Below are 178,742 nucleotides of genomic sequence, written 5' to 3' on the forward strand. Positions count from 1 at the left end.
CGCTTCCGCGATCGGCGCCACCTTCGGCTTGAGCATCAAGCTGCCGTCGCCGCCCACCAGCTGGAAATAGACGTGATCGTGACGCGCATCGATCGCCGACAGGATCGGATTCTCGCCATTCTCGGCAACCACAGGCGCAGCGTAAGCGGCGAGTGTCGACAGCCCGACGATCGGCTTGGACGCGGCCAGCGCAATGCCGCGCGCTGCCGAGAGGCCGACGCGCAGGCCGGTGAAACTGCCGGGGCCGCTGGTGACGGCGATGCGGTCGAGCCCGGCAAATCCGATGCCGCTCTCTTTCATCACCCGCGCGATCAGCGGCATCAGCGCCTCGGCATGGCCGCGCTGCATCAGTTGCGATTCGATCGCGATGGTATTGCCGGAGGTGGTGTCGAGCACCGCCGCAGAGCAGGCGTCGAGCGCGGTATCGATGGCGAGAATCATCATGGGGCAAACGTCAGGGCGAACGGAAGGTCCGAACCATTTCCGATTCGCCGGCTCACTGTTCGTCCCCCCTCTCGGGCGGGCACAGCGCGCAGCACCGTGCCCACCATCAACTGTGTCGTATCGAGGTGGGCTGCGCCTGGCGACCCACCCGGCGCAAATTACATCGGCCGGACTTCCTGCACGTCGGGCACGAAGTGCCGGAGCAGGTTCTGGATGCCGTGTTGCAAGGTTGCGGTCGATGACGGGCAGCCGGCGCAGGAGCCCTTCATGTTGAGATAGACGATGCCATCCTTGAAGCCGCGGAAGGTGATGTCGCCGCCGTCATTGGCGACCGCCGGGCGCACGCGGGTCTCGATCAGGTCCTTGATCTGCTCGACCGTCTCGGCGTCGGCCTCGTCGAAGAACTCGTCCGCCTCGTCGCTGATGTCGTCGCTACCAGCGGTGCCGTCGGCGAGCAGCGGCGCGCCGGACATATAATGCTCCATGATGGCGCCGAGGATCGCGGGCTTGAGGTGCTGCCAGTCGCCGTCCGCCTTGGTCACGGTGATGAAGTCGGCGCCGTAGAACACGCCGGTGACGCCTGATACGGCGAACAGCCGTTCGGCGAGCGGCGAGCGTGCGGCGGATTCGGCCGACGAGAATTCCATGGTCCCGCTGTCGAGCACCAGGCGGCCCGGGATGAATTTCAGGGTGGCGGGATTCGGTGTGGCTTCGGTCTGAATGAACATTTGCTGTCTCCGGCGTCGCCGGTTCAAGGCCGACGCGTTGGGTTCCCCTATGAAATGGCAATTAAAAAGCCCGCGATCAAGCCGCAAAACCGCGGTTCCAGGCCTGTACCCATGCCCCTGGAGCGGTTTCGGGGCCGATAGCGCCTACGACAGTGCGTCGATTTCGGCGTCGGTCAGGCCGCCGGGCACGATGGTCACCGGGATCGGGAACGCCCCCATGGTCTTGGCCATGGTGGTGATGATCGGTCCGGGCCCCTCGGGGCCCGGATTGGCCGCCAGCACCAGCATCGCGATATCAACGTCCTTCTCGATCACGTCGAGGATCTGCTCGGTCGGGTCGCCCTCGCGAATCGCCCGCTCCGGGGTGATCGCGGCGATCCCGTTGGCGCGGCCGGCGGCGCGGTCGAGCGCCTCATTGGCGGCCTCCTCGGCCTCGGCGCGCATGATGTCGGCGACCCCGAGCCATTGCTGGTTCTGGTCCTCGGTCTCGATCACCCGCAGCATCACGACGCCGCCGCCGACCCGGATGGCCCAGCGGCTGGCGTAATACACCGCGCGGTCCCATTCCGCCGTGTCGTCAACGATGACGAGGCATTTCGGCTTGTGACCTGTCTCGTAGCTGCGTCGTTGGGTGGTCATGCATGTCCCGGTGCTGAACCAACAGCATGATCCGGAAAAGTGCGCGGCGGTTTTCCGAAAAGATCATGCTCAAACGAGGCCCATGCTGCCATACTCCCTCGCCGTTTGGGAGAGGGAGTGCACCGTTGCCGGCTTGCCCGTCAACGCGGGCGGATGAAGCCGACGATGTCCTTGGTGATGCGCATGGTCTCGTCGGCGATGCCGCGGGCGCGGTTGGCGCCGTCGGCGAGGATCGAATCGACGTGGCCGGGATCGGCGACCAGCTTCTTCATCTCGGAGGCGATCGGCGCCAGTTTTGCGACGCAAACCTCGACCAGCGCGTTCTTGAAGCTGGAGAACTGCCCGCCGCCGAACTGCGTCAGCACCTCCTGCTTGGAGACACCGGCCAGCGCCGCGTAGATGCCGACCAGGTTGTCGGCCTCGGGGCGGGTCTCGAGGCCCTTTTCCTCCGACGGCAGCGGCTCCGGATCGGTCTTCGCCTTGCGGATCTTCTGCGCGATGGTGTCGGCGTCGTCGGTGAGGTTGATGCGCGAATTGTCCGACGCGTCCGACTTCGACATCTTCTTGGTGCCGTCGCGCAGGCTCATCACCCGCGTCGCGGGCCCCGTGATCAGCGGCTCGGGCTGCGGGAACAACAGGCCGTCGGCAAAGCCGTGGCCACGGATCGAATCGCCGAAGTCATTGTTGAACTTCTGCGCGATGTCGCGGGACAGCTCCAGATGCTGCTTCTGGTCCTCGCCGACCGGCACATGGGTGGCGCGGTAGAGCAGGATGTCGGCGGCCATCAGCACCGGATAGTCGTAGAGGCCGACGGAGGCGTTCTCGCGGTCCTTGCCGGCCTTCTCCTTGAACTGGGTCATGCGGTTCAGCCAGCCGATGCGGGCGACGCAGTTGAAGATCCAGGTCAGCTCGGCGTGGCCGGCGATCTGGCTCTGGTTGAACACGATGTGCTTCTTGGCATCGATGCCGGCGGCGATGAAGGCCGCGGTCACCTCGCGGGTGTTGCGCGCGAGCTCGGCCGGGCCGCCCCAGACCTCGACGCCCTGCGTAATCGCGTGCATGTCGACGACGCAATAGATGCAGTTATGGGTCTGCTGCATCTTCACGAAGTTGACGATGGCGCCGAGGTAGTTGCCGAGGTGCAGATTGCCCGTCGGCTGGACGCCTGAGAAGACCCGTTCAACGAACGCCATGGTGTTATTTCCCGGAAATGGCCGCTTTTGCGGCGTCGTTTGCCACTTAAGCCCCGCGCGCGCAAGTCAGGCGGGACGTCTTTGCCTGATGGCGTTAACCGCATCGCGCCAGCCGGTGACGCCGAAAGCTTGCAAAAACAGTCCGTAAGCGGCGCTGCCGGCCGCGATCAGCACGAGCAGGGAGGCCGCCTGCACGAAACCGTGGCGGCCGGAGGCCGGCAGCGCGCCCTCTGCGAGCCATAGCAGGACGCCCATCGCGAGTGCTGCGCCCAGGATGCGCGGCAGCCGGCGGCGCGCCTCGGCATCGATCGAGAAACCGAAGGTCGCAGCGCCCTTGCGGATCAGCGCCAGCGCATTGCTCCAGGCGCCGAGCGCAATGCCTGCGGCAATCCCGCTGGCGCCGAAGACATGGCCGAGCAGGAAGGCCGCCGCGATCGCGACCACGACGGCCTTCAGCGTCGCAAACAGCGGCGTCAGCGTGTCCTCGCGGGCAAAGAATGCCGGCGACAGTGCCTTCACCAAGACATGCGCCGGCAGCGCCAGCGTCAGCCAGATCAGGGCCTGTGCGGTTGCCGCGCTATCCTCCGCGGTGAATGCGCCATGCTCGAACAGCATCCGCACGATCGGTCCGCTCAGCACCATCAGGCCGAGCGTCGCCGGCAGCGCCAGCCCGGCCGCGAGCTCGAGGGCGCGTGATTCCGCATGTGCGATGGCCGCATGCTCGCCGCTGCGCACCGCGCGCGTCATCTCCGGGATCAGCACCGTGCCCATCGCGACGCCGACGATGCCGAGCGGCAATTCGAGCAATCGGTTGGCGAAATAGAGCCACGACACCGCCGACGGCGAGGTCGACGCGATCACCGCGCCGGCCACCATGAGCCATTGCGGCGCGCTGCTCGCGACCATGCCGGGGACCGCGCGGCCGAGAAAGCCGCGCATTTCCGGATCGAAGGAGGCGCGGAGCGGCGAAGCGAGCTTTGCCCCGCGCAGCGCCAGCATCGACAGTTGCAGGAAGCCGGCGACGCCGATCGTCGCCGCCATCACCAGCGCGGCCTGCACCGGCTCCTGCTGCCGCACCAGCAGCACGGCCATCACTGATATCAGTGCGATGTTGAACAGCAGCGGCGAGAACGCGGTCAGCGCGAAGCGTCCCTGCGCGTTGAGCAGCGCCATCATCACGGTGACGGGACCGGCGAAGGCGAGATAGGGCAGCATCAGCCTTGCGTTGTCGACCGCGAATTGAAGGGTGTCGCGGCCGACGAAACCGGGCGCGATCGCGGCGATCACCAGCGGCATCAGCGCGCCGATCACGAGCGCGGCTGCGATGACCGCGGCGCTGACGGTGCCGAGCACGCGGCCGGCAAACGCGGTCGCTGCCGCCGCGCCATCAGCATCGCGCATCTTCAGCCATGCCGGCACCAAAGCGGCATTCAGCCCGCCCTCAGCCAGCAGCCGTCGCACGACATTCACAAGCTGGAATGCCGCCAGGAACGCATCCGCCACCGGCCCCGCGCCAAGCAGTGCCGCGATCACGGAATCGCGCGCGAAACCGAGCAGTCGCGAGGCCAGCGTTCCCGAGGAGACCGTGAGGAAGGAGCGGAACATGGTGTCTCTATAGCAGCAGTGCGCCGCGCTGCCAGTGGCACCCCACCAAACCCGTCACCCTGAGGAGCGCGCCCTTGCGCGCGTCTCGAAGGGTCGACGGCCACCAGCCGGGCCGTGCATCCTTCGAGACGCGGCTGACGCCGCTCCTCAGGATGACGGAACATAGGGCGCGGCTTGCTGCCCCAAGGCGTAACGTGATAGGTCGCGGCTCTTGTTGGGTGGCGTTAACACAGGGCAGGTCTATGGCTGACGCAAAATATGACGTTCTCGGGATTGGCAACGCGATCTTCGACGTGCTGGTGCAAACCGATGAGGGATTCCTCGCCCGTCACGGCATGACCAAGGGCTCGATGCAGCTGATCGACGAGGCGCGCGCCGCCGCGATCTACAGCGACATGGGCGTGGCGACCGAGATGTCGGGCGGTTCGGCTGCGAACACCATCGTCGGCGTCGGCAATCTCGGCGCCCGCGCCGCCTATGTCGGCAAGGTCAAGGACGACCAGATCGGCAAGCTCTACGTCCACGACATCCGCGCCGCCGGCGTCACCTTCGATACCGCGCCGGCCAAGGCCGGCCCGGCCACCGGCTGCTCCTACATCCTGGTGACGCCGGACGGCGAGCGCACCATGAACACCTATCTCGGCGCCGCGCAGGACCTGACGCCCGACGATATCGATCCGGCCCAGATCGCAGCCGCCAGCATCATCTATCTCGAGGGCTATCTCTGGGATCCGAAGAACGCCAAGGACGCCTTCGTGAAGGCGGCTGATATCGCCCATGGCGCCGGCCGCCAGGTCGCGCTGACGCTGTCGGATTCGTTCTGCGTCGATCGCTATCGCGACGAATTCCTCGATCTGATGCGCAAGGGGATCGTCGACCTCGTGTTCTCCAACGAGTCCGAGCTGCACTCGCTGTACCAGACCTCCGACTTCGACACCGCGCTGAAGCAGTTCGGCAAGGACACCAGGCTCGGCGTCGTCACCCGCAGCGAAAAGGGCTGCGTCGTGATCTCCGGGAATGACGTTACTTCGGCGCCGGCCTCTCCGATCGACAAGCTCGTCGACACCACAGGCGCCGGCGATCTGTTCGCCGCCGGCTTCCTGGTCGGCCTCGTGCGCAATGTCGGCCATGAGAACGCCGGCCGCCTCGGCGCGCTCGCCGCCGCCGAGGTGATCCAGCACATCGGTGCCCGGCCGCTGGTGTCGCTGAAGGATCTGGCCAAGCAGAAGGGGCTGCTGGTTTAGGGCAGTATCGTCCAACTCGTCATGGCCGGGCTTGACCCGGCCATGACCACAAGATGGTCCCAACCCAAAACCAGTTCAAAGCTCTAAGGCGTCTCTAAACTTGATGCCCTTTAGACTAGCCGCTTTGCAGGCATCTTTGAGAACATCGTCGCAGATGATCGTTGGCACCCTGTAGGCCATGCGGAACACGCGAGCGGCACCAATTGCGTCTTCTTTGAAAACAAGGCGGGCCCCGCCTGCAATCTCGTAGAATTTATCGCCGATGTACCGGTAGTCGGCTTCGCCGCGTCTGCAGATTTTCAGACGGGATTCCGCTTCATCGAGGGCATCGAGTATCCGCACAACGTCACAGAGCCAATAGGCCGGGCCTTGATACTCGCCCTCCGGTAACGACACGTCGCATGGGAAGAAGTCGAAGCCGCTGTGATCGACGGCTTGAAAAACAGCCTTCGTTTGATCTGAAACCAGCCAATAGTCGTTAAACATTTCAAGATCGCGAGGAAGGCGTCCGGCTTTGCGATCAAGTAGAAAGTGCGGACGTACCGGATAGGTCGGAAAACCGCGTCGGCCAGCCGGAGCCAACAGCACCTTTTGACCTGGTACCAGCGTCTCGCGGTTTTGCAGCAAATAGCCCGGCAGCCCACCTCTTTGGTAATCGAAGGACATTTCGTAAAACCGACGCTTAAGTTGTCGGCCTCGGCGACCAGCCTGCCTCGGTTCGTTGCCGTTCATTATCTTGGCTTCCATTGAGGATCGTCGTTTTCCCGAGATGCCGCGGATGAAGTGCTCGCGTCGGGCAAATGCCGTGCACCTCCGCCTGCATATGAATCGATAGGGCGTGGATGCCCAGGTCAAGCCCGGGCATGACGACGTTGAGAAAGCGGGCGCCGCTCACGCCGTCTTCGCCGCCTTCAATCCGAGCCGCTTCTCCACGGCGTCGCGCATCACGAATTTCTGGATCTTGCCGGTCACCGTCATCGGGAATTCCTCGACGAACTCGACATAGCGCGGGATCTTGTTATGGGCGATCTGGCCCTGGCAGAAGGCGCGGACCTCGTCTGATGTCAGCGACTCGCCCTGTCTGACCCTGACCCAGGCGCACAGCTCCTCGCCGTAGCGGCTGTCTGCGACGCCGAAGATCTGGACGTCCTGGATCTTCGGATGGCGGTAGAGGAATTCCTCGATCTCGCGCGGATAGAGGTTCTCGCCGCCGCGGATCACCATGTCCTTGATGCGGCCGACGATGTTGCAATAGCCTTCGTCGTCGATCACGGCGAGATCGCCGGTGTGCATCCAGCCATTGGCGTCGAGCACGTCTGCGGTCTTTTCCTTCTCGTCCCAATAGCCCAGCATGATGCTGTAGCCGCGGGTGCAGAGCTCGCCGCGTTCGCCGCGCGGCACCACCTTGCCGTCGAGATCGACCACCTTGACCTCGACATGCGGATGGATGCGGCCGACGGTGGAGACGCGGCGCTCCAGCGGATCGTCGGTCGCGCTCTGGAAGCTCACCGGGCTGGTTTCGGTCATGCCGTAGGCGATGGTCACCTCGCGCATGTTCATCTCGGTGTTGACGCGCTTCATCACCTCGATCGGGCAGGGCGCGCCGGCCATGATGCCGGTGCGCAGCGAGGAGAGATCGAAGCGCGAAAATTCCGGATGATCGAGCTCGGCGATGAACATGGTCGGCACGCCGTAGAGCGTGGTGCATTTCTCCTGCGCGATCGTCGTCAGCGTCGCCAAGGGATCGAAGCCTTCGCCGGGATAGACCATGGTGGTGCCGAGCGTGACGGAAGCGAGGTTGCCCATCACCATGCCGAAGCAATGATAGAGCGGCACTGGAATGCAGATGCGATCCTGCTCGGTCAGGCGCATGGCGCGGCCGGTGAAGTAGCCGTTGTTGAGGATGTTGTGGTGGGTCAGCGTCACGCCCTTCGGCGATCCGGTGGTGCCGCTGGTGAACTGGATGTTGACGGGGTCGTCGAATTGCAGGCTCGCGCCGAGCGCGGCAAGTTGCTCACGATGGCGTTCGCCGCCCATCTGCGCGACCTGCTCGAACGGAATCGTGCCCCGCGCTGCCGGTCCGCCGATCTGGATCACCGCGCGCAGCTGCGGCAGCCGCGCCGATCGCAGTTGACCGGGCTCCGAGCTCACAAGCTCGGGCAGCAGCGTGTTGATCATCTCCATGTAGGCCGAGGTCTTGAACGCAGTCGCGGTCACGATCGCGGCGCAGCCGACTTTGCCGAGCGCGAATTCGAGCTCGCTGAGACGATAGGCCGGATTGATGGTGACGAGGATTAATCCTGCTTTCGCGGCGGCGAATTGTGTCAGCGTCCATTCCGGCCGGTTCAGTGACCAGATGCCGATCCGCTCGCCGCGCTGCAGTCCGAGTGCAAGGAACCCCGCTGCCAAGGCCTCGACCCGCTCGGCGAATTCGTTCCAGGTCCAGCGCACATTGTGGCTGGGCGAGACCAGCGCCTCGCGGTCGCCCCAGCGCGCGCGTGCGCGATCAAGGCTGCGGCCGATGGTTTCGCCGAGCAGCGGCGTGTCGGAAATGCCGCAGACATAGCTGTCTGCCTTGGGTGTGGGTGCCAAGCTCGTCCTCCTCGTGGTCGTGTTCGTGTCGCACTTTTTTTGCGCGATCTTAGTCGTTTGGCACCGGCAGGACAGGCCCGACCTATGGCGGGTATGAAAAATCCCTCCCCGATAGGGGAGGGACTAAAGGCCGAAATGGAACAGCGATCTCCGCTTCACCTCGCCCCGCGTGCGGGGAGAGGTCGGATCGCATCGAAGATGCGATCCGGGTGAGGGGGAGTCTCCGCGAGTCCGATTGCAACCGTTTGCGCGGAAGCAGCCCCTCACCCCAACCCTCTCCCCGTAAGAACGGGGCGAGGGAGCGCAGTCCCTTCGTGGCCGCTTACGCCGCCCTCTGCCCGCTGCCGGCATCGAGCCCGGCATAGATGCCCTTCTCGAAGCCTGCGAAGGCCTCGAGGCTGTGTTTGTCGGCGAACGGCAGCAGCTGGGTCAGGATCACGCCGCAGACGTCGCGCGACGGATCGATCCAGTAATAGGTGTTGGCAAGGCCCGCCCAGGCGAGGCTGCCGGGGCTGCGGCCTTCCGGCGTCTTGGCGGTGTTGATGAGGAAGCTCAGCCCCCACTTCTTGATCATATCGGGATAGAGATCGACATCGTTGGTGTACGGCGGCGCCGCGGTCGTCATCTTGCCGACGGTGAGATCGCCCATCTGGTTCTGGCCCATGGCGGCGACGGTCTCGGCCTTCAGCAGCTGGTTGCCGTTGCCCTTGCCCTTGTTGAGGATCATCTGGCAGAACTTGATGTAGTCGGCCGCGGTCGAGTAAAGGCCGCCGCCACCCATGTGGAATTCAGGGTTCTGCTCGAGTTCGAACGGCATCGCGGCGAGCGTGCCGTCCTCGCCGCGGGCATGCATGCCGACCAGCCGCTTGCGCATGTCGTCCGAGATCTTGAAGCCGGTGTCGCTCATGCCGAGCGGCGCGAACACGTTGTCCCGCAGATACGCATCGAGCTTCTTGCCCGATGCTGCTTCCACGGCCTTGCCGACGAAGTCGATATTGATGCCGTATTCCCAGCGTGTGCCCGGCTCGTTCGCGAGCGGGGTCTTCAGCGCTGCATTCAGGCAGGAGATGATCCCGGGCGTGCCGGTCTTCTCCATATATTTCCCCATGTCGGCGTTCCACAGGTCGTAGCAGAAGCCGGCGGTGTGGGTCATGAGCTTGCGCAGCGTGATCGGGGTCTTGGCCGGGCGCAACCTCGGCTCGCCCTTTGCGTCGAACCCTTCGAGCACCTGCGGCGCGGCGAGGTCGGGCAACAGCTTGCCGATCGGCTCATCGAGCGAAAGCTTGCCCTGCTCGACGAGCTGCATTGCGCCCGCTGATGTCACCGCCTTGGTCATCGAGGCGATCCAGAACACGCTGTCCGCGGTCATGGGTTCGCTCTTGGACAGGTCGCGCTTGCCGAACGCGCCTTGGTAGATCACGTCCTTGCCGGTGGCCGCGACGGCGACCACGCCGGGAATCTCCTTTGCCTCGCTCTTCTGACGCAAAACCTGATCGATCTGAGCCTTGCTCTGCATTGGGCCTTCCTCCGGTGGGTTTATTGTTTTGAAGTGGGTGGATCATCCTCCGGCTTGTCGGGTCCCGCAAGGCGGGCGCGCGATGCGATGGTGTCGCGATGTCGTGAAGGCAGGCGGCTCAGGAACGAGCTGGCTCAGAGGGTGTTCACCACGCGCGCAGATTTTGCGGTGGACTCCGCACCGGTCCCGGTGACCCCGCAAGGCGGCCACGGTAACGTGATCGGCAGATTGATTTTCGTACCTGTTTTTTTGCATTAACGCATTCAGATCACTGCACAAACGGTGCGGCGGATTGGGCCCGATTTGACGAAAAAGATCGTCATTTTGCGCCTTGCGGGGACGCAGCAATGATTTCGACGTGGAGTGAATGGAAGCGCTATCCGCGGCCGGGCCGCGGCGAGAATATCGAAGCGCCGGTCAGCCCAGGTCTGTACGAAGTCCGCTACGCGGGTACCGGCGCACTGCACTCGTTCGAGGCCGTCGACAATGTCGCGCAGGCGCTGGCACTGCTGCAGACCGGCACCAGGTCCTGGTTCGGCCGCCGCGATGCGCGGGCGCAGGCCGACCTCGAATACCGGACTTGCGCGACCTCGACCAAGGCGGATGCCAAGGCCGCGGCCGAGCGCATGATCGGCCGCCGCGAAACCTACATGTCGGGCGGCGCGGTCTAAGCGCCGGCGCATGAGGAAGTTCGCGTGCCAGCCCTCAATATTGCTTGAAGCAGGGTCGCGCCTGGCGCCGGTGCATCGCAGCGGCTTTCCTCTTATATAGGCGGCGAATACCCCCAAGAAATTCCAGGAGTAACGCCATGACCCCGCCCGTTGCCGCACGCGCCACGCAATCCGCAGCATCCTCCCTGCACAGCCGCCTGAAGGATCCGTCGCTGCTGCGCGACCGCTGCTACATCGACGGCGCCTGGGTCGGGACCCCCGAATTTGCCGTCAACAATCCGGCGACCGGCAACGAGCTGATCAAGATCCCGCAGCTCAGCGCCGACGATGCCACCAAGGCGGTCGAGGCCGCCCAGCGTGCGTTTCCGGCCTGGGCCAAGCTCACCGCGAAACAGCGTTCCAACATCCTGCGCAAATGGTTCGACCTGATCATCGCCAATCGCGAGGACCTCGCGCTGATCCTGACCTCCGAGCAGGGCAAGCCGCTGGCGGAAGCGCTCGGCGAGGTCGATATCGGCGCTGCCTATGTCGAATTCTTCGCGGAGGAGGCCCGCCGCGTCTATGGCGAGACCATTCCGACCCAGCGTCCGGATGCGCGCCTGCTCGCGATCCGGCAGCCGATCGGCGTCTGCGGCGCCATCACGCCGTGGAACTTCCCGAACTCGATGATCACGCGCAAGGTGTCGCCGGCGCTGGCGGCCGGCTGCACGGTGGTGCTGAAGCCCGCCAACGAGACGCCGCTGTCGGCGCTCGCGCTCGCAGCGCTCGCCGAGAAGGCCGGCGTGCCGAAGGGCGTGTTCAACATCATCACCGGTGATGCGCCGCCGATCGGCAAGGTGCTGTGCGAGCATCCGGCGGTGCGCTTCGTCGGCTTCACCGGCTCGACCGAGGTCGGCAAGATCCTGTACCGGCAGGCTGCGGTCGGCGTGAAGAAGCTCGGCCTCGAGCTCGGCGGCAACGCGCCGTTCGTGGTGTTCGACGATGCCGACATCGATGCTGCGGTCGAAGGCGCCATGGTCTCGAAGTATCGCAACATGGGGCAGACCTGCGTCTGCGCCAACCGTCTCTACGCCCAGGACAAGATCTACGACCAGTTCGTGCAGAAGCTGTCGAAGAAGGTCGCCGAGATGAAGATCGGCGACGGCACGGACGCCGGCGTGACGCAGGGACCGCTGATCAACATGGAAGCGATCGAGAAGGTCGAGCGGCACATTGCCGATGCCGTGAAGGGCGGCGCCAAGATCGTGACCGGCGGCAAGCGCTCCGCGCTCGGCCGCAGCTTCTTCGAGCCGACCGTGCTGTCGGATGTGCGGCCGGACGCGCTGGTCGCGCACGAAGAGACCTTCGGCCCGCTCGCGCCTGTCATCCGCTTCAAGGACGAGGCGGATGTCATCGCGATGTGCAACGCCTCGCCGTTCGGCCTCGCTTCCTACTTCTATTCGCGCGACATCGGCCGCGTCTGGCGCGTCGCCGAGGCGCTGGAGTCGGGCATGGTCGGCGTCAACTCCGGCCTGATCACGACCGAAGTCGCCCCGTTCGGCGGCGTCAAGGAAAGTGGCCTCGGCCGCGAAGGCTCGCGCCATGGCATGGATGAATATGTCGAGATCAAATACGTGATGATGGCCGGCGTCTGATCGCCGTCATCGTCTGTTCGCTCAAGCCCGGCTCTGATCAAATCAGCGCCGGGCTTTTGCTTGATCACGTGCTCTTGTCGATCGTTTGCCGACATTCAGAGAGCTGCGACAATTCAGCGCGTCCGACCGCGGTCGGATCGAGAATCTCTCTAATCTCGAAAGGGCTGTCAGAAATCCGCATCAGCGCGCAGTCTTCAATGAAACAACAATCAGAACGCTGAATCTTCCGCATCGACGTCGTCTCGCGCAGCAGGTTTCATCCCCATCGCTTAGATGCGTTCTAGTTGGCGTCACCGCGCGTGATGCTTATGCCCCGATCGTCGCGCTCGAACTCTGACGATGTTCGAGACGAAACCAAGAAAAAGACTCCGGGGACTTCATGCTCGTCACTTCAACCGTTCCATGCGCATTCCGGCTCGCGTGCGCGTCGCTGCTTCTGACTGCGGTGCCTTCGTTTGCGCAGTCGCCGGAGCAACCACCTGCAAGCGGTGCGGCGCCGCTCCCGCCGGTCGTCGTGGCCGCGCCACAGCATCGAGCCGCACCGGTTCGCCGGCCGTCATCGTCGCGCGCGGCGCGCTCGTCGGCAGCGCATCAGGCGAGCAGGCGTGAGCACGCGCCGACACCAGCGGCCACACCGACCGCCGGCGCACTGCAGGCGGCGTTGCCGGTGCCCTATATCGGCGGCCAGGTCGCGCGCGGCGGGCAACTCGGCCTGCTCGGCAACAAGGACTATATGGACACGCCGTACAGCCAGACGAGCTACACCGAGAAGACGATCCGCGACCAGCAGGCAACCAGCGTCGCGGAAGTGCTGACGAATTCCGATCCGTCGGTGCGTGCTGCGATCGGCAGCAGCAACCGCTACGACGCGCTGACCATCCGCGGCTTCCGGATCGAGAACAGCGAGATCGCGTTGAACGGGCTCTACGGTCTCGTTCCGGCCTATCGCGTCAACCCGGCTCCGATCGAGCGCATCGAGCTGCTCAAGGGACCGGCTGCGTTTCTCAACGGAATGGCCCCGCAAGGCAGCATCGGCGGCACGGTCAACGTCGTGTCGAAGCGGGCCGCGGAAGACCTCACACGCCTGACCGCGGGCTACATCTCGGAAGGACGTTTCGGCACGGAGCTCGATCTCGCGCGCCGCTATGGCGAACAGAAAGAGTGGGGCGTTCGCTTCAACGGCGGGATCGATGGCGGCAACACCACGATCGACCGGCAGTCCGTGCGCAATGGCGTCGGCTCGCTCGGCGTGGATTATCATGGCGAGCGCTTCCGCTGGTCCGCCGACATCATCTCCCAGGATGACTGGATGAAGGCGGCCCAGCGCGGCTACACGCCGGTGCCCGGCATTGCGCTTCCGAACGCGCCGGATCCACGCATCAATCTGGCGCAGCCGTTCGACTATGCGCGGTCGCGCAGTCTGACCGGCCTGACCCGCGCGGAATACGATCTGAGCAACAACGTCACAATGTTCGGCGCGATCGGCGGCAATGAATTCCGCTACGACAAGCGGGAAGATCCGGGCGCGACGATCCTCAACACGGCGGGCGATGCGTTGGGCACGTCTCGCTTCCAGACCGGCAAATCGGAGGCCTTCTCGGGCGAGGCGGGCGTGCGTGCGCGCTTCGACACCGGCCCGATCGGCCATGAGGTCGTGGTCAGCGGCAGCGCGCAGAACCGAACGGACTGGCTCGGCCAGACCAATTACGGGACCTATCTCACCAACATCTACAGCCCGACCTTGCTGGCGACGCCCGGTACGCCGATCTCGACCTTCCCGGAAGGCAAGTCCAGCTTCCTCGGGCTGCGCAGTGTCGGCGTCGCCGACACGCTCACGACGATGGGCGGGATGCTGCAGCTGATCGTCGGCGCGCGCCAGCAGCAGGTGATAGCGAACAGCTACGCTCCGGTCAGCGGCCTCGAGACGACGCACTACGACCAGAGCGCGACATCACCGTCGATCGCCCTCGTGGTCAGGCCGATCAAGCAGCTGTCGTTCTATGCGAACTACATCGAAGGCCTGTCGCCCGGGCCGACGCCGCCCTCCGGCGCGGTGAATACCAATGCGGTGTTCGCGCCGTTCAAGACGCGGCAGGTCGAGGTCGGCACCAAGCTCGATCTCGGCGGCTTCGGTGCGAGCCTTGCCGCATTCCAGATCAGCCAGCCGAGCGGCGTGATCGACCCCATCACCAAGATCTACAGCCTCGACGGCCAACAGAGAAATCGCGGCATCGAGCTCAATACCTTTGGCGAGGTGGCGCCCGGCATCCGCGTCCTTGGCGGCGTGACCTGGCTCGATGCCCGGCTCACCCAGACGCAGGGCCATCTCTACGACGGCAATCACGCGATCGGCGCGCCCGGCCTGCAGGGCAATCTCGGCATGGAATGGGATACGCCCTTCGTGCCCGGCCTCACCGCGACGGCGCGTGCCATCTATACGAGCCGGGCCTATGTCAGCGCGGATAACACCCAAAGCGTTCCTGACTGGGCGACCTTCGACATCGGCGCGCGCTATGCGACGACGCTTGCGGGGCGTCCGACCACGTTCAGGGCGCAGCTGACCAATCTGTTCGACAAGCACTACTGGATCGGCAATCCAACCGGCTATGTGATCAGCGGCATGCCGCGGACGTTGTGGCTGTCGATGACCGTCGACTTCTAGGGGAAATGCCTATGGCCATCGCACGTGACGGTGCGGTGGCCGGTTACACGCCCTTGTCGTTCGGATTGGCGACGGCGTCCTTCAGCGGCGCCGTCATCGGGAAATTCAGGTTCACATTCTTCGGCGGAATCGGCCGCGTGAACCATTTGGCGTAGAGCTCCCCGAATTCGCCGCTCTTCATCATGGCGACCAGCGTCTTGTCGACCAACGCCTTGAACTCCGGATCGCCCTTGCGGATGATCAGCCCGTAAGGCTCGGTGCGCAGGCTGTCGTCGATGATGCGCCAGTCGGACGGATTGGGGCTGCCCGCGATCAGGCTGGCGAGCAAAATGTCGTCCATCACGAAGGCGTCGCTGCGCCCGGTGGTCAGCGCCAGGAACGATGCGGCATGATCCGGCGTCAGGATGTTCTTGGTCTGAAAATTCTTGGCCTGGGCGCGTGCGCTTAACAGTCCGATCGAGGTCGAGCCCGAGGTCAGCGAGACCGGTCTTCCGCCGAGATCCTCGAAGGTCTTGATCGGTGCGTCCTTCTGCACGACCGCGCGAATGCTCGACACGAAGATCGTGGTGCTGAAGGCGACGACTTTCTGCCGCTCCAGCGTGTTGGTCGCGGGACCGCAAACGATGTCGATGGTGCCGTTCTCGATCAGCGGTATCTGGGTAGAGAGTTGGATCGGCTGCAGCTTGGTCTGCAGCGAGGGCTGCTTGAGCTCGGCCTTCACCGCATCGACGATCCGCGCGCAGAGGTCCATCGCAAAGCCGACCGGCTTCTGGCCGTCGTCGAGATAGGAGAACGGGACCGAGACGTCGCGGTGCCCGAGCCGGATCTCGCCGGCGTCGCGGATCTTGGCCAGCGTACCATTTGGCGATTGAGCAAGCGCCTGGGCGGATGTCGCCGTTGCAAGAAAGACTAGGGAAATCAGTCGCTTGGTTGCTCGGTTCATCTGGTGCTCGCGGCCGTCAGCAGCTTTGGATACGATAGAATATGATTTTATACACAGGATTGCATAATCGGTAAATATATTTTATACAATCGTGCCGCAGTCGGATATCCTGGGCACCCAGCGAAAGAGATCCCGGATGGAACCTGCAACCGCCACAAGCCATCGAGGCGCCGGACCTCACGGTTCCGCGCCGGACGCCGTGCGAGAGGCGCTGCGGGCCGCGATCAGCTCGGGCGAGCTCGCGCCCGGTGTCCAACTGCGTCAGGACGAGCTCGCCGCGCGGTTCGGCACCAGCCGCATCCCGGTGCGCGAGGCGCTGCGTCAGCTCGAGGCCGAGGGTTTTGTCACCTTCATGCCCAACCGCGGCGCCGTGGTCTCCGATTTGTCGATCGACGAGGTGATCGAGCTGCTCGAGATCCGCATCGCGCTCGAATGCCATGCGTTGCGATTGGCGATCCCCGCGATGGGCGAGATCGATCTCGAGCAGGCGACCAAGATCCTGCGCGCCTACGACGCCGAGCCTGATCCTGAGCAATGGGGCGCCTTCAACTGGAAATTCCACGCCACGCTCTACGCGCCATGCAATCGCCCGCGCCTGCTCTCGATGATCGAGGCGAATTACGGCCACGTCGGCCGTTTCACCCGGGCGCTGGTATCGCAGGCGACCGGCAAGGAGCGTCCGCAGCGCGAGCACTACCGGTTGCTCGAATTCTGCCGCGATGGCGAGGTCAAGAAAGCCGTCCGCCTGCTGCGCGACCACATCGAGGAGACGCAGAAGACGCTGCGTTCGGCGCAGCGGCAAGCGTTGCGCGATGCGGGTGACGTGCGCCCGGTCTGATCGCCTCCAGGACAGTTTGAATTATCGCAGGTCCGTTGCTGGCCTATCGGAGACTATTCGTGAAGACCAATGACGTCGAAATCCTGGTGGTCGGTGCGGGCATCGTCGGCATCGCCACGGCCTATTACCTCGCCGTCCAGCACAAGCGCTCGCGTTTGCTGATCGTCGATGAAGGCCAGCCGATGGCGCTGACCTCGGCGCAGTCGGGCGAGAACTACCGCAACTGGTGGCCGCATCCGACGATGGCCGATTTCACCAACCATTCCACCGACCTGATGGAGGAGATCGCGCGCCGCAGCGGCAACCGCATCCACATGACGCGGCGCGGCTATCTCTTGGTCACGCGCGAGGAGCGGCCCGAGGAACTGCTGCAGCAGCTCTACGCCGGCTATGGCGCGCAAGCCGCCAAGCTGATCCGTCAGCATGAAGGCGCGGGCCGCGGGTATCTGCCGCCCCATTCGGCGGACTGGCAGAGCGCGCCCGATGGGGTCGACGTTCTGCTCGGTCGTGATCTTATTCAGACGCACTACCCGTCATTCGACAAGGAGGTCGCAACCGCGCTGCACATCCGCCGCGCCGGCGACGTCAGCGGCCAGCAGCTTGGTCAGTACATGCTGGAGACCATGCGGCCGCTGGGCGCGCAATTCCAGCAGGCGAGGGTGGTCGGCATCGCGAAGACCGATCGCTTCACCGTCGATGTGCTGGCCGATGGCGCGCGGCAGACCATCAAGGCCGATATCATCGTCAATGCTGCGGGCCCGTTCGCCGCGCAAGTCGCGGCGATGCATGGCGAGCAGCTGCCGATCGTCAATGTGCTGCAGCAGAAGATCGCGTTCGCCGATCGCAACCGCGCGGTCGATCGCAAGATGCCGTTTGCGATCGATCTCGACGGCCAGACCCTGGCCTGGTCCGACGACGAGCGCGAGGCGCTCGCGGCGGCGCCGGAATTCGCGCGCCTGCTGGCGCCGATGCCGGGCAGCATCCACTGCCGGCCCGACGGCGGCGATCATGGCGAGTGGATCAAGCTCGGCTGGGCCTTCAACGAAGAGCACATCACGGCGCCGGTCCGCGAGCCGGAGCTGAACCCTTACTTCCCCGAAGTCGTGCTGCGTGCGGCGAGCCGGCTGCAGCCAAAGCTCGCGCAGTATCTCGGGGCGCTGCCGCGCGACCGCGTGCATTATGGCGGCTACTATCCGATGACGAAGGAAAACTGGCCGCTGATCGGGGCTGCGAAGACGCCGGGCGTGTTCCTCGCCACCGCGCTGTCCGGCTACGGCACGATGGGCGCCTGCGCCACCGGCGATCTCTGCGCCCGCGCCGTGGTCGGCGCGCCGGTGCCGGCTTTCGCGCGCAGCCTCTCGCTCGCGCGCTATGACGACAAGGCGCTGATGGACGAACTGGAAGCAAGCGCAAGCCGCGGCCTGCTGTAGTTCAACTTCGCCTTCCGTAGCCCGGATGAAGCGAAGCGAAATCCGGGACACATGTTGCCGCGCGGCGATAACCCCGGATTTCGCTGCGCTGCATCCGGGCTACGCATCGTCTAGCGCCGCAGCACTGCAATCGTGCGGTTGGCGAAGGTCAGCCGCTCCGCCATCACCGAAACGAAGTACGTCAGCAGCTTGTGGCTGAGCTCGGGGTCCTCGTCGCGGATCGCCGCGAATTGGTGGGTGTTCAGCACATAAAGCACGCTCGCCATCTCGGCCTGGATGGTCGCGCTGCGCGGGGTGTTTGCGACGAGACCCATCTCGCCGATCGTGGTGTAGCGGCCGAGGCTGCGCACCCGCGTGGTGCGGCCGTCATCGGCGGGCACCATGATGCCGACGCGGCCGTCGAGGATGAAGTGCATGGAATCGGCGGCGTCGCCGGCGTGCACGATGACCTCGCCGGCGTCGACTTCGAGCCGCTGGCAGCGCCGGATCAGCGTGTCGGCGTCGCCCTCGCTGTCGAGCAGCCCGGTGAACCAGCCGCGCAGATCGGCCTCCTCCAGCGCCAGTTCCTGGTGCTGCGCGATGATCTGGTTCTCGCACCATTCCAGCGCATGATCGAGCTCGTTGATTACGGAGACACCCTCGGTGATGAAGTCGCTGGCGCGCAGCACCTGCTCGGCCTTGGCCGAGAGATGCACCAGCACGAGCTCGACGCCGACCTCGTGCGCGCTGCGCTTGATCTGCGCAAAGCTGTAGGCCGCCGATGAATCGACGCCGGTCACGAGCTTGAAGTCGAACAGCAGATAGCGGCACTCCGCCTGCTCGCGCAGCAGCGCCTTGACGTGCTGGTACAGCCGGTTGGCGGAGCCGAAGAACAGGTAGCTTTGCAGCGTCAGCCCCTGGATCTTGCCACCATGCGCCAGCAGCACGTCGCGGTCGTCGCGCGATCGGTCCAGCGAGCTACGGTACTCCGAACCGTCGAAACCATACTTGATCGCCTCGACCCGCGCGGCGCTGAGCGCAAAGGTGGCGCAGCCGATGATGACGCCGATCAGGATGCCGGGCACGAAGCCCCAGGTCACGATGATCGCGATGATCGCGAGCAGCGACACATATTCGGTCTGCGACAGCCGCTTGCGCGATTCGATCATCCATTTGTGCAGCTGGTCGGCGCCGAGATAGAGCAGCAATCCGCCGAGCACGAATTTCGGCATGTAGCCGAGCAGCTGCGGCGCCACGGCCAACATCAGCAGCGAGATCGCAGCGACCGTCAGCCCGGACAGCGGGCCGCGCCCGCCGCTGGAAAAATTGAGGATCGAGCGGCTGACCGAGATGCAGCCGGCATAGCCGGCCAGCGCGCCGGTCAGGATATTGGCGAAGCCGGTGATGTTGAGCTCGCGCTCGAGATTGGCCTCGCGGTGCACCGCGACCTCGATGCCGGTGGTGTTGAACAGCGTGCTCGCCGCCGTGACGAAGACGACGGCGATCATGTTGCCGAGCAGGTCCGGCACCGCCGACCAAGGATACTGCGCGAGCTCGGCGGCGTGCCACGGCAGCATAAAGGTCGACGCCGGCGGCGGCTCGAAGGTCCAGCCGGTCAGGTGCGCTTCCTCGGGCGTGAGGCCGATGATCCAGAACACAAGATGCGCCACGATCACGCCGCCGACCAGGATGACCGGCAGGCCGAACGGGCTGCGCGAGCGATGCCAGGTCAGGTACAGCACCAGCGCCATCGCGCAGGCGGCGCTGAGCTCGGAAATCGTGATCATGTTGGTGAAGTGGAAGAGGGTACCGAGCTGCACGGGGTAACCGGTGATCACCCTGATCGCACCGAGCACGATCAATAGGCCAGTCGCTCCAAGGAACCCGCCGACCACGGGGTAAGGCACGTAGCGGATGGCGCGGCCGAGCCGCGTCAGCCCGAGACAGCACAGCACGATGCCGGTGACGATGGTCGAGAGCCCCAATGTGATCAGCACCGGTGTGAGCAGCGGCGCCGTCGGGTCGGCCGCACCGATGCGCTCGACCAGCGAGGCCATCAGGATTCCCGTCACCGCCGCGGTGGAGCTGTCGGGGCCGGCGACCGCGAACGGCAGCGAGCTGCCGAGCGCGATCAAGGTCGCCAGCACCGCCGAGGAGATGAATGTCGCCGCGACGCCGTATGACAGATAGGGCGACAAGGGTCCGGCGAAGATCAGCAGCGCGTAGGACAGGCCGAAGGTGATGCCGAGCACGCTGGCCGCACCGCCGCCGAGAATGTCGTGCATGGCCCGCCGCGCCCGCGAGCCGAAATAAAGCGATCGACTAATCACGTTAAAAAATGTCCTGAACTTTCGCCGCCAGTCGTAGACGAGCACGGCGCAGGACCACAACAGGATTTTTGTGACAACCGGTTCTCAACGCGTGCATTTTTAGTCCCCCGTGCGGGGACGGCTGGGGTGCCGGCTGCCGGAGCTGATCTGCCGATGCGTTCCGATCGTCTAACCGAGGCTGTCCATGAACGCGCGCAACCGCGGCGCCCATTTATGCGCGTCGCGGCCCGACGCCGAGTGGCCGTATTCGCTGTCGAGCAGGAAATAATCGGCGTCGACGCCGGCGGCCTTCAGCGCCGGCATCACCTGCGGCGCGAGCTCCGGCGGGAACAGTTTGTCGGTCCGCGACAGCACATAGAGCAGCTTCGCCTTGATCTGTCCGAACTGCGCCGTCACGTCGAAGCCGCGCAGCGCCTTGGCGAGCGTCAGCAGCGAATTGGCATCGAACCCCCTGGCCCACTCCATGGCCTCGGCGCGGATCGCGGCCTCGATGTCAGCCGGATCGGCCAGCGTGTCGCGCAGCCGCGTTTCGATGCCGTAGCTCTTCAGCGTCGCGGTGCGGATCTGGATCATGCTCTCCAGCACGCCACCGTGATCGTAATAATCGCCGCCGTTCCAGTTCCGATCCTGCGACAGCGTTGCCATCAAGCGCGCGACGTTGCCCTCGGCGCGCTCGCGCGGCACCAGCGGCGCGGTGACGACCGCGGCGATACCGTGCATGGCATCGGGATAGTTCACCGCCCATTGCAGCGCCTGGAAGCCGCCATAGGACGGGCCGACGATCGCAACCAGCTTCTCGATGCCGAGACCATCGAGCAGTGTTCGCTGGGTCGCGACGATGTCGCCGACGGTGATATCAGGGAAACGCGGCCCGTAGTGCCGGCCCGTCCGCGGGTCGATGCTCGCCGGGTTGGTCGAGCCGTAGGACGAGCCCAGCATGTTCGGGCAGATCGCGAAATAGCGGTTGGTGTCGACGGCTTTGCCGGGGCCGACGATCTCGCACCAGCTGCCTTCGCCTGTCGATCCGCCGGGATCGATCATCTGCGGCCCGCTGGTGTTGCCGTGGGTGATCAGCACGACATTGTCACGATTGGGCGCCAGCGTACCGACGGTGCGGTACGCGAGCGTGACTTCCGGCAGCACGCTGCCGTTCTGCAAGCGGACATCTGACGTGGTGAAGGTCTTCAGCTCGGTTGCGATCGATTGCTCGGTCATCTCTTTGCTTCCGGAATGGTTGCGACAGCTCAGCATGGCCTCGGCGGAAACGCAAAGGCTGGCGCTGCGGGATTACCCGTTCCCGACCTCATTGCCGAACGCACCGTGACGGCCGACGCCCGAGGCAAAGCGCGTCGCACCCGACAGGGTTTCGCCCGAGGCGATCACGTCGAGCCCGCCGCGCATCTCATTCCTGATCGCCTCTTCCTCCTCGAGATCCCATTGCCGCAGCGCCGACAGCCGGTCGGCCCGCATGCAGGTCTGCGGGAATTTCGCGATGTCCTTGGCGAGCGCGATGGCGTGCGCGCGCGTCTCGCCCTTCGGTACCAGGCGGTTTGCGAGCCCCATGCGATGCGCCTCGGGGCCTGTGACCGGGCGTCCGGTCAGGATCAGATCGATCGCCTGCGAATGGCCGATCAATCGCGGCAGGCGGATGGTGCCGAGATCGATCAGCGGCACGCCGAAGCGACGGCAGAACACGCCGAAGGTGGCGTCCTCCGCGACGACGCGCATGTCGGCCCACAGCGCGAGCTCCATGCCGCCGGCGACCGCATAGCCTTCGATCGCGGCGATGACAGGCTTCGAGAGCCGCAGCCGGCTCGGCCCCATCGGCGCGATCGTGTTGTGGCCGCCGACCTCGCGCTTCTTGTTGGGATCGCCCGCCGCCACCGCTTTCAAATCGGCGCCCGCGCAGAAATAACCGCCGGTGCCGGTGAACACCGCGACCGATGCGCTGGCATCGGCGTCGAACGCCAGGAACGCGTCGTAAAGCTTGCGTGCGGTCGCGCCGTCGACGGCGTTGCGGTTGTGCGGGCGGTTGATGGAGATGATGGTGACTGGGCCATCGCGCTCGATGAGCACGGTATCGGCATCGGACATGGGTCGCTCCCTGAGTTTGTTCGTTGGAACCAGCCTAGAGCATGATCCGGAAAAGTGCGAAGCGGTTTTCCGAAAAGATCATACTCAAACAAAGAGCTGGAGCGCGATGACGATTCATCGCGCTTTAGCGGTCCTCGTCAGGCAATGCCATCGCGAACGAAGGCGACGCGGATGGTCGGATCCCCGATCGCCTCATGCGCATCCTCGAAACGGACCCGGCGCGTGATCACATGCTCCGGGTGGTAATGCCCTGCCGCAACGTGAGCTACGCAATCGGGCAACTCGGCCCGGACATTGACACGCGAGACCTTCAACGTGATGCCGACGCCGTACATGTGCCGGAGCGGCACCGGCGTGGTCTCGGCGAAGTCGCCATACATGCGCTGGCAGATGCCGTTCGGTTCCGTCGCGCGGAATGCCAGCAGGATGCTGGCGTCGGTCGCGGCCGCGTCGATCACGATCGGGAACAGGCCGGGCGGCTCGATCAGGAGGCCGGCCGGCGCTTCGACGATGTCTGCGCCGAGCGACTTCGCCTTGGCGAGGCGTGGCGCGTGATCGTCGAGATAGACGACGCGGCCGGCGCCGCGGGCCACCGCCGCCTGCACTGCGAACATCGCGAGCGACTGCGCGAAACCGCCGATCACCAGCACGTCGGCGCCGGGCCGCTGCGCCAGCCAGCGCGCCATCGCGCTGAAGCCGTCGGTCGCGCCATCCGCAAGCCCCGCCGTTTGCGACAGGGGATGACCTTCGGGTTGATGGACCAGCATGTGATCGGCGAACGGCACGCGGATCAGGTCGGAGAGGCCGCCGCCATATTCCACGCCGCAGACCGGCTTCAGCCCATAGGAGGAGCGGAACGGCACAGCGGTGCAGGCATTGGTGTGGCCGCGCCGGCAGCGGTCGCAGACGCCGCAGCTGATCTGGAACGGAACGATGACGAGATCGCCGGGCGCGAAATTCCTCACCGCGCTGCCGATGTCGACGATGCGGCCCGCGGTCTCATGTCCGAGCGCAAACGGTCCTGCGAGGCCCGATTTGCCGTGGACGATCGCAAGATCGAGATCGCAGCGCGTCACCGCGAGCGGCTGCACCAGCGCGTCGCGGTCATCCTGTAGCCTCGGCGGGGGAACGTCCCACCATTCGACCTTGTTGCCGCCGATATAAGTCAACTGTCGCATCGCGTGCTCTCCGCTTTGGGCGGAGAGTGCAGCGCGGCCGATGCGCCGACAAAAGGTTTGTCTTCAACAGGGGTGAATGGAATTCACCCCTGTCTCAGCCTGCTCCGCCGTCATTGCGAGGAGCGTTAGCGACGAAGCAATCCACATCTCCGCAAAGCAAGGAGAGGGATTGTTTCGCTTCGCTCGCTATGACCGGTGGATCAAGTCCGCTGATTGGAACGCGCCTCTCACCCCGTCATCCGTCATCCTGAGGTGCGAGCGCAGCGAGCCTCGAAGGATGAATCGGCCACCGGCCGGGCCGTCGACCCTTCGAGACGGCCGCGTTGCGGCCTCCTCAGGGTGACGGTGATGGGTTGGGAGGACCTCGGCTAAATCTTCAGCTCGCTGCCCGTCACCCGCCGATACGCTTCCAGATACCGCTTGCTCGTCGCATCCACCACGCTCGCCGGCAGCGGCGGGGCGGGGGCGTCGCCGTTCCAGCGGCCGGCGTGGCGTTCGACGTCGAGATAGTCGCGCAGCGGCTGCTTGTCGAAGCTCGGCTGCGGCTGGCCGGGCTTGTAGGCATCGACCGCCCAGAAGCGTGACGAATCCGGCGTCATCACCTCGTCGATCAGGATGATGCGGCCGTCCTTGTCGGTGCCGAACTCGAACTTCGTGTCCGCGATGATGATGCCGCGGGCGCGGCTGGTCTGTTCGCCATAGCCGTAGACGTCGCGCGCCATCTTCTCCAGCGTCGCGGCGACCTCGGCGCCCAGGATCTCGCGCACGCGCGCGACCGTGATGTTCTCGTCATGGCCGGCCTCGGCCTTGGTCGCCGGGCTGAAGATCGCGGGCTCCAGCTTCTGGCTCTCGACCAGGCCGGCCGGCAGCTTCTCGCCGGCAAGTGTGCCCTCGGCCGCGTATTCCTTCCAGGCGGAGCCTGAGATGTAGCCGCGGATCACGCATTCGATCGGGAACACGGTGGTGCGCTTGCACAGCATCGCGCGCCCGAGGATGTCGGCGCGATGGTTCTTCAGTTCGGGCACCGCGCGGATGATCTCGTCGGCATCGGCGCTGATCATGTGATGCGGCACGGTGCCTTCGAGCTGCCGGAACCACCAGGCGCTGATCTGGGTCAGCACCGCGCCCTTCATCGGAATGGTTTCCGCCATCACCACGTCGAACGCCGAGATGCGGTCGGTGGTCAGCAGCAGCACGCGATCGTCGCCGACGGCGTAGATATCGCGCACCTTGCCGCGGCCGATCCGGGGCAGGGGCAAATCGCTGGATAGCATCGCGGTCATGGCGTGGGTCTTTCCGGGCTGGCTTCTCAAAGACGAACGCCCGCACACGGGGCGTGCGGGCGCGACAGATTATCACAGGAATTAGCTCACTCCGGCAGCGGAATGAACTCGTGTTCGTGCGGAACTTGCGCGAAACGTCCGGTTTTCCAGTCCTGTTTGGCCTGCTCGATCCGCTCCTTGGAGGAGGAGACGAAATTCCACCAGATGTGGCGCGGCCCTTCCAGGGCATCGCCGCCGAGGAACATCATCCGGGTCGGCCGTAGCGTCTTCACGGTGATGCGGTCGCCAGGCCGGAAGATCAGCAGCCGCGGCCCCTCATGGCGGTCACCCGCGATCTCGACCTCGCCGTCGACGAGGTAGATCGCGCGTTCCTCGTGATCGGGGTCGAGCGGCACCGAGGTGCCGGCGTTAGCGGTGACCTCGGTGTAGAACCAGGGCGAGACCATGCTGACCGGCGAGCTGATGCCGAACGCCGAGCCGGCGATGATGCGCGCGGTGAAGTCGCGCTCAGAGATCATCGGCAAATCGCCAGCGCCATAGTGCTGGAACGACGGCGCGATCTCCTCCTTGCCTTCAGGCAGGGCGATCCAGCTTTGCAGGCCCAGCATCTTCTGGCCGTCGCGGCGCTGCACGTCGGGAGTGCGCTCAGAATGCGCGATGCCGCGGCCGGCGGTCATCAGGTTCATCGCGCCGGGCTGGATCTCCTGGATGTTGCCCTCGCTGTCGCGATGCATGATGCTGCCGTCGAACAGATAGGTGACGGTAGCGAGCCCGATATGCGGATGCGGCCGCACGTCCATGCCCTTGCCGGCGAGATATTGCACTGGGCCGAAATGGTCGAAGAAGATGAAGGGCCCGACCATCTGCCGCTTGCCATGCGGCAGCGCGCGGCGCACGGCAAAGCCGTCACCGAGATCGCGGGTGCGCGGCACGATGATCAGATCCAGCGCGTCGCAGGTCTTGGGATCGCCGAGTTCGGGATCGGTCGAGGGCTGCCAGCTCATGTCGGACTCCTTACAGTTCTTGCCGCATCATACTCTTTTGCGGCGATCATACTCTCTATCCGTCGTCCCGGCCAAGCGAAGCGCGAGCCGGGACCCATAACCACGGGCGCGGTGATGGAGCAGGCTGTGGCCACGGCTTCGTCTAACAACAAAGCCCTGTGGTTATGGGTCCCTGCTTTCGCAGGGACGACAGCGGAGTGTGCGGTTCTGGCGTGCGCTCGATGACAGCGGCATATTTTCGGAAACTGGAGGTCGTCATGGTTTCTCTGATCAAGCCCGGCGCAAGACTGTTGCGGATCGACGGTCCCGTGATCGAGACCGCGCGCCTTATCCTGCGGCCATGGCGCGCGTCCGATATCGCTGAGAATACGCGGATGCTGTCCGACCCCGAGACGGCGCGCTTCATCACGCCGGATCATCAGCCGGTCACATCGGAGCTGAAGGGGTGGCGCAATGCCGCCGTCATCTCCGGCCACTGGGCGCTGCATGGTTTCGGGATGTTCGCGGTCGAGGAGAAATCCTCCGGCCGCTACATCGGCCGCGTCGGCCCATATTATCCGCCGGAATGGCCGGGCTTCGAGGTCGGCTGGGGCATCGCCAGGGAGCATCGCGGCCAGGGCTATGCGGTCGAGGCGGCGCGCGCCGCGATCGACTTTGTGTTCGCCAACTTCACCGTCGACCGCATCATCCATTGCATCGATCCGGTCAATGTCGCCTCGCAGGCGGTGGCGCGGCGGCTCGGCGCCGTGAACGAGGGGCCGGGCAAGCTCGAGGGCGAGATCGTCGATATCTGGGTGACGACGCGCCAGCGCTGGCGCCGCGATCCGGCTTGAAAAACCCCGCCTGAGCGACGATTGTTCGGCTGATCCGGAGATTCTTTCGACCGATGACATTGGCCGCAACCGAACTCTGCCTGCGCGCCGCCGCCGTGACGCTGCTGCTGGTGCTTGCGGCCTCGATGTTCGCGGATTTCCGCAACGTGCTGGCGGGGCGGCTCGTGATCGCCTTCGCGCTCGGCACGGTCGCGCATGCGGTGACCGCGTCGATTGGCGCCGGGCCGCCGATCTCGGTCTCGCACGCACCGCTGATCGCGCTTTCGACCGGCGACATCGTGGTGTTCTGGCTGTTGACCCGCGCGCTGTTCGATGACGCCTTCGTCCTGCGTTGGTGGCACGGTCTGATCTGGGCCGCGGTGGTGACGTTCAGTTTCGTCAATTGCATGTGGATCGCGCCGAGCGGGCACGCGCAGGCGGCGATTACCACGGTCAATCTGCTGACACTCGTCTTCATCGTGCTTGCCGTGGCGCAGACCATCGGATCGTGGTCGGCGGATCTGGTCGAGCGCCGCCGCCGTGTCCGTGTCTTCATCGTCGTAGCCTCTGCGCTGTATGGCGGCATGAACGCCCTGCTGCAGATCGCATACGCCGGCAGCCGCGTGACCGTGGAGTGGGCCAATCTGCTCAACGCGGGCGTGCTCGCCGCCATCGTCGCTGGTATCACCTGGGCGATGATGCGCGTCGATGGCGCCGATCTGTTCGCTGCGCCGGTCGAGCCCGTCATTGCCAATGCGCAGCCGGCCGCGATGGAGGAGGCCGCCGACCAGAAGCTGGTCAATGCCCTGATGCGCCTGATGGCGGACGAGCGGATCTACCGCCAGGACAACGTCACCATCGGTACCCTGGCGACCCGGCTGAGGATTCCCGAATACCGGCTGCGGCGCCTGATCAACCAGCGGCTCGGCTATCGCAACTTCAATGTCTTCCTCAACAACCACCGGATCGAGGAGGCCAAGGCCGCACTCGCCGACCCCGCCCAGGCCGAAGTCCCCGTCATCACCATCGCCATGGACGCCGGCTTTCAATCCCTCGGCCCCTTCAACCGCGCCTTCAAGGCGACGACCGGCGTGACCCCGACGGAGTACCGGAGACTGAAGGCGAGCGCGGCGTAAGGGGTCGCTGATGTAAGGGACGCACCGGCGGCAGGGTTCCCTCCCCCCTTGCGGGGGAGGGTTAGGGAGAGGGGTACCCCACAGGTGGTTTCTCAATTTGAGTTCCGATGTTGTGCTGCGAGTTGTGACAGCAGTGCTCCCATCGACCGTCTCGCCCCTCTCCCTAACCCTCCCCCGCAAGGGGGGAGGGAACCCAACCTTCCTGCCCGCCTCACGAAGGGGCGTAGCGATTCCAGAATGCCGCTGTAATCACGGGACAATTCCATAATCGACCAGCCGTCCCCAGTCCTCGGCTAGCCCGATTTCCAAATCCGGCGAGCCCTTCCGCGTCCGTTCCTGCTTCCTCCCGCCACGCACTCTCGCATGCCGGAGGAACCCCGTGACCCGTCGAAAGCTCATTCTCATTCTCGCTGCCACCACCGCCCTCGGCGCGCTGGGCTGGTCCGCCGCTCGCGCCCGCGACGTGCCGAAGGTCGCGACCGGCTTTGTCGCCAACATCATCTGCTCCGAAACCTTCGTCAGCAGGCTCGACCCGAAGCGGAACTTCACCGAGACCACGGATGCGATGCCCGGCACCGGCCTGATCACCTGGGCGATGGACACCGAGGTTGACCTCGACCGCAGGGACGTCACCGTGACGCTGTTCGGGCTCGGCCGCAGCCATGCGGTCTATCGTGAAGGTGTCGGCTGCACCCTCGAACATGGCGAGACGCTGGCCGACATCGCGCTGCCGCCTGCACGGCCGCAGGCCGCCCTGTTGCCCGAGATCGCCGGCCCCGCGCTTGTCGCGCCGCAGAGCCCGCAGCTCGCGGCCGCGCTCGATCGTGCCTTTGCCGAACCGGCCGAGCCCCCGTTCCGCCGCACCCGCGCGGTTGTGGTGATGAAGGATGGCCGCATCGTCGCGGAGCGCTACGCCGACGGCATCGGCATCGACACGCCGCTGCTCGGCTTCTCCGCGACCAAATCGGTGACCTCGGCGCTGATTGGAGTCCTGGTGCGTGACGGCAAGCTTGCGGTCGATCGACCGGTGCCGATCGCTGCCTGGCAGGACCCGAAGGATCCCAGGCACGCGATCACGGTCGATCAGCTGTTGCGTCACACTGCGGGCCTTGCGCTCGGCAGCTCGCTGCAGGCCTCGCTTGCCTCCGCGCTCGAACCGGTCAATCGGATGAAGTATATGGAATCGGATATGGCCAGCTATGCCGAGAGCATTCCGCTCGAAACGGCACCGGGTCAGGTCTGGAACTATCACGACGGTAATTTCGTCATCTTGTCGCATCTGATCCGCGACGCGGCCGGCGGCCATGCCGCCGACGTGCTGCGTTTCGCGCGAGCTGAGTTGTTCGATCCGCTCGGCATGCGCAACGTCGTCATGCAGTTCGATGCGGTGGGCACGCCGGAAGGATCAGGCGCGATGATGGCGAGCGCACGCGATTGGGCGCGGTTTGGCCAGCTCTATCTCGATGACGGCGTGGCTGGTGGCCGGCGCATCCTGCCCGCGGGCTGGGTGAAATACTCGGCGTCTCCGACGCCGAACGCCTGGGTCGGCATCGGCGCGGGCTTCTGGACCAATCTCGGTGACAGTTTCGGCGCCAAGTATCGCGTCGAGCACGGCTGGCCGCGCGATGCCTTCTTCGCCAAGGGTACGATCGGGCAGTATGTGATTATCGTGCCGTCACAGCGCCTGGTCATCGTGCGGCTCGGCCGTTCGCCGAACGCGCCGCCCAAGGCGGACGGTGTGTTTGATCTCGTTAGCGATGTCGTCGCGGCGACCGCAGCAGGCGCGCGGCTCGCGGGCGGCAATTGACCGGCACGTCACACACCACCCGCGCGATCGTGAATTGAATCTCGGCGTGAGGAATTTTCTGATCCCGTGGCGCATCTCGCAGGAGGTGCGCCACTGTTCTTTTAGAATCGCCTCAGCCGGAGACCATCATGCCGAAAGCCTACTGGATCGTGCACGTCACGGTGCACGACGAAGCGCGTTATCCCGAATACCTCGCCGCCGCGATGCCGGTATTCGAGAGATACGGCGCCAATTTCATCGTGCGCAATGGCCCCTACGAGGTGATGGAAGGCGCAACGCGCCAGCGCAACTTCGTCATCGAGTTCAAGGATCGCGCCACCGCGATGGAATGCTACACCTGTGCGGACTATCAGGCTGCCAAGGCGATCCGGCAGAAATATTCGGACGGCGATTTCGTGATCATTGATGGGCCGGAATGACAGGGGGAATGCGGAAGCTTGATTCACAGACAGCGCAACCCGCTCAGTGTCGTCCCTGCGAAAGCAGGGACCCATAACCACGAATGGTCATTGCTTCGCGATGTCGCAACGACGAGTCCCGTTCACTACACCCGGCGCGGCGTATGGGTCCCTGCTTTCGCAGGGACGACAGCGGAATATGCCGCTTCGACCGCGCCCCGATAACGCAGCCGCCCCTACTGCCTTCCCAGCTGCGTCGCCTGCTCCACGCGGTCGAACCGCTCCAGCGTCAGGATCGCATCGGCGAGTTGGTCGGCGCGCTTGTCGAGCACCGGGCGGGCCAAGGTCAAGAACTTCTGCTGCATCGCCTTTGCGTCGGGGAACGAGGTCGGCTCGCCGGAGGGATCGGCGTAGAGGCGCTCATGGGTGCCGTCGTCGGTCGTGATCGAGACGCGGGCGCCGAACGGGTGGGTGCGGCCGACTTCGAGGCGGTCGTCCTGCACCACATCGAACTTGTCGGCGAGCGCATCGATCGCCTTGTCGCCCAGCCGGTCGTAATCGTCCCAGCCGAAATGGCCCTGGTCGAGTGCGATCGCGCCGGTGAAGAACATAGAGAACTGGCCGCCGACCACCGAGGTCGGGTGGCGCTTGGTGGCGGCATCGCCGGTCAGCGTGATGCCGTTGCGGTGCAGGCCGATCTCGACCTTCCTGATCTGGTCCGGCGTCAGATTGTGCTCGCGCCGCATCGCGATCAGTGCGTCGATCGCGGCATGGGTGTAGCGGCAGCTCGGATAGGGCTTTACGCCAATCTTCAGCGTCTCGTAGGTGCTGCCGAGGCCGGCCACCGCCTTGTCCGGATGCGCGTCATCGGTATAGCCGACCAAAAGGCCATGCTTGCCCTCGACCGAGTCGCTCGAACCGATGAAGTCGTTGCGCGCCAGGGTCGCGGCGATCACGCCGTTCATCGCGGCGGCGCCGACCTGGTAGCGCTTGTTCCAGGCGCCGTTGACCAGGAATTGCAGCGAGCCCGCGGCCTGGCTGCCCGAGACGCCGAAGGCGGAGACGATCTGCTCCTTCGACAGGCCGAACAGCTTGGCCGCCGCGGCGGCGGCGCCATAGGTGCCGGCGGTCGCGGTGGGGTGGAAGCCGCGGGCGTAATGCGAGGTCGGGTCGAGCGCATTGCCGAGCCGGCAGCACACTTCATAGCCGGCGACGATCGCGGTCAGCACGTCGCGGCCGGAGGCGCCGACCATCTCACCGACCGCGAACGCCGCGGGCACCACCGGGGCGCTCGGGTGCAGCGAGGAATCGGCGTGGGTGTCGTCGAAGTCGAGCGAATGGCCGAGTGCGCCGTTGAGCAGCGCCGCCACCGCCGGCGTCCAGGTCTTGCTGTCGCCGAACACCGTGGCCTCGCCCTTGCCGTCCAGCGCCAGCGCCTCCAGCATCTTCATCAGCGAGGGCGTCGATTCCGCATCGCGGCGGGCGCGGATGGTGCTGCCCAGGAAATCCAGCGTCAAAACCTTGGCACGCTCCAGCACCTGCGGCGGGATGTCGGAAAATTTCAGGTCGGCGACGTAGGCGGCGAGCGTTGCGGTTTCGTGGGCCATCGTGTTTCCTCAATTTTGCGGCGCAGGGTAGGCGGGCGGGTTTGGCCTTTCAAGCCACCTTGCCGCCGCGGGCAGCAGCCATGCTCGACGTCCTTTAACATAGGCCTTTCCATTGATTGCGGATCAGGGTGCATGAGGACCTTCGCAAAACGCATGTTCGACAAGCTTTGGAGCCGCAAGACGCAGCTGGCGCTGGCGGTCCGGATCGCATCCGCGGGCGTCGCGGCCTATACCATCGCGCTGGCGCTCAACCTCATGCTGCCGCTCTGGGCGGTGCTGACCTCGCTGATCGTCACGCAGATGAGCGTCGGCCGCTCGTTGAAAGCGACCCGCGACTACATGCTCGGCACCATCGGCGGCGCCATCTATGGCGGCGCGATCGCGGTGCTGATCCCGCATTCCGGCGAGGGCAGCCTGCTGGCGCTGCTGGTGCTGGCGATCGTGCCGCTGGCCTTCATCGCCGCGCTCAATCCCAGCCTGAACTCGGCGACAGTGACGGCGGTGATCGTGCTGCTGCTGCCGACGATGCATCATTCCAACCCGCTGGATTCCGCGATCGACCGCGTCCTCGAGGTCACGGTCGGCGCGCTCACCGGCCTCGTGATCTCGTTCCTGGTGCTGCCGTCGCGCGCGGTCAGCCAGATCAGGGTCAATGCATCGAAGCTGCTGGAACTGCTTTCGGCGGCATTCGCCGAATTGCTCGCCGGCTTGACGCGCGGCCTCGACAACGACGCGCTGCACCGGATCCAGGACGGCATCGGCACCGCGGTGACCAATCTGCACGCGACCGGCCTCGAGGCCGAGCGCGAGCGCTCGATGCATCTGTCATCGGGGCCGGACACCGGCCCTCTGCTGCGGACCATCCAGCGGCTGCGGCATGACGTCGTGATGATCGGACGAGCCTGCGTCGTGCCGCTGCCGGCCGATATCCAGGCCCGGCTGGCGCGGCCACTGGCCGAGGTCAGCAAGGCGATCGTCACCTACATGGTGTCGGTCGCGACCGCTTTGCGCGCCGGCAGCGGCCCGGCCGACATGGCGCCGGTCGATGCGGCGCTGCATGCTTACAGCGAGGAGGTCGCCGCGGTTCGAAGGGATGGCCTGATCCGCGGCCTGCCGGTCGACGCCGCCGAACGTTTCTACGCGCTTGGCTTCTCGCTCGACCAGATGCGGCAGAACCTCAACGACCTCAAGCGCTGCCATGGCAATTGGTGCACCGACGAGGATGCTGCGGAGAAGGTCGTCGCCGATGCACCGGAGAAGACCGCGGCCTGATCTTTGGCTAGGCCCTGCGGCGCGTCAGGCCCTTGCTTTCCATGCGCCAGATCAGGAGGTCGATACGATCCTGACCGAAGAACGGTTCGCCGGCGAATACGAAGGTCGGCACACCCCAATGGCCGGACGCGGCGTGCGCCTCCTCATTGCCCTTGATGACCTGCTCATAGCGGTCGGGATCGGTGGCGATGGCCTCATCCATCGCGGCGAGATCGAAGCCGGCGGCATCGGCCGCTCGTGCAAGATGATCTCCCTCGTTCCAGCCCTGCACCGAGCCGTCCCACAGCACGCGGCTGATCGCGGAGGTGAAGGCAAGCGACCGCCCCTCGAGCTGGGCTGCGGCGCCAAGCCGGGTCAGGCGGTGGATGTAGGGTTGGTGTTCGGCGACGTCGAGCGTCGTCATGTCCTGCACGATCGGGTCCGGCCGCGGAAAGCGGAACGGGATGTTCTCGTGCTTGGCGACGCGGCTGGAGTCGAGCACGACATAGCGGGCGAACTGCGGGTTGGTCTTCTTGAAGAAGCCGGGCACGCGCACCGCGAGCGGATAGACCGGCCGCAGATTCACCGCGACATCGTAGTCGTCGACCATCTTCAACGTCTTCGGCAGCGCGAGATAGCTGTAGGGACTGCGGAACGAGATGAACAGGTCGACCGGCAGGGTCATGCGCTAGCCCCCGGCCTTGCGCAGCATCGCCGGCACGATCAGCCGGTGGAACGGCATGATCACCGCGAGATAGGTGCGGCCGAGCCAGTTGTGGGTCAGCACCAGCGTGGTGGCGGTGATGTTGCGCGCGGCGCCGGTGCTGGTGACGTCGACCACCAGGCGGAAGTCGAGATGCTTGTCGTTGAAGCCCGCGACCAGCCGCTCGGGCGTCTCGCTGACCACGGGGAATAGCCCGATCATGTCGCGCCCCACGCCGTCGGCCGCGCCCGAGGTCTTCAGGCCGAGCGGCGTGACCAAAACGTTTCGCAAGGCAATCAGCCATTTGGCCCAGCGCGGCTGCTGGCCCAACATCGTCTCGGTGGCGTGCCGCGCATCGAGATCCGGTTGCGTGGTCGCGATCCGGAACGCGTCGATGAATTGCGCGCCGGTTAGCAGCGCGTCGGAATCCACGTTCGGCGTGACCTCGTCGACCCTCATCCAGCCAGTCTGCGTGCCAGCAGACGGAAACGCAAGATCAGAAGGGTCGCATAAACGGCAGTGCCGAGCGACAATCCGATCCAGACGCCGGGGGCATTGAACCCGGCCCAGAAGGCCAGCGCGGAGGCCGACGCAAAGCCGATCAGCCAATAGCTGATGACGGCGAACAGCAGCGGCACCTGGGTGTCGTTCATGCCGCGCAACGCGCCGGCGCTGGTGGTCTGCACGCCGTCGGCGATGAAGAACGTCGCGCCGATCAGCAGCAGCATCGCGGTGAGCTGCGCGGTGGCGTCGGAGGCTTCGCCGAGGAACAGCGCCGCGATCTCGAAGCGCGCCAGGATCACCGCGAGCGTCATCACACTCATAAAGACGCCGGAGAGCGCGACCGCGACAAAGCCGGCGCGCTGCACCGCGTCGATGTCCCGGCGGCCGACCGCCTGGCCGACCCGCACGGTGGCAGCCATGCTGACACCGAACGGCACCATGAACAGGATTGCCGCGATCTGCAGCGCGATCTGGTGCGCCGCGAGCGCCGTGGTGCTGATCAGCCCCATCAAGAGGCCGGCCGCGCCGAACAGGCCGTATTCCAGCAGGAAGGCGATCGAGATCGGCGCGCCGACGGCGACGAGCTTGCCCATCAAAGGCCAGTCGATGCGCCAGACGCGGCTGAACACGTGGTACTTGCGGAACGGGCGCCGCCGCGCCGCGAACCACACGCCGGCGAGGAAGGTGCCGAGGTTGACGAGCGTGGTCGCAAGTCCGGCGCCGAACATGCCGAGCTCGGGCATGCCCCATTTGCCGTAGAGCAACAGGTAGACCATCAGTCCATTGGCCGGGATCGCCGCCAGCGTGATCCACAGCACCGGTTCCGGCCGGTTCACCGCGCTCATGAAGCCGCGGATCGCGATGAACCACAGCGCCGGCAGGATGCCCCAGGCGAGCCCGAACAGATATTGCTGCGCCAGATGCGCGGTCGCCTGGGTCTGTCCGAGCGCGAGCAGGATGCGCTCACCCTGGAACGGCAGCGCCATCAGCGGCAGCACCATGAAGAACCCGGCCCACAGGCCGACGCGGAGCGCGCGCCGCATCACGTGCGGATTGCGGGCGCCGAACGCCCGCGCGGCCAGCGGTGAGACCGCGGACATCATGCCCATGCCGATGGTGAAGCTGACGAAATACACGGTATGCGCCAGCGCCGCCGCGGCGATGCTTTCGCTGCCGAGCCGGCCGATGAAGGCGAGATCGGTCGTCATCATCGCGATCTGCCCGAGCTGCGTCAGCGCCAGCGGCACCGCGAGCTTCAGCGTTTCCGCGAGCTCGGCCGTGAGCAGCTTGCGAGAGGGGACGACGGCCGCGCGCGACGCGGCCGGGTCGATCTTGTCGATGCAGGTCATGACGCCACGTCTAGCACGGCAAACCGGCCGGAAGCATGGCCAAGCTGCCGCAGGGGATCAGGATCGTGCGGGAATCCGCTTGATCTTGGCGCCGAGCGCATTGAGGCGTTCGTCGATCCGCTCATAACCGCGCTCGATCTGGTCGGCGTTGTTGATGGTGGAGGTGCCGTTGGCGCACACCGCTGCCAGCAGCATCGCCATACCGGCGCGGATGTCGGGCGAATTCATCGGCGCGCCGCGCAGCCGGCTCGGCCCGGCGACGATTGCGCGGTGCGGGTCGCACAGCACGATGCGGCCGCCCATCGCGATCAGATTGTCGACGAAGAACATCCGCGACTCGAACATCTTCTCGTGCATCAGGATGACGCCGTCGCACTGCGTCGCGGTGACGATCGCGATCGACATCAGGTCCGCCGGGAAGGCCGGCCAGGGCTGGTCCTCGAGCTTCGGCACGTGACCGCCGAAATCGTCGTGGATCTTCATGGTCTGGTTCGACGGCACGACGAGGTCGTCGCCCTCGATGCCGCAGACGATGCCGAGCCGCTCGAAGCCCATCCGGATCGAGCGCAGATGCTCGACGCCGGCACGCGCGATGCGCAGCGGGGAGCGCGTCACCGCGGCCAAGCCGATCAGCGATCCGACCTCGATATGGTCGGGCTGGATCGCGAAACTCGTGCTGCCGAGCGTCGCCGGCCCGTGCACGATGATGGTGTTGGTGCCGACACCCTCGATCTTGGCGCCGAGCGCGATCAGGAAATTCGCAAGGTCCTGCACATGCGGCTCGGAGGCCGCGTTGCGCAGATAGGTGGTGCCGCGGGCGGCGACGGCAGCGACCAGCGCGTTTTCCGTCGCGGTAACGCTGGGTTCGTCGAGGAACACGTCGGCGCCCTTCAGCTTCGAGGCGCGGAATTCCAGCCGGTGCGTCGCGGTCACCGTGGCGCCGAGCTGCTCGAAGGCGAGGAAGTGCGTGTCGAGCCGGCGGCGGCCGATCACGTCGCCGCCGGGCGGCGGCAGTGCGACCTCGCCGCACCGGGCCAGCAGCGGACCTGCCAGCAGGATCGAGGCGCGGATGCGCGCGCACAGCGCCGGATCGAGATCGGCGGCGCGGATTTCCTTGGCGTGGATCTGCAGCGTGTTGCGCTCGGTCCATTCGGCGCTGGCGCCGACCGAACGGCACAGCTCGACCAGCGTTTCGGTGTCGCGAATGCGCGGCACGTTGGTCAGCGTGACCGGATGCTCGGTGAGCAGGGCAGCTGCGATGATCGGCAGCGCGGAGTTCTTGTTGCCCGATGGCTCGATGGTGCCCGAAAGGCGGCGGCCGCCCTCGACGATGTATTGGATCGGCGGCACGCGGAATGTCCCCTAACGCATCATCCAGACTTGGATTCAAACTTGGCCACGCCAAATTCCGCAACGGAATCAATGGCCGTCCGGCACCGTAACACAACTCCCGGCGCAGCATCCACCCGAAAGGTAGCCCCGCGACCGTGCCGATCGTGATGTCACGGATACGTCATCGTGATGGGGCGGTCGCAGGCCTCCAGGGTGACGGAGGTGGCGCGCACCGGATGATCCACGTCATTGCGAGCGAAGCAAAGCAATCCATGGCTCCGCAAGCTGACAAATGGATTGCTTCGTCGCTTCGCTCCTCGCAATGACGGCGGTGCAACGCGCCGCAGCGTCCTAGGTGTCGATGGTGGCGCTGAGCGAGTTTTCCTGGATGAAGTCGCGGCGCGGTTCGACCACGTCGCCCATCAGCTTGGTGAAGATATCGTCGGCCTCGTCGACCTCCTTGACCTTCACCTGGAGCAGCGAGCGCGCCTCGGTGTCCAGCGTGGTCTCCCACAGCTGTTCCGGGTTCATCTCGCCGAGACCTTTGTAGCGCTGCAGCGAGATGCCCTTGCGGGCGGCGTCGGTCACGGCCTCGAACAGGTCGACCGGACCATGGATCATCTGCTCGGCATCCTTGCGCCGCAGCTTGCCCGCCCGCACGTAGATCTCTTGCAGCCTGGTCGCGTATTCATCGAGCTTGCGTGCGTCGGCCGAGCCGAGGAACGCGTCGTCGATGACAGCCACTTCCTTGACGCCGCGCACGGTGCGCTCGAACTGGAAGCCGTGGCCTTCCGTGAAGGTGCCGACCCAGCCGCGCTCGACCTCCTCGGCTACGGCGTCCAGCCGCTTGGCGATGTATTCCGCCGCCGAGTTGGCGGTCGCGATCTCGCCGGTGATCCTGGGGCTCAGCACACCCGCGATCGCGGCCTGCTCGATAACCGCGCGATTGTAACGGCTGTGCAGATTGCGCAGCACGGAGCGGATGATCCGGGCGTCCTCGACCAGCGACAGCAAATCGCGGCCCGAGCGGTCGTCGCCGGAGGCCGGCTTGAAGACGCATTCGTCGAGCCCGGTCGAGATCAGGTAATCCTCCAGCGCGCGCTCGTCCTTCAGATACTGCTCGGACTTGCCGCGCGAGACCTTATAGAGCGGCGGCTGGGCGATATAGAGGAAGCCGCCATCGATGATCGAGCGCATCTGACGATAGAAGAAGGTCAAGAGCAGCGTGCGGATATGGGCGCCGTCGACGTCGGCGTCGGTCATCACGATGATCTTGTGGTAGCGCAGCTTGTCGACCGAGAAATCGTCGCTGATGCCGGTGCCAAGCGCGGTGATCAGCGTGCCGATCTGTTCGGACGACAGCATCTTGTCGGGACGCACGCGCTCGACATTGAGGATCTTGCCGCGCAGCGGCAGCACCGCCTGGAATTCGCGGTTGCGGCCCTGCTTGGCGCTGCCGCCTGCCGAGTCGCCCTCGACGATGAACAGTTCGGACTTGGCCGGATCCTTCTCCTGGCAGTCGGCGAGCTTGCCGGGCAGCGAGGAGACGCTGAGCGGATTCTTGCGCGTCAGCTCGCGGGCCTTGCGCGCAGCCTCTCGGGCCGCGGCGGCCTGGATCACCTTGCCGACGATTTCCTTGGCTTCCTTCGGATTCTCCTCGAACCAGGCGGCGAGCGCCTCGTTCAGGACGTTCTCGACCACGGGTCGAACCTCCGAGGACACCAGCTTGTCCTTGGTCTGCGACGAGAATTTCGGATCGGGCACCTTCACCGACAGCACCGCGGTGAGGCCTTCGCGGCAATCGTCGCCGGTCAGCGCGATCTTTTCCTTCTTCGCATTGGCCTCGGCATAGCCGTTGACCTGGCGCGTCAGCGCGCCGCGGAAGCCGGCCAGATGGGTGCCGCCGTCGCGCTGCGGGATGTTGTTGGTGAAGCACAGCACGTTCTCGTGGTAGCTGTCGTTCCACCACAGCGCGGCCTCGACGCCGATGCCGTTGGCTTCCGAACGCACCATGATCGGCGCCGGCACGATCGCCTTCTTGTTGCGGTCGAGATATTTGACGAATTCCTCGACGCCGCCCGAATAGTGCATCTCCTCGCGCTTCTCGACCGCGTGGCGCATGTCTGACAGCACGATGTGGACGCCGGAATTGAGGAAGGCGAGCTCGCGCAGCCGGTGCTCCAGCGTCGCGAAATCATATTCGACGTTCTTGAAGGTCTCGGTCGAGGCGTGGAAGGTGACCTCGGTGCCGCGTTTGCCCGGGGCATCGCCGACCACCTTGAGCGGCGCCACGGCATCGCCGTGCGCGAATTCGATGTAGTGCTCCTTGTCGTCGCGCCAGATCCGCAAGCCGAGCTTGCTGGACAGCGCGTTGACGACGGAGACGCCGACGCCGTGCAGGCCGCCAGAGACCTTGTAGGAGTTCTGGTCGAACTTTCCGCCGGCATGCAGCTGGGTCATGATGACCTCGGCCGCCGAGACGCCTTCGCCCTTGTGGATGTCGACCGGAATGCCGCGGCCGTCGTCGAACACGGTGACCGAATTGTCGGCGTTGAGGGTGACCAGCACGCGGCTGGCATGGCCCGCCAGCGCCTCGTCGATCGCGTTGTCGACGACCTCGTAGACCATGTGATGCAGGCCGGACCCGTCATCGGTATCGCCGATATACATGCCGGGCCGCTTGCGGACGGCGTCGAGGCCCTTCAGCACCCGGATCGATTCCGCGCCATATTCGGCCGGAATGGGATGCTCAGATTCGGCAGGGGTCTGCCGCGCAGGTTCAGTCATGTGAGGCCTTCGAGGATGTCCCGAATCAGCTGCGCAATATGAGGCGCTGATTCCGCTATTTGTGCCACGAAAGACGGGTTGCGCCTAGCGCAAAGTCTCTCTCTACAAACTGTTGAATAGATAGGATTTTTTAGGCCTTTTTCAAGGTCTCGGGAGGCCGATTCCGAAGGCTCTGAAAAGCCCGATTCGAAGGCAGATTCGATGCCCTTTCGGAGCCTGCTCCGCGCCCTCAGCCGCGCCGTGTGGCGCGGCCGGATTCGACGTCGAAAATCTCCCCCGTCGGGCCGATATCGACGAACGCGGCAGGGTCCGCGCCGGTCATCCAGACCTGCGCGCCGAGCCTGCCGAGTTCGTCGAACAGCGCCTTGCGCCGGTTGGGATCGAGATGGGCGACGACCTCGTCGAGCAGCAGCAGCGGCACGATGCCGGTCATTTCCGCGACCATCGTGGCATGCGCCAGCACCAGCCCGATCAACAGCGCCTTCTGCTCGCCGGTCGAGGCGTCGCGCGCCGGCATGTTCTTCGGCGCGTACACCACCTGCAGATCGGTCAGATGCGGCCCATCGAGTGTGCGCCCGGCGGCGGCGTCGCGCGGGCGGCTGGCGCGCAGGATCTGGCGGTAGCGGTCTTCGACGGCCGTTGCGGGCTCCTGCAACAGCGCGTTCTCCATCCAGCCGTCGAGCATGATCTCGGCGGACGGGAAGGCGGAGGCCGCGCCGCGCTCGCGCAGCATCACGGCGAGCTTGGCGGCGGTCTGGCCGCGCGATGCGGCGACCGCGACCGCAAGCTCCGCGGTCTCGCGCTCGATCGCGTCACACCAATGGTCGTCATAGTTGCGCACCTCGAGCAGCCGGTTGCGCGAGCGCAGCGAGCGCTCCAGCGCCGAGACGCGGCTGGAATGCTCGGAATCGATCGCCAGCACCAGGCGGTCGAAGAAGCGCCGCCGTTCCGACGCGGCGCCCATGAACAGGCCGTCCATCGCCGGCGTCAGCCACACGATGCGCAGGTGATCGCCGAAGGCGGTCGCGGAACCCACCGGTTCGCGGTCGATGCGGCAGCGCCTCGTGTTGCTGGCCTCGCCGGTCGGGGGATCAATGCCGGTGCCGAGTGTCGCAAGGCCCAGCGCCCCCTCGACCTCCGCCGACACGGCCCAGGAGCCGTCGCCCTGGTTGTCGGCGATGTCTTCCAAGGTCGCGCGGCGCAGCCCGCGGCCCGGCGACAGGAACGAGACCGCCTCCATGCAATTGGTCTTGCCGGCGCCGTTCGGCCCGACCAGCACCACCATGTCGCCCGCGACCTGCAGCGTCGCCGCGCGGTAATTGCGGAAATGCGTCAGCGACAGGCGATGAATGCGGGACGGGGTCATCTCTCTTCCTTCCCCTCTCCCCCTGTGGGAGAGGGTGGCGCCTCACGAAGTGAGGCGACGGGTGAGGGGTATCTCACAGCTCGGCAAGCTTGGCGACAATGTCTTCGAGCACAGCCCCGGGCGTCCGCAATACGTCATTGTTCCAGTATCGCAAGACCTGAAAGCCTTCCGCCGCGAGCGCATCGGTCCTAGATGCGTCTTGTAGCGACGAAGCGTGCTGGCCTCCGTCGATCTCAATGACAAGGCACTTCTCAAAGCATGCGAAGTCGAGAATGTAATTCCGAAATGGAACCTGCCTTCGGAATTTCAAGTGCGACAGGCGTCGATCGCGCAGCAGGCGCCACATCTTCGCTTCCGCGTCAGTCGGCGCGTGGCGCATCTTCTTTGCGAAGTTGCGGAGGCGTTCGTCGGTTGGTCGATGGTTTGGCGAGCGCGGCACCAACCCCTCACCCGGCGCCTTCGGCGCCACCCTCTCCCACAAGGGGAGAGGGTGCAGTTGCGTGCGCGGAGAAAATCGTCACACCCGCATCGGCATCAGCACGTAGAGCGCGCCCTTGCTGTCCTTGTCCTGCACCAGGGTCGGCGAGCCGGGATCGGCGAGCTTCAGCACCGCGACCTCGCCCTCGATCTGGGCGGCGATGTCGAGCAGATAGCGCGAGTTGAAGCCGATATCGAGCGCGTCGGAAGCGTACTCGACCTCGATCTCCTCGGTGGCGCTGCCGGAATCCGGATTGGTGACCGAGAGCACCAGCTTGCCCGCGGACAGAGCCAGCTTCACCGCGCGGCCACGCTCGCTGGAAATGGTCGAGACGCGGTCGACGGCGGCTTCGAAATCCTTCTTGTCGACGACCAGTTCCTTGTCGTTGTTCTGCGGGATGACGCGGCCGTAGTCCGGGAAGGTGCCGTCGATCAGCTTCGAGGTCAGCACCACATTGCCGAGCGTGAAGCGGATCTTGCCGTCCGACAGCTCGATCGAGATCTCGGCGTCGTCGCCCTCGATCAGCCGCTGCACCTCGCCGACGGTCTTGCGCGGCACGATCACGCCGGGCATCCCGGTCGCGCCCTTGGGCAGCGCGAGGTCGATCTGGGCCAGGCGGTGGCCGTCGGTCGCAACCCCGCGCAGGGTCGCGGCCTTGGCGCTGCCGGCGGCGTGCAGATAGATGCCGTTGAGGTAATAGCGGGTCTCTTCGGTCGAGATCGCAAACTGGGTGCGGTCGATCAGGCGCTTGATGTCGGACGCCGGCAGCGAGAACGAATGCGTCATGTCGCCGGCGGCAAGGCCCGGGAAGTCGCTCTCGGGCAGGGTCTGCAACGTGAAGCGCGAGCGGCCGGCGCGCACCGCGAGCACCGAGCGGTCGCCGTCGGCCTCGAGCACGATCTGCGAGCCGTCGGGCAGCTTGCGGACGATGTCGTAGAACATGTGCGCGGGCACCGTGGTCGAGCCGGCGGTTCCGGTCTCGGCCGCCAGGGTCTCCGTCACCTCGAGATCGAGGTCGGTCGCCTTCAGCGACAATTTGGCGCCCTCGGCGCGGATCAACACGTTGCCGAGGATCGGGATGGTGTTGCGGCGCTCGACCACGCGGTGAACGTGACCCAGCGATTTCAGGAGTTGCGCGCGCTCGACGGTGACCTTCATTGCAATACCCGCCAGATCCCTCAGATGGAAAAGCCGGGCGGCCGTTTAGGCAGCATCGCGGCGTCGGAAACCCGAAAAGTCGGATCAATACCGGATTTGATCAAACCCACGGGGGGACCGCAAGGTGGCGCGGATGGCGGGCTGGCGCAAGGGAGACGGCATCTGTTCCCCACGTTTTGGGCCCGAAATGAGTCGCCCTCCCCCTTGCAACAAAGGGGAGGGCGACCGAACGGGCGAGGCCTGCGACGGAAGTCTATTACGGAAGCCTATTCCTGGAGCTGACGCTTCAGCGATTCGACTTCCTCCGACAGCGCCGTGTCCTTGGCGACCAGTGCCTCAATCTTGCGCACGGCGTGCAGCACCGTGGTGTGGTCGCGGCCGCCGAACCTGCGGCCGATCTCCGGCAGCGAGCGCAGGGTCAGCGTCTTCGCCAGATACATCGCAACCTGACGCGGGCGCACCACATTGGCGGTACGTCGCGACGACAGCAGGTCGGAGCGGCTGACATTGTACTGCCGGGCGACCACGCGCTGGATGTCCTCGATCTTGATCCGCTTCGGCTCCTGCGGGCGGATCAGGTCGCGCACCTCGCGCTCGGCCATCTCCAGCGTCACCGGCTGGTTGTTGAGCTTGGAGTGCGCCAAGAGGCGATTGATCGCGCCTTCGAGGTCGCGGCCATTATGGGTGATGGTGCGCGCCAGATAGTCGAGCACTTCCTCCGGCACGTCGAACGTCGCATGGTGGGCGCGGGCCGCGGCGACGCGCGACTTGAGGATGCCAAGCCGCAGTTCCTCGCCGAGCGAGCCCATTTCGACCACGAGGCCGCCGGCGAGCCGCGAGCGCACGCGGTCGTCGAGGCTTTCGAGGTCCGACGGCGGACGGTCGGCCGCGATCACGACCTGGCGGCCGGCATCGATCAGCGCGTTCAGCGTGTGGCAGAACTCGGCCTGCGTCGACTTGCCCTGCAGGAACTGCAGGTCGTCGATGACCAGCACGTCGATGCCGCGCAGCGCTTCCTTGAACGCCAGTGCCGTCTGCGTCTTCAGCGCCGCGACGAAGCCGTACATGAATTTCTCGGCGGTCAGATACAGCACTTTGCGCTCGCCGCCGGAATTGCCGGCCCAGGTCACCGCCTGCAGCAGATGCGTCTTGCCGAGGCCGACGCCGGCATGGATGTAGAGCGGGTTGAACATCACGGGATCGCCGCGGCGTCCCTCCGCGACCTGGCGCGCAGCCGCATGGGCCAGCGTGTTGGAACGGCCGACGACGAAGCTTGCAAAGGTCAGGCGCGGATCGAGCGGCGAACCGCCCAGCGCGTCATGGCTGGCCGACACCGGCGCGGTCGCAACCGAGCGCAGTTCGGGCGCGGGGCGGCCATCGGTGCGTTCGACGCGGCGCATCTCGACCGGCGCAACCGCTTCCTTCACCGGCGCCATCGCACGGATCGCGGAGCGCACGGTGAGGTCGATGCGATGCACTTCGGGCATCTCGGCCTGCCAGCAGGTCAGAACGCGGTCGGCGTAATGTGCCTGGATCCAGCTCTTGAGGAACCGAGTCGGAACCGACAGGTGCACGCTCTCATCGTGCACGCTCTCCAGATCCATCCGTGCGAACCAGCTCGTGTAAACGTCCTCGCCAACACTCGTCCGCAAACGTCCCTTCACCCGCGACCAGCGATCCTGTTCCGTGTTCGTCATTGCCTTCGTACTTTTCCAAAACTGAGAGATGATGATTGCGAAAGCGCCGCGCAGGTTTGCTGCCACGACGCGACCTCTAGCGGGCGCGGTCTGCTCCGGACATGGCTCTCCCGTGTGGCGGCCACGCGCCACGCGACAGATCAGCTGTTTGGAGAAGATGCGTCCCGCGAGGTCAGCGCGTACTCGACGGGCTCAGCGGGTAAGAGCCAGCGTCCGAGGGGTTGATTACGGCACCACTGGAAATCTGCACTTCGGCTGTCGTTGGTTCGACTGCAGTGATGATACCGTAAGACATAAGTCCTCCCCCTCCCACCGCGACGTATCGCGGCAAGTTGTCAGCTTGCTGGTGTCTTAAATTCGAACTGCCGCTACCGAACACCGAAATGCCCGGCGCTTCGCCGCCGCCGTGTCGTCGTCAACCCGTTCACTTGCTCCGCGTTCCCGCTGCCAGATTCCGACTGACGTCCTGGTCTCTCTTGTTCGATCCCCCAAATTGCCGGGGACATCGCCGGAGATATTTTGACACAGGTCGTCCGTCCTCATATCGCTATGAGTTGTCAATCTAGCTTCGCTTGGAGAGCGTCGCTAACGCACACACCGCCGCCGATTTGTGCGTCCGCCCTTGGGTCTCAAACCGCGCTGATCTGGAGAGCCGTGGGCGTCGCGAACAAGAAATAAATACACCAAGCGCATTTTCTGACAATCCGTGGAATCGACGGGGATCGAGACTCTTCGCGACTGTTGCGGCGTTGCCTATGCTGAGTTGCGAAAGCAAGTTTTTGAATCAGCGCACAGATTCACGCGTGTCACAAACGACGGTGCAATACCAAAAATTTTTCATAGAAAATTTACATTTGGTCTCGCGCCGGTCATTTTTCCAATCGCTGTTCGGCGCTATGTGCATAAGTAATTCGCGAGACGTCATTTTTCTCGATTACTTTTGCAGGGTAACCCCGCGGCGCAATTTTCAACGCGAAATGCTCGCGCGCTATTCCATCTATCCAGCTTAGAGCAGAACAATCTCTGCGCGAGTGCGGTGCGTTAAGCATATTTGCCGGTAGAACTACGGATGCGACGAAACATGACACACAGTTCGTTGCGCGACAATGCGAACTGTTCTCGCGCTATGAAACTTCCACGACAAAAGTCGAGACAAAAACAAAAAGCCCGGCGTGAGCCGGGCTTCGTGACAAATGCGTTTTCAGTCAGCTCGATTGGCCGACGTGCCAGCCGGCTTGTTACTTCGCGAGCTTGGCGATGCTCTGCGTGAGGCGCGACACCTTCCGGCTCGCGAGGTTCTTGTGAATGATGTTGCGCTGCGCTGCCTTCATCAGTTCGGGCTCGGCCTTGCGCATCGCCTTGAGTGCCGCCTCGCGGTCGCCGCTCTTGATCGCTTCCTCGACGGTGCGCACCGCGCCGCGCATCTGGGTACGACGCGACTTGTTGACGATGGTGCGGCGGGCAATCTTGCGGGTCGCCTTCTTGGCGGAGGTGGTGTTGGCCATGGTTCTCTAACTGTCCTTCGGCGGTGATCGCTCAGTGGTCGGGCTTGCGCGCACCGGCCGGTTCAAATCTCAACTCTGATGTATTTGTCCAAGGTATTGACTTGGGTGTCCTTGAGGCGGCCATGCAAAGAGCGCAAAACTGCTGCCCCCGCATGCGGCACTGTCCAAAGAACAGCGGCGGCAGGATTGCGCCCGCCGCCATCGGCCGGTCTTATAGATGGCGCAGGCGATAGCGTCAACGCTTTCGGGACCGAAAAAGGGCCTGAAATCGGGCCTCCGAGGGCCGGATAAGCCGCTGAAGAGGTTGAATTTCCGGGGGGCGCCCGGTAAGGCCTGACGACGCGTGGGGCGCGACAGGGAGTTTGGGTGACGCATGATCCGCGGCTTTTTCCGTCTGATCGGCCTTTTGCTGCTCGCTGGCAGCTTCATCTTCATGGTCTATGACGGCGCCCGCTACGTCGCCGACCAGAGCCTGCGGTTCACCCAATTCGGGCAGTTCTGGAACGATATCCACCAGTCGAGCCAGCAGGCGTTCCATGCCTGGGTGGACCGCTTCGCGCCCTGGCTCTGGAACGATGTGATCCGCCTGCTCCTGGAGCAGCCGGTGTTCGCGGTGCTCGGCATTGCCGGCATCCTGCTGTTGATCCTGTTCCGGCCGCGCAAGCCGCTGATCGGTTACGCACGCGACTGAGCTGGCTGCAGCCCTCCTGGCCGCAGCCATCAGTAACGGGGCTGCCATCATCTGCGTAAGGACATATATAGGTGACAGCCGGCCCGCAGGCCGCAGCCCGCGTCGGCCGATGTCCCGCCTGGAGGTGTCCATGTTGTTCATGCGCAAGACCACCGCGTTGCCAAGCGCCACCGAGGCGCTGCCGGGCCGCGCGACGCCGATCCCGACCGCGACCACGCATTTCGTCAATGGCAGCAAGCTGACGCCGCCCTATCCGCAAGGCCTCGAGCAGGCGGTGTTCGGGCTCGGCTGCTTCTGGGGCGCGGAACGCAAGTTCTGGGAACTTGGCGACGGGATCTACACCACGGCAGTCGGCTACGCCGGCGGCCACACGCCGAACCCGACCTATGAAGAGGTGTGCTCGGGGCGCACCGGCCATACCGAAGTCGTGCTGGTCGTGTTCGACCCGAAGAAGATCTCCTACGAGAAGCTGCTGAAGACGTTCTGGGAGAACCACAACCCGACGCAGGGCATGCGCCAGGGCAACGACATCGGCACGCAGTATCGTTCCGCGATCTATACGTTCAGCGACGCGCAGCGCAAAGCAGCCGATGCGTCGCAGGCGATGTATCAGAAGGCGCTAGCCGCCAAGGGACTCGGCGCGATCACGACGGAGATCGCACCTTCAGGCGAGTTCTACTTCGCCGAGGACTACCATCAGCAATACCTCGCCAAGAATCCGGCGGGCTATTGCGGGCTTGGCGGCACCGGTGTGTCGTGCCCGATCGGCGTCGGCGTCACGGCCGCCTGATCGCATCGGCCTTGCGTTAAATCGATGGGGAGACGGGCCTTCCGGCTCCCCACGCCGGCCGCGCAAACCCTTTATTAACCATAAGTGGTGCAAGACTGGGCCTGTCTCGCCGTTGAGGGATAGGTCCGGTGCCGGTTGCACGCGCGTTACGATTGCCGATCACTGCCGTTGTGGCTGCGCTCGCGCTGTCTGGCTGCATGAGCACGTCCGGTCCCGTCGCGGTCGGCCCGCAAGGCGTCGATGCCGTCACCTATGGTCCGGTCTACGCACCCGCTCCGGTTGCCGACGGAGGCGGCGGTGCCATCAGCGCATTGCGTTCCGCCTTCGCCAGCGCTTCCCCTGGATATGGCTATGCCGCGCCGGTCGCCGCCCCGGTCGTCTATGCCGCCGCCCCGGGTGGGCCCGCTGGCTATGACAACTCCTATCATCTCGGACCGGGCGACAAGCTTCGCGTCGTGGTCTACGGCCAGGAAGGCCTGACCAACTCCTATGCGATCGATGCCGCGGGCGCGATCACCATGCCGTTGATCGGCTCGGTGCCGGCGCGTGGCCGCACGCCGGCCGGGCTCGCCGGTGACATCTCGGCGCGGCTGCGCAACGGATTCATTCGCGAGCCGTCGGTGGCGGTCGAGATCGAATCCTACCGGCCGTTCTTCATCCTCGGCGAAGTCCAGGCCCCCGGCCAATATCCTTACGTGCCGAACATGACTGTCGAGAGCGCGGTCGCGATCGCCGGCGGTTTCTCGCCGCGGGCCAAGCGCGACAGCGTGACGCTGACCCACACCGATGCGTCCGGTGCCGGCCGCTTCGTGGTGCCGCTGGGCACGCCCATGAGCCCGGGCGATACGGTGTTCGTCGGCGAGCGCTGGTTTTAGGGCAATCTCCCTCCGTCATTCCGGGGCGCGCGAAGCGCGAGCCCGGAATCCATTCGTCCACGCGTTCTGCGGTGGAATAGATTCCGGGCCTGCGCCTTGCGGCGCATCCGGGAATGAAGGAATGGAAGGAGCAGCGCCCTATCAGCGCAAATGCTTCCCGAAAAATTCCATGCTGCGCGGCCAGGCGATGTCGGCGCTCCCCTTGTCGTAGCTGGCACGCTCGTCGCAATGGAAGCCGTGCTGCGCGCCGGGATAGATGAAGACCTCGACCTCGGGCCGCTTCGACTTGATGGTCTCGACGTCGCTCAGGGGAATGCCGGCATCCTTCTCGCCGAAATGCAGCTGCGTCGGCACGGCCGGCTTGTCGTCGGCGAAGCGGATGATGGCGCCGCCATAATAGCCGATCGCCGCCGAGAGCCCGGTCAGCTTGGTTGCGGCCGCATAGGCGACGCTGCCGCCGAGGCAGAAGCCGATGATGCCGACCGGCCCGACCGGCTTCACCGCGTCGATCGCCGCCTGGCTGTCGCGCAGCATCGCGGCAAAGTCAGGGTTGGCGACGAACTTGCGCGCCTCGGCGACTTCATCGGGTGAGTAGCCGCTCTGGAAGTTCGGCGTGATGCGATCGAAGATCGAGGGCGCAATCGCGACATAGCCCTCCTTCGCCAGCCGGTCGCAGACCGCGCGGATGTGGTGGTTGACGCCAAATATCTCCTGGATCACGACGACAGCGCCCTTCGGCGCACTGGTGGGATCCGCGCGATATGCCCCGAGTTCAAATCCGTCCGAAGCCTTCAGTCTGATGTCTTGTCCCATGGTCCATCCTTGTCGTGGGGGTTGCATGAAGCTGTTGGTGGCTGGGTCGAGAGGCTAGCGCCACATCCAGTTCTCGCCCCAATCGGCCTTCCAGCCGGTCAGCCGGTGTTTGCGGAACTGTAGAAAGAGACGGTCATGGTGCGGGAACAGCCCGCTGCCGCCGAGGTCGCGGAAGGTCAGGAAGATCTCGTTGCCGGGCCGCCCGCTGACATAGGTGAAGGGTGCGCCGAGCGCGCGTTGCGCATCCGCGATGCCCATGCCGAACACCAGCGGCGTGTGGTTGGACAGCGTCGCGGTAAAGGTCGGCGTGGCCGGGTCGGCGAACAGCCGTGCCTTCTGGGCGTTCGCGTCGCTGGCGGCCGCCGTCAGCAACAGAGCGACGACGATCGTCTTCATGAGGCGGCCTTTCCGGGCGCGTTCGCGGCGAGACCGTCGAGGAACGGCAAGACGGCTTCGATGAAGGCTTGCGGCTGGTCGATGTTGACGGCATGGCCGGCGTTCGGGATCACCGCCTTCTGCGCGCCCGGGATCTTTGCCGCCATGTAGTCGGACGCCGCCAGGAACGGCGTGTCGTCGGCGCCGACCACAACCAGCGACGGCACCTTGATATCGGGCAGTGACTCGATGACCCGGGCATCGCGCTGCGCCAGCATGCCGCGCGCGGCGAGCGCTAGGCCTTTGGCGTTGCGATGCGTGACCGACGCGCGCTCGGCGCTCAAGGATTTCAGCATCTCGAGCCCTTCGCGATCGAAGCGGTCGCCGGTGTCGCGGGCGCGCTTGTTCCAGACCTCGCGGGCGTCGTCCTTCTTGAATCCGGGGCCGGTGTCGATGATCAGCAGCGCACGCACCCGCGCAGGATGGGCGCGATGGAAGGCGAGCGACATGTAGCCGCCAAGCGACAGGCCGCCGACAACGGCCGTGTCGGCCCCGGCTGCGTCGAGCAGGGCGGCGATGTCGCCGACCGTCTGTGCTTCGCTATAGGCATCCGGATTGTCGGGATAGTCGGACTGGCCGTGCCCGCGCATGTCCCACAGGATCAGCTTGTGCCGCTTCGACAGCGCCTCGATCTGGCCCTGCCACATCGCCGACGTCGACGAATAGCCGTGGGTGAGGATCAAGGGCGGGCCGCTGCCGTGAATCTCATAATAGATATCGACGCCGCTGCGGTTCAGCTTGGCCATTGACGGGCTCCTTCTGTTGTCGATGTCAGGTCCGGCAGCGCTACCGACCTTGGTAGGAGTGATCGATACGGCATCAATACTGGCATTTCAAAAGCTTCATGCCGTTGCCGCATCGCACAACCGGCAGTTTCCGAAATTTATTCTTTTCGATCAATTCCAAATTGGATTGCCTCCAGCCGGGAACCGGATCATTGTTTCGGCAACTGTCGCTTACCCGGTGGGCGCCGGCCAAGACCCAACAGTGAGTTGCCGCCGTAAGCGGCTTCCGACACCGGAAGGGGAGAGAGATGCCAAATCTCAACATCAACGGACGGAATATGTCCGTCGAGGCGGCCAGTGACACGCCGCTGCTTTGGGTCATCCGCGAGCAATTGCAGATGACGGGCACCAAATTCGGGTGCGGCGCCGGTCTGTGCGGCGCCTGCACGGTTCACCTCAACGGCGAAGCAGTGCGGTCCTGCCAGACCTCGCTCGCCGACGCCGTCGGCAAGAAGATCACTACCATCGAAGGCCTCTCCGCCAAGGGCGAACATCCCTTGCAGAAGGCCTGGGTCGCCGAGCAGGTGCCGCAATGCGGCTACTGCCAGTCTGGCCAGATCATGCAGGCGGCGGCGCTGCTGTCGAAGAACACCAACCCGACCAAGGAAGAAGTGGTCGCGCATATGGACGGCAATCTCTGCCGTTGCATGACCTATTCACGTATCCAGAAGGCGATCATGCGCGCTGCGTCCGACATGCGCACCGCATCGGCCACCGGATCCGAGCGGAGGGCCACATGAACAAGCACGTGAAAAACCTCGCGCCCGAGACGACCGACCTCAGCCGCCGTTCCTTCTTGGTCGGCACCGCTGCAACCGGTCTCGTGCTCGGCTATGCCGGGTCCGGCATCGACCAGGCGCTCGCGGCGCCCGCACCCGCCAATTTCGAACCGAGCGTCTGGTACGCGATCGCGCCCGACGGTCTCGTCACCGTAACCTGCGGCAAGGCCGACATGGGCCAGCACGTTGCCTCGACGATGGCGCAGATCGTGGCCGAAGAGCTCGGCGCGAACTGGAAGGACATGCGGGTCCAACTCGCATCCAATGATCCGAAGTTCAACGATCCCGTGCTCGGCGCGCAAATCACCGGCGGCAGCTGGTCGACGATGATGAACTTCGACGCCATGAGCCGCGCCGGCGCTGCCGGCCGCATCGCATTGACCGAGGCGGCGGCGGCCTCGATGGGCGTGCCCGCCGGCGAACTGGTGGTGCGCGATTCCAAGATCAGCCATCCGAAGTCGAAGAAGTCGATGTCGTTCGCCGAGGTGGTGAAGAGCGGCAAGGCGACCAAGACCTTCACGGCGGACGATCTGAAGGCGATCAAGCTGAAGTCGCCGGATCAGTACACCATGATCGGCGTCTCGGTGCCGCAGCTCGACATTCCCCTGAAGGTCAACGGCACGGCCAAATACGGCATCGACGTGATGCTGCCAGGCATGGTCTATGGCGCGCTGGTCACCCCGCCGGTCCGCTACGGCGCCACCGTGAAGTCGGTGGACGATAGCGCGGCCAAGAAGGTGCCGGGCTTCATCAAGGCCGTCACCTTGGACGACAAGACCACGACCACCACCGGCTGGGTCGTCGCGGTCGCCAACACCTATGCCAACGCCAAGAAGGCGGCGGCGGCGCTGAAGATCGACTACGATGGCGGTCCGAATGCGAAGCTGTCGAGCGAATCGCTGCTCACCGAAGCCAAGCGGCTGCAGGGCCTGAGCGATTCCGGCCAGTTCTTCGTCAAGGACGGCGATCCGAATGCGGCCTTCGGCACGGCGGCCAAGGTGCTGGAGGCGGAATACACCACCAACATCAACATCCACGCGCCGATGGAGCCGATGAACGCCACCGCGGAGTTCAAGGGCGACATCCTGCACATCTATTCCGGCAACCAGTTCGCGACGCGCTCCGGTGCGATCGCGGCCGGCGCCGCCGGGATCGATCCGAAGTTTGTGGTGATGCACCAGATGTGGCTGGGCGGCGGCTTCGGCCGGCGTCTCGACGCCGACATGATGGTGCCGGCGGTGCAGGCGGCGAAGGCTGTCGGCAAGCCGGTCAAAGTCATCTACACGCGCGAGAACGACATGACGATGGATTTCTCGCGTCCGCTGACCTACCAGAAGGTGAAGGCTGGCGTGGACGGCGACGGCAAGCTCGTCGCGTTGAGCCACGATGTCGTCTCTGCCTGGCCGACCCAGCGTTGGGGCATCCCCGACTTCCTGTCGCCTTCGGTCGACAAGAAGGGGCCGCTCGACGCGTTCACGGTCAACGGCTCGGACTTCTTCTACACCGTACCCAACCACTATGTGCGGGCGATCAAGAACGAGATGGCGCACAACGCCACCCCGTCCGGTCAGCTCCGCTCGGTGGCGCCGGGCTGGACGTTCTGGGCGGTCGAAAGCATGGTCGACGAGATCGCCCATGCGACCGGCAAGGACCCGGCCCTGCTTCGCGTCGAGCTGCTCGACGGCAAGGGCAAGAACGACGGCGGCGCGCAGCGTCTCCGCAACACCTTGCTCGCGGCGATGGGGCTGGCCGGCTACGGCACCAAGAAGCTGCCCAAGGGCGAAGGCATGGGCGTTGCCTGCGTGTCGTCGCAGGAGCGCGCCACGGCGAGCTGGACCGCCTGCGTCGCCCATGTCGCGGTCGCCCCATCGGGCGAGGTGACGGTGAAGAAGCTGACGGTTGCAACCGACGTTGGTACGCAAGTGAATCCCGACGGCATCCGGGCCCAGGTCGAGGGCGCGGCGCTGTGGGGCATGTCACTCGCGCTGTTCGAGAAGGCGACGTTGAAGGACGGCGGCATCGAGCAGACCAACTTCGACAGCTACACGCCGCTTCGGATGAGCCAGCTGCCGGAAGTTGCGGTCAACGTCATCGCCAATGGCGAGAAGGCGACCGGCGTCGGCGAGCCCGCGGTGACGGTGGTGGCGCCGGCGATCGGCAACGCCGTCTTCAACGCGGTCGGCGCCCGTGTCCGCGGCCTGCCGATCACCGCGGAGGCCGTCAAGGCAGCGATGAAGGCGTAACCGCTTGAACCAATGAAGACGCCGGGGAGCGGATCGCTCTCCGGCGTTTTTTTGTGCCTGGGCGTCGACAATCGGCATCTTTGACCCTGCAAAAATTCATCATCCGCCAGCGATGCCCGCGTCCGAATTGATTTCCGGGCCGCCTGATCTTGCAGGCGGAATCCACGATCCATCAAATTGTATCCATTGCGCTTAACCGCCGTTCAGCATCCCCATTAAGTCGGAGGGAACGCATCGTCAGGTAGCGTCGGCATCGGTCGTTACCGCGACGGGGATTCCATGACTGCCTTGGCCAATAACCAGACTTCGAAGCGCCGTCTCCTGCTGGCGTCAGATCGAAGCGATCAAAGCCACGAACTCGCCAGCATCCTGCGTTCGGTCGGCGAGGTCGATACCGTTCTGACGTCGGATATTCCCGAGCAGCCGGCCCACGATCTCTCCGGTATCGTCGTCGACATCAATCTGCGCTCGCCCGAAGCCGTGCAAATGGTCCGCGCCAAGCTGCAGGCCGACGCCTATCGCGAGATGCCGCGGCTGTTCGTGCTGGCAGATGCGCTGCACCACGCCTCGATGCAGGCCTGGGCGCTCGGGGCCACCGACACGATCTCGCGGCCGTTCGATGCGCGCGGCCTCCTGCAGCGCATCCGCGCCGCATTTCCCGACGACAGCGGCTATGACGAGACCGACCGCGGCAAGGCGCTCAACCGCGGCGTTGAGGCCGCGCATGCCGTGATGGTCAAGATGTTCGAGCGGATGCGCGCCGGCGAGCCGCTCAAGTTCGAGGACATCGTTGCCGCCGAGAACAAGATCCTCAAGGCGATCAAGCACAACTCGCTGCGCGAGTGGCTGACCACGGTGGGCTGCCATCACCAGGAGACCTATCGCCACTGCCTGTTCGTGACCGGCTTTGCCGTTGCGTTCGCGCAGCATCTCGGCATGCGCGAGGACGACCAGCGCCGGCTCGCGCGCGCCGCGCTGCTGCACGATGTCGGCAAGGCCTTCATCCCGGTCGCGCTGCTCGACAAGCCAGGCGCATTGACGGTCGAGGAGATGGCCGAGATGCGTGAGCATCCGCGCCGCGGCTACGAGGCGCTGTCGGCGCAGGGCGGCTTCCCGCCGGAGATGCTCGACGTGATCCTGCATCATCACGAATTCCTCGACGGCACCGGCTATCCGAACGGCCTCAGCGGCAACCAGATCAGCGACATCGTCCGCGTCACCACGATCGTCGACGTCTACGCCGCCCTGGTCGAGAAACGCGCCTACCGGCTGCAGTTCACCCACGCCAAGGCGTTCTCCATGATGGAGGAGATGGGCGGCAAGCTCGATCAGCAATTGCTGCAGGCGTTCCGCCCGGTGGCGTTCGGGCATTATTGAGCCCATCGCGGCTTCTGCCGTCCGCCTGAGGCAACGCCTTTAGCCAATCAACGCAAGTCGTCCTCCTTAACCCCGCCTAGATTCCGGTGATCATCGGCACGATTGATGCCGGGACAGGTGAGGAACATCATGGACACGGCAACGACCGGGGATCTGGAGATCCCCGCCGACATCGCGGCAACCCTCGTCGATCCCGTCGCCTATGCCGACGATCGCATCCACGACAGCTATCGCTGGCTGCGCGCCAACAATCCGCTCGGCATCGCGCGCCCCGAGAAGTTCGATCCGTTCTGGGTGGTGACCAAGCACGCGCATATCCAGGCGATCAGCCGGCAGAACGACCTGTTCCACAATGCCGACCGGCCGACCACGCTGACCAACCAGGCGCTCGAGGAGCGCGTTCGCAAGATCACCGGCGGACCCAATCTGGTGCGCTCGCTGGTGCAGATGGATGCGCCCGACCATCCGAAGTACCGCGCGCTGACGCAGGGCTGGTTCATGCCGGCCAACCTCGGCAAGTTCGAAGGCCGCGTCCGCGAGATCGCGCGCTCAACCGTGCGGCGCATGCTCGACCGCGGCGGCGCCTGCGATTTCGTCGAGGACGTCGCGCTCGGCTATCCCCTTCACGTCATCATGGAGATCCTCGGCGTGCCCGAGGCGGACGAGCCGCGCATGCTCAAGCTGACGCAGGAGCTGTTCGGGCCGCAGGATCCCGACACGGCACGCGTCCGCGACGCGCTCAGCGCGGAGCAGGTCTCGGTGATGCTGCAGGCGATCATCGCCGACTTCTCCGCCTACTTCCGCAAGATCACCGAGGATCGCCGGCAGAACCCGCGCGACGATCTCGCCACCGTCATTGCGAACGCGAAGATCGGCGGCGACTACATGCCGGAGCACGATCAGACCAGCTATTACATGATCGTCGCGACCGCCGGCCATGACACCACCTCGTCCTCGACCGCGGGCGCGATCTGGGCGCTGGCCAGGGATCCCGCGGAATTCGCCAAGGTGAAGGCCAACCCGGAGTTGATCCCGGGACTGGTCGACGAGTCGATCCGCTGGATGACGCCGGTCAAGCATTTCATGCGCTCGGCCACCGCTGATACCGAGCTCGGTGGCCGCAAGATCGCCAAGGGCGATTGGCTGATGCTGTGCTACGCCTCGGGCAATCGCGACGAGGAGGTGTTCGAGGAGCCCGATCGCTTCCGCAGCGATCGCAAGCCCAACCGCCACGTCGCGTTCGGCTATGGCGCGCATCTGTGCCTCGGCCAGTATCTCGCCAAGCTCGAGATGCGTATCCTGTTCGAGGAGCTGCTGCCGCATCTGAAATCGCTGTCGCTCGACGGCGAGGTGAAGATGACGCAGGCCTATTTTGTCAACGGCCCGAAGAAGCTGCCGATCCGGTTCGAGGTAAACTAGGGCCTATCCGTCATTGCGAGGAGCGCAGCGACGAAGCAATCCATGTCTCAACAAGTGGTGAAATGGATTGCTTCGCTTCGCTCGCAATGACGAGCAGATCCTATTCCAGCATCTTCCTCAGCTCCGCCTTCGCGACCTTTTCCAGCGTCGAGCGCGGCATCTCGTCGACGAAGCGGATCTCGCGCGGCACCTTGAAGTCGGCGAGCGCTGAGCGGCAGGCGGTGATGACCTTGTCGTGCAAATCGGCAGGCAGCGCGGCGACGCCAGACTGCGGAATGATGAAGACCACCGGCACCTCGTCCAGCATCGGATGCTTCTTCGCCACCACAGCGGCCTCGCGCACGCCCGGCACCACCGCGATCACCTGTTCGATCTCGGAGGCCGCGACGTTCTCGCCGCCGACCTTCAGCATGTCCTTGGAGCGGTCGCCGAACTTGATATAGCCGCGCTCCAGCATCGTGACGCGGTCGCCGGTGATGAAATAGCCATGCTCGTCGAAGCTCTCGCGCGTGGCCTTCTCGTTGTGCAGATATTCGGCGAACAGCGACAGGCCGGGGATGCCCCTGATCAGCAGATTGCCGGTCTCGCCGACGCCGGTCGCGGTGCCGTCATCATTGGTGATGCGGATTTCGTACTCCGGCGCGGCGCGGCCGATCGACATCGGCGTGTTCGGCTGGTCGACCTCGCCGATGATGCCGTGAGTGATGGTTTCGGTCATGCCCCACCAGCCGATGATCTTGATGCCGAACACGGCGAATGGCGGCGGCTCGTTCACGGCAGTGCCCCAGAGCCGGAACTTGTGATGCTTCGGCACTTCGTGCTCCAGCAGCGCCTTCATGCAGAACGGGATCGTCGAGGTCCAGGTCGAGCCGTGCTCGAGCGCCACCGGCCAGAACCGGCTCGCCGAGAAGCGCGGCTGGATCACGCAGGTCGCCCCGACCCACAGGCTCGCCAGCATCGAATAGGCCAGCGCATTGGTGTGGAACAGCGGCAGATAGGTCTGGTGCACGTCGCTCGCGTGCAGGTCCTGATGCGCGGCGTTGATCTTGGCGCCCCACAGCGCGTTGGCATGGGTCCACAGCACCGCCTTCGGCCGCGACGTGGTGCCGGAGGTGTACTGCACGCTGCACGGTGCGAGCGGATCGATCGGGCGCTTCGGCCGGTCGGCGCTGTCGGCGAACAGCGCGTCAAAGCTGTCGCCGCGTGCGGGCGCTTGCGCCGGCGCCTGCCCGGCGTCATGGGAGGTCACCGCGATCCAGCGCAGCCCCTTGCAGTTGGCCGCGATCAGTTCGGCATAGGCCGGCTGGGTGATCGCGGCGACCGCGCCGCAATGGCCGGCGAAATATTCGATCTCGGCCGCAGCCGAGCGGGTGTTGGTGGTGACGGCAATCGCGCCGAGCTCGACGCAGGCGAACCACGACATGATCGCCTCGACGCAGTTGTCGAGATGGATCAGGACATAGTCGCCTTGCTTGATGCCGCGTTTGGCGAGGCCCGCCGCGAGTGCGCCGACGCGCTCATGGAATTCGCCGTAGCTCCAATGCCGCGCCGGCGCGTCGAACGGCGCCCAGATCAGGAACGGATGATCGCCGCGCACCTCGGCGCGCATTCTTAGCAGCCATGGCACGTCGAGCCCGGCAAACGGTCCCACGATTCCCGGCACAGCCTTTGAATTGGTCATATGTCCTCCCGCAGCCTTGGCGGCCGCCCTTGATCTTGGTTGAGAGCAGTTCTGCCATCGGCGTGCGTCGAGAGCAAATCGGGATTTGCAGAGCAATGTTGCGCCAAAGCGATCCGTTCCGCCGCGCGGAAAGGGTGGATCTATACTCGGCAGCTATGATCGGGGGCGCTTCACAGCCTCGCAACGACGCTAGTTTGCGTCACGTTCATACGACGAAATCTCGATCAGGCTGCCGTCGGGATCGCGGCAATAGACCGAGCGCAGCGTGCCGCGTGCGCCCTGCTTGGCGACCGGGCCCTCCTCGATCTTCACGCCGTTGGCCTTCAGATGCGCGACCACTTGTTCGGGCGTGCTCGAGGTGAGGAAGCAGAGGTCGTCGCTGCCGGCCGCCTCGTGATCGGCGGTGAACCATTCCAGCTTGTCGGCATCGCGCGGCCGCACGTTGATCTTCTGATTGCCGAACACCAGCGAGGTGCGCGGTGTCTTGCCCTTGCCGGGATCGAACACCTTCACCTCCATGCCGAGGATCCTGCTGTACCAGGCAACCGAGCGCACGACATCGGTGACGTTGATCACGAGATGGTCGAGCCCATTCACCTTGACGGACATGATCGATCCTCTTCGGTCCATAGCGTTTTCGAGCGAAGTGGACACCGGTTCGCGTGAAGAAAACGCGTCATAACAAGATTGCAGCTTAGTCTTTCGTCGCGGTCGGTGTCGCACGTGTCGCACTGGTCGCATCTGACATTGTTTGTTAAAACCGCGCCGCACGCAACGCAACAGAAACGGGCAGGGCACCAAACCCTGCTGGATTGGGAGAGACTTCATGATTTCACGCCGCACTGCGCTGGGCCTGATCGGGTCGGGGATTTCGACATTCGCGATCGGCCGCGCATCCGCAGCCGACTATCCGGCGCGGCCGGTGCGCTGGATCGTGGGCTATCCGCCGGGCGGCGCCACCGACATCATCGCGCGCCTGATCGGGCAGCGGCTGTCGGAGAAGCTCGGGCAGCAATTCGTGATCGAGAACAAGCCGGGCGCCGGCAACAATATCGGCACCGAGGCTGCGATCAACGCCGAGCCGGACGGCTACACCGTGCTGCTGGTCAATCCGGCGAACTACATCAACGCCTCGCTCTACGCCAATCTGAAGTTCAACTTCGTGCGCGACGTGGCGCCGGTTGCGTCCTTCAACCGCGTCCCGAACGTGATGACCGTCAACAAGGACGTGCCGGCGAAGAACGTCGCCGAGTTCATCGAATATGTGAAGGCCAATCCCGGCAAGGTGAACATGGCCTCGTCCGGCAACGGCACCTCGGTGCATCTCTCCGGCGAGATGTTCATGTCGATGACCGGCTGCAAGATGCAGCACGTGCCGTATCGCGGCGCTGCGCCTGCCATCACCGACATGCTGGGCGGCCAGGTGCAGGTGATCTTCGACAACATGCCCTCGATCATCCAGCACATCCGCTCCGGTTCGCTGCGCGCGCTCGGCGTGACGACGACGGATCGCTCCTCGCAATTGCCCGACGTGCCGGCGATCGCCGAGACCGTGAAGGGCTATGAGGCGAGCGCGCTGTTCGGCATGGGCGCGCCGAAGAACACGCCGAAGGAGCTGATCGCCAAGCTCAACACCGAGATCAACGCCGTTCTCGCCGAACCCGATATGCGCAAGCGTCTGGTCGAGCTCGGCGGCGACTCGTTGATCCAGACCCCGGAAGCCTTCGGCAACGACATCAAGGCCGAGACCGACAAGTGGAAGAAGGTGGTCGAGTTCGCGGGCCTCAAGGTCGAGTAGGCCCCGGACGTTCAGCGTTGCTGAACCGCGCGGGCAGCTCTGATCCGCGCGGTGATGCCCGTCTCGTGAAGTGAATTGCGGGGCCTTGACGCGGAATAAAATGACCTTCAGGAACCTTACCCGGGATGCCGCGCTTTAACTGCGGCATCTGAGGAGGCGGATCATGCGCACATCGCAAATCACAATGCTTGTCTTGGGAGCGATGACGCTTGTCGGAGCGGCGAGTATCACGCCGGCTTCCGCCGATCCTTATGATTATCCGTGGTGCGCGCAGGGGCCGAGCCTGGGCTACCCCGGCGAATGCGCCTACCGAACCTACGAGCAGTGCCTCGCAAGCGTATCGGGGCGCTTTCTCGCTTGCGGAGAGAATCCGCGCTTTCTGTTCAGCGAGCCCTCGCCGCCGCCGCGCCGCCATCAGCGTCGGCACCGGCCGGTCTACCCCGACTAGCAAACTTACCGACCGGCGCCGCGCAAGACGGCTTTGAAGCGTTTCGGCCTTCGTCGGGACGGCGCCCGTCGTCGCGCGATCGTGAAGACGCGCGCTTGACGCAGCGCCGTTTGCGCCTATACTAAACCATATGGTTAAGTATCAGGACGAAACGCTGGACCGCACCTTCGCGGCGCTTTCCGATCCCACCCGCCGCGCGCTGCTGGCGCGGCTCGGCGAGCAGGAAAGCCTGTCGGTGAGCGAGCTGGCGCAGCCGTTCGCGATGTCATTGCCGGCGATCATGAAGCATCTCGACGTGCTCACGGATGCCGGTCTGGTCGCGCGCGAGAAAACCGGCCGCACGGTGGCGTGCCGGCTCACCGCGCGGCCGATGGAGCAGGCGATGAACTGGCTCAATCGCTATGCGCAATTCTGGTCCGACAATCTCGACCGCCTTGCCGCTTTTGTGGAGGAAAACCCATGGCAGCCAACAAATCCGCAGTCGCAGCCGACGCCGGCCTTGCCGCGCGTCCCAGCCTCACCCTCACGCGGCGCCTCCGCGCCCGGCCGGAAAAGGTCTACGCCGCGTGGACCGAGCCGGAAAACCTAGTGCAGTGGTTCGGTCCGGGTCAGGTCAAGCCCGGCACGACGCAAGCCGAGCTCGATGTCCGTGTTGGCGGCCGCTACCGGATCAAGTTCACCGGCACCAACGGTGAATATCACGAGGTCGGCGGCGTCTATCGCGAGGTGGTGCCGAACGAGAGGCTGGTGTTCAGCTGGGCCTGGCATTCGACGCCGGAGCGCGTCTCCGAGGTGACGGTGTCGATCAGGCCGGACGGCGGCGGCACGTTGCTCACCTTCCATCACGCGCAGTTCGTCGATGAGACCGCGCGCGACAACCACCAGCGCGGCTGGACCGAATTCCTCGGCAATCTCCAACACTATGTCGACGCCTGAACCGCAGGGAGCATCGCATGTCTCAGCACAAGATCGTTTCGCGCGAAGAATGGACCGCGGCGCGCAAGGCGCTGATGGTCGGCGAGAAGCAACTCACCCAGGCCCGCGAAGCGCTGAGCCGGCAGCGCCGCGAGCTGCCTTGGGTGAAGGTCGACAAGGACTATGTGTTCGACGGGCCCGGCGGCAAGGTGACGCTCGGCGATCTGTTCAAGGGCCGGCCGCAGCTCGTGGTACAGCACGTGATGTTCGCGCCGGAGTGGGACGCGGCGTGCAAGAGCTGCTCGTTCTGGGTCGACGGCTTCGAGCGCATGGTTCCGCATCTGGCCGCGCGCGACACCACGATGGTCGCGATCTCGCGCGCACCGCTGGCCAAGCTCGAGGCCTTCAAGCAGCGAATGGGCTGGAGCTTCGATTGGGTCTCGTCGGGAGAGAATGACTTCAACTACGACTATGCGGTCTCGTTCACCCCCGAGCAGATCGACGCCGGGAACGCGCAATACAATTATGGAACGACCCCGCTCTACGGCCCCGAATTGCCCGGCATCAGCGTGTTCTATCGCGATGACGCCGGCACCGTGTTCCACACCTATTCCACATTCGCCCGCGGCCTCGACATGATGAATGCCGCCTATCACTACCTCGACCTGACGCCGCTCGGCCGCCACGAGGAGGGCTTGCCCTATCCGATGGATTGGGTGCGGCTACGTGACCAATACCAACCGGCACCGGTTCAGGCATCCTGCTGTCGCTCCTGATCGTCATTGCGAGCCAACAGGTCGCGCGTAGCGCGCCCGATGACGGCCTCCGCGAAGCAACCCATCGCGCCACAAGTGCAGGAATGGATTGCTTCGTCGCTTTGCTCCTCGCAATGACGGCGAAATAACAACAAGGAAACGCCCATGCCTTACGTCGATGGTTTCGTCGTCGCCGTGCCGAAGAAGAAACTCAAAGCCTATGCGAAGCTCTCGAAGATGGCCGGCAAGGTCTGGCGCGAGCATGGTGCGCTGGATTATCGCGAGTGGGTCGCCGATGACGTCAAGCCGGGCAAGCTGACGTCGTTTCCGCAGAGCGTGAAACTGAAGGCCGGCGAAACCGTCGTGTTCGCCTGGATCACCTACAAGTCGCGCGCCCAGCGCGACAGGATCAACGCCAAGGTGATGGCGGATCCGCGCTTCGCGTCGATGGATCCGAAAACCGCGCCGTTTGATCTCAAGCGCATGATCTATGGCGGCTTCACGAGCCTGGTGAAGGTCTGAGGCGGCACGGTTTCGCCGCAATCCGCGCAGTAACCGGCCGTTAAACATCACGCCCGGCGGGCTGAGCGATGCCGCTTGCGTTTACTTGGTGATCCCGTATACTTTGCGATACAAAGTGCGGGCAGATCATGCGCGACCTCGACAAGGCCTTGGCCGATATTCTCGCGATCCGCAGCCAGATTGCGGCGGGAACCGCATTCCGCGGCTACGGCCCGGCGACCGTCGCCGCCACCAGCGGCATCGCGCTCGTCACCGCGCTCGCCCAATATCTCTGGCTCGACGATCCCACCGGTCACCCGATCGCCTTCCTTGCCGGCTGGGCGGCGGCAGCGCTGCTGTCGGCGGTGCTGATCTGGATCGAGATGCAGGCGCGCTCGCGGCGGCATCATTCGGGCCTTGCCGACGCGATGGTCCAGCAGGCGATCGAGCAGTTCGTTCCCGCCGTTATCGCCGGCGTGTTGCTCGCGGTCCTGCAATGGAAATTCGCGCCCGAGACGCTGTGGATGCTGCCGGGCCTGTGGCAGGTGCTGGTGAGCCTCGCCGTGTTTGCCTCGGTCCGCCTGCTGCCGCGCACGATCGCGCTCGGCGGTGCCTGGTATTTCCTGTCGGGCTTCACGGTGCTGTTGATTGCAAGCCAGAGCCACGCGCTGTCGCCCTGGACCATGGGACTGCCATTCGCGATCGGCCAGTTGCTGCTCGCAGCGCTGTTGTATTTCGCTTCCGGAGGCCATGATGCCGAAGACTGACGTGACCACCGCGCCATTCGCCTATGATGGCCTCGACCGCGTCATCCACGAGAAGGCGCGGCTCGGTCTGCTGACCTCGCTGATGGCGCATCCGAAGGGGCTCGCCTTCGCCGACCTCAAGCAGCTCTGCGGCCTGACCGACGGCAATCTCAGCCGGCATCTGCAGGTGTTGCAGGAGGCCGGCCTCGTCGATGTCATCAAGGGTTATGAAGGCAATCGCCCGCACACCACCTGCCGCCTGACCAGGAGTGGCCGCCGCCGTTTCCTCGACTATCTCGCCGTGCTCGAGCAGCTGGTGCGCGACGCGGCCAAGGCTGCAGGCACGGCCGACAAGGCTGAAAAGACCGCCGGCAAGGATGAAGGCGCATCTGGCCGCCTTGGTATCCAGCCGGTTTGATCATCCCCTTTTTTTGCCCGGAGACTTTGTGATGCAAAGCAACGTTGCGCTCAAGCCGGAAACCATCGCCCGGCTCCATGTCGGCATCATCATGGACGGCAACGGCCGCTGGGCGACGCGGCGCGGCCTGTCGCGGCTGCGCGGACATGAGGCGGGCGTCGAGGCGATCCGCCGCATCGTCGAGGCCGCGCCGGACCAGGGCGTCGGCACGCTGACGCTCTACGCATTCTCGAGCGACAATTGGCGTCGGCCGAAAGCCGAAGTCACGGCGCTGATGGCGCTGTTGCGGTTCTATCTCGCCAACGAGATCGCGGCCCTGGTGCGCAATGGCGTCCGCCTCACCGTGATCGGCCGCCGCGACCGGCTGCCCGATGGTATCGCGGCCGCGATCACCCGCGCCGAGGCCGAGACTTGCGACGGCACCACGCTGCATCTGCGCATCGCGATCGACTATTCGGCACGCGACGCGATCCTGAACGCCGCGGCGCGCGCCGCCGGTACAGGCCAGCTGAGCCGCGAGAGCTTCGCCGATCTCATCACCGGGGAAGCCGGCTTGCGTGACGTCGACCTCATCATCCGCACCTCGGGCGAGAAGCGGCTGTCGGACTTCCTGCTCTGGGAGGGCGCCTATGCCGAGCTGCACTTCACCGAGCGGATGTGGCCCGAATTCGATGCCGATGATCTCGCCGACGCGCTCGCCTCGTTCCACCGCCGCGAGCGCCGCTTCGGCGGGCTGACCGCGATCGCACCGGCGGAGGTCGCGAACCTCTAGAGCATGATCCGGAAAATTGCGAAGCGGTTTTCCGGAAAGATCATGCTCAAACGGTAAGCTTGCGCGAGTTGCGCCAAAAGCCCGGCCGGGGGGTTGGGCTCTCTTCTCACAAGATGCGGGGACGAACGATCACGCCAACCAAAGCGGGAGCGATCATCCATGCGCATTCTTCTCATCAACGTGCCGCACCCGGCGATCGGCAGCCGGATCCCGGACGACCATCTGCCGCCGCTCGGCCTACTGTCGATCGGCGGTCCGCTGATCGACGACGGGCACCACGTTCGGCTGCTCGATGCCGAGTTCGGGCCGATGCCGCTCGAAGCTATCGTGGCGGAGGCATCGCGGTTTTCGCCGGATGCTGTCTTGTTCGGCCATTCCGGCTCGACCTCGGGCCATCCGGTCATCGCGGAAGTGGCGCAGGCCATTGTCAACGCCGTGCCCAAGGTGCGGATCGTCTATGGCGGAGTGTTTCCGACCTATCATTGGCGCGAGATCCTGCGCGAGGAGCGCTACGTCACCGCGATCGTGCGCGGTGAGGGCGAAGAGACCGCGCGGCGCCTGATGCGGGCGCTGGAGACCGGCGACGATCTTCGCATCATCAACGGCATCGCCTTCCGCGACGACTACGGGCCGCGCGTCACGCCGCCTGCGCCGGTTATCCGAGACCTCGATGCCTATCGCGTCGGCTGGGAGCTGATCGATCACGCGCGCTACAGTTACTGGGGAGGGCTGCGCGCCGTTGTCGTGCAGTTCTCGCGCGGCTGCCCGCATCTCTGCAATTATTGCGGCCAGCGCGGCTTCTGGACGCGATGGCGGCACCGCGATCCCGTGCGTTTTGCCAAGGAGCTGGCGCGGCTGCATCGCGAGCACGGCGTCAAGGTGATCAATTTCGCCGACGAGAATCCGACCGTCTCGAAGAAGGCCTGGCGCACTTTCCTCGAGGCTCTGATCGCGGAGAATGTCGATCTGATTCTGGTGGGCTCGACCCGCGCCGACGACATCGTGCGCGATGCCGACATCCTGCACCTCTACAAGAAGGCGGGCTGGCAGCGCTTTCTGCTCGGCATGGAGAACACCGACGAGAAGACGCTGGAGCTGATTCGCAAGGGCGCGACCACCACGATCGATCGTGAGGCTATCCGTTTGATGCGCCGGCACGGCATCTTGTCGATGGCGACCTGGGTGGTCGGCTTCGAGGAGGAGACCGACCGCGATCATTGGCGCGGCCTACGGCAGTTGTTGTCTTACGATCCGGATCAGATCCAGATGCTCTACGTCACGCCGCATCGCTGGACGCCGTATTTCCGTCTCGCGGCAGAGCGGCGGGTCATCCAGACCGATCGCAGGCTCTGGGACTACAAGCATCAGGTGCTCGCGACACGGCACATGCCGCCATGGCGCGTGCTGCTCTGGTTCAAGTTCACCGAGATGGTGCTGCAATGCCGCCCGAAGGCCTTGCTCCGCGTGCTGTTTCATCGCGACGCCGAGCTTCGTCATGCGATGCGCTGGTACACGCAGATGGGACGCCGGGTCTGGCCGCACGAAATCCTCGGCTTCCTGCGCGACCCCAGGCTGAAGAACGGGCCGACCGTGCGGGAATTTTGGGGCGAGCCGCAGGATAGTGAAGAAGAAGCGATGTCATCGCAGCGGCCCGAGCGCAGCGTCGGCACATCGCGCGCAGCGTAAATCGATACCGTCATGCCGGGGTCTGGATAACTGGCGCTAATGACTGGGCGCCTGAGTCATCAGCGCGATAATTTCCAGATCGACTGCGCAGAACAAAAAGAACCGTGGCGGTCGAGGCGGCGAATTGAGCATACAGGTTGCGATTCTAAAAATACTGGCCAGTCACGTCAGCGGCAGAGCCACACTCGATTCCCTCAAGCACGACCTCGCTATCCTCTCGTCGAGCGGCGACGATTGGCATGCGCGGATCAAGCGTCTGGCGTCGCGGGTTCCCGAACTCGACATCTTCAGCAATGGTTATGTGCTGCGTGACGTCGAAGGCTGGGAGGTCACACCGGCTGGACGGGAGCTCCTGCGCGCGCTGGAAGCCGTCACGCAAGACAATCTGCCGGCTGCGCCAGTGGCCGAGGCCGCGGTCCGCGCCGAAGGCAGGTTGATCGTGGTCGGTCATCGCTTCCGGAACAGCGTGCGGCCGCAACAGAATGCGGAGCCGAGCGCGTCAGTGCGCCGCCGGCCGTCCCGCGAGCCGCGTTGAACCTCGCAGCATTGCCGGCGACCTACCTTCGGGACGTGGTTCTGGAGGTCGCAAATGACTGCATTGGCTCAATCGATCGCTCGGGTATTTCCGGCCAATTCGATTCGGAGCAGCATCGCCCGGCATGTCCTGCTGTTCGGCTTTGCCGTCCTGTTCGTCGCGGTGCTCAGGGCAAGCTATGGCCTCGATCTGAGTGCGGGCTTCTTCTGATTTTTCCGGCCGCAAGTCATACTGGGTTAACCGGACCGGGATAGCTAAGCGCACGCTATCCTTGCATCTCGAACCCGGGCCGATCTTCCATGGATAAGCCGATGCGCTGCCAGTGCGGCAGGACGCGGACCATTGTGCTCGACAAGCATTTCCGGACCGCGCTGCTATGCCCCAAATGCGATGAAGCCCAGCTGGCCGCGCCGGCCAGGCCGGAGCAACGGGTGTTGACCGCGCGATAGCCGGTCGTCTTCGGCGCCGAAACTGGCCAGCGCGATGGGATTGACTTGAATCGCGATGGCGCTTTGGATCGCTGTTTGAGCATGGTCTTTTCGGAAAACCGCTTCGCACTTTTCCGGATCATGCTTTAGGTTCCGTCTGACGAAACGGTCCAAAGCGAAACCCGATGCCGCATCCTTCCGATACCACCGCCGCAACGCCTGCTGACGTGACGCTTGCCGACGTGCGCCGTGCCGCCGAAACCATCAGTGACTCGGTCATGGTTACGGCGTGCAACGAGAGCCGCACGCTCGGCGAGATCTGCGGCTGCCGCCTGTTCCTCAAATTCGAGAACCTGCAATTCACCTCGACCTTCAAGGAGCGCGGCGCGCTGAACCGGCTGCGGGCGCTGTCCGCCGAAGAGCGCAAGCGCGGGGTGATCGCGATGTCGGCCGGCAATCATGCCCAGGGCGTGGCCTATCACGCGAAACGGCTCGGCATCCCCGCCACCATCGTGATGCCGATCGGCACGCCGATGGTGAAGATCGAAAACACCAGACGGCACGGCGCCGAAGTCATCATCACCGGGCAGACGCTGGAAGAATGCTTCGCCTTCGTCGGCACGCACGCCGCAGAGCGCGGCCTGATCCTGATCCACCCCTATGACGATCCGCTGATCATCGCCGGCCAGGGCACGATCGGGCTCGAAATGCTCGAGGCGGTGCCGGAGCTCGATATCCTGGTGGTGCCGATCGGCGGCGGCGGGCTGATCTCGGGCATCGCCACGGCCGCCAAGGCGATCAAGCCGTCGGTGCAGGTCGTCGGCGTGCAGGCCCAGCTCTATCCGTCGATGTACAATGCCGTCAAAGGCGAGCAGCTGCCGATGCGCGGCGATACGCTCGCCGAAGGCATCGCGGTCAAGGCGCCCGGGCAGATCACCACCAGGATCGTGCGCGACCTCGTCGACGACATCGTGCTGGTCAGCGAGGACCAGATCGAGCGCGCGGTCGCGACCCTGATCTTGATCGAGAAGACGGTGGTCGAGGGCGCCGGCGCCGCCGGCCTTGCAGCGGTGCTCGCGGCACCGGAGCGCTTTGCCGGCCGCAAGGTCGGCCTCGTGCTGACCGGCGGCAACATCGACACCAGGCTGATCGCTTCGGTCCTGACCCGTGAGCTCGCGCGCGAAGGACGGCTGACGCAGCTGGCGCTCGACATCGTCGATCGGCCCGGACAGCTCGCGGCGGTGTCGATCCTGCTTGCCGATGCCGGCGCCAACATCATCGAGGTCTCGCATCAGCGCACCTTCTCCGATCTGCCGGCGAAGGCGACGCTGCTCGAGCTCGTGATCGAGACCCGCGACCGCGACCATCTGGAGGACGTGCTGGCGAGGCTCAACGCCGAAGGATTCGCGGTGCGGGAGAGCTAGGGATCTTGCACTCTTCGTCGTGAGCTGAAGTACTCAACCCGTCATCGTGAGGAGGCCGCCAGGCGGCCGTCTCGAAGGATGAATCGGCCACCAGCCGGGCCGTGCATCCTTCGAGACGCGCTGCGCGCTCCTCAGGATGACGGGTCATTAGGTTGGCGAATTAGGCCTTCTCATCGCCTGCTGCCAACTCGGCGAGTTTCGCGATCGTGTTGAGATTGCGCGCGGTGCCGTTCGCGGCGGCGGGGATCTTCAGCTTCGAACGGCCCATGCCGCTGCCATAGGCGACGTAGATCTCGCGCTTGCCGAGCCGCATCTCTTCGTCCTGCTGGCCCTTGACGTCCTTCAGGGCGTCCTTGGGCGGCGGCTCGTCGAGGAAGATCGCGACCGTAAGATTCGGCGGCGCTTTCGGAAACGGATTGGCCTTCAGCACCGCGGCGATCTCGTCCGCGCTCCTGACGGCAACGCCGACCGGCTTGCCGGCATAGGCCTGCAGCCGCTGCTCCAGCGCGGCCTTGACCTTGGGCGCACCGAGTTTGGAGGAGAACACGACATTGCCGCTGGCGATGTAGGTCTCGACGTCGGCAAATCCGGCGTCGACGCACATCGCCTTCAATTCGGCCATCGGCAGCTTGCCGGTGCCGCCGACATTGACCGCGCGCAACAGGGCGACATAACGCGGCATCACGGTCTCACGTCAGCAGCAACGTCATGCCGGGATCGCCCTTCTGCATTGCGCGCTGGTAGGCCGGACGCGCGGCGATGCGACCGAGGTAGTTCCTGATGTGGGGGCAGCGGCCGAGGTCATAGGGCAGGAAATAGCGCATCGTCGTCAGCGAGAAACCGATCATGATATCGGCCGTCGTGAACGTATCGCCCGCGAGATATGTGGCGTCACGGACGCGCGCCTCGATCAGATCGAACGAACGGTCGACCCTCGCTTTGGTCGCCACCAGCATCGGATTGTCGGCCGCAAGGTTGAGCCGATGCAGGATCATGCTGCGGCCCATCTGCGCCTGCAGCGTGCCGTTGGCGAAGTGAAACCAGTACAGGAACTGGGCGAAGTCAGGATGATCCGGTTTCAGCGCCAGCCGTCCATTGCCGTATTTGGCGACGATGTATTCGACGACAGCGCCGGATTCGGCCAGCACCAGCTCGCCGTCGGTGATGACGGGCGCAGCGCCGATCGGATGCAGCGCCTTGTAATCGGCCGGCGCCAGCATCGTGACGGGGTCGCGCGTGGTGCACTTCAGTTCGTACGGGATCTCCAGCTCCTCGCACAGCCAGACGATCCGCTCCGATTGCGACTTGCCGAGATGGTGAACGGTGAGCATGCGCGCTCCTGAAGCATGATCCGAAAAAGTGGACACCGGTTTTCCGAAACGATCATGCGAAAATAATGATCATGATGCGCTTCCATGGAAGCGCATCAGGCGTCCGCTTTCTTCTTCGCCGGCTTCTTCTCAGACTTCTTCTTGGATTCCGTGGCCGGCGGCGGCTCTTCCATCGCCTTCTTCATGGCGCGGGCATAGGCGTCGGCGGCGTTCTCGGCCGAATTCTGCAACCGCTTGGCGGTCGCGGTCGCGTTCAGGATCGTGCTCTTGGCGAGGTGGCGGAAGCGCGCCTTGGTCTCTTTGTCCTTGGCCTTGGCCGCGCGCGCGACCCAGACGGCCTGGCGCTTCTTGGCAGCCGCCATCACGGCCTTGGTCTGCGCTCTTGCGGTTTGCCGGATGACGGCGTCGAGGTCGGCTTCGGCCATTCAGATACACTCATTGACTGGACATGCGCCGATGGGGCGCACGGAAGGAGGGGAGCTATCACTAGCTTAACCGGCGCCGTTTGAACATGCCGATCCTCTTGCGATCCCCTGGAGCGGCCACAGCCAGCGGCTGCCGTGCCGGTCAAACCAATGAACGCTCTACCGGGCGTACGGTTCGGCATGATATAGCGGCGCGGCCCGGCCGGAGCCGCGCAGTCCAATCGAGGTTTCGATGCCAGCAATCAGCCGACGGAGCCTGCTTGGCGGCCTTGCCGTGCTGGCCGCATCGCCTACGCTTGCGGCGACGGCCGAGCCGCTGACCGTCGATGGCGGCGACGGCCGCGTCACGCTCAACCGTTTCGCTTCCGGGCGCACCGGCAAGCGGCCGGCCGTGCTTGTCCTGCACGGCTCGCGCGGCTTCGATCTCAGGCCGCAGGCCTACGAGCGCTATGCCAACGCGCTGACGGCTGATGGCATCGACGCCTATTTCGTGCGCTACTACACACAGGCCGACGAGCAGGCATTCGAGACGATGCACACGCGCGAGCGTCGCGAGGCGTACGAGACCGGGCGGTTCGACGCCTGGGCCGCGCGCGTTTCGTCGGCGCTGTCAGCGGTGCTGGCAGGCGCGGACAGTTCCGGCCGGATCGGACTGCTCGGCTTTTCGCTTGGCGGTTACGTTGCCGCGGCAGCGGCGGCGCGTGACGAGCGGGTGTCCGCGCTGGCTGTGCTGTATGGCGGCATGCCCGACAAGATCGCGCCTCAGGTGAAACATCTGCCGCCGATGATCGAATTGCACGGCGAGGCCGATCGCAACGTGCCGCTTGCCAGCGGTGAGGCGCTTGTCAGGCTGGGCAAGTCGGTCGGCGCCGCGGCGGAGATCATCCGGTATCCGGGCAAGGCGCACGGATTTGATTTTGCAGACAATGACCCAATGACCGCTGACGCGGTCAGCCGTGTTGCCGGATTCTTCCAGGCTCGCCTGAGCGCGGCGTAGGTCTATTCCGCGGACGGAGCCGGCGGCACCTTGGCACCGGCGAGCAGTCCGGCCAGCTCCACTTGCCGGCCGAGCCCGGTCTTCGCCAGCACTGCCTTGAGCTGGTTGCGCACCGTTTCGCGGGAGATCCCGAATGCGACGGCGATCGCCTCGACGGTGCGTCCTTCGCCGATGCCGCGCGCGACGCGTGCCTCGGCCGGCGTCAGGTCGAACAGGCCCTGCAACACTTCCGCGGTCGGCACCTCTGATGGCACCACCGGCGTCACGATCACGATCGCCACCGCGCGGTCGAACAGGTCGCGCGCCGCGCCCTGGATCGGGACCAGATGTACGATCAGCGGCGGACGATCGGCCTGTGCCGCGATCGGGATCGAGCGGACCTCCACGCTGATGAGGCCGTGATCGAGCGCTCCGACGGCCTGCGCGAACAGCGCATCGGCGGCAGGCGCGGCCAGCGTCAGGCGATCGGTACGATCCTGCATCACGTCGGGCACCAGGCGGTCGAACAACGTGTTGGCCGCCATCAGGCGGCCGCCGCGCCGCAGCACCGCCGCGGGCAGGCCGAGCATCGCCAGCGACTCGGTTGCCGCCCTGGCGCGCTCCATCCCGAGCCGCGCCGACAGCAGCGCGGCCCGCGCCAGGTGCGGGCGCAGCGCGTCGAGCTGTTCGATCGCTTCCGGCTCGATCGGCCCGTGCTGGTACTCGCGCTCGACGCTGAAGATCAGCACGTCGCCGCTCGGCACCGGGATCGCGGTACCGGCGCCCCATCCGAGCCCGCGCGGCCGGAAGAATTCGCGGATCTGGAAATCCTGTTGCACTTCCTCGGGCGTATCGAACACGTCGATATCGCGCAGGAAGCCGGCATGATTGGCCGCGAGCAGGCGCGGCAACCGCCCGTTGCGCTCGTGCCAGCCGCCTTCGACATAGGCAACGGTGTCGTCGTGCATGTCGGGGGAGGCGACCCAACGGACGTCGTGCGGGTCTGCCGTCAGCAGCACGATACCGCGCGCTTTTGCGATCTCGCCGACCTGATGCAGAACGTTCGGCCATAACTCCGGGAGGACCGCGGCCTCATAGGCCAGTTCAATCAGATGCTCGTGCAGGTCGTTCGCCATCGGCCATTCCAGAAATGCTGTTGCCCAACAGATAAACCCATCGATCGCGGAATTATTGCCTAGAGCAATTCAGTCCGGTCCACGAGTCCGGGCTATTCCGGTGCGACCACTCGTATCACGAGGAATTCCGGTGTTTGGCGGGCCTTGCGGGTGAGCCTCGCGCCGGCGTGTCGGGCCTCGCTCGCTTGGCGGCAGCCCGGCGCGTGGCTGCCAGCGCCGCCTGCGCCCAGACGAGGAGCTCGCCGGGCTCGAGCAACGCACCGAAGGCCGCTCAAGGTCACCGAGATCAAGCCGAAGACCTGATAACTCGATGGTCGGGACTTGATGATCAAGCTCGATGACCGGGACCTGACGATCGCCGGCGGTTGTGGCGAAACTGAACCCGCGCGACAGTCAGACATCTTTCCGAAGTGTCGCGAAACGCAGTCGCCATGAATTGCCGCGGCGTCCGGCCCGGCAGCGTCACACGTTTGCAACGCTGCGCGTGATCGTTCGACCATGAACATCCTTTAATTTGTATCTGCGCGACTTGTCGCGCCTGCTAGGCGGCCATCTTGTGACATTCAGTCGAGCCATCGCCGGCTCGGGGAGGGCCGATGATCAGCCGCAGGGCGCTTTCCGGACTGCTCATGACGCTGGTCGGACCCTCATCGATCCCCGGCAACACGCTGGGGCTAGGTCATTGCCGGGGATCGTGCGCGAATGTCGACCTGCCGGCGCTCGGCTACGATACGTTCTGCCGGTCGTTCTTCGAAATCGCGGCGAAGGGAAAACTGCGCGCGATCGCAACCGGCCCGGACATCCGACGGGAGATGCGCTCGCTGTTCCGGGCGCGGCGGCTCTATCGGCCTTCCCGCGATGACATAAGGATTCTCTGGCGCGACACGGCGGATGGATTCTCGGTCGCGAAAGTCGAGTTCGATCTGGAATGCGGCGTGCCGGTGCGCGGATGTCTCGGGATCCCCGACGGCGCGTTCAGGGGATTGATCCTGCTCGGTCATGGCATGGCGAGCACGCCGGAGCGATGCTTCGATGGTGCCGACAAGGACTACATGAACGCGCTCGGCAAGCAGCTTTGCCAGGACGGCTATGTCGTCTGGTGTCCCTACATCGTCCAGATCGGAAATCAGGAAAGCCAGAACAACATCGCCGCGATGCTGGCATCCCATGGCGTCTCCGCGCATAACGTGTCGTGCGCATCGATCGACGCCGGCGAAACCGTCTGCCGGAAGCTGACCGGTACGTCCGGTCTGAATATCGGCGTCTACGGGGTGTCCTCGGGCGCGTTTCTTGCGCTGCATCTGGAAGCCGCGACTGGTCGCATGCGGCCGACCGTCGTCTCCGGATACATGCGTGACGAGAAGAAGTTTCTGATGTCGTCCACGATCAGCAAGAACCTCGGCATCGAACTTGCGGCCTACATTCATTTCGCCAACAGCCGCGCCAAATACACCGGCGCGGAGCTGGCATACCTGCTCTGTCCGTGCCCGCTGTTCGTCGAGATCGGCAGCAACGATGCTGCAAACGCGATCGAGCTCGGGCGGGACGAGAAGTTTGCGGAAATGCAGTCGGTCTACGCGGCCGCAGCCCATCCGCAACTGATCGAGACGGACGTCTTCGACGGCGTGCACGAGGCCAGCGGCAAGCGTGCAAGGCCCTGGCTGTACGGCCATCTGGCGTCGCCTGTCTATCAAGAGACATCTCGCTTGAAGAACGCCATCGCGTTGTGAGTGGCGGTCGCTATTCCCGCTGCAATACGTCGCCGAGCCTGCACTTGCGCGCATCACATTCATGGGAACGGTCGGTGTCCGTGGCATGCAACGGGCCGATGACGTTACAGGATTGTCGGATTGGGCGCGTTATGATCTCCTGTAACGCACCTTGCCTATCCTTGGCCTTCACGGTCTGAGGGAACTCGACGTCATATCCGTCTCGTCAAGCTTGTTGATAGCCGAAGGGTTGGACCGCATGAGTGGTACGGAACGAATGCTCGGTGGATTGGCAGGGCTTCTCGTATCGGCAGCACTGGCGGCTATCGGGATTTCGGCGGCCCACGCCCAGGCAGGTCCGCCCGGGCCTCCTGCCGTCGGCGTGTTCGAGGCGGTGAAGCGGCCGGTCACCGAGACCAGTGAATTTCTGGGGCGCATCGAGGCTCCCAACCGTGTCAATGTGGTGGCGCGCGTCACCGCGTTCCTGGACAAGCGGAACTTCGTCGAGGGCGCCGAGGTCAAGGCCGGTGACCTGTTGTATCAACTCGAGCGCGGCCCGTTCGAGGCCGACCTCGCATCGAAGAAGGCGCAGGTCGCCCAGTTGCAGGCGACGCTGGTCAACGCCAAGCTGACCACCGACCGCGCCAAGTCGCTGCTCGGCGGACCGGCCGGCCAGCAATCGAGCGTTGACGCCGCGGTCGCCAACCAGCAGAGCCTCGAGGCACAGGTGCAGGCCGCGCAGGCGCAGGTCGACCTGTCCCAGATCAATCTCGACTACACCATGATCCACTCGCCGATCGACGGCAGGATCGGACGCACCGCGGTCACCGAAGGTAACGTCGTGACGCCGAGTTCGGGAACCCTGACGACCATCGTCAGCCAGGACCCGATGTATGTCACGTTCCCGGTGCCGCTGCGCGAGGCGCTCGATCTGCGCGAGCGTTATGCGACGCGCGGGGGCTTCAAGGCGGTCGTCATCCGCGTGCGCCTGCCGGACGGCCGGCTGTACGACAAGGTCGGCGAGTTGAACTTCGTCAACAACACGATTGCGCAAAACACCGACACCATCTCTTTGCGCGGCACCATTCCGAACCCGTCGACATACACGTCCGTCGCAGCCGGCGGTTCGGTCCGCGAGCTCACCGACAACGAGTTCGTCACCGTTCTGCTGGAAGGCGTGCAGCCGGTCGAGGTGCTGGCGATCCCGCGCTCGGCGGTGCTGTCGGACCAGCAGGGCGAATATGTCTACATCGTCGGCGCGGACAACAAGGCCGAGCAGAAGCGGATCCAGCTCGGACAATCGACGTCGACGATTGCGGCAGTGACGGGCGGCATCGCGCTTGGCGACAAGGTCATCGTCGAAGGATTGCAGAAGGTCAAGCCGGGCGAGGTGGTCGCGCCGGGGCCTGCCAGCGCGTTGATCCAGTCGAGCATGAAGGTCTCGGCGGATGGTGGCGCCGGCAGCGCGCCGAAATCGACGGGCAATAACCCATGATTTCCGCTGTTTTTGTCGATCGTCCGCGGCTTGCCATCGTCATCGCGTTCGTGATCACGATCGCGGGCGGGCTGGCGCTGATGCAAATCCCGGTCGCTCAGTTCCCGGACATCGTGCCGCCGCAGGTCACGGTCTCGGCCGTGTTCCCCGGCGCTTCGGCCGAAGTCGTCGAATCGAGCGTCGCCCAGCCGCTGGAAGCGCAGGTCGTTGGCGTCGACAAGATGCTCTACATGAAGTCGACCAGCGGCAATGACGGCAGCTACACGCTGACGGTCTCGTTCGCACTCGGCACCGATCCCGACATCAACACCGTCAACGTCAACAACCGTGTGCAGAGCGCGCTCGCGCAACTGCCGACCGAGGTGCAGGCGCAAGGCCTGACCGTGCAGAAGAAATCCTCGGCCGTGCTGCAGTTCATCGTGCTGTACAGCAAGAGCAGCGAGCAGGACCCGCTGTTCATCACCAACTACGCCATCATCAACGTGCTGGACGCGATCTCGCGCACGCCCGGCGTCGGGCAGGCGTCGCTGTTCGCCAAGCTGAACTATTCGATGCGAATCTGGTTCGACACCCAGCGCCTGACCAGCCTCAATCTGGCGCCGTCGGACGTGATCGCCGCGATCCGTGCCCAGAGCGTGCAGGCGCCGGTCGGCCGCATCGGCGCGCGTCCGATCAGCAACGATCAGCAGTTCCAGTTCAACGTGCAGACCCAGGGCCGCCTGACGACATCCAAGCAGTTCGGCGACATCGTGCTGCGGGCCAATCCGGACGGATCGGTGCTGCGGATCAGGGATGTCGCCCGCGTCGAGATCGGCGCGCAGAACATGGATTCGGAGTCGCGGATCGACGGCAATCCCGGGGTGCCGATGGGCATCTATCTCGCGCCCGGCGCCAATGCGGTGACCACGGCCAAGGCCGTGCAGGCGACGCTTGCGAAGCTGTCGGAGCGGTTTCCGCCGGGCCTGACCTACCTCGTGCAATACGACTCGACGACCTTCGTCTCCGACACGATCAAGGAAGTGATCAAGACGCTCGGCGAGGCCTTCGTGCTCGTCGTGATCGTGGTGTTCCTGTTCCTCGGCAATCTGCGCGCCACGTTGATTCCGGCGGTCGCGGTGCCGGTCAGCCTGATCGGCGCCTTCGCGGTGCTGCTGGCGCTCGGCTATTCCGCCAACACGGTCTCGCTGCTGGCAATGGTGCTTGCGATCGGCATCGTGGTCGACGACGCCATCGTCGTGGTCGAGAATGTCGAACGCGTCATGGAGGAGGAGCCGGAGCTGTCGCCGGCCGACGCCACCAAGAAGGCGATGGCGCAGATCACGGCGCCGATCATCGCGATCTCGCTGGTGCTGCTCTCGGTGTTCGTGCCGATCGCATTCATCCCGGGCATCTCCGGCACCCTGTTCCGCCAGTTCGCGGTGACGATCAGCGCGGCGATGGTGATCTCGGCGCTGAACGCACTGACATTGTCGCCGGCGCTGTGCGCCGTGTTCCTGCGCCACGGCGGACCGCGCCGCGGCATCATGGGACGGGTGCTCGACAGCATCGACTGGGTGCGCGACCGCTATGCCGGCGTGGTGCAGCGGCTGGTTCGTCTTGCGGTGCTGTCGCTGGTCGCGGTGCTGGTGTTCGCCGGCGCGGTGTTCGGCGTGTCGAAGATCACGCCGACCGGCTTCCTGCCCGAGGAGGACCAGGGCGCCTTCTTCATCGCCGTGCAATTGCCTGACGGCGCCTCCGTGGCGCGCACCAGCGAGGTCACCAAGCAGGTCGAGGCGCTGTTGAAGAAGAACCCGGCGGTCGATCACGTGCTGTCGATCATCGGCTTCTCGTTGCTCGATGGTGCGAGCGAGCCGAATTCCGCCTTCATGGTGGCGCGCATGAAGGCATTCGCGGACCGCAAGGCCGTCACCGAGTCCGTTCAGGCCGCGATCGGGCAGACCTTCGTCGGGGGATCGCAGATCCGCCAGGCCTCGGTGCTGCCGTTCAACCTGCCGCCGATCATCGGGCTGTCGACATCAGGCGGCTTCGAATATCAGCTCGAGGCGCTGGAAGGCCAGGACCCGGCTTCGCTCAGCAGCGTGATGGGCGGGCTGATCGGCGCCGCCAACCGCAATCCGAACCTGACCCGCGTGTTCTCGACCTTCACCGCGACCAACCCATCGGTCTATCTCGACATCGATCGCGCCAAGGCACAGGCGCTCGGCCTCAACATGGCCGACGTCTTCACCGCGCTGCAGGCCACGCTCGGCGGCATCTATGTCAACAACTTCAACCTGTTTGGCCGCACCTGGCAGGTCAACGTGCAGGGCGATGCCGCCAATCGCCGCGACATTCCCGACATCTGGCAGATCTATGTGCGCAACACCGGCGGCGAGATGGTGCCGATCCGCTCGATCGCAAGCTTGCGGATCGTCACCGGCCCACAGGTGATCACGCGCTACAACAATTATCGCTCGGTCACGGTGAACGGCAGCCCGGCGGCGGGCGTGTCGTCGGGCACCGCGATCGCGACGATGGCCGACCTCTCGAAAACGACGTTGCCTTCTGGCTATTCCTATGAGTGGACCGGCACCGCCTATCAGGAGCAGGCGGCCTCCGGCCAAACCGGCATCATCCTCGCGCTCGCGGTGCTGTTTGCCTATCTGTTCCTGGTGGCGCTGTATGAGAGCTGGACGATCCCGATTCCCGTGCTGCTGTCGGTCACGGTCGGCGTGTTCGGCTCCTATCTCGCGATCAAGCTCGCAGGGCTCAACCTCGATCTCTACGGCCAGATCGGCCTCGTTGTGCTGATCGCGCTCGCCGCCAAGAACGGCATCCTGATCGTCGAGTTCGCCAAGGAGCAGCGCGAGGCCGGCCGGCCGATCGCGGAAGCTGCGACGACGGGCGCGCAGATGCGTTTCCGCGCCGTGATGATGACCTCGATCGCGTTCATCCTCGGCCTGGTGCCGCTGGTGGTCGCAACCGGCGCCGCGGAAATCAGCCGCCGCGCGGTCGGCACCGCGGTGTTCGGCGGCATGCTCGCGGCGAGCTCGATCGGCATCTTCCTGGTGCCGATGCTCTTTGTCACCTTCCAGGGCTGGCGCGAGGGCGTGAAGAACCGCTTCGGCAGGCGGAGCAAGACGGAACAGCCGGCGTCGCATTAGATCCGGCCTAATCCCATCGCGCATTAGCGGAGCGCGTGAGGCGGGGCTATACTGCCTGCCTCATCGATGGAGTTCCGGATTGAGCGTTGCCTTCACCAAGGAAGAAAGTGCCGAGACTGCGTCCGAAACGCTGTTGCCGGACCGCCCCATCTCGCCGCATCCCAATCTGGTAACCGAAGCGGGACGCAAGGCGCTGGAGCGCCAGCTTCTGGAGGCGCGCGCCGCCTACGAGGCCGCGCAGCAGCTGGACGACGTCAACGAACGGCGGCGGCAGTCGGCGGTTCCGCTGCGCGACGCACGTTATCTCACGGAACGACTCCGCACCGCGCAGATCGTGCCCGATCCTGCTTCGACGGAAGCCGTTGCCTTCGGCAGCACCGTGACCTTCAGCCGCGCCGACGGCCGCGTGCAGACCTACCGCATCGTCGGCGAGGACGAAGCTGATCCGAAAGCCGGCTCGATCTCCTTCGTGTCGCCGGTCGCGAGATCGCTGATGGGGAAGGCCCTGGGCGACGTCGTCGGGTCGGGTGAGCAGGAACTGGAGATCGTCGCGATCGCCTAGCGGACAGCGGCTCCCGATCACGCTGTCGGCAGCGCAAGCCGCTCGATTGTCTGGATATGCCGCGCCAGAAGGCTGCAGGCCTGCTCGATGTTGCGGGCGCGCAGCGCCTGCAGGATCACGCGATGATCCTGGCTCGGCCGCGGCCGCCAGCCGGCGTTGCGCGCCATCGCGAACACCAGGCGTGAATTCGCCAGCTGCAGGCCGTCGAGGCTGGCGAGCAGCCGCGGCATCGCACAGGGCGCCACCAGCGCGTGATGAAAGGCGCGGTTGGCCAATTCGAAGTCCTGCACCGTCTCGGCATTGTCGCCTTCGACCAGCGCGACCTCGATCCGTGCCAGATGGGCCGACGTGAATTTGGGCGCCGCATTGCGCAACGCGACCACCTCGAGCGCGGCGCGCATCTCGGCGATCTCCTTCACCGACTTGGTGTCGAGCGGCGCGACCCGCACCCCGCGGCGCGGCACCGCAACGACGAGGTGCTGCGCCTCCAATTGCCTGAAGGCCTCGCGCACCGGGACGTGGCTGGAATGGAATTCGCGCGCGATGTGGTCCTGCCGCAGCGGAGCATCCGGCGCCAAGGTGCCGCTGATGATGCGCTCGCCGATCGCCTCGGCAATGCGCCCCGCAGTCGTCGTGTTCTCGCCCTCGTCCATCATAGATTATCTATCATAAAAACGAGTGCGCTCTCGCAGCGCCTCGGTTAGCATCTTTCTAAGTCCAAGATCATAGATAATATACCAGATTATCTATGATTACAACAAGAAGGCAAGCCAGATGGTTGATGTCGTAGAGATCGAACGGACCGAGAGCCGCGCCAGCGTAGCGCCCCACAAGCACTGGGAGCGTGCCGAGGCTGAGGCGCTCTATAATTTGCCGTTCGCGGACCTGATGTTCCAGGCGCAGGGCGTTCACCGCGCCAACTTCAATCCGAACCACGTCGAAACCGCGAGCCTGCTCAGCATCAAGACCGGCGGCTGCCCGGAAGACTGCGGCTATTGCTCCCAGAGCGCGCAATACGACACTGGCCTGAAGGCCACCCGCCTGATGCCGCGCGACGAGGTGGTTGCGGTGGCGCAGCGCGCCAAGGACGCCGGCGCCACCCGCTTCTGCATGGCCGCGGCCTGGCGCAGTCCCAAGGACCGCGATCTCGATCAGGTCTGCGACATGGTCAGCGCGGTGAAGGGGCTCGGCATGGAAACCTGCGTCACGCTCGGCATGCTGACGCCGGACCAGGCCGAACGCCTCTCCGAGGCCGGGCTCGATTTCTACAACCACAACGTCGATACCTCGCCGGAGTACTACGACAAGATCATCACCACCCGCACTTTGCAGGACCGCATCGATACGCTTGCGCATGTGCGCGATGCCGGCATCAAGGTCTGCTGCGGCGGCATCATCGGGATGGGCGAACAGGTCGACGACCGGCTCGGCATGCTGATGCTGCTCGCCAATCTCCCCAGCCATCCCGAAAGCGTGCCGATCAATCTGTGGAACGAGGTCAAGGGCGTGCCGGTCAACGACACCGCCGAGCGCCCCGATCCAATCGCGCTGGTGCGGCTGGTCGCAACCGCGCGGATCATGATGCCGAACAGCGTGGTGCGGCTGTCGGCCGGACGGCAATACATGACCGATGAGCTGCAGGCGCTGTGCTTCCTGGCCGGTGCGAACTCGATCTTCATTGGCGACGTGCTGCTGACCACCAAGAACCCACAGCGCGACCGCGATGCCGATCTGCTGGATCGGCTCGGCATCAACTCCGCCCTCGCCTGATCGCAATCTCCGGCACGCGCGCGGCATCATTCGCCGCGCGACCAACTGCAAATCTGAGAGTGAAGCATGAGCGCAATTCATGCGGCCAACGCCGCTGATTACGCCGCGGCCTTGCACGCCCTGAGCAAGGACGATCGGCTGCGCGGCCTCAAGCCGCGCGCGGGCATCGATTTCGTCTCGAACGACTATCTGGCGCTCGCGAATGCGCCGCGCATCAAGCAGGCGGTTGCGGCCGCGCTCGCAGCCGGCACGCCGATCGGCGCCGGCGGCTCGCGGCTTCTGCGCGGCAATTGCGAGGAGCACGAACGGCTGGAGGCGGAGGCCGCCGCGTTCTTCCGCGCCGAGGCCGCATTGTTCTTCGGCGGCGGCTATGTCGCCAATTTCGCGGTGCTGACGACGCTGCCGCAGCGCGGCGACCTGCTCGTGCTCGATTCCCTGGTGCACGCCAGCATCCATGAAGGTGCGCGGGCCGGCCGGGCCGAATTTCGCTTCAGCGCGCACAATGATCCGCAATCGGTTGAGGACACCATTCGCGGCTGGCGCGCCGAGGGCGGAACGGGCCGGGTCTGGATCGTGGTCGAAAGCGTCTACAGCATGGACGGCGATCTCGCGCCGCTCGCCGCCCTCGTCGCCATCGCCGAGCGGCACGACGCGTTCCTGATGGTGGACGAGGCGCACGGCACCGGCGTCTATGGCGAGCAGGGACGCGGGCTGACGGCGCCCTATGAGGGCCGCGAGAACCTTGTGATCGTTCATACCTGCGGCAAGGCGCTGGGCGCCGCGGGCGCGCTGGTCACGGCCCCGACCGTGCTGCGCGACTTCATGGTCAATCGCTGCCGGCCGTTCATCTTCGCCACCGCGCCGTCACCTCTTGTGGCCGTCGCCGTACGCGAGGCGCTGCTGATCCTGCAACAGGAGCCCGAGCGCCAACAGCGCCTGGCAAGCCTGGTCGCGTTTGCCCATCGCGAGCTAGATCGGCGCGGCTGGCAAAGTCCGTCACGCTCCCAGATCGTGCCCTATATCGTCGGTGACAACGCGCGCGCGATGCGGCTTGCATCCGCGCTGCAGGCGCGCGGCTTCGACGTCAGAGGCATCAGGCCGCCGACCGTGCCGGTGGGCACGGCCCGATTGCGGATTGCGCTGACCCTCAATGTCGACGAGGACGACGTGCGCGCGCTGCTCGACGCGCTCGTGGCGGAGACCAACGGATGGCCGCAATGACCGGCCGGATCGTGGTGACCGGCACCGATACCGGGATCGGAAAGACGGTGTTCTCCGCGGGGCTCGTGAATCTTCTCGGCGCGCGCTACTGGAAACCGGTCCAGTCCGGCCTCGACGAGGAGACCGATGCGCAACTGGTGGCGCGGCTTGGCGGTCTTCCGGCCGATCGCATCGTGCCGGAACGCTACCGGCTTCGCACGCCGGCGTCACCGCATCAATCCGCCGCGATCGACGGCGTGCGCATCGACCCCGCTGCGCTCGACGTGCCCGACATCTCGGATGGGCCACTGGTGATCGAGGGCGCCGGCGGGCTGATGGTTCCGCTGAACGACAACACGCTCTACATCGACATCTTCGAGCGATGGCGGCTTCCGGTCGTGCTCTGCGCCCGCACCGCGCTCGGCACCATCAATCATTCGCTGCTGTCGGTCGAGGCGCTGCGCGGGCGCCGGATCGAAATTCTCGGGATCGCATTCATCGGCGAGAGCAACCCGGAGAGCGAGCATGCTATCTGCGGTTTTGGACAGGTGCGGCGGTTGGGTCGATTGCCCCGGCTTTCACGGCTCACGGAGGACGCGCTGCGCATGGCGTTCGAGGCATCGTTCCGGCGCGAAGATTTCAACGCATGACATCGCCCAGGAAGTCACGGGTCTGGCACCCGTTCACCCAGCACGCGCTGCACGGCGAGATGACAAGGATCGTGCGCGGCGAGGGCGCCTATCTCTACACCGCGGATGACCGCCGCATCATCGATGCGATCGCGTCCTGGTGGGTGGTGACCCATGGCCACTGCCATCCGCATATCGTGCGCGCGATCCAGGAGCAGGCGGAGCAGCTCAACCAGATCATCTTTGCCGGCCATACTCACGATCCGGCCGAAGCGGTTGCCGCGCAACTCCTGAAGCTGGCACCTGATGGTCTCGACTACGTGTTCTTCTCCGACTCCGGCTCGACCAGCGTGGAAGTGGCGCTGAAGATGGCGCTCGGCTACTGGCACAATATCGGCGTGCCGCGCACGCGGATCATCGTCATGGAACACTCCTACCATGGCGACACCGTAGGCACGATGTCGGTCGGCGCGCGCGGCGTCTTCAATAAGGCTTACGAGCCGCTGCTGTTCGACGTCGCGTCAATCCCGTTTCCTGCCGCGGGTCATGAGCAGGCGACGCTCGATGCGCTCGAAGCCGCCTGCAAGAACGAAACGGCGGCAGCGTTTATCGTCGAGCCGCTGATTTTGGGCGCGGGCGGGATGCTGATGTATCCCGCTTGGGTGCTCAAGGAAATGAAGCGGATCTGCGAGGCCTCTGGCGTGCTCTTGATCGCCGACGAGGTGATGACCGGCTGGGGCCGGACCGGCACCTTGTTTGCGTGCGAGCAGGCCGATGTCAGCCCGGATATCGCCTGTTACTCAAAGGGCCTCACCGGTGGATCGCTGCCGCTCGCGGTGACGCTTTGCCGCGCCGAGATCTACGACGCGCATTATTCAAGCGATCGTTCGCGGACCTTCTTCCATTCGAGCTCCTATACGGCAAACCCGGTCGCCTGTGCCGCGGCCAGGGCGAACCTCGAACTCTGGCAACACGGCGCGGGCGATCGCGTGGCCTCGGTCGCCGCGATGCAGCAGCGCCTGATCGCGCCATTCCGTGCCGACCCGCGCTTTGAAAACGCCCGCCGCACCGGGACCATCACCGCGCTCGACCTGAAGGCAAGCGATGCCGGCTATCTCGCAGGCATCGGGCCGAAGCTTCAGGCTTTCTTCCAACGTAGAGACCTGCTGCTGCGGCCGCTGGGCAATACGATCTACGTCATGCCGCCTTACTGCGTCACGGAGGCGGACCTCGAGGAAATCTACGCCGCGATCGGGGATGCGGCCGACGAACTGACGTGACGCCGCCGCCCAGAGTGAAACGTCGAACGTCTATATTGTTGAAATCCCGACATAATTATCCTGCGGACAACGCGGTTGCGCCACGCGCCGGGTGCGAAGTTTTGTCCGGCGCTGATGTGAAATCACGCGATCTCCTGCTAGATTTGCTGCAACCCGATCGGCTTCGCAGGTCCAGTCCTTCCGGAGACAGGTGGAGCGGAGGCGGGACGCGTGGTCGTTCGCAACCATCCGCGTGCGCTCATTGTTGAAGGACCATTCGCAACTCCATGTCCGATCGCCAGCCCATCGTCAGCGATCCCGCGACCATCCGCGCACGCGCCATGGAAACGCTGCTTGAGCGCCTGGAGGATCTCTGCGAAGGCGCCATCGCGATCGATCGCGACGGACGCGTCGTCTACGTCAACGAAAAATACCTTCACTCGCTTCGGCTTGGCCATGTCTCCGAGGCGATCGGACGTCCCATCGAGGAGATCATCCCGAACAGCCTGATGCGCCGCGTGGCCGAGACCGGTGAACCGATCCTTCTGGATATCATGGAGCTCGGCGGCGAGCAGCTCGTGGTGACGCGCATGCCGATCGAGGACGAGAACCGGAACGTCATCGGCGCGATCGGCTTCGTGCTGTCGGACCGTCTCGACAATTTGAAGCCGCTGATCGCGCGGATGGGCCAACTTGAAAGCGACCTCAGGCTGGCGAAACGGCAATTGTCGCAGTCGCGCAGCGCGCGGTTCACCTTCGACGACTATGTCGGCAACACCGAGCGCATCGGGCGAGCCAAGGAACTCGCCCGCCGGGCGGCGCGCCAAAGCGTGACGGTGCTGCTCACAGGCGAAACCGGAACCGGCAAGGAATTGCTGGCGCAGGCGATCCACAATGCGTCGGCGCGCGCCGAAAAGCCCTTCGTCAGCGTCAACGTCGCCGCCATTCCGGATACGCTGATCGAGTCCGAGTTCTTCGGCACGGTGCCGGGCGCCTATACCGGCGCCGACCGCAAAGGTCGGGACGGCAAGTTCCGGAGCGCCGATGGCGGCACGCTGTTCCTCGACGAAATCGGCGAAATGCCGTTGCAGCTGCAAAGCAAGCTGCTGCGGGTGTTGCAGGAGCGGGAAATCGAGCCGGTTGGGTCCGACAAGGTCACGAAAGTCGATGTTCGCGTCATCGCTGCAACCAACGTCGATCTGCAGAAGCGCGTCAACGAAGGCACATTCCGGGCAGACCTTTTCTACCGCCTGAACGTGCTCACGATCGCCCTGCCGCCGTTGCGCGATTGCGCCGGCGATCTCCCGGAAATCTGTGCGAGGCTGTTGGATGACATCGTCCGGTCCGGCGATTACCTCAACGCGAAGCTCACACCGTCGGGCCTCGCCGCGCTCGCCTGCTACGATTGGCCTGGAAACGTCCGTGAGCTGCGCAACGTGCTGGAGCGCGCGCTGATTCTCAGCGACTCCGGTCGTCTCGCCGGCGATGATTTCGCCCGCATCCTGTCGGTGGGCGCCGAGGGGAGGGCCGCCGTGCTGCCGGCTGCAACGGGTGCAGTCGTCCCTTATGCCCAGGCCGAGGCCGCATTCGAGAAGCGGACGCTTGAAGGCGCGCTGGAGGCCGCCAACGGGCAGATTGCCGAAGCCGCCCGGATGCTGCGCATTTCGCGGGCGACGTTCTACAAGAAGCTCGCCAAGTTCGGGCTCGCCCAATCGGATGCTGTCTGAGTTCTGAGACTTCAAGGTGTCTTGAGTCTTAGATCGTAGACATCAACCGATCCGCCGGCACACCCACGCGCCAACGACGAACTGCCGACTTTTCAGCCATTTGATGCATTGCGAGGCAATTTGGCCCGCCCCTTGCTCTGCGTCCGGGAAGACGCGCCTCGAATGCGCAAGAAGCGTCCGAAAAGAACAATTACCGGGAGAGAAACAGATGAGCTTTCTGGTCGCGCTGGCCGCGCTCGTTTTCCTGATGTTCGTCGCCTATCGCGGCTTCAGCGTCATCCTGTTCGCGCCGGTCGCCGCGCTTGGCGCGGTGCTGCTGACCGATCCGGGCGCAGTGCCCGCCGCCTTCACCGGTCTCTTCATGGACAAGATGGTCGGCTTCGCGAAGCTATACTTTCCGGTGTTCCTGCTCGGCGCGGTGTTCGGCAAGGTGATCGAGCTCTCCGGCTTCTCCAAATCGATCGTGGCGGCGGTGATTGGCCTCGTCGGCAGCCAGCGCGCGATGCTGGCCATCGTGCTGGTCTGCGCGGTGCTCACCTATGGCGGCGTCTCCCTGTTCGTCGTGGTGTTCGCCGCCTATCCCTTCGCCGCCGAGATGTTCCGGGCCGGCAATATTCCAAAACGCCTGATTCCCGGCACGATCGCACTCGGCGCCTTTTCCTTCACCATGGATTCGCTGCCGTTCAGCCCGCAGATCCAGAACATCATTCCGACCACCTATTTCAAGACCACCAACGGCGCGGCGCCGATCCTTGGTACGATTGGTGCGATCTTCATCCTCGTGTTCGGCCTGCTCTATCTCGAATGGCGCCGACGTCAGGCGGTGGCTGCCGGCGAGGGCTATGGTGAGGGACACAGCAACGAGCCGCCGCCGGTCGATACCACGGAGCTGGCGCCGGCGTTGGTCGCCTTTCTGCCGCTGATCGTGGTGTTCGCGGTCAACCTGCTGCTCGGCGGCTTTCCCGGCGTGTTCGGCGGCTTGATCGAGCGGGCGTATGGCACAAGCTACGATCTGACGCTTGCGCTCGACCATTCGATCGCCACGCCGATCGCCAGCATCAAGGCGATCTGGGCAGTGGAGGGCGCGCTGATCGCGGGCATTCTGACGGTGTTCGCATTCGCGTTTCCAAAATTGAAAAAGACCTTCGCCGATGGCAGCAAGGCCGCGGTCGGCGGTGCGCTGCTGGCGGCGATGAACACCGCGTCCGAATACGGCTTCGGCGGCGTGATCGCGGCGCTTCCCGGCTTCATCGTCATCAAGGATGCACTGAAATCCATCCCAAATCCGCTCGTCAACGAAGCCATCACCGTCACCTCGCTCGCCGGCATCACCGGCTCGGCCTCGGGCGGCATGTCGATTGCGCTCGCCGCCATGGCGAAGGATTTCGTCGCCATGGCCGAGGCGGCGCACATCCCGCCCGAGGTCCTGCACCGCGTCGCGTCGATGGCGAGCGGCGGCATGGATACGCTGCCGCACAATGGCGCCGTCATCACCCTGCTCGCGGTGACCGGGCTGACCCACCAGCAGTCCTACAGGGACATCTTTGCGGTAACCTGCCTGAAGACGCTGGCGGTGTTCTTCGTGATCGCGGTCTATTACGTCACCGGGCTGGTCTAGCGCCCGTTCCCGATTGAATCGGAACGAGGCCTGGCTTGTTGTTTTTTGCGCGTTTTCTTCGCGCGAGCCGGCGTCCATCCCGCATCAAGTGCGGGAGAGGTTTCGCCGTAAAACGCGCCAATGATCGGGAGGAATGATTTGAGCCAACATCCGGCGCTGTCCTATCTGCGTACGACGGAAAAGGGCAAGATCGTTACGGCCGCCGAAGCCGTGCGTTTGATCCATGATGGTGACACGGTCGCGACCGGCGGCTTTGTCGGCATCGGCTTTGCCGAAGAGATCGCCCTCGCGCTGGAGGAGCTCTATCTCGCCAACGAAACGGACGCGCCCTATGCGCAGGGCAAGCCTCGCAACCTCACGCTGGTCTATGCGGCGGGACAGGGAGACGGCAAGCACCGCGGCCTCAACCATTTCGCACATGAGGGGCTGGTCCGGCGCGTGATCGGCGGCCATTGGGGGCTCGCACCCAAATTGCAGCAACTGGCGATCGCAAATCAGATCGAGGCCTATAATCTGCCGCAAGGCGTCATCACCCATCTGTTCCGCGATATCGCCGCGCGTCGTCCCGGCCACGTTTCACGCGTCGGTATCGGCACCTTCGTCGATCCGCGCCAGGGCGGTGGCAAGCTCAACGCCCGCACCGTCGATGAGTTGGTCGAGCTGGTCACGCTCGGCGGCGAGGAGTGCCTGTTCTACAAGGCCTTTCCCATCGACGTTGGGATCATCCGTGCCACCACCGGCGATGCCGACGGCAATCTCACGATGGAAAAGGAAGCGCTGACGCTGGAGGCGCTGGCGATCGCCATGGCGGCGCATAATTCCGGCGGCATTGTCATCGCCCAGGTCGAGCGCGTCGCGGAAAGCGGCAGCCTCAATCCGCGCCAGGTGAAAATCCCCGGTATCCTCGTCGATTGCGTGGTGGTGGCGAAGCCGGAAAACCATTGGCAGACCTTCGGCACGCATTACAATCCGGCCTATAGCGGGGAGATCAGGCTGCGCGCCGGCTCGCTGCCGCCGATGCCGATGAGCGAGCGCAAGATCATCGCGCGCCGGGCGGCATTCGAGCTCAAGGCCAACAGCGTCGTCAATCTCGGCATCGGCATGCCCGAGGGTATCGCCTCGGTCGCCAACGAGGAGCGGGTCATCGACTTAATCACGCTGACAGCCGAGCCCGGTGTGATTGGCGGCGTGCCGGCGAGCGGGATCGATTTCGGTGCCGCCGTCAACACGCAGGCGGTGATCGACCAGCCCTATCAGTTCGATTTCTATGACGGCGGCGGTCTCGACGCTGCGTTCCTCGGCCTTGCCCAGGTCGATCGCGCCGGCGATCTCAACGTCAGCAAATTCGGTCCCAAGCTCGCCGGTGCCGGAGGCTTCATCAACATCAGCCAGAACGCCAAGAAGGTGATTTTCGTCGGCACGTTTGGTGCAGGACGCCAGCGCATCGGCGTAGCCGACGGCAAGCTCGTCATCGCCGAAGAAGCGCAAGCCCGCAAATTCGTCGAGGCCGTCGAGCATGTGACGTTCAGCGGCGCCGTTGCCGCCAGGCGTGGGCAGACCGTGCACTACGTCACCGAGCGCTGCGTGCTTGCGCTGACCGAAGGCGGGCTCGAGCTGATCGAGGTTGCGCCCGGCATCGATATCGAGCGCGACATCCTCGCCCTGATGGAATTCAGGCCGCTGATCCCGCGCGATCCAGCCTTGATGGATGCCCGGATCTTCCGCGACGGCCCGATGGATTTGCGCAGCGACCTGTTGACGCTTCCGCTTGATCGACGCTTCACGCTGGACCAGCAGCAGAACCTGTTCTTCGTCAACCTGGAGCGCTTCGCGCTGCGCAGCAGGGCCGACATCGATGCGATCGCGCGCGCCGTCGAGGCCAACCTCGGCAGCCTCGATCGCCGCGTCTATGCAATCGTCAACTATGACAACTTCTCGATTGTCCCCGAGTTGCTCGACGAATACTCGGCGATGGTGCAAGGTTTGACCGACCGCTTCTATTCCGGCGTCTCCCGTTACACCACGTCGGGCTTCCTTCGCATCAAGCTCGGCGAAGCGCTGGAACGGCGCGGCGTCGCCGCACATATTTTTGAAAGCGCGGAAGACGCGCGGTCGGATTGGCGAAATGTCGAAGCCGGGCTCGCCCCGTAGCCGGACCGAAACGGGCGCGAGGCGGGATAAGCCACCAGAAGCCGGCGGCGAAATTGCCTCCGTCGCCGGAGCGACGGGCTGCGATCTGTCCTTGGCTCTCGCGGACGGCGTTTCCCCTGACGGAGCGGTCACGGGCATTGCCAGGATCGGGATCCGGTTTCATACTCCGGTACAAGCCGGAGGCAACCAGCTAACCTGACGGTACGACCAACCCGAAGGTTGAAAGAGACAAAACCGGGTTGCTGAAAAGCGGAGAGACGGCGATGTCGTTTCGTCTCGCATTTGCGCTTGTGTCCGTAGCGGCGCTGCTCGTTGATCCGACTGGCGCTGTGTCGCAGGACATGCTGCACGGGGTCGATCTCAACGGTCCCGATATGACGGCGTCGGAAATGACGCGCGCCGAGGTCGACGCGCTCCTCAAGGCGGTGCCTCAAGGGGACCGAAATTCTGCAGATTTGGAGGGTAAGCGACTGTCGCACCTCGATCTCTCGGGCCTCGACTTCTCCGGTGGCAACCTTCATCTCGCAAAGCTCAACCGGACCAATCTGAAAGGCGCCCGCCTCGATCGGGCCAACCTGAATCAGGCTTGGCTCATTGAAGCAGATTTGACGGAGGCATCCCTCGCAAAGGCGTCGCTGCTCGGCACGCAGATGCATCGCGCCAGGCTTGGCGGCGCCGATTTGCGCGGCGCTCGCATAACCGCCGATCTTTCCGGTGCCAGCCTGAACGGGGCCAAGCTGGCGGGCGCCGATTTGAGCGCGGATATGCGCAATCAATCGATGGGCCTGATGCGTGGCGTGCTCAAATCCGCCGATCTCCGGAATGCGGATTTGAGCGGCGCCAATCTCGCCCGCACCGATCTCGAATTCGCGCAGCTGCAGAACGCCAATTTGACGAACTGCAACCTCAACAAGGCCGACCTTGCGGGCGCCGACTTATCCGACGCCAATGTGGCCGGCGCCGATTTCACCGAGACCGACCTCGCGTCGGCCGTCTTGCCGAGCGCGGCCGCGCTGGCTGAGGCCCGCAATCTGGACAAGGCCCGGAACTTGAACCTGGCGCGGCGCCCACGTTAGTGGCGTTTTCCGGCGAAGTACCGGTTCGCGTGAAGAAAACGCGTCAAGATTGGAATCTGGAGCCTCGTTCCGATGAATCGGAACGAGGCTCCAGGGATCGAATTGCAGTGTCCTACGACAGGACTTATGCTCGGTCCTGGGAACTACGCAGCCGCTCATCGTGCGGCGGGGCGGACCACGGTGGATGGTTGCATATCGCACCGGAGGTGACGCTATGACCATTTCGCCCACACTGCATAAATATCTCGCTGTCGAAAACATCGAGTACGACGAAATCCCGCACGTGCTGACGATGTCGTCCGCGCTTACCGCCCAGGCCTGTCACGTCCCGGGCGATCGGCTGGCCAAGGCCATTGTGCTGCGCCGCAACGGCGGCTATCTGCTCGCCGTGCTGCCGGCGTCGCACCACCTCAGGCTGACGGATCTAAAGGCGAGATTCGGTGACGATATCGCCCTGGCCGCTGAAAGCGAGATCGATAGGCTGTTCGCGGACTGTGCGCATGGCGCGGTTCCCGCCGCAGGCATCTGCTATGGGCTCGACGTTATCGTTGATGACAGCATTCAGACGCAGCCCGAAATCTATATCGAAGCCGGCGATCATGAGACGTTGCTTCACCTCGGTCGCGCGCAATTCGATCGCTTGACTGCCGGTTCCCTGCACGGCCGATTCAGTACGCACGACTGAGGCGGCATGATAGCGGACTACGTGTTGGTGCGCGCTGACCAAGGCGCAGCACGCATGCGGTGGTGCCAGCTCTGTTGTATAGTTGCCAGTGAGGGGGCTGTTGCCTTGAAAGGGAGGTCCTCCATGAAAGTCAAGGACGTGATGCACAAGGGCGTCGACTGGGTCAGCCCTGACACGCCAATCACCGAAATCGCGAAATTGATGCAAGGGCACGACGTCGGCTGCATTCCGATCGGTAAAGACGATCATTTGATCGGGATGGTGACCGATCGCGATATTGTCTGCAAAGGCCTCGCCAGCAAGGACTTCAACGCCGCGCGCATGACTGCGCGGGACGTGATGACCGAAGGCATTCACTGCTGCCGGGAGGACGACGATTTGGCGAAAGCCGTGCATCATATGGAGACGCTGAAGATCCGCAGGCTGCCTGTGATCAACAAGAGCAAGCGGATGGTCGGCATGATCAGCCTGGGTGATGTCGGCCAATCGGCCACCGTCGATCTGTTGACCCAGTGCGTCAAGGGCGTGTCGGCTCATCACCATTGAGACGGCGATGGCTCTCAGATGAAATCGGCGTGCCGTTGCAGACACGCCGATGAGTTGGATCATGCGTGCCTGTGTGGCGCTGGTCTCGCAGCGGGATGCTGCGGCCGTGGCGCAGGATGAGGCCGCGGTGCCGGCCGCGACACGTGCGGCGCTGCGGGCCGGGGCGGAGGAGCACGATGCACAGCCGCTTGCGCGACGTGCGGCGCCGGCGGATGCGCGACCGGGTGTGGCGCGGGCGGTGCATGACGTGCGATCTGCGGCGTCGGCGCATGCACGGCCGGCGCGGCGATGTGCGGCGCCGCGGCAGGATGATTGCCCGCGGTGGGCAAGGCGTGTCCTGCCGGGGGCGCGTGCCCTGTCGTTTGAGCGTGTTCCGTCGTTGGAGCGTGCACTGCCGGCAGAGCGTTTCCTGTCGGGAGAGCGTGTCCTGCCGGCGGAGCATTCCCTGCCGGTTGAGCGTGTCCTGCCGGCAGAGCATTTCCTGACGGGAGAGCGTGACCCGTCGTTTGAGCGTGTTCTGCCGGCGCGGCGTGCACGGGCGGCAATGCGTTTCCGGTCGGCAGAGCGTGTCCAGGCGGCACGGCATTCCCGGTCGGCAGAGCGTGGCTTGCCGTCGGCTGCGCATGCCCGGGCGGCGGTGCCACGATCGGCTTGCCCGGTCGCGCGGCGATCACGCCCGCGCCGCTGAATTGTGCGGCGTGTGCGGTCGCGGCGACCGCCGGATGACCATGGTTGTTGGCGAGCGTCAGCGCCGGGTCCTTCATGGCTGCTGCCGCGTGCCGCGTCTGCTCGGCGGTCGCAGCCACATGTTGCCCGTTCTGGGCGGCGAGCTGCTGCGGCGTCGGCCTCACCGTGGTGCCGCCGGTGCCGCCGTTGTAGCTGACGTTGGTCGTGTTGTTGATGACGGTCTTGTTGTAGACGTTGGTGACCGAGACGTTGGAGATGTTGTTGACGGAGCTGTTGTAGAAGAAGCTGCCGCCGCGCCAGTAGCCGCCCTCGTAGCCGACGCCGGTGTAGCCGAAGCCATAAGAGATGCCGCCGTAGAAGCCGACGGTCGCTCCCCAATATCCGGCGTGGAAACCATAGGCGCCATCGTTCCAGCCCCAATAGCCGGGCGTCCACAGCAAGTCAGGTGCGGGCGGCTGCACCCATGTGCCGGGCACCCAGTAGTAGCCGATATCGTCGCTCCATGCCCAATAGCCCGGGGTCCAGATGTAGCCGACCGCGGGCATCGGCGGCTGCACATAGACCGGCAATGGCGGCGGTGCCGCATTCACGGTGATGCCGATCCCGATGCCGAGCTGCGCGTGTGCAGCGTCGGGCGGCGCGAGACAGCAGAGGCTGAGAGCTAAGGCGAGAGGCAGTCCGGCGATGCGGCGCATGGCGCATACTCCAATCTTCTTCCCCCAGCGTTGGAGTCGAATAGTGGCGCCGACATGAACTCGTTGTGAATGTTTGTGGCGATCCGCGATCATGAGGCCGCGTCACGGCGAAATTTTTCGCAGTGGTGAATGCAGTTCAGCTTGGTGTCAGGATGGAACGCGATCGTACGGTCGAAGTGGAAACATGAGCCAAGCGACTCCTGCGAAAGTTCCGCGTGGTTGCATCGCGCTCTGCAGTCGCGGCTTCCTCGTTGCCGCTTTCGATCATCCGTGTGGCTTCAGCTCGCTGCTGAGTAACGTTGCTCGGACGTCGTGTGCTGCAAGGTGTCTGCTTCATCACTGCGCCAAATAGTCGAATTTTCGTTTTGAATTGGACGACGATCCCCTGCGCGTCATCAATCGATGATCGGAACATCCGGCTCGCACAAGGCCGGGCAGGGAGGTCTGGCATGGCGCGAACCGCCGACATCGACATCAACGCGGGCGCACGCCTCGACAGGCTGCCGATCTGTGAATTCCATTGGCGCATCCTGGCCCTGATCGGGGCCGGCATGTTCCTCGACGCGTTCGATATCTATCTGGCCGGCGGCGTGCTGGGAGCCGTGCTCAAGGAGGGATGGTCGACGCTCGAGCTCAACGCCGCATTCGTCTCCGCGACCTTCGTCGGGATGACGATCGGCGCCTGGTTCTCCGGCATCCTTGGCGACCGCTTCGGCCGTCGCTTCTCCTACCAGATGAACCTCGCGATCTTCGGCCTTGCGTCGATCGCGGCGGCCTTCGCTCCGAGCATGACCGTGCTGATCGGCCTGCGCTTCATCATCGGCATCGGGCTCGGCGCGGAGATCGTCGTGGGCTACGCGACCTTGACGGAGTTCGTGCCGGCGTCATCGCGCGGACGCTGGATCGGGCTCCTGGCTGTGATCACCAACGTCTCGCTGTTCGCGTCGTCCATGATCGGCCTGTGGGTGATCCCGACGCTTGGATGGCGCTACATGTTCGCCCTTGTCGGCCTCCTCGCGATGGTCGTCTGGATCCTGCGCAAGTCGATGCCGGAGTCGCCGCGCTGGCTCGCCGCCAACGGACGCGCCGATGAAGCCGAGACAATTCTATCCGCGATCGAGGCGGAGGCGGCGCGCAAGGGAACGCTACCCCCTGTCGCCCCCAGCGCGCCGGCGCAGGAATCTCCGGGTGCGGTCTGGCGTCTGTTCCAGCCGCCATATCTCGCGCGCACGCTGCTCGGCAGCCTGTTGCACGTCGTCGTCGGCTTCAGCCTCTACGGATTCATCGGCTGGCTGCCGACCTTCATGGTCAAGGGCGGCCACAGCGTGGTCTCCTCGCTGGGCTACACCACCGTGATGGCGCTGGGCGGGCCGGTCGGATCGCTGATCGGGCTTGTACTGGCGGACCGGCTCGGACGCCGGCTGTCGATCATCGGCTCGTCGATCGCCGCGGCCGCGCTCGGCATCGCCTATCCGTATATGGCGGACGGTATTGCGCTCGCGGGTGTGGGTTTCCTGCTCGTCACCGCGATCTATGTCATGCTGGCGACCGGGTTCGCGATGCACGTCCCGGAACTGTTCCCGACGCGCTATCGGCTTCGCGGCACCGCGATCTGCGCCACGTCCGGACGGATCGCGACCGCGCTGGTCCAGTACGTCGTGGTCGCGATCTTCGCCTGGCAAGGGCTGACCGGCGTGCTGACGACCCTGGCCGGCATCCTCGTGTTCCAGGCCGTGGTCTTTCTCATGTTCGGATTCGAGACCAAGGGACGATCGCTGGAGGACGCATCGGCGGTCACGGAGGCCGAAGCAGGAAGCCGGTCGCCGATCGCGCGAAGGCCGGCGGACATCGGGGCCTAACTCAGGCCGGAGCACGCCGCCCTGAGCCGATCGCGGAGCCAGCCGTTCGCATTGCTCTGATCGTATCTGCGATGCCAGTACAACATCCAGTCGAACGGCGCGGACTCGAACGGCAGGTCCTCCATCCGCAGGCCGTCGTCCATCAGCACGGCGGCGAGATGTCGCGGCATCACCGCGAGCAGATCGGTGCTCTTCAAGACATGCGGCACGACGAGCCAATGCGGCACATTCAGCCTGATGCGCCTTCGATGACCGCGCTCAGCGAGCACATCGTCGACGAAGCGAAGATCGGTCGGGCTGATCGAGACCTTCATGTGCTCCTGGGCAATGAAGCGTTCGAAGGTCAATTTTCCGCGCTTGATTGGGTGACCGCTCCGCATCAGGCAGACCATGCGGTCGCGCAGCAGCGTTTCGGAACGGATCGACGCGGAATGCTCGAGCCCCATGCTGACCGCGACGTCGATCTCGTCCCGCTCCAGCGCATCGATCGTCAGCGAGGGCGGCAGATGGATGACGTTGTAGGAGATCCGCGCGTCGGGCGATCGCGCCGCGGCGAGTCTCGGCAGCAGCAGGCAGGCAAGGATGTCCGACATCCTGATCGTGAAGCTGCGTTCCGTGCGGGTTGGATCGAAGCCGGCGTCGCTTGCCATCACGCGCTCGACCTGACGCAGCACCTGGCGCAGCGGTTCCGCCAGTTCGGTGGCGCGCGGCGTGGGCTTCATCCCGGCCGTCGTCCGCACCAGCAGTTCGTCCTCGAACATCGCGCGCAACCGGTTGAGCGCATTGCTCATCGCCGGTTGACTGAGGCCGACCCGGTCGGCCGCCTTGGTGACATGACGCTCGGTCAGCAGCGCGTCCAGCGCGACAAGCAGGTTGAGGTCGATGGATCGAAGGTTCATTCGTCATTCATACCGTGAATAACGAAAGACCACAAATCCATTTCATCCATGATGGTGCAGGGCGTATCAATCGATCCGAACCAAGGAGGCATCAATGAGTTTTGAGACGATCAAGCGCGACGTGAAGATCTGCATGTTCGACCAGTACGGCACGGTGGTCGACATGCAGGGCGGCCTGACCAAAATCGCCGCGCCGTTCCTTGCGAAGAAGGGCTGGAAGGGCGATCCGAATTCCTTCGTCACCTGGTGGCGTCGCACGCATTTCGAGAACTCGATGATCGATGCGCTGCTGCATCGCGAGCACACGCCCTATCGCGAGATCGGGCACCGCGCGGTTGCCCACGTGCTGGACCGGGCGAAGATCGACTACACGATGGACGAGGTGCGCACCCTCGTCGGCGAGATCGAGAAGCTGGTGCCGTTTCCGGAGGTGCCGGACGCGCTCGCGCGGCTGCAAAGCAAGTACAAGCTCGTCGTGCTCTCGAACGGCGATCCCGACATGCTCGAGACCGCGAAGCAGTACCACAAGATCCCGTTCGATCGCGTGATCTCGGTGGCCGAAGCCAATTCGTTCAAGCCGCATGTCGCGACCTATACAAAGGCGGCGGAGATCATGGGTGTGAAGCCCGCCGAGGTGCTGTTCGTGGCCAATCACGCCTTCGACTGCATCGGCGCCAAGTCCGCCGGCATGCGGACGGCGTTCATCGACCGGCGCAGCCGTCCGTTCGGCATCACGCCGCACCAGCCCGACATTCTGGTGCCGTCGATGAAAGACCTCGCCGATGCGATCGTCTGATCGCGAGCCGCTGTCCGGCATCAGGGTTCTCGACCTCTGCCGGGTGGTCTCGGGTCCATATGCCACGATGCAGCTCGGCGATCTCGGCGCCGACATCGTCAAGATCGAGGATCCCAGGCAAGGCGACGAAAGCCGCCGCTATGGGCCGCCCTTCGTCGGTGGCGAGAGTGCGTATTTCCTCTCGGTGAACCGCAACAAGCGCAGCTGCGCCATCGACCTGAAGTCGCCGGCGGGTCGCGACGCGGTGCTCGATCTCGCATCCGTCGCCGACGTCGTGATCGAGAATTTTCGCCCGGGCACGCTCGACAAATGGGGGCTCGGTTTCGATGCGCTGCGGGCGCGCAAGGGCGACATCATCCTGTGCAGCATCTCGGGGTTCGGCCGCACCGGTGCGGACGCCTTGCGTCCCGGCTACGATCTGATCCTGCAGGGCGAATCCGGCGTGATGGACATCACCGGCGATCCGGATGGGCCGCCGACCAAGGTCGGCACCTCGATCGCCGATCTCGTCACCGGCCTGTATGCGTCGCATTCGGTGCTGGCTGCCTTGATGCGGAAGAGCCGGACCGGCGAGGGCGGCCGGGTCGACGTTTCGATGCTCGACGCGATGGCATCACTGCTGACGTTCAACGCCGGCATGTACTTCGCCACGGGACAAAGCCCGCGGCGCCGGGGCAACGTGCATCCGACCATCAGCCCGTACGAGCCATTCGAAGCCAGTGACGGCTGGATCAATGTCGGGGTCGCGAACGACAAGTTCTGGGCGGCCTTCTGCGTTGTCATCGGCCGCCCCGATCTGCGCGATGACCTGCGTTTCGAAACCGCGCCGAAACGCGCGGCGAGCCGGAATGAACTCGTCGCGATCCTCATCCCCATCTTTGCCCGGAGAAGCCGCGCCGAGTGGCTGCAAGCGCTGGGCGCGGCGGGCATTCCCTGCGGCGCGATCAAGTCGGTCGGCGAGGTCTGCGAAACGCCGCAACTCACGCAGCGCGGCATGGTCCAGACCGTCCGCCATCCGGCCGCCGGAGACGTGAAGTTCATCGCGCGGCCGATTCGGTTCGGCGACGATCCGCCGGCGCCTTCCACGCCGCCGCCGATGCTCGGCGAGCACACACGCGAGGTGCTTGCGGAATGGCTCGGCTGGACCGACGATCGGCTCGAAAGAGTAGCAGTCGAAGGCGCGTTCGGAGACTTTGGACGGAGCTTCGTGCGATCGGCCATGTGAGTATCGTCAAGAGAATATTGTCATGAGGGAAATCGCCGAGCAGATGCTGCGCCGCGCCGTCGAGGACGAGCGGCAGGAATTCGGGTCGTTCTTTCTGTCGCGCTTCCTCGGACTGGAGATCGCCTACCAGGGCGAGGCGTGCATCGTGTCCTTTGACGTCGAAAGACCGCTGTTCAACCCGCAAGGCTCGCTGCACGGCGGCGTGCTCGCGACCGCGCTCGACATCTCGATGGGGCATCTCGTCAACCACGTCGCGGGTGCCGGCACCACGCTCGAGATGAAGGTGCAGTATCTCGCCGCGGTCCGCGAAGGTCGCGTCACCTGCCATGCGAGCTTCCTGAAGCGGGGCCGCAAGACCTTCTTCGTGCAGTCGCAGGCATCCACCGCAGCCGGCGAGCCGATCGCGCATGCCACATCGACCTGGCAGCTGCTGAACCGAAGCTGAAAGCGTGGTCCGGGCGTTTAACCCATCGCAACCTGTGCAGGCCTGGAAGCTGGGCCGAGTGGGCTGGTGTCCCCGTGATTTTACGGTAGAAAACATAGGACGAGCGTCACCCTTGCAAGCTATTCCGTCGTTGTCGGGCGCTCGCCTCGGTTGCGCTCCGGCGCTATGTTGCGGGGCACTCATTGGAAGCTTTGAGGAGTGAATACGTGCGAGTCATAAGAAATGGGTTTCTATCGGTTCTGGCCTTGGGAGCGTTGGCTCCGGAAGGTCACGCGCAAACCACGGTCGCAGCATTGGAGTGCGATTTTCCACTCGCTTCGACTGATGACTGGAACATGGCCGCGTCGACCCTGCAGTACTACATCGATACGGCTGGAGGCTGGAAAGTCGGCCAGGATTCCTTCTCCTTCGATGGCCCGACAAACGTTACTATCGATGGCAAGGATCGCGTGGCTTCGCTGTCGATCGTTATTTCCCGACAGTCCGGCAAAGCCACCAAGACCCTTTCGTCGGGAGGGAAATCCCTGACCGTCAGCGGCGAATGCAAGAAAATGGAATCCACCGGACGAAAGTTCTGAGCGGATGTGATGCTCCCAGCGACGGGTGTCTGATGAGCCTCGGGCGGTCATCTGAATGGCGACAAGATCGCCATTAGCGATCGTCGTCGATCCAATTCTCGCGGATTTCTCGAATCAGAAGTGCGGTGTTCGTTTCCGCGCCCTCAACGGCAACCTTTGATGGCTCAGCGGATTTGGCAATGCCGGTTGCGGCAAAAGGACGTGTTTTGCTGGCGCACCCGACACGATTCGAACGTGTGACCTTTGCCTTCGGAGGGCAACGCTCTATCCAGCTGAGCTACGGGTGCGTGCAGGGGTTCATTTAGCTGATTGGCTCCGGGTCGGCAACGGCGTTGTCCGGCCGGTCAAGGACTGTAGACTGCCTGCGCCAATATGACAGGTCCAAGGAAAAGGGCCGTCTTTCGAGGGAGTTTGCCCATGCGTCCGCTGGAATTCGGCTGGTATCTGCCCACGCACGGTGACACCACGGCCTATGGGCTGATGGAGGCGCAAATCGCCGGTTCGCCGGAACTCTGCGAGCGCGTGGTCAAGGCGGCCGAGGACGCCGGGTTTGAATATCTGCTCATTCCGGTCGGCTCGGTGTGCTGGGAGGCCTGGATTGCCGGGGCGTTCATGGCGGCGCGCTCGGCGCGGATCAAGCCGCTGATCGCAGCAAGGCCCGGCTACATCAACCCGGTGCTGATGGCCAAGATGATCTCGACCTTCGACCAGATGTCCGGCGGGCGGATCTGCATCAATCTGATCGCCGGCCAGAATGAGAGCGAGGTCGAAGCCGAGGGCGTCCGTCAGCCTAAGGAAGAGCGCTACGCGCTGATGGAGGAGGAGGTCTCGATCCTGAAGGCGCTGTGGACGACACGCGGGCCGGTGACCTTCCAGGGCAAGTTTCACACGATCTCGGGCGCACATATCAGGCCGCGCCCGCTGCAGCAGCCGTTTCCGAAATTCTATCTCGGCGGCGGCTCGCGGCAGGCCTGGGAGGTGTCGGCGAAGCATTCCGACGTCCATCTGTTCTGGGGCGACCTGCCGGAGCGCATCGCGGAGAATATCGCCGAGATCCGGCGGATGGCGCGCGACCATGACCGGGGGGATGCGATCGGCTTCGGCATGCGGCTGCAGGTGATCTGTCGCGAGAACGAGGCCGATGCCTGGGAGGCCGCCGACCAGCTGGTGCGCCACGCCACCGAGCGGCAGAAGCAGGAGATGAAGACGCTCTACAACCGCTCGGAGGCCAATCAGCGCGTGCAGCAACTCGCGCGCGACTATGGCGATCTCCTGATGCCGCATCTGTGGACCGGGATCACCAAAGTGCGGCCCGGCGCCGGCATCGCGGTGGTCGGCAATCCCGCGCAATGCGCCGCGACCCTGCAGCAGTTCATCGACGCCGGCTGCCACTCCTTCTGCCTGTCCGGCTATCTGCACGACGAGGAGGCCGAGCGGTTCGGCCGTCTGATCCGCCCGATCCTTGCCGCCAACAATCGCGGACGGCTCGCTGCGTGAGCTACCTGCCTTTCTGAAAATTCATGCGGGAAGTGAAGTCCAATGCGTCATGATCCGGCCGATTGCATCGCCCCTCGCGGCACCAACGGAGTTGAATCATGCATCACCGGGGCTGGCTTGCGGCACTGACGCTGCTTATCGCGACCGTTCACGTGCCGGTCGTGTCGGCAACGCAGGCGCAGATCGAGCGTGACAAGAAGCCGGTCAAGGAGGTCGCGAGCGGGCGGATCGCCGTCGGCAGCGCGACCTTCCCCGTTTATCTCTCGGCCGACTGGTCCAATCCGCTGCTGGACGTCACCCGCGCGGTGCTGGTGCTGCACGGGGTGCTGCGCAATGCCGACGATTATTTCCGCGCGGCGCTGAGCGCACAGGCTGCGGCCGGCGATGTCGGCAAGAGCACGCTGATGATCGCGCCGCAGTTTTTGATCGAGCCCGACGTCGCGGCGTTCAAGCTGCCGGCGGAGACGCTGCGCTGGAGCCTCTATGGCTGGCAGGGCGGCGAGCCCGCGCTTGCGCCCAATCCGGCGAGCTCGTTCGAGGCGCTCGACGCGATCCTGGCGAAGCTCGGCGACCGCAAGCTGTTTCCGAACCTGAAGCAGGTTGTCGTGTTCGGCCATTCCGGCGGCGGCCAGGTGGTGCAGCGCTATGCGATCGCGGTGAAGGGCGACCAGGTGCTGCTGCGCGAAGGCATCGGCGTGCGCTATGTGGTCGCCAATCCTTCCTCCTACGCCTATTTCACCAAGGAGCGGCCGGAGCCCGCGATCGCGGCGGCATGCGAAGGCTATAACAGCTGGAAGTTCGGCATGGACGATCGCCCGCCCTATCTCGCCGAGCCTTCGCCGGCAGCGCTGGAGCAGGCCTATGTCGGGCGCCGCGTGATCTATCTGCTCGGAACGCTCGACACCAATCCCAATCATCCCGCGCTCGACAAATCCTGCATGGCGGAAGCCGAAGGGCCGTATCGCTATGTGCGCGGGCATTCCTATGTCGCGGCGATGCAGGCCCGCGATGGCGGCGCGCCGAACCACAGCGTGTGGGACGTGCCCGGCGTCGGCCATGAGGGCGGCAAAATGCTCAACTCGCCCTGCGGCCTGACCGCGGTGTTCGACATTCCCGGCTGCGAGGCGGCGCACTGATCATGGTCGCATCGCACACACCGGAATGTGTGCGGCGGCCCGGTGGTAAGCCGCCTCGAGATCGCCTACGCTCCTGCCGCGACTGAAGCGTCACGATCGGCAGCTTGATGGAGATCATCATGAAAGCATGTCTGCTCGCGGTTCTGACGACAGCTGCGTTGCTCGGCCTGACCCCGGCCAACGCCGCGGACGGATGTGGCGTCGGTTGCCACTCTACTGCGTACGGCGCCTGCGTGATTGACGGCTGGGGCACCGGCGCCCGGGTCAGGAACGAGTGTCCCGCCACCTCGCGCCCGCGCCCACCCTGTGGTGGTCGCGGGTACATTTGGCGGCGTGACCTCCAGGCCTGCTCGCAGACGACGAAGGATTGGCTCTAGCCCCGCGCGCGCTGTGACACGCCGGTGTTACGCCGGCACGATCACCTTGCCGATCGGCCACAGCGCGATGCCGGCAAGCTTGAGATGTGCCCAGGCAAAGGGAATGCCGATGATGGTCACGGCGTACCCGATCGCGAATACCACGTGGCCGATGGCGAGCCACCAGCCGGCCAGGATGAACCAGATCAGATTGCCGATCAGCCCGAGCGGTCCGGTGCCGATATCGGACATGCCGGTGACTTCATCGCGGCGCACCGCACGCGAGCCGAATGGCAGCAGCGAGTAGACGGCGATGTTGAAGGCGGCGCGCGCCCATGGCAGCCCGATGATGGTGATAGCCATGATCACGGCGGCGATCAGCCAGCCGAACGCCATCAACGCGCCACCCCACAAGATCCAGACGATGTTCAGAAGCATAGACACAGGCTGCATGGCTGACACCTTCGCGTAACACCGGCCTCAATATAGGCCGGTGCGCGGCGCCGCGGTAGGGTGCGCGCCAGGCGCGTCGCGCCTCAAAGGGAGAACGACAATGAGAAAAAGATTCGGGGCAGGGATTTTTTCGGCTTGGAGTTTGGTGTTGCTGGCATTTTCAGTGCAGGCCGCGCGAGCCGAGGACGCCGTGCGGTTCGCGCCGCTCAAGGCCGAGGAACTGTCGCCGCCGCAAAAGGCCTGGGCCGACATGATCAGCGCGCCGCCGCGCAACGCCAAGTTCACCGCGCCGCCCTACCGCGCCTATATCCGCAATCCCGATTTGGCGCCGAAGCTGTCGAACCTGTCGGAGTATCTGCGCTGGAACACCTCGCTGCCGGCGCGGCTCAGTGAGATGGCGATCCTGATCACGGCGCGGCACTGGACCGCGCAATATGAATGGTCGGCGCATTATCCGCTGGCGCTGAAGGGCGGGCTCGATCCGAAGATCGCGGATACGATCGCCAAGGGTGCGCGGCCGGAAGGAATGAAGGACGACGAGGCCGCGCTGTACGATCTCGGCATCGCACTCTATCGCGACAGGAAGGTCTCAGACGCCGTCTACAAGGCCGCGCAGGAGAAGTTCGGCGAGCGCGGCATCATGGATATCATCGGCATCATGGGCTACTACGATTTGGTCTCGATGACGCTGATCACGATGCAGGCCGGTGCAGCGAACAACGGCGTCGCGCCGTTGCCGGTGCTGGAGAAATAGACGGACTTCTCTCTCTCCCCGTTCTTATAAAGAGAGGGCTGGGTGAGGGGCTACCTCGGCAGACTAGCTGTAAGGCTACGGGCACGTCCCGTAGCGCGGGGTCGGGCGCGGCCCGCAATTTCTGAATAATAGAATTATATTGCGGATTTGCCCGACATGTCAAGGTGCCATGTCGAATGCCGGCGCGCCGCCGGCTACTTTGCATGGGGTTGTTTTCGATGTTTTGGCAGCGCGTCCCTGCGGAGGCAGGTTATATGCGATGGTCCTGCCACAAGGGGCCGAGGTGAGGAGAATTGCCTACCGCCGAAAGCCGTTGGCGCGCGAATAGCTCTGGCGGCTGTCCTGGGACGGGCGCGCCGCCATGCTGGCGCGGCTCTCGCTGGCGACCGGCGTCGCGGGCTTCAGGTCCTCGAGGAAGATCGGCTTGGCGAAGTAATAGCCCTGGGCATAGCGGATCTTGGTCGCCGCCTGCAGATAGGTGAGCTCCTCGTAGGACTCGATGCCCTCGGCGATCACGGTCATGCCGAGCGCCTCGCTCAGCGATTCGATCGCGCGCAGGATGCCCTGGCTGCGCGGCCGCTGATGGATGTCGGTGATGAAGGAGCGGTCGATCTTGATCTCGTCGGCGGTGATGTCGGCGAGTGCCGACAGCGACGAATAGCCGATGCCGAAATCGTCGATCGAGATGCCGACGCCGATGCCGCGCAGGATCGGCAGGATCTGATCCTGGAAGTGCGACCGGGTCACGAACGCGTCCTCGGTCACCTCGATCATGAAGCGCTTCGGGAAGCCGGTTTCCTCGATCGCGCGGGCGAAGCGGCGCATGAACTCGAGATTGCCGGCCTGCTTGGCCGCGACATTGATGCTGATCGTCGCCGTGGGGCCGAACGTGTCGTTGATCAGGTCGATCGACTTGACGATTTCCGCCAGCACCAGAAACGTCAGCTCGTCGATCAGGCCGAGCTCGACGGCGAGGTTGATGAAGGTGCCCGGCGCCTGGATCACGCCCTCGTCGTCGCGTAGCCGCACCAGCGCCTCGATGCCCTTGACCTCGTGGGTGCGGATATCGACCTTGGCCTGGAATGCGCAGCAGAAGCGCTTTTCGAGGATCGCCAGCCGCAGCGACTGCTCGATCTTCATGCGCGCCAGCGCCTCGCGCTCCATGCTGTTGTCGAAGAACGCGGTCGAGCCCTTGCCGTTGTTCTTGACGCGGTACATCGCGATATCGGCATTCTGGCGCAGCGCCTCGTAGCTCCTGCCGTGCATCGGGTAGAGGCTGACGCCGATCGAGGTGGAGGCGAAGATCTCGGAGTCCTCGATGAAGAACGGCGCTTTCAGCCGCTCCTGCATGACGTGGATGAACTCGGCAACCTCGTCGTTGCTGCTGATCGGGTTCAGCAGCAGCAGGAATTCGTCGCCGGAGATCCGTGACAGGATGTCGGTTGCGCGCAACGCGTGGCCGAGCCGCTTGGACAGTTCGACCAGCAGCGCATCGCCGATCGCGTGGCCGTAATAGTCGTTGATGTGCTTGAAGTTGTCGACGTCGAGAAAGGCGAGCGCGAAATGGCTCTGCGCGGTGTCGCGGATCAGGCCGTTGACGCGATGCTCGATCACGCGCCGGGTCGGCAGGCCGGTCAGTTCATCGTAATAGGCCGAGCGGAACAGCTGGTCCTCGAACGCCTTCTGCTCGCTGATGTCGGTCGAGGTCGAGATCAGGAGATTGCGGCCGGCGATCTGGACCGGCCGGTGCGAGGTGAGAAACACGTATTTGGATGCGCCGCAGGAGAGCACTTCCTCGAGTACCACCGGGCGGCCGCTGCGCAGCATGTCCAGATTGGCGGCATGACGATCATCGGCCGGTGCCGGCTGGCTCGCGCTCGCCGCCAGCTGCAGCTGGCTCGCTGCCGCTTCGTTCACCAGGATGAACTGACCCTGCTCGTCCTGCACCGTCACGCCCGCTGGCAGCAGCTGGAGAAGATCGCGCAGGATGCGCAGTTCATTTCCGGAAATGTCGTCTTGGCCGGTCGCTGCCGCGCCCGCCTGAAAATCGCTTTTCGTGAAACTATGCATGTGCCGACCTTGGCAAAGTCCGTTGTAGTTTTGGTTAAGCGGACCTGCGAAATGCCGTGACAGAATGAGACCCGGGCTGCTTTCGCAAGCCGTCGCGGCAATCGTCATTAACAGAGTATCAATGTCGGGCTCAGTCGCTGGTGAAAGCGATTGCGGCGCGCACGGTTGCACCGGAAAATGCGCCTGTGCCGGAAAGCGTACTTATCAACAGTTGGGAAGCTTGCACTGCATGGTGCAGTGAACGCCGGTCTTCAGGTAACTGATCTCGGTCTTGCCGTCGAACGGCCGCAGCGCCGACTTCAGCAGCTTGGTGCCGAAGCCGGGTTCGCCGAGCACCTCGACCACCGGTCCCTCGGTTTCGTCCCAGATCACGTTGAGACGTCCATCATCCACCGTCCACGACACCTGCAGAAACCCGCGCGGCGAGGAGAAGGCGCCGTACTTTCCTGCGTTGGTTGCGAGCTCGTGGAAGATCAGCGCCAGCGAGACGGCGAGCTTGGCGGGCAGGAACAATTGCTCGCCGTTGAGATTGAACCGCACATGGCCGTAAGGGCCGAGCTCCGAGCGCAGCAAATCCTTGATATCGCAGCCATAGCCGTCGACCCGCGCGATCAGATCGTCGGTCGCCGAGAGTGCGCGGATGCGATGGTCGATGCGCTGCCAGACATCAGGCCGGTCCTGCAGCGCCTGATGCAGCACGGCATGAATGGTCGAGGATTTGTTCTTCAGCCGGTGCTGCAATTCGTCGACCACGATCTTGCGGTACTGCTCCTCCTCGATCAGCCGCTTGGACACCTCGCGCTGCTGGGCAACCAGGGAACGGTAATGCTCCACGCCCCAGATCGCGATGCCGCACACCGCCCAGAAGATCATCAGCAGTGCAAAGCGCGCCGGATCGGCGTGCCCGCTGCTGAAATTGATGATGACGCCGAGCAGGCCGCTTGCCAGCGCGGTTGCGATCCCGATCCGGAAGCCGCCAAAGGCGGTCGCGAAGAACACCGCCGGGAAATAGGGCGTGAAGAACACATCCGGCCTGATCTGGGCGAGCCCGAAGCGCGCGGCCGTGGCCAAAACGAGACAGAGCACCGCGAAGCTCGCCGCAAGCAGCATCGAAGGCTGGGAATCGCCCCGCCAACCCGCCCTGAATTCGTCGATCCATTTCGCCATCGGTCGTTCCAGTTCACGTGAACAGGCGACCCAAAATAAGGCCGCTGCGACCGAAAAACCGCAGTTGTGGCCTTCTGGCCACAGGTGGACCTTGACCACCGGAAACCGCGCCCCCGCTTGCGTTGGTGGAAGCAGCTGGGGAATATCCGCAACATCAAACGTTAATCGGGGGACCGGCATGGGACGGCTGGACGGCAAGGTCGCGGTGATCACCGGGGCGACCAGCGGCATCGGGTTGCGCACGGCGGAGGTTTTTGTCGCCGAGGGCGCCCGGATCGTGATCGCCGGGCGCCGCGCGCCGGAGGGCGAGGCGCTGGCGCAACAGCTCGGCGAGGCTTGCGTGTTTCGGCAGACCGACGTCACGGTCGAGGACCAGATGCAGGCGCTGATCGCGCTTGCGGTGGAGAAGTTCGGCCGGATCGACTGCCTGTTCAACAACGCCGGCGGTCCGTCGCAGACCGGCGGCATCGAGGGCCTCGACGTCGAGCGGTTCGACGCGGCGATGGCAACCCTGGTGCGCAGCGTCATGCTCGGCATGAAGCATGCGGCGCCGTACATGCGCAAGCAGGGATCCGGCAGCATCATCAACAATGGCAGCATTGCCGGACGGCTCGCCGGGTTCTCCTCTTCGATGGTCTATGGCGCGGCGAAGGCGGCGGTGATTCATTTCACCAAATGCGTGGCGATGGAGCTCGGCGAGTCCGGCATTCGCGTCAACTCGATCTCGCCCGGTGCGATCGCCACCGGGATTTTCGGCAAGGCACTGGGGTTGTCGACCGACGCGGCCGAGAAGACCGCGTCCGTGATGCGCGAGGTCTACAAGGCGGCGCAGCCGATCCCGCGCGCCGGCCTGCCCGACGACATCGCGCATGCCGCGGTGTTCCTGGCGAGCGACGAATCGAGCTTCATCAACGGTCATGACCTCGTCGTCGACGGCGCCATCACCGGCGGCCGCAACTGGAGCCAGCAGCAGGCGGGCTATGTGTCGTTGCGCAAGGCGTTCGATCAGGGGGCGTAGCTGGGACAGTCGCCGGGACAGAAAGCATGAACGCGAGGCTCGAGCGGAAGCTGCAACGACTTGCCGCCGTCCTTGTCGCCGGAATCCTGTCCGGCGTCGCGATCACGCTCAGCGCCTTCGGCGGCGGCGCTGCCCAGTTGACTGTAGGCATCACCTACGGGTTCCTGCTTGCCGGCGTGATCGGCTCGATCGAGCTGTTCGTCCTTGAAGATTGGGACTGGCTCAAACGCCTGTCGTTCCTCTCCAATCTGGCCGTGCGCAGCGCCATCTACGCGGCCATCATCATCGGCATCCAGTTGCTGCAGCCGGGCGAACGCATCGCAGGCGTGGCGCCGCAGGATTCGCTGCAGAACTTCTGGTCGAGTTTCGCGCGCTCCGCCATCGTCTCGGTGCTGGTCAACCTGGGATTCGGTATCGCCAACCTGATCGGCTCGCGCGCGCTGATGAACTTCGTCACCGGGCGCTATCACGCGCCGGTCGAGGAAGACCGCTTCGTGCTGTTCGTCGATATCGCCGGATCGACCGGGCTCGCCGAGCGTCTCGGCGGCATCGGTATCCATCGTTTTCTCGACCGCACCTTCCGCCTGCTGACGCAGTCGGTGGTCGATTATCGCGGCGAGGTGCTCAACTATGTCGGCGACGAGATCATCGTGACCTGGCCCGAACAAAGCGGTGCGGTCGATTGCCGGCCGCTGCGCTGTTTCGTGGCGATGCGCCGCGCGTTGCAGAAGGCGGCGCCGCAGTTCGAGCGCGAATTCGGCGCGGTGCCGCAGATCCGCGGCAGCCTGCATTTCGGCCCGGTGATCGTCGGCGAGATCGGCGACGTCAAGCGCGCGATCGTGTTCAACGGCGATGTCATGAACACCGCGGCGCGGCTGGAGGAGTTGAGTCGCAAGGTCGATGGCGGCTTTCTCGCCTCGCGAGCGGCGATGGCGCGCTTCGCCGGCCCGCCGCCATTTCCGGTGAGCGATCTCGGCACGCTCCCGATCCGCGGCCGCGTCGACGGCATCGACGTCGTTGGGATCGGAGCGGTGGCGTAGCCCTCAAGCATCGACGTTCGCCTCAGACGCGAACGGTGACGTCGGGCTGGCTCGATGAGAATGCAAGTCGGCTTTGGATCTGCAGCGGCCATCACGCGGTGAAGGTCACGTACCAATCCCGTGCTGAGGTGGCATTCCTTCGACGCCAAATCGGAAATGACTTCCGAAAATGACTTCCCAAAATGACTTGCAAGTTAGTTTCTGAAAAATAAGTCAGTTTCGCTGTCGCGGCCTGTGAGAGGTGCCTCAAAAAAAACGGAGATGGCTTGGGACATTCTGCGTTGCTCGGCGTTCTTTGCTCGCGGCGACCAAACCACCAATGGCAAGGGGATGGTCAATGCGCACTCATGGAGTGTCGGCCAATGCTGGCGCTTCGCAATTCAGCAAGCAACTGCAATGCGCAGAATCGTCTTCAAAGGAGTGCAGAGATGAAGCACGTGTTAGTCTCCCTCGCTATCGGCGCCTGCCTGCTGCTTCCGTCCGCGGGCGTGGTGTTGGGCGCGGGTCCTCCCGTCAAGCCTGCTCAAAATCCTACGACAGGACAGCATGGCTCCAATCACAACTTTAGCTGTACCACCAGTGGTGCAGGTATCAACACTCCGGGGAATGCTATGGCAGCACCGGGGTCGCCGTTCAATCCAAGTGGGCAAGCAGGCAACGTCTATGCGGGAAATCCGGGCACAGCATCGGCAGCGAACGCAAATTCGACGGCCGCCGTTTCCCAATATGATGTCGCTTGCTCGCACCAAGCGCCCTAGCCCTGAAGATTGCAGAGCCTGATTTGCCTGCTGTGGCCGTAAGCACTGATGCCTCGGACGAGCCGGCAATGCGTTGAAGCAGGATGACAGCCACATGCGTTTCGTCGGCGTGGCATTTCTGTTGTGCGCCTTGATGGTCGGGCTGGGCTATACCTATGGTCAAGATAGCTCGGCCCCGACCTTCCTCACGGCCCCGGTTGAACGGGGCAGCATCTCGACCCTGATAAAGGCCAGCGGCACCGTTGAGGCGGTCGTAAATGTTGATGTCAGCTCGCAATTGTCGGGACAGATTGCCGAAGTGTTCGTTAGTTTCAACGACAGCGTAACGGCCGGGCAGCCGATCGCGCGAATAGATCAGGAGATCTTTGCGGCCCGCGTCAAGGAAGCAAGAGCCGCCCTGAGAGTGGCGAGAGCCACCGCTCAAGTGGAACAGGCAGCGCTGGAACGAGCGAAGGTCGCAGTGACCAATGCGCGGACTGCCGAAAAGCTGGCGGAAGATCAATCGACTGCGAGCAAGGTCAGACAAGAAGAAGCGGAGAGGGAATTCCAGCGAAAGCTCGCATTGGCACGCAGTGGAAGCGGTACCGACCGAGACTTGAGCCAGGCGCGCTCGCTGCGCGATGCGGGAGCCGCCGATCTGCGCGCTTCGCTCGAGCAAATCCAGATGAAAGCCGAGGCCATTGCGATTGCGGAGGCGGAAAGCCAAATGGCCGAGGCCAATCTCGAGAATGCACAGGCGGTCATCGAGCAGCGGCAGGCGGCCGTCGATCAGGCCGAGGTCGATCTCGGTCGGACCGTGCTCCGTGCGCCGATCAATGGAATCATCATCAAGCGGGATGTCAATCCAGGGCAAACGGTCGCCGTCAGTCTCGAAGCCAAGACGTTGTTCAAGATTGCGGACGATCTGCGGGAGATGGAGGTCCATGGCAAGATCGACGAGGCCGATGTCGGGCAATTGAAAGTGGGCCAGACGGTCCAGTTCACGGTGGACGCTTATCCCGACCGGACCTTCAGCGGGCAGATTCTCCAGATCCGCAAGTCTCCCGAAGTCGTGCAGAACGTCGTCACCTATACGACGATCGTTTCCGCGCCGAATCCGGACCTTTTGCTGCTGCCGGGAATGACTGCCCAGCTTCGGATTGTGGTGAGCGATACGCGCGGGATTCTCAAAATTCCCAGCCAGGCGCTGCGCTTCCGACCGAACGATGCCGGCTCTTCGACAGGTCACCAGAGTGCAGACAAGGCCACCTCCTCGAAACCTTCTGCGACGGTATGGCTGGTCGGTGACGGTGGGCGACCGCAACCCGTTGCAGTGAGACTGGGGGCGAGCGACGACAACAGCGCCGAACTGCTGGATGGCGCGCTCGCGGAGGACCAGCACGTGATCATCGGGGTTGCGAACTCGCAAAAGCAAAGGGGCTATTTCGGCGTGCGCCTCGGATTTTGAGATCGGATTCTAGGATGCAGCCCCTGGTTCGAACCGTTGGAATCTCAAAAAGCTATCCTTCCGGCGGCTCGATCGTCCGCGCGGTATCGAATGTGTCACTCACAATCGAGCGCGGCGAGTTTGTTGCAGTACGGGGCCGGTCGGGTTCGGGAAAGTCGACCCTGATGAACCTTTTGGGTCTGTTGGATCGGCCCGATTCAGGCACATACGCGTTCAACGGTCGGGAAGTTGCAAAGCTGAGCGAAGACGGACGCGCGACCGTCAGGAGCCACGACATCGGATTCATATTCCAGCAGCCGGCCCTTCTGCCGCGGGCAACCGCGCTGGAAAATGTCGAACTTCCGCTGATCTACGCCGGCATTTCTCCCTCCAGGCGACGTCGCACGGCCAAGGATGCGCTTGACTGCGTGGGCCTGGCCGACCGCGGCCATCATTGGCCAAACCAACTCTCTGGAGGAGAGCAGCAGCGGGTCGTCATTGCTCGTGCGACAGTCAACGATCCAGCGCTCATTCTCGCCGACGAGCCCACCGGGTCGCTCGATAGTGCCACCGGCAACGAGATCCTGTCGCTGTTCGAGGCTCTCCATCGCGATGGACGCACGATCATCGTGGTTACGCATGCCGCCGAGGTCGCCAATCGTGCGCGGCGACTGTTCACCTTGCACGATGGACAAATCGTCGAAGACGGCTCGGCATCATCAGACAATTTGCGTCCGGCCGCCCTCGCCATGGGTCCCTTGCCATGAGTCCTCTGGAGAGCTTGCGAATCGCCGCTCGGGCGCTTCGCGTCAACAAGCTGCGGAGCGCCTTGACCGTGCTTGGGATCGTCGTTGGCGTTGGAGCGGTCGTCTGCATGGTCTCAGTCGGAGCTGGCGCACAAGCGGAAGTCTCCGAGAAGATCCGCACGCTTGGAGCCAACCTCCTGCTCGTTATGCCCGGAGCCAGGAATTCGGGAGGCGCGAGGCTTGAATCGGGAACGCAGCCGACGCTGACCGTAGAGGACGCCGCTTCCATTCGCCGCGAACTGGCGGACGTTCAGGTCGCGGCTCCGTTGTTGTCGCGTTCCCTGCCGCTCGTGGCCGCAAACAGGAACTGGGTGACCGTGGTGGCCGGAATAAATCCCGACTACCTGGTGGCTCGCGAATGGCAAGTTGCCAGCGGCCGATTGTTTACGAGCGATGAGATCGCAACCGGAGCGAAAGTTGCCATCGTTGGAGCGGTTATCGTCGAGGAGCTCTTCAATGGGGGCTCGGGAATTGCCGAGACGCTTCGGATTGGCAACGTCCCCTTCACCGTGACTGGCGTGCTGGACAAAAAGGGGTTGGGCGCGGCTGGCCGCAGCCAGGACGACGTCGTGTTCGTCCCGCTGTCGGCTGCGAAAAGCCGCGTGCTCGGAGCCGTGCGCGGCACGACCCGCGAGGCATTGGATTTCATCTCGATCAAGGTTTCGGATACGGCTGCAATGTCGGAGGTCGAGCGCGAGGTTGAGGCCCTGCTTCGACAGCGGCACCGCATTCGCGGGGATGCCCCCAGCGATTTCAGGATCGAGAATCCGGCAGATGTTCTGTTTGCACGCGGGGCCGCAATGCGGCTGCTCGCCAGTTTGTTGATTGCGGTGGCTGCGGTCTCGCTGGTCGTTGGCGGCATCAGCATCATGAACATCATGCTGGTTTCGGTAACCGAACGCACCCGCGAAATCGGTTTGCGCATGGCCGTCGGAGCTCGCCGCCGCGAAATACGATGGCAATTTCTCATCGAAGCCGCGATCCTGGCGTTGGTCGGAGGGCTTGTGGGTGCGTTTTTGGGGGCCGCCGCGGCAGTCGCAATCGCATGGAAAGCTGGTTGGCCGGTCCTGATCAGCCCCTGGGCCATCATCTTGGCTTGCGCATTTGCGGGGGTCATCGGAATTTCGTTCGGCCTCTATCCGGCCCATCGGGCCGCGCGGCTTGATCCGATTGTGGCATTGCGTTTCGAATAGGCGAAAGCCATCGCGCACAAGCCAGCCTCACCGGAACGTCAGGCTGCGACAAATTAACCACCGGGCATATTGGTGCTTCCGTCGTCAGGCAAATCAGATGTTCAATTCCGCTCGTCTCACCCGATCGATCCAGTACGCCGCGGCCTCTCTATATTCAGGCACTGCTGTCTGGAATACTGGATCACCCGCGAAAGCCATGCGCGGGTGATGACACCGAACGAGCCTTTCGAGCGCGCCACATATTCGCCGTCGTCCCTGCGAAAGCAGGGACCCATAACCACGAATGGTCATTGTTGAACGACGCTGGAACGACGAGCCCCTTTCATAACACACGCCGCGGAGTATGGGTCCCTGCTTTCGCAGGGACGACAGCGGTGGATGTAGCGCAATGTGCGTTCCTCCGCCCTGCAGGGGCGCGAGCCGCAAATCACACCTTCTGCTTCGCGGCTTCCTTCGCAAGATCGGGCGCATTCACGGCCGGGATGGCGACGCGGCCTGTGCCGGTTTGCTGGAGCGCGGCGGCGGCCTTGTCGTTCTGCATGATCTTGGCCATGACGGCCTGGCCGGCGCGCTCGAACACGCCGCGATTGTCGACCAGGAACTGGCGCGACTTGCGCAGGCCGTCGATATAGCCGTTGATCTCCGGCACGACATAGCGCGCGACCAGGTCCCAGCTGCGGCGGGTGTTTTCGATGTTGGCCCAGTCATGTGCGAAGCCGATGATCGAGCCGACGCCGCCGGAGACATCGACCAGATTCTTGATCATCTTGATCAGATCATCGGGCGTGCCGATGGTCGACGCGGCGCCTTCGACGAAGGCGGTCTTGTCGACCGCTTCATCCGCGGAGGCGAACGCGGTCAGGCCCGGCCGCATCAAGGTGCCGACGTTATACTCGTTGTGCCAGCGCAGCAGCCCGGCGCCGGCCTCGCGCCGTGCCTGCTCGCGGGTCTCGGCGATGTGCCAGGACAGCAGCACGCGCCAGTTGGCGCGGCTCACCGTGGTGCCGGCCTTCGCGGCGGCATCCTCGGCGAACTGCCATTGCTGCGGCAGGGCCATCAGGCCCTGGGTCGACATCGAGCCCAGCGAGATGATGCCGATGCCGTATTTGCCGGCCAGCGTCATGCCCGACGGCGAGATCTGCGAGGCCACCACGAACGGCATGTCCTCCTGCAGCGGCAGGATCTGCAGCGCGGCGTCATGCATCTCGAACCAGTCGGTCTTGGCGGTGACGCGTTCGCCGTTGAAGAGGCGGCGGATCACCGCGATCGCCTCGTCCTGGCGGTCGCGCTGGGTCATCGGGTCGATGCCGAGCGTATGCGCGTCGGAGGCGAGCGCGCCGGGGCCGGAGCCGAAGATGGCGCGGCCGCCGGTCATGTGGTCGAGCTGCACCATACGCTGCGCGACGTTGAAGGGATGGTGATAGGGCAGCGAGATCACGCCGGTGCCGAGCTTGATGCGCTTGGTGCGCTCGCCGGCGGCGGCCAGGAACATTTCCGGCGAGGCGATGGTCTCCCATCCCGAGGAATGGTGCTCGCCGCACCAGAATTCGTCGTAACCGAGCGCGTCGAGCTGTTCGACGAAATCGAGGTCGCGGCGGAATTGCAGCATCGGATGCTCGCCGATCGGGTGATGCGGGGCGAGGAAGGCTCCGAACTTGAGGCGCGCCATTGGTCGTTCTCTCCAACTTATTGTTATCGGGGGCTTTCCGCCAACCTACGGGGTGGGCGAAAGCAAGGCAATGCTCCGGGGTTGCGGCGCCCGCATGGTTGTTGCGCAAATCGGCGGCGATTGCCGTCCTCCGGAATGTTTCCCAGCGCATCAACGCAAGTTGTGCGGCGGAGCGCCGGCCGCAGCGGCATCGCCATGGATGACGTGCCCGTGAACCAACGCTTACGTCCAAGGTAATCGAACGGATGACCGGAATCTGCTGATGTCGGCCGTATCGTCATTTCGGGCAGGACAGGGCATGCACCAGATCGTTGCGACGCGCGCGGAGACTTCTCGCCGTTGGTGGGTGCTGGCGATCGTCGTCGCCGCCCAGTTCATGTTCGGCGTCGATGCCTTCATCGTCAATGTCGCGATCCCGACGATCGCCGCGGAGCTGCACGCAACGCCGGCGCAGATCGAGGCCGTGATCGCGATCTATCTGATCGCTTATGCCACGCTGGTGGTCACCGGCGGTCGGCTTGGCGATATCCACGGCACCAGGAACGTGTTCATCGCCGGCGTCGCGGGCTTCTCGGTGACGTCGCTGTGGTGCGGTCTCGCGCAGTCCGGACCGGAGCTGATCGTCGCACGGCTCGCGCAAGGCGCGACCGCGGCGCTGATGGTGCCGCAGGTGCTGGCGACGCTGCATCTGCTGTTCTCCGACGCCGTGCGTGCGCGGGCCTTCGCAATCTACGGCATCGTGCTGGGGCTCGCGGGCGCGGCCGGCTTCATGCTCGGCGGCGTGCTGGTGACGCTCGATCTCGCCGGCCTCGGCTGGCGCGCGGTGTTCTTCGTCAACGTGCCGTTCGGCGTCGTCATCATCGCGGCGGCGCTGAAGATCATGCCGACGGTGCCGCGCCGCGCCGGCACGCGGCTCGATATTCCCGGCGCGATCGTGCTGTTCGTGGGCCTATTGTGCCTGATCGGCCCGCTGCTGTTCGGGCACGATCTCGGCTGGACGGCGTGGGTCTGGCTGGTGATGGCGGCGGGGGTTGCCGTCATCGCGGCCTTCGTGCGGCTCGAGCGCAGCGTCGCGCGCCGCGGCGGCATGCCGCTGATCGACCTGTCGCTGCTGTCGGATGCCGCCTTCATGCGCGGGCTGGTCGCGGTGTTTTTCTTCTTCTTTGCCAATCTGTCCTTCTACCTGATCATGACGATGTTCATGCAGAAGGGTCTGCAGATCCCGCCGCTGCAGGCCGGGCTGGTGTTCGTGCCGCTCGCGCTGACCTTCGTGATTGCCTCGCGGCACAGCGGTGTGCGCGCGCGGCATCGCGGCACCTTGGTGCTGATCGAGGGCTGCGCGCTGCAGATCGTTGTTCTCGGTGTGCTGGTCGCGACGGTCCAGGTGATCGCAGCACCGTCGGCGCTACTGCTCGCGCTGGTGCTGATGATCTTCGGCTACGGTCAGGGCCTGGTGATGGCGCCGCTATCGAGCGCGGTGCTGTCGAGCGTGAAGCCAGCAAGCGCCGGAGCCGGCTCCGGAATGTATGGCACCACGACGCAGATCGGCAATGCGGCCGGCGTTGCCGCGATCGGCGCGGTGTTCTTCGCCATTGAGAGCGCGAGATCAGCACATCTGGCGTTGTTTGGGGCATGCGCATTGTTTGTGCTGTCGATATCAATTTCAGCCGCATTTCTGTCATGGATGCGCCGCGCCACCGCATGAATCCGCCGGCGAGGGTGCGTCATTTTCGAAAAGTTCATGCTCGAACAAGGTGCTAAGGCAACTATTTCGAGCGATCCGCGCTTTGTCCGGTTCCGATCACGCGTTAACGCCGAATCTCACTATTCCACGGGGAAAGACAGCACACGGCCTTTTTATTTCGCAGTGCAGCAATTATCTGATCGGGTGACACACAAGAATAAATCACCTCAGGAGTTGCTGTTGTCGCTGGTCAACAACATCGAATTTCTGCGTCATCTGCCCAAGATGAACGCGTTCAACGGCCTCGGTGCGCTTGCGCCGGCGGCCGTGCCGACGCCGCTTGTCGAGACGACAGAATTCGGCGCCAATCCCGGCGCGCTGAAGATGTTCTCATATGTGCCCGAGCAACTGGCGCGATCGCCCGCGCTCGTCGTCGTGCTGCATGGCTGCGGCCAGAACGCTGCGTCATACGATCTCGGCGCCGGCTGGTCGACACTGGCGAAGCACTACGGCTTCGCGCTGCTGATGCCCGAGCAGCAATCCGCCAACAACGCCAACACCTGCTTCAACTGGTTCGATCCGGAAGACACCGCGCGCGGCCAGGGCGAAGCCGCATCGATCAGGGAGATGGTCGGTCACATCGCCGGCGCGCACAAGATCGATCCGCGCCGGATCTTCGTGACGGGCCTCTCCGCCGGCGGTGCGATGGCGACCGTGATGCTCGCGACCTATCCGGATGTGTTTGCGGCCGGTGCCATCATCGCCGGGCTGCCGTTCGGTGTCGCCGGCAATCTGCGGGAGGCGCTCGGCGCCATGATGCAAGGCAGTGCATTGTCGGCGCCCGAGCTCGGCGACCTCGTACGCAAGGCATCGACGCACAAGGGTGATTGGCCGCGGATCTCGGTGTGGCACGGCAGCGCCGACCGCACCGTGCATCCGGGCAACGCCGATGCGGTCGTCCGGCAGTGGCTCGATCTGCACGGCCTGCCGCTTGCGGCGATGTCGAAAGCCGATGTCGACGGCCATCCGCGCGAGGTGTGGTGGAATGCCGACGGCGAGACGCTGGTCGAATCCTACTCGATCACCGACATGGCGCATGGCACGCCGCTCGGCCTTGCCGGCAATGATGAGCGTTACGGCGTCGAGGGCGCGTTCCTGATCGAGGCCGGGATCTCCTCGTCCTATCACATCGCGAGCTTCTTCGGCCTGACCGACAAGGTCCGTCAGCCGCAGATCGCGCCGACCGGCGTGCCGCGCGAGAACGCCGATACGATCTCGATGACCATACCGGTGCCTGCGGACAAGCCCGAGCCTGCAACCGGTCGCAGCAGCGGCCGGCCGGGAAAGAAGCAAGCCAAGCAGCAAGGCAAGCCGCGGAGCAACGGCGTCAATGTCAGCCGCGTCATCACGCGGGCGCTGACCGCCGCGGGGCTGATGAAGCAGCCGTAAGGTCAACGCATGATCCGGAAAAGTGCGAAGCGGTTTTCCGAAAAGATCACGCGCAAACGAGGAGCTACATCTCGCCGGTCAGGAACGGGTTCGTCATCCGCTCCTGGCCGATGCTCGATCCCGCGCCATGGCCGCAGATGAAGCCGACATCGTCGCCGAGCGGCAGCAGCTTCTGCTTGATCGACTGGATCAACGTCGAATGGCTGCCGCCGGGCAGGTCGGTGCGTCCGACCGAGCCGGCGAACAAGACGTCGCCGACATGGGCGAAGCGCAGCTCCTTGTTGAAGAGCACCACGCTGCCCGGCGAATGGCCGGGGCAGTGCAGGATGTCGAAGGTGAGGTCGCCGATCGAGACCTGATCGCCTTCATCGAGCCAGCGGTCGGGCCCGAAATTGCGCACCCCGGTCATGCCGAAGCGTTCGCCGCTCGAGACGACGTTGTCGAGCAGATATTTGTCCGCGATGTGCGGGCCCTCGATCTTGACCTGCAATGCGTCGCGCAATTCGGCGGCGCCGCCGACATGGTCGATATGACCATGGGTCAGCCAGATCTTCTCGACCGTCACGCCGGTCTGCTTGATCGCGGCCTGAATCTTCGGCACGTCGCCGCCGGGGTCGATCACCACGGCCTTCTTGGTGGGCTCGTGCCATATGATGGTGCAGTTCTGTTCGAACAGCGTCACCGGCACGATGATCGCGCCGGCCTTCGGTTTGGTGTCGGTTGTCTCGTTCATGGGGGCACCATAGGCTACCGGGCAATGCCGTCAACACGCACGGGAAATGCGCCTGCCCCGGCGTGTGATCCCAAAACGGACCGTGATAAGGTCACCTCCAGCACAACAAGTTCGTGAGCCGACTGGTAGGCGGTTGCTCTCGATCACGCGTCAAGTCCTCGCAGTCCGGAACTTCATGACCCAGGCTCCCAACTCACCGCTCGGCGGACCCCGGACCACCGCTCGCGCCTTCTTCGTCGCGGACCGCATCAACACGTCCGGCCTCGAGCGCGGCGACGTGCTGGCCACGACGCCGCTGGCGTTTCGCGTCAATGACAATGGTGTCGCGGTCCTGTTCCGCTACGGCGTCGTGGTTCTGATCGGGCTCAATGCGCTGGAGGAGGATGAATTCCTGCGCAGCCTGCAGTCGCGCATGACCGGTTTGTTCTCCCGACGAGAAGAGGAGATCGCGATCATCGAGCTCGCCGCGGAGAGGGAAGACCAGATTCCGCCGGGCGGTCCGATCTACCTGCAAAGCCTGTCGCCGGAACGGCTGATCCTGGTCGGCGAGGCGCTGGCGAAAAGCGTGGTGCTGGCGCGGCATGAGCGCGAGGTAAGAGCCGTCTTCGATACGACCGAGCCGCTTGCACGCGAGCTCGCCAAGGGCGGCCGGGTCAACGGCGGCCGCGTTGCGATCCTCAAGCACATCGGCAACGCGCTGTTGGTGCGGCATCGCGTGGCCGGACCGGTCGAGGTGTCGGAGAAGCCCGACATTCTCTGGGACAAGCCGCAGCTCGAGCGGCTCTATGCCAGGCTCGAGGACGAGTATGAGTTGAAGGAGCGCGCGGAATCGCTGAACCGCAAGCTCGCGGTCGTCGCCGAGACATCGCAGGTGCTGACCGATATCATCGACACCAGCCGCTCGCTGCGGCTCGAGCTGATCATCGTCTTCCTGATCCTGTTCGAGGTGCTGATCACCATCTATCAGCTGGCGATGGCCCGCCACTGACGCGCTGCAGCGCCATTATTCTGTCCCGAATTGTGCGTCATCCCTGAACTCGGACAACCCCGGGGACACGGGGCGACGAGCGAGGGGGAATGGGATGGATCAGGACGAGCGGGACTGGTGGCGGCGCGGCATCTTCTATCAGGTCTATCCGCGCTCGTTCGGGGATAGCGACGGCGACGGCGTCGGCGATCTCCGGGGGATCATCGCGCGGCTGCCTTATCTGACGCGGCTTGGCGTCGACGCGGTCTGGCTGTCGCCGATCTTCACCTCGCCGATGGCCGATTTCGGCTACGACATCTCCGATTACACCGGCATCGACCCGCTGTTCGGCACGATGGAGGATTTCGACGCGCTGGTCGCGGCCGCGCACGATTCCGGCCTCAAGCTGATCCTCGATCTGGTGCCGAACCATACATCCGACCAGCATCCCTGGTTCATCGAGGCGAAGAGCTCGCGCGATAATCCGAAGCGCGACTGGTACATCTGGCGCGATGGAGCGCCGGATGGCGGTCCGCCCAACAACTGGCTGTCGGAATTCGGCGGCAGCGCCTGGGCCTATGACGAAGCTTCCGGCCAATACTATTATCACGCCTTCCTTGCGCAGCAGCCCGATCTGAACTGGCGCAATCGCGAGGTCAGGGACGCGATCTACGAGGTGATGCGCGTCTGGCTGCGCAAGGGCGTCGACGGCTTTCGTGTCGACGTGATCTGGCACCTGATCAAGGATGCCGAATTCCGCGACAATCCGCCCAACCCGCACTACCGCGAGGGCCGGCCGCCGCACGAGAAGGTGCTGACGCAATATTCGACCGACCAGCTCGAAGTCCATGCTGTGATCACCGAGATGCGCCGCGTTACCGAGGAGTTCGACAACCGCGTGCTGATCGGCGAGATCTATCTGCCGCTGCACCGGCTGGTCGCCTATTACGGCAACGATCTGCGCGGCGCGCAGATGCCGTTCAATTTCGCGCTGCTGTCGACCTTGTGGAGCGCGCGCTCGGTCGAGCAGATCATCGCCGATTACGAAAAGGCGTTGCCGCCTGGGGCGTGGCCGAACTGGGTGCTCGGCAATCACGACCGGCCGCGGGTCGCGAGCCGGGTGGGGCCGGCGCAGGCGCCGGTAGCTGCGATGCTGCTACTGACGCTGCGCGGCACGCCGACGCTCTATTACGGCGACGAGATCGGCATGCACCAGGTTGCGATCGCGCCTAGCCAGGTGCGCGATCCCTTCGAGAAGAACGTGCCTGGTCTCGGCGTCGGCCGCGACGGCTGCCGCACGCCGATGCAATGGAGCGCCGAGCGCCATGCCGGCTTCTCGACGGTCACACCGTGGCTGCCGCTCGCGCAGGATTTCGCAAGCGACAACGTCGCAAGCCTCGAGGCGGAGGAGACCTCGATCCTCAACCTCTACAAGGCGCTGATCGCGCTGCGGCGCAAGCTGCCGCAACTCGTCCGTGGCAGCTATGAGCCGGTGGCGGCGCATGGCGATGTGCTGCTGTTCCGGCGCCGCGCCGCCGAAGGTGTTGCCGTGATCGCGCTGAATTTCGGCGCGGCACCCGCATCGGTCTCGTCCAGCGCGATCGGCTTCAGCAACGAGGTTCTGCTGTCGACCTTCATGGATCGGCAGGGCGAGAAGGTCGAAGGCGTCCTCGACCTGCGCGCCAATGAAGGCGTGATCCTGGGGCCGCATCAGGATGACTAGCGGGACGTGCGGGGCGCCTTGGTGTCGATATCGCTGCGCTTGAGCAGGTAGTCGAGCCCACCGACCCGGTACCAGCGATAGCCATAGGCCTCGATCAGGAGTTTGTGACGGCCGGCATCGTCGGCGCGGCTGTGATCCTCGGTCAGGAGGTTGACGAGGAGATTGCCAGCGTCGTCGGGCAATCCGACGTCGAACGATATCTCGAGCGGCTTTTCCGCGAAATTGTGCACGAACAGCACCGAGTTGTTGCGCCAGTCGTAACGAATGATCAGGACGGCGGGATTTCGGGTTGCGATAATCTTGAAGTCGCCCCAGCCGACCTCGGGGACTTCCTTGCGCATACGGATGATGCGCTCGGTCCAGTTCAGCATCGAGTTGGGATCGCGCCGCTGCTTGGCGGCATTGACGTGCTGATAGCCGTAGGGGCCGTCGTCGATCACGGGCACGCATGGCCGGTCGCTTTCGGTAAAGCCGCCGTGTGGCTCGGTCGACCATTGCATCGGCGTGCGCGCGCAGGTGCGTTCGGGCAGGTCGAGATTGTCGCCCATGCCGAGTTCATCGCCGTAGCGGATGACCGGTGTGCCGGGAAGCGTACACATCACGCTATAGGCGAGCTCCAGACGCCGGCGGTCGCCGCCCAGCATCGGCGCAAGGCGCCGCCGGATGCCGCGGTCGTAGAGCTGCATGCGCTTGTCCGGACCGAATGCCTTGAACACCGTCTCGCGCTGCGCCTTGGTGAGGCGGCCGAGGTCGAGCTCGTCGTGATTTCGCAGGAACAGGCCCCATTGGGCGGTCGCGGGCCGCGGCTTCGTCGCCATCAAGGCTTTCGCCAACGGCTTCGAATCGGCTGATGCCAGCGCGTAGAATAAATGCTGGTTGACGTGGAAGTTGAACATCATGTGCATGCGGTCGCCGTCGCGCCCGAAATACTCCATGTCGGTCTCGGGCAGCACGTTGGCTTCCGCGAGGATGATCGCGTTGCCCTGGCGCCATTGCAGGAATTCGCGAAACGATCGCAGCATGTCGTATTGCTCGACCGGCTTACGCACTGAAGCGCCCTTGGTCGCGATCACGAAGGGCACCGCATCCATGCGGAATCCCGAGACGCCGAGCTGGGCCCAGAACCCCATGATCTTGAGGATTTCGGCCTGCACGTGCGGGTTCGACGTGTTGAGATCCGGCTGGAAATCGTAGAAGCGATGGAAGTACCAGGCGCCCGCCTGCTTGTCGCGGGTCCAGGTCGACGTCTGAACGCCGGGAAACACCATGCCCTTGTTGGCGTTGGCGGGCTTCTTGTCCGACCAGACATACCAGTCGCGATGCGGCGAGTCCTTTGAGCTGCGCGCCGATCGAAACCAGGCATGTTGATCGGAGGTGTGATTGACGACGAGATCGATGATCACGCGGATGCCGCGTTGCTGGCAACCATGGGCAAATTCGACGAAATCGCCCAGCGTCCCGTAGCGCGGATCGACGCCGTAATAGTCCGAAATGTCGTAGCCGCCGTCCCTGTCTGGCGAAGGCTGAAACGGCATCAGCCAGATCGTGGTGATGCCGAGCCCGTTCAGGTAATCCAGACGCCGCAGCAGGCCGCTAAAATCGCCGATGCCGTCGCCATTGGCATCCATGTAGGTGCCAACGGACAGGCAGTAGATCACGCCATTCTTGTACCAGAGGTCGTCGATCACCAGGCCATCCTCTCCGGTCCGCACATGGCAGCGGCCGGGAGATAAGTGGCGAGGCTGCGATGGGTTCCTGCTGCGAGCGCCGTCCTGCGAGGTCGCAGGACGGCAAGTCGCGCCGATTGGTTACCGCTTGATCTGCGCCTTCAACGTGTCCTCGACCACGCGATCGAACGACGACGCCTTCGGCGCGCTCTTGCGGTGCTCGGCGACATATTTGTCGCGCTTGGCGACCAGTGCGGCGAGCTTCTCGTTCAGCGCCTTGCGCTGGGTGATCTGCTTGTCGATCTCGGCGCTGCGTGCCTCGGGTTTCATGGCACGGAGGTTGTCGGGCAGGTCTTCCTCCTTGACCTTGGCGATCTCGTTGCGGCCGGCCGCGACGTCGGCGACCAGGTCGCCGTCGCCGGTGACCGCCTCCGACGTCACCTTGGCGCGCTTGTTGATGAAGCTTGCCATCTCCGATGCGCGGGCCGGCGAGGCCGCGGCGACGCTCGCGAGCTGCTGGGTCTTGGATTCCGTGCGCTTCTGCAGCGCGCGCGGCCCGTAGGGGATCACGGTGCCGTTGATCTCGCGCTGCAGGATGATGATGTCCTCGTCGAACGGCGTCTCGATGGTGACGATCTGGCCGCCGTCCTGCGGGATCGGGATGAACTCGCCGTTGCCGTTCTGCGCGATATCGCGCCACACCCGCTCGGTATCCTGTGCGTTGCCGGCGAGCACGGCGTTGACGATGATGTCGCGCTGCTTGGCAACCGCGAGCGTCACCGGGTATTTGATGTCCTGCGCATAGTCCATGTGCGGCGGCGCGTCGCCGACCAGGAACACGATGCGCGTGCCGTCGCGTCCCTGCGTCCACTGCATCTTGTTGACGGCGACGTCGAGCGCCTCGTTGACGCTCTCCGGCCAGTCGCCGCCGCCGCGCGCCTTCAATTCCAGCAGATTGGCGTAGAGGTCCTGGATATCGCGGGTCAGCTCGACCTTCCTGGTCACATACTCATCGCCGATGTCGCGATAGGCGATCAGGCCCATCCTGATGTCGGCGTCGGGATTGGAATCGACGATCGCGGTCGCGATCGACCAGATCTTGCGCTTGGCGCCCTCGATCAATCCGCCCATCGAACCCGTGGTGTCGAGCACGAAGGCGACCTCGACCACGGGCTTGGCGATGGCCGAGGACAATCCCGCTGTTAGCGGCAGGGTTGCGAGAGCGAAGACGAACGAGCGAAGTGTGATGCGTGACCGCATGGGTCTCTCCTGCAGTGGTTTCGTCCCTCGGAACACAGGTTCCATCGGTTTCGCGGTGGCTTGAGGCCGGAATCAAGGCGCCTTCCTCGCGAATTTGCGGCCGATTCCGGCGCTGCCGTCGCGCGATGGAATCGGTTACTCTGACGAGATGGAGTCACCCGCCCGCCAGATCGCGCTCGTGCCTGCGCTCGACCGACGTCAGTCGGAGACCGCGCTTGCGATCGCACGCGGCACCGCGCGGCTCCTGCGATCGCTGGGATTTTCCTGCATCAGCGAGTTGCCGCTGCCGTCCGGCCGCAGGGCCGATCTGGTGGCGCTGAATGAGCGCGGCGAGATCTGGATCGTCGAGATCAAGTCATCGCTCGAGGATCTGCGCGCCGACCAGAAATGGCAGGACTACCGGATGCATTGCGACCGGCTGTTCTTCGCCTTCACGCAGGACCTGCCGTGCGAGATCTTCCCGGTCGACACCGGCCTGATCATCGCCGACGCCTATGGCGCGCATCTGCACTGCGAGGCACCGGAGCATCGCCTGCCGGCGGCCACGCGCAAGGCGATGACGGTGCGCTTTGCGATGGCGGCGGCACAGCGGATCAACCGGCTGGTCGATCCGCAGGGGCACGAGTTTTAGCAGCGCGATTCCGTAGGATGGGTAGAGCGAAGCGAAACCCATCAGCTTCGAAGCGCAAGGAGAGATGATGGGTATCGCTTCGCTCCACCCATCCTACGAAGCAAGCCACGCCACAAAAGCCAATGGCCGGGACTGAGCCCGGCCATCGCAAGACAATATGTAACTTCGCCTAGCGCGGGGCGCGCTTGGCGAGGATGCGCTGCAGGGTGCGGCGGTGCATGTTGAGGCGGCGCGCGGTCTCGGAGACGTTGCGGTTGCACATCTCGTAGATGCGCTGGATGTGCTCCCAGCGCACGCGGTCCGCTGACATCGGATTGGCCGGCAGCTCGGACTTCTCGGTGCCGGTCGCCAGCAGCGCGGCGACGACGTCGTCGGCGTCGGCGGGCTTCGACAGATAGTCGACGGCGCCCATCTTCACCGCGGTCACGGCGGTGGCGATGTTGCCGTAGCCGGTGAGCACGATCGCGCGCGCCTCGGGGCGCTTGCGCTTCAACGCCGAGACGACGTCGAGACCGTTGCCGTCGCCGAGGCGGAGGTCGACGACTGCGAAAGCGGGCGCGGCGCGGCCGATCTCGGCGAGACCATCAGACACCGTGTCGCATGACTTCACTGCGAACCCGCGCGTCTCCATCGCGCGCGACAGGCGTTCCAGGAACGGCTTGTCGTCCTCGACAATGAGGAGCGAGCGGTCGGCATGGTCATTCAGTTCAGTGATGGCGTTCACGTTCCATTTTTCCCTGTGGCAGACACCTATAATATGGGGACCTAGTGCGGCGCTGCCAAGGCAGCCGAAAGTCGCGTGCCATCCTGGAAACAGTGCTGCATCCGGTATGCCAGACGTTGCGATTAAGAACCGTTCTTAAGCTTCGGCCTCGTCACCGGGCGCGGATTCCTCAAAGCGCTCGCGCGGCCAGACGATCTGCACCACGGCGCCGTGATCGGGGAATGGCCGATTGGTAAACGACACCTTGGCTCCGGTGCGTTCCAGCAGCGTCCGTGCGATGAAAACACCCAAGCCCAAGCCGCCACGCGCATTTTGGGCCTCGTCTGCGCCCCGGCGGCGCGACAGATACGGCTCGCCGATCCGCTTCAGCATATCAGGCGCGATGCCCGGGCCATCGTCGGAAACGACGATCTCGATGGTTTCAGCGTTCCACCATGCATTCACCTCGACGGTCTGGTGCGCGAAATCGACCGCATTTTCGAGAATATTTCCGACACCATAAAGGATCGCGGGATTGCGCGCGGCGACCGGTTCGCGCGTTGCTGCGACAGCAAGCCGCACCTTGATGTTGATGCCGAAATCGCGATGCGGCGCCACCGCCTCTTCGATCAGGGTCGACAGCTTCATGGTGTCGAACGGCGCGCCGCTTGATGACAATTGCGCAATCTTGCTCAGGATGTCGCGGCAACGCTGCGCCTGCTCGCGCACGGTCTTGAGGTCGCCGGCGATGGCCGGGTCGTGCACCGTCTTCTCGAGCTCGCGCGAGATCAGGAAGATCGTCGACAGCGGCGTACCGAGTTCGTGCGCGGCGGCGGCGGCGAGACCGTCGAGCTGGGTCAGATGCTGTTCGCGCGTCAGCACGAGTTCGGTCGCGGCAAGCGCATCGGAGAGCTGGCGGGCCTCCTCGGTCACCTGGAACGCATAGAGGCTGGTGACGCCGATCGCGAGCAGGATCGAGAGCCAGACGCCGATCAGATAGATCGGCGGCAACACCAGGGGATCGTCGCCATCCCAGGGCAGCGGCAGATGATAGAAGAACAGCGCCGAGGCGCAGGCGACCGCAAGGCAGCCGAGCGCGATCGTCAGCCGGATCGGCAGCACCGTGGCCGAAATCAGCACCGGCGCCAGGAACAGAAACGAGAACGGGTTCTGCAAGCCGCCGGTGAAGTACAAGAGCCCGCCGAGCTCGACGATGTTGAAGGCGAGCAAGGTCGCGGCATAGGCCGGCTCCAGCCGCTGCATCGGGTTGAAGGCGATCTGCAGCGCCAGATTGAGCAGCGCCGAGAACGTCACAATGATGACGCACGGCACGATCGGAACGTCGAATTCCAATCCCTGGGCGACGACGAAGATTGCGACGAGCTGGCCGAGTGCGGCGAGCCAGCGCAGCCGCAGGATCGTATCGAGGCGGACATAGCGGCGAGGTTGGCGGAAATCGGAAGCGACGTCGGTCATGTCAGGGACTTTAGCTTTGCCGTGGGCGGCGCACAAATTCGCGACTTAGCGCAAGGATGCAGACCAAGCCTTGCGCTTATTGTCGCAATGGCTCAATGACGACCATATGCAACAGCGCGGGACAGGTCAGGCGCAAGCGCCCAATCAGCCGCCGGTGGCCGATCAGGACGGATCGGCCGCGATCGAGGTCGTGGACCTGGTCAAGCTCTACAAGACCACCCACGCGGTTGACGACATCTCCTTCCGTATCGCGCGCGGCAGCATCACCGGCCTGCTCGGCGGCAACGGCGCCGGCAAGACCACGACGATCGCGATGATCATGGGGCTGGTGCTGCCGACCTCGGGCCGCGTCAGCGTGCTGGGCGCGAAAATCCCCGAGCAGCGCTATGACGTGCTCGGCCGAATGAATTTCGAGAGCCCCTATGTCGACATGCCGATGCGGCTCACGGTGCGGCAGAACCTGACCATTTTCGGCCGCCTCTATGCCGTGAAGCAGCTGCGCGAGCGGATCGACCAGCTCGCCACCGATCTCGATCTCAAGGAATTTTTGGACCGCTCCAACGGCAAGCTCTCGGCCGGGCAGAAGACCCGCGTCGCACTGGCGAAGGCGCTGATCAACGAGCCGGACCTGCTGCTGCTCGACGAGCCGACCGCCTCGCTCGACCCGGATACCGCCGACTGGGTGCGGCAGCATCTCGAGACCTATCGCAAGACCCATAACGCGACCATCCTGCTGGCGTCGCACAACATGCTGGAGGTCGAGCGGCTCTGCGACCGCGTCATCATCATGAAGCGCGGCAAGATTCAGGACGACGACAGCCCGGAACGGATCATGGCGCGCTACAACCGCGACACGCTGGAAGAGGTGTTTCTCGACGTGGCGCGCGGCCGCCTGCGGGAGGGCACATCATGAGCGAGATCGCCAGCCATCACGCGCACGGCATTTCACTGCAACGCATCAATGCGATGGTGCTGCGCTATTGGTATCTCCTGATGTCGTCATGGCCGCGGCTCCTCGAGCTGATCTACTGGCCGGCCTTGCAGATCATCACCTGGGGCTTCTTGCAGAACTACATCTCGCAGGCATCCGGCTTTTTCGCCAGAGCGGGCGGCACGCTGATCGGCGCCGTGATCCTGTGGGACATCCTGTTCCGCGGCCAGCTCGGCTTCTCGATCTCGTTCCTGGAAGAGATGTGGGCGCGCAATCTCGGCAATCTGATGATGAGCCCGCTGAAGCCGATCGAATTCCTGCTCTCGCTGATGATCATGAGCCTGATCCGGCTCGCCATCGGCGTGATCCCGATGACGCTGCTGGCGCTGTTCTTTTTCGGCTTCAATTTCTACGCCATCGGGCTGCCGCTGATCGCGTTCTTCTGCAATCTGATCTTCACAAGCTGGTCGGTCGGGGTGTTCGCCTCGGGCCTCGTGCTGCGCAACGGGTTAGGGGCCGAGAGCATCGTCTGGACATTGATGTTCGCGGTGATGCCGCTCGCCTGCATCTACTATCCGGTCGAGGTGCTGCCGGCCTGGCTGCAGATTGTCGCCTGGACGTTGCCGCCGACCTACGTGTTCGAAGGCATGCGGTCGCTGCTGATCGATCACGTCTTCCGCCCCGACCTGATGGCGTGGGCGCTGGCCATCAACGCCATCCTCTTTGCTGCCTCTTTTGCGATCTTCCTTGCCCTTTTGCAGAGCGCCAAGCGCAACGGGTCGCTGCTCAACAGTGGTGAATAAATGTCACTTTCGCGTGGATTCTCGGGGTTTTAACCCGATATCGACCCCATATTGGGCTCGCGGCGCATTGACGCATTGTTACGCATTCGTCAGAGTGTTGCAGCGCAAAAGGGGGTCTGAAGAAATACTATGCCCATTGGTGAATTTGGCGGTGCACCGCCCCTGGCGGCGGGAGGCAGCCCGGCACTCACGACGCCGCTGTACTGGATGTACGAAATGGCGCAGGCGTCGCTCAATCCGGCGCGCGCGGTGACCGACGCCACCAAGATCCTGTTTGAGAACCCGCTCAATCCGTGGACCCACACCCAGTTCGGCAAGTCGGTCGCGGCGGCCTGCGAATTGTTCGAGCGCACCACCCGCCGCTACGGCAAACCGGATTGGAACCTGCCGACGACCGAGGTCAACGGCATCCGCACGGCGGTCGAGGTTCGTACGGTCTGGGAAAAGCCGTTCTGCCGCCTGCTGCATTTCGATCGCAAGCTGACGCGCCCGCTGCGCTCGCCGCAGCCGCGCGTGCTGATCGTGGCGCCGATGTCCGGCCACTATGCGACGCTGCTGCGCGGCACGGTCGAGGCGTTCCTGCCGACGCACGAGGTCTACATCACCGACTGGGCCGACGCGCGCATGGTGCCGCTCGCGGCCGGCCGGTTCGATCTGGACGATTATGTCGATTACCTGATCGAGATGCTGCATGCGCTCGGCGGCAACATGCATGTGATCGCGGTGTGCCAGCCCTCGGTGCCGGTTGTTGCGGCCGTCTCCGTGATGGAAGCGAACCACGACCCGTTCGTGCCGCTGTCGATGACGCTGATGGGCGGCCCGATCGACACCAGGCGCAATCCGACCGCGGTCAACAACCTCGCCGAAGAGCGCGGCATCGAGTGGTTCCGCAACAATGTCATCACCAAGGTGCCGTTCCCGCATCCGGGCGTGATGCGCGATGTCTATCCGGGCTTCCTGCAGCTCAACGGCTTCATCAGCATGAACCTCGATCGGCACATGGACGCGCACAAGGCGCTGTTCGCCAATCTGGTGAAGGGTGACGGCGATCTCGTCGACAAGCACCGTGAGTTCTATGACGAATATCTCGCGGTGATGGACCTCACCGCCGAGTATTACCTGCAGACCGTCGATCTCGTCTTCGTCAAGCACGCGCTGCCGAAGGGCGAGATGACCCATCGCGGCAAGCCGGTCGATCCGTCGAAGATCCGCCGCGTCGCGCTGATGACGGTGGAAGGCGAGAAGGACGATATCTCCGGTCTCGGTCAAACCGAGGCGACGCACGCGCTCTGCACCGCGATTCCGAACCATCGCCGTGTCCACTACGTGCAGAAGGGCGTCGGGCACTATGGCGTGTTCAACGGGTCGCGTTTCCGCTCCGAAATCGTGCCGCGGATCTCCGATTTCATGGTTTCGGCGGCCAATACGCGGCTTTCCTTGGTCGCCGCAGCCGAATAGGTATCACCCCGGCCGCGATTATCGCGTCCGAGTAAGTCACTGATTTAACTAAAAGAATCTCAAATCAGCCGAGGCTCAAGTGATGAATTTAATTTCATCTCTTGGGCCTTTTTCGCGACTCCGATTCATCGCAAAAATTCCGGTTCCGACCCCTGCCGGTAGAGGTCAATTAACGGCCGACCCCTGTATATTGGGCAAATGATTTGTTTTTGCGCCGAGCGCTTTCCCTGGCGGCGGATATGGCAAAGTTCGGGCGAACTCCTGCTCCCCGGACTCTCAGAAATGGCTACTCGCGCGCTCCTCTATCGGCGGCCTGCCGAACCCGCGACCGTATTGGTCAGACACGGCTCCCAGTTTTTCACTGTCAGGTTGCGCCGGCACCGGCGCGCACGCCGCTATACGCTCAGGATTCATCCGACCGACCGTGAAGCGATCCTGACCATGCCGCCGCGCGGCACGATCATCGAAGCCAAGGAGTTCGCCAATATCCATGGCGGCTGGATCGCCGCCCGCCTTGGCCGTTTGCCGAAGGCCGCGCCGTTCCAGCCCGGCACCGTGGTGCCGTTGCGCGGTGTGCCGCATCGGCTGGTACATCGCTCGGGCGAGCGCGGCACGGTGTGGACCGAAACGCGCGACAGCGGCGAGAAGATCCTTTGCGTCGCCGGCGGCGTCGAGCACATGGATCGACGCGTGCATGACTTCCTCAAGCGCGAGGCGCGCAAGGATCTGCAAAAGGCGGCTTCACTGCACGCCGCGGAACTCGGCGTGCGGGTGCGGCGGATCTCGATCCGCGACCAGTCCAGCCGCTGGGGCTCGTGCACCTCGGCGGGGTCGCTGTCGTTCTCGTGGCGGCTGATCCTGGCGCCGCCCTTCGTGCTCGATTATCTCGCCGCGCATGAGGTCGCGCATCTCGTCGAGATGAACCATTCGGCGCGGTTCTGGCGGGTGGTCGACAAGGTCTGCGCCTCGGTCACGCGTGCCAAGACCTGGCTCGATACCCACGGCAACGACCTGCACCGCTACGGGATCCAGGAGTAGGCGGCTCTTCGCGTCAAATCTGTGCTGTCATCGCCCGCGAAAGCGGGCGATCCAGTATCCCAGAGACGCCTGTGGCAGCTCCGTAGGATGGGTAGAGCGAAGCGAAACCCATCAATTAATGTCCGCGGCACGAAGTTGATGGGTTTCGCTGCGCTCTACCCATCCTACGCATCGCCTACCGAAACAACCGATCCGCCAGCCAGCCATCCAGTCCCGCCGCAGCCTCCGGCCGCGCATTCGGGTTGGGTGGTGGCGCCGATGCGCGAGCCGGCGTCGGCGGGGGCTGGCGGTAATAGCCGCCGCCGGATGGCACCGGCGCGGGTGGCGGCGCCTGCATCGGCGGTTGAATCTGCATCGGGGCCGCCGGCGCGGATGGCGCTGATATCTGCGACGAGATCTGCATCAGGTTCGCCGGCGCCCAGCTCCCTTGCGAGTTCGGGATCGCCGCGACCGGCACGCCTTGGTGCGCGGCCTTCATAAAACGGGTCCACACTTCCACCGGCAATCCGCCGCCGGTCGCCTTCTTGGTCGGCGAGTTGTCGTCATTGCCGAGCCAGACGCCGGTGACGAGCTTGGCGGTGTAGCCGATGAACCAGGCATCGCGGTAATCCTGGCTGGTGCCGGTCTTGCCGGCGGCGGTCCAGCCGGGGATCTCGGCCTTGCGCGCGGTGCCCGAGATCAGCGTCTCGCGCATCATGCTGTTCATCATCGCGTCATAGCGCGGCTCGATCACCTGGTTGGGGGGATCGACGGGGCGGTCATAGAGCAGCTTGCCCGAGCTGGTCTTGATCCTGGTCACCACATGCGGCGACACGGCGTAGCCGCCATTGGCGAACGGCGCATAGGCGCCGACCAGTTCAAGCACGGACACTTCCGAGGTGCCGAGCGCGATCGAGACGTTGGGCTCGAGCTTGGAGGAGATGCCGAGCCGGTGCGCGGTGCGAACGACGTTCCTGGCGCCGACCTCGACGCCGAGCCGCACCGCGACCGTGTTCAGCGACATCGCCAGCGCCTGGGTCAGGGTCACCGAGCCGAAATATTCGTGGGTGTAGTTCTCCGGCTTCCAGCCCTTGATGTCGAGCGGGGCGTCGGTGCGGATCGTGTCCGGCGTCAGCCCTGCCTCGACCGCGGTGAGATAGACGAACGGCTTGAACGACGAGCCTGGCTGCCGCTTCGCGGTGACCGCGCGATTATACTGGCTCTCGGAATAGTTCCGGCCGCCGACCATGGCGCGCACCGCGCCATCGGGCGTCATCGCCACCAGCGCGCCCTGGCTGACGTTGAACTTCACGCTCTTGGCGGCGAGTTCGTCGATCACGGCAGCTTCTGCGACGGCCTGCAGCTTCGGATCGATCGTGGTCTGCACGATGATGTCCTGGTCGATCTGGCCGACCAGATCGTCGAGCACTTCGCCGATCCAGTCGGCGACATAGTTCACGGTGCCGGCGCCGGCCGGTTTCACCGCAATCGAGGGCTGGCCGATCGAAGCTTTCGCCTGCGCCTCGGTGATGAACTTGGCGTCGGCCATCGCCGCGAGCACGACCTGGGCGCGCTGTTCCGCGCCTTCGGGATTGCGGTTCGGCGCCAGCCGCGACGGCGACTTGACGAGACCGGCGAGCATCGCAGCTTCCGGCAGGGTCACATTCTTCGCCGACTTGCCGAAATAGCGTTGCGCGGCGGCCTCGACGCCATAGGCGCCGGAGCCGAAATAGACGCGGTTGAGGTAGAGCTCGAGAATCTCGTTCTTGGAATGCTTGCGCTCCAGCCACAGTGCGAGCTCGGCCTCCTGCAGCTTGCGCTGCATGGTGCGCTCCTGGGTCAGGAACAGGTTCTTGGCGAGCTGCTGCGTCAAGGTCGAGCCGCCCTGCGACACACCCCGATGCAGCACGTTGGTGACGGCCGCGCGCAAAATGCCGACCGGGTCGACACCGAAATGCGAATAGAAGCGGCGGTCCTCGATCGCGATGAACGCTTTCGGCAGATAGGGCGGCAGATCCTTCAACGCGATGTTAGCGCCGGCCATCTCGCCGCGCTGCGCCAGCACTGAGCCGTCGATGCCGACGATCTGGATCGTCGGCGGACGCTTGGGAATCTCCAGCGACTGGATCGGCGGCAGATGCGCGCCGACCCACACCACGACACCGATCACCGCAATGCCGGCCCACAGGCCGAGCACGGCGGTCCAGTAGAACAGCCGGCCGATGCCGAAGCCGCGCGACTTGCTGCGCCGCTTGCTGCCGCTGCGCGACGGGCGCGGTCTCTCGCTACCGGAATCGCTGCTCTTGTCGGCGTTCCTTTCGCTGGTCTTGGGTTTCGATTTGGCGGGCTTTTCGTCGTCGCCGCCGCCGGGAATGCGATCGGAGGGCGACAGTCTGAGGTCGGCAAGCGCGGCCGGAAGCCCGAACAGCGGCTCCTTGCGTCCACCGCCTTTTTTACGTCCCCACGCCATCCGCAACGCTCACCCTTACAGGGGCGCACGCTAGCGTTCCTGGTTTAAGGGGCGGTTACGCAAAGCTTAACGGGGGATTAGGAGGTGAGGCAGCGCGTTGCTATATGACGCTGGAACAAGAAGCAGGGAGCACCGCATATGGGCCATATCGATCCGACCAAGGACGTGTTCGCGCAGTTCCGGGACGACAATCGGCCGGGCCCGATCCACATGCTCAATCTGGTGCGCTTGCGCGAATCGGCAGCCTATCCCGACGGCCGCAAGGCCACGGGCGCGGAAGCCTATGCCGCTTACGGCCGCGAGAGCGGCCCCGTGTTCGAGCGGCTCGGCGGCCGCATCGTCTGGCAGGGCCGCTTCGAGCTGATGCTGATCGGTCCGCAAGAGGAACGCTGGGACCACTGCTTCATCGCCGAATATCCAAGCGTCGCCGCCTTCGTCGAGATGATCCGCGATCCCGTCTATCGCGAGGCGGTCAAGCACCGTCAGGCCGCGGTGGAGGATTCACGCCTGATCCGCCATGCGGTGCTGCCGGTCGGGAAGAATTTCGGCGAGATTCCGAAGTAAGCGTCCAACGCCGCGCGCATTCACTATCCCCGTCACTCTGAGGAGCGCGAAGCGCGTCTCAAAGGGTGCGCGGCCCCGCTGGTGGCCGTCGACCCTTCGAGACGGCCGCGTTGCGGCCTCCTCAGGGTGACGGAGTGCACCGCTCTATCCCCGTCATTGCGAGGAGCGATAGCGACGAAGCAATCCATCGCTCCGCAAGTGGAGGAATGGATTGCTTCGCTTCGCTCGCAATGACGGCGACGCGAGGTGTCGCAACGCAGAGCGACGGTGACACGGCGCGGTCCGCAGAAACAAATCGGCGGCCCGGAGGCCGCCGATTGCATGTCAAACCTGCACGAACACTAACCCGCCGGGCCGGCGTCCTCGAGGATCGGGCCGAACAGCTCCCAGCGCTCGCCATTGAAGCGCATCATCTGCAGCTGCTTGTTGACGCGATAGTCGTTCGGCGTGGTGTTGCCCTTGATGCCGGGCAGCGTCATGTCGAGGTCGACGTTCTTCAGATTGGTGGCCTGCTTCAGCACGTTCTCGCGGGTCAGCTCGTCGCCGCACTGCTTCAGCACATGCACCATCAGCTGGGCGGTGGAGTAGCCATAGGTGTTGAAGTTCGAGTTCTTGTCGCCGTCCGGATAGTATTTGGCCATGAAGTCGAAATAGCGCTTCATGCCCGGATCGTCCTTCCACTGCGGATCGGCGGGATCCTTGCCGTAGTTGGTCGAGATCAGGCCCTTGGAGGCTTCGAGGCCCGCCGGCTGCAGCACCGCCCCGACCGAGGTGGCGTTGATGTCGACGATGTGGACCGGGTGCCAGCCGAGCTCGGCGATCTTCTTGATCGCCTGCGCGGCCTGCTTCGGCGTCGAGGCCGAGAAGAACAGGTCGGCGCCCGCATCCTTGATCTTGATCACCTGGGAATCGATGGTCGGGTCGGAGACCTCATAGGAGGCTTCGGCCACGATCATCTTGGCGGCCTTGTCGCCGAGGCCGGCCTTGATGCCGTTCAGGTAGTCTTTGCCGAGGTCGTCGTTCTGATAGAGGATGCCGATCTTGGCGTTCGGATGCTCCTTCAGGATGTACTGGCCGTAGATGCGGCCTTCGACGAAGTAGTTCGGGTTGAAGCCGAGCGTCCAGGGGAAGTTCTTCGGGTCGGTGAACTTCGAGGCGCCGGTGGCCGCGAACAGCTGCGGCACCTTCTTGGCGTTGAGATATTTCTGCACCGCGGCGTTCGACGGCGTGCCGACGATCTGGAAGGTCAAGAGCACTTCGTCGCTCTCGACGAGCTTGCGCACCTGCTCGACCGCCTTCGGCGGCGAATAGGCGTCGTCATACTGGATCAGATTGATCTTGCGGCCGTTGATGCCGCCCTGATCGTTGATCATCTTGAAATAGGCCGCCTGGGTCTTGCCGATCGAGGCGTAGGCGGAGGCCGGTCCGGAGAAGGGGACGGTCTGGCCGATCTTGATCTCGGTATCGCTCGCGCCGGGATCGTATTTCTTCTGCGCGGAGGCCGACGTTGCAGACAGCGCGATCGCGAGCGCCGTTCCCGTGACCAGGTGGAAAATCCCGTTCCTCATAATGCTGTTTCCCTCACGTGACTGATGTTGGCCGATGATCTTGTCCGCGGGTTCAAGGTCCGCGGTCGCCATCGCTGGGCCGGGATACTGGCGGAACGCTTGCTGCGACGCAAGACGACCAATGCCGAAAAGGTGAGCGATTTCAGTCAACGAAAGTAGGGGGCGGCGCAAAAAGAAGGGCGTAGCGGGGGAGCTGCACACTCAGCGTCGTCCCTGCGAAAGCAGGGACCCATAACCACACATGGTTATTGTTGGCGGACGCCGAAATGACGAGTCCCGTTCACAATTCCCGCCGCAGAGTATGGGTCCCTGCTTTCGCAGGGACGACACGTGGCAAGAGCTGCGCCGTTTGACCTAGCCCGCCGGGCCGGTGTCCTCGATGATCGGGCCGAACAGCTCCCAGCGCTCGCCGTTGAACTTCATCATCTGCATCTGCTTGTTGATGCGATAATCGTTCGGTCCGGTGGTGATCGACATGCCCGGCAGCGCGAGTGACGGCACGAACTTCTTCAGGCTGGTCACCTGCTTCATCAGGTTCTCGCGGGTGAGGTCGTCGCCGCACTGCTTGAGCACCTGGATCAAGAGCTCGGCCGTCGAATAGCCGTAGGTGTTGACGGTGTTGAGCTTGTCGCCTTCCGGATAATACTTGTCCATGAAGGCGAAATAGGCCTTCACGCCGGGATCGTCCTTCCACTGCGGATCGGCGGGGTCCTTGCCGTAATTGGTCGAGATGATGCCCTTGGAGATGTCGAGGCCGGCCGGCTTCAAGGTCGCCGACACCGGGCTTGCATTGATGTCGAGGATGTGGACCGGGTGCCAGTCGAGATCCGCGACCTTGCGGATTGCCTGCGCCGCGAATTTCGGCGTCGACGCGTCGTAGAGCAGGTCGACGCCGGCGGCCTTCAGCTTGACGATCTGGGAATCGACGGTCGGATCGGTGAGCTCGTAGGACACTTCCGCGACGATCATGCTCGCGGCCTTGTCGCCGAGCCCGCTCTTCAGGCCGGTGATGTAGTCGCGGCCGAGATCGTCGTTCTGGTAGAAGATGCCGATCTTGGCGTTCGGGTGGTTCGCCAGGATGTATTTGGCGTAGATGCGCCCTTCGGACTGGTAGTTCGGGTTGAACGCGATCGTCCACGGCGCGTTCTGCGGATCGGAGAAGCGCGAGGCGCCGGTGGAGGCGAGCAGCTGCGGTACCTTCTTGGCATTCAGATATTTCTGCACGGCGGCATTTGACGGCGTGCCGATGATCTGGAACGTGAACAGCACCTCGTCGCCCTCGACGAGCTTGCGCACCTGCTCGACCGCCTTCGGCGGCGAATAGGCGTCGTCATACTGGATCAGGTTCAGCTTGCGGCCGTTGATGCCGCCCTGGTCGTTGATCATCTTGAGGTAGGCCGCCTGGGTCTTGCCGATGCCGGCATAGGCGGATGCGGGGCCCGAGAACGGCACGGTCTGGCCGATCTTGATCTCGGTGTCGGTGGCGCCGATGTCGTATTTCTTCTGCGCGGCGGCCGATGTAACCGACAACGCGATGGCAAGCGCTGTCGCAGCGAGCAATTGCACGCTCCTCATGTCCGTGACCTCCCATGTTGCCGGTGATCTTGTCCGCAAGCGGTGGGCCAGCGGATGTCACCGTTGTCAGGGATGATGGAGGAACGCCCTGAGCATTGCAAGGCAGGGCGCCCTGCGCGCGATGTCGCGTTCGAGCATGATCCGGAAAAGTGTGAAGCGGTTTTCCGAGCGGATCATGCTCAGAAAACCAAAAGCGCGTCCGCGCTTTAGGCAAGCCAGAGCAGGATCAGTGCCAGCGCAGCCGGTGCCGCCTGCACATAAAGGATGCGGCGGCCGACGGTGGCGGCGCCATAGGCGCCGGCGACGATCACGCAGAGCAGGAAGAATGTCTTGATCTGGAACGCGAAGGCGGCGTTGCCCTGCACGAGGCCCCAGATCAGTCCGGCGGCGAGGAAGCCATTGTAGAGCCCCTGATTGGCGGCGAGCACCGCCGAGTCGGTTGCCTTCTCGATCGAGTTGCGGAAGGTCTTCAACCCGAGCGGTTTGGTCCAAAGGAACATCTCGAGCACAAGGAAATAGACGTGCAGCGCGGCCACCACCGCGACCAGAAAATTGGCAAGCACAAGCATATTCGGTCCCCCCAGAGCCTCGGTTCTGATTGAATCAGAACCGAAGCTCTAGATTCTTATTTTGACGCGTTTCCTTCACGCGAACCGGTGTCCATCCCGCATCTAGTGCGGGACGGGCTTCGCTCGAAAACGCCCTAACCGGAATTCGGGTGGACGCTAGCACGCGGGCGGTGAATTGTATGCCGAACACGCTGCTTACAGAGTGACGACCATGGCCGACCGCAAGACCGCCCAGACCTTCAACCTCGACCGCCTCAAGACCCCGATCGGCACCGCGCTGCTGGTGACCGATGATGACGGCGTGCTGCGCGCGCTCGACTGGGACGACTATGAAGGACGCATGCTCGACCTGCTGCGGCTGCATTATGGTGCCGTGACGCTGCGGGACGGAAGCGCCCCGGCCGCGATGCGCAAGGCGCTCGGCGATTATTTCAACGGCGATCTCGATCGGCTCGCGGATGTCGAATGGCGCGTCGCCGGCACGCCGTTCCAGCAGAAGGTCTGGCACGCGCTGCCGAAGATTCCTCACGGCACCACCATGAGCTACGGCGCGCTGGCTGTGAGGCTGAAAGTGCCGAACGCGATGCGCGCGGTCGGCCATGCCAACGGCTCCAATCCGATCAGCGTGGTCGTGCCCTGTCACCGCCTGATCGGCGCCAATGGCTCGCTGGTCAAATACGGCGGGGGCCTCGAGCGCAAGCGCTGGCTGCTGCGCCACGAGGGCGTGGAGATTTAGTGGCGTCTGCCCGTGAGGCGCTCAATCGAGATCTTCGCTGGGCATGCTTCGCAGGTCGCGCACGATATAGAGAAATACGATGAGCGAAGGCACCCATGCGAGGATCGCTCCTACCAGCATCGCATCGACCGTCGTCATGACGTCTCCTTTGAGCGTTGTTGGCCGTTGTCGTCAGATCAATTTCTTCGATGGGCCGCAGGTCCTGGCGAAGGGATACAGCCACTTCCAATAGGCCCTGTTGCGCTCCAATTGCCGCTTGTAGATTTCGCGGCACTTCACCGAACAAAATTGCTCGAAGTGCCAGCTATGCCGGATCAACCCGAACGGCCGCTTGCATCCCGGATTCCCGCAGCGGCCTGTCATGACGCGGCCTCGGCATTCGAACGCGTAAGCCAGCGAATGAAGTTCGCCTGACCTTGGTAGAGGCAGAGGCGTCCGCAGTAGCGTTCACCCGCCGGATTTCGCAAACAGATGATCTTGGGCTCTTCGCTGTCGCATTGGGCACAGCGCGGTTCCGCACGCATGGCGACCTCCCTCCGAGGAATTGCCATTTGCCATTCAAAATGTCTGACGTGGTCCTTGCCGCCGGTGAAGAGCGGCGACGCGAAATCTCGCGCCACGGCCGCGCCTGCACAACTTGTCCAGATGTTTGGCGGCATCATCCTTGCGTATACCGGTCCGCTCATGCCTGATTTGAACTCAATCGCTCGTCGCGGCGTCGCGCTGGCCGAGGGCGGTATCGAGGCATTTGATCAGAACGTCCCCGTCGAAGGGCTTGACCAGAAAGCAGATCGCTCCTGCTTTCAGGGCTCGGGCGCGATCGTTCTCGACGGAGAAGGCTGTGATGAAAATGAACGGAAGGCGCTGTCCGTTGGCAATCAGGTGACTCTGCAGGTCGAGCCCGCTCATCGCCGGCATCCTGACATCCGTGATCACACAGGATGTGTCGTTCAGGCGGGGCGAGTGCAGGAATTCCTCGGCCGACGCGTAGGTCTCGACCGCATAGCCCAGCGACCTGACGAGATTGTGGGTCGCGGTGCGAACCGAGACGTCATCGTCGATGATTGATATCACTGGCGGATTGGACAAGGAGGTCTTCCCGGGGACGGTCGGATAGGGCTTGGTTTGTGCGATGATGCGGCGCACAGTGCGTCGCCAATCGGGGCCGGAGAATCATACTTAGGTTTGCGCCCCGCCGGATGCCCGTCCGATCCCGAGGATCTCGGCCATCCTGACCAGATCGGGCAGCGACTTCGCCGCCATTTTCCGCATGATCTGGCCGCGGTGGATCTTCACCGTGATCTCGGCCACGCCGATTTCCGCGGCAACCTGCTTGTTCATCAGTCCGGCCGTGACGAGAGTCATCACCTGACGCTCACGCGGCGTCAGGGTCGCGAAGGCGCCGCGGAGGTTTGCGAGAACCTTGGCCTCATCGCGACGGCTTCTGTCGCGGTCGATCGCTGTCGTAACGGCATCCAGCATGTCCTGATCGCGGAATGGCTTGGTCAGGAAGTCGACCGCTCCGGCCTTCATGGCCCTGACCGTCATCGGGATATCGCCATGACCGGTCATGAAGATGATCGGAATATGAATGCCGGCCTTCGCCAGCTCTGCCTGAAAGTCGAGGCCGCTCAGCCGGGGCAGCCGGATGTCCAGGATCAGGCAGCTCGGGACATCCGCCGGCTTGTGCTGCAGAAATTCATGGGCCGACCCGAACGTCACGGTTCGCAGGCCGACCGACCGGAAAAGATTGCTCAGCGCGTCCCGCACCGACGCGTCGTCGTCGATGACGAAGACGATCGGATCCTCGGCGTTGGCTTGAGTGGGAGGCGATGCCGCGCGCCCGGTCACCATGCATGCTCCTCCTGATGCAATGGCAGGGTGAACTGGAATGTCGCGCCGGGGCCGATCTGTTCGACCAGGGACAGGCGGCCTTGGTGGGCTTCGACGATCGAGCGGCAGATCGACAAGCCCATTCCCATGCCGCTGGTCTTGGTGGTGTAGAAGGCGTCGAACAGCCGGTCGGCATTCCCGGTCGCAACCCCGACGCCACAATCGGTGACCGTGACCAGGATCTGCCCGGCATCGTCGTCATGGCGGGTCCGGATCACGAGCTCCCGCGGCCGCTCCGCGACCGGCTGCATCGCCTCGATGCCGTTGAGGACCAGGTTGAGGATGACCTGCTGCAGCTGGATGCGGTCGGCGACCACAGGCGGGAGCGCGGGAGTGAGGTCGAGCCGCAGGGATATCAGGTGGCGCTGCAGTTCATGCTGCACCAGGCCGATCACCTCGTTGATGACCTCATTGATGTCGAGCGGCGCCTTCTGATCGGTGGTCTTGTTCACCAGCGCGCGGACGCGCTGGATGACCTCGCCCGCCCGGTTGCCGTCGCTGATGATCGACCTCACCGCTCCGCGCGCCTCATTCAGATCGGGAGCCGCCCGGTCGAGCCAGCGCAGGCAGGCCGCGGCGTTGGTGACCACGGCGGCAAGCGGCTGGTTCACTTCATGGGCGATCGATGCGGCAAGCTCGCCGAGCGCCGTCACGCGCGTGACATGCGCAAGGTTGGTCTGCGCTTCGTGCAATTTCGCCTCGGCCAGCTTGCGCGCCGTGACGTCGGTGACCGCTCCGACAAATTCGGTGTCGCCCGACATGTTCGTCACCGCATGCGCCCTGGCATGGACATATTTGATCGCCCCGTCGGGCATCAACAGGCGGTAGCCGTGCTCGAAATCCTTGCGATCGAGCGAGGCGCGGTCGATGGTCCGTTGCACGCGATCGCGATCATCAGGATGGACGCGCTGAAGGACCGTGCCATGCTTGATCGATGGAACCCGGTCGAACTCGAATATCCTGAAGGTTTCCTCCGACCAGATGATCTCGCCGCTGGCGACATGCCAGCCGAAGCTGCCGGTATGGCTCAATCGCTGGGCCTCGGTCAGGTACATTTCACTCTGCTGCAGCGCATTCTCGGCGTGTTTGCGTTCGGTGATATCCTCGCAGGCGATCAGGACGATCAGCTGATCGTCCAGCCGCCGCACCGCCTTGGCATTCTCGCGGACCCAAAGCCTGGAACCGTCCTTGCGGACCTTGCGGATTTCCCAGCTGCGGGTTTGCCCGATGTTGTCGAGGCATGCGGCGACGCTGCGCAGGACCATTTGTTGTTCCTCGGCGGCAAACACCCGCAGCACGGATTGTCCGAGCAATTCGTCGACGGTGTAGCCGAGTTGTGCCGCGCCGAACGTGTTGACCGACAGCACGAGGCCCGTCGCGTCGACCATGAAATACATGACCGGGTTGTGCTCGAACACCTCTTTCCATTGCGCTTCGCTGTTGCGCAGCGCCTCGATCGCGCGTTCTTCGCCGCTGGCCCGGCCGCGCAGCATGGCCTCCATCTGCCTGCGGGTGCGGCCGACCAGGCGCATCATCAGCAATGTCGCGGTCAGCGACGCGACGAGCAGCGCGAGGGCAACCAGATGGGCGGACGCTGCAGGCTGCGGACCAAGCACCAGCCCGATGCAGGTTGCGGCCAAGGCCAGCACCATGCCGCCGAGCAGCCATTGTTCGGCGGACCAGGACCTCGTGGTCGGGTTGGGCATCATCGGCAGCACCAGCACTTGGCCGTCACGGGCCGCGCTGCGTCGCTAGGTGACCGCTATCATCAGCGGCGACAACGTCGCCCTCCTAACAGGCTTGATATTAGCAGCTTTACCGGCGTCCGGACGAAATCATGCGGGCCTTTGGCGATTCACGCGCGTGAGAGATCGCGCGGAAGGCGAAGCGCGCAGACGCACTCAGGTCCAGGTTGCGACTAAACCTAAGTATGGTCCTCCCCAGCCGAATGTAACGGCCGGATCAACCTCCGTTCAATGGCCCGTTTCTTCCCGGTGACTACGCTTATTGGGTAACTCGATGACAGTAGAGGTTTCCGGGCTTCGGCAATCGCCAATCAGAGACGGGAGATTGAAATGCCCAACAGGCGCCTGCATTTGATCCTCTGCTCCGAAGATGCCGGGCACGAGGCAACGCGTCAGAGGCCCGAGCGCAGCTTTCAGCCGACCGTTATCGATGGTGGCAAGCAGGTCGCGAGCGTGCCGGCCGATCAATCCTGGATCGATCTGCTCGACGTCTTCGATTTGGGCGTCGTGATCTGTCAGGCGAGCTACCTGGCCTTGCTTGGTGCGAGCCTGGCAGCGCTGCAGGCGCAAGCAGGCGCGCCGGATCAAGCATCGTAGGCCACCCCAGGAGTTAGCCCCGGCAGGCTGCCGGACCGGAGCGATGGCTGCTCACGCCAGGGTCGCGCAGACGGGTCCGATAACAGCCTCCGTGAGAGCCCGGAATCCAGTCCCCTCTAGCCCTGATGGATTCCGGGCTCAGTCTTTTCGGAAGCGTCCCGAATCACGGGCCAAGCTGTCGGACCTCGCGGCGTCGCTCCTTTGGTCGGAGCGCTTTCCATTCCGTCATCCTGAGGAGCGCGGAACGCGCGTCTCGAAGGGTGAACGGCCCGGACGCTTCCGCGTACTCCGACTCGTTCTACAATAGCCGGGCCGTCGATCCTTCGAGACGGCCGCTCCGCGGCCTCCTCAGGATGACGGGACAGGCCTATGCGCCCCCTACGATTCGATCTACGCCGCCGGCTTCGCGGCCTGGTCCTCGCTCGACAACAGGTGCAGCAGCGAGCTCTTGATCGCCGATTGCCGGGTCGGCGCGGTGATCTGGGCGCCGAGCAGATCGGTGACGTAGAACACGTCGCGGGCGCGTTCACCGAAGGTCGCGACGTGGGCGGAGGCGATGTTGAGGTTGAGCTTCGAGATCGCGGTGGTGAGCTGGTAGAGCAGGCCGGGGCGGTCGAGGCCGGAGACCTCGATCACGGTGTAACGGTCGGACCACTGGTTGTTGATGGTCACTTCGGGCTCGACGATGAACGGCCGCGTCTTGCTGCGCACCGCGCGCTTCGCCACCGCCTCGGGCAGCCTCAGCTTGCCTTCCAGCACGTGCTCGATCATCTCGCCGATCCTTGTGGCGCGGCGACCCTCATCCTCGTCGCGATCGTATTCGCGCGAGATCGAGATGGTGTCGAGCGCACGGCCGTCGGTCGTGGTGTAGATCTGCGCGTCGACGATGTTGGCGCCGGCCGAGGCGCAGGCGCCCGCGATGATCGACAGCAGCCAGGGATGGTCGGTCGCCAGGATCGTGAGCTCGGTGACGGCGCGGATCTCGTCGAAGCCGACATTGATCGCGAGCTTGTGGCCGGCCTGCTCGCTGGCGCGGATGAAGCGTGCCTGGCGGATCTTGCGCGGCAGCTCGACCTTGAGCCAGTAGGCCGGATAGTGCCGGCCGATATAGGCGTTGAGCTCGGCCTCCGGCCATTCGGTGAAGGCGCGGCGGAATTCGGCCTGCGCCACCGCGATGCGCTGGGCGCGGTTGACCTCCGAGAAGCCGCCGGTCAGCACCGGCTCGGTCTCGTAATACAGCGTGCGCAACAGCTGCGCCTTCCAGCCGTTCCATACGCCGGGGCCGACGCCGCGGATATCCGCGGTGGTCAGGATTGTCAGCAGCTTCATCTGCTCGACCGACTGCACCACGGCGGCGAAATTCTCGATCGTCTTGCGGTCCGACAGATCGCGCGATTGCGCCACCGTCGACATCGTCAAATGCTCTTCGATCAGCCACGCCACCAGCTCGGTGTCGGCGGCGGAGAAGCCGAGCCGCGGGCATAGCCGCCGCGCCACCTTGGCGCCGGCGATCGAGTGATCCTCCGGCCGGCCCTTGGCGATGTCGTGCAACAGCGTCGCGATATAGATCACCGGGCGGTGCTCGGGGCGGATCTTGCGGAACAGGTCGCTGGCGACCGTGAACTCCTCGTTGCCGCCGCGCTCGATGTCCTGCAGGAAGCCGATGCAGCGCAGCAGATGCTCGTCCACCGTATAGTGGTGGTACATGTTGAACTGCATCATCGACACGATCTTGCCGAAGGCGCGGATGAAGTGGCCGAGCACGCCGGTCTCGTTCATCCGCCGCAGCACGACCTCGGCATTGTCGGAGGTCAGGATCTCCATGAACAGGCGGTTGGCTTCGTCGTTCTCGCGCAACTGGGTGTTGATCAGCTTCAGCGAGCGCGTCACCGTGCGCATCGCATCGGGATGGAAGGCGAGGTTGTTCTGCTGGGCGAGGCGGAAGATCCGGATCAGATTGACCGGATCGTGCTTGAACACGTCGGGCGCGGCGAGGTTGATGCGGTTGTTGTCGACGATGAAGTCGTCGCTGCCGTTAACCCGCCGCCGCTTGGTGCCGGGCCGCAGCCGCGCCACCATCCGGCTCAGCACCGGCGCCGGCTTGTTGTGCTCCTCCTCGAGCTTGGCGCACAGGATCGCGGTGAGGTCGCCGACGTCTTTCGCGATCAGGAAGTAGTGCTTCATGAAGCGCTCGACGTCCTGCATGCCGGGATGCGAGGTGTAGCCGAGCCGGACCGCGATCTCGCGCTGCATGTCGAACGACAGCCGCTCCTCGGCGCGTCCGGCGAAGAAGTGCAGATTGCAGCGCACCGACCACAGGAAGTCGGCGCAACGGCGGAAGGTGCGGTATTCCTGCGCGTCGAACACGCCGCGTTCCAAGAGCTCATCGGTCTCGCGCACGCGGTAGACGTATTTGGCGATCCAGAACAGCGTGTGCAGGTCGCGCAGGCCGCCCTTGCCGTCCTTGACGTTGGGCTCGACCAAATAGCGCGACTGGCCGGCGCGGCGATGCCGCTCCTCGCGCTCGGCGAGCTTGGCAGTGACGAATTCCGACGCGGTGCCCTGCACCACTTCCTTGTCGAAGCGTTCGACCAGCTCGTCATAGAGCGGCTGGTCGCCGGTCAGGAACCTGGTTTCCAGGATCGCGGTGCGGATCGTCATGTCGCCGCGCGCCTGGCGGATCGATTCATCGACCGAGCGCGTGGCGTGGCCGACCTTCAGCCCCATGTCCCAGAGGCAATAGAGGATAGCTTCGGCGACCTGCTCGCCCCAGGCGGTCTGCTTGTAGGGCAGGATGAACAAAAGATCGATGTCGGATTCCGGCGCCATCAGTCCGCGGCCATAGCCGCCGGTCGCGACCACGGCCATGCGCTCGGCGCCCGAGGGGATCGGCGAGTGGTAGAGATGCCTTGTCGCCGCGGCATAGAGGATACGGATGATCTCGTCCTGCACGAAGCAGAGCCGTTCGGCGCAGCGGCGGCCGTGGCGGTCCTTCAGCAGCAGCGCCTGCGCCGTGGCGCGCGCCGCGATCAGCTCGGCCTTGAGCAGCTGCGCCATCGCGGCGCGGAACTGGTCCTCGCGGCCGGCATGCTGTTCGGCGAGTGCATTGACCGCCGCGGTGATCCGCTCGGTCTCGAAACGGTCATCCGCCTCAGGGCGGACTTCGGCTACGACGCTGTCCATACGTTCATCCGATATCGGACGAAGCTGTTGCTGTCACGGACCAAAGTATGACGACAGCAGCTCCATGCTTTCCTGGCGGCGCTTCGGGCAAGATCGTTCTCGCGCCGTCGCGTAAAGGGTAGAGATTTTCTCGTTGACCGCAAGGCTAACTCATTGAATTAAAAGATTGTTTCTTAATCTGATCGAGGAGGTCGACGAATGCACAAATTTTCCCGGCGCGCCTTCGCTGCGCTGCTCGCGGTCTCGACATTCCTGCCCGGCGCGGCCCTCGCTGCCGACGCGGTGAAGGAGATCCGGATCGACTGGGCGACCTACAATCCGGTGTCGATGGTCCTGAAGCAGAAGGGCCTGCTGGAGAAGGAATTCGCCAAGGACGGCATCAGCATCGTCTGGGTACAGTCGGCCGGCTCCAACAAGGCGCTCGAATTCCTCAATGCCGGGTCGATCGATCTCGGCTCGACCGCGGGCTCGGCCGCTTTGGTCGCCCGGATCAACGGCAACCCGATCAAGTCGATCTATGTCTATTCGCGCCCCGAATGGACCGCGTTGGTCACATCAAAGGATTCCAAGATCGCGTCCGTCGCCGACCTCAAGGGCAAGCGCGTCGCGGTGACGCGCGGCACCGACCCGCACATCTTCCTGGTCCGCGCGCTGCTCGGCGCCGGGCTGACCGAAAAGGACATCACGCCGGTGCTGCTGCAGCACGCCGACGGCAAGACCGCGCTGATCCGCGGCGACGTCGACGCCTGGGCCGGCCTCGACCCGATGATGGCGCAGGCGGAGGTCGAGGAGGGCGCCAAGCTGTTCTACCGCAAGGCCGACGCCAACACCTGGGGCATTCTCAATGTTCGCGAGGAGTTTTTGAAGGCGCATCCGGATATCGTCCGCCGCGTGCTCGCGACCTATGAGGAGGCGCGGAAATATTCGCTCGCCAACTATGACGAGCTGAAAAAGACCTTCATCGCGGTGACCAAGCTGCCGGACGCCGTGGTCGACAAGCAGCTCAAGGAACGCACCGAGCTGACCCATAGCCGGATCGGCGCCCCGCAGCGGGAATCCATCCTCGCCGCCGGTCTCGCGCTGCAGCAGGCCGGCGTGATCGACGCCAAGACCGACGTGAAGGCCGCGCTGGATGCGTTGATCGACGACCAGGTCCCGCTGCCGACGAACTAACCGCCGTCGTCAATTACTCTCCGTCGTCCCGGCGAAAGCCGGGACGACACGGGATGAAGCCGGGCTGCCCCCACCTTGCAATCCAGCGCGAAGAATAGTTCTTGCTATGGCCATGACCGTTGACCTGCCCGCGCTGGAACAGACGGCCGCGCCGCGTGCGGCGCCGGCGCGGTGGTCGCGCTTGGCGCGGCCGGCGCTCGGGCTTCTGGTGCCGGTGATGTGTGCGCTCGGCTGGGAGCTGGTGGTTTATCTCGGCTATTCCAACGGCCGCCTGGTGCCGCCGCCGTCGAAGGTGTTCCAGACCATTGTCGAGCTCGCCAGGAGCGGCGAGCTGTCGCGGCATATCCTCGCGACCTTGTGGCGCGTCGGCGCGGGCTTTGCGCTCGGCGTCGTCGCCGGCACCGTCATGGGCGCGATTTCCGGGTATTGGGATTTCGCCAAGCGGCTGCTTGATCCGACCGTGCAGGCCTTGCGCGCGATCCCCTCGCTCGCCTGGGTGCCGCTGTTCGTGCTCTGGCTCGGCATCTTCGAGACCTCGAAGGTCGCGCTGATCGCGGTCGGGGTGTTCTTTCCGATCTATCTCGGCGTGATGGGCGCGATCCTGTCGGTCGATCGCAAGATCGTCGAGGTCGGGCGGGTGTTCCGCCTGTCAGGACCGGCGATGATCCGCCGCATCCTGTTGCCGGCGGTGCTGCCGGCCTATGTGGTGGCGCTGCGGGTCGGGCTGGGCCTGGGCTGGATGTTCGTGGTCGCGGCCGAACTGATCGGCGCCTCCGAGGGCCTCGGCTATCTCCTGCTCGACGGCCAGCAACTCGGCAAGCCGGCGCAGATCCTCGCCGCGATCGTGATCTTCGCGATCCTCGGCAAGCTGACCGATTGGCTGATCGAGGTCGCCGCGGCACCGCTGCTGCGCTGGCAGGACGCGTTCGGCGCGCGGGGAGGGCAGTGATGCTCGCACTCAAAGAGGTCGGCAAAACCTATCCGAACGGCGTCCACGCACTGGAGCGCTTCTCGGCCGAGATTTCGCCCGGGGAGATCATCGCGATCATCGGCGGCTCCGGTTGCGGCAAGTCGACGCTGCTGCGCGCCATCGCCGGGCTCGATCGCGCCAGCACCGGCAGCGTGACGCTCGACAATGCCGTCATCACTTCGCCGCACGCCAAGATCGGCATCATCTTTCAGGAACCGCGGCTGCTGCCCTGGCTCAGCGTCGCCGACAATATCGGCTTCGGCCTGGCCGATCTTGCGGCCGATGCGAGGGCCGAGCGGGTTGCATCGGCGCTCGCCCGCGTCGGCCTCACTGATAAGGCAGCTGCCTGGCCGCGCGAACTCTCCGGCGGACAGGCGCAGCGGGTCGCGATTGCCCGCGCGCTGGTGCCGCAGCCCGAAGTGCTGCTGCTCGATGAGCCGTTCTCGGCGCTCGATGCCTTCACGCGGCGCGATCTGCAGGACCACCTGCTCGATCTCTGGGCCGACACAAGGCCGACCCTGATCCTGGTCACCCATGACGTCGACGAGGCCGTGGTGCTGGCCGACCGTGTGCTGGTGATGCGGCCGCGGCCGGGGCGGCTGTTCGAGCAGATCACCATCAACCTGGCGCGGCCGCGTGATCGCAAATCGGAACTGTTCGATACCTTCAAGCGCCGCGTGCTGACCGCGCTCGACCGCTCGCTGGACCGTTCGGTGCGGGACGTCACGGACAAATCCAGTGCCGGCGAGGCGATGTGGTGGTGACATCGGCGCTATAAGGCCTTACATCCGAAGGCTAAGAAGAATAGCCGGGAGCAGACCCATGGACTCCGCCGAACTCCGCGCAATGCAGGCTCCGATCAAGGAGCGTTACAAGACCGATCCCCAGGCCGCCGTGATCACGTTGAAGGCCAAGGGTACGATCGACAGCGAGAGCCTTGCCTGCAAGGTCGAAACCGGCCGCGCGCTCGCGGTCGCCGGTCTGCATCCTGCGACCGGCGGCTCCGGGCTCGAGCTCTGCTCCGGCGACATGCTGCTGGAAGCGCTGGTCGCCTGCGCCGGCGTCACGCTGAAATCGGTCGCGACCGCGGTCGAGGTGCCGCTGAAGGTCGGCAACGTGTTCGCCGAGGGTGATCTCGATTTCCGCGGCACGCTCGGCGTCGACAAGGAGGCCCCGGTCGGCTTCCGCGAGATCCGCCTCCGCTTCGACGTCGGCACCGACGCGCCGCAGGACAAGCTCGATCTGTTGCTGAAACTCACCGAGCGTTACTGCGTGGTCTATCAGACCATCAAGAACGGCCCGAAGGTGACCGTGACGATGGTGAGGGTTTAAGCTGCCTTAACCGGTGTCGTCCCGGCCTAGTGCGCAATTGCGCACGCGAGCCGGGACCCATACGCCGTGCCCTCTCGGTTCAAGCCGCGCCGTCCGACGGCTTTCGCTCCACACGAATAGTCGTGGTTATGGATCCCGGCCTTCGCCGGGATGACGCAGAATGTCCCCCGACCTCCACTTCATCCTGCTCCTCGTGCTGCGCATGGCGGTTGCGGCCGCGTTCGTGGTCTCAGCGTCCATCATCACGGAGCGGTCGGGGCCGGTGATCGGCGCGCTGATCGCAACGCTGCCGATCTCGGCCGGGCCGTCCTACACCTTCCTCGCGCTCGATCATGACGCCGCCTTCATCGCCGAGGGCGCGCTGTCGAGCCTGCCGGTCAATGCGGCGACGATCTTCATGGGCCTCACCTATGCCGTGCTGGCGCAGCGCTTCAGCATGTCGATCAGCGCGGGAAGCGCGATCGCACTGTGGCTCGTGCTCGGCACCATCATCCGTCAGTTCGCGTGGACGCTGGCCGGCGGGCTGATCCTCAATGCCATTGCGTTCGCGATCTGCATTCCGCTGCTCAAGCCGTATCGGCACGTCGCGAAAATGCCGCTGATCGCGCGGCGCTGGTACGACATTCCGCTGCGTGCCGCGCTGGTCGCGAGCCTGGTCGGCACCGTGGTCACCGCGTCGACCTGGGTCGGGCCGCGCGTCACCGGCGTGATCGCGCTGTTTCCGATCGTGTTCTCCTCGATGATGCTGATCCTGCATCCGCGGATCGGCGGCCCGGCCACCGCCGCCGTGCTCGCCAACAGCGCCTGGGGCCTGCTCGGCTTCGGCCTCGGCATCGCCGTGCTGCACATCGCGGTGCTGCACTTCGGCTCGCCGATCGGCCTTTGCTGCGCACTCGCCACCTGCATCGCCTGGAATCTGGCGCTGTGGCAACTCGGGCGGAGGAAGGCGAAGGCGTAGCCACGTTACTGCGCGGAGCGTGGGTGCCTCACCAAGAACTCACCGCGCGACCTTACCGCGGGGTGTCGGTCACTTGCCAGTTGGGACACCAAAGCTCGCTCGTCCTCAATCTGCGAGCGCTCGACGATCATGGCGTCCGCGACAATTTTCCGCACGAATGATGATCTGTCGCGAATTCCCTCGGCGATGAGATCTGCGACCGGACGATTGCTTTCGCTGCTGCGACTGTCCAGCTTCGGAATGCGTCGTCGCAAACCATACACCTTGTCGAGCCAGACCCAGTCAAACCCAGCCGGCCAACTGGCCTTCCGCGAAATCAAACACTGATAAGCGATGGCCCTGATTGGTGGTTGAACGGCCGTCGTTGCCAGTCGTGGCAGGTGTTGGTCGATGCCGGGGTAGCGTAATGCAGAGCGGAGACAGCCACTCAGCCCGCCAGTCGGGCGTCTTTCAAGTTGAAGCGCGAGTGCCGAGAGGACGTCGTCGCGAGCGAACAGCGGATCAAGAATTGCAACCTCATCGCTCCATCGCCCCCATATAAATCGCCGTTCAAGCAAGTAGATCGCCGCGTCTGCGGCGACGTTTGCAGCGATGCTTGCCGAAACGCGCTTGAAGCATTTCTTTGCGGCTTGGCGTACCGGTCCAACCCAGTCATTTAGTCGCCACGCCAAAGCTGCAAGGAAAAATGGCGAGGTCGGCGGTGTCGTTATGTGGAAGAGTGCTGCCTCCCTGAGGTAGCCACTTGGGTGAAAAAGGAACAGCCACGCAAAATCGGCATTTGCGGCGAGCAATTCTCGATCAGGTGGAAAGGGAGCATGCGCCGATTTCGGCCAAAGCTGATCTCTTATCCGCTGGAAAAAGACGCGTGCTCGGTGCTTGGGGACGAGCTGTCCCGGCCGCTTTTCCTGCTGCCACCAGCCGATAGCTGCGTCCCTCGCGATTTCCCGGCTGGCCTGTACGATGCGATGCGCCGGCAGCGCTGCGAGTTCGGCAAGGATGTCCTGCAATTCGCGGTTGGTCGCAGGCCGGTTGGCTAAGGCCGCAAGCTTGGCCGAGAGCGATGGCGAGAGGATGGGCCGAACCGGCGATGACATACCCCATCCTTGCAGCATTCTCAGGTTGTTGGAAGCCGCATTGGCTATTTCGGCAGCTTCGCCCTCAATGCATACAGCGCGTCCAGCGCTTCGCGCGGTGACATTTCGTCGGGGTGCAGCGCCTTCACGGCTTCCACCAGCAGATCGGCCTCGCTCGGCGGCTTGTCTTCGGCGGCGGCGCGGGAGGGGACGGCGAACAACGGCAGGTCGTCGGCCAAAGCGCGAGCGGTCTGGCCGCGGTCCTGCGCCTCGAGCTTTGCCAGCACCGATTTGGCGCGGGTGATCACCGCAGGCGGCAGGCCGGCGAGTTTTGCGACCTGGATGCCGTAAGAGCGGTCGGCGGAGCCCGGCAGCACCTCGTGCAGGAACACGACGTCGCCCTGCCATTCCTTGACCCGCACCGTGGCGTTGAACATCCGCGGCAGCTTGGCCGAGAGCGCGGTCAGCTCATGATAGTGGGTGGCAAAGAGCGTGCGGCAGCGGTTGCTCTCGTGCAGGTGCTCGATCGCGGCCCAGGCGATCGACAGGCCGTCGAAGGTCGCCGTGCCGCGGCCGATCTCGTCGAGGATCACCAGCGACCGCTCGCTGGCCTGATTGAGGATCACGGCAGTCTCGACCATCTCGACCATGAAGGTCGAGCGGCCGCGCGCCAGATCGTCGGCCGCACCGACGCGCGAGAACAGCCGGTCGACGATGCCGAGCCGCGCCCGCGACGCTGGAACATAGCTGCCAATTTGAGCAAGGAGCGCGATCAGCGCATTCTGGCGCAGGAAGGTCGATTTACCGGCCATGTTCGGACCGGTGATCAGCCAGAGCTGGCCGGACTTCTGCGCGGGCGCAGGAGAGAGATCGCAGGCATTGGCGATGAACGGCTGGCCGTCGCGCTTCAGCGCCTGCTCGACCACCGGATGGCGGCCGCCCTCGATCGCAAAGCCGAGCGAGCCGTCGACGTCGGGCCGCACGTAATTGTCGTCGATCGCAAGCTTCGCCAGCGAGGTCGCGACGTCGAGCATCGCAAAGGCATGCGCGGCGTTGCGCAAATCGTCGCTGGCGGCGAGCGCCATGGCGCTGAGCCGCTCGAAGATCTCGAGCTCGAGATTGAGCGCGCGCTCGCCGGCATTGGCGATCTTGGCCTCGGTCTCGCCGAGCTCGGCCGTGGTAAATCGGACCTGTCCGGCCAGCGTCTGGCGATGGATGAAGGTCGCATTCAGCGGCGGCGCGAACAGCTTGTCGCCATGCTGCGCGGTGACCTCGACGAAATAGCCGAGCACATTGTTATGCCGGATCTTCAGCGTCTTGATGCCGGCGTCCTCGGCATAGCGCGCCTGCATCGCGGCGACGACGAGCCGCGAGGCGTCGCGCAGATTGCGGCTCTCGTCGAGCGCGGCCTCATAGCCCTCGCGGACGAAGCCGCCGTCGCGCTTGATCAGCGGCAATTGCTCTGACAGCGCGCGGGAGAATTCCTGCGCCAGATCGCGCGAGGGGCGCCGCAACGCCGCCATCACGGTCGAAACCTCGGCCGGCGGATCGGCAAGCTGCGCCAGCAGCTCGAGCGCCTGGTCGGCGGCCAGGATGCCGTCGCGCAGGCTGGCGAGATCGCGCGGGCCACCGCGGCCGACCGAGAGCCGCGCCAGCGCACGCGACATGTCGGGCGCTGCGCGCAGCACGGTCCTGACGTCCTCGCGTGCCGCGGAATCCGCAACGAATGCCGAGACCGCATCGAGCCGCCGCGCGATGACGGCGACGTCGGTGAGCGGCGCGGCAAGCCGCTGCGCCAAGAGGCGCGAGCCCGCTGCGGTGACGGTGCAGTCGATCGCATCGAGCAGCGAGCCGCGGCGCTCGCCGGCCAGCGTGCGAGTCAGTTCGAGATTGGCGCGGGTCGCCGGATCGATCGCCATCGTGGTGCCGGCGGCCTCGCGCGCCGGCGGCGACAGCGGCGGACGTTTGCCGACCTGGGTGCGGTCGATATAGGTGACGGCCGCGGCGGCAGCGGTCGCCTCCAGCCGCGACATTGCGGAGAGACCGTCCATGGTCGCCACCGCGAAATAGTCGCACAGCCGCCGCTCTGATGTGGCGCTGTCGAACACGTCGCGGGTCAGCGGCGTCACCGACGGCAGCTCGCGCAAGGTCGGCGCCAACTCGTGGTCGCTATAGAGCGCGTCGGTGACGATGGCCTCGTTCGGATTGATCCGCGCCAAAGTCGCGGCAAGCTCCGCGGTCGCGCACTCCGTCACCATGAATTCGGAGGTCGAGATGTCGATCCAGGCAAGGCCAAGACGATCCGCGCCGGCCGAGCCGCGGGCGCGCGCGATCGCGATCAAATAGTTGTTGGTGCGGGCGTCGAGCAGCGTGTCTTCGGTCAGCGTGCCCGGCGTCACCAGCCGCACCACGCCGCGGCGGACCACGCTCTTGTTGCCGCGGGCTTTCGCCTCCGCGGGATTTTCCGTCTGCTCGCACACCGCGACACGATGTCCGGCGCCGATCAGGCGATGCAGATAGTCCTCGGAGCGCTCGACCGGCACGCCGCACATCGGGATGTCCATGCCCTGATGCTTGCCGCGCTTGGTCAGCACGATGCCGAGCGTCTTCGAGGCGATCTCGGCATCCTCGAAGAACAGCTCGTAGAAATCGCCCATCCGGTAGAACAGCAGCAGGCCGGGATGGGCGGCCTTGATCTCCAGATACTGTTCCATCATCGGCGTGACGCGCGACGGCGCCTCGGCGGGAGTGGCTTCGGGCGGAACGGGGATCGGCTGCTGAATGGTCATGAGGTGGCGGAAACTACAGAATTTCGCCGTGCGGTCCTATCCGCGACGACGGGGTTTTCCACCCTCTCCACGGTCAAAGATATGACAAGACATCACGGCAATGCGCGCTTGACGCGCGTTCCGGTCAATTGACCTGCCGCGGGCACGCTCCTAAAACCATCTCAAGTTCCAGCCGATCCAGCGCCTAAGTCGCGGCATTCAGGGAGAGATTCAATGCGTGATGTGTTCATTTGCGATGCCGTCCGGACCCCGATCGGCCGGTTCGGCGGTTCGCTCGCCAAGGTGCGCGCCGACGATCTCGCCGCGGCCCCGATCAAGGCGCTGATGGCCAAGCACCCGACGCTCAATTGGAACGAGGTCGACGAGGTCTATTTCGGCTGCGCCAACCAGGCCGGCGAGGACAACCGCAACGTCGCGCGCATGGCGCTTTTGCTCGCCGGCATGCCAGAGTCGGTTCCCGGCCAGACCCTGAACCGGCTCTGCGCCTCGGGCCTCGATGCGGTCGGCGCCGCCGGCCGTGCCATCCGCGCCGGCGAGATCGATTTCGCGATCGCGGGCGGCGTCGAATCGATGACGCGGGCGCCGTTCGTGATGGGCAAGGCTTCGGAAGCCTTCTCGCGCTCGTCCGATATCTACGACACCACGATCGGCTGGCGCTTCATCAATCCCTTGATGAAGGCGCAGTACGGCGTCGATGCGATGCCGGAGACCGGCGAGAACGTCGCCGAGGAATTCCAGGTGTCGCGCGCCGATCAGGATGCGATGGCGATCCGCTCGCAGCAGCGCGCCGGTGCGGCGATCGCGTCGGGCTATTTCGCCGAGGAGATCGTCCCGATCCAGGTGCCCGGCGGCAAGGCCGGTCCGATCACCGTCGACAAGGACGAGCATCCGCGCCCCGAGACCACGCTCGAAGGTCTCGCCAAGCTGAAGCCGATCGTACGCAATCCGGGCACGGTGACCGCCGGCAACGCGTCTGGCGTCAATGACGGCGCCGCCGCGATGATCCTCGCCTCCGAAGCCGCGGTGAAGAAGCATGGCCTGACCCCGCGCGCAAAAATCCTCGGCCTTGCGTCGGCCGCGGTGCCGCCGCGCATCATGGGTATCGGCCCGGTGCCGGCGACCAAGAAGCTGGTCGAGCGGCTCGGTATCAAGGTGTCGGACTTCGATCTGATCGAGCTCAACGAAGCCTTCGCCTCGCAGGGCATCGCCTGCCTGCGCCAGCTCGGCGTCAAGGAAGATGCCGATTTCGTCAATCCGCATGGCGGCGCGATCGCGCTCGGCCATCCGCTCGGCATGAGCGGCGCGCGGCTGGTTTTGACCGCCGTGCACGGCATGGAGAAGCGGGGCGGGAAGCTTGCCTTGGCAACTATGTGCGTCGGGGTCGGCCAGGGCGTTGCGGTCGCGATCGAAAAGCTGAATTGATCCAATGGCTTGGAAGGGTTGAAAACAACCCTTCCCCAATTTGGTTATGCACTATAATGATCTGATGTGAGCTCACCGGGCGCGTGGGCCGCGGAGGAATTCGCCATGACCTTGTTGTATCCGCTGCAATCGCTTGCGGCCCATCCGGCGCGGCTGTCGCCGGACTATCGGTCCACCGTGAAGCGTTCGCCCTCGAGGCCGCTGATCCCGATGCGGCACACGCTCTCGGAGCTGACCGGACCGGTCTATGGTCATGAGACGGTGCGCGCGAACGACAACGATCTCACCATCCAGGCCAAGGGCGAGCCGCTCGGCGAGCGCATCATCGTGCATGGTCATGTGCGCGACGAGGACGGCCGCGGCGTTCCCAACACGCTGGTCGAGCTGTGGCAGGCCAATGCCTGCGGTCGCTACATCCACGTCGTCGACCAGCATCCGGCGCCGCTCGATCCGAATTTTACGGGCGCTGGCCGCACCCAGAGTGACGACAGGGGCTATTACAAGTTCATCACCATCAAGCCCGGCGCGTACCCCTGGGGCAATCATCACAATGCCTGGCGGCCGGCGCACATCCACTTCTCGGTGTTCGGGCACTCGTTCGTCTCGCGTCTGGTCACGCAGATGTATTTCCCCGGCGATCCCTTGTTTCCGTTCGATCCGATCTTCAACTCGGTGACCGATGAGAAGGCGCGGGCGCGGATGATCTCCTCGTTCGATCTGGAGAATACCAAGCCGGAATGGGCGCTGTGCTACCGCTTCGATATCGTGCTGCGCGGCCGCAACGCCACGCCGATGGAGACCAAGTAACGTGTCGAACCAGCGTCCTGATGGAATCACGCCTTCGCAGACCGTCGGCCCCTATTTTAAATACGGCCTGACGCCGAACGGCGAGTATGAATGGAACGACGCCTTCAGCAACAACCTGCTGACGCCGGATACATCCGGCGAGCGCATCCGCGTCGAAGGCAAGGTCTATGACGGCGATGGCGCCGTGATCCCCGACTGCATGCTGGAGATCTGGCAGGCCGATAGCCAGGGCCGCTTCTCCGATCCGCAGGACAAGCGCGCATTACCGAACTCGTCTTTCAAAGGCTTCGGCCGCTGCGGCACCGACAAGAGCGGCGGCTATTCCTTCGACACCATCAAGCCCGGCGTGGTGCCGGACGCCGACGGCAAGCCGCAGGCGCCGCACATCCTGCTCGCGGTGTTCGCGCGCGGCATGCTGCTGCATCTCTACACGCGGATCTATTTCGACGACGAGACGGCCAACGCCGCTGATTCCACCCTCGCGTTGGTGCCGGCCGATCGCCGCGCGACCCTGATCGCGAAGAAGACAGGCGGCAACGCCTACACGTTTGACGTCCATCTGCAGGGCGACAACGAGACCGTGTTCTTCGACGTCTAGCCATCTCACCGCTAGCCGCCGCGCCTGAGCTCCTCGGTAGCGCGGCGCAGCACCTCGTGAAGCCATTCGTGCGATGGCTCGTCCTCGACGCGTTCGTGCCAGAGCAGCCGAACCTCCACGGGCGTCGTGGTGTAGGGCAGTTCATAAGTCGTGATCGCATGCGCCTGCTCGAGCGCCCGCGCCAGCGGCCGCGGAACGATCGCTGCCAGTTCTGAATCGATCAGTAGCGCGGGCAACGCAAGGAAGTGTGGCAGCGAGACCGCGATTCGTGGCGGCCGGTCGCTGTCGGACAGCGCCCGTTCCAGCGCAGGGCGGTCGTACATCTCCGAACGGCGGGCAAGCCCGCGCTCGGAGATGAAGCCGCCGATAGCACCCTCCTGCTCGCCGCCAAAGGAGACGACGACCAGCGGCAGACTGGCGAGCTTCGCGTTGTCGAGCCGGCCGAGCTTGCGCTTTTTGCCGACGATCAGCACGTCGTCATATTCGAACAGCAGTGCCGTGCGGAAGCGGCTCGGCGGCGACGAGAACACGCCGATCGCAACGTCGATGCGGCCGAGGTCGATCTGCTCGGCCAGATCGATCCGTGTCACCGGCTTGATCGTCAGGTCGATCGCCGGAGCCTCGCGGCCCAGAATCTTCAGCAGCGGCGGCGCCAGCACCATCGTCGTGAAGTCGTTGGCGGCCAGCGTGAACGACTTGGTCGAGACCGCCGGAGCGAAAGTCGGCAGCTCGACGGCGGCTTCCAGCGATCGCAGCGCCTGGCGAACCTGCGGGGCCATCGTCAGCGCGCGCGCCGTCGGCTGCATGCCTGTCGCGGTGCGAACGAACAATTCGTCGTCGAGCATTTCGCGCAGCCGCGCCAGCGAGTGGCTCACCGCGGACTGGCTCAGCGCGACCTTCTGGCTGGCGCGCAGCACGCTGCGCTCCTCCATGACGGCGTCGAACACCTTGAGCAGGTTCAAATCCAACGTCTTGAAGGAAACGGACACGATGAGGGTCCCGTCGGTAGCGGATCGCACGCCGCTGCAAAATTCTGCGCGCGCACGCAGTTAAGGCCAGGCGCCCGCCTGATGCAACCGATCGGCATGCCGGAAGCACATCGCCGCATCGCGTTCTGAAGCCGGTTCAGGATCACCCTGCAAGACTTTCACTTCCGCAATCCAGCGTTCTGGCCAAGATTGCCGGCGCCGGGTTGGGAGGAAGCAACAGATGAATGCCTCGGTGAAATCGGTGCATGGTGGTGTACGCAAGCCGCTCGGATTGGCGCTGGCGCTCATGACATTTGCGGTGCCTGCGCTCGCGCAGGATGGGCCGGTCAGGCTCGGCGTGCTGACCGACATGTCGTCGCTCTATGCCGACAATGGTGGCCCGGGCTCGGTCGTCGTGGCGCAGATGGCGGTCGACGATTTCAAGGGCAAGGTGCTCGGGCGCCCGATCGAGATCGTCGCGGGGGATCACCAGAACAAGGCCGACATCGGCGCAACGATCGCCCGGCGGTGGCTGGAGAACGAGAACGTCGAGGCGATCCTGGACGTACCGAATTCCGCCGTTGCGCTCGCCGTGCAGGGCATTACGCGCGACAAGAAGAAGCTGTTTCTTGCGACCGGCGCGGCGACGTCCCGGCTAACCGGTGATGAGTGCTCGCCGACCGGCATCCACTGGACCTACGACACTTACGCGCTGTCGCAGGGCACGACGAAGGCGATCTCGCGTCTCGGCGCAAAATCCTGGTTCTTTCTGTCAGCCGATTATTCGCTCGGCGTGCAGCTCGAGGCCGACAGCCGCAAGGTGATCGATGCCACCGGCGGCAAGGTGGTCGGTGCCGTCAAGCACCCGATCAACACGCCGGATTTCTCGTCCTTCCTGCTGCAGGCGCAGGCCTCCAAGGCGGACGTGATCGCGCTCGCCGACGCCGGCGGCGACTTCGTCAACGCCGTGAAGCAGGCGGGCGAGTTCGGCGTGACGCGCGGCCAGAAGCTTGCCGGCCTGCTCGTCTTCATCAACGACATTCACAGTCTCGGGCTGCAGAGCGCGCAAGGCCTGATGCTCAGCTCGGCCTTTTACTGGGATCTCAACGATGAGACGCGCGCCTGGTCGAGGCGCTACATCGAGAAGACTGGGAAAGTGCCGTCCATGATCCATGCCGGTACCTATGGCGCGGTCATGCACTATCTCAAGGCAGTCGAAGCCGCAGGCACGCTCGATGGGCCTGTTGTCGCCGCCAAGATGCGCGAATTGCCGGTCAACGACTTCATGACCCGCAACGGCAAGATCCGTCCGGACGGCCGGCTGGTCCGCGACATGTATCTGTTCCGCGTCAAGGCTCCGGAGGAGTCGAAGTATCAGTTCGACTACTACCAGCTCCTGGCCACGATCCGGGGGGAAGAGGCCTTCAGATCGATGGAGGACGGCGGATGTCCGCTTGTGAAGAAGTCGTGATCGATCGAGACGCAGCGCGCGGCGTTGCGCGCAATCCGATCGACGAGGTGATCGCGGGCCGGCTCTCGTGCCGTGAGTTCTCCGGTAGCCCTGTCCCGCGATCGACCGTGGAGCAGATCCTGCGCGTGGCGCGGTTCGCGCCGAGCGGCGCGAACATCCAGCCCTGGCACGTCTATGTGCTCGCGGGCGCCGCCAAGACCGAAGTGTCGGCTGCGCTGCTGCACGCGTTTGAGACGGAGCCGAGCGAGCACGTCTCCGAATATCAATACTACGCCAGCGAGTTTCCCGAGCCCTATCTCGGCCGCCGCCAGGAGTTCGGGCGATTGTTCTATGATTCGCTCGGCATCGCGCAAAGCGACACCGCGGCGCGGAGCCGGCAGACTGCGAAGAACTTCGGCTTCTTCGGCGCGCCGGTTGGGCTGATCGTCACCATCGATCGGCGCCTCGCGATGGGCAGCTGGCTCGATCTCGGCATGTTCATCCAGAACGTGATGCTGGCGGCGGTCGGCCGCGGGCTGCAATCCTGCCCGCAGGAAACCTTCGCCAAGTATCACCGCATCTTGCGCCCGGCCCTGTCGATCCCGACCGAGCAGATGGTCGCTTGCGGGATCTCGATGGGTCACCCGAGGGAGCGCGGGAGAGCGCGGCTGATGCCGCGCGCGGATCTGGAGGCGTTCGCCTCCTTCAAGGGTTTCGAGGATTAGAACAGGAGAAAGCCATGGGAAGCCGTGAACAACTGATCGAACGCAGCATTCCGTTTCTGCGCGAAGTCAAGGACATGACGCCGAGCGCGGCGATGGAGCGATGGCTCAACGAGACCTACGGAGAGACAAGCGCGCTCTACCAGGATCTCGCTCGTCTCATCAAAATGGGAGTCGAGGAGGGCTGGGCGGCGAACCAGGAGGTCGAAGGCCCGAACTATCGGCGCAGCCGCATCCTCGAGCCGATCCCCGAGACGTTCCAGTTCAGCATCACGGCTGTCTACATGAACAGCGCCGATCCGCGCCGCTTCAAGGACGAGGACGATCATGACGTGCTGCGCGGGCAGTATCACGGTCACCCCTATGGCGAGCTCAACCTCGTCGTTCCTCTCGACAAGGGCGCCGAGTTGAAGGGGCTGCAGGGCTGGCAAGGACCGGGCTGGACTGCGCCCGATCCGGGCAGCAGGCATTATCCGGAAGTCAGGGGCGGCGCTGTGATCGCGCTGTTCTATCTGCCGGCCGGCCGCATCTCCTACGATTTCAAGGCGCCGGCGTGATGTAAGTCCCGCGCCGACTGGCGCTCGGTTTGTCTGGAGCAGGCACATGACATTGATCTACCCGGTCGCTTCGAACCGCATCCATCCCGCACGGTTGTCGCCGGCCTACCGGAGTGCGATCAAGCGGTCGCCGCAAAAGCCGCTGATCCCGATGCGGCACACGCTCTCGGAGCTGACCGGGCCGGTCTATGGTCATGAGACGGTGCGCGCGAACGACAACGATCTCACCATCCAGGCCAAGGGCGAGCCGCTCGGCGAACGCATCATCGTGCATGGTCATGTGCGCGATGAGGACGGCCGCGGCGTGCCCAACACGCTGGTCGAGCTGTGGCAGGCCAATGCCTGCGGTCGCTACATCCACGTCGTCGACCAGCACCCGGCGCCGCTCGATCCCAACTTCACCGGTGCCGGCCGCACGCAATCCGACGACAGGGGCTACTACAAGTTCATCACCATCAAGCCCGGCGCGTACCCCTGGGGCAATCATCACAATGCCTGGCGGCCGGCGCATATCCACTTCTCGGTGTTCGGGCACTCGTTCGTCTCGCGTCTGGTCACGCAGATGTATTTCCCCGGCGATCCCTTGTTTCCGTTCGATCCGATCTTCAACTCGGTGACCGACGAGAAGGCGCGGGCGCGGATGATCTCGTCGTTCGATCTGGAGAATACCAAGCCGGAATGGGCGCTGTGCTACCGCTTCGATATCGTGCTGCGCGGGCGCAACGCCACGCCGATGGAGACCAAGTAAGTGTCGAACCGTCCTGATGGAATCACGCCTTCGCAGACCGTCGGTCCCTATTTCAAATACGGCCTGACGCCGAATGGCGAGTATGAGTGGAATGACGCCTTCAGCAACAACCTGCTGACGCCGGATACATCGGGCGAGCGCATCCGCGTCGAAGGCAAGGTCTATGACGGCGATGGCGCCGTGATCCCGGACTGCATGCTGGAGATCTGGCAGGCCGATAGCCAGGGCCGCTTCTCCGATCCGCAGGACAAGCGCGCATTGCCGAACTCGAGCTTCAAGGGCTTCGGCCGCTGCGGCACCGACAAGAGCGGTGCTTATTCCTTCGACACCATCAAGCCCGGCGTGGTGCCGGACGCCGACGGCAAGCCGCAGGCGCCGCATATCCTGCTCGCGGTGTTCGCGCGCGGCATGCTGCTGCATCTCTACACCCGGATCTATTTCGACGACGAGACGGCCAACGCCGCTGATTCCACCCTCGCGCTGGTGCCGGCCGATCGCCGCGCGACCCTGATCGCGAAGAAGACAGGCGGCAACGCCTACACCTTCGACGTCCATCTGCAGGGCGACAACGAGACCGTGTTCTTCGACGTCTAGCCGCCGCGCGCCGCAAGCTGCGCGCAAATCCAGCATTGAAGGAACGACCGAAATCCGCTGCGCGCCTTCGCCGCAGCGGATTTCGGTTGACCATGCGAATCTAGTTATATAACAACTAAGTTATATAATCGATACGAGATCAAGCATGGCCAACCTCGATGCCGCCTTTTCCGCGCTCGCCGACCCGACCCGCCGGGCGATCCTGGCGCGTCTCGCGCTGGGCGAAGCGACTGTCATGGAGCTGGTCGAGCCGTTCGAGCTGACCCAGCCCGCGATCTCCCGCCATCTCAAGGTGCTCGAGGGCGCCGGCCTGATCGTTCGGCGCGTCGAAGGCACCAAGCGGCCGTGCCGGCTGGCGCCGACGGCGGTTGCCGAGATCGATCAATGGCTCGGCATGCTGCGCCGCGCGCTGGAAACCAATTACGACCGGCTGGACGGAGTGCTGGCCGCCATGAAGCCTGAGAAGTGAAAGGTGCCCTATGAGTAAGTTGACGCTGAAGACCGAAGGCGACCGCTACATCGTCGTGACCAGGCGCTTCGTCGCGCCGCCCGAGGCGGTGTATCGCGCGCATACCGAGCCGGAGCTGTTGCAGAAGTGGCTGCTCGGCCCTGAGGGTTGGGCCATGCCGGTCTGCCTCAGCGAGCTCAGGCCCGGCGGCAAGATCCGCTACGAATGGACCGACGGCAAGGGCGGCGGCTTTCACCTCACCGGCGAATATCTCGAACTCGAACCGTTCAGCCGCATCGTGCATGTCGAGCGCATGCATCTGCCGGATCCGACGCCGGACAATCGTGTCGAGACCCGCTTCGCGCCTGATGGTGATGGCACCCTCATGACCATGCGGATGGCGCTGCCCGATGCCGAGACGCGTGCGGCGATGCTCGCGACCGGCATGGAGCACGGCATGGAAGACAGCTATGCTCGGCTCGACCGCATGAGCTGAGCACTGCCGATGTGAGGGACAATGCGCGATCGTTTCCTGACCGGTCTGATCGGGTATCCGATCGCGCATTCGGCGGCGCCTGCAATGCACGAGCAGGCCGCCGCCGCGCTCGGCGTCCGTTGCCACTATCAGCTCATCGAGGTGAAGGGCGCCGGGCACGACGATCTGCGCGCGATGGTCGATGGCATCCGGCGACTCGGCTTCGCCGGCGTCAACGTCACTTTTCCCTACAAGGAAGCGGTGGTCGACCTGCTCGATGACCTCGCGCCGGATGCGCGCGCGATCGGCGCGGTCAACACCATCGTCGTCGATGGCGCGCGTCTCGTCGGGCACAACACCGATGCCACGGGCTTTGCGCGTGCGATCGAACCCTTACTCGCCAGCGCGCCGCGCGGCCCGATCGCGCTGATCGGTTCCGGCGGCGTCGGCAAGGCGATCGCGTTCGCGCTGGCGATCCTCGGCGTCGGCGAACTGCGCATCTTCGACAGTGATGGCGCCAAGGTCGCGCGGCTGGCCGGCCAGTTGGCCGACCGTCATGCGGCTCGTGGCGTCGCCAGCGTCGAGGCCGCGCTCGATGGCGCGACTGGCGTCGTCAACGCAACGCCGGTCGGCATGCTGCCGAACCGCGACAGTCCCGTGCCGGACAGCCTGTTGCATCCGTCGATGTGGGTCGCCGACGCCGTCTATACGCCGCTCTGGACGCCGCTCCTGTTGGCGGCCAAGGCCAAGCGCGCCAAAGTCCTGACCGGGCGCGATCTCGCGATCTACGCAGCAGCCGACGCATTCGAATTGTTCACGAGCATGATGCCTTCGACGGACGTCATGGCAAATGCGTTCGACGCCGTGATGGCCGCACGCTACTCTCGGCCCGCCTGAAGGGCGGAGACATATAATGACAAAAATCAGGATCGGTCTGGCCGGCTGTGGCTTCGTGTCGGAGCTGCACATGGTTGCGTACCGGCGCGTCTATGGCGTCGATGTCGAGGTGAGGGCGGTCGCGGCGCGCGGCGATCATGTCGTCGAGTTCGCGCGCAAGCACGGGATCCCGAATGCCTATCGCAGCTTTGCCGAGCTGGTCGCCGACCGCGAGCTCGACGTCATCGACGTCTGCACGCCGCCGAACCTGCATGCCACGATGATCGTCGAGGCCATGCAGGCCGGCAAGCACGTGATCTGCGAAAAGCCGTTCAGCGGCTATTTCGGCCGCGACGGCGACAGGGCGCCGATCGGAAAGTCTGTGCCGAAGGCGCTGATGTACCAGCGCGTGATGGAGGAAATGGAGGCGACCCGCACCGCGATCGAGCGGACAGGAAAACTCTTCATGTATGCCGAGGATTGGATCTACGCGCCCGCCGTGACCAAGACCGCGGAGATCATCCGCGCGACGCGCGACAAGATCCTGTTCATGAAGGGCGAGGAGAGCCATTCCGGCTCGCATGCGGCGCATGCCGCAGAGTGGGCGATGACCGGCGGCGGCTCGCTGATCCGGATGGGCTGCCATCCGCTGTCGGCCGTGCTCTATCTCAAGCAGGTCGAGGCCAAGGCCCGCGGCGAGACTATCACGGTCGCAAGCGTCACCTGCGATGTCGGCAACGTCACGGCCTGCCTAAAGCCTGAGGAGCGCGCCTACATCAAGGCCAATCCGGTCGATGTCGAGGATTGGGGCACGCTGACCGCGACCTTCTCCGACGGCACCAAGGCGACGGTGTTCTCCGGCGACATGATCATGGGCGGCGTGCGTAATCTGATCGAGACCTATACGAGCGGCGGCTCGCTGTTCGCCAACATCACGCCGAACACGCATCTGACCAGCTACCAGACCTCAGAGGAGAAGCTCGCCTCGGTCTACATCACCGAGAAGGTCGATCGCAAAACCGGCTGGCAATATGTCTGCCTGGAGGAGGAATGGACCCGCGGCTATCTGCAGGAGATCCAGGACTTCATGGAATGCGTCGCGACCGGCCGGCAACCGCTCGCCGATCTCGCGCTGGCGTATGAGACGACCAAGGTGAACTACGCCGGCTATTGGGCGGCGGATGAGGGGCGGCGGGTGGTTTTGTGAGCGCGGTGCGCTGGTCGCTGTGATCACTCTTGTCCATGCGCATTCAGACCCGTCATCCTGAGGTGCGAGCGGAGCGAGCCTCGAAGGATGAATCGGCCCGACTGGTGGCCGTCGACCCTTCGAGACGCGCGCGAGTGCGCGCTCCTCAGCGTGACGGGGATAGTTCCTAACAAGCCGCAACAGGAATCGAGACCCTAAGCCCCGTACACCGATCCTTTCGGCAGCGGGAACACCGGGTCCTGCGTCCTTATATTCGTCGGCCACACCACGGTGATGCGCTCGCCGGCGTTCTGCATCACGACCGGCGTCGAGCGCTCGTTCTGGCCGGACATCGGTGTGCCCGGCGGATAGAATTTTACGCCATAGCCCTGGATGGTGCCGCCCGGCGGGATGTCGACGTCGAGCGCCGCCTTGCGGATCGCCTCGGGATCGAAGCCGCCATATTTCTCCTTGGCGACCGGCAGCACATTGTTGAGCAGGATCCACGTCTGGTTGAAGCCCATCGAGCAGTGCGGCGGCACTTCGGTGGCGCTGGTCTTCTCGCGGTAGCGCGCGACCATGGTCTTGGTGAGGTCGCCGACCCCTGGCGCCAGCTTGGCGGGATCGAGCAGCTGTGCCGGAACCGGATCGATGTTGCAGAAATTGTCGATGTCGGCGCCGAAGGTCGCGCGCAGCTTGTCGAGCTGGCTGTAGCCGGCGCCGGCGCCGAACAGCATCTTGAACTTCAGCCCGCTTTCGCGCGCCTGGCGCAGGAACAGCGTGATGTCGGGGTTGTAGCCGGCATGCGAGATGATGTCGGCCTTGGCCCGCTTCAGCTTGGTCACCAGCACCGAGAGGTCGGGCGCGGAGGCCGAATAGCCTTCCTTGAGCACGACCTGCAGCCCGGCCTCCTTCGCGAACATCTCGTCGGCGGCGGCGACACCGACGCCGTAGGGACCGTCCTCATGGATCAGCGCCACCTTGACGTCCTTCGGCTCCATGCCGAGCTTCGCCTTGGCGTGCTCGCCGAGGAAGCCGCCGAAGGCCTGGCCGTATTGGTCGGAATGGATCTGCGCGCGGAACACGTATTGCAGGTTCTTGTCCTTGAACACGGCGGTCGAGACCGCGGTCGTGATCCAGAGGATGCGCTTCTGCTGCTCGACCTTGGCGGCGAGCGGCACCGCGTGCGAGCTTGCGAACACGCCGTTGAGGATGTCGACCTTCTCCTGGTCGATCAGGCGATTGGCCTCGTTGATCGCGACATCAGGCTTGCTCTGGGAATCGACGTTGACCGGCGCGATCTTGTACTTGCCACTGATGCCGCCCTTCTCGTTGACGAGATCGATCGCGATCTGCGTGCCGATCGAGGAGGCGACCGAGCCGCCGGCGGCGAACGGGCCGGTCAGGTCGTAGATCACGCCGATCCGGATCGTCTCGGCCTGCGCCTGCGCGCGTGTCCAATCGAAGCTGAAAGCAGCGGCGGCAGCCGCTGAAGTCTTCAGCAGCGTCCTGCGTGAAGTCGGCATCGCGTCCTCCCCTGAAACCGTCAGTTGTGTGACGGGTATTTATTTTTTGGGGAGTATTGGGAGGCGATGTCGGAAAGTCAACGCGATTGCGGGCGCAGTGTCTCGCGCTTTGGTCGAGGTCGGCCCCCTCCCTGCGTCGTCCCGGCGAAGGCCGGGACCCATTACCCCAAATGCAAATTGTTGCGCGACGCCGGGGCCGCAATCCCTCTTACAACACGACCCTGTGGTTATGGGTCCCGGCCTTCGCCGGGACGACGATGGTGGTGGACTGCGTGAACCTACTCCATCACCGCGGCGTGGTCCGGCGGTGCCGATTGCGAGCGCAGTGCGGCCTTGGTCGAGCCGATCATCAGCGCGAGCGGGATCGAGACCAGGATGAACAGCATCACCAGCTGATAGTCGTGCGAGAACGCGATGATCTGCGACTGCGCCGCCACCATCCGGTCGGCCATCGCGCGGCCGGCGTCGGTGTTGAGGTTGATCATGCCGGCGACGTCGGGCATCTGCAGCGCGTGGTTGAACGGATTGATCTGCTCCGACAGCTTCGCGTAGATCCGCCGTCCGCCTTCGGTGAGCTGCGCGATCACGATCGAGATGCCGACCGAGCTCGCGACGTTGCGCAGCAGCGTCAGCATCGAGGTGCCGTCGGTGCGCAGATGATTGGGCAGCGTCAGGAACGCCACCGTCGACAGCGGCACGAACACGAGGCCGAAGCCGAAACCCTGGATCACGCTGACCACGATGATCTCGTTGGCCTGGGTCATGTCGGTCCAGCCGGTCATCTGGAACAACGAGGCCGCGGTCAGCGCGAGGCCGGAGATGATCAGCGTGCGCGCCTCGATATAGCGCATCAGGCGGCCGACCAGCATCATCGCGACGAAGGTGCCGAAGCCGCGGCTCGCCAGCAGCAGGCCCGCGGTGATGATCGGATAGCCGACCACGTTCTGCAAGTAAGGCGAGGACAGCGCCATCGTCGAGTACAGCACGAGGCCCATCACCGTCATGAACACGCAGCCGCCGAGGAAGTTCTTGTCCTTGAACAGCGCGAACTGGATGAACGGCCGGCTGGTGGTCAGCGAATGGGCGAAGAAATAATAGAAGCCGATCGCCGAGACGATGAATTCGACCATGATCTCGTTGGATTCCAGCCAGCCGAGCTGCTCGCCGCGGTCGAGCGCGAGCTGCAGCGAACCGATCGCGACCGCGAGCGCGCCGAAGCCGAACCAGTCGAAGCGCAGATTGAGGTCCTGCTTGGTCTCGTCCATGAACACCGCAAGGCCGAGCACGGTGATCGCGCCGAACGGCAGATTGACGAAGAACACCCAGTGCCAGGAATAGGTCTCGGTCAGCCAGGCGCCGAGCGACGGGCCCATGATCGGGCCCATCATCACGCCCATGCCCCAGATCGACATCGCCTTGGCGCGCTCATGCAGCGCGTAGGAATCCAGCATGACGGCTTGCGACAGCGGCACCAGCGCCGCGCCGAACACGCCCTGCAACAGGCGGAACAGCACCATCTGGTTGATGTCCTGCGCGAGGCCGCACAGCACCGAGGCGATGGTGAAGCCGGCCGAGCAGATGATGAAGATGCGCTTGCGGCCATAGCGGTTGGCGATCCAGCCGACCGGCGCGGTCATGATCGCGGCCGCAACGATGTAGGAGGTCAGCACCCAGTTGATCTGGTCCTGCGAGGCCGACAGCGAGCCCTGCATATAGGGCAGCGCGACGTTGGCGATCGTGGTGTCGAGCGCCTGCATGATCGTCGCGGTCATCGCGCAGATCGTCACCATGTTCCGGCGCATGCCGGGCACGGCGGATGGTGACGGTGCATTCATTCAGTTCAGTCCTGTTCGCCGATTGCAGCGGGAATCACCTCTCCCCGTCGGGGAGAGGTCGCGCCGAAGGCGCGGGTGAGGGGATCAGGTCCCACGAGAGAGCGTAACCCCTCACCCGGATTGCATCTGACGATGCAATCCGACCTCTCCCACAAGGGGAGAGGTGGTGCGCTGGGCTTCGATCTTGCTCCATCTCAGTCCTCGTGGTCCGGGTGCGCCGAGGCCGAACCCAGCCCGAGCAGGCCGGCCAGCGTGCGGCGGTGGTTGGTGTCGATCGTCGCGTAGACGCTCATGCCGGCCTTCAGCTTCTTCACGAACGGATCGTTCTCGTCGAAATAGATCCGCACCGGGACGCGCTGCACCACTTTGACGAAATTGCCGGTGGCGTTCTGCGGCGGCAGGATTGCGAACTGCGCGCCGGTGCCCGGCGACAGCGAGCCGACCTTGCCCTTGAATTCGTGGTTCGGGAACGCGTCGACGTCGAGCGTCACCGGCTGGCCGACCGCGACATAGGTGAAGTCGCTTTCCTTCGGATTGGCGTCGACCCAGGGATGGTCGACGTCGATCACCGAGAACACCGGCGCGCCCGCGTTGACGAAGCGGCCGAGCTGGATCTGGTCGACCTGGGTCGCGACGCCATCCATCGGCGCCCGGAGCACGGTGTGATCGAGATTGCGCTGCGCGTCGTCGAGCTTCGCCTTGGCCTGGGCGTAGGGCGGGAATTTCTCGATCGGCAGCTCGACATCGCCGAGCAGCTGCGTCTTGTCCTTGGAGATCTGCTGCTTGATGTATTGCGCGAGGCTCTCGGCTGTCACTTGCGCGTTGGCCGCATTGTCGAGGTCGAGCTGCGAGCCGAAATTCTGCTTGGCGAGCGTCGATTTGCGGTCGACGTCGCGCTTCTTCAATTCGATGCTCTGCTGGGCGAATTCCAGCATCCTGGTGTTGATCTTGATGTTGTCGACCAGGTTGTCATAGGTGGTCCGGGTCTGGTCGAGCGCCGCCTTGGCCTGGTCGACCGCGAGGCGGAACGGCACCGGGTCGATCTCGAACAGCTCGTCGCCCTTCTTGACGTGCTGGCCTTCTTTCACGACGATCTTGTCGATCTTGCCGGAGATCTCCGGCGTGATCAGCACCTTCTGTGCGCCGACATAGGCGTCGTCGGTGCCGACATAGCGGCCGCCATTGAGATAGAACACGCCGCCGGCGATCACAGCCACGATCGGCAGCACGACGAGCAGCAGCACGCGGCGATAGCGCCGCAGCCCGGCCATCAGGCGACGGCGCGGCGCGCGGCTGGCCTTGCCGGCCGGCGCCGATACGCCCGGATTGCTCTTCTGCTCGGGGGCGAGTTTGAGGACGGGTTCAGCCATAGCGCTGTTCCTTTCGGGAGGGCTCGCCGGCTGGGCTTTGGATGGCATTGCGAACGTTTTCCTTGATCGATTCCAATTGAGTGAGCAGGCGGTGCGCGTCTGCGGGGCTGATGCCCTCGAGCGCGGTCGCGGTGAGTTCGGAGCGCAGGCCTGCGAGCTTCCCGAGCAGCGGGCGCGCGGCCTTCTTCAGATAGAGGCGGTTGACGCGGCGGTCGTTCTCGTCGCTGCGGCGCTCGATCCAGCCATTGTCGCAGAGCTTGTCGATCAGCCGCGTCAGCGTGATCGGCTGCACCTCGAGCAGCTCGGCGAGCTCGGTTTGCTTCAGCCCTTCCTGGCGTTCCACCTTGGACAGGACGGCCCATTGCGCGCGGGTGATGCCGTAGCGCGCGGCCTCCTTGTCCGCATAGACGCGGATCAGCCGGAACAATTCACCCAGCGTAAACATGAAGTTCGCGTCCACGGAACCGCGCATCAATGCCATCTCCATAAGCTTGGGATATAATAAGCTTGCTTATGAATTCTGCACATCGGGTTAACGGAGGGCTGCTCCGCATTGGGGGCATGGCTGCATGGCGGCGAGGGACTGGGTCCGGGCCGGGCTATGGGAACGGGCGCAAAAATGCTACATATCGAGGCAATGAGCCTGGCCAAGCCGACCTTTCCCGCCCCCGACCACGATCACGGCCGCTGTGCCGCGGACGCGATGGCGCATGCCGAGCAGGTCTGTGCGCGCCGCGGGCAGAAATTCACCCCGATCCGGCGTCAGGTGCTGCAGGCGCTGCTGTCGAGTCACCGCCCGCTCGGCGCCTATGAGGTGATCGACGAGCTGGCCAAGACGATGCCGCGCCCGGCACCGATTACCGTCTATCGCGCGCTCGACTTCCTGATGGAGAACGGCCTCGTCCACCGTATCGAGAGCCGCAACGCCTTCCTGGCCTGCGCGCACGACCACGACGAAACCTCGATGGTGGCGTTCCTGATCTGCGACCATTGCGGCTCGGTCGGCGAAATCCCGGCCGCCCCGGTCGCGCAAAGCCTGACCGCGGCGGCGCGGGCCTCGGGTTTCATCCCGAAACTCTCGGTCGTCGAGATCGCCGGCACCTGCGCGCATTGCCAGAAATGATCGTGCGCGGCCAAAGTCCTCACCGCGATGTCGTCCCTGTGAAAGCAGGGACCCATAACCACCGCCCTCAATTGTTGTACGAGGCTGCAACGACAAGTCTCGTTCACAACACCGGCCGCGGCGTATGGGTCCCTGCTTTCGCAGGGACGACGCAGTCCGGCTAACAACAACACGGCAGCAAGCCGGCCCCGCGAGGAAACATGTCGACCCAAGCGATCTCCGCCACCGTCACGAGGCCCGTCAGCGTCGGCCATGGGCTGCCGCCCGGCGCCATCGCATTGATGCTGATGCTGTGCGTGAGCTGGGGCTTCAACCAGCTGGCGGTCAAGCTCGCGCTGCCCGACGTGCCACCGATGCTGCAGGCGTTGATCCGCTCCTCGGGCGCGCTGCCGGTGATGCTGATCGTCGGCCATTTGCGCGGCGTAAAGTTCTTCGAGCGTGACGGCACGCTGGTGCCCGGCATCATCGCCGGGCTGATGTTCGGCTGCGAGTTCGTGCTGATCTTCACCGGTCTGGTCTTCACCTCGGCCTCGCGCGCCTCGGTGTTCCTCTACACCGCGCCGTTCTTCGTCGCGCTCGGCTCGCACCAGTTCCTCGGCGAGCGCCTGTCGGCCGTGCAATGGAGCGGGCTGGCGCTGAGCTTTGCCGGCGTCGCGCTCGCGATCGGCGTGCCGCAGCCCAATGTCGATGCCAAGGTGCTGCTCGGCGACCTCATGGTGGTCGGTGGCGGCGCGCTGTGGGCGGCGACCACGCTGGTCGCCAAGGGCACGCAGTTGCGCAAGGCCGCGCCGGAAAAGGCGCTCGGCTATCAGGTCGCGATCTCGATCCCGATCCTCGGCCTCGCCGCCTGGATCGCAGGCGAGCGCATCGAGCACGTGCCGAGCGCGCTGTCGATCTCGCTGCTCGCCTATCAGGCGGTCTGGGTAGTCGGCTGCACGTTTGTCATCTGGTTTGCGATGGTGAAGACCTATTCGGCGAGCAAGCTGTCGGCCTTCACCTTTGTCACGCCGCTGTTCGGCGTCGTCGCGGCCTATTTCATCATGCACGACACCCTGACCCCGGTGTTCGGCGTCGCCGCGCTGTTCGTGATCGCAGGCCTCTATCTCGTCAACAAGCCCGATCCGAAGGTGACGCCGGATCCGAACGTGCCGGCCTGAGGGGTTGCGCCCTTCCTCGAATGAACCTCGCGCAAGTCAGGTGAGCACGCTGCTCAGGCTCCCTCTCCCGCAAGGGGAGAGGGAACCCTGCCGCCGGTACGTCCCTCACTGACGCGTCACCGATTGGCGATACGACGAGGCGTCGCACCGCGCCTACATCATCCGTTCGTCCATCTCGAAATCGACGTAGACCGGCGGAAGCTGCAGCCCGCGGTCCGCAAGCATCCTTGCGCTGCCGGCTCCGAGTTCAGTGGCATCAAGTGAAATGGCGAGACCGTCCCGGGCGAGGATCGGCTGATAGCCCTTGACGATCCTTTGGCCGAACGCCGGATAGGGCTGCGGGCCATCGGAGAACGAGTAGCGGAACGCCTGGTAGAGCGTCGACGATCGCAACGCCTCCATCGCAGCCAGCTCATGCCCTTCGGCGAAGCAGAGGCGTATTCTCAAGTAGGTGTTGTAGCCCTCGCTCAGCTTCTCGATCGCGATGAAGCTGTTCGCGTCCGCTCCATCCAGTGTGTAGTAGGCCTTCGTCCGATGTTCCTCCGGCGCGGTCTCGGCCGCCCGCAGTTGCTCCTTCTCCTTGCGGAGGAGACCATCGATGTCGGCCTGTCCCGCATCCTTGCGAAGCTCGACGGCGTGGTGGCGCAAGACGTTGGCGCTTGCCCGGCGGTTCAGGTCCATCTCTCCGCCGCCCTCCGGCAGCACGCGCCAGCCGGCGACTTCAAGTCGAGTCCCGGCGCCGGAAAACAGCGCGTCGAATGGCGGAGAATAGATGCCGTGTCCGTAACGCGCGCAGAGGTCGACGATGATGTCGCAAGCGGCGGTGACGGCGGGGGCGGACTTGTTCGCCTTGTCGGCGGCCTGCGTCCCGCCATCCGGCTGGATCGCGAATGTGGCCATGACGGCTTTGCTGAAACCGGAAACCCTGTGTTCCGCCTCCTGTCTGGCGGCCACGGCTGGATTCTCCTGCAGCGCCTCCGACAGGGCCGCCGGATTGGTCGCGTGGCTTCTCCGGATCAGCGCGAAGAAGAAGCCGAGGCCAAACAGGCCAAAGGCGCAGATCGCGGGCACGGCGGCGACCAGGCCGTACGGCACGTGAACGCCAAACCATGCCTCGACGCGATCCTGGATCGCGGCGAAGAAGTAGAAGATCGCGAACGGTGCAAGGGCGAAGAACGCCGCGACGCCGGTGGTCAGACCGCTGTCGTGGAAGCGCCGGGCCGTCACCGCAAGCAGCGGCAGCGCCATTGCGATGACGGCGTAGATCGTCTTGTCGAACGGATAGGCCGCGAGCAGGACCAGCAGACAAAACCCGAAGAACCACCAGAACTCGGCGCGCGACGCCCGTCCGCTGAAATCGGCATATTTCCTGAAGCAGGTGGCAATCGACGCGGCGGCGTGCATGACCATCTCCGGACAGACGGCGGCACTTTAGCGGTGAAGCCTTACGTCTTTCTCTCGCCAACAGGCGCAATTGCAGCCTTGCGCAATTGCAGCGCCGTGATCAGAGTTAACAAGTCCGGACGGTGTTGATCTATGTCAGCATCGACACCGACATTCCCTGGGAATCCCTCACGCGTGAGCTGCCCTGGAGGCGCGCTATGCCAACCGATGTCACCGACGCAATTGAAGCCGGAATCCGGTCTGCATTCACCGCATATTCCAAAGAGGATGATCCGGATTGGCGGAGTGCGTGCTGGATCAAGCCGGATGAGTGCTCCCATTTGGCAAAGAACATTCTGAAGGAGTTGGCGACGAGAGGCTTTGAGATCGTCAAGAAGCCGGCATAGCTGCGCGCCCCAATGCGGAGGCGTGACTCCAGCCGCACAACACACTCAGTGTCGTCCCTGCGAAAGCAGGGACCCATAACCACGAATGGTTGTTGTTGAACGATTCTGGTACGACGAGTCCCTTTCACCAGATCCGCCGCGGAGTATGGTCCCTGCTTTCGCAGGGACGACAAGGAGAGAGCGCCTTTGCTCCCCACTACCCCACTTCGATCGGCAGCTCCGCATCCTTCGCCCATTCGCCCATCGAGCCGTCATAGAGGGTGAGATTGTCGTAGCCGAGCCGATGCAGCTGGAACAGGTCGATGGTCGCGGAGATGCCGCCGCCGCAATAGGCGACGACGCGCTTGTCTTTGGTGATGCCTTGCGCGGCGAAAGTTGCCTCGGCCTCTTCGAGCGACACGAACGTCTTGCTCTTGGGATCGATCAATGTCGCCGCCGGCACGCTGACGCTGCCGGGGATGCGGCCGGGCCGGCCGTAGCGGCTCGGCTCGAGGCCCTTGTAGAATTGCGGGCCGAGCGCGTTGACGATCACGGTGTCGCGCTCGGTGGTGGCGGCGAGCACGTCATGCTTGTCGACGAACATGCCGTCCTTGGGCCGCGCCGGGAACGCGGCCTGTGGATAGCCGCCGGCAAGCCCGGTCTCGATGTCGCGTCCCTCGGCGGTCCATTTGTCGATGCCGCCGTCGAGCACCGCGGCGCCCGCAAAGCCGAGCGAGCGCAGCATCCACCAGAACCGCGTCGCCCACATCGCAGTCCCGATCGAATAGAGCACCACGCGGCTGCCTGCCGAGATGCCGTGCCGGCCGAACGCCGCCTCGAGCTGGGCCGTCGGCGGCATCATGAAGCGCAGGTTGGTATGGGGATCGGAGAATTCGGCCTGCAAATCGAGGAAATTGGCGCCCGGGATATGGCCGGCCTCGAACGTCTGGCGGCCCGAGACGACAATATAGGGAACGCCGCTGCCCGCGGGGGCCGGCTCCAGATAGGTCGTGCAGTCGAACAGCCGCAACTCGGGGCGGGTCAGGATCTCGGCGAGTTCCGCCGTGGTGATCAGCTCGCCATAGTCGGCCATGTCGCGCCCTCCCGGTGTGTGTTTAACGGGATGCTAAGATGCGCCAAGTCACATGAAAAGCGGTCACTTTGCCCTTTGATTCACCCCAATTCGGCCCAATATAGCCAAAGCATGCAGGACGCCGCTGCATGGCTTGCGTTCGGCCCCAATCGGCGCCATAAGCTGTTGAATTCACTCCGAAACCTGACCGTTTGGCCCACCTTGCGTGAGGCCCATCGCCCCCTTGGTGAATGTCACCAAAACCTGATATTCGAGACGCCATGAACAAGCCCGAGATTTTGCCGAAAGACGACGTCGCAGGTCCTCAAGCCCGGCACCAAACCACGCAGGTCATGGTCGGCAACGTTGCCGTCGGCGGCGGTGCGCCGATCGTCGTGCAGTCGATGACCAACACCGACACCGCCGATATCGATGGCACCATCGCCCAGGTGGCCGCGCTCTCCCGCGCCGGCTCCGAGATGGTGCGCATCACGGTCGACCGCGAGGAAGCCGCTGCCGCGGTGCCGCACATCCGTGACGGCCTGCGCAAGCGCGGCATCACGACGCCCCTGATCGGCGACTTCCACTATATCGGCCACAAGCTGCTCGCCGAGTATCCGGCCTGCGCCGAGGCGCTCGACAAGTACCGCATCAATCCCGGCAATGTCGGCTTCAAGAACAAGCGCGACACCCAGTTCGCCGACATCATCGAGATCGCCAACAAGAACAACAAGCCGGTGCGCATCGGCGCCAATTGGGGCTCGCTCGACCAGGAACTGCTCACCAAGCTGATGGACGAGAACACCGCGTCGCCGAATCCGCGCGACGCCCGCGCCGTGACCCGCGAGGCGATGGTGCAGTCGGCGCTGCTGTCGGCGGCCCGCGCCCAGGAGCTCGGCATGCCGAAGAACAAGATCATCCTGTCGGCGAAGGTCTCCGCCGTGCAGGATTTGATCGCGGTCTATCAGGAGGTCGTGCGCCGCTCCGATTACGCAATCCATCTCGGCCTCACCGAGGCCGGCATGGGCTCGAAGGGCATCGTCGCCTCCTCGGCCGCGCTCGGCATCCTGTTGCAGCAGGGCATCGGCGACACCATCCGCATCTCGCTGACGCCGGAGCCCGGCGGCGACCGTACGCTGGAAGTGCAGGTCGCGCAGGAATTGCTGCAGACCATGGGCTTCCGCACCTTCGTGCCGCTGGTCGCGGCCTGCCCGGGTTGCGGCCGCACCACCTCGACCACGTTCCAGGAGCTGGCGCGTTCGATCCAGGACTTCATCCGCGACGAGATGCCGGCCTGGAAGACCAAATATCCGGGCGTCGAGCAGCTCAACGTCGCGGTGATGGGCTGCATCGTCAACGGCCCCGGCGAATCCAAGCACGCCAATATCGGCATCTCGCTGCCCGGCACCGGCGAGGCGCCGGCCGCGCCCGTGTTCGTCGACGGCAAGAAGTTCCGCACCCTGCGCGGTCCCGGCATCGCCGCCGACTTCAAGGCGCTGGTGATCGACTATATCGACCAGCGTTACGGCAGCGGCGCCAAGCTGCCCGAGCAGGCGGGCGCGGCGGAGTAATCTCACTCGGCTCGCGACCCATACTCGGTGTCGTCCCTGCCTAGTGCGCAATTGCGCACGGGAGCAGGGACCCATAACCACAGCCGGTGGTTATGGCGCGAGATGTGGGTTGCAAAACACAACCCTGTAGTACTATGGCGCAAGCGCCACAAGTCGCCGGAACTTGAACGCTCCCCAAGAGTTAATAGTCAGGGTCGGTTTTCGACCCGTGGGGAGGTGACACCGGATGCGGGTGGATCATCATGACGGCATAGACGGCGTTGAAATCGCCTTAGTCAGCGCTGTGGTGGTGTCCTTCGCTATGCTTATGGCGAGCGTGGTTTGGCTTATGACCGGCTGACCTCAATACAAGGACGGCCTGATCCTAAATCTCCTCCAACGCCGCCTGTTCAAGCTCTAACGCCGCTACGCCCGCAAGAAGGAAGATTGCTGTAAACGTTTTGCGGCGTGGATTGCGCTTCGCTTGATCCCGGCTACGATGGTCAAAACAAGAACCATCGGGAGAGCACCCATGAGCTCGCTGTCCGGCAAGCAAGGCCCGCGCTACCGCCACCTCGCCGACCAATCCGAGCCCTATGAGACCATCGGCGTCGAGAAGCTGACGCCGATCATCGGCGCGGAAATCTCCGGCGTCGATATCGGCAAGCTGGTTGGCGACGATGCGCGCTCCAACCGCCAGATGGACGAGATCCATCGCGCGCTTGCCGAAAACCTCGTCATCTTCTTCCGCGACCAGCACATCAGCCCCGACCAGCACCTCGCCTTCGGCCGCAAGTTCGGCGAGCTGCACGTCCACCCCGCCGCGCCCAATGAAGGCGACCCGGCGCTGATGAAGATCTATGCCGACAAGGATTCCCCGCGCGCCAATGGCGAAGGCTGGCACACCGACGTGTCCTGCGATCTCGAGCCGCCGATGGGCTCGATCCTGTACATCAAGCAGTGCCCGCCGCGCGGCGGCGACACCCTGTTCGCCAACATGTATGCGGCCTATGAGGCGCTGTCGGACCGCATGAAGGCCTATCTCGACGGGCTGACCGCGCTGCATGACGGCGAGCAGACCTATCGCGGCCTGTACGCCAACTACGGCGTCGCCGACAAACGGGAATATCCCCGCGCCGAGCATCCGGTGGTCCGTACCCATCCGGTGACGGGGAAGAAATCGCTCTACGTCAATCGCGGCTTCACCCGCTTCATCGTCGGCATCCCGCGCGACGAGAGCGACGCCATGTTGGCCTACCTCTACCAGCACGCCGAGAACCCGCTGTTCCAGTGCCGCTTCCGCTGGACCGAGAACGCGATCGCGTTCTGGGACAACCGCTGCGCCCAGCACCGCGCGATGTGGGACTACTGGCCGCACACCCGCTCCGGCACCCGCGTCACGGTGAAGGGCGAACGGCCGGTGTGAGTGCGCGGCTGGGCGCGATGCGTCAGCCTGGCCCAACGCGGCGCGGTTAACAGGGGTAACCCTTGCGGGTCATAGTATCCGTGAGCCGCTGAGCCCTATGATGCCGCATCAGACTGGGCGTTATCACCATGCGACAGGTGATACTGGGCGCGCGGGGTGCGGGCTTGCGCGTCAAATCGAATCAACTGCCATCTCCTCCGGGGACGATGCGTCCGGCGGCGCCCTCATGGATCGCTGCAACCCTAGTGATGATCTGTCTTGCGGATGCCGGCGCCGGAGCGCGCGCGCAGTCCAATGGCATCGCCGGCGATTCCCCGCAACTTGCGCAAGCGAAGACGAGCCCTCCAGGCGACGCCGGTCCGGCCGGAGCCGAGGCGCAGAGCGTGGACGGGCTCACCCGCGAACTCGCGACGGCACGGCGAGACGTTGAACTGCTGCAGGGCTTGCTGACCAAGGAACGCGAGAATTCGGTGCAGGTCGAGAATGCCTTGCAGAGCGAAACCGAAAAACTGAGAAAATCGCTGAAGGACATCCCGCAAGGCACTGCAGTCCTGCAGAGGTCGCTGCAAGGGGAGCGCGACCACGCCGCGCAGCTCGAACAGGACCTTGCGACGGCGCGCCGCGATGTGGAAACGCTGGCCGCAATGCTGGTCAAGGCAAACGACGAGACCGCGAAGCTGAAGCAGGCTTCGCAAGGCGGCAAGGCGGATTTGCAGAAGCCTCTGGAGCAGGAGCGCGAGCGGGCCGCGAAACTGGAGCAGGACCTTGCAGCGGCGCGGCGTGACGTCGAGACGCAAACCGCGCTGGCGGCCAAGGCGAGCGATGAAACGGCCCAGTTGAAGAAGGCCGCGCAAAGCGGCGCCGCCGACGTGCAGAAGTCGCTGGCGCAGGAGCACGAGCGGGCCGCGAAACTGGAGAAGGACCTTGCAGCGGCGCGGCGTGACGTCGAGACGCAAACCGCGCTGGCGGCCAAGGCCGGCGATGAAACGGCCCAGTTGAAGAAGGCCGCGCAAAGCGGCGCCACCGACGTGCAGAAGTCGCTGGCGCAGGAGCACGAGCGGGCCGCGAAACTGGAGAAGGACCTTGCAGCGGCGGGGCGTGACGTCGAGACGCAAACCGCGCTGGCGGCCAAGGCCGGCGATGAAACGGCCCAGTTGAAGAAGGCCGCGCAAAGCGGCGCCACCGACGTG

At 64.5% G+C, this 178,742-nt stretch carries 159 protein-coding genes, 1 tRNA gene and 1 pseudogene (1 of these 161 running past the window's edge); 95 read left to right on the forward strand and 66 right to left on the reverse strand.

Annotated elements, in window-relative coordinates; translation table 11 throughout:
* The 5 genes from tsaB to murJ form a co-directional block, all read right to left on the reverse strand.
* Nucleotides 1-444: the 5' portion of a tRNA (adenosine(37)-N6)-threonylcarbamoyltransferase complex dimerization subunit type 1 TsaB gene (tsaB, locus tag FBZ93_RS12855; RefSeq protein WP_146986324.1), read on the reverse strand. It extends 252 nt beyond the left edge of the window; only the first 444 of its 696 coding nucleotides appear in the window; it begins with the start codon at nt 442-444; its stop codon lies beyond the left edge, outside the window.
* Nucleotides 445-602: 158 nt separating this feature from the next.
* Nucleotides 603-1,172: a NifU family protein gene (locus FBZ93_RS12860; protein ID WP_050425380.1), complete on the reverse strand. Its 570-nt coding sequence runs from the start codon at nt 1,170-1,172 to the stop codon at nt 603-605.
* 144 nt (nt 1,173-1,316) lie between these two features.
* Entirely contained in the window at nt 1,317-1,811 is a 495-nt protein-coding gene (locus tag FBZ93_RS12865; RefSeq protein ID WP_074126322.1) for a universal stress protein, read from the reverse strand.
* A 140-nt stretch (nt 1,812-1,951) separates the two neighbouring features.
* On the reverse strand, nt 1,952-3,004 hold the full coding sequence (gene trpS, locus FBZ93_RS12870) for a tryptophan--tRNA ligase (protein ID WP_146986325.1): 1,053 nt from the start codon (nt 3,002-3,004) through the stop codon (nt 1,952-1,954).
* Nucleotides 3,005-3,070: 66 nt separating this feature from the next.
* Nucleotides 3,071-4,609, reverse strand: a complete 1,539-nt coding sequence (murJ, locus tag FBZ93_RS12875) for a murein biosynthesis integral membrane protein MurJ (protein WP_146986326.1) — start codon at nt 4,607-4,609, stop codon at nt 3,071-3,073.
* Between the two features lie 242 nt (nt 4,610-4,851).
* On the opposite strand from murJ, the gene FBZ93_RS12880 reads away from it, so the two are divergent.
* Nucleotides 4,852-5,853 (forward strand): adenosine kinase, encoded by a 1,002-nt coding sequence (locus FBZ93_RS12880; protein ID WP_146986327.1) that lies wholly within the window; start codon nt 4,852-4,854, stop codon nt 5,851-5,853.
* 75 nt (nt 5,854-5,928) lie between these two features.
* Here the strand turns inward: FBZ93_RS12880 and FBZ93_RS12885 are convergent, their stop codons facing one another.
* The 3 genes from FBZ93_RS12885 to FBZ93_RS12895 all read right to left on the reverse strand — a co-directional run bounded on the left by FBZ93_RS12885 (nt 5,929) and on the right by FBZ93_RS12895 (nt 9,961).
* On the reverse strand, nt 5,929-6,585 hold the full coding sequence (locus tag FBZ93_RS12885) for an imm11 family protein (RefSeq protein WP_208764002.1): 657 nt from the start codon (nt 6,583-6,585) through the stop codon (nt 5,929-5,931).
* A gap of 159 nt (nt 6,586-6,744) precedes the next feature.
* Nucleotides 6,745-8,445, reverse strand: coding sequence for an AMP-binding protein (locus FBZ93_RS12890; RefSeq protein ID WP_146986329.1), 1,701 nt, complete (start codon nt 8,443-8,445; stop codon nt 6,745-6,747).
* Between the two features lie 322 nt (nt 8,446-8,767).
* Nucleotides 8,768-9,961, reverse strand: coding sequence for a serine hydrolase domain-containing protein (locus FBZ93_RS12895; protein WP_146986330.1), 1,194 nt, complete (start codon nt 9,959-9,961; stop codon nt 8,768-8,770).
* Nucleotides 9,962-10,308: 347 nt separating this feature from the next.
* Here FBZ93_RS12895 and FBZ93_RS12900 point away from each other — a divergent pair, with 347 nt between their 5' ends.
* The 3 genes from FBZ93_RS12900 (at nt 10,309) to FBZ93_RS12910 (ending at nt 14,928) form a co-directional block, all read left to right on the forward strand.
* Nucleotides 10,309-10,632 carry a hypothetical protein gene (locus FBZ93_RS12900; protein WP_146986331.1) on the forward strand — a complete coding sequence of 108 codons (324 nt, stop codon included), beginning with the start codon at nt 10,309-10,311 and terminating at the stop codon, nt 10,630-10,632.
* 137 nt (nt 10,633-10,769) lie between these two features.
* Complete coding sequence (locus FBZ93_RS12905; protein WP_146986332.1) at nt 10,770-12,266, forward strand: NAD-dependent succinate-semialdehyde dehydrogenase; 1,497 nt, start codon at nt 10,770-10,772, stop codon at nt 12,264-12,266.
* 514 nt (nt 12,267-12,780) lie between these two features.
* Entirely contained in the window at nt 12,781-14,928 is a 2,148-nt protein-coding gene (locus FBZ93_RS12910; protein ID WP_208764003.1) for a TonB-dependent receptor, read from the forward strand.
* Nucleotides 14,929-14,971: 43 nt separating this feature from the next.
* Here the strand turns inward: FBZ93_RS12910 and FBZ93_RS12915 are convergent, their stop codons facing one another.
* Entirely contained in the window at nt 14,972-15,871 is a 900-nt protein-coding gene (locus FBZ93_RS12915) for a transporter substrate-binding domain-containing protein (RefSeq protein WP_146986334.1), read from the reverse strand.
* A gap of 136 nt (nt 15,872-16,007) precedes the next feature.
* Here FBZ93_RS12915 and FBZ93_RS12920 point away from each other — a divergent pair, with 136 nt between their 5' ends.
* Complete coding sequence (locus FBZ93_RS12920; protein WP_146986335.1) at nt 16,008-16,709, forward strand: GntR family transcriptional regulator; 702 nt, start codon at nt 16,008-16,010, stop codon at nt 16,707-16,709.
* A gap of 59 nt (nt 16,710-16,768) precedes the next feature.
* Nucleotides 16,769-18,139, forward strand: a complete 1,371-nt coding sequence (locus FBZ93_RS12925; RefSeq protein WP_146986336.1) for an NAD(P)/FAD-dependent oxidoreductase — start codon at nt 16,769-16,771, stop codon at nt 18,137-18,139.
* 110 nt (nt 18,140-18,249) lie between these two features.
* On the opposite strand, the gene FBZ93_RS12930 is transcribed toward FBZ93_RS12925, so the two are convergent.
* The 6 genes from FBZ93_RS12930 to FBZ93_RS12960 form a co-directional block, all read right to left on the reverse strand.
* A complete protein-coding gene (locus FBZ93_RS12930) occupies nt 18,250-20,403 on the reverse strand; it encodes an SLC26A/SulP transporter family protein (protein WP_146986337.1) in 2,154 nt (717 codons plus the stop codon).
* A gap of 213 nt (nt 20,404-20,616) precedes the next feature.
* On the reverse strand, nt 20,617-21,663 hold the full coding sequence (locus FBZ93_RS12935; RefSeq protein WP_167529018.1) for an alpha/beta fold hydrolase: 1,047 nt from the start codon (nt 21,661-21,663) through the stop codon (nt 20,617-20,619).
* Between the two features lie 72 nt (nt 21,664-21,735).
* A complete protein-coding gene (locus FBZ93_RS12940; protein ID WP_146986339.1) occupies nt 21,736-22,542 on the reverse strand; it encodes a crotonase/enoyl-CoA hydratase family protein in 807 nt (268 codons plus the stop codon).
* Between the two features lie 137 nt (nt 22,543-22,679).
* Nucleotides 22,680-23,720 (reverse strand): zinc-dependent alcohol dehydrogenase, encoded by a 1,041-nt coding sequence (locus tag FBZ93_RS12945; RefSeq protein WP_146986340.1) that lies wholly within the window; start codon nt 23,718-23,720, stop codon nt 22,680-22,682.
* A 368-nt stretch (nt 23,721-24,088) separates the two neighbouring features.
* On the reverse strand, nt 24,089-25,003 hold the full coding sequence (locus FBZ93_RS12955) for a phosphoribosylaminoimidazolesuccinocarboxamide synthase (RefSeq protein WP_146986341.1): 915 nt from the start codon (nt 25,001-25,003) through the stop codon (nt 24,089-24,091).
* 86 nt (nt 25,004-25,089) lie between these two features.
* Nucleotides 25,090-26,007: a pirin family protein gene (locus tag FBZ93_RS12960; RefSeq protein ID WP_050425019.1), complete on the reverse strand. Its 918-nt coding sequence runs from the start codon at nt 26,005-26,007 to the stop codon at nt 25,090-25,092.
* A gap of 257 nt (nt 26,008-26,264) precedes the next feature.
* On the opposite strand from FBZ93_RS12960, the gene FBZ93_RS12965 reads away from it, so the two are divergent.
* The 4 genes from FBZ93_RS12965 (at nt 26,265) to FBZ93_RS12985 (ending at nt 30,181) form a co-directional block, all read left to right on the forward strand.
* The gene (locus FBZ93_RS12965; RefSeq protein WP_146986342.1) at nt 26,265-26,840 is read left to right on the forward strand and encodes a GNAT family N-acetyltransferase; all 576 of its coding nucleotides are present in this window, start codon (nt 26,265-26,267) and stop codon (nt 26,838-26,840) included.
* 53 nt (nt 26,841-26,893) lie between these two features.
* A complete protein-coding gene (locus FBZ93_RS12970; protein ID WP_167529019.1) occupies nt 26,894-27,955 on the forward strand; it encodes a helix-turn-helix domain-containing protein in 1,062 nt (353 codons plus the stop codon).
* Nucleotides 27,956-28,334: 379 nt separating this feature from the next.
* Nucleotides 28,335-29,762, forward strand: a complete 1,428-nt coding sequence (locus FBZ93_RS12980; protein WP_146986343.1) for a serine hydrolase domain-containing protein — start codon at nt 28,335-28,337, stop codon at nt 29,760-29,762.
* Nucleotides 29,763-29,890: 128 nt separating this feature from the next.
* Nucleotides 29,891-30,181, forward strand: a complete 291-nt coding sequence (locus tag FBZ93_RS12985) for a DUF1330 domain-containing protein (protein ID WP_146986344.1) — start codon at nt 29,891-29,893, stop codon at nt 30,179-30,181.
* 215 nt (nt 30,182-30,396) lie between these two features.
* Here FBZ93_RS12985 and FBZ93_RS12990 read toward each other — a convergent pair whose 3' ends face one another.
* Nucleotides 30,397-31,767: an MmgE/PrpD family protein gene (locus FBZ93_RS12990; protein WP_146986345.1), complete on the reverse strand. Its 1,371-nt coding sequence runs from the start codon at nt 31,765-31,767 to the stop codon at nt 30,397-30,399.
* A gap of 132 nt (nt 31,768-31,899) precedes the next feature.
* On the opposite strand from FBZ93_RS12990, the gene FBZ93_RS12995 reads away from it, so the two are divergent.
* Nucleotides 31,900-33,039, forward strand: a complete 1,140-nt coding sequence (locus FBZ93_RS12995; RefSeq protein ID WP_146986346.1) for an FUSC family protein — start codon at nt 31,900-31,902, stop codon at nt 33,037-33,039.
* A 7-nt stretch (nt 33,040-33,046) separates the two neighbouring features.
* On the opposite strand, the gene FBZ93_RS13000 is transcribed toward FBZ93_RS12995, so the two are convergent.
* The 10 genes from FBZ93_RS13000 to rpsT form a co-directional block, all read right to left on the reverse strand.
* Nucleotides 33,047-33,703: a 2-hydroxychromene-2-carboxylate isomerase gene (locus FBZ93_RS13000; protein ID WP_146986347.1), complete on the reverse strand. Its 657-nt coding sequence runs from the start codon at nt 33,701-33,703 to the stop codon at nt 33,047-33,049.
* A 3-nt stretch (nt 33,704-33,706) separates the two neighbouring features.
* Nucleotides 33,707-34,180: a DUF2867 domain-containing protein gene (locus FBZ93_RS13005; RefSeq protein WP_146986348.1), complete on the reverse strand. Its 474-nt coding sequence runs from the start codon at nt 34,178-34,180 to the stop codon at nt 33,707-33,709.
* A complete protein-coding gene (locus FBZ93_RS13010; RefSeq protein ID WP_146986349.1) occupies nt 34,177-35,574 on the reverse strand; it encodes an MATE family efflux transporter in 1,398 nt (465 codons plus the stop codon). The genes FBZ93_RS13005 and FBZ93_RS13010 overlap by 4 nt, the downstream gene beginning before the upstream one ends.
* 57 nt (nt 35,575-35,631) lie before the next feature.
* A complete protein-coding gene (gene murA / locus FBZ93_RS13015) occupies nt 35,632-36,924 on the reverse strand; it encodes a UDP-N-acetylglucosamine 1-carboxyvinyltransferase (protein ID WP_146986350.1) in 1,293 nt (430 codons plus the stop codon).
* Nucleotides 36,925-37,257: 333 nt separating this feature from the next.
* Nucleotides 37,258-39,693, reverse strand: coding sequence for a DNA topoisomerase (ATP-hydrolyzing) subunit B (gyrB, locus tag FBZ93_RS13020; protein WP_146986351.1), 2,436 nt, complete (start codon nt 39,691-39,693; stop codon nt 37,258-37,260).
* A 229-nt stretch (nt 39,694-39,922) separates the two neighbouring features.
* Complete coding sequence (gene recF, locus FBZ93_RS13025) at nt 39,923-41,059, reverse strand: DNA replication/repair protein RecF (protein WP_146986352.1); 1,137 nt, start codon at nt 41,057-41,059, stop codon at nt 39,923-39,925.
* A gap of 73 nt (nt 41,060-41,132) precedes the next feature.
* Nucleotides 41,133-41,498: an endonuclease domain-containing protein gene (locus FBZ93_RS13030; RefSeq protein ID WP_146986595.1), complete on the reverse strand. Its 366-nt coding sequence runs from the start codon at nt 41,496-41,498 to the stop codon at nt 41,133-41,135.
* A 78-nt stretch (nt 41,499-41,576) separates the two neighbouring features.
* The gene (gene dnaN / locus FBZ93_RS13035; RefSeq protein WP_076863729.1) at nt 41,577-42,695 is read right to left on the reverse strand and encodes a DNA polymerase III subunit beta; all 1,119 of its coding nucleotides are present in this window, start codon (nt 42,693-42,695) and stop codon (nt 41,577-41,579) included.
* 266 nt (nt 42,696-42,961) lie between these two features.
* Nucleotides 42,962-44,392 carry a chromosomal replication initiator protein DnaA gene (dnaA, locus tag FBZ93_RS13040; protein ID WP_050425006.1) on the reverse strand — a complete coding sequence of 477 codons (1,431 nt, stop codon included), beginning with the start codon at nt 44,390-44,392 and terminating at the stop codon, nt 42,962-42,964.
* Between the two features lie 1,238 nt (nt 44,393-45,630).
* Nucleotides 45,631-45,897, reverse strand: coding sequence for a 30S ribosomal protein S20 (gene rpsT / locus FBZ93_RS13045; protein ID WP_021077661.1), 267 nt, complete (start codon nt 45,895-45,897; stop codon nt 45,631-45,633).
* A 373-nt stretch (nt 45,898-46,270) separates the two neighbouring features.
* Here rpsT and FBZ93_RS13050 point away from each other — a divergent pair, with 373 nt between their 5' ends.
* From FBZ93_RS13050 to FBZ93_RS13060, 3 genes are all read left to right on the forward strand, one after another.
* Nucleotides 46,271-46,588 (forward strand): hypothetical protein, encoded by a 318-nt coding sequence (locus tag FBZ93_RS13050; protein ID WP_146986353.1) that lies wholly within the window; start codon nt 46,271-46,273, stop codon nt 46,586-46,588.
* 130 nt (nt 46,589-46,718) lie between these two features.
* A complete protein-coding gene (gene msrA, locus FBZ93_RS13055) occupies nt 46,719-47,378 on the forward strand; it encodes a peptide-methionine (S)-S-oxide reductase MsrA (RefSeq protein ID WP_146986354.1) in 660 nt (219 codons plus the stop codon).
* Between the two features lie 128 nt (nt 47,379-47,506).
* A complete protein-coding gene (locus tag FBZ93_RS13060) occupies nt 47,507-48,253 on the forward strand; it encodes a polysaccharide biosynthesis/export family protein (protein WP_146986355.1) in 747 nt (248 codons plus the stop codon).
* A 141-nt stretch (nt 48,254-48,394) separates the two neighbouring features.
* On the opposite strand, the gene FBZ93_RS13065 is transcribed toward FBZ93_RS13060, so the two are convergent.
* The 3 genes from FBZ93_RS13065 to FBZ93_RS13075 are packed head-to-tail and all read right to left on the reverse strand — an operon-like array spanning nt 48,395 to nt 50,247.
* The gene (locus FBZ93_RS13065) at nt 48,395-49,066 is read right to left on the reverse strand and encodes a dienelactone hydrolase family protein (protein ID WP_146986356.1); all 672 of its coding nucleotides are present in this window, start codon (nt 49,064-49,066) and stop codon (nt 48,395-48,397) included.
* Nucleotides 49,067-49,120: 54 nt separating this feature from the next.
* Entirely contained in the window at nt 49,121-49,462 is a 342-nt protein-coding gene (locus tag FBZ93_RS13070) for a hypothetical protein (RefSeq protein WP_146986357.1), read from the reverse strand.
* Nucleotides 49,459-50,247 (reverse strand): alpha/beta fold hydrolase, encoded by a 789-nt coding sequence (locus FBZ93_RS13075; protein ID WP_146986358.1) that lies wholly within the window; start codon nt 50,245-50,247, stop codon nt 49,459-49,461. Before FBZ93_RS13075 ends, FBZ93_RS13070 begins: the two co-directional genes overlap by 4 nt.
* Before the next feature lie 287 nt (nt 50,248-50,534).
* Between FBZ93_RS13075 and FBZ93_RS13080 the strand changes: the two genes are divergently transcribed.
* The 4 genes from FBZ93_RS13080 to FBZ93_RS13095 all read left to right on the forward strand — a co-directional run bounded on the left by FBZ93_RS13080 (nt 50,535) and on the right by FBZ93_RS13095 (nt 56,104).
* Complete coding sequence (locus FBZ93_RS13080; RefSeq protein WP_050405446.1) at nt 50,535-51,026, forward strand: (2Fe-2S)-binding protein; 492 nt, start codon at nt 50,535-50,537, stop codon at nt 51,024-51,026.
* Nucleotides 51,023-53,308: a xanthine dehydrogenase family protein molybdopterin-binding subunit gene (locus tag FBZ93_RS13085; protein WP_050425000.1), complete on the forward strand. Its 2,286-nt coding sequence runs from the start codon at nt 51,023-51,025 to the stop codon at nt 53,306-53,308. Before FBZ93_RS13080 ends, FBZ93_RS13085 begins: the two co-directional genes overlap by 4 nt.
* A gap of 279 nt (nt 53,309-53,587) precedes the next feature.
* Nucleotides 53,588-54,685, forward strand: a complete 1,098-nt coding sequence (locus tag FBZ93_RS13090) for an HD-GYP domain-containing protein (protein ID WP_146986359.1) — start codon at nt 53,588-53,590, stop codon at nt 54,683-54,685.
* 129 nt (nt 54,686-54,814) lie between these two features.
* Nucleotides 54,815-56,104 (forward strand): cytochrome P450, encoded by a 1,290-nt coding sequence (locus FBZ93_RS13095; protein WP_146986360.1) that lies wholly within the window; start codon nt 54,815-54,817, stop codon nt 56,102-56,104.
* A gap of 100 nt (nt 56,105-56,204) precedes the next feature.
* Here FBZ93_RS13095 and FBZ93_RS13100 read toward each other — a convergent pair whose 3' ends face one another.
* Both FBZ93_RS13100 and FBZ93_RS13105 read right to left on the reverse strand, forming a co-directional pair.
* Nucleotides 56,205-57,785, reverse strand: a complete 1,581-nt coding sequence (locus FBZ93_RS13100; protein WP_146986361.1) for an AMP-binding protein — start codon at nt 57,783-57,785, stop codon at nt 56,205-56,207.
* A gap of 189 nt (nt 57,786-57,974) precedes the next feature.
* A complete protein-coding gene (locus FBZ93_RS13105) occupies nt 57,975-58,394 on the reverse strand; it encodes a VOC family protein (protein ID WP_146986362.1) in 420 nt (139 codons plus the stop codon).
* A 217-nt stretch (nt 58,395-58,611) separates the two neighbouring features.
* On the opposite strand from FBZ93_RS13105, the gene FBZ93_RS13110 reads away from it, so the two are divergent.
* The 9 genes from FBZ93_RS13110 (at nt 58,612) to FBZ93_RS13150 (ending at nt 64,138) form a co-directional block, all read left to right on the forward strand.
* Entirely contained in the window at nt 58,612-59,583 is a 972-nt protein-coding gene (locus FBZ93_RS13110) for a Bug family tripartite tricarboxylate transporter substrate binding protein (RefSeq protein ID WP_074127578.1), read from the forward strand.
* 184 nt (nt 59,584-59,767) lie between these two features.
* Nucleotides 59,768-60,031: a DUF3551 domain-containing protein gene (locus FBZ93_RS13115; protein ID WP_283810820.1), complete on the forward strand. Its 264-nt coding sequence runs from the start codon at nt 59,768-59,770 to the stop codon at nt 60,029-60,031.
* A 130-nt stretch (nt 60,032-60,161) separates the two neighbouring features.
* Nucleotides 60,162-60,620, forward strand: a complete 459-nt coding sequence (locus tag FBZ93_RS13120) for an ArsR/SmtB family transcription factor (RefSeq protein WP_146986363.1) — start codon at nt 60,162-60,164, stop codon at nt 60,618-60,620.
* Nucleotides 60,620-60,967 carry an SRPBCC family protein gene (locus tag FBZ93_RS13125; RefSeq protein ID WP_208764004.1) on the forward strand — a complete coding sequence of 116 codons (348 nt, stop codon included), beginning with the start codon at nt 60,620-60,622 and terminating at the stop codon, nt 60,965-60,967. The genes FBZ93_RS13120 and FBZ93_RS13125 overlap by 1 nt, the downstream gene beginning before the upstream one ends.
* Before the next feature lie 17 nt (nt 60,968-60,984).
* Nucleotides 60,985-61,722 carry a DUF899 domain-containing protein gene (locus FBZ93_RS13130; protein ID WP_146986364.1) on the forward strand — a complete coding sequence of 246 codons (738 nt, stop codon included), beginning with the start codon at nt 60,985-60,987 and terminating at the stop codon, nt 61,720-61,722.
* Nucleotides 61,723-61,866: 144 nt separating this feature from the next.
* Nucleotides 61,867-62,223, forward strand: a complete 357-nt coding sequence (locus tag FBZ93_RS13135) for a DUF1428 domain-containing protein (protein WP_146986365.1) — start codon at nt 61,867-61,869, stop codon at nt 62,221-62,223.
* A 128-nt stretch (nt 62,224-62,351) separates the two neighbouring features.
* Complete coding sequence (locus FBZ93_RS13140; protein WP_074127583.1) at nt 62,352-62,969, forward strand: hypothetical protein; 618 nt, start codon at nt 62,352-62,354, stop codon at nt 62,967-62,969.
* Nucleotides 62,956-63,366, forward strand: coding sequence for a transcriptional regulator (locus FBZ93_RS13145; protein ID WP_167529021.1), 411 nt, complete (start codon nt 62,956-62,958; stop codon nt 63,364-63,366). The genes FBZ93_RS13140 and FBZ93_RS13145 overlap by 14 nt, the downstream gene beginning before the upstream one ends.
* A 31-nt stretch (nt 63,367-63,397) precedes the next feature.
* On the forward strand, nt 63,398-64,138 hold the full coding sequence (locus FBZ93_RS13150) for a di-trans,poly-cis-decaprenylcistransferase (RefSeq protein WP_146986367.1): 741 nt from the start codon (nt 63,398-63,400) through the stop codon (nt 64,136-64,138).
* Here FBZ93_RS13150 and FBZ93_RS40585 read toward each other — a convergent pair.
* Nucleotides 64,135-64,299: a hypothetical protein gene (locus FBZ93_RS40585; protein ID WP_167529022.1), complete on the reverse strand. Its 165-nt coding sequence runs from the start codon at nt 64,297-64,299 to the stop codon at nt 64,135-64,137. The genes FBZ93_RS13150 and FBZ93_RS40585 overlap by 4 nt on opposite strands.
* On the opposite strand from FBZ93_RS40585, the gene bchE reads away from it, so the two are divergent.
* From bchE to FBZ93_RS13170, 4 genes are all read left to right on the forward strand, one after another.
* Nucleotides 64,298-65,824: a magnesium-protoporphyrin IX monomethyl ester anaerobic oxidative cyclase gene (gene bchE, locus FBZ93_RS13155; RefSeq protein WP_146986368.1), complete on the forward strand. Its 1,527-nt coding sequence runs from the start codon at nt 64,298-64,300 to the stop codon at nt 65,822-65,824. The genes FBZ93_RS40585 and bchE overlap by 2 nt on opposite strands.
* Nucleotides 65,825-65,948: 124 nt before the next feature.
* Nucleotides 65,949-66,359, forward strand: coding sequence for an aminoacyl-tRNA deacylase (locus FBZ93_RS13160; RefSeq protein ID WP_246667459.1), 411 nt, complete (start codon nt 65,949-65,951; stop codon nt 66,357-66,359).
* Between the two features lie 54 nt (nt 66,360-66,413).
* Entirely contained in the window at nt 66,414-66,569 is a 156-nt protein-coding gene (locus tag FBZ93_RS13165) for a response regulator (RefSeq protein ID WP_167350155.1), read from the forward strand.
* Nucleotides 66,570-66,972: 403 nt separating this feature from the next.
* Nucleotides 66,973-68,211, forward strand: coding sequence for a threonine ammonia-lyase (locus tag FBZ93_RS13170; protein ID WP_146986369.1), 1,239 nt, complete (start codon nt 66,973-66,975; stop codon nt 68,209-68,211).
* 160 nt (nt 68,212-68,371) lie between these two features.
* On the opposite strand, the gene FBZ93_RS13175 is transcribed toward FBZ93_RS13170, so the two are convergent.
* From FBZ93_RS13175 to FBZ93_RS13185, 3 genes are all read right to left on the reverse strand, one after another.
* Nucleotides 68,372-68,893: a DUF1697 domain-containing protein gene (locus tag FBZ93_RS13175; protein WP_146986370.1), complete on the reverse strand. Its 522-nt coding sequence runs from the start codon at nt 68,891-68,893 to the stop codon at nt 68,372-68,374.
* A gap of 7 nt (nt 68,894-68,900) precedes the next feature.
* The gene (locus tag FBZ93_RS13180; RefSeq protein WP_146986371.1) at nt 68,901-69,542 is read right to left on the reverse strand and encodes a glutathione S-transferase family protein; all 642 of its coding nucleotides are present in this window, start codon (nt 69,540-69,542) and stop codon (nt 68,901-68,903) included.
* Between the two features lie 95 nt (nt 69,543-69,637).
* A complete protein-coding gene (locus FBZ93_RS13185) occupies nt 69,638-69,967 on the reverse strand; it encodes a hypothetical protein (RefSeq protein WP_146986372.1) in 330 nt (109 codons plus the stop codon).
* 274 nt (nt 69,968-70,241) lie between these two features.
* Here FBZ93_RS13185 and FBZ93_RS13190 point away from each other — a divergent pair, with 274 nt between their 5' ends.
* Entirely contained in the window at nt 70,242-70,964 is a 723-nt protein-coding gene (locus FBZ93_RS13190; protein WP_246667460.1) for a dienelactone hydrolase family protein, read from the forward strand.
* Nucleotides 70,965-70,966: 2 nt separating this feature from the next.
* Here FBZ93_RS13190 and FBZ93_RS13195 read toward each other — a convergent pair whose 3' ends face one another.
* Nucleotides 70,967-72,079 carry a helix-turn-helix transcriptional regulator gene (locus tag FBZ93_RS13195; RefSeq protein WP_146986374.1) on the reverse strand — a complete coding sequence of 371 codons (1,113 nt, stop codon included), beginning with the start codon at nt 72,077-72,079 and terminating at the stop codon, nt 70,967-70,969.
* Between the two features lie 596 nt (nt 72,080-72,675).
* On the opposite strand from FBZ93_RS13195, the gene FBZ93_RS13200 reads away from it, so the two are divergent.
* From FBZ93_RS13200 to greA, 4 genes are all read left to right on the forward strand, one after another.
* Nucleotides 72,676-73,809: a hypothetical protein gene (locus tag FBZ93_RS13200; RefSeq protein ID WP_146986375.1), complete on the forward strand. Its 1,134-nt coding sequence runs from the start codon at nt 72,676-72,678 to the stop codon at nt 73,807-73,809.
* 238 nt (nt 73,810-74,047) lie between these two features.
* Complete coding sequence (locus FBZ93_RS13205; protein ID WP_246667461.1) at nt 74,048-75,283, forward strand: efflux RND transporter periplasmic adaptor subunit; 1,236 nt, start codon at nt 74,048-74,050, stop codon at nt 75,281-75,283.
* Nucleotides 75,280-78,426 (forward strand): efflux RND transporter permease subunit, encoded by a 3,147-nt coding sequence (locus tag FBZ93_RS13210; protein ID WP_146986376.1) that lies wholly within the window; start codon nt 75,280-75,282, stop codon nt 78,424-78,426. The genes FBZ93_RS13205 and FBZ93_RS13210 overlap by 4 nt, the downstream gene beginning before the upstream one ends.
* Before the next feature lie 79 nt (nt 78,427-78,505).
* Nucleotides 78,506-78,988, forward strand: coding sequence for a transcription elongation factor GreA (gene greA / locus FBZ93_RS13215; RefSeq protein WP_146986377.1), 483 nt, complete (start codon nt 78,506-78,508; stop codon nt 78,986-78,988).
* Nucleotides 78,989-79,005: 17 nt separating this feature from the next.
* On the opposite strand, the gene FBZ93_RS13220 is transcribed toward greA, so the two are convergent.
* Nucleotides 79,006-79,644: a GntR family transcriptional regulator gene (locus tag FBZ93_RS13220; RefSeq protein ID WP_167529023.1), complete on the reverse strand. Its 639-nt coding sequence runs from the start codon at nt 79,642-79,644 to the stop codon at nt 79,006-79,008.
* A gap of 118 nt (nt 79,645-79,762) precedes the next feature.
* Between FBZ93_RS13220 and bioB the strand changes: the two genes are divergently transcribed.
* From bioB to FBZ93_RS13270, 10 genes are all read left to right on the forward strand, one after another.
* Complete coding sequence (gene bioB, locus FBZ93_RS13225; protein ID WP_146986379.1) at nt 79,763-80,758, forward strand: biotin synthase BioB; 996 nt, start codon at nt 79,763-79,765, stop codon at nt 80,756-80,758.
* Nucleotides 80,759-80,824: 66 nt separating this feature from the next.
* Entirely contained in the window at nt 80,825-81,979 is a 1,155-nt protein-coding gene (locus tag FBZ93_RS13230) for an 8-amino-7-oxononanoate synthase (RefSeq protein ID WP_146986380.1), read from the forward strand.
* Nucleotides 81,976-82,608 carry a dethiobiotin synthase gene (gene bioD / locus FBZ93_RS13235; protein WP_146986599.1) on the forward strand — a complete coding sequence of 211 codons (633 nt, stop codon included), beginning with the start codon at nt 81,976-81,978 and terminating at the stop codon, nt 82,606-82,608. Before FBZ93_RS13230 ends, bioD begins: the two co-directional genes overlap by 4 nt.
* Nucleotides 82,605-83,867 carry an adenosylmethionine--8-amino-7-oxononanoate transaminase gene (locus FBZ93_RS13240; RefSeq protein ID WP_146986381.1) on the forward strand — a complete coding sequence of 421 codons (1,263 nt, stop codon included), beginning with the start codon at nt 82,605-82,607 and terminating at the stop codon, nt 83,865-83,867. The genes bioD and FBZ93_RS13240 overlap by 4 nt, the downstream gene beginning before the upstream one ends.
* A gap of 266 nt (nt 83,868-84,133) precedes the next feature.
* A complete protein-coding gene (locus tag FBZ93_RS13245) occupies nt 84,134-85,573 on the forward strand; it encodes a sigma-54 interaction domain-containing protein (protein WP_146986382.1) in 1,440 nt (479 codons plus the stop codon).
* A gap of 208 nt (nt 85,574-85,781) precedes the next feature.
* Nucleotides 85,782-87,191, forward strand: a complete 1,410-nt coding sequence (locus tag FBZ93_RS13250; RefSeq protein WP_146986383.1) for a GntP family permease — start codon at nt 85,782-85,784, stop codon at nt 87,189-87,191.
* A 138-nt stretch (nt 87,192-87,329) separates the two neighbouring features.
* Nucleotides 87,330-89,342 (forward strand): acyl CoA:acetate/3-ketoacid CoA transferase, encoded by a 2,013-nt coding sequence (locus tag FBZ93_RS13255; RefSeq protein ID WP_146986384.1) that lies wholly within the window; start codon nt 87,330-87,332, stop codon nt 89,340-89,342.
* Between the two features lie 263 nt (nt 89,343-89,605).
* A complete protein-coding gene (locus tag FBZ93_RS13260) occupies nt 89,606-90,418 on the forward strand; it encodes a pentapeptide repeat-containing protein (protein ID WP_146986385.1) in 813 nt (270 codons plus the stop codon).
* Nucleotides 90,419-90,632: 214 nt separating this feature from the next.
* Nucleotides 90,633-91,103: an aminoacyl-tRNA deacylase gene (locus tag FBZ93_RS13265; RefSeq protein WP_074127602.1), complete on the forward strand. Its 471-nt coding sequence runs from the start codon at nt 90,633-90,635 to the stop codon at nt 91,101-91,103.
* A 123-nt stretch (nt 91,104-91,226) separates the two neighbouring features.
* Nucleotides 91,227-91,649 carry a CBS domain-containing protein gene (locus FBZ93_RS13270; RefSeq protein ID WP_074127603.1) on the forward strand — a complete coding sequence of 141 codons (423 nt, stop codon included), beginning with the start codon at nt 91,227-91,229 and terminating at the stop codon, nt 91,647-91,649.
* A 59-nt stretch (nt 91,650-91,708) separates the two neighbouring features.
* On the opposite strand, the gene FBZ93_RS13275 is transcribed toward FBZ93_RS13270, so the two are convergent.
* Complete coding sequence (locus FBZ93_RS13275) at nt 91,709-93,031, reverse strand: YXWGXW repeat-containing protein (protein ID WP_146986386.1); 1,323 nt, start codon at nt 93,029-93,031, stop codon at nt 91,709-91,711.
* Between the two features lie 449 nt (nt 93,032-93,480).
* On the opposite strand from FBZ93_RS13275, the gene FBZ93_RS13280 reads away from it, so the two are divergent.
* The gene (locus FBZ93_RS13280; RefSeq protein ID WP_146986387.1) at nt 93,481-94,890 is read left to right on the forward strand and encodes an MFS transporter; all 1,410 of its coding nucleotides are present in this window, start codon (nt 93,481-93,483) and stop codon (nt 94,888-94,890) included.
* Here FBZ93_RS13280 and FBZ93_RS13285 read toward each other — a convergent pair.
* Nucleotides 94,887-95,789, reverse strand: a complete 903-nt coding sequence (locus FBZ93_RS13285) for a LysR family transcriptional regulator (protein ID WP_146986388.1) — start codon at nt 95,787-95,789, stop codon at nt 94,887-94,889. The two genes, FBZ93_RS13280 and FBZ93_RS13285, sit on opposite strands and share 4 nt — an antisense overlap.
* A 94-nt stretch (nt 95,790-95,883) precedes the next feature.
* Here FBZ93_RS13285 and FBZ93_RS13290 point away from each other — a divergent pair, with 94 nt between their 5' ends.
* The 4 genes from FBZ93_RS13290 (at nt 95,884) to FBZ93_RS13305 (ending at nt 98,833) form a co-directional block, all read left to right on the forward strand.
* Nucleotides 95,884-96,585 carry a haloacid dehalogenase type II gene (locus FBZ93_RS13290; protein WP_146986389.1) on the forward strand — a complete coding sequence of 234 codons (702 nt, stop codon included), beginning with the start codon at nt 95,884-95,886 and terminating at the stop codon, nt 96,583-96,585.
* Nucleotides 96,572-97,810, forward strand: coding sequence for a CaiB/BaiF CoA transferase family protein (locus FBZ93_RS13295; RefSeq protein WP_146986390.1), 1,239 nt, complete (start codon nt 96,572-96,574; stop codon nt 97,808-97,810). Before FBZ93_RS13290 ends, FBZ93_RS13295 begins: the two co-directional genes overlap by 14 nt.
* A gap of 22 nt (nt 97,811-97,832) precedes the next feature.
* Nucleotides 97,833-98,255: a PaaI family thioesterase gene (locus tag FBZ93_RS13300; protein ID WP_146986391.1), complete on the forward strand. Its 423-nt coding sequence runs from the start codon at nt 97,833-97,835 to the stop codon at nt 98,253-98,255.
* A gap of 335 nt (nt 98,256-98,590) precedes the next feature.
* Nucleotides 98,591-98,833 (forward strand): hypothetical protein, encoded by a 243-nt coding sequence (locus FBZ93_RS13305; RefSeq protein ID WP_050424707.1) that lies wholly within the window; start codon nt 98,591-98,593, stop codon nt 98,831-98,833.
* Nucleotides 98,834-99,043: 210 nt separating this feature from the next.
* Here FBZ93_RS13305 and FBZ93_RS13310 read toward each other — a convergent pair.
* Nucleotides 99,044-99,120: transfer RNA gene (locus tag FBZ93_RS13310), tRNA-Arg, on the reverse strand.
* Nucleotides 99,121-99,250: 130 nt separating this feature from the next.
* Here FBZ93_RS13310 and FBZ93_RS13315 point away from each other — a divergent pair.
* From FBZ93_RS13315 to FBZ93_RS41940, 3 genes are all read left to right on the forward strand, one after another.
* Entirely contained in the window at nt 99,251-100,330 is a 1,080-nt protein-coding gene (locus FBZ93_RS13315) for an LLM class flavin-dependent oxidoreductase (RefSeq protein WP_146986392.1), read from the forward strand.
* Between the two features lie 98 nt (nt 100,331-100,428).
* Entirely contained in the window at nt 100,429-101,466 is a 1,038-nt protein-coding gene (locus FBZ93_RS13320; RefSeq protein ID WP_146986393.1) for an alpha/beta fold hydrolase, read from the forward strand.
* A 119-nt stretch (nt 101,467-101,585) separates the two neighbouring features.
* Nucleotides 101,586-101,843 carry a GCG_CRPN prefix-to-repeats domain-containing protein gene (locus FBZ93_RS41940; protein ID WP_433995411.1) on the forward strand — a complete coding sequence of 86 codons (258 nt, stop codon included), beginning with the start codon at nt 101,586-101,588 and terminating at the stop codon, nt 101,841-101,843.
* A gap of 27 nt (nt 101,844-101,870) precedes the next feature.
* Here FBZ93_RS41940 and FBZ93_RS13330 read toward each other — a convergent pair whose 3' ends face one another.
* Nucleotides 101,871-102,275, reverse strand: a complete 405-nt coding sequence (locus FBZ93_RS13330) for a YccF domain-containing protein (RefSeq protein WP_146986394.1) — start codon at nt 102,273-102,275, stop codon at nt 101,871-101,873.
* Nucleotides 102,276-102,423: 148 nt separating this feature from the next.
* On the opposite strand from FBZ93_RS13330, the gene FBZ93_RS13335 reads away from it, so the two are divergent.
* Nucleotides 102,424-103,029 (forward strand): carboxymuconolactone decarboxylase family protein, encoded by a 606-nt coding sequence (locus FBZ93_RS13335; RefSeq protein ID WP_433995407.1) that lies wholly within the window; start codon nt 102,424-102,426, stop codon nt 103,027-103,029.
* Between the two features lie 297 nt (nt 103,030-103,326).
* On the opposite strand, the gene FBZ93_RS13340 is transcribed toward FBZ93_RS13335, so the two are convergent.
* Both FBZ93_RS13340 and FBZ93_RS13345 read right to left on the reverse strand, forming a co-directional pair.
* Nucleotides 103,327-105,099, reverse strand: a complete 1,773-nt coding sequence (locus FBZ93_RS13340) for a putative bifunctional diguanylate cyclase/phosphodiesterase (protein WP_167529025.1) — start codon at nt 105,097-105,099, stop codon at nt 103,327-103,329.
* Between the two features lie 204 nt (nt 105,100-105,303).
* Complete coding sequence (locus FBZ93_RS13345) at nt 105,304-106,266, reverse strand: sensor histidine kinase (RefSeq protein WP_146986396.1); 963 nt, start codon at nt 106,264-106,266, stop codon at nt 105,304-105,306.
* A 178-nt stretch (nt 106,267-106,444) separates the two neighbouring features.
* On the opposite strand from FBZ93_RS13345, the gene FBZ93_RS13350 reads away from it, so the two are divergent.
* The 5 genes from FBZ93_RS13350 (at nt 106,445) to FBZ93_RS13370 (ending at nt 112,507) form a co-directional block, all read left to right on the forward strand.
* Nucleotides 106,445-107,284, forward strand: coding sequence for an SDR family NAD(P)-dependent oxidoreductase (locus tag FBZ93_RS13350; protein ID WP_146986397.1), 840 nt, complete (start codon nt 106,445-106,447; stop codon nt 107,282-107,284).
* A 26-nt stretch (nt 107,285-107,310) separates the two neighbouring features.
* Nucleotides 107,311-108,324, forward strand: a complete 1,014-nt coding sequence (locus tag FBZ93_RS13355) for an adenylate/guanylate cyclase domain-containing protein (RefSeq protein WP_146986398.1) — start codon at nt 107,311-107,313, stop codon at nt 108,322-108,324.
* 831 nt (nt 108,325-109,155) lie between these two features.
* Entirely contained in the window at nt 109,156-110,529 is a 1,374-nt protein-coding gene (locus FBZ93_RS13360) for an efflux RND transporter periplasmic adaptor subunit (RefSeq protein ID WP_146986399.1), read from the forward strand.
* A 14-nt stretch (nt 110,530-110,543) separates the two neighbouring features.
* On the forward strand, nt 110,544-111,275 hold the full coding sequence (locus FBZ93_RS13365; RefSeq protein WP_146986400.1) for an ABC transporter ATP-binding protein: 732 nt from the start codon (nt 110,544-110,546) through the stop codon (nt 111,273-111,275).
* The gene (locus FBZ93_RS13370; RefSeq protein ID WP_146986401.1) at nt 111,272-112,507 is read left to right on the forward strand and encodes an ABC transporter permease; all 1,236 of its coding nucleotides are present in this window, start codon (nt 111,272-111,274) and stop codon (nt 112,505-112,507) included. Before FBZ93_RS13365 ends, FBZ93_RS13370 begins: the two co-directional genes overlap by 4 nt.
* 427 nt (nt 112,508-112,934) lie before the next feature.
* On the opposite strand, the gene FBZ93_RS13375 is transcribed toward FBZ93_RS13370, so the two are convergent.
* Nucleotides 112,935-114,176: an LLM class flavin-dependent oxidoreductase gene (locus tag FBZ93_RS13375; protein ID WP_146986402.1), complete on the reverse strand. Its 1,242-nt coding sequence runs from the start codon at nt 114,174-114,176 to the stop codon at nt 112,935-112,937.
* 298 nt (nt 114,177-114,474) lie between these two features.
* Between FBZ93_RS13375 and FBZ93_RS13380 the strand changes: the two genes are divergently transcribed.
* Nucleotides 114,475-115,881, forward strand: coding sequence for an MFS transporter (locus tag FBZ93_RS13380; RefSeq protein WP_146986403.1), 1,407 nt, complete (start codon nt 114,475-114,477; stop codon nt 115,879-115,881).
* Between the two features lie 219 nt (nt 115,882-116,100).
* The gene (locus FBZ93_RS13385) at nt 116,101-117,309 is read left to right on the forward strand and encodes an extracellular catalytic domain type 1 short-chain-length polyhydroxyalkanoate depolymerase (RefSeq protein ID WP_167529026.1); all 1,209 of its coding nucleotides are present in this window, start codon (nt 116,101-116,103) and stop codon (nt 117,307-117,309) included.
* A gap of 64 nt (nt 117,310-117,373) precedes the next feature.
* Here the strand turns inward: FBZ93_RS13385 and FBZ93_RS13390 are convergent, their stop codons facing one another.
* The gene (locus FBZ93_RS13390; RefSeq protein WP_146986404.1) at nt 117,374-118,042 is read right to left on the reverse strand and encodes an MBL fold metallo-hydrolase; all 669 of its coding nucleotides are present in this window, start codon (nt 118,040-118,042) and stop codon (nt 117,374-117,376) included.
* Nucleotides 118,043-118,217: 175 nt separating this feature from the next.
* Between FBZ93_RS13390 and FBZ93_RS13395 the strand changes: the two genes are divergently transcribed.
* Complete coding sequence (locus FBZ93_RS13395) at nt 118,218-119,030, forward strand: RMD1 family protein (RefSeq protein WP_146986405.1); 813 nt, start codon at nt 118,218-118,220, stop codon at nt 119,028-119,030.
* 94 nt (nt 119,031-119,124) lie between these two features.
* Entirely contained in the window at nt 119,125-120,732 is a 1,608-nt protein-coding gene (locus tag FBZ93_RS13400) for an alpha-amylase family glycosyl hydrolase (protein ID WP_146986406.1), read from the forward strand.
* Here FBZ93_RS13400 and FBZ93_RS13405 read toward each other — a convergent pair.
* Nucleotides 120,729-122,420: an alpha-amylase family protein gene (locus FBZ93_RS13405; RefSeq protein WP_146986407.1), complete on the reverse strand. Its 1,692-nt coding sequence runs from the start codon at nt 122,418-122,420 to the stop codon at nt 120,729-120,731. The genes FBZ93_RS13400 and FBZ93_RS13405 overlap by 4 nt on opposite strands.
* A 120-nt stretch (nt 122,421-122,540) precedes the next feature.
* Nucleotides 122,541-123,659, reverse strand: a complete 1,119-nt coding sequence (locus FBZ93_RS13410) for a vWA domain-containing protein (protein ID WP_146986408.1) — start codon at nt 123,657-123,659, stop codon at nt 122,541-122,543.
* A 148-nt stretch (nt 123,660-123,807) separates the two neighbouring features.
* Here FBZ93_RS13410 and FBZ93_RS13415 point away from each other — a divergent pair, with 148 nt between their 5' ends.
* Nucleotides 123,808-124,290 carry an MmcB family DNA repair protein gene (locus FBZ93_RS13415; protein ID WP_146986409.1) on the forward strand — a complete coding sequence of 161 codons (483 nt, stop codon included), beginning with the start codon at nt 123,808-123,810 and terminating at the stop codon, nt 124,288-124,290.
* 169 nt (nt 124,291-124,459) lie between these two features.
* Here the strand turns inward: FBZ93_RS13415 and FBZ93_RS13420 are convergent, their stop codons facing one another.
* Complete coding sequence (locus FBZ93_RS13420; RefSeq protein WP_016845514.1) at nt 124,460-125,014, reverse strand: ActR/PrrA/RegA family redox response regulator transcription factor; 555 nt, start codon at nt 125,012-125,014, stop codon at nt 124,460-124,462.
* A gap of 135 nt (nt 125,015-125,149) precedes the next feature.
* Nucleotides 125,150-126,469, reverse strand: a complete 1,320-nt coding sequence (locus FBZ93_RS13425; protein WP_146986410.1) for an ActS/PrrB/RegB family redox-sensitive histidine kinase — start codon at nt 126,467-126,469, stop codon at nt 125,150-125,152.
* A 106-nt stretch (nt 126,470-126,575) separates the two neighbouring features.
* On the opposite strand from FBZ93_RS13425, the gene FBZ93_RS13430 reads away from it, so the two are divergent.
* From FBZ93_RS13430 to FBZ93_RS13445, 4 genes are all read left to right on the forward strand, one after another.
* Nucleotides 126,576-127,382 carry an ABC transporter ATP-binding protein gene (locus FBZ93_RS13430; RefSeq protein ID WP_146986411.1) on the forward strand — a complete coding sequence of 269 codons (807 nt, stop codon included), beginning with the start codon at nt 126,576-126,578 and terminating at the stop codon, nt 127,380-127,382.
* A complete protein-coding gene (locus tag FBZ93_RS13435) occupies nt 127,379-128,203 on the forward strand; it encodes an ABC transporter permease (protein ID WP_146986412.1) in 825 nt (274 codons plus the stop codon). Before FBZ93_RS13430 ends, FBZ93_RS13435 begins: the two co-directional genes overlap by 4 nt.
* A gap of 129 nt (nt 128,204-128,332) precedes the next feature.
* Nucleotides 128,333-129,661 carry a polyhydroxyalkanoate depolymerase gene (locus tag FBZ93_RS13440; protein ID WP_146986413.1) on the forward strand — a complete coding sequence of 443 codons (1,329 nt, stop codon included), beginning with the start codon at nt 128,333-128,335 and terminating at the stop codon, nt 129,659-129,661.
* Nucleotides 129,662-129,859: 198 nt separating this feature from the next.
* Nucleotides 129,860-130,699 (forward strand): M48 family metallopeptidase, encoded by an 840-nt coding sequence (locus FBZ93_RS13445; RefSeq protein WP_146986414.1) that lies wholly within the window; start codon nt 129,860-129,862, stop codon nt 130,697-130,699.
* 175 nt (nt 130,700-130,874) lie between these two features.
* Here FBZ93_RS13445 and FBZ93_RS13450 read toward each other — a convergent pair whose 3' ends face one another.
* Nucleotides 130,875-133,148, reverse strand: coding sequence for a transglycosylase domain-containing protein (locus FBZ93_RS13450; protein WP_146986415.1), 2,274 nt, complete (start codon nt 133,146-133,148; stop codon nt 130,875-130,877).
* A 138-nt stretch (nt 133,149-133,286) separates the two neighbouring features.
* Here FBZ93_RS13450 and FBZ93_RS13455 point away from each other — a divergent pair, with 138 nt between their 5' ends.
* Nucleotides 133,287-133,712: a DUF1330 domain-containing protein gene (locus FBZ93_RS13455; RefSeq protein WP_146986416.1), complete on the forward strand. Its 426-nt coding sequence runs from the start codon at nt 133,287-133,289 to the stop codon at nt 133,710-133,712.
* Between the two features lie 341 nt (nt 133,713-134,053).
* Here the strand turns inward: FBZ93_RS13455 and FBZ93_RS13460 are convergent, their stop codons facing one another.
* The 3 genes from FBZ93_RS13460 to FBZ93_RS13470 form a co-directional block, all read right to left on the reverse strand.
* Nucleotides 134,054-135,280, reverse strand: a complete 1,227-nt coding sequence (locus FBZ93_RS13460; RefSeq protein ID WP_146986417.1) for an ABC transporter substrate-binding protein — start codon at nt 135,278-135,280, stop codon at nt 134,054-134,056.
* Between the two features lie 354 nt (nt 135,281-135,634).
* On the reverse strand, nt 135,635-136,855 hold the full coding sequence (locus tag FBZ93_RS13465; protein WP_050426139.1) for an ABC transporter substrate-binding protein: 1,221 nt from the start codon (nt 136,853-136,855) through the stop codon (nt 135,635-135,637).
* A gap of 206 nt (nt 136,856-137,061) precedes the next feature.
* On the reverse strand, nt 137,062-137,424 hold the full coding sequence (locus tag FBZ93_RS13470; RefSeq protein ID WP_146986418.1) for a DUF1304 domain-containing protein: 363 nt from the start codon (nt 137,422-137,424) through the stop codon (nt 137,062-137,064).
* Between the two features lie 211 nt (nt 137,425-137,635).
* Here FBZ93_RS13470 and FBZ93_RS13475 point away from each other — a divergent pair, with 211 nt between their 5' ends.
* Nucleotides 137,636-138,160, forward strand: a complete 525-nt coding sequence (locus FBZ93_RS13475; RefSeq protein WP_146986419.1) for a methylated-DNA--[protein]-cysteine S-methyltransferase — start codon at nt 137,636-137,638, stop codon at nt 138,158-138,160.
* Nucleotides 138,161-138,859: 699 nt separating this feature from the next.
* Here FBZ93_RS13475 and FBZ93_RS13480 read toward each other — a convergent pair.
* From FBZ93_RS13480 to FBZ93_RS13490, 3 genes are read right to left on the reverse strand one after another with little or no spacing between them, the layout of a single operon-like run.
* On the reverse strand, nt 138,860-139,306 hold the full coding sequence (locus tag FBZ93_RS13480; protein ID WP_433995408.1) for a response regulator transcription factor: 447 nt from the start codon (nt 139,304-139,306) through the stop codon (nt 138,860-138,862).
* Nucleotides 139,307-139,339: 33 nt separating this feature from the next.
* Nucleotides 139,340-140,014, reverse strand: a complete 675-nt coding sequence (locus FBZ93_RS13485; protein ID WP_146986420.1) for a response regulator transcription factor — start codon at nt 140,012-140,014, stop codon at nt 139,340-139,342.
* A complete protein-coding gene (locus FBZ93_RS13490) occupies nt 140,008-141,777 on the reverse strand; it encodes a PAS domain-containing sensor histidine kinase (protein WP_246667462.1) in 1,770 nt (589 codons plus the stop codon). Before FBZ93_RS13490 ends, FBZ93_RS13485 begins: the two co-directional genes overlap by 7 nt.
* A gap of 351 nt (nt 141,778-142,128) precedes the next feature.
* Between FBZ93_RS13490 and FBZ93_RS13495 the strand changes: the two genes are divergently transcribed.
* Nucleotides 142,129-142,395 (forward strand): hypothetical protein, encoded by a 267-nt coding sequence (locus FBZ93_RS13495; protein WP_146986421.1) that lies wholly within the window; start codon nt 142,129-142,131, stop codon nt 142,393-142,395.
* A 390-nt stretch (nt 142,396-142,785) separates the two neighbouring features.
* On the opposite strand, the gene FBZ93_RS13500 is transcribed toward FBZ93_RS13495, so the two are convergent.
* Entirely contained in the window at nt 142,786-145,578 is a 2,793-nt protein-coding gene (locus tag FBZ93_RS13500) for a [protein-PII] uridylyltransferase (RefSeq protein ID WP_146986422.1), read from the reverse strand.
* A gap of 198 nt (nt 145,579-145,776) precedes the next feature.
* Here FBZ93_RS13500 and FBZ93_RS13505 point away from each other — a divergent pair, with 198 nt between their 5' ends.
* The 5 genes from FBZ93_RS13505 (at nt 145,777) to FBZ93_RS13525 (ending at nt 150,011) form a co-directional block, all read left to right on the forward strand.
* Nucleotides 145,777-146,751 carry an aliphatic sulfonate ABC transporter substrate-binding protein gene (locus FBZ93_RS13505; protein ID WP_146986423.1) on the forward strand — a complete coding sequence of 325 codons (975 nt, stop codon included), beginning with the start codon at nt 145,777-145,779 and terminating at the stop codon, nt 146,749-146,751.
* 112 nt (nt 146,752-146,863) lie between these two features.
* A complete protein-coding gene (locus tag FBZ93_RS13510; protein ID WP_146986604.1) occupies nt 146,864-147,700 on the forward strand; it encodes an ABC transporter permease in 837 nt (278 codons plus the stop codon).
* Nucleotides 147,700-148,485, forward strand: coding sequence for an ABC transporter ATP-binding protein (locus FBZ93_RS13515; RefSeq protein ID WP_146986424.1), 786 nt, complete (start codon nt 147,700-147,702; stop codon nt 148,483-148,485). Before FBZ93_RS13510 ends, FBZ93_RS13515 begins: the two co-directional genes overlap by 1 nt.
* Nucleotides 148,486-148,543: 58 nt before the next feature.
* Complete coding sequence (locus tag FBZ93_RS13520; RefSeq protein ID WP_146986425.1) at nt 148,544-149,053, forward strand: OsmC family protein; 510 nt, start codon at nt 148,544-148,546, stop codon at nt 149,051-149,053.
* A gap of 160 nt (nt 149,054-149,213) precedes the next feature.
* Nucleotides 149,214-150,011 carry a hypothetical protein gene (locus FBZ93_RS13525; RefSeq protein ID WP_146986426.1) on the forward strand — a complete coding sequence of 266 codons (798 nt, stop codon included), beginning with the start codon at nt 149,214-149,216 and terminating at the stop codon, nt 150,009-150,011.
* 5 nt (nt 150,012-150,016) lie between these two features.
* On the opposite strand, the gene FBZ93_RS13530 is transcribed toward FBZ93_RS13525, so the two are convergent.
* Entirely contained in the window at nt 150,017-151,105 is a 1,089-nt protein-coding gene (locus FBZ93_RS13530; protein ID WP_146986427.1) for a hypothetical protein, read from the reverse strand.
* Between the two features lie 44 nt (nt 151,106-151,149).
* Entirely contained in the window at nt 151,150-153,873 is a 2,724-nt protein-coding gene (mutS, locus tag FBZ93_RS13535) for a DNA mismatch repair protein MutS (protein WP_146986428.1), read from the reverse strand.
* A gap of 213 nt (nt 153,874-154,086) precedes the next feature.
* On the opposite strand from mutS, the gene pcaF reads away from it, so the two are divergent.
* The 3 genes from pcaF to pcaG (FBZ93_RS13550) all read left to right on the forward strand — a co-directional run bounded on the left by pcaF (nt 154,087) and on the right by pcaG (FBZ93_RS13550) (nt 156,700).
* Entirely contained in the window at nt 154,087-155,295 is a 1,209-nt protein-coding gene (pcaF, locus tag FBZ93_RS13540) for a 3-oxoadipyl-CoA thiolase (RefSeq protein WP_050426436.1), read from the forward strand.
* Nucleotides 155,296-155,400: 105 nt separating this feature from the next.
* Nucleotides 155,401-156,102, forward strand: coding sequence for a protocatechuate 3,4-dioxygenase subunit beta (pcaH, locus tag FBZ93_RS13545; protein WP_146986429.1), 702 nt, complete (start codon nt 155,401-155,403; stop codon nt 156,100-156,102).
* A gap of 1 nt (nt 156,103) precedes the next feature.
* Complete coding sequence (gene pcaG, locus FBZ93_RS13550) at nt 156,104-156,700, forward strand: protocatechuate 3,4-dioxygenase subunit alpha (protein ID WP_146986430.1); 597 nt, start codon at nt 156,104-156,106, stop codon at nt 156,698-156,700.
* Between the two features lie 11 nt (nt 156,701-156,711).
* Here the strand turns inward: pcaG (FBZ93_RS13550) and FBZ93_RS13555 are convergent, their stop codons facing one another.
* On the reverse strand, nt 156,712-157,689 hold the full coding sequence (locus FBZ93_RS13555; protein ID WP_146986431.1) for a LysR family transcriptional regulator: 978 nt from the start codon (nt 157,687-157,689) through the stop codon (nt 156,712-156,714).
* 220 nt (nt 157,690-157,909) lie between these two features.
* Between FBZ93_RS13555 and FBZ93_RS13560 the strand changes: the two genes are divergently transcribed.
* From FBZ93_RS13560 to FBZ93_RS13600, 9 genes are all read left to right on the forward strand, one after another.
* Nucleotides 157,910-159,139 (forward strand): ABC transporter substrate-binding protein, encoded by a 1,230-nt coding sequence (locus FBZ93_RS13560; RefSeq protein ID WP_146986432.1) that lies wholly within the window; start codon nt 157,910-157,912, stop codon nt 159,137-159,139.
* Nucleotides 159,115-159,843, forward strand: coding sequence for a nitroreductase (locus FBZ93_RS13565; RefSeq protein ID WP_146986433.1), 729 nt, complete (start codon nt 159,115-159,117; stop codon nt 159,841-159,843). Before FBZ93_RS13560 ends, FBZ93_RS13565 begins: the two co-directional genes overlap by 25 nt.
* A gap of 14 nt (nt 159,844-159,857) precedes the next feature.
* Nucleotides 159,858-160,397, forward strand: a complete 540-nt coding sequence (locus FBZ93_RS13570) for a DUF4863 family protein (protein ID WP_146986434.1) — start codon at nt 159,858-159,860, stop codon at nt 160,395-160,397.
* 46 nt (nt 160,398-160,443) lie between these two features.
* Nucleotides 160,444-161,145 (forward strand): protocatechuate 3,4-dioxygenase subunit beta, encoded by a 702-nt coding sequence (gene pcaH, locus FBZ93_RS13575; protein WP_146986435.1) that lies wholly within the window; start codon nt 160,444-160,446, stop codon nt 161,143-161,145.
* Nucleotides 161,146-161,739, forward strand: coding sequence for a protocatechuate 3,4-dioxygenase subunit alpha (pcaG, locus tag FBZ93_RS13580; protein ID WP_146986436.1), 594 nt, complete (start codon nt 161,146-161,148; stop codon nt 161,737-161,739). It begins immediately after the preceding gene.
* Nucleotides 161,740-161,884: 145 nt separating this feature from the next.
* Nucleotides 161,885-162,208 carry an ArsR/SmtB family transcription factor gene (locus FBZ93_RS13585; protein ID WP_050631929.1) on the forward strand — a complete coding sequence of 108 codons (324 nt, stop codon included), beginning with the start codon at nt 161,885-161,887 and terminating at the stop codon, nt 162,206-162,208.
* A gap of 10 nt (nt 162,209-162,218) precedes the next feature.
* Nucleotides 162,219-162,683 (forward strand): SRPBCC domain-containing protein, encoded by a 465-nt coding sequence (locus FBZ93_RS13590; protein WP_146986437.1) that lies wholly within the window; start codon nt 162,219-162,221, stop codon nt 162,681-162,683.
* 21 nt (nt 162,684-162,704) lie between these two features.
* A complete protein-coding gene (locus FBZ93_RS13595) occupies nt 162,705-163,559 on the forward strand; it encodes a shikimate dehydrogenase (protein WP_146986438.1) in 855 nt (284 codons plus the stop codon).
* 16 nt (nt 163,560-163,575) lie between these two features.
* Nucleotides 163,576-164,745 carry a Gfo/Idh/MocA family protein gene (locus tag FBZ93_RS13600; RefSeq protein WP_146986439.1) on the forward strand — a complete coding sequence of 390 codons (1,170 nt, stop codon included), beginning with the start codon at nt 163,576-163,578 and terminating at the stop codon, nt 164,743-164,745.
* 194 nt (nt 164,746-164,939) lie between these two features.
* Here the strand turns inward: FBZ93_RS13600 and FBZ93_RS13605 are convergent, their stop codons facing one another.
* The 4 genes from FBZ93_RS13605 to FBZ93_RS13620 all read right to left on the reverse strand — a co-directional run bounded on the left by FBZ93_RS13605 (nt 164,940) and on the right by FBZ93_RS13620 (nt 169,930).
* The gene (locus FBZ93_RS13605; RefSeq protein WP_146986440.1) at nt 164,940-166,250 is read right to left on the reverse strand and encodes an ABC transporter substrate-binding protein; all 1,311 of its coding nucleotides are present in this window, start codon (nt 166,248-166,250) and stop codon (nt 164,940-164,942) included.
* Between the two features lie 278 nt (nt 166,251-166,528).
* A complete protein-coding gene (locus tag FBZ93_RS13610) occupies nt 166,529-168,085 on the reverse strand; it encodes an MDR family MFS transporter (RefSeq protein ID WP_146986441.1) in 1,557 nt (518 codons plus the stop codon).
* 194 nt (nt 168,086-168,279) lie between these two features.
* Nucleotides 168,280-169,455, reverse strand: coding sequence for an HlyD family secretion protein (locus FBZ93_RS13615; protein WP_146986442.1), 1,176 nt, complete (start codon nt 169,453-169,455; stop codon nt 168,280-168,282).
* Nucleotides 169,448-169,930: a MarR family winged helix-turn-helix transcriptional regulator gene (locus FBZ93_RS13620; RefSeq protein WP_050426377.1), complete on the reverse strand. Its 483-nt coding sequence runs from the start codon at nt 169,928-169,930 to the stop codon at nt 169,448-169,450. The genes FBZ93_RS13615 and FBZ93_RS13620 overlap by 8 nt, the downstream gene beginning before the upstream one ends.
* A 162-nt stretch (nt 169,931-170,092) precedes the next feature.
* Between FBZ93_RS13620 and FBZ93_RS13625 the strand changes: the two genes are divergently transcribed.
* Nucleotides 170,093-170,578 carry a Fur family transcriptional regulator gene (locus FBZ93_RS13625; protein WP_028338147.1) on the forward strand — a complete coding sequence of 162 codons (486 nt, stop codon included), beginning with the start codon at nt 170,093-170,095 and terminating at the stop codon, nt 170,576-170,578.
* Nucleotides 170,579-170,778: 200 nt separating this feature from the next.
* The gene (locus FBZ93_RS13630) at nt 170,779-171,735 is read left to right on the forward strand and encodes a DMT family transporter (protein ID WP_167529027.1); all 957 of its coding nucleotides are present in this window, start codon (nt 170,779-170,781) and stop codon (nt 171,733-171,735) included.
* A gap of 153 nt (nt 171,736-171,888) precedes the next feature.
* Here the strand turns inward: FBZ93_RS13630 and FBZ93_RS13635 are convergent, their stop codons facing one another.
* Nucleotides 171,889-173,145 carry a DUF805 domain-containing protein gene (locus FBZ93_RS13635; protein WP_146986443.1) on the reverse strand — a complete coding sequence of 419 codons (1,257 nt, stop codon included), beginning with the start codon at nt 173,143-173,145 and terminating at the stop codon, nt 171,889-171,891.
* 116 nt (nt 173,146-173,261) lie between these two features.
* On the opposite strand from FBZ93_RS13635, the gene FBZ93_RS13640 reads away from it, so the two are divergent.
* The gene (locus FBZ93_RS13640) at nt 173,262-173,525 is read left to right on the forward strand and encodes a hypothetical protein (protein ID WP_246667463.1); all 264 of its coding nucleotides are present in this window, start codon (nt 173,262-173,264) and stop codon (nt 173,523-173,525) included.
* A 196-nt stretch (nt 173,526-173,721) separates the two neighbouring features.
* On the opposite strand, the gene FBZ93_RS13645 is transcribed toward FBZ93_RS13640, so the two are convergent.
* Nucleotides 173,722-174,597, reverse strand: coding sequence for a sulfurtransferase (locus FBZ93_RS13645; RefSeq protein WP_146986444.1), 876 nt, complete (start codon nt 174,595-174,597; stop codon nt 173,722-173,724).
* 260 nt (nt 174,598-174,857) lie between these two features.
* Here FBZ93_RS13645 and ispG point away from each other — a divergent pair, with 260 nt between their 5' ends.
* From ispG to FBZ93_RS40590, 3 genes and pseudogenes are all read left to right on the forward strand, one after another.
* Entirely contained in the window at nt 174,858-176,147 is a 1,290-nt protein-coding gene (gene ispG, locus FBZ93_RS13650) for a flavodoxin-dependent (E)-4-hydroxy-3-methylbut-2-enyl-diphosphate synthase (protein ID WP_146986445.1), read from the forward strand.
* 511 nt (nt 176,148-176,658) lie between these two features.
* Nucleotides 176,659-177,552 carry a TauD/TfdA dioxygenase family protein gene (locus FBZ93_RS13655; RefSeq protein WP_028343560.1) on the forward strand — a complete coding sequence of 298 codons (894 nt, stop codon included), beginning with the start codon at nt 176,659-176,661 and terminating at the stop codon, nt 177,550-177,552.
* Between the two features lie 137 nt (nt 177,553-177,689).
* Nucleotides 177,690-178,742, forward strand: a pseudogene (locus FBZ93_RS40590) (hypothetical protein); the annotation flags it as partial.

It is taken from the genome of Bradyrhizobium macuxiense, from assembly GCF_007993935.1.
In the GTDB taxonomy this organism is placed as follows: domain Bacteria; phylum Pseudomonadota; class Alphaproteobacteria; order Rhizobiales; family Xanthobacteraceae; genus Bradyrhizobium; species Bradyrhizobium macuxiense_A.

What these genes read in the sequence shown, in the direction of transcription:
- FBZ93_RS12860 (WP_050425380.1), bottom strand. Translation starts at nt 1,172, where the DNA reads ATGTTCATTCAGACCGAAGCCACACCGAATCCCGCCACCCTGAAATTC.
- FBZ93_RS12865 (WP_074126322.1), bottom strand. Translation starts at nt 1,811, where the DNA reads ATGACCACCCAACGACGCAGCTACGAGACAGGTCACAAGCCGAAATGC.
- trpS (WP_146986325.1), bottom strand. Translation starts at nt 3,004, where the DNA reads ATGGCGTTCGTTGAACGGGTCTTCTCAGGCGTCCAGCCGACGGGCAAT.
- murJ (WP_146986326.1), bottom strand. Translation starts at nt 4,609, where the DNA reads ATGTTCCGCTCCTTCCTCACGGTCTCCTCGGGAACGCTGGCCTCGCGA.
- FBZ93_RS12880 (WP_146986327.1), top strand. Translation starts at nt 4,852, where the DNA reads ATGGCTGACGCAAAATATGACGTTCTCGGGATTGGCAACGCGATCTTC.
- FBZ93_RS12885 (WP_208764002.1), bottom strand. Translation starts at nt 6,585, where the DNA reads ATGAACGGCAACGAACCGAGGCAGGCTGGTCGCCGAGGCCGACAACTT.
- FBZ93_RS12895 (WP_146986330.1), bottom strand. Translation starts at nt 9,961, where the DNA reads ATGCAGAGCAAGGCTCAGATCGATCAGGTTTTGCGTCAGAAGAGCGAG.
- FBZ93_RS12900 (WP_146986331.1), top strand. Translation starts at nt 10,309, where the DNA reads ATGATTTCGACGTGGAGTGAATGGAAGCGCTATCCGCGGCCGGGCCGC.
- FBZ93_RS12905 (WP_146986332.1), top strand. Translation starts at nt 10,770, where the DNA reads ATGACCCCGCCCGTTGCCGCACGCGCCACGCAATCCGCAGCATCCTCC.
- FBZ93_RS12915 (WP_146986334.1), bottom strand. Translation starts at nt 15,871, where the DNA reads ATGAACCGAGCAACCAAGCGACTGATTTCCCTAGTCTTTCTTGCAACG.
- FBZ93_RS12920 (WP_146986335.1), top strand. Translation starts at nt 16,008, where the DNA reads ATGGAACCTGCAACCGCCACAAGCCATCGAGGCGCCGGACCTCACGGT.
- FBZ93_RS12930 (WP_146986337.1), bottom strand. Translation starts at nt 20,403, where the DNA reads ATGCACGACATTCTCGGCGGCGGTGCGGCCAGCGTGCTCGGCATCACC.
- FBZ93_RS12935 (WP_167529018.1), bottom strand. Translation starts at nt 21,663, where the DNA reads ATGACCGAGCAATCGATCGCAACCGAGCTGAAGACCTTCACCACGTCA.
- FBZ93_RS12940 (WP_146986339.1), bottom strand. Translation starts at nt 22,542, where the DNA reads ATGTCCGATGCCGATACCGTGCTCATCGAGCGCGATGGCCCAGTCACC.
- FBZ93_RS12945 (WP_146986340.1), bottom strand. Translation starts at nt 23,720, where the DNA reads ATGCGACAGTTGACTTATATCGGCGGCAACAAGGTCGAATGGTGGGAC.
- FBZ93_RS12955 (WP_146986341.1), bottom strand. Translation starts at nt 25,003, where the DNA reads ATGACCGCGATGCTATCCAGCGATTTGCCCCTGCCCCGGATCGGCCGC.
- FBZ93_RS12960 (WP_050425019.1), bottom strand. Translation starts at nt 26,007, where the DNA reads ATGAGCTGGCAGCCCTCGACCGATCCCGAACTCGGCGATCCCAAGACC.
- FBZ93_RS12965 (WP_146986342.1), top strand. Translation starts at nt 26,265, where the DNA reads ATGGTTTCTCTGATCAAGCCCGGCGCAAGACTGTTGCGGATCGACGGT.
- FBZ93_RS12970 (WP_167529019.1), top strand. Translation starts at nt 26,894, where the DNA reads ATGACATTGGCCGCAACCGAACTCTGCCTGCGCGCCGCCGCCGTGACG.
- FBZ93_RS12985 (WP_146986344.1), top strand. Translation starts at nt 29,891, where the DNA reads ATGCCGAAAGCCTACTGGATCGTGCACGTCACGGTGCACGACGAAGCG.
- FBZ93_RS12990 (WP_146986345.1), bottom strand. Translation starts at nt 31,767, where the DNA reads ATGGCCCACGAAACCGCAACGCTCGCCGCCTACGTCGCCGACCTGAAA.
- FBZ93_RS12995 (WP_146986346.1), top strand. Translation starts at nt 31,900, where the DNA reads ATGAGGACCTTCGCAAAACGCATGTTCGACAAGCTTTGGAGCCGCAAG.
- FBZ93_RS13000 (WP_146986347.1), bottom strand. Translation starts at nt 33,703, where the DNA reads ATGACCCTGCCGGTCGACCTGTTCATCTCGTTCCGCAGTCCCTACAGC.
- FBZ93_RS13005 (WP_146986348.1), bottom strand. Translation starts at nt 34,180, where the DNA reads ATGAGGGTCGACGAGGTCACGCCGAACGTGGATTCCGACGCGCTGCTA.
- FBZ93_RS13010 (WP_146986349.1), bottom strand. Translation starts at nt 35,574, where the DNA reads ATGACCTGCATCGACAAGATCGACCCGGCCGCGTCGCGCGCGGCCGTC.
- gyrB (WP_146986351.1), bottom strand. Translation starts at nt 39,693, where the DNA reads ATGACTGAACCTGCGCGGCAGACCCCTGCCGAATCTGAGCATCCCATT.
- recF (WP_146986352.1), bottom strand. Translation starts at nt 41,059, where the DNA reads ATGACCCCGTCCCGCATTCATCGCCTGTCGCTGACGCATTTCCGCAAT.
- dnaN (WP_076863729.1), bottom strand. Translation starts at nt 42,695, where the DNA reads ATGAAGGTCACCGTCGAGCGCGCGCAACTCCTGAAATCGCTGGGTCAC.
- dnaA (WP_050425006.1), bottom strand. Translation starts at nt 44,392, where the DNA reads ATGACGAACACGGAACAGGATCGCTGGTCGCGGGTGAAGGGACGTTTG.
- rpsT (WP_021077661.1), bottom strand. Translation starts at nt 45,897, where the DNA reads ATGGCCAACACCACCTCCGCCAAGAAGGCGACCCGCAAGATTGCCCGC.
- FBZ93_RS13050 (WP_146986353.1), top strand. Translation starts at nt 46,271, where the DNA reads ATGATCCGCGGCTTTTTCCGTCTGATCGGCCTTTTGCTGCTCGCTGGC.
- msrA (WP_146986354.1), top strand. Translation starts at nt 46,719, where the DNA reads ATGTTGTTCATGCGCAAGACCACCGCGTTGCCAAGCGCCACCGAGGCG.
- FBZ93_RS13065 (WP_146986356.1), bottom strand. Translation starts at nt 49,066, where the DNA reads ATGGGACAAGACATCAGACTGAAGGCTTCGGACGGATTTGAACTCGGG.
- FBZ93_RS13070 (WP_146986357.1), bottom strand. Translation starts at nt 49,462, where the DNA reads ATGAAGACGATCGTCGTCGCTCTGTTGCTGACGGCGGCCGCCAGCGAC.
- FBZ93_RS13075 (WP_146986358.1), bottom strand. Translation starts at nt 50,247, where the DNA reads ATGGCCAAGCTGAACCGCAGCGGCGTCGATATCTATTATGAGATTCAC.
- FBZ93_RS13080 (WP_050405446.1), top strand. Translation starts at nt 50,535, where the DNA reads ATGCCAAATCTCAACATCAACGGACGGAATATGTCCGTCGAGGCGGCC.
- FBZ93_RS13085 (WP_050425000.1), top strand. Translation starts at nt 51,023, where the DNA reads ATGAACAAGCACGTGAAAAACCTCGCGCCCGAGACGACCGACCTCAGC.
- FBZ93_RS13090 (WP_146986359.1), top strand. Translation starts at nt 53,588, where the DNA reads ATGACTGCCTTGGCCAATAACCAGACTTCGAAGCGCCGTCTCCTGCTG.
- FBZ93_RS13095 (WP_146986360.1), top strand. Translation starts at nt 54,815, where the DNA reads ATGGACACGGCAACGACCGGGGATCTGGAGATCCCCGCCGACATCGCG.
- FBZ93_RS13100 (WP_146986361.1), bottom strand. Translation starts at nt 57,785, where the DNA reads ATGACCAATTCAAAGGCTGTGCCGGGAATCGTGGGACCGTTTGCCGGG.
- FBZ93_RS13105 (WP_146986362.1), bottom strand. Translation starts at nt 58,394, where the DNA reads ATGTCCGTCAAGGTGAATGGGCTCGACCATCTCGTGATCAACGTCACC.
- FBZ93_RS13110 (WP_074127578.1), top strand. Translation starts at nt 58,612, where the DNA reads ATGATTTCACGCCGCACTGCGCTGGGCCTGATCGGGTCGGGGATTTCG.
- FBZ93_RS13115 (WP_283810820.1), top strand. Translation starts at nt 59,768, where the DNA reads ATGCTTGTCTTGGGAGCGATGACGCTTGTCGGAGCGGCGAGTATCACG.
- FBZ93_RS13120 (WP_146986363.1), top strand. Translation starts at nt 60,162, where the DNA reads ATGGTTAAGTATCAGGACGAAACGCTGGACCGCACCTTCGCGGCGCTT.
- FBZ93_RS13130 (WP_146986364.1), top strand. Translation starts at nt 60,985, where the DNA reads ATGTCTCAGCACAAGATCGTTTCGCGCGAAGAATGGACCGCGGCGCGC.
- FBZ93_RS13135 (WP_146986365.1), top strand. Translation starts at nt 61,867, where the DNA reads ATGCCTTACGTCGATGGTTTCGTCGTCGCCGTGCCGAAGAAGAAACTC.
- FBZ93_RS13140 (WP_074127583.1), top strand. Translation starts at nt 62,352, where the DNA reads ATGCGCGACCTCGACAAGGCCTTGGCCGATATTCTCGCGATCCGCAGC.
- FBZ93_RS13145 (WP_167529021.1), top strand. Translation starts at nt 62,956, where the DNA reads ATGCCGAAGACTGACGTGACCACCGCGCCATTCGCCTATGATGGCCTC.
- FBZ93_RS13150 (WP_146986367.1), top strand. Translation starts at nt 63,398, where the DNA reads ATGCAAAGCAACGTTGCGCTCAAGCCGGAAACCATCGCCCGGCTCCAT.
- bchE (WP_146986368.1), top strand. Translation starts at nt 64,298, where the DNA reads ATGCGCATTCTTCTCATCAACGTGCCGCACCCGGCGATCGGCAGCCGG.
- FBZ93_RS40585 (WP_167529022.1), bottom strand. Translation starts at nt 64,299, where the DNA reads ATGGATGATCGCTCCCGCTTTGGTTGGCGTGATCGTTCGTCCCCGCAT.
- FBZ93_RS13165 (WP_167350155.1), top strand. Translation starts at nt 66,414, where the DNA reads ATGACTGCATTGGCTCAATCGATCGCTCGGGTATTTCCGGCCAATTCG.
- FBZ93_RS13170 (WP_146986369.1), top strand. Translation starts at nt 66,973, where the DNA reads ATGCCGCATCCTTCCGATACCACCGCCGCAACGCCTGCTGACGTGACG.
- FBZ93_RS13175 (WP_146986370.1), bottom strand. Translation starts at nt 68,893, where the DNA reads ATGCCGCGTTATGTCGCCCTGTTGCGCGCGGTCAATGTCGGCGGCACC.
- FBZ93_RS13180 (WP_146986371.1), bottom strand. Translation starts at nt 69,542, where the DNA reads ATGCTCACCGTTCACCATCTCGGCAAGTCGCAATCGGAGCGGATCGTC.
- FBZ93_RS13185 (WP_146986372.1), bottom strand. Translation starts at nt 69,967, where the DNA reads ATGGCCGAAGCCGACCTCGACGCCGTCATCCGGCAAACCGCAAGAGCG.
- FBZ93_RS13195 (WP_146986374.1), bottom strand. Translation starts at nt 72,079, where the DNA reads ATGGCGAACGACCTGCACGAGCATCTGATTGAACTGGCCTATGAGGCC.
- FBZ93_RS13200 (WP_146986375.1), top strand. Translation starts at nt 72,676, where the DNA reads ATGATCAGCCGCAGGGCGCTTTCCGGACTGCTCATGACGCTGGTCGGA.
- FBZ93_RS13205 (WP_246667461.1), top strand. Translation starts at nt 74,048, where the DNA reads ATGAGTGGTACGGAACGAATGCTCGGTGGATTGGCAGGGCTTCTCGTA.
- FBZ93_RS13210 (WP_146986376.1), top strand. Translation starts at nt 75,280, where the DNA reads ATGATTTCCGCTGTTTTTGTCGATCGTCCGCGGCTTGCCATCGTCATC.
- FBZ93_RS13220 (WP_167529023.1), bottom strand. Translation starts at nt 79,644, where the DNA reads ATGATGGACGAGGGCGAGAACACGACGACTGCGGGGCGCATTGCCGAG.
- bioB (WP_146986379.1), top strand. Translation starts at nt 79,763, where the DNA reads ATGGTTGATGTCGTAGAGATCGAACGGACCGAGAGCCGCGCCAGCGTA.
- FBZ93_RS13230 (WP_146986380.1), top strand. Translation starts at nt 80,825, where the DNA reads ATGAGCGCAATTCATGCGGCCAACGCCGCTGATTACGCCGCGGCCTTG.
- bioD (WP_146986599.1), top strand. Translation starts at nt 81,976, where the DNA reads ATGACCGGCCGGATCGTGGTGACCGGCACCGATACCGGGATCGGAAAG.
- FBZ93_RS13240 (WP_146986381.1), top strand. Translation starts at nt 82,605, where the DNA reads ATGACATCGCCCAGGAAGTCACGGGTCTGGCACCCGTTCACCCAGCAC.
- FBZ93_RS13245 (WP_146986382.1), top strand. Translation starts at nt 84,134, where the DNA reads ATGTCCGATCGCCAGCCCATCGTCAGCGATCCCGCGACCATCCGCGCA.
- FBZ93_RS13250 (WP_146986383.1), top strand. Translation starts at nt 85,782, where the DNA reads ATGAGCTTTCTGGTCGCGCTGGCCGCGCTCGTTTTCCTGATGTTCGTC.
- FBZ93_RS13260 (WP_146986385.1), top strand. Translation starts at nt 89,606, where the DNA reads ATGTCGTTTCGTCTCGCATTTGCGCTTGTGTCCGTAGCGGCGCTGCTC.
- FBZ93_RS13265 (WP_074127602.1), top strand. Translation starts at nt 90,633, where the DNA reads ATGACCATTTCGCCCACACTGCATAAATATCTCGCTGTCGAAAACATC.
- FBZ93_RS13270 (WP_074127603.1), top strand. Translation starts at nt 91,227, where the DNA reads ATGAAAGTCAAGGACGTGATGCACAAGGGCGTCGACTGGGTCAGCCCT.
- FBZ93_RS13275 (WP_146986386.1), bottom strand. Translation starts at nt 93,031, where the DNA reads ATGCGCCGCATCGCCGGACTGCCTCTCGCCTTAGCTCTCAGCCTCTGC.
- FBZ93_RS13280 (WP_146986387.1), top strand. Translation starts at nt 93,481, where the DNA reads ATGGCGCGAACCGCCGACATCGACATCAACGCGGGCGCACGCCTCGAC.
- FBZ93_RS13285 (WP_146986388.1), bottom strand. Translation starts at nt 95,789, where the DNA reads ATGAACCTTCGATCCATCGACCTCAACCTGCTTGTCGCGCTGGACGCG.
- FBZ93_RS13290 (WP_146986389.1), top strand. Translation starts at nt 95,884, where the DNA reads ATGAGTTTTGAGACGATCAAGCGCGACGTGAAGATCTGCATGTTCGAC.
- FBZ93_RS13295 (WP_146986390.1), top strand. Translation starts at nt 96,572, where the DNA reads ATGCGATCGTCTGATCGCGAGCCGCTGTCCGGCATCAGGGTTCTCGAC.
- FBZ93_RS13300 (WP_146986391.1), top strand. Translation starts at nt 97,833, where the DNA reads ATGAGGGAAATCGCCGAGCAGATGCTGCGCCGCGCCGTCGAGGACGAG.
- FBZ93_RS13305 (WP_050424707.1), top strand. Translation starts at nt 98,591, where the DNA reads ATGGCCGCGTCGACCCTGCAGTACTACATCGATACGGCTGGAGGCTGG.
- FBZ93_RS13315 (WP_146986392.1), top strand. Translation starts at nt 99,251, where the DNA reads ATGCGTCCGCTGGAATTCGGCTGGTATCTGCCCACGCACGGTGACACC.
- FBZ93_RS13320 (WP_146986393.1), top strand. Translation starts at nt 100,429, where the DNA reads ATGCATCACCGGGGCTGGCTTGCGGCACTGACGCTGCTTATCGCGACC.
- FBZ93_RS41940 (WP_433995411.1), top strand. Translation starts at nt 101,586, where the DNA reads ATGAAAGCATGTCTGCTCGCGGTTCTGACGACAGCTGCGTTGCTCGGC.
- FBZ93_RS13330 (WP_146986394.1), bottom strand. Translation starts at nt 102,275, where the DNA reads ATGCAGCCTGTGTCTATGCTTCTGAACATCGTCTGGATCTTGTGGGGT.
- FBZ93_RS13340 (WP_167529025.1), bottom strand. Translation starts at nt 105,099, where the DNA reads ATGCATAGTTTCACGAAAAGCGATTTTCAGGCGGGCGCGGCAGCGACC.
- FBZ93_RS13345 (WP_146986396.1), bottom strand. Translation starts at nt 106,266, where the DNA reads ATGGCGAAATGGATCGACGAATTCAGGGCGGGTTGGCGGGGCGATTCC.
- FBZ93_RS13350 (WP_146986397.1), top strand. Translation starts at nt 106,445, where the DNA reads ATGGGACGGCTGGACGGCAAGGTCGCGGTGATCACCGGGGCGACCAGC.
- FBZ93_RS13355 (WP_146986398.1), top strand. Translation starts at nt 107,311, where the DNA reads ATGAACGCGAGGCTCGAGCGGAAGCTGCAACGACTTGCCGCCGTCCTT.
- FBZ93_RS13365 (WP_146986400.1), top strand. Translation starts at nt 110,544, where the DNA reads ATGCAGCCCCTGGTTCGAACCGTTGGAATCTCAAAAAGCTATCCTTCC.
- FBZ93_RS13370 (WP_146986401.1), top strand. Translation starts at nt 111,272, where the DNA reads ATGAGTCCTCTGGAGAGCTTGCGAATCGCCGCTCGGGCGCTTCGCGTC.
- FBZ93_RS13375 (WP_146986402.1), bottom strand. Translation starts at nt 114,176, where the DNA reads ATGGCGCGCCTCAAGTTCGGAGCCTTCCTCGCCCCGCATCACCCGATC.
- FBZ93_RS13380 (WP_146986403.1), top strand. Translation starts at nt 114,475, where the DNA reads ATGCACCAGATCGTTGCGACGCGCGCGGAGACTTCTCGCCGTTGGTGG.
- FBZ93_RS13390 (WP_146986404.1), bottom strand. Translation starts at nt 118,042, where the DNA reads ATGAACGAGACAACCGACACCAAACCGAAGGCCGGCGCGATCATCGTG.
- FBZ93_RS13395 (WP_146986405.1), top strand. Translation starts at nt 118,218, where the DNA reads ATGACCCAGGCTCCCAACTCACCGCTCGGCGGACCCCGGACCACCGCT.
- FBZ93_RS13400 (WP_146986406.1), top strand. Translation starts at nt 119,125, where the DNA reads ATGGATCAGGACGAGCGGGACTGGTGGCGGCGCGGCATCTTCTATCAG.
- FBZ93_RS13410 (WP_146986408.1), bottom strand. Translation starts at nt 123,659, where the DNA reads ATGCGGTCACGCATCACACTTCGCTCGTTCGTCTTCGCTCTCGCAACC.
- FBZ93_RS13415 (WP_146986409.1), top strand. Translation starts at nt 123,808, where the DNA reads ATGGAGTCACCCGCCCGCCAGATCGCGCTCGTGCCTGCGCTCGACCGA.
- FBZ93_RS13425 (WP_146986410.1), bottom strand. Translation starts at nt 126,469, where the DNA reads ATGACCGACGTCGCTTCCGATTTCCGCCAACCTCGCCGCTATGTCCGC.
- FBZ93_RS13430 (WP_146986411.1), top strand. Translation starts at nt 126,576, where the DNA reads ATGCAACAGCGCGGGACAGGTCAGGCGCAAGCGCCCAATCAGCCGCCG.
- FBZ93_RS13435 (WP_146986412.1), top strand. Translation starts at nt 127,379, where the DNA reads ATGAGCGAGATCGCCAGCCATCACGCGCACGGCATTTCACTGCAACGC.
- FBZ93_RS13440 (WP_146986413.1), top strand. Translation starts at nt 128,333, where the DNA reads ATGCCCATTGGTGAATTTGGCGGTGCACCGCCCCTGGCGGCGGGAGGC.
- FBZ93_RS13445 (WP_146986414.1), top strand. Translation starts at nt 129,860, where the DNA reads ATGATTTGTTTTTGCGCCGAGCGCTTTCCCTGGCGGCGGATATGGCAA.
- FBZ93_RS13450 (WP_146986415.1), bottom strand. Translation starts at nt 133,148, where the DNA reads ATGGCGTGGGGACGTAAAAAAGGCGGTGGACGCAAGGAGCCGCTGTTC.
- FBZ93_RS13455 (WP_146986416.1), top strand. Translation starts at nt 133,287, where the DNA reads ATGGGCCATATCGATCCGACCAAGGACGTGTTCGCGCAGTTCCGGGAC.
- FBZ93_RS13460 (WP_146986417.1), bottom strand. Translation starts at nt 135,280, where the DNA reads ATGAGGAACGGGATTTTCCACCTGGTCACGGGAACGGCGCTCGCGATC.
- FBZ93_RS13465 (WP_050426139.1), bottom strand. Translation starts at nt 136,855, where the DNA reads ATGAGGAGCGTGCAATTGCTCGCTGCGACAGCGCTTGCCATCGCGTTG.
- FBZ93_RS13470 (WP_146986418.1), bottom strand. Translation starts at nt 137,424, where the DNA reads ATGCTTGTGCTTGCCAATTTTCTGGTCGCGGTGGTGGCCGCGCTGCAC.
- FBZ93_RS13475 (WP_146986419.1), top strand. Translation starts at nt 137,636, where the DNA reads ATGGCCGACCGCAAGACCGCCCAGACCTTCAACCTCGACCGCCTCAAG.
- FBZ93_RS13485 (WP_146986420.1), bottom strand. Translation starts at nt 140,014, where the DNA reads ATGGTGACCGGGCGCGCGGCATCGCCTCCCACTCAAGCCAACGCCGAG.
- FBZ93_RS13495 (WP_146986421.1), top strand. Translation starts at nt 142,129, where the DNA reads ATGCCCAACAGGCGCCTGCATTTGATCCTCTGCTCCGAAGATGCCGGG.
- FBZ93_RS13500 (WP_146986422.1), bottom strand. Translation starts at nt 145,578, where the DNA reads ATGGACAGCGTCGTAGCCGAAGTCCGCCCTGAGGCGGATGACCGTTTC.
- FBZ93_RS13505 (WP_146986423.1), top strand. Translation starts at nt 145,777, where the DNA reads ATGCACAAATTTTCCCGGCGCGCCTTCGCTGCGCTGCTCGCGGTCTCG.
- FBZ93_RS13510 (WP_146986604.1), top strand. Translation starts at nt 146,864, where the DNA reads ATGACCGTTGACCTGCCCGCGCTGGAACAGACGGCCGCGCCGCGTGCG.
- FBZ93_RS13515 (WP_146986424.1), top strand. Translation starts at nt 147,700, where the DNA reads ATGCTCGCACTCAAAGAGGTCGGCAAAACCTATCCGAACGGCGTCCAC.
- FBZ93_RS13520 (WP_146986425.1), top strand. Translation starts at nt 148,544, where the DNA reads ATGGACTCCGCCGAACTCCGCGCAATGCAGGCTCCGATCAAGGAGCGT.
- FBZ93_RS13525 (WP_146986426.1), top strand. Translation starts at nt 149,214, where the DNA reads ATGTCCCCCGACCTCCACTTCATCCTGCTCCTCGTGCTGCGCATGGCG.
- FBZ93_RS13530 (WP_146986427.1), bottom strand. Translation starts at nt 151,105, where the DNA reads ATGTCATCGCCGGTTCGGCCCATCCTCTCGCCATCGCTCTCGGCCAAG.
- mutS (WP_146986428.1), bottom strand. Translation starts at nt 153,873, where the DNA reads ATGACCATTCAGCAGCCGATCCCCGTTCCGCCCGAAGCCACTCCCGCC.
- pcaF (WP_050426436.1), top strand. Translation starts at nt 154,087, where the DNA reads ATGCGTGATGTGTTCATTTGCGATGCCGTCCGGACCCCGATCGGCCGG.
- pcaH (WP_146986429.1), top strand. Translation starts at nt 155,401, where the DNA reads ATGACCTTGTTGTATCCGCTGCAATCGCTTGCGGCCCATCCGGCGCGG.
- FBZ93_RS13560 (WP_146986432.1), top strand. Translation starts at nt 157,910, where the DNA reads ATGAATGCCTCGGTGAAATCGGTGCATGGTGGTGTACGCAAGCCGCTC.
- FBZ93_RS13565 (WP_146986433.1), top strand. Translation starts at nt 159,115, where the DNA reads ATGTCCGCTTGTGAAGAAGTCGTGATCGATCGAGACGCAGCGCGCGGC.
- FBZ93_RS13570 (WP_146986434.1), top strand. Translation starts at nt 159,858, where the DNA reads ATGGGAAGCCGTGAACAACTGATCGAACGCAGCATTCCGTTTCTGCGC.
- pcaH (WP_146986435.1), top strand. Translation starts at nt 160,444, where the DNA reads ATGACATTGATCTACCCGGTCGCTTCGAACCGCATCCATCCCGCACGG.
- FBZ93_RS13585 (WP_050631929.1), top strand. Translation starts at nt 161,885, where the DNA reads ATGGCCAACCTCGATGCCGCCTTTTCCGCGCTCGCCGACCCGACCCGC.
- FBZ93_RS13590 (WP_146986437.1), top strand. Translation starts at nt 162,219, where the DNA reads ATGAGTAAGTTGACGCTGAAGACCGAAGGCGACCGCTACATCGTCGTG.
- FBZ93_RS13595 (WP_146986438.1), top strand. Translation starts at nt 162,705, where the DNA reads ATGCGCGATCGTTTCCTGACCGGTCTGATCGGGTATCCGATCGCGCAT.
- FBZ93_RS13600 (WP_146986439.1), top strand. Translation starts at nt 163,576, where the DNA reads ATGACAAAAATCAGGATCGGTCTGGCCGGCTGTGGCTTCGTGTCGGAG.
- FBZ93_RS13605 (WP_146986440.1), bottom strand. Translation starts at nt 166,250, where the DNA reads ATGCCGACTTCACGCAGGACGCTGCTGAAGACTTCAGCGGCTGCCGCC.
- FBZ93_RS13610 (WP_146986441.1), bottom strand. Translation starts at nt 168,085, where the DNA reads ATGAATGCACCGTCACCATCCGCCGTGCCCGGCATGCGCCGGAACATG.
- FBZ93_RS13615 (WP_146986442.1), bottom strand. Translation starts at nt 169,455, where the DNA reads ATGGCTGAACCCGTCCTCAAACTCGCCCCCGAGCAGAAGAGCAATCCG.
- FBZ93_RS13625 (WP_028338147.1), top strand. Translation starts at nt 170,093, where the DNA reads ATGAGCCTGGCCAAGCCGACCTTTCCCGCCCCCGACCACGATCACGGC.
- FBZ93_RS13630 (WP_167529027.1), top strand. Translation starts at nt 170,779, where the DNA reads ATGTCGACCCAAGCGATCTCCGCCACCGTCACGAGGCCCGTCAGCGTC.
- FBZ93_RS13635 (WP_146986443.1), bottom strand. Translation starts at nt 173,145, where the DNA reads ATGGTCATGCACGCCGCCGCGTCGATTGCCACCTGCTTCAGGAAATAT.
- FBZ93_RS13645 (WP_146986444.1), bottom strand. Translation starts at nt 174,597, where the DNA reads ATGGCCGACTATGGCGAGCTGATCACCACGGCGGAACTCGCCGAGATC.
- ispG (WP_146986445.1), top strand. Translation starts at nt 174,858, where the DNA reads ATGAACAAGCCCGAGATTTTGCCGAAAGACGACGTCGCAGGTCCTCAA.
- FBZ93_RS13655 (WP_028343560.1), top strand. Translation starts at nt 176,659, where the DNA reads ATGAGCTCGCTGTCCGGCAAGCAAGGCCCGCGCTACCGCCACCTCGCC.